The sequence below is a fragment of the Bacillus cereus group sp. TH152-1LC genome (assembly GCF_027710505.1).
Taxonomy (GTDB): domain Bacteria; phylum Bacillota; class Bacilli; order Bacillales; family Bacillaceae_G; genus Bacillus_A; species Bacillus_A mobilis.
In genome coordinates this window covers 115344-279663 of the sequence record NZ_JAQFNK010000006.1, presented here as the reverse complement: position 1 = coordinate 279663, position 164320 = coordinate 115344, and the positions used below count along the sequence as shown (strand labels likewise).

Genomic DNA, 164320 nt, shown 5'->3' with positions numbered 1-164320 from the left:
TGTGTTACCTTGAGGCCCTTGAGAACCAGTGGCACCAGTAGCGCCGGTAGCACCTGTGTTACCTTGAGGCCCTTGAGAACCAGTGGCACCAGTAGCACCTGTGTTACCTTGAGGCCCTTGAGAACCAGTGGCACCAGTAGCGCCGGTAGCACCTGTGTTACCTTGAGGCCCTTGAGGCCCAGTGGCACCTTGAGCACCTTGAGGACCAGTGGCACCCGTGTTACCTTGAGGCCCTTGAGGACCAGTAGCGCCAGTAGCACCAGCTGGCCCCGTAGGTCCAGTAGGTCCTTGAATGAATGAAGCGGAATTAACTAAAGCAGTTTGTAATGCTGCTATTAATTTAAGAAGCTCTTGAAGTGTGCAAGGGTCGATTCGGAATAATTTTGTAATGTATAGTAAATAATTAATTAGATTCTGAAGCTCGATAAATACAGCGCTTGCTACGAAGGTTGGATTTTTTAATATAGTTATTAAATTTTTAATAATAGCTAACCCTTGTGCTTTCAGGGAGGAAGTAGCGTCTAGTGAACAAATAAATTTACTTAGTAGGTTCAATGTATCGATTAGATCTTCAATATTTTGAGGAGATGGATTTGCGAAAAGTTTTGGAATTATTTTTGTTAAATCGATAATAATCGCGCGGAATGTTCTAAGTTGTGCCTTAGTAACTGGGATTGATGGAGTATTTGGGATTCGTCCGGCGCTACTTGGAAAGCATGGTTTGGAGAATTTGTTCTGACTGTCGTTATAATGAGACATTAAATCTCTCCTTTCTCATGAGGATATGAACGAAACTCATCATAGTAGATGCAAAAATTAGTTAAATGGTCATAGTAAAATCGTTTGTTTAAAGAAAAAATAGAAAAAACGCCTTAGGATAAGGCGTTTTTTCTATTTTCTGCGTACTGATAATATCGTTTGAGTGAAACTTTTGATTTAAATCCAACTAATTTTATAATTTCTGATTCTGGAGTTTCTTTTTTTATTAAGTTTAAAATATAGGTGTTACGAAAGTGTTGTCCTGAGATTCCTTTACGTAAATTAGCTCTAGATACTTCAAGGCGAATCATTTTTTGGATAGCGATTTCTGTTAATCCCTTTGGTGCATCATTTTCGTATACCCATCTGTATGTTCCGCGATTAAAATCAAATGCAATAAATAATGGGTCATTACTATGGTATTTTGGACGAACGGGCTCTGGGATGCTTTTGTAATAAGTATATAGTTGTTTTTTGTCTTCGCTAGTTAATGTAATTGTTCTTTCTATCCCTGCGGTTGCTGAGATAGATAATCTGTTCGTTTCAAAGTGGACGTGCTGCATGGTTAATGCTGTAAGTTCCTGTAAGGATAATCCGTAGTCGATTAATAAGTTTAAAATAGCGATATTGCGATCCATTAGTAAAGGGCGCACAGGACGTTGTTTTTCTGAAAGTCCTTCTAATGAAGTGACTATATGCTTTAATCTTTTTTCTTCATCAGATGAAATGAAATCCTCATTACGAAGTGTGCGGTCTGGTTGAATAGAAATTTCCATGTTCTTTAATGGATTAGGGATGTTTAGAAAGTGATGCATTCTATTTAATACAATAAATACACGATGCATCGTTTTCTCTGAGTAATGTCGATTCTTTTTTAAATCGGAAAAGTAATCTTCATAGTCTTTTGTACAAAGTGTAGCCCATATATTACTGGAAGGGAGCTTTTTGTTTTTTTCTAACCAATGTCCGAAATCTTCAATGTCATAAACATAACGTTTAATGGTTGAAGGTTTGCGGCCTTTATTCAATAAAAAAATAGAAAAGGCTTGTATTGTATCATGGAATTCCGTTGTCTCCATAGTCCCACCACCTTCATTATTTCTTATATTATAGCAAACTTTTCTGAAAATAGTCATTTGCAAGGGAGACGGGAATAATAATATTTGGTGAGTGGATAAAGTGAAACTTTAATCAGGGGGTATTTGTCTATCCCCTTTGATTATTAGTTGAACCAATCGGGCGTTTACAGGCAGTTATCTTTCGTCTAACTTCCTCGCGTTTGCTGAATTTTGAGGTGGGAGTCTTATTGCCTGTTCATGCAGGATAAAATGAGGTGATTGTATGGAACAATCGATGCGAAAGAAAAATAATAATCAAATTAACATTGTGTTAAATCATCGAAAGAAAATTTCTTTATCGGCTGCGGAAAATAAAACGGTAATTTCAAGTGAAACTACTACGAAACATGAGATGCTGCAAAGAATTGAAGAAGAGATGGGAAAGCTCGTTGGAATGGATGATATAAAAAAGATAATAAAAGAAATATATGCTTGGATTTATGTGAATAAAAAAAGACAAGAAATAGGGTTGAAGTCTGAGAAACAAGTACTCCATATGCTATTTAAGGGAAATCCGGGTACAGGGAAGACAACTGTTGCTAGAATGATAGGGAAATTGTTGTTTGAGATGAATATTCTATCAAAAGGGCATTTAGTTGAAGCTGAACGTGCGGATCTTGTAGGGGAATACATCGGTCATACAGCTCAAAAAACAAGAGATTTAATAAAAAAAGCAATGGGAGGTATTTTGTTTATTGATGAGGCGTATTCATTAGCACGAGGGGGAGAGAAAGATTTTGGGAAAGAAGCAATTGATACGCTCGTAAAACACATGGAAGATAAACAACATGGTTTTGTATTAATTTTAGCCGGATATTCAAGAGAGATGAATCACTTTCTTTCGTTAAATCCAGGGCTGCAATCCCGTTTTCCATTTATAATTGAATTCGCGGATTACTCAGTAAATCAGCTGTTAGAAATTGGGAAGAGGATGTATGAAGAGCGTGAATACCAGTTATCGAAAGAGGCTGAATGGAAATTTAGGGATCATTTACATGCTGTAAAGTACTCGTCGCAAATTACATCGTTTAGTAATGGACGATATGTACGGAATATTGTTGAAAAATCGATTCGTACACAGGCTATGCGCTTGTTGCAAGGGGATACGTATGATAAATATGATTTAATTGGGATATCAAGTAGCGATTTGATGCTTGAAGAGGAGACGCACAGTACGTAAACTGTGCGTCTGTTTTTTCTTTATAAGTGCTTGTACTATTTTTTTGCTTTTTCTTGATAAGATTTATGGAAGCGCTCCATTTTAGCGCTTTTTTCGTGTGCAGAATTAGGATCATGTCCAATTTGATCTACTGAGCTTTTTTGAGCACCTTTATTAACATGGTTTGTCATTTATATTCACCTCGCTTTGAGGATTAGTATAAACATTATGTAAAGAAAAACTCGTTAGAAAAGAAAAACCTCTTTACGATCTGTAAAGAGGTTGGATTGCTATTTATGCACTGAACGTTCGTTTGTGTCGATACGTCTATGTGGTAAATGCCATTTGTAATGAATAGAAACCATGCGGAAGCAAACAATTAAAATGAATAAGGTGTATAAAGCCCAATCACTAACAATAATTTGAGCGCCGATTAAGAAACCTGCTAGAATCGTCCAAAAAGCATATACTTCAGCTCGAAGGACGAGAGGTTTTCTACGGGCTAAAAGATCGCGGATAATACCGCCGCCAATGCCAGTTAAAACAGCTGCTACGATTGTAGCACTAATTGGTAAATTTAATTTCTGGGCATATAATGCTCCTTGTACGGCAAATGCTGATAAGCCGATAGCATCAGTGATGTTTTCCCACTTTTTCCAGTGTCTAATTAATTTATTTGGAAAAAGAAAAATAATTGTCATTGATAAAAGTGCGATTTGGAATAACATGTCTTGTTGCCAAAACGCGACAATCGGATAACCGATTAATAAATTACGAAGGGCACCTCCCCCAAATGCGGTCGCCATTCCTAAAATATACACCCCGAAAATATCATAATCCTCTTCCATTGCAACAATGGCCCCGCTTAGTGCGAAAGCAATTGTGCCTATGATGCTAAAAATCTCCCATGCCATGAATTTTCTCCCCCGCTAACTAGATGAAATGTGCTTCCTCTGCTATTATATTAGAAGGTTTAAATTTCGAAAAGGATGAGTGAACATATTTGATGGAAGAAAAAGAAAAAGTCATATTAGTGGGCTGTCAATTGCCGCAAGAAGATGATGAAAAATTTATGCATTCCATGAAAGAGCTTGCATCGCTAGCGAAGACTGCGCGAGCAGAATTGTTAGTGTCTACAACGCAAAAACGACCGAAGTTTCATCCGGCGACGTATATAGGTAAAGGTAAATTAGAAGAGCTTACAATGTTAACTGAAGAATTAGAACCGGATGTTATTGTATTTAATAACGAATTAACGCCGAGTCAAATTCGGAATTTATCCTCAGTATTAGATGCGAGGGTAATTGATCGAACGCAACTCATATTAGATATTTTTGCGCAACGTGCGAAGTCGAGGGAAGGTAAGCTTCAAGTAGAGTTAGCTCAGTTGCAATATACAATGCCGCGTCTTATGGGGCAAGGGTTGTCTTTGTCACGTCTTGGTGGTGGTATTGGGACAAGGGGACCAGGTGAGACGAAACTTGAGACGGATCGACGTCATATTCGATCACGTATTGATGAAATAAAGAAACAACTTGCAGTTGTTGTGGAGCATCGAAAAAGATATCGTGAGAGAAGAAAAGATAATAAAGTATTTCAAGTTTCGTTAATAGGATATACGAATGCGGGGAAATCTACGCTGTTTAATAGATTAACGGAAGCTGATACATTTGAAGAAAACTTGTTGTTTGCAACGCTAGATCCGACAACAAGGAAGATGCCATTACCTTCTGGTTATGCAGTATTACTAACTGATACGGTTGGTTTTATACAGGATTTGCCCACGTCATTAATTGCGGCTTTTCGTTCGACATTAGAAGAAGCTGGTGAAGCGGATGTTATTTTACATGTAGTTGATTCTGCAGATCCTAACTATATAGGGCATGAGAAAACTGTAAAGCAATTATTGTCAGAACTTGAAATTAATCATATTCCTATTATTACGTTATATAATAAAAAAGATGAATTACATCAAAATTTTATTCCGTTTCCGAAAAATGACTTCTTAATGACTAGTGCTTTTGAAGAAAATGATTTATTACATATAAAAGAAGCGATAGAAACGAAAATGAAGGAAGAAATGAATTGTTATCAAGTGGAAATTCCTCCGAGTGAAGGTAAGTTGTTAACGTTATTGAAGACGGAAACACTTTTAACAAAGATGGAGTTTTTAGAAGATAAATTTGTATATGATTGCGTAGGGTATATTTTTGCTCATTCATCGCTTAATGTGCAATTAAAGAGATTTTTAGTGGAAGAAGGAGAAAATTAAAATGTTTGATCGTTTGAAAAATGGAGAAAAAATTGCTCCAATCGTAAAAGAAGTAGAAAGCCAAATTACAGAAGTACATAAACGTGCGGATGAAGTAATTGAAAGTAATCAGTTTCGTGTATTAGAAAGTTTTCGCAAACATAAAATTAGCGATTCGCATTTTATTCCGACGACAGGTTACGGTTATGATGATATTGGCCGTGATACGTTAGAAAAAGTGTATGCGGATGTATTTGGAGCGGAAGCTGGTCTTGTTCGTCCACAAATTATTTCAGGTACTCACGCTATTTCTACAGCGTTATTCGGTATTTTGCGTCCAGGAGATGAGTTATTGTACATCACTGGCAAGCCGTATGATACGTTAGAAGAAATCGTTGGTGTACGCGGAAAAGGTGTAGGTTCATTTAAAGAATATAATATTGGTTATAATGCAGTTCCGCTTACTGAAGAGGGGCTTGTTGATTTGGGAGCTGTTGCGGCTGCAATTCATAGTAATACGAAGATGATTGGTATTCAGCGCTCAAAAGGCTACGCTACTCGTCCGTCATTTACTATTTCTCAAATTGAAGAGATGATAGCGTTTGTTAAAGAAATTAAACCAGATGTTGTTGTATTTGTAGATAATTGTTATGGCGAGTTTATTGAAGAGCAAGAGCCATGTCATGTTGGTGCAGATTTAATGGCAGGTTCGCTTATTAAGAACCCTGGTGGTGGAATTGTTAAAACTGGTGGTTATATCGTTGGTAAAGAACAGTATGTTGAAGCGTGTGCATATCGTTTAACATCTCCAGGAATTGGAGCGGAAGCGGGGGCATCTTTATACAGTCTGCAAGAAATGTATCAAGGTTTCTTCTTAGCGCCGCATGTAGCGGGACAAGCACTAAAAGGTGCGATTTTTACAGCTGCATTTTTAGAGAAGTTAGGAATGAATACATCACCAGCATGGAATGCGCCACGAACAGATTTAATTCAGTCTGTTCAATTTGATGATAAAGATCGTATGATTGCATTCTGCCAAGCGATTCAATATGCATCTCCGATTAATTCTCACTTCACTCCATATGCCAACTATATGCCGGGTTATGAAGATGATGTAATTATGGCTGCGGGAACGTTTATTCAAGGTGCAAGTATTGAATTGTCAGCTGATGGTCCAATTCGTCCGCCTTATGTTGCTTACGTGCAAGGTGGGTTAACTTATTCACATGTAAAAATTGCGATTTGTTCTGCAATTGATGCATTAATTGAAAAAGAATTATTAACAATTTCTTAAGGGGAAGCTGTCGATTTCGACAGCTTTTTTCTTGTGAAAGTAATGATTTATTTCATTAGAAAAAAGAATGAAAAAATTTATAAAAAAATCATGTAAGAAAAGCTAACATCTATTGACACTAAACATAACATGGTATAAAATGAGAAGCAGTTAAGGCGAAGGAGGAACTGAAACAATGAAAGAAGATAGACGTTCTGCCCCGCTGTTTCCTATTGGTATTGTTATGGATTTAACACAATTATCTGCACGTCAAATTCGCTACTATGAAGAGCATAATCTTGTTTCTCCAACCCGTACAAAGGGGAATCGTAGATTATTTTCATTTAACGATGTAGATAAGTTGTTAGAGATTAAAGATTTATTAGATCAAGGCTTGAATATGGCTGGTATTAAACAAGTGTTACTAATGAAAGAAAATCAAACAGAAACAGTGAAAGTAAAAGAAGAAACGAAAGAAATTTCAAAAACTGAGCTTCGCAAAATACTTCGAGATGAACTACAACATACAGGTAGATTTAATCGTACTTCATTGCGACAAGGGGATATTTCAAGGTTTTTTCACTAAATAGAACTGATTCTGAAGGTGTTTAGAGGGACTAAGGAGGAATTTATAATGGCTAGGTACACAAAAGAAGATATTTTCCGTTTGGCGGAGGAAGAGAATGTAAAGTATATCCGTTTACAATTTACAGACCTTTTAGGAGTAATTAAAAACGTAGAGATTCCAGTGAGACAATTAACGAAAGCTCTTGATAACAAAATGATGTTTGATGGATCTTCGATTGAAGGTTTCGTACGTATTGAAGAATCTGATATGTATTTATATCCTGACTTAGATACTTGGGTGATTTTCCCATGGACTGCTGAAAAAGGTAAAGTTGCACGTCTAATTTGTGACATTTACAATGCAGATGGCACTCCATTTGATGGAGACCCACGTAACAACTTAAAACGTGTGTTAAAAGAAATGGAAGCTTTAGGATTCTCAGATTTCAATCTTGGACCAGAGCCAGAATTCTTCCTATTTAAAGTAGATGAAAAAGGAAATCCAACATTAGAATTAAACGATAACGGTGGATACTTCGACCTTGCGCCGATGGATCTAGGGGAAAACTGTCGTCGTGACATCGTTCTTGAACTAGAAGAGATGGGCTTTGAAATTGAAGCATCTCACCATGAGGTTGCTCCAGGGCAACACGAAATTGACTTTAAATATGCAAATGCAATTCGCTCATGTGATGACATTCAAACATTCAAACTTGTTGTAAAAACAATTGCTCGTAAACACGGTTTACACGCAACATTTATGCCGAAACCATTATACGGTGTGAACGGTTCAGGTATGCACTGTAACTTATCACTATTCAAAAATGGTGAGAACGTATTCTTCGATCAAAACGGTGACTTACAATTAAGTGATGATGCTCGTCACTTCATCGCAGGTATTTTAAAACACGCACCAGCATTTACAGCGATAGCAAATCCAACTGTAAACTCTTACAAACGTTTAGTACCTGGATACGAAGCTCCTTGTTACGTAGCATGGTCTGCACAAAACCGTAGCCCATTAGTACGTATCCCTGCATCTCGTGGTATTAGTACACGCGTAGAAGTACGTAGTGTTGACCCAGCTGCAAACCCATATTTAGTAATGGCTACATTATTAGCAGCAGGTCTTGATGGAATTAAAAACAAATTAACTCCACCAGCTGCAGTAGACCGTAACATCTATGTAATGACAAAAGAAGAGCGCGAAGAAGCAGGTATCGTTGACTTACCAGCAACATTAGCGCAAGCATTAGTTACATTACAATCTAATGAAGTAGTATGTGGTGCACTAGGAGAGCATTTACTTGAGCACTTCATCGAAGCGAAAGAGATTGAGTGGGACATCTTCCGCACGCAAGTTCACCAATGGGAACGCGATCAATATATGTCTCTATACTAAGAGAAAGAAAAGCCTTGATACTACGGTATCAGGGCTTTTTTTATTTATGGGCAAATAGAGGTTTGTGAAATGAACTGGATGGGTGCCCGCAAAAAAGTCATGTGGATTATTTAAAATGCGTGCTAGCTATGAATGAAAATGTAAAAGTTGAAATATGAAGTGGGTGTATTTAATTCGAAAATTAAGTATCGAAAAATATAGTACCTTGCAATGAATAATACTAAGTGGTATATTATGGATATAACGGGTACCGTGTATTGAACAGTACTGAAATGAGAAAGGGGGATTGACTTTGAACGTTCAGTTTAAAAAAGGTGTGTTAGAACTGTGTGTTTTGGCACTTGTGAAACGTAAAGATTGTTACGGTTATGAACTTGTTCAGCAAATCTCAAATAAATTTTTAATATCGGAAGGGTCAGTGTATCCATTATTACGTCGTTTAACGAAAGAAGGGTATTTTCAAACGTATTTGAAAGAATCTACGGAGGGGCCGCCTCGTAAATATTATCAACTAACTGAGCAAGGGGAAACACAACTGAATTTGTTAGTAACAGAGTGGCGTGATTTTGCAAAAGGCGTACAAGAAATTATTGAAGGGGTGGAGTGGGATGAGTAAAGAACAGTTCCTTAAAGAATTATCGAGTCATCTTAGAAAGTTACCGGAAGAAGAGAGGAAAGATATTTTATTTGATTATGAAGAGCATTTTCAGTTTGGGATAGAAGAAGGAAAAACTGAATCGGAAATAATAAAAGGCCTTGGCTCTCCGAAAGTAATTGCGAAAGACTTACTTGCTTTATATCGCTTTGATGAAATGAAAAAGGACCCATCTACTTCGAATATAACAAGGGCTGTCATGGCAGCGATTGGACTTAGTTTGTTTAATTTCATTATTGTATTAGGACCGTTAGTTGCCATTATCGCTTTTATATTTTCTTTTTGGGTTGGTGGGATTGCTAGTGTAGTGACACCATTTTTTGTTATTGCAAAAGTATTTATGGGTACTTTTATATGGTTGGATGTATTCGTTAGTATAACGTTTGTTGGAGTAGGTTTGTTGTTATGTATTATCGCTTATTATAGTACGAAGTGGTTTAAAAAGTTATGCGTACGTTATGTGTTATGGAACTTCAAAATGATAAAAGGGGAGTAGATGATGAAAAAAATATTGTTAGTAGCAATTGCTTGTATCATTATTGGAGTAATAGGGATTTCGCAAACATATGAAAAAGCAGTACAAACTGCAGAAAAAGGAAACAAAGAAGATGTTATTAAAAACGAAACATTAAAAAATATAGAAGTTAAGTTAGACGCTGGGGATATTGTTGTCCAAAAATCTCCCGACTCTTCTTTTTATGTAAAGTACACAGGAGATGCACGTAAACAAGAGGTTCGTATTGCCGAAGATGGTGACACATTAAAAATTATTGGGGAAAGAGAAAAAGGTGCTTCATTTGATTTTTCTTTTTACGATTTTAGGTTTCAAACTTCTACAATAACTCTCCTCGTGCCTGAACGTTCTTACCAAGAGATAAAAGTCAATTCATCCGCTGGACAAATAGAGATAAGTGATGTGAAAAGTGAGCGTGTAAGTGTTGGGACACTGGCTGGAGAAGTAGATTTGAAACATGTCACAGCTAAGAGTGTGGAGGGATCTACAAAAGCTGGTGAGGTGAACTTTAAAAAAGTAATAGGGAAAGTAACGGCGAAGTCGGCTAGTGGGGAAGTGCATATTATGGATCATGATCCTAAATATGATGTAGAGGCAAGCTCAACTGCTGGTGATGTAGATATAACTTTATTGGAAAAACCACAAGATGCAGTTATAACGGGGCAAAGTGCTGCTGGCGACGTGACGATTGAAACTCGTTCATAAGAAATAGAATGTATGAAAATCTATCAAAATACAAAAAAGAAGATAATTACCGTATATAAATAAGGTAATTATCTTCTTTTATTATTCTTAATGTAAATCACGATATACGCCAATTACTTTTCCGATAACTGACACTTGTTTTAAAATGATAGGTTCTAATGAAGAGTTTTCCGGTTGTAGACGGAAATGGTCTTTTTCTTTATAGAAACGTTTAACAGTCGCTTCGTTATCTTCTGTTAAAGCGACTACAATTTCACCGTTGTATGCAGATTGTTGTTGGCGAACAACAACTAAATCCCCATCAAAAATACCAGCTTCAATCATACTATCTCCAGAAATACGTAGCATAAACACTTGGTCTGCTCCAGCAACAATGCTAGCTGGAAGTGGGAAGTGATCTTCTACACTTTCAACTGCTGTAATCGGTAATCCAGCAGTAACTTTTCCGATGATTGGAACTTGAATAACAGATTGTGTTTCTGTATCCATTCGATCGTCACCTAAAATTTCAATTGCTCGTGGTTTTGTTGGATCGCGTCGAATATATCCTTTTTCTTCTAGTCGTGATAAATGTCCGTGCACTGTAGAACTAGAAGCGAGGCCGACTGCTTGACCAATTTCACGTACGGAAGGTGGATATCCTTTTTCTTGTACTTTTAGCTTAATAAAGTCGAGAATGTCTTGCTGGCGTTTCGTTAACTTTTCCATGTTTTCTAACACCTCGTTTTCTTTCATTTTTCTTATTAATAAGTATAACATGCGAAAAAACATTCTACAAACATAAGTTCGAACAAAAGGCAAATTTATGTTACACTGGAGGGAAATAATAGTGAGAAAGAGGGGGTCATAATGAATGCAATTATTTATGTGCGTGTGAGTACAACGAAAGAAGCGCAAGAAACGTCATTATTACGTCAAAAAGATGAATTGTTGCATTTAGCTGAGCGCTATCAAATGAATGTTGCTAAGGTAATTGAAGAACAGGCTAGTGGGTATACGATTGAACGTGACGGTATATTAGAAGTGCTAGATACAATTCGAGATGAACAAATTGATGTGCTACTCATACAAGATGAAACGCGCCTTGGTAGGGGGAATGCAAAGATTGCATTAATGCACTGTTTACATAAAGAGGGAATAAAGGTATACACGCATACGCATAATGGAGAATTACAATTATCGGATTCTGATTCGATGGTATTAGATATTATTGGTATTGTTGAAGAGTATCAAAGAAAGATTCATAACTTGAAAATTAAACGTGGTATGCAGCGTGCAGTAGAAAAAGGTTATCGTCCAGAAAATAATTTGAAGAATCGTCATTTAAGTGTAGGACGAGAGAAGAAAGAAGTGCCAATTGAGGAAATTGTACGTTTACGCCGGAATGAATTAACTTTTGAAGAAATTGCAGCAACACTTCGTGGTTTTGGTCATGATGTTTCAAAAGCAACTGTACATCGAAGATATGTAGAATATACAAAGCAATTGCTTGATAAAGAGGACTAACTATTGTATGATAATAATCAGTTTTGAGTAAAAGGGGGATTCGAGATGCAAAGTCACGAACTCATTGAACGCATTAACTTCTTAGCGAAAAAAGCAAAAGCTGAAGGTTTAACTGAAGAAGAACAACGTGAGCGCCAATCGCTACGTGAACAATATTTAAAAGGATTTCGTCAAAATATGTTAAACGAACTTAAAGGAATTAAAGTTGTTAACGAAGAAGGTACTGATGTTACGCCGGCGAAATTAAAAGCTTTAAAAAAGCAAGATAATGCAAAATTAAACTAAAAGATGGGCGAAGCCCATCTTTTTTATTTATTATATCGGTTATTTAATAACTTTCCAGTTATTATTGACTGTTGCCTCTATCTTTTGGTGCTTCAATATATAGTTAGCAATAAGTTCAGACATATCTGTTGATATGTCTTTTATTACGGGCTTATTTTGAAACATAAAGAAGTTTCCTCCGCCGCTAGCGCGATAATTATTCATAACGACGTCATATTCTTCATCCATATTAAGAGGAGCACCTTTATACTGTAAAGATTCTACTCTCTCCCCAATAGGTTTGGAAATGTTTAATACGTACGAAATCCCTTCCCACATATCGTAATTATAGTGTTGTGGCTTCGGTTCTATAAAGGTAGGGTTTACGATAATAGCTCCATCTGCATGTAATGTGAAATAAGAAGCAGAGAGTTCAAGGGCATTTTTTATATCTGCTCCAGTTATTCTAATTACTTGTAATGTATTTGGATAAATATAATTAGAAACGATGTCACGCATTGTTACATGATCAGGGAAACCTGGAGATGTATTATGGAATAAGCTTGTACAAGAAATAGAAACATTAGCTATATCCATCTGTACTTTATTTATGAATTCAATAAAAGGATGGTCTTGCAAACGAGTTTGCATAGCGTCTGAAATTTGCATATCTCCATAGATTAGTCCAATAGGTTGATCGAGCCAATTTTGTGTTTTCTCTTCATAATTGGTAACCAAGGAAAGCATATGTTGATCCGCCGCAATTCCTCGCACGGGCAATAATTGTGAATAAATCTCTTTTTTTACCCATTTTTGTTCTATTTTCTCGAATGTTACTGTTATTTTCCCGAGGGAGTGTCCATTGCATCCGGTCTGTAAAACTGTTACACCATTTATTACGGTGTGAGCGATTTCCCGGTGTTGGTGGCCTGTTAGTAAAATATCTATGCCTTCAATTTCATGGCACATTGCATAACCTTGGTTTTCACCTGTTAAAACTTCAGTCGGTACCCCGGTTTGTAAATCGCATTCAAATCCTCCATGATACGCTACGACTAGTAAATCTGGTTGCTCTTGTTCGCGAATGTAAGAAACCCATTTTTTTGTTGTTTCTAATGCATCATCAAATTGTAGATCTTGAATGTGATGAGGTTGTTCCCAATTAGGAATGTAATGCGTTGTCATCCCTAAAATAACAATTTTTATATTTGATTCAATATGTTTTATTATATATGGTTTCCCGAAATAAGGTTCTTTTCTGTTTGTATCTAAAATATTTGCTGATAGATACGGGAAGTTCGCAGTAGAAATAGCATGATTTAATACGTCCATTCCATAATTAAATTCATGATTCCCAATAACTGCAGCATCATAACGTAAATAGTTCGCTAATAAGGACATTGGATTTTTTTTATCTTTTGCATATGTAGCGTAATGATAAGTGAAGGGTGTTCCTTGTATGAAGTCGCCGTTATCAATTAAAAGAACGTTTCTATTTTGGGAACGTTCTTTTTTTATAAGAGTAGAAATTTTAGCTAAACCAATTTCAGCTTTGGAGTTATCTTGGTAGTGAATTGGATAAACAGTACCGTGTATATCACTTGTTAATAAGATGTTTAAAGTTACAGTTTGATTTTGATTCAATATCATTCACCTTTTCTATTGTTATCTACTAGTTAAGCATATCAAATATATGAAGAGAATTTTAATGAGAATGTATAGAATGTGTAAAGATTCTGTAAATAAGCAATTATTAATAAAAATGTGTGATATATTTCTTCATGTTTACGGAAGGTAATTTATAATAATAAAAATGGAGGCTTTAATATGTTGAAAAAAGTTTTTGCAATGAGCACGACAGTTGTACTGGCGGCGGGATTATTAAGTGGCTGTGGAACGAAGGAATCTAGTGCAAGTAAAACTGAAGATACGAAAAAAGGTTATGTACCGAAGACGTTAAATGTACAATTTGTTCCTTCTCAAAATGCAGATACGTTAGAGGCAAAGGCGAAACCATTGGAAAAGCTATTAAGTGATAAATTAAATATCCCGGTAAAAGTTAGTATTTCAACGAATTACAATACAATTGTAGAAGCGATGGCATCTAAGCAAGTAGATGTAGGATTTTTACCACCAACAGCATATGTGCTAGCACATGAGAAAAAGGCTGCAAACGTAATTTTACAAGCACAACGTTTTGGGGTAGATGATGAAACCGGAGCTCCTACAAAGGATTTAGTAGACTTTTATAAATCTGAGTTTGTAGTTAAGAAGGATTCAAATATTAATAGTGTAAAAGATTTAAAAGGTAAAAAAATTGGTTATCAAGATGTAACGTCATCAGCTGGATACGTATGGCCTGCGGCTGTATTGTTAAAAGAAGGTGTTGATCCATTAAAGGATGTGAAACCTGTTACATTAAAAGGTCACGATCAGTCGCTTATTGCTCTTTTAAATGGTGATGTAGATGCTGCTGTTGTATTCCAAGATGCTCGTAATATTGTAAAAAAAGATTATCCAAATATATTCGACCAAACGAAAATAGTGAAATTTACAGAGAAGATTCCAAACGATACGATTTCAGTACGCTCTGATTTAGATGAAGAGTGGAGCAAGAAATTACAAGATGCTTTCATTGAAATAGGAAAGAATGAGGAAGGTCACAAAATCATTAAAGAAGTATATTCACATGAAGGATATGTTAAATCTGATGATAGTAAATTTGATATCGTTCGTGAATATGGAAAGAAAGTAAACACGCAATAATACATATGAAAATGACAGCTAACTGGAAGGATATGTTTTCAGTTAGTTTGCCGTTTTGATTACATAGAAGGTAGGTAAGATGTGTGATAGAGTTTCGAAATGTCTCCAAATTGTATCCGAATGGTACAAAAGGATTAAATAATATAAACTTGAACATTCAAAAAGGTGAGTTTGTTGTAATGGTAGGGCTATCCGGGGCTGGAAAGTCTACACTTCTCAGATCGGTAAATCGACTTCATGAGATTACAGAAGGCGAAATTATGATTGAAGGTGAGTCTATTACTGCTGCGAAAGGAAAAGGCTTACGACGCATGCGCCGAGATATTGGTATGATTTTTCAAAGTTTTAACCTTGTAAAGCGATCAACGGTATTGAAAAATGTATTAGCTGGCCGTGTTGGATATCATTCGACTTTGCGCACAACGTTAGGTCTATTTCCAAAAGAAGATTTGGAGCTTGCCTTTCAATCGTTAAAAAGGGTGAATATTTTAGAAAAAGCATATGCGCGAGCTGATGAATTATCAGGGGGACAACAGCAACGTGTATCGATTGCTAGAGCGTTGGCGCAAGAAGCAAAAATCATATTGGCGGATGAACCTGTTGCGTCGTTAGATCCGCTAACAACGAAGCAAGTATTAGATGATTTGAAAAAAATTAATGAAGATTTTGGGATTACAACAATTGTAAACTTACACTCTATTGATTTAGCTAGGCAATATGCGACACGCATTATTGGATTGCATGCAGGAGAAATTGTTTTTGATGGTTCAGTAGAAGAGGCAACGGATGAAAAATTTGCTGAAATTTATGGAGACGTAGCGCAGAAAAGTGAATTATTAGAGGTGGCAGTTAAATGAATGACGTGACGATATACTCGAAATCGATACCGAAGCCGCCGAGTAAGTTGAAACATATGTTAACAGCTATTCTAGTCATTTTGCTGTTGTGGGGAAGTAGTGTACAGGTCGACGCATCATTTTCAAAACTAGTAGTTGGTTTTCCTAATATGATTGATTTGTTAAAAGAGATGGTGCCGCCTGATTGGAGTTATTTTCAAGTTATTACAACTGCGATGTTAGATACGATACGTATGGCGATTATTGGGACGACTTTAGGAGCGATTTTAGCTATTCCACTGGCACTATTAGCGGCAAGTAATGTGTTTACTAGTACATTCTTGTACGGTCCAGCTCGATTGGTTTTAAATTTTATCCGAACGATACCAGATTTATTATTAGCGGCAATTTTCGTAGCTATTTTTGGAATAGGGCCGCTTCCAGGTATTTTGGCTCTTACTTTTTTCTCAATTGGGCTCGTGGCGAAATTGTTGTATGAGTCAATTGAATCGATTGATCCAGGTCCATTAGAGGCGATGACAGCAGTAGGAGCAAATAAAGTGCAATGGATTGTGTATGGGGTAATTCCGCAAGTGAAAGCACATTTTGTCTCCTATGTTCTTTATACATTTGAGGTAAACGTACGTGCGGCAGCTGTTTTAGGTTTAGTAGGGGCAGGCGGTATAGGATTATATTATGACCGTACACTTGGGTTTTTACAATATCAACAAACTGCATCTATTATTATCTATACCCTTGTTGTTGTATTGTTAATTGATTATGTAAGTACATTGTTGCGGGAGAAATTATAATGAGTAAAACGACGTTAATCGTACCAAAACCGAAGAAACCGAGTGTGTATCGCTGGTTTATTTTTATAGCACTTGCATTTGTTTATGTATGGGCTTTTTCAGGAGTCCCGTTAGAGGGAATAAAGGATACGGCAGGGGAAATTACAAAAGCAATTATGACAGGTGTATTGAACCCAGATTGGTCGTATGTATCTTTGCCAGATGGTGAAGATTTATTACATGGTTTAATTGATACGTTGGCAATTGCGATATTAGGTACATTTATTTCTGCCTTTTTATCTGTTCCATTCGCTTTTTGGGCGGCAACGAATATGAGCAGTGGAAAATTAACTTCAGGAACTGGGAAATTTGTACTTAGTTTTGTTCGTACATTTCCGGAATTAGTTATGGCACTTTTATTTATAAAAGCTGTTGGACCAGGCTCTTTTGCCGGAGTTCTAGCTTTAGGATTACACTCTATAGGAATGTTAGGGAAATTATATTCAGAAGGAATTGAAAATATAGATAAGGGACCGACGGAAGCGTTAATAGCAACAGGCGCGAATCGCTTCCAAATACTTTGGTATGCAGTATTACCACAAGTATTACCGGACTTTCTATCGTATACGTTATACAGGTTCGAAATTAATGTGCGATCCGCTGCTATTTTAGGTGTTATTGGAGCAGGTGGGATTGGTACGCCTCTAATTTTTGCGCTGAGTTCACGCAATTGGTCTCGTGTGGGTATTATTTTATTGGGTATTATTTTAATGGTAATTATCATTGATTTTATTTCAAGTTCGGTACGGAAGAAAATTGTATAATTTATAAAAAAGCACCTATAAAAGGTGCTTTTTTATATAATAAGAATAATAAATGTGAGCAATAGGGGGGATAATTTGGCTTTACAGCATGAATTTGTATTTGTTTCGAATGAAAAAAGGGTTGGATTTTATAGGCATAGATTGGATTGAACTTTGTTTTCTATATAAAGAAGAGGCAACGATAGATGAGTGTGTTGTATTAAGTGATGAGCTAATCGTATATCTATTAGATTTTACCCATTGGATTCCGACCTATTATCCAGCGAAAAGGGCAGAAGGATTTAGAATTCACTATTATGGTATTACAAAAATTGAGCAACAAGGAGCAGTGATAGCAGAACAGTTATTTTGTTCGCTAGTTAGCATGTTTTCTTTAGCGCCAGAAACAATCGAATTGACAGGACAGTTTCAATGGGAAAATGATAAGAATACGGATGGAGAATATGAGAGATACGTATTTGATCGAGATAAATTATGCCAAAATTTACAGTCGTTTATTTATTTGCTTCGTAGAGTGAAAAATGGGGAAGGATATATTTTGCATTATGGAATTTGAAAATGATGAATAAATATACAGATAATTCCCTTTCTTTTTAAAATAAAAATAATGAAAAAGTATGTCATATTGAATACCCATACATTCCCGAAAACATTGATTTTTTTATGAAAAACCAAAAAAATATCAACATATTTGTCGATACATGTTGTATAATCTTGCGTGGGAAGCTATCATATAAATATATAAAACGTTTACTAATATAAGCGAAGGGAAGAATAGCATGTCACATTCAATCGAACAACTTTCTATCAACACGATTCGCACATTATCCATCGATGCGATTGAAAAAGCAAACTCTGGTCACCCAGGAATGCCAATGGGTGCAGCACCAATGGCTTATACATTATGGACTCAATTTATGAAACACAATCCAAATAACCCAACGTGGTTTAACCGTGATCGTTTCGTATTATCTGCAGGTCATGGTTCAATGTTATTATACAGCCTACTTCACCTATCTGGTTATGATGTAACAATGGATGACTTAAAGAACTTCCGTCAATGGGAAAGCAAAACTCCAGGACATCCTGAGTACGGTCATACAGCAGGTGTAGACGCAACTACTGGTCCACTTGGACAAGGTATTGCAACTGCTGTAGGTATGGCAATGGCTGAAAGACATTTAGCTGCTAAATACAACCGTGATGCGTATAATGTAGTAGATCATTATACATACGCTATTTGTGGTGATGGAGATTTAATGGAAGGCGTTTCTGCTGAAGCATCTTCATTAGCTGCTCATTTACAATTAGGTCGTCTTGTTGTGCTTTACGATTCAAATGATATTTCATTAGATGGCGATTTAAATCGTTCATTCTCTGAAAGTGTAGAAGATCGTTACAAAGCATACGGATGGCAAGTAATCCGTGTTGAGGATGGAAACGATATTGAAGCTATCGCGAAAGCAATTGAAGAAGCGAAAGCTGACGAAAAACGCCCAACGCTAATTGAAGTAAGAACGACAATTGGTTTCGGTTCTCCAAACAAATCAGGGAAATCAGCTTCACATGGTTCTCCACTTGGTGTAGACGAAACAAAATTAACGAAAGAAGCATATGCTTGGACTGCTGAGCAAGACTTCCATGTAGCAGAAGAAGTATATGACAACTTCCGTAAAACGGTACAAGATGTTGGTGAAACTGCGCAAGCAGCGTGGAACACTATGCTAGGTGAGTATGCACAAGCATACCCAGAATTAGCAAACGAATTACAAGCGGCAATGAATGGTCTTCTTCCAGAAGGTTGGGAGCAAAACTTACCAACTTATGAATTAGGATCAAAAGCAGCAACTCGTAATTCTTCAGGTGCTGTAATTAATGCAATTGCAGAGTCTGTACCATCATTCTTCGGTGGATCTGCTGACCTTGCTGGTTCTAACAAAACATACATGAATAACGAAAAAGACTTTACAAGAGATGATTACAGCGGAAAAAACATTTGGTACGGTGTACGTGAGTTCGCAATGGGTGCAGCAATGAACGGTATTGCACTACATGGCGGTTTAAAAACTTACGGTGGTACGTTCTTCGTATTCTCTGACTACTTACGCCCAGCAATTCGTCTTGCAGCATTAATGCAATTGCCAGTAACGTATGTATTCACACACGACAGTATCGCTGTTGGTGAAGATGGTCCAACACATGAACCAGTCGAGCAATTAGCAGCGCTACGTGCAATGCCAAATGTATCTGTTATCCGTCCAGCGGATGGTAACGAATCTGTTGCAGCTTGGAGACTTGCTCTAGAATCTACAAATAAACCAACTGCTTTAGTATTAACTCGTCAAGACCTTCCAACATTAGAAGGTGCAAAAGACGATACGTATGAAAAAGTAGCAAAAGGTGCATACGTAGTTTCTGCAAGCAAGAAAGAAACAGCTGATGTAATCTTACTTGCAACTGGATCTGAAGTAAGTCTAGCTGTTGAAGCACAAAAAGCTCTAGCGGTAGACGGCGTTGACGCAGCTGTTGTCAGCATGCCATCTATGGATCGCTTTGAAGCTCAAACTGCTGAGTACAAAGAATCTGTATTACCAAAAGCAGTAACAAAACGTTTCGCAATCGAAATGGGTGCTACATTCGGATGGCACCGTTACGTAGGTCTTGACGGAGATGTGTTAGGTATCGATACATTCGGTGCTTCTGCTCCTGGTGAGAAGATTATGGAAGAGTATGGATTTACTGTAGAGAACGTTGTTCGTAAAGTAAAAGAAATGCTTTAATGATTTTAGAAAAATCTCTCCGGCATGGAGAGGTTTTTCTATGTAAATGAGTTTTTTCGACAGAAAAAGTTTTTTATCTCTCCGCAGTCAGACAATCATTGCAAAGTTTCTTCTATATAATGAAGAGAAAAGGTTGTCCAGATTGGGAGGCGAAGGATGAAAACGTATGAATTGTATTTAATTCAAGAGGATATTGCGAGAGCTTACTTTGGTCGTGAATATTTGTTTTTTGATTTATTTGCTCGATTTTCAGAATCTGGGTCCCTTTCGGAGAAAAAAGTGTTATACAAACAAATGATGTATATAACGATGCCATTACAAGTAATGAAAATCCATCATAAATTAGAACAAGCTTTGCGCGTTCTTGGTAAATATGATCGAACACATCATACACATACACTTTATACAGGAGCGGAATACGGCGAAATAATGGTGAAACCACACTATATTCGCATGAATACCTCTGAAAACGTTTCTATGGAAACGACTTTCTTTGAGGTGTTGAGAAAGTGTGAATTAACATTTTTAGCTATGGATTATGAAAATACAAAGTACGGATGGCTGAATCCTCTAAAACAAGTACGAACATATGTGTAAAAAATGTCGAATTGTATCTTGTCTTATTGAAAAGGTTTTAGTACACTGTAAGGTAGACAACATGAAGGAGGAAAATATATGCCAATTTGGTTAGGTATTCTAGTGGGCGTAGTAGCACTAGTAGCAGGCGTGGCGTTAGGATTTTTCATTGCCCGCAAATACATGATGAACTACTTAGAAAAAAATCCACCAATTAATGAACAAATGTTAAAAATGATGATGATGCAAATGGGACAAAAACCTTCCCAAAAGAAAATCAATCAAATGATGAGCGCGATGAGCAAGCAACAAACAAAATAAGCGCTAAAGGGCACTCGATAAGAGTGCCCTTTCTTATTGGACTTTTAAAGTGTTTAAAACTTTTAAAAATTCTGCATCTTTGATAAACTGAAAACATCGCTCATTTTAAGGGAGGAGGATAAAAATGAAGGTATTTATTAATTTAGCTTGGTTTTTTAAACAAGAAAAACGAGCGTACATAATCGGAATTATTATGTTATTTGGTGTCGCGCTTCTTGAACTTGTAGCCCCGAAAGTACTAGGTATTGTAGTAGATGAAATTAATAATGGAACATTAACATCTGAGAAGTTGTTGAAGTGGGTTGTTTTGTTAGTAGTTGTAGGGATTACTATGTACATATTACGTTATTTATGGCGTATTATGATTTTTGGATCTGCGTTAAAACTAGCTCGTCAATTACGAAAGAATTTATATGAACATTTTACAAAGATGAGCCCATCTTTTTATCAATCACGTCGTACGGGTGATTTGATGGCGCATGCGACCAATGATATTCAGGCGATTCAACAAACTGCTGGATCGGGCGTTTTAACACTGGTTGACTCATTAGCGGTTGGGGGCTGTGTACTCGTAGCGATGGGCTTTACAATTAGTTGGAAGTTAACATTGTTAAGCTTAATTCCAATGCCGATTGTAGCGATTTCGACAAACTATTATGGAACGTTATTACATAAAAGGTTTCATAAAGCGCAGCAATCGTTTTCGGAAATCAATGATAAAGTGCAAGAGAGTATGAGTGGGATGAAGGTAATTCGATCACTTGGACAAGAGAAAGAAGATTTACAAGCATTCCGAAAAAAGTCAGAAGATGTTGTACATAAAAATATGTTAGTCGCACGTATTGATTCGTTGTTTGATCCGACAATCTCACTTATCGTTGGATTTTCTTTTTTAATTGCAGTATGTTACGGGTCAGTATTAGTTGTGAGAGGGGAATTAACTGTAGGTGATCTCGTTACATTTACAACGTATTTAGGTACCCTTGTTTGGCCAATGTTAGCCTTTGGATGGTTGTTCAACATTATGGAGCGTGGGCGTGCTTCGTATGACCGTGTAGAAAAAATTCTCTCTCAAAAATCAGATGTAGTAAATAGAGAAGATGCTGTGCATACAATAGCGAGCGGTAATGTTACATTTGCGGTTGATTCATTTTCATATAAGAAAAATGAATTGTTACAGCTAATAGATGTTCACTTTGATTTAAAGAAGGGTGAAACATTAGGAGTTGTCGGACGTACAGGCGCCGGGAAAACGACTTTATTAAAATGTCTAATTCGTGAGTATGATCATTTTAATGGTGGATTAAAAGTTGGGGAGCGGGATATTCGCGATGTAACACTTTACGGTGTCCGTTCTGCCATTTCATACGTGCCGCAAGATCATTTTTTATTTTCAGCAAGTATTGGGGAAAATATTGCCTTCGGAAAGGCGGATGCTACATATAATGAAATTACCCGTGCTGCAGAGATTGCTTGTATTCATGATGATATTCTCCAATTTTCAGAAGGGTATGAAACAGTAGTAGGAGAAAGAGGGGTTTCGTTATCTGGAGGCCAAAAACAGAGGATTTCTATCGCGCGTGCTTTATTAACGAATGCGGAAATTTTAATTTTAGATGATTGTTTATCAGCGGTAGATGCAAAAACAGAAGAAACGATTTTAAATGCATTAAAGAGGGAAAGAGCAGGAAAAACGACGATTATTACTGCTCATCGTTTAAGTGCAATTCAACATGCTAATCTTATACTTGTTGTGGATGAAGGCAGAATTGTGCAACGAGGTACACATGAGCAATTAATGGAAGAAAACGGTTGGTATAAAGAGATGTATGAGAGCCAGCAGTTAGAAGCATTAGTTGAGAAAGGGGGCGTATGATGACTGAGAAGAAGCAGAGTGATTTAAGTAGGTTACTTTCTTATATGAAGCCATATAAAGGGTTGCTATCTTTAGCATTTATCTTTTTAGTTGGTGCAACAGTAACTGAAATGATGGGTCCTTTTTTAATTAAACAATTTCTTGATGAACATTTAGTACCACGAAATTTTGATCAATCAGCACTTGTTACTCTATTTGTAGTGTATCTAATTGCTCACTTATTAAAAGTATTATTTACTTATTTAGACTTATTGTATTTTCAAAATATCGCTTTTAAAATTGTTCAAGATATGCGTGTGGAAGTATATGATCATGTTCAAAAGTTGTCATTAAGTTTCTTTGATCGTACGCCGATTGGTACGCTCGTATCGCGCATAACGAATGATACGGAAGCAATTAAAGACTTTTATGTCAGTGTATTATCCACATTTGTCAAAAATGTAGTCTTTTTAATAGGTATTGTAGTAGCAATGTTTTTATTAAATGTAAAACTAGCTCTATTTTCTCTCGTATTAATTCCAATCATGTTTGCAATTATGGTGCTATATCGTCGGAAAAGTGCAGCTTTTTATTTAGAAGTACGTAATCAATTGAGCGTGTTAAATGCAAAGTTAAATGAGTCTATTCAAGGAATGAATATTGTTCAAGTGTTCAGACAAGAAAAGCGTATGAGAAAAGAATTTGAAGAAGTGAATAATAAACATTATAGTGCAGGGCGACGGACGTTAAAGTTAGACGCATTACTTTTACGCCCAGCAACGGATTTAGTTCATATTATAGCAATTGCGTTAGTACTTGGTTTATTTGGAATTGATGCGCTGAAGAGTCCTGTTGAAGTAGGAGTTCTATACGCGTTTGTTAACTATATACATCGTTTCTTCCAGCCTGTAAATGAGATGATGATGAAATTATCATTTTTCCAACAGGCACTTGTTTCATCATCACGTGTATTTCATTTAATGGATGAAAAAGATTTAGCGCCAGTTCAAAAAGGGGATGGAAATCCTCAAGTCGTTAATGGAGAAATTGAATTTAAAAATGTTACTTTTTCGTATGATGGAAAACGTGATGTTTTAAAAAATGTATCTTTTCACGTGAAACAAGGGCAAACGGTTGCTTTCGTTGGACACACTGGTAGCGGAAAAAGTACCATTATGAATTTATTAATGCGATTTTATAATATTAATTCCGGAAATATTGTAATAGATGGTGTGGATTTAGTGGGATTTGAAGAACGAGAAATTAGAAAGAAAATAGGACTTGTATTGCAAGATGCATTTTTATTTGCGGGAAATGTAAAACAAAATATTCGTATGTATAATGAAGAGATTACGGATGAAGAAGTAAAAGAAGCAGCCCAATTTGTGCAAGCGAATACGTTTATTGAGAAATTACCAGAGCAGTATGAAACGGAAGTAGTAGAAAGAGGAGCGGCTTTTTCTAGTGGTCAACGACAATTAATTGCTTTTGCTAGAACGATAGCAACAAATCCGAAAGTATTAGTATTGGATGAAGCAACAGCTAATATTGATACAGAAACAGAAGATGCGATCCAAACAGCATTACAGCAAATGCGAAAAGGGAGAACGACGATAGCCATTGCGCACAGGTTATCTACAATTCAAGATGCGGATCAAATCTTTGTTATGCATGATGGAGAAATAGTAGAAAGAGGTACACATCAAGAATTACTGAGTGAACAAGGGTTGTATTATAATATGTATTTACTACAAAATAAAGGAAGTTTACAAAAGGCCTTGTAATTACAAGGCTTTTTTATTTTGTTTATAAAATATGTTTGCTCTTTATGTCTATAGTATAAACGTCGTGACCCTTTAATAAAGTTGTACATATTGTATGTATACGAAATGAAAAAAATTGATAGGAGCTTTTATATGCAAGATAGATCTAGTTCAAATATTACGTTTATCGATGTGTCTCATTGGGAAGGGAATATTGATTGGAATGCAGTGAAGGGATCGGGTATTTCAGCGGCATATGCAAAAGCGACAGAAGGTGTGAATAATCTTGATCCTACTTTGGTTCAAAATGTACAAGCAGCGCGAAATGCGAATGTATTAATCGGTGCATACCATTTCGCACATCCAGAACTAAATGATGCAATTTCAGAAGCGAAACATTTTGTGAACATATTACAAAGCAATCAGACAGATTTAATGCCAGTTCTAGATTTAGAATCACCGATAGATCCGAGTAATAGTAATTTAACTGGTACTGCTATATCTAATTGGGCAAGAAGCTTTATAAATTATGTGAAACAGGCTACTGGAAAAGATGTCATGTTATATACAGGAATTTGGTATATTAATGAGTTTGGAATTAACGGGTTAAGTGATATTCCACTTTGGATTTCTAAATACTCTAGTACGCCGCCTGCTGATGCTGGTGGATGGACAGAGTGGACAGCATGGCAATACACGGATTCTGGTGAAATCTCAGGTGTAGTAGGGAATTGTGACGTATCAGCAGCGGTTTCATTAGAAGCTTTACAAGGAAATGGAACAAATGGTGGCGGAAATGTTTCCCCGCCTAGTACTGCTACTGCAGTCTACGGCGTTGCTGTAATTAAAGGCGATAATGTAAATTTACGAAGTGGACCATCTTTACAATCTAGTGTAATCCGCCAGCTAAATAGAGGAGAATCGTATGAAGTTTTGAATGAACAAGGTAGCTGGCTTGCTTTAGGTGGAAACGAATGGATATACTATGATCCAAGTTACATTCAGTATAAACATTATGTGGCGACTATTACTGGTGATAATGTGAATCTGCGGGATGCTCCATCATTAAATGGAAATGTTATAAGACAGTTACATCATGGTGAGGCTTATAGAGTATGGTGTAAACAAGATGGATGGCTTGGTTTAGGTGGAAATGGCTGGATATACTATGATCCAAGTTATATTCAGTATGGTGTACAATAAAATGCACGTAAAAGGTATCTCGCCTGAGATGCCTTTTATTTCTACTATTTGTGGGCTACCTGAAACAATCAAGTAGGGGATGGAAAAAATCGCTTATTAAAGTCTCGCTTCATTAAAAATATGTAATTTTTACAAAGTGTATATTGAAAGCATAGTATAATATAATGGATGTTTATAAAAATAAATGAAAATGAAATGAAGGAGTAAAAATATGGATTATGTGCTAATAGGTGTGATTTTATTATTATTAGCTGTAGCATTCGTGCTGTTCTATAAAAATAAACAGCTAGAATCAGAGAGTCAGCAAGTAGAGTTTGAAAAAAAACAAGCAATTGAAACGTATGAAAATGAAATTGCAGCTACGGTTACAGAGCATAAAGAACAACAAAATACATTGAAAAGTATGGAACAGAAGAAATACAATGATTTGCAAATAAGTGCAGCTAGAGAACTTGAAAATATGCGTATGATGAAAAATCAATTAGCTGTGCAACATAGTAAAGAACGCAGTGAAGTGCAAGAAAAGCATAGTAACGAAATACATATGTTTCAACAATTAATTGCAAATTTGCGAGAGTATACGAAAAGTGGAGCTGAAGTGAATACACACGAAACATTACATTATATGAAACGAGGCTTCGTAGAACAAGGCATAATACTAGATAATGAATTTCATATTATGCCGAATGTTTTTATTAGAAATCAGCACGGCGGAAATGATTTTCGAATTCATCATCTTGTCTTAAGTAAAACGGGGATGTATCTACTTGAGACGAAAGAATGGAAAGGGAAATTAATTCATGGCTTAACGAAAGAAAATGCTAGTATATATTCATTTATGATTGATGAAATTGGCAAGTATCAACAAGAAGTAGAAAAAGAAGAGACGTTTGAATGCGTAACAGGTGAAGATTCATTAACGATACAAGTGAAAAATGAAGGGAATCCAGTATATAGAGCGAAGAAACTATCTCATATTCTATACAATTGTTTGAAAGAAATCCAAGTTGATATTGTAAAGGAAAACGTAAAACCGATTGTATATTTTTATAATGAGAGTGGGGAAGAAGTGCTAGATTTGTCTGAAGAAAAAACGCCGAGATTAAAAGATAGAGAGCAAATTGTAACATTCTTCAGAAATGAGATCTTAACAGGGAAAGTAATATATACAGATCAAGAGTTAGAAAAGCTTCGAGAAATCATTAACCGGATGAATTATAAAATGAATTAAAAAGAGGTGGGCTTTTTGAGTACTATATTAAGGGGTATTTTGTATGTTTATGTTTGTTTGTATATACTCATGTATCTTGCGTTTATATTTGTTATTGATTCGGTTCATATGTCAGTAAGTGTAAAAAGTATGTTTGTAGTAGTCATGCCATTTGCTATATTAGTCGTGATTCAAAAGTTCGTCTTACGTACTTCTGTAAATCGTAATCCAGGAAAGAAGAAAATGCTAGGTGTAATGATAGTAGGATGTATTCTATTGTTAGTGTGTACTGCACAATTAAGTGTGAATACATACACCTCAAAGTTTAATCAAAATCGGTGGTTACATGCTGAAGAGAAACGGGTACATATGGTAGATGATTTAATGCAAAAATATACATTAACAGGGAAATCAAATGAAGAAATTACAAAATTATTAGGAATGCCTACTGAAATAAGAAATGGAGAAGAAGGGATTATCACTTCGTACTATCTTGGAAATGAACGTGGTTTTATTTCAATCGATAGTGAACAGCTTGTTTTACAATTTAATAGAGATGGTAGGGTTATGGAATATAAGGTGCATAGAGGTTAAAAAATGTAGAGGGAAGCTATATATTATAGCTTCTTTTTATATTCCAATATAGTAAATGTAGGCAAATAGTAGTCATTCCTATCTATACGAATCGGAATGAGTCTGTTATATTGTAAATGGTTATGTAGTTTAATAGTTTACTAGATGATCTATATTTTAGTTGAGGAGGGAGAATTTAACACGAATTTAATTATGACGTGTTAAGTATTATGATGAAAAAAAGATTTTATAATGTTTTAGCTGCATCGATTGTATTTAGTATGGTAACTATTCTAAATTATTCCTATGCTGGCGAGCTTGACAAAACTGTGACAGTTTCACCTGATGAACAAGCTTTAAAAAGTATCGAAAACCATATGAAAGATGAAGATGGTCGAGGAGAAGATAAAGGAGTACAAAATGAAGTGCCAGGTGAATTTCTTGTACATATAGTGAAAGAAGTACCTTTATATGATTCTAGTAATCTGCAAAAAGAGACAGGGATTCATATTTCGAATCAAGTCGTAAAAGCTGAGAAGAGAAAAGGAAACGCTTACTATGTTCGTACTTCATCTGGAATTGGATGGATACAAAATAGTGAGGGGAATGTAGAGGTTAAAGAAGTTCATACGTTATCAAGTGAAAAGCTAGTTATTAATGAAGAAACCTCTACATACTCTGAACCATTTACTTCATACAAAGAAGAAAATGTATTGGAGCCACAAACCATTCAAGTAATGGGACAGGCGGGAGAATGGTTCCAAGTAAAAATAAATAATGAGATGAAATGGATTTATTCACCTTCAGCAAAATTTGAAGGAACAAAGGCTTCGCTTATTCAAGAAGCAACACCAGCACGTACAAAACGCGCAGCAGTTATGTATGCTGCACCATTAGAAGAGAAAACAACGGATATTTATGGTGTAACTTTAAAAGAAATGATTGTACCAAAAGGAAATGAAAATATCCGTCCTGGTTATGCAATGAAGCCGAAGTATATTACGATTCATGAGACAGATAATTACCGTGTTGGGGCAAATGCTAGAAACCATGCAGTATATTTATATAACCAGGCAACAGGAACGGAAGATCGCTCAGCGTCTTGGCACTTTACGGTAGATGATAAAGAGATTTATCAACATCTTCCATTAAATGAAAATGGTTGGCATGCCGGAGATGGGGCGGAAGGAACTGGAAATCGAGAATCCATTGCGATTGAAATTGCTGTAAATGAAGATGGTGATTATAATAAAGCTGTTGAAAACGCTCGTAAATTAACAGCTTATTTAATGGGAGAATTACATATTCCTTTAGAAAATGTGAAGAAGCATCAATTTTGGAGCGGGAAGAATTGTCCGGCTATTATGATTAAAAATAATGCGTGGGAACCATTCTTACAAGGAACAAAAGTTTATTATGATGCGAACCATAAAGATGATATAACAGGTGGTTGGTACGAAGCAGACATTCGTGAATTAGATAAACGCGGCATTATGGTTGGGGATGGAAAAGGTTCTTATTGGCCAGAGCGTCTTGTAACACGTGGTGAATTTGCGAATTTAATTTCAAGATCATTGCAGTTACCTGAAGGGGCATCGAATTTTAATGATTTAAATACAGCACATCCATCGCTAATAGATGGTATTAATCGTGCAGCAACTGCCGGGATAATAAATGGTAGAGGAAATGGGACATTTGCTCCAAATGATACGATTAAACGAGATGAAGCTGCTATCATGATTGACCGTGCACTGCAATATAAAAAAATTAAAGGTAACTTAGTTCCATTACCATTCTCGGATCAAGATTTAGCATATGATAAACAAGCTGTACAACGTGTTTATGGATTAGGTATTGTAAAAGGAAATGAAAATAATGAATTTATGCCGAAAGGTTCTGCAACACGTGGAGAATCGGCAGCATTTATTAATAGAATGTTAAAAGTAATTGAAAGTAAATAATGAAAAAGCATTCGCTTTTGCGAGTGCTTTTTTTATTTTTCAATACGTTACGGAAGGGAGAGCAACCTTTTGAGGGGAATAAGGAATGAAAACGGAGGTGATACATATATATAGATGCATTGGGTTGTTTTTTATCCCGTTTTAATGGGCAGTAAGACCCCCACCTAAAAATTCAACGAAAGCAAAGAAGTTAGGTGGGGATCAACTGCCCATAAAAGTCCGATTGGTTCAACTAATAATCAGTGCGGAGTGTACCAAACTTCTACTGATTAAACTTTCACTTTATCATATTGTATAAATGAAGAGGAGGTAAGACGGTGAAAGCTATACCGACTGATGTCCTGAGTAAAGAATTGATGGAAAGAGAAGGTGTTATATCTATTACAGTAAAAGAATTCGAAAAGATAGAAGTAGCTGGAGTAGTAGTCGCTGGCCCCGCAGTTATTTTGATTAATCAAGATTAAGTACATAGTATCAATTTAGACAAGTATGAAAGCATCCGTCCAGGGTGCTTTTGAAGTTTTCAATGATAATGACACCAGTTTTAGCCGGATGTATGTGATGGATGGAATAAAAATAATATAGCGAACTAATATGTTTTACGAATGAATTATGTAAGTAATTCATATTTCCCATATAAAAGGATTTGCTTTAATATAATGAGTATAAGGTTCGAGTATTCGAAGTACTACTTGAATTATATCCCTATCCCTTTTCTAAAAATGCGAACAAGTTTTGCCCTATTCTATTCAATAATTAATTGCATAGAAATATATTGTTCGATGACCATTATGGAACGTACATAATGGGAAAATCCCGATCCTTAAAGAGGATGCCCCTAATCTTCATGTGAAAATATGATCGGATAAGAAAGCTGACCAGTTTATGGTCGGCTTTCTTTTTGTTCAAAAGTTATTTCTTCTTTAATTTCTGTTTGCAATAGTAAAGCTTTTCCGAAACGACGTTTACATTCCGCACGTACTTTTTCAATGGCTAGTAGCTGAGTAGTGGCGGGAACTGTTACGATAGCTTGGCGAGGTTTTCGATTTTCTTCACAAAAGACACATTCCACAACATATTTAGAAATCATGTTTTCATCCTTCCGTTTTTCATTTCTAAGAAGGGATTGTCTATGAAGTTGATGTAAGTTTTCGTCATCGTTTTCCTTTTTTCCTCTTTTTTCAAGGGGAATATAAAAAGGAAGACGAATAGTAGTAGGGGAGGGATGTATATGGAAAGATGGGTAGGGTGTGCAGCAGTATGTGTAAATGAAAGAAATGAAGTTCTAATGGTGTTGCAAGGGCAAAAGGGTGAAGAAAAAAGGTGGTCTGTTCCAAGTGGTGGGCTTGAAAAAGGAGAAACACTAGAAGAATGTTGTATTCGAGAAGTTTGGGAAGAAACAGGTTACAATGTGGAGGTTGTAAATAAAATATACGAAAAAGAAGGTATTACATACGGAATTCCAGTGTATGTTCATTATTACTTTGTAAAAAAAATAGGCGGTAGTATGAAAATCCAAGATCCTGATGAATTAATACATGAAATTGCTTGGAAGAGGATAGATGAAATGAAGGAATTAACGCTATCTTTCCCAGAGGATTATGAGATTTTAAATAAATATATAAATAAAAAAGCGAGTGTTTAAACACTTGCTTTTTTAATGTATCCACGATAAGAAAAGCGGAACGATAACTAAACTAGCCCCCGCTGTTAAAAGCATAGATAAACTTGCAATCGTTCCTTCTACAGGTCCGATTTCGAATGCTTTTGATGTACCGGTTCCATTTGCGCTCGTGCCTAACATAATGCCTTTTGCGAGTGCTGTTTTAATACGACATATGCGTATGAGAGAAGGACCGAGCAGTGCCCCTGTTAACGCAGTTAAAACAACAAATACGGCTGTTAATTGTGACATACCACCAATCATTTCTGAAATAGCCATTGCAATTGGTGTCGTTACAATATGAGGTGCTAAACTATGTTCTAACGATGAATCAATTTGAAAATAATTTGCTAGTAGTGCTGAAGTAATAACTGATAAAAACGAACCGACAATGACATTAAGTAAAATAGCTAGTCCATGTTTTTTCAATAAATCAAAGTATTTATAGATTGGCCATGCAAAAGCAACAGTTGCAGGCTTTAATAATTCTGTTAACCATTGACCACCTGTTTCATATGTTTCATAAGGTGTGTCTAGTCCGAGTAATAAAGCAATTAAAATAATAGGGCAGACGAGAAGAGGAGAAAGTAAGCTCCAATTCCAGCGTTGATACATTTTTTTCGATATCCAATATGTGAATAGTGTTAATAATAAACAAAGAAAGCCGATCATTGTGTTGACCCTTTCCGCTTTAGTAGCAATTCTGTTAAGAGTCCTGTAACTAAGGTAACGCAAAGTGTACTAATCATAATAATTAAAATGAGATCGATTCCATATTGTGATAGTGTATCTTTGTAGCGTATGACAGCGACTGCAGAAGGAATGAAAAATAAAATAAGTTCTTTTAATAAAAAGTCTGCTCCGTCTTGTATCCGCTCTTTTTTCACTAGGTTAAATTTTAATGAAATTAATAATAAAAAAATACCGATTATACTTCCTGGAACTGGGAGGTGTGCCTGTTTTGCAATCCATTCACCTGTCCAAGCGAAACAAAATAATAATAAAATTTGTCCGCTTAATTTCCACCATTTCATACAGTAACCACCTCTTTCTTTTTTTACATAAAAATTGTAAAAAAGAATTAACAATTTCTACTATACGTTCATTCAAAAAGTTTGTCTAATATATAAATTATATGTTATTAATATATTAGATGTATTAATCGAAAGTGAAAAGGGTGTCCAAAATGGAATTACGGCATTTGCAATATTTTGTTGTAGTGGCAGAGGAGTTACACTTTGGACGAGCAGCTGCTCGTTTACAAATGACACAACCACCGCTTAGTCAACAAATTCAGCAATTAGAAAAAGAAATGGGAGTTATGTTATTTTCAAGAACGAAGAGAAAGGTTGAATTAACAGAAGCTGGAGAAATGTTTTTAAAAGAAGTAAAAAAAGCGTTCGAACAAATTGAAAAAGCAGTAGAGATTGCACAAAGTGCCCAAAGGGGAGAAGTGGGCTCACTTTCAATTGGTTTTGTAGGTGCGGCGATATATGATATTTTACCATCTATCGTAAGGGAGTATAGAAAGAAATTTCCGAGAGTGTCTGTTGCACTACATGAACTGTCAACACCAGATCAGGTGCATGCACTTCACGATAACCGTATTGATATTGGTTTTTTACGTCCGCCAATTCCAACACAATTGCTAGAGTTAGAACCAATTCAAAGGCTTTCTTGTACGTTATGTTTACCGAAGGCACATCCACTTGCTGAAAAGGATGAAATACATATTGAAGATTTAAGAGACGAACCGTTTGTATTTATTACAAGGCCCGTATGGCCAGCGTTATACGATACAATTTTATCACTTTGCCGTGATGTAGGCTTTAGTCCACATATTGTACAAGAAGCGACGGAATATCAAACAGTTATGGGGCTTGTAGCGGCAGGAATTGGAATTACGGTAATACCTGTATCGGCAAATAAATTGTATAAAACAGAAGTCGTATATAAAGAGTTATATGATTCTAATTTTGTTGCAGAAATGTCAGTAGCGTACAAAAAAATGAATACTAATCCAGAACTTTTAGAGTTTTTGAAAATTGCAAGAGAGAAGAAAAGAATCGAAGTTGAGGATGATATTGATTAAGTTATTTAAAAGTACACCTCATTAAACACTAAAGCGGAAATGCAATAGTATTGCATTTCCGCTTTAGTGTTCTTTTTTTAGCTCTATACTAAAGAGATAAACATGTTCATTTTCTTGTAATAGTTGGTCAATAGCGTTTTTTTCCTCAAGCATTGGAATTCTTACCGTTTCTTTATTCGTTTTTATTATAGCCGCTAAAGTCGTTTTTTGATTATATTTTAAGTTTATAGCAGATTGAAGAGTAGTAGATGCAGAGCTATTTATACTTGGAGATGCTTCTTCAGGAACGAGCATGGAACTACCTTCAATATTAACATACCAATGTTTTTGCGCTTGTATATCTTTATCGAGTTGGGATTGAGGTGGTAAAAAAGAAAGCTTTACTTTCTTTTTTGGAAAATGTGAGGTAGCTGTATTCACAATTTCGTTTGTTTTTTTACCATTTTGATAATAATCAATTGTAGCATGTATTTCATCTTTTTCATTTTTAAGTGTAACGCTATAAAACATGCTGTTTCCTTCTTGAAAAGGGGTCATTTGTAAAATAGAAGATTGCTCTTCTGTTAATTTGTACGGCTCAACAATCGCTATTTCATTGTTTTTAAGTGGGCTACAACTTGTGAGAAATAATAAAAACAAGATTGATAGTAATTTTATACGCATGCAACCTCCTCCTTTTTACAATTATATTTTTAATATGATTTTTTTACCATTTTATTTTCTAGGACTAAAGACTTAGAACAAATTCAGATTGTAGTGCGATGTTTAAAATGTCATATTTTTATACACTTGTAGTATAGAATGAGTTTGTTATGAAGTAAGGTAGGGGAAGAACATATGTCTTTATGTCAGTTAGTGAGAAAAAATATAAGAACATTCGCTGCCAAAAGGATGAAGCAATTCATGTGGGTTGCTATGAGTACTATGATTTTATTTTTTATGATTTCGCTCCAATTTAATGAAGTAGTTGTTGAGGAATTAGGGACTACACTTTTATTTCAAATGTGTTTTTATACACTGTTTCTTATATTCACTTTTATATGTGTTTTTACTACATATAAAATAACGTTTTCTCTTCTACAAGTGAGGAAAGAGGAAATTAAATCTTATGTAGTAGAGAATAGGAAGAGAAATGACGTACTATGTTTATTATGTCAGGAGCAATTATTTATGGAGCAGCGTTTGTTTTTGGATTAGTTAATGGGATGTTATTTTTGAAATTATTTACGATTATCTTTATGAAAATAGCAGGAATACAAGGGATAAATAGTGCACCGATTACAATATATGCAATAGCAGTTGTTAGTATAATTATGATCGTTATCGTCCTATTATCGATGATGCAATGTTTTCGATTTGTTCAAATTTTACAAGATAAAAATTCATTTCATTTCAAGGAAAAGGCATGAGAAATCATGCCTTTTTCTATTTTACACATAAAAATAATCATGTTACAGTGTAAAGACCTGACAAAGAATGGGAAGGAAAGGTTGTATAGAATGACAAATGAACAGTCGATTGTAAAGGTTGAGCGATTAACGAAGCGAATCGGTTCAAAGACACTTGTAGAAAATATTAGTTTCGAAGTTAAAAAAGGTGAAGTAGTTGGTTTACTCGGACCAAATGGTGCTGGAAAAACGACTTTAATGAGAATGATGGTCGGCATGATTCGTATGACAGAGGGAGAAGTTTGGATTGACGGCCAATCTGTAAAACAGCAATTTGAAAGTACTGCTTCGAAAATTGGAGCAGTAATTGAGACACCGGAATTTTATCCTTTTTTGAGCGGCTATGAAAATTTAACATATTTCGGACGAATGAATGGTAACGTGACAGAAGAACGTATCGATGAAGTAGTGAAATTGTTAGGGATGGGACAAGTAATTGACCGCAAAGTAAAAGCATATTCACTTGGCATGAGACAACGTTTAGGAATTGCTCAAGCGCTTATTCACAATCCAGATGTATTGATATTAGATGAACCAACGAATGGATTAGATCCTAGTGGAATACATGAAATGAGAATGTACATAAAGAAAATTGCACATGAACAAGGAAAAGCGGTACTTGTATCTAGTCACTTACTTTCAGAAGTTGAATTAATGTGTGACAGAGTTATCATTATTCAGCACGGAGAATATGTGGCGACGCAAAATATTCAGCATAATCAAAGCGAAGAGATGGAGACAATCCGTATACGTGTAGATGATGCAAAGAGAGCAGCGGAATTGTTAAACCAAGATGTTTTAATAAAAGGTAATGATCTACTTATTACTGTAAAAGATGAAGAAATCCCAAATGTTATTCGTACATTGCTTGAGAAAAATATTCAAGTGTATCGTGTATATGAAGAAAGAAAAACGTTAGAAGAGCAATTTTTAGAATTAACAGGGGGAAAAGATATTGTTTAATTTAGTATATAACGAATTGTATAAAATATTTAAGCGAAAGCGAACGATTATTCCCTTTGCAGTTATTGCAGTATTAATAATTGGATTAGGATGGGTTACGGTAAAGTATCTAGAACCAGAAACAAAAGGATGGAAAGCTGATTATACAGAACGAACTATAGAAATTGAGAAAAAGCTAGGCATGAAAAAAGAAGCTATTTTAGCAGAGCGATCTGGAGACGAGCTTGTAAAGGAATATCAGCTGAAGATGAAGTACATAGACACAGATACAGCGCCGGCAAGCAGTTCGCCGCTTTCTTTCATGAGAGATACAGGTTTTATCGTATTTCCAATATTGCTCCCGTTTATCCTTGTGTATGCAAGTACAATTTTTGCGAATGAATATAGCTGGGGAACATATAAATTTTTAACGATACGACCGGCGAGTCGCTTTAAAATTTTGACAGCGAAATTTTTAGCAATCGTAATATTTGCAGCATTATTGTTTATATTTAATATGATTTTCTCCACATTATGTGGACTTGTTATTTATAAATTCCAGCAGCCTGCATGGAGCGAGTTTATTTTCCAAGACGGAAATATTATAAAACAAAATATTTTTGTAGAAGCTAGTAAGTATTATATTTTATCGTGGTTGCCGACTATTGTGTATGCAGCATTTGCATTTATGATTTCTGTGTTAACAAGATCTAGCGGAGGCGCGATTGGTATTTCACTATTTCTTGCTTTATCCGGAAACATTGCATTACTAGCAGCAACTAGATATGATTGGGCGAAATATTTACTGCCAGCAAACACAGATTTATACAGTATTGCAAAGAATGGCAGTTTTATTGATGGAGTAACGTTCCCATTTGCTTCATGTATGTTATTCCTGTATTTATTTGTATTTTTAAGCATTTCCTATACGGTATTTTTAAAACGTGATTTAACTTAATAAAAGAGCCGTTAAGTATTTCTTAACGGCTCTTCTTTATGCGAATTGTTTAAGTGCTTTTTCAGCTAACAAAGCGAAGTATTCTGCACTTATAGGTAACGCTCGCTCGTCTACTGTAAAAGCGGGATGATGCCATTCATGTGTGCCACTCGTTCCCATAAAGACGAATGAACCAGGTATTTCTTGTTGATAAAAAGAAAAATCTTCTCCGGCCATTGACGGGGTAGGAGAGATGATATTTAAATTCATTTTTTCGGCAACTTGGGTGGATAAGTTTGTTAGAGATGTATCGTTATGAACAGCAGGAGGACCTGCATAAAAACGAAATTCTGTTTTTACACCCAATGCATCAGAAACCCCTTGAATAATACGTTTCATTAGTGCGGGAATCTTTTCGCGTGTTTCAGCTTGGAATGTACGTACAGTTCCTTCCAGTGTAGCTTTTTCAGGAATAACGTTCCATGTATTTCCTGAATGGATGTTTGTGACACTAATGACTGCATTATGTGAAGAACTTATATTTCGGCTTACAATTGTTTGGAGTGCCATAACAATTTGAGAGGAAGCGACAATAGGGTCTACCCCAGCATCTGGTACAGCTGCATGTGTACCAACTCCGTGAATTTCAATTTCAAAGCGATCAACTCCGGCCATGAGTGGACCATCTTTAATACCGATTGTACCTACTGGTAAATCAGGTTTATTATGCATACCGAAAATAGCTTGCACATTACGTAAATGTCCAGCTTCAATTACTTTGCAAGCACCATCGCTACTTTCTTCAGCTGGCTGGAATATAAAGCGTACCGTTCCGCTAAGAGAAGATTCTTTTTCTTTTAATAAATAAGCGGCACCTATAATGGCAGCTGTATGAAAATCATGACCGCAAGCATGCATCTTACCGTGAATTTTGGAAGCGTACGGCAAATTTGTTTCTTCTTGAATAGGAAGTGCATCGATATCAGCACGGATTGCTATAATTGGTCCGCTATTATTCCCAGAAATTTCAGCAATAACGCCTGTTTCTAAACTAGAATTTATAATCTTAATGTGTTTCTCTTCTAACCAATTTTTTATAGCTTTCGTCGTTTCAAATTCTTCGTATGATAATTCTGGGCGCTCATGTAAATTTCGACGAATAGAAATTAGCGATTCAGTTAATTGCTCTAGATTTGCTGCCACGTATAATGCCCTCTTTCTTAAATAAAGTATTTATATTAAGTATACAATAAGAAAAGAGAGGATTCTCAAATGAAAATCCTCTCTCGTTTTATGCTGCCAGTTTTTTGTGTGTATGATGTTTACGATAACGTCCACGCATTGCATAGGCAATTTGCGGGATTGCAATACCGATTAAAATAAGTGATACACCGATCCATTGTGAAGATAGCACCGCTTCTTTTAAAACGAACACAGACATAATTGTTGTAACTGGTAGTTCTGCGGCACCAAGAATAGTCGCTAAGCCAGAACCGATCTTTGGAATACCGATTGTAAAGGCGATAGAAGGAATAACGATACTAAATGTTCCTAATCCTAAACCGTATTTCCAAAGTCCTTCAGAAATTGCACCACTAAAAATAAATGTTGGCGGGAATACGATCATTACTAAAGTTAAAGCGCCAGTCATTAAGAGAACACCACGCGGTAATGAAGGTACTTCAACGGCAACTTTTCCGCTCACGAAAATGTATGTTGCGAATGTAACAGCAGATAATAAACCTAGTATGATTCCAGTCATATCGAAATCACCTGCTGATTTCTCTAGTAAACCACTTGATAAAAATGTACCTGCAAGTAAGAAAATAACGGAAATAACCTTTTCTCTTGAAGGGAATGTTCTTGTTGCGACTGCTTCAATAATAATTCCGACCCAAACGAATTGGAATAAAAGTATAATTGCAATAGATGCTGGTACAGTTTTTAATGAACCATAATAAAAAATTCCAGTAAAACTTGCAGATGTACCTGCAACGAATAAAATTAACGCTTGTTTTAATGGAACACGATGTCTAGAAAATAGAAGTGTAATAGCAAGCAAAATAATCCAACCGAACAAATATTGGCTACCAATTACTTCTCCAAGTGAAAATCCTTCTGCATATGCAAGCTTAACAAAAATAGCTAAAATCCCATAACTACACGCTCCTAATAAAACTAAAAGAGAATAACGAAGCATGACAAATTCCTCCCATCTATATGAAATTGTTCCTAACGGACATATATAACTAGAGGGAAGTATACAAAATTAAAAATGAAGGGTCAAATAAAAGAAAAGTGTGACATTTTATAGAATAATAATAAAAGTATGATATTTATGCATAATCTTGAAATTAGTAATAATAGAAGTATTATAAAATCAGCTTCGTATTGTATAAAGACAGCATTTGAAAAAAATATTTTTTAAGCAATATATATGTAGGCGTACTTGTATCGTGCTAATCATTTGAGAAACTACATCACCTTTGTTATGTTAATAACATTAGAGAGGTTTTGTAGTCTAATTGAGATTTTTCTATATAATAGAAGGAAATGAAAACGTTTTTTTAGAAACAGTGTGAAATGGTAGTTTTTATTATTATCACGTTGTTAAAGTGATTTCACGAATTGTTCATAGTATTTTTATATGTTTTTGCTACAATATGTAAAGAGAGGAGTGGAACAATGCAAGATATTAGTATTTTTTTAGCGTTTGGCGCTGGGTTTCTATCATTTATTTCCCCATGTTGCTTACCGCTTTATCCGGCATTTTTATCGTACATAACAGGTATGTCGGTTTCTGAGTTGAAAGAAGAAAATGCAATGCTTCGCAAGAGAAGTATGATACATACAGCGTTTTTCTTACTTGGATTTTCAATTATATTCATTGCAATTGGATTTGGTACAAGCTTTATCGGAGGTATCTTTACAGATTATAAAGATTTAATTAGACAGTTAGGTGGTATATTTATCATCGTGTTCGGTCTTATTATTGTCGGTGTGTTTAAGCCGAAATTCTTAATGCAAGACCGTAAATTTACGTTTAAAAATCGTCCGAGTGGCTATTTTGGATCCGTTTTAATTGGATTGGCATTTGCTGCAGGGTGGACACCTTGTACAGGACCTATTTTAGTATCTGTCATTGGATTAGCAGCAACGAACCCAGAATCAGCAATGATTTATATGATTGCATATATACTTGGATTTGCTATCCCATTTTTCGTGCTATCATTCTTTATTACGAAAATGACTTGGATTAAAAGAAATAGTATGAAATTCATGAAAATCGGGGGATACGTTATGATTGTCATGGGTATCTTCCTATACTTTAACTGGATGACGAAAATTATCGTGTATTTCTCAAGTTTATTTGGTGGTTTTACTGGTTTTTAGTATTATTCTGTGAAAATGTTGGAAATACTAACGGAAAAGCATATAATGAAAGTATATTTTGCATATAGCCACAAAAAAGGATGAGAAAATATGAACATAGTTGTTTTATCCAGTATCGTTGCTGTTTGTATGGCTGTCGGTGCGATGTTTATTCGTTTAAAAGCAGCTAAGAAACCTGCAACATTGAAAAAAATTATACTTCCACCATTTTTTATGAGTACGGGAGCATTGATGTTTGTTTTTCCAGAATTTCGACTAACTCCAGCAGAAATATTAGAAGCAATTTGCGTCGGTTTGTTTTTCTCTATTTTTCTTATTAAAACATCTAAATTTGAAATTAGAGGACAAGAGATTTATTTGAAGCGTTCAAAAGCATTTGTTTTTATATTAATTGGATTACTTGTCGTACGGATTGTATTTAAAACATACTTAAGTCAATCCCTTGATTTAGGACAACTTAGTGGCATGTTCTTCTTACTGGCGTTCGCTATGATTGTGTCATGGAGAATTGCTATGTACCGTTCCTTTACGAAATTACAAAAGGAAATGGAAAAAGAAGATGGTTTTTATAATGAAAAAGATATGAAATTAACTTAAAAACTGTATATGTATAACATAAAAAGACAGCGTTTTTTGACGTTGTCTTTTTATTTATATTGTTAACATCTTCTGTCCCAGCCGCGTCGTATAAAACGTTCCCCATTAAAGAAACAATTTAAATTTGGTGATACGAAAGGACCGATAAACGGAATAATATTTGGTTCTGTAGTCTCATCGACAGGGATAGGTGGTTTAGTAGGGCCAGGTCTTAGTGTATAGCGAATGCGAGCGGTATTTCGAATGAGACCATTTCTTGGCTCTGCTGTTACTTGAACGATAAAACGGACAACAACGGATTCACCTGGTTTAACAGTTTCAATAAGAATACCAATAGTCGGATTACTTCCAGGACGTGAAACGCCGTTTACTGTTACTGAATTTGGATAGAAAGTAACTTCGGGAGGCAGTGGATCGGTAATGAGTACATTATTAGCAGGAATAGCGCCATTGTTAGTAAAGGTAAGTGTATATGTGATGAAGTCACCAAGCTCCACGCTATTTACATTCGCTGTCTTAATAAATGTGTTTGGCTCATTAGGATTTGCTTCTATCGTAATTGGTGGTGTTGTTGTCGTTGTTGTGACAGGAGGTCTAGTAGGATCAGGTTGAGAAGTATACGTAATGGATGCGATATTTGTAATCATTCTATTAGCTGGAAGTGTAATAACCTGTACTTGGAATGAAATAGTTACTGATTCTGTTGGATTAAGAGTTCCGACTGGAATTCCTGTGGATGGATTTGCGTTTGGAACGGGAATGTTATTAATTGTGACACTATTTGGAATGAATGATGTGCCGACAGGAAGTGAGTCTGTAACAGAAATATTAGTGACAGGAATCGTACCTTCATTTTGGAATGTGATAGTAAATGTAATCGTATCACCTACTGACACGATGGATGTATCAGCGGTTTTTATCGGATTAATAGTGCCAACGTTTACAGGGGTAATTGTAGTAGGTGTAGGCGTAGTAACGGATACAGGTGGCTTAGTAGGATCAGGTTGGTATTGGAAGGAAACGTTACCTTGGTTTTGAATTTCTCCGCTTGGTGGAATTGAAGTAACAAGGACACGGAAAGAAATCGTTGCGGATTCAGAAGGAGCAAGTGTTGAAATCGGGATGCCTGTGGATGGATTTGCGGTTGGTTGTGGCACATTGTTTATGGTAACACTATCTTGAATGAAAGAAGTACCTACAGGAATTGTATCAGTTACAACAATATTGTTAGCGGGAATGGTACCTGTATTTTGGAGTGAAATCGTATACGTAATGATATCACCTAGTGTAACTGTTTCCGGCGTAGCTGTTTTTTGCGGATTTAATATAGCTGTATTTACATTCGTTGTGTTAATTGGAGTAGGGTCTGTAATGGTAATAGGAGGTTCACCGGGAACTGGTTCATATGTGAAAGTAACAGTTGCTTGATTTCGAATGATACCACCAGGTGGTACGCTTGTTACTCTCGCTTGGAATTGAACAGTAATTGTGTCGTTCGGATCGACTGTACCTACAGGTATACCCGCTACAGGATTTGCTCCAAGGTCTGGAAGGCCATTTATTACAACGCTACCAGGAACAAATGTTAACCCATTCGCTAACGGATCGGTAATGATGACGGAAGTTGCAGGGACTGATCCGCGATTTTGGAAGGTTACGGTATACATTATGATTTCATTTATATCTACAATTTGTTTGTCTGCTAGTTTATTTGGGTTAGGTGTAGGTGTAATAACGGATACTTCAACAGTTGGAGTAGGATCTGTAATGGTAATAGGTGGTTCGCTAGGGTTTGGCTGGAATGTGTAAGTGACAGTTGCTGTATTTGTAATAATGCCGTCTGGTGGCAATGTTGTTACAGTAACTTGATAAATTAATGTAATAATTTGTCCTGGAGTTACTGTTCCGACATTTACACCACTACTTGGATTTACACCAGGTAAAGAAACACCATTTACAGTAACACTATTCGGTACGAAATTGGTTCCAGCTGGAGTAGGGTCTGTCATAATGACATCTGTCGCATTAATATTTCCTACATTTTGGAATGTGATTGTATATGTGATAGTATCACCGAGATTGATTATTTGAGGGTTTGCTTGCTTGTTAGGGTTAATGGTAACTTCACTTACTCGAGTTTTTGTAGCAGGTGTAGGTGTAGTAATAGATACAGGTGGTAAGTTTGGATCTGGCTGATATTGGAATGAAACGGTGCCCTCATTTTCAATAAAACCTGTCGGCGGTATCGATGTTACTTGTACTTGGAAAGTTACGACGGCCGAGGTGTTAGGTTCTAATGTACCAATAAGAATTCCAGAACTAGGGACGGTACCTGGTTGTGGCACGTCATTAATCATTACACTATTTGGAATGAAAGTAGTACCAGCTGGAATAGGATCGGTTACAAGTACATTCGTGGCAGGGACAGTTCCTGTATTTTGTAAGGAGATTGTATAAGTGATTGTGTCACCTAATAACGCAAATGCTTTATCAGCGGATTTTGTAGGATTCGTTGTCGCTGTGTTGACATTTGTAGTAGTAGGGGGCGTTGGAGTAGTTACTGTTACTGGTGGTTCTCCAGGATTAGGTTGGAATGTGTAGGTGATAGTAGCTTCATTTACAATAATTCCGTTAGGTGGTATGGAAACAACGCGAACTTGGAATGTTAAAACAACTGATTGACTAGGGTTTAATGTGCCCAGAGGGATGCCCAGAGCTGGGTCAACATTACTAGTTGGTACACCATTAATTGTAACGCTATTTGGAATGAAAGTAGTTCCTGTTGGGATGGGGTCTGTAAAAACGATGTCTGTCAGTTGTACAGTTTGTAAGTTTTGGAAGGTAACGGTGTACGTAATAATATCACCTATATCAACGTTGTTTCGATCAGCTGTTTTCGATGGATTAATAATACTATTAATGATTTCAGTATTAACTGGTGGTGTTGTCTCTGTTTCTGTAATAGGAGGTTCATTTGGATTAGGCTGAGATGTAAAGTTGACTGAACCAACATTTGTAACAACCCCGTTAGGCGGTATATTTGTAATCGTTACTTGGAATGTGATGTTTACTATTTGATTCGGTTGTATAGTACCGATAGGTATTCCGACACTTGGATCAATACCTGGTTGTGAAATACCATTTACTGTAACGGAATCTATAATAAATTGTGTACCTACTGGTGGTGGATCAATGACAGATACATTTGTCATAGGAATATTTCCGATGTTTTCAAGAGTGATTGTATACGTGAGTACATCTCCAATGTTAGCAACTGATAAATCTACTGTTTTAGTTGACTCTAACTCTGCATTTTGTACAATTGTTTCTGCGATTGGAGTAGGTGTGGTTGTTGTAATAGGCGGAAGGGTAGGGTCTGGTTGAGATGTGTAAGTGACATTTGCTTCATTTGAGATAATACCATTTGGTGGTAGAGCAGTTACTTGTACTTCTAAAGTAACAGTCACTATTTGTCTAGGATTTAATGTGCCAACTGGGATTCCTGTTTCAGGTGTCAAGACAGGTTGTGAAATACCGTTAATCGTAATGCTTCCAGGAATAAATGTAGTTCCAGTAGGGATAGAATCTGTAATAATGACATCAGTTGCAGGTATATTACCAGAATTTTGAAGGGTGATTGTATAAGTGAGTGTATCGCCAATACTTGCAAACTCACGGTCTACTGTTTTTTGCGGATTCGGGTTAGCGGTACGAACCGGTAAAGTAACAGTAGGAGTCGTTTCTGTCGTTGTAATAGGTGGTTCACTAGGGTTAGGTTGAGAAATATAGGTTACAACGGCCGTATTTTCTATTTTTCCGTTAGGTGGAATAGCATTTATTTGTACTTGGAACGTAACCGTGACAGTTTCGCCAGGGTTAACAGTACCGACGGAAATACCTGTGATTGGGCTTACGCCAGGTTGAGGAATATTATTTACTGTAACGCTATTCGTAACAAAAGTTGTACCAGGTGGCAAAGAATCTGTAATTGTTACACCTGTAGCAGGGATGGTTCCTTGGTTTGTAAATGTGACAGTATAAGTTACGATATCACCAATTTCTGCAAACGTAAGGTTTGCAGTTTTTGTTGGACTTATGACTACAGTTTGAATAGGAGTCGTAGTTTCAGGAGTCGTTTCTGTTTTTGTGACGGGAGGTAAATTTGGATCCGGTTGATAATTAAATGTGACACTTCCTTGATTGCGTATTTCGCCGCTAGCAGGGATGTTTACTACTCGTACTTGGAAAGTAATCGTCGCTCGTTCGGACGGCGCTAAAGTTCCAAGTGAAATTCCTGATGCTGGATTGGTTCCTGGTTGAGGAATACCATTAATTGTAACACTATCTGAAACAAATACAGTACCAGTAGGGATAGAATCAATCACGGTTATATTCGTAGCAGGGACAGTACCGGTGTTTTGAAATGAGAGTGTATAGGTAATGATATCATTTAATGCAACGAAGGAGCGATCAGCTGTTTTTTGTGGATGTAGTGTTGCTGTATTAACTGCCGTTTCTGTTTCAGGAGTTGTAATAGTTGTTGTAACAGGAGGTTCATTCGGATTTGGCTCATATGTGAATGTTATATTTGCTTGGTTTCTAATGACTCCCCCGGGCGGGATGCTATTTACTACACCTTGGAATGTAACTGTAATACTTTGACCAGGATTTACAGTGCCGACTAGAATACCAATTTCGGGATTTTCTCCAAGCTGGGATGTTCCATTCACGACAACGCTACCAGGAACGAATGAAACACCGGATGGAAGTATATCTTTCACAATAACATTTGTAGCGGGCACGGTCCCCCTATTTTGAAATGTTACGGTAAAAGTAATCGTATCTCCTAAATCAGCAATTTGTCGATCAACAGATTTTGTAGTCGTCGGATTTGGATTGTTAATTGGGATGTTCACACTTGGAGTTGTAGTAGTTGTTGTAACAGGAGGCTCACTCGGATTTGGTTGATATTGATAAGTGAAGGATGCTTGGTTTCTAATTATTCCATCAGGTGGTAAATTTGTAACGACAACTTGGTAGGTGATTGTTTTTGTTTCTCCAACAGAAATAGTGCCAAGTGGTATCCCGAGTTCTGGATCGGAACCAGGATTCGAAACGCCATTAATCGTAACACTATTTGGAACGAAAATAGTCCCGTTAGGAGTAGGGTCTGTAATGACTACATTTGTAGCTGGAACTGTCCCGTTATTTGTAAACGTGACCGTATAGGTAATTGTATCTCCTAAATCAGCAACTTGTTTGTCTGCAGATTTTGTAGGTGCTGTAACAACAGTCCCAACTTGAGTTTCTGTTTTAGGAGTAGGGGTCGTTTTTGTAACAGGGGGTTCATTTGGGTTTACAATATGATTAAATGATACAATACCCTGGTTTTCTATAAGGCCATTTGGTGGCACACTTGTAACTTGAACTTGGAATGTAATTGTTTTTGCTTGATTTGGATTTAAAGTGCCGATTGATATACCGTTTTCAGGGTTACTGTTAGGCTGTGAGACACCATCAATCGTGACGCTATTTGGAATAAAAGTTGTGCCGTTTGGAATTGGATCTGTTAGTACAATATTCGTAGAGGGAACAGTGCCGTTATTTTGTAAACTAATTGTATACGTAATAACATCACCAATGTCAACGAAATTCCGATTAGCAGATTTTGTAGGGCTAACCGTAGCGGTATTAACAGCGACTGTAGTAGGTGCTGTCGGTTCGGTTGTTGTAACAGGAGGCCTTGTTGGATCTGGCTGATACGTATATGTCGTTGAAGCTTCGTTTGTAATAACACCGCCAGCAGGTACTTGTGTAACAAGAACTTGAAATGAGAGTGTTTTCGTTTCACCAGGATTAATGGTTCCAACTGGAATTCCTAGTGCTGGATTTGAATTTGGGACGGGATCATTATTTAAGACTACGCTATTCGGAATGAATGTTGTCCCAGCGGGAATTGTATCATTAAAAACTACATTCGTAGCAGGAATCGTACCATCATTAGTAAATGTAAATGTAATCGTATACGTAATAATATCACCAATATCAACAGCAGTTTTATCTGCCGTTTTAACAGGATTTGTAATAGCGGTGTTAACAGGAGTAGTGGTAGGTGGTGTAGGATTTGTTGTTGTGATAGGTGGTTTTGTTGGATCTGGTTCATACGTAAATGTTGTAGTTCCGATATTTCGGATTAGGCCATTCTCTGGGAGAGAAGTAACTTGAACTTGGAATGTAACTGTAGCGGTTGTACCAGCAGCGATCGTACCGATTTGTATACCACCAGCAGGATTTACACCAGGTTGTGAAGCGCCGTTAATTGTAACGCTATTCGGAATAAATGTAGTGCCATTTGGAATAGGATCAGTTACAATAACGTTCGTCGCAGCGATATTTCCTGTATTTGGTACAGTAATTGTATACGTAATAATATCACCAATATCAGCAATTTGTGGACTAGCAGTTTTTGTTGGATTTACAATTGCAGTTCGTACAGAAGTAGTTGTTGGAGGTGGTGTTGTCGTAGTTGTCGTTGGAGGTTCAGTAGGGTTCGGTTGCGACGTAAATGTTATATTTGCTTCGTTAGTAATCGTTCCATTATCTGGAAGAAAAGTGACTTGAACTTGAAATGTGACAGTTGTAGTTTGACCAGCAGGAATCGTACCTAAAGGAATATTTGTTGGTGTTACGCCGGATTGTGTCGTTCCATTCACTGTAACACTGTTTGGAATGAAAGTAGTGCCAGTAGGGATAGGATCAGTGATAGAAACATTCGTTGCTGAAATATTACCGTTATTTGGAACAGTAATCGTATACGTAATGATGTCACCAATATTCACAATTTGTTGGTTTGCATTTTTAGTCGGATTAATGATAGTAGCATTGATTTGTGTTTCAACTATATTACTTGTAGAGTTTCTGTTAATTGGTGGTTGGTTTGGTGGATTATATTGAAAACTTGAAGTGGCACTATTTGGAATAGGGTTTGGTGTAGGTAGGGTATTAACTCGAACTTGAAACGTAATTGTAGCATTCCCGTTTGCAGCAATCGTTCCTACATTTATACCGGTAGCAGGATTATCTGTAGTGGAAGTACCATTAACTGTAACGCTACCTGGTACGAAAGATGTGCCGGCAGGAGGTGTATCTGTAATGATAACATTATTAGCAGCTAATGGAGCTTGATTTGTAGCGGTAATTGTATACGTAATCGTATCACCGACGGTAGCAATTGTTTTATCTACTGCTTTTGTTAATGCGACATTAGCTGTGAAAATATCTGTATCAACTATATTGCTGGTTGTTGTACGTGTGATAGTGGGTGCGTTAGGTGCAGGTTGAAATTCATATCCAAATGATGCTATGTTACTAGCGACAGGTGGTGTAGGAATACTAGTTACATCTACTTGAAAAGTAATTGTAACAGAACCACCAGCAGGAATATTATTGATAGGAATACCAGTCGAGGGATCGCCGGCTGTTGGAGTACCATTAACAGTTACACTGTTTGGCACGAAAGTGGTGCCAGCTGGTATGGGGTCTGTAAATGTAACGTTTTGGGCAGGCAGTGTTCCAGTATTTTGGACAACGATTGTATAGGTTAAACGACTTCCTATTGTTGCTATTGCCATTAGATTCGTCCTTTCTCAATAAATTTAAATCCGATCGATAGTTAGATATTTACAAATAGCATCAATTCAAAATTAAAAACTCGTTCTATTTGTAAAAAAATATGAAAAATGTGCTCGTCATTGCATCCTATTCAAATATAAATGAATAGGAATAGGCAAAGGCTTTTTTTTGCCTAAATTAGCTCGTATGTATATAAATGGAACTTTTTCGTTTTGCTCGCATTAAATGAAATAGCGAGAAAATATTACTTTTAATAGAAAGGAAGTGAGGCTGTTGGCCTTTGTACAAACATATACAAAAACGGATTCGCTTTTTATGGTGCATACAGGAAATACGTTAGGGATGCGTGGTATTACGACAGCTACTGCATATCAATATAACGCATTAATTTCTACAAATACAAATTTGAGTTTTGCTGGGGTGCCATCCTCAACAGATACTGATACCTTCGCAGGAACGACAAATGATTGGACTTTAGATGGATCATGGACGAGGCTCAATCCATCTGTAACAGATGTACCAATAACGGCTACGGTCGACTTTGCAATGTTAGTTTGGCAAGGAACATTAGGGGGGACTGTAACAGAAGCAGTAGTCAATGCGAATACTCCAACATTTAGAACCCCGGATGATGTGACTCACACTATTACAAGTACACCTGCGTGGGGAGAAACAAGATCGAGTGGGACATTTCAAGGTACGATTTATACACGTGCAGCTAATGTGACAAGTATTCTTCAAGGGCTTCCTAATCGTGCTCTAGGTGATTATTTTGTAGAACGTGTTCCAACGGCAAATCCACCTTTGCAAGGAACAGGAGTAGGGTGGGCGTTAGTTGTTGTATATCGTGATAATTCATATCCTGTTAGGAATGTTAGTTTATATACTGGTTTACTCATTTCTACATTGGGTGAGACAGCAACGATTTCTAATTTTATCACGCCCGCTACAGCACCGGTTAACGCTCGTGTATTTACAATGGCGTTAAATGGTGATACAGATGCAACAGCAGATACATTTGTGTTAAATGGTACAGCGCTTGTGGGTCCTAATAATGCCAATCCTAATTTTTTCACTTCGCAAGTCAATAATTATGTGGGGAATTTAAATACAATTGGTAGTTTTGCAGATAGAAATATGCCGATTGGAACTGCTGCAACGAATCGGCGTGCTGAATTTGATGTGACGAATGTCCCAGCGAACGGTGTATTAACAGCTGGGTCAACTTCTACGACAGTTAATATCCCAAATACATTTGATTATCTTTATGCTGGTGCTGTAGGTTTGCAAATAGAGTTAGGAGAGGCGCGTCTATCTGCTACAAAATCGGTAACTGTAAGTTAAAGTAATTGAAAATGTTAGTGAAAAATCCCTTTTATAAAATAATAGGAGTGATCTTTATTGGCCTTCGTTCGAGCTTACGGTAAAAATGATAATTTATTCATGATGCATACGGGCAATACGATGGGAATGCGTGGTACTGCTAATACAAACTTTGCTTACAATGCACTTATTACATTAAATACTGACTTAACCTTTGGAGGGGTTCCTTCATCGACAGATCCAAATACATTTGGAGGTACGACGAATGATTGGACGTTAGATGGTTCATGGGCTGAATTAAATCCATCAACTACTATTGTTCCAGCTACAGCGGTTGTAGATTTTGCCTTACTTGTTTGGTCAGGTGGTTTGGATACGGCTGTTACAACCACTGTTGTTGATGCGAATCCACCAAATTTAGTTACGCCAGACGGAACGAGTACACAAGTGACAATTAATTCAGCATGGTCATCAGAAGGGACGAATTTACCTTTTATAGCCAATGTTTATAATCGAGCAGCAGACGTTACATCTTTATTACAAGGATTACCCAATCGAGCAGCAGGAAGATATAGCGTAACGAGATTACCTACGCGTCAGCCGGTTGGATATGGTGCTGGATGGTCGTTGATTGTTGTATATCGTGATTCCTCATATCCGGTGAGAAATGTGAGTTTATTTCCAGGTTTTTTATTATCGGGTACACCACAAACTCTTTCTGGATTTTTCACACCAGCTACAGGGACAGTGACAGCAAGAGCAAGAGCTTTTGTAATGGCGATGAATGGTGATCCGAACTTTACAGGTGATAATTTTCAATTGAACTCTGTGACATTAACAGGACCAAATAATCCAATAGGAAACTTTTTTAGAGGGCAAGTAAATGATATTAATGGGAATTTAAATACAATTGGTAGTTTTGCAGATCGTAATTTTTCTGGAACAACTACAAACGCAAATGCGAGAGCTGAGTTTGATATTACAAATGTAAATGCAACAGGTTCTATTGCATCAAATACGACATCCACGCAAGTGAATATTACAGGCACAGGCGATACGATTTATATAAGTGCAGTCGGATTACAAATAGACTTGGCAGAAGCTAGATTAACAGCCGTAAAATCAGTAACTGTAAGTTAAAAAAGATTGCTATAAGCTAGCAATCTTTTTTATGAGGAGGATTTTGTTAGTAAAGATTCATAATGAGAATAATCAATCTCTTTTTCTTGTAATTTTTTCACTAAAAATTTATGGTCGCGCTTTGGTGTAGCAATAATATATCCTTTAATAATTAAATCTTGTGTAATTTGAGAGGCTTTTTCTTGTAATGCCAGTTCTCCGATTTTACCAGCAATTTTTGATTTAGCAACATCGCGAAATAGTTCTGGAACAGGACTTACGAGTTCTTCTAACAATTGTTTTTGTTCGTCATCCCATAAATGTCTAGTTTTATTAATATAGTGCTCTTCCCAATCTAATATAGACATACCATCTTCTTTTGGTAGTCGTTTTAAAAATTTTCTGAACATAAAGTATCCACCGATAGACATAAGTCCTAATAAAATAACAGTCCATAGCACAATAAACCAACTGAACCATCCTTCGAGCAAGCGTATCCCCCCTTAATGATTGCGGTTTTCTATTATTCATATTATAAACAGTGAGATTCATAGAAAGCAAGAACGCTTGGTCATTTTGACCAAGCGTTATCATTTAAACGAAGTATAGTTGTTCAACACATAAATTGTTACTATCATCTTCTACATATTCAATGATTAATGTGCCAACTTTACGATCTTTATCTTCAGTTGTGAAAATAGAGTAAGAAGTAAAACGTGCTGTTGATAGGCCGCTTATATGTGTAGGTAAAGAAATGTAGTCGTTATCGCGGAAGAATTCCATCAGTTCAATATCCTCAAATTCTTTTCGGTCAACTTGTTTGTTTGTATAGCGGCGTTGAAGTTGTTTTAAAGACTCATTCCAAGAAATTGCTTTTGTGTCGTATACCATTGTTCTATCTCCTTACTGTATGTAATAATTAAGAACATACGTTCTAAACTAGTATACTCTTTTTATTAGAAAAGGGAAAGCAAAAAATAATGTAAGCTTGGATTTCCAAGCTTACATTATCGATGCGTCCGTCATAATCTCTATTTTTTATTATAAGTTAGATAAGAATAAGAAACAAGATGATATATATATTGTTGATGGTTTTCAAAATTCTGTATATTATAGATGTACGAAAGCGTAAGGGGATGAGAGGAATGGCATATGTAATTTCACTCCAAGGACCGATGGCAAGCGGAAAAACAACATTGGCTAAAAGGTTAGAGCGATGTGGACTTTCAGTTATATATGAAAATCCTTATCCAATTGTAGAAAAACGAAAACAATTAAATTTGGATATGAATTCAAAAGAAGGATTTATTATAAATCAAAAAATGTTTATGGAAGCAAAAATAAAGGAGTTTCAAAATGTGAAAGATTCAGTCGTTATTTTTGATCGTGGACCAGAAGACACCCTGTTCTATACACTTTTTTATCCAACGATTATAGAGAAAGAGTGGGATATAGAAGCTGAATTGAAAGCTGAATTATATCGATTAAGAGAATGTCGTTCAGATGCGATTTTTTATTTAGATGTGACGAAAAAGAATGTATATAATAGAAAAAATAACGATAGAACAAGAAACAGAAGTACATTTGATGAGCAATTTAGATTAGTAGAAACTGAAAAAGACTGGTATAAACAATTTTCTGTAACTTATGTGGACACGAATAGATTAACAGTGGACGAATTAGAGGAATATTTTATGAAATGGTTGAAGGAGAGAGGGTTATGAAAAAAATACTTTTATTTGTGTACCCAACATTTGCGGAGTTTGAAATAACGGTAGCTACGGCGCTGCTGAAAAATAAATTTGAAATCATTACAGCGAGTGTAACAAAAGAATTGATTATAAGTGAAACAGGTTTGCAAGTGCAACCACATATAGAATTAAGTGAAGTGCGTGTAGAAGAATTTGAGGGGATTATTATTCCGGGTGGAGATGCAATACATATGAAAGATGCAGAAGTACTTTTTTCAGTCATTCGTCAATTTCATAAACAAGAAAAATTAGTAGCTGCTATTTGTGCTGGGCCATATGCGCTGGCAAAAGCAGGCTTATTCAAAGCAATCTCGTATACGGTGACTATGGATTATCAAAATTAGATTGTTTTCCAGTAGAAAATTTTGTATATGAAGAAATTGTGCAACACTCAAATATTATTACAGCACAGGGGCATGCATTTGTACCATTTGGAATAGCGATTGCCTCTTATTGTGGAGTAGCGAACAAACATAATATAAATTTTTATGGTGGTAAGGGCAATATGATGATGGAGGAGCTTTTGCCTGAGAATGTATAAAAGCTAGCATTTACTAGCTTTTTTCTTTTTTACATCGATAAATGGCTAACGTTTTCGGATCGCGCCATATACCGTTATGAAGTGACAATTCATTTTCTACTTCTTCTTTTAGCCATTCCTTCATTTCGGCGTGAAGATATGTATTATCAGGTATATTTAGGGATGGAAACATGCTAGAAATATAGTTTACAATCGGAGTAGCATGATGAAAAACGAGAGCATTATGAATAACTATTTCTTCGACAGTTGGAAAAACAGACTGTAATATCTCTTTACCATTTTCTAAACAAAATGGAGTGACTGATGATGTTGTTTTCGGTAAATCAAATGCGTCTAACATGCGGTTACACATTTCAACTATACGAGGTAATGTAACGTCAGAATTTGTTGTAGCTAAAAGTGAGCCACCAGGACGAATTACTTTATGGAATCCTTGAACTGTTTTTTCAACACTTTTCATGTGATATAACATATGTCTTGCGACGATCCAGTCGTAGCAATTAGCTTCAAAAGGAAGATTACCAGCATCACCTAATCTCCATTCAATTATGTTATTTTTTATTGCAGCTTCAGAAAGCATCGTTTTCGATTGATCAAAACCGGTTAGTTGTCCTTTATGACCGTTAGTTTGTAAAAGAGAAAGAAAATTCCCGTTAGCGCATCCAACCTCTAATATTTTTTCGTCTCCTTGAAGTTGTAAGTGTTCCATGACGAATTCATCTAAATTCACTTGTTTTTCTTCGTAATGTTTATGCGTATCGATACGAGTTTGTAAATGGTTGCTTACGTTGTATTGGCGTTTTACATCATTCATTTTTTCACATTCCACCTTCGTGCAAAATTGCTGAATCGCATGTGTTAATACGTCGGTTTTCTTTAAATCTTCATATTGGAGTGCAGATTCAAACCTTTCAAGTAATTTTTCTTCAATTCGAAAATGAATATCTTTTCGCTTCGTCATTGAAATATCGCTCCTTTGCATCTGTTAGTGAGACTATAGCACGCCTGGAAAATTTGTGTAAATTATTTGTGTACACAAATGGAGGAGATGAAAAAATTATTTGAATGTGAGTTTAAACTATTGACGATTTAACCGTTTTCATATATTCTTAAATTAAGAAATATTCAAATAATTAAAAGAAATGAGAGAGTCACATGCTTCTTCAAGGAACACATCGAATTGGTCGTATGGCCATGCTGTTGGCACTTGCGGATGAGAATGAAAGCCCTGTATTATCTATTCCAAAAGGTTGGAAGTATTGTACGGGGAAAGTGGGTTCGATGAATTCGCAAAAAGTTGTAGCAGCAATGGAAACAGCGGCTAAGAGCAACCAAGTTATTGAAACAGACGTTTACAGAGAAACACATGCACTTTATCATGCAATTATGGAAGCTTTGTACGGAGTGACGAGAGGTCAAATTCAGTTAGCAGACGTTCTTCGTACAGTAGGACTTCGATTTGCGATTGTGCGCGGTACACCATACGACGGAAAAAAAGAAGGCGAATGGGTTGCTGTTGCATTATATGGAACGATTGGTGCACCTGTAAAAGGATCTGAGCATGAGGCGATTGGTTTAGGAATTAATCACATATGATTTGCCCATAGTCTATTAGTTAGAAGGGGGCCTTACTTTTTTAGGACAGAAGTCTGTCTTAAAAAGATAAGGTCCCCTTTTGCCTTTTTAAGGAGGAAAAAAGAATGATTACGTTAACAGGACACACATTGACAATTGAAGAAATGAAGAGGTTGTTACTTGAAGGGGAAGGTGTAACAGCTTGTCCAAATAGTATGCAAAAGGTGGCAGAGTGCCGCGAAGTAGTTGAGAAAATTGTAGAGGATGGAAAAGTCGTTTACGGTATTACAACTGGATTTGGAAAGTTCAGTGACATGCTTATTCAAAAAGATGATGTCAAGGCACTTCAACACAATTTAATTCAGTCACATGCATGCGGGATAGGCGATCCATTCCCTGAAGAAGTATCACGCGGTATGTTAATTTTACGCGCGAACACGATGCTTAAAGGCGTATCCGGTGTTAGACCGCTTGTTGTAAATATGCTTCTTGAGTTTGTAAATCGTAGAATTCACCCAGTCGTTCCGCAACAAGGTTCACTTGGTGCGAGTGGCGATTTAGCGCCTTTATCTCATCTTGCGCTCGTATTATTAGGCGAAGGTGAAGTGTTCTATAAAGGGAAACGCGTTCATGCGATGGTGGCTCTTACAGAAGAAGGTCTTGAGCCGATTGAGCTTGAAGCGAAAGAAGGGCTTGCATTAATCAATGGTACGCAGGCGATGACAGCTCAAGGAGTTCTTTCTTATATAGAAGCAGAAGCAACGGCTTATCAAGCTGAATTCATTGCTTCGATGACAATTGAGGGGTTACAAGGCATTATTGATGCATTTGATGAAAATGTTCATAAAGCACGTGGTTATAAAGAGCAAGTGGAAGTAGCGAGCAGAATTCGTGACATCCTTCACGATAGTAAGTTAACAACAAAGCAAGGAGAACTACGAGTACAGGATGCATATTCACTTCGCTGTATCCCACAAGTACACGGTGCTTCTTGGCAAGTTTTAAATTATGTGAAAGAAAAATTAGAAATTGAAATGAATGCTGCAACAGATAATCCGCTAATCTTTGATGGCGGAGAAAAAGTAATTTCGGGTGGTAATTTCCACGGTCAACCGATTGCATTTGCGATGGACTTCTTAAAAGTAGGAATGGCGGAACTTGCAAATATTTCAGAGCGTCGTATTGAGCGTTTAGTAAATCCGCAATTAAATGATTTACCCCCATTTTTAAGTCCAGAACCAGGACTTCAGTCTGGTGCAATGATTATGCAATACGCAGCAGCGTCACTTGTTTCTGAAAATAAAACGTTAGCACATCCGGCGAGTGTTGATTCAATCCCGTCATCAGCTAACCAAGAAGATCACGTAAGTATGGGAACAATCGCTTCACGCCATGCGCATCAAATTATTCAAAACGTAAGACGTGTTCTTTCAATTGAAATGATTTGTGCGATGCAAGCGGCAGAATATCGCGGTATTGAAAACATGAGTACAGTGACGAAGAGCTTCTACCATCAAGGTCGTCAGCAAGTACCTTCTATTACTAATGACCGTATATTCTCAACGGATATTGAAAATATTGCGTATTGGTTAAAAACGAATTATTCGATAAAAGAAAGATTAGATGTAAACGCAGCACTATAAAATGAGAAAAAGGGAGAGATTGAAATGGAAAAAGTAAAACAAACAATTCGCGCGCCAAGAGGTACTGAGTTACAAACGAAAGGGTGGGTTCAAGAAGCTGCACTTCGTATGTTAATGAACAATTTAGATCCTGAAGTTGCTGAAAAACCAGAAGAATTGGTTGTATATGGCGGAATTGGCCGTGCAGCTCGTAACTGGGAAAGCTATCAGGCGATTGTAGATTCATTAAAAACGTTAGAAAGCGATGAAACATTACTTGTTCAATCAGGAAAACCAGTTGCAATCTTTAAATCACATGAAGATGCACCTCGCGTACTTTTAGTGAACTCAAACTTAGTACCGAAGTGGGCGAACTGGGATCACTTCCGTGAACTAGAGAAAAAAGGTCTTATGATGTACGGACAAATGACAGCAGGTAGTTGGATTTATATTGGAACACAAGGTATTTTACAAGGAACATATGAAACGTTTGGAGAAGCGGCACGTCAACATTTCGATGGTTCATTAAAAGGTACAGTAACACTTACTGCTGGTTTAGGTGGTATGGGTGGTGCACAACCTCTTGCTGTAACGATGAATGGCGGTGTTGTTATTGCTATTGACGTTGATAAGCGCAGCATCGATCGTCGTATTGAAAAGAGATACTGTGATATGTATACAGAATCGTTAGAAGAAGCGTTAACTGTTGCGAATGAGTATAAAGAGAAGAAAGAACCGATTTCTATAGGCTTATTAGGAAATGTGGCAGAGATTTTACCAGAACTAGTGAAACGTAATATTACGCCAGATTTAGTTACGGACCAAACATCTGCTCATGATCCATTAAACGGCTATATTCCAGTAGGTTACACGTTAGAAGAAGCAGCAAAACTTCGTGAAGAAAATCCAGAACGTTACGTACAATTATCAAAAGAAAGTATGACAAAACATGTGGAAGCAATGCTTGCAATGCAAGCAAAAGGTGCAATTACATTTGATTACGGAAATAACATTCGCCAAGTTGCTTTCGATGAAGGCTTGAAAAATGCATTCGATTTCCCAGGATTCGTTCCAGCATTTATCCGTCCATTATTCTGCGAAGGAAAAGGACCATTCCGCTGGGTGGCACTTTCTGGTGATCCAGAAGATATTTATAAAACAGACGAAGTTATTTTACGTGAATTCGCTGATAATGAGCATTTATGTAACTGGATTCGTATGGCACGTCAGCAAGTTGAATTCCAAGGTCTTCCATCACGTATTTGTTGGCTTGGTTACGGTGAGCGCGCGAAATTTGGTCGCATCATTAATGAAATGGTTGCAAGTGGTGAATTATCAGCACCAATCGTTATCGGCCGTGACCATTTAGATTGCGGATCAGTAGCATCTCCAAACCGTGAAACAGAAGCGATGAAAGACGGTAGTGATGCAGTAGCAGACTGGCCAATTTTAAATGCATTAATTAACAGTGTAAACGGTGCGAGTTGGGTATCTGTTCACCACGGCGGTGGCGTTGGTATGGGTTATTCACTTCACGCTGGAATGGTTATTGTTGCAGATGGAACAGAAGCGGCAGCAAAACGTATTGAGCGCGTATTAACTTCTGACCCTGGTATGGGTGTTGTTCGTCACGTTGATGCAGGATATGACTTAGCTGTGGAAACTGCGAAAGAAAAAGGCGTTAACATTCCAATGATGAAATAAGGAGGAGAAAACATGCTGGACACTTTACTAATAAATATCGGTCAATTACTAACAATGGATCAAGAAGATGGCTTGTTAAGACGGGAAGCGATGAACACGCTTCCTGTTATCGAAAACGGTGTGATTGGAATTGAAAACGGCGTAATTACTTTCGTTGGAACAGTGGAAGAAGCGAAAGGATTACAAGCGAAAGAAGTTATTGATTGCGGCGGGAAAATGGTTTCTCCTGGTCTTGTTGATCCGCATACTCACCTTGTATTTGGTGGATCTCGTGAAAATGAAATCGCACTAAAATTGCAAGGAGTGCCGTACTTAGAAATTTTAGAACAAGGCGGAGGTATTCTTTCAACTGTAAATGCAACGAAACAGGCGTCGAAAGAAGAACTTGTTCAAAAAGCGAAATTCCATTTAGACCGTATGCTATCTTTTGGAGTTACAACTGTAGAAGCGAAGAGTGGTTACGGATTGGATGATGAGACAGAATGGAAACAATTAGAGGCAACTGCGCAATTGCAAAAAGAGCACCCGATTGATTTAGTTTCCACATTTTTAGGTGCTCATGCAGTTCCGAAAGAGTATAAAGGGAAATCAAAAGAATTTTTACAATGGATGTTAGACTTACTGCCAGAAATGAAAGAGAAGCAATTAGCTGAATTCGTTGATATTTTCTGCGAAACAGGCGTGTTCTCTGTCGAAGAGTCGAAAGAGTTTTTATTAAAAGCGAAAGAGCTTGGCTTTGATGTGAAAATTCACGCAGATGAAATCGACCCTCTTGGTGGTGCGGAAGCAGCGGCTGAAATTGGTGCAGCATCAGCGGACCATTTAGTTGGCGCTTCTGATAAAGGAATTGAAATGCTTGCAAACTCTAATACAGTAGCCACTTTATTACCAGGAACAACTTTCTATTTAAATAAAGAAAGCTTTGCTCGTGGACGTAAAATGATTGATGAAGGTGTTGCTGTTGCGTTAGCTACAGACTTTAACCCAGGTAGCTGTCCAACTGAAAATATTCAACTTATTATGAGCATCGCAATGCTCAAGCTGAAAATGACACCAGAAGAGGTTTGGAACGCGGTAACAGTTAACTCTTCGTATGCTATTAATCGTGGTGACGTAGCTGGGAAAATTAGAGTTGGTCGCAAGGCAGATTTAGTTTTATGGGATGCTTACAATTATGCTTACGTACCGTATCATTACGGCGTAAGTCATGTAAATACCGTATGGAAAAATGGTAATATCGCATATACAAGAGGTGAACAATCGTGGAGCACGGCCACTATTTAAAGAAGAATGCAAAGTTTATCGATCGTGAAGTGACGAAATGGAGTGAAATGATTAAAGATTGGGAGGAAGGCGTGGAAATATTCGGTGCTGCCTTAATTGGAGCACCCCTTTCTAAACCATCTATTAGTCATTCAGGAGCGAGCTTTGCTCCAAAAACAATTCGTGCGATGTTAGATGCATATAGCACGTACGCAATTACAGAAGAACATGATATGAAGGAAAGTGTTTTATATGATTGTGGTGATATTACGATGCATGTGACGGATATAAAAGAAAGTCATAACCGAATTGCGAAAACAGTTGGTCATGTAACGAAAGTAAATCCGAACATGATACCAATCGTTCTTGGCGGGGATCACTCGATTAGTTTTCCGAGTATAACAGGATTTGCAAACAGTAAAGGAAAGGTCGGGATTATTCAATTTGATGCCCATCATGATTTACGTAATTTAGATGATGGTGGCCCATCAAATGGTACACCGTTCCGTAGTTTACTAGAAAACGGTGTCATTACAGGAAAACAACTCGTTCAAATCGGAATTCGCAATTTTTCAAATGCGCGAGCGTACCATGAATATGCAAAAGAACATGGCGTGACAGTGTATACAATGAAAGATGTACGAGAGCGAGAAATCAAAGATATTATCACGGAAAGTATTGAAGTATTAAGAAAGCAAGGCGTGACTTCTATTTATATTTCTCTTGATATGGACGTACTCGATCAAGCATTTGCACCAGGTTGTCCAGCAATTGGTCCTGGCGGAATGGATAGTACGACTTTACTTGATGCGATTGAATTTCTTGGTAAAGAACCGCTCGTTCAAGGGATGGATATTGTAGAGATTGATCCAACACTTGATTTTAGGGATATGACGAGTCGAGTAGCCGCGCAAGTGATTATGAGTTTTCTTTTAGCGAGGGAAACAGTCCGTAAGCAGGTTAGTATATAGGCGTGAAATTAATAGGGAATGTTTAACGATTCCGTATAAAAAACACATTACTACTTATTATGTAGTAATGTGTTTTTTATGTAAAAAGAGCAGGTGAAATTAGAATGTATATATGTGTGGAAAAGTTAATAAGATTGCGGGTTTTTAGTGAAATTTTACGAATTTATTTTCTTAGTTCGAAAGGATTGACATGAAAAATAATTTTATGATAAAATAAAAATTTGCTAAAAAAGCTATTGTGTGTTAAGATTGAGAAGGTTACCATATATGGAGGTGGATTATTTGTTTCAAATTGGCGATAACATTGTTTATCCAATGCACGGAGCAGGTATAATTAAAGCCGTAGAAGAGAAGGAAATCGCAGGAGAAAAACAACAGTATTATGTTATAAAAATGTCGGGTAGTAATATGGAAGTAATGATTCCGGCAGGGCGGATATTGAGCTCAAATATACGACCAGTCACGGATATAACGGCAATAGCACACATATTGGATATTTTTCAACATGGAGAATCTGATAGATTACTTACGTGGAAACAAAGGTATAAATTGAACACTGATAAAATAAAGACGGGTAAAATACAAGAAGGTGCTGAAGTTGTACGTGATTTATTACGTATGCAGAAAGAAAAAGCACTTAATGCAAGCGAAAAGAAAATGTTAGATAACGCACACGAATTTTTGATTAGTGAACTGGGATTAATTGAAGGTATCACAGAAAGTCAAATAAAAAGCTTTTGTTAAGATTCATTAAAAATAATGTATTACATCCCAAAAAAGATTTTGAATTTTTTGGGAACATAATTATAGAAAATTAATCATTTCAAAGACATTCAACTCTTTCAAACCACTTTTAGAGCATTAACCTCTTTTGTTATTACTACAATCAAATCCATTTTTATTTTTTACTTCTTTATGAATGTTCGAAGTTTAATTAAATACTTCGATAGAATAGTTACTTGATTTTTGCAATCCTGATTCACACTGGCACGGACGAGGAGCCGTAAGGATGAAAGAGAGGTAGGGCTTTCATTGTTTTAGGTTTATAAGTTATTATTTTTAGAAGAATACTGAACCACCCTCATTTCTACTGCTAAGGAATTTTTATATGTGAAGAGATAATAATTGTTTATATAAAAGAGATAAACAAATTGACAACCATATATGGTCAACTAAAAAAGGTTTCCTACTTAGGAAACCTTTTTTAGTTTATTTATAGCATTCTATTTGTTTAATATTCGAATGTTTTGAGTTTAAAGCGTATAAATTGACGTTACTATCTAAAAGTAAGTATGATGCGATTGTAGTAAGAACTTTTTAGGGGGAAGAAAAATGGCAAGTTCAAATAATAAAGCAGCAAGTATTTATGAAGGAACAAATATAAACGTTTGGGGATCTTTTGAAAATATTGAAGAAACAAAGTTGTTTAATCCGATTCAAATTGGATCTTGGTCTCTTCGTAATCGCATAGCGATGGCACCGATGACGAGATGTTTCGCAAATCATGAAACGGGAGTAGTTGGTACTGATGTAGTTGAGTACTATAGAAAGCGTGCAGCTGATGAAGTTGGATTCATTATTACAGAGGGAATCGTCATTAGCCCAAGAGCAAAAGGTAATCCAGGAGTACCAGGAATCTATACACAAGAACAAATCGATTCGTGGAAGCCTGTTACAGAGGCAGTACATAAAGAAGGCGGAACGATTATTGCTCAAATATGGCATGTTGGACGTATGAGTCATCACGAAATAATTGGTGGGCAAATGCCGCAAGCACCGTCTGCTATCGCTGCAGAGGGAAATGTTCCGCGTTTTCGAAAACCATTTGATACGCCAGAAGCAATGACGTTAGAAGAAATACAAGAAGTGATTGGTCAATACGCACAAGCTGCGAAAAATGCAATTGAAGCTGGATTTGATGGAGTAGAAATACACGGTGCACACGGATATTTAATCGATCAATTTACTTATGAGTTTGCAAATAAGCGTACTGATAAATACGGCGGAGACTTAAAGGGGAGGTTAACGTTTATGAAAGAAGTAACGGCGGCTGTAATAGAAGCTGTTGGAGCTAATAAAACACTTCTTCGTTTCTCTGCTTTCAAAGGTGATAATCCTACTTATATGTGGGAAAACCCTGAGCTTGCAATTGAAACGTTTATAAATATGTTCAAAGAAGTTGGATTAACGATGATTCACCCTTCAACGATGAATTATACGGCAGTTATTGCTGACGGAAAGAATTTTCATCAATTAGTAAGAAAATATTGGGATGGTACGATCGTAGGAGTAGGGAATTTAAATCCGAAAGAGGCTGAAGAAGCGTTGCAAGAAGGAACGATTGATGTAGCCGCATTCGGAAGACCTTTAATTGCTAATCCAGATTTTGTTCATCGAATTAAAAATGCTGAAAGTTTAGTTGAATATGATGCGAAAGAGCATCTTGTTACATTAATTTGAATAAAGATAAAAGGAGAACACATCAGGTGTTCTCCTTTTATTATGGATTTTCATAGGAGGAAGCGGGATGAGTGAAACGCTACTCGTTATTATTAGTATATTGCTCTTATTCATGCTACTATTAATCATTTTTTTTATTATTACATTTTTTATTAAAAAACGGACGCATCATTCTATATTAAAGCTACATCCATACTTAGGAAGGATGCGTTATTTACTTGAAAAGATAGGGCCGGAATTTAGGCAATATTGGTTTGATCATGATACGGATGGAAAGCCTTTTTCACGGTATGATTTTCAAAGTGTAATGTTTTTAGCAAAGTACCGTTCTGAAATACTTGGCTTTGGATCAAAACGAGATTTTGATACATCTGGTTATTATATTGCTAATACATTATTTCCGATATTAACAGAAGAATTAAGTGTGAATGTAGCGCAAGAACGTGAAGGGAAAAAGTATGTGATTCATAAAGAAGGGTTATTTTCACGAAGAGAAAAATTGACAGCGGATACAACGAATCTTTGGTTATATGAAGAAGATGATGCGGTTATCGTCGGTGAAAATCGTAAATATCCATGGAAACTGTATGGCATGTTTGGAGCATCAGCAACTTCTTACGGTGCGATTGGCGAAAATTATATATTAGCGAGTGGATTTGGTGCGAAGATGGCTGGCGGTTCGTGGATTAATACCGGAGAAGGTGGTGTAATACCAGAACATTTACATACAGGTGCAAATATCGTTGCGCAAATTGGTCCAGGATTATTTGGTTACCGTGATGAGGATGGTAATTTTTCAATGGAGCAATTCATGGGGAAAGCGAAAGAAAGAAATATTAAAGCATTCGAATTGAAATTTGGGCAAGGGGCTAAAATACGTGGCGGTCATCTAGAGGGACAAAAAGTAAATGAGAAAATTGCTTCTGTTCGAAATGTACGAGAAGGAGAAACGATTAATTCACCGAATCGATTTTCATTTTTAAATAATGCAGCAGATACACTTTATTTTATTCAGCAGTTGCAAGAAACCGGCGGTAAACCTGTCGGTATGAAAATTGTAATTGGGCAGCAGGAGCCGTTGGAAGATTTATTCAAATCGATGAACGAGTTAAACATCTATCCAGATTTTATTACAATAGATGGTTCAGAAGGTGGATCAGGTGCAACGTATAAATCGATGGCAGATAGTATGGGAATGCCGCTTATTCCAGCGCTACTGACATGTATTGATACAGCGAATCATTATGGTGTTCGGGACAAATTCAAAGTGTTTGCATCGGGGAAATTAATTACACCAGATAAAGTAGCAATTGCTTTAGCTATTGGTGCAGATGCTATAAATTCAGCACGTGGGTTTATGATGGCAAGTGGCTGTATTATGGCGCTCCAATGTAATTCGGGGCAATGTCCGTCTGGTGTGGCGACGACGAATCCTCATTATCAAAAAGCGTTAGATCCGTATGAGAAGAAATGGCGCGTAATGAATTATGTTGTTAGTATGAGATATAGTTTGTTCTCACTTGCGGCAGCAGCGGGAGTAAAGAGTCCACGCCATTTAACGAGAGAGCATATTGTGTTTAAAGATGAGGTGGGGCGGGTGGTGCCTCTTTCGGAACTGTTTCCTACTAGTAAATAGAAAATAAGCTATGTTTAATAGATTAAAAGTCATACATTTGTATGGCTTTTTAATTTGGAAATGAGGAGTGAAAAAGTGCATGATATATTTTCTGAATATTTTTACTTTAATTTATTTTGAAAGCCGGGTAATCCACTGGGATAAAGGCGTTTATAAAGGTTTTTACATGTAGTGAAATTGGCTTGTTCACTTGAAAGAACAAAAAATGTTTGTTAAGGTAGGGAACCATAAGCGAAAACAAGAAAATAGAAAAAGTCATCTTTCGAAATTTTGAATGGCTTATGTAACTAAGGGAGAGATTTGGTGAAGATTGAGATTATGGTTTCGCTTGCTATTTATATGGCAGGTATGTTGTATATCGGTTATTGGTCTTATAAGAAGACATCCGATTTATCAGATTATATGTTAGGCGGAAGGGGACTCGGTCCAGCAGTTACAGCTTTATCAGCTGGTGCTTCGGACATGAGTGGTTGGATGCTAATGGGATTACCTGGTGCGATGTATGCAACAGGATTATCAAGTGTATGGATTGCCATAGGTTTATTAATAGGTGCTTATGCAAACTATTTAATTATTGCCCCGCGTTTGCGAACGTATACAGAAGTGGCAAATGATTCAATTACGATTCCAGACTTTCTAGAGAATCGATTTAAAGATCGTACGAAAATACTTCGTTTTGTCTCCGCTATCGTCATTTTAGTATTTTTCACATTTTATGCGTCGGCTGGTTTAGTATCAGGTGGACGTTTGTTTGAAAATTCTTTCAACCTAGATTATAAGATTGGTTTATTTGTAACTGTCGGTGTCGTAGTTGCTTATACACTATTCGGTGGTTTTTTAGCAGTAAGTTGGACCGACTTTGTGCAAGGATGTATTATGTTTATTGCTCTTGTATTAGTGCCAATTGTTGCTTTTACAGATGTGGGTGGTGTAACAGAAACATTCAATACAATTAAACAAGTTGATGCATCGCATTTAGATATTTTTAAAGAGACTACAATTCTTGGGATTATTTCATTTTTAGCATGGGGTCTTGGGTATTTTGGTCAACCACATATTATTGTCCGCTTTATGGCGATTACTTCTATTAAAGATTTAAAAACTTCTCGTAGAATCGGTATCGGTTGGATGACGATTTCAATTATAGGTGCAATGCTTACTGGTCTAATTGGTATTGCTTATTACGCTAAAAATAATGCAACGTTACAAGACCCAGAAATGGTCTTTGTAACATTCTCAAACATTTTATTCCACCCGTACATTACTGGGTTTTTATTATCAGCTATTTTGGCTTCGATTATGAGTAGTATTTCCTCGCAATTACTTGTTATTTCAAGTGCAGTAACGGAAGATTTCTATAAAACATTTTTCCGTCGTGACGCAAGTGACAAAGAACTTGTATTTATCGGTAGGCTGTCAGTATTAGTAGTAGCTATGATTGCAGTTGCTTTAGCGTATCATCCAAGTGATACAATTCTAACACTTGTCGGTTATGCTTGGGCGGGATTTGGTTCAGCGTTCGGACCTGCTATTTTATTAAGCTTATATTGGAAGAGAACGAACAAATGGGGCGTTCTTGCTGGTATGATTGTAGGTGCAGTAGTTGTTATTACTTGGGTACAAATTCCAAGTTTAAAAGCGACTATGTATGAAATGGTACCTGGATTCTTCTGTAGCTTATTAGCTGTTATTGTTGTAAGTTTATTAACGAAAGAACCAGTGAAAGCAATTCATCGTGAATTTAATGAGATGGAAGCAGTGCTGGAAGAGGAAACGAAATAAATTGCAAAGAGAGTAAACTAAATTGGTGTTTACTCTCTTTTAATTAAAAAATGAAAATAAGGACTTATTGACAATGAAAAATAAGTAACTTATAATAAATCTTGAGTTCGAGATAAAAAATAGTTCAAATCAAGATTTATTGTGATTATAGAATGAGAAAATATTTTTCGTATATTATCTTGAATTCGAGATAATTCCGATAAATTAGATGTTGATGTGTAATTTTATAATTAATATCTTGAATTCGAGATAAAATCGTAACGATGGATTTTACTTTGCAGTATGGACAAAATGAATAATGAATTTGAATGTATAAAAGTTTTTAAAATGGAATAAAAAGGGGCGGAGAAAATGGAAAAGAAAACGATGGGAATTCATCACATTACAGCAATCGTAGGACACCCACAAGAAAATGTAGATTTTTATGCTAGTGTGTTAGGTTTACGTTTAGTGAAACAAACAGTGAATTTTGATGATCCAGGCACGTACCATCTTTATTTTGGTAATGAAGGAGGGAAGCCCGGAACAATTATTACGTTTTTCCCATGGGCAGGTGCTCGTCAAGGAATTATTGGTGACGGTCAAGTAGGAATAACTTCTTATGTCGTACCAAAGGGCGCAATGGAGTTTTGGGAAAATAGATTAGAAAAATTCGATGTTTCGTATACAAAAATGACTCGATTTGGAGAACAGTATTTAGAATTTGATGATCCACATGGTTTGCATATAGAATTAGTTGAAAGAGAAGAAGGCGAATTAAATAATTGGAGTTTTGGAGAAGTTACACCAGAAGTAGCAATTAAAGGATTTGGTGGTGCTGTTCTTTTATCTGCACAACCTCAAAAAACTGCTGAATTGTTAGAGCATGTTATGGGTCTTGAGAAAATTGGAGAAGAAGGTGAATTTGTTCGATTCCGTTCTTCTGCTGATATTGGAAATATTATCGACTTGAGATTATCAACAATCGGTCGTGGTCAAATGGGTGTTGGTACAGTTCATCATATTGCTTGGAGAGCGAGTGATGATGCTGATCAATTAGATTGGAAAGAGCGTGTGACTCGTTTTGGATATCACGTAACGCCTGTACAAGATCGAAATTATTTTAACGCAATTTATTTTAGAGAACACGGGGAAATCTTATTTGAAATTGCAACAGACCCTCCTGGTTTCGCTCATGACGAATCGTTAGAGACGATGGGTGAGGAATTAAAGTTACCGGAGCAATATGAAACACATAGAAAACAAATTGAACAAACACTTTTACCATTTGAAATGAGAAATTTAGACGAAAAGTGATTGAAAGGGGAAAAAGATTATGATGAAACATGTTTTTCAAAAAGGAAAAGATACGTCAAAACCAGTGTTGTTATTACTTCATGGTACAGGTGGTAATGAATTAGATTTATTACCACTTGCAGAAATAGTTGATCCGGAAGCATCTGTATTAAATGTTAGGGGAAATGTATTAGAAAATGGCATGCCACGTTTCTTCCGTAGATTGGCAGAAGGCATTTTTGATGAAGAAGATTTGATTTTCCGTACGAAGGAATTAAATGAGTTTTTAGATGAAGCTGCAAAAACATACGAATTTGATAGAAATAACATTGTAGCTATCGGTTATTCAAATGGAGCAAACATTGCTGCAAGCTTATTATTCCATTACGAAAATGCATTAAAAGGCGCTGTGCTCCATCACCCAATGGTGCCTAGAAGAGGAACACAATTACCTAATTTAGCAGGGAAATCCGTGTTTATTGCTGCTGGGACAAATGATCCGATTTGTTCATCAGCAGAGTCAGAGGAATTGAAGGTACTATTAGAAAATACAAGCGCTAATGTAACAATGCATTGGGAAAATAGAGGTCATCAATTAACGATGGGTGAAGTAGAAAAAGCGAAAGAATGGTATGGCAATACAATATTATAAAAACAAATAATAAAAGAAGCATCTGTTCATCATTAGCAGATGCTTCTTTTATATTCACGACTGAATTGCAAGATGAGATGAAGAAAGCGGTAATTGAATATCAACGATCGTACCTTTATTTAATTCGCTTGAAATGTGTAATTTACCATGATGTTCTTCAATTATTTTGTAACACATCATTAATCCTAGTCCTGTTCCTTTTTCTTTCAAACTATAAAATGGTTCGCCTAAACGAGAGATACGATCTTCTGGGATACCACAGCCTTCATCGATAATTCGTATTAAGATGAAGGTATCATCTAATGGTTTTGTTTGGATGAAAATATTTCCGCCATTTGGCATCGCTTCGATTGCATTTTTTAATATATTTATAAAAACTTGTTTTAATTGGTTACCATCACACTGAATATCATGTTTGTAATCAAAATGATCCATAATGATATGGACACTATGCATAATAGCAGTTGGTAAAATAAATGTAACTACTTCTTCAATTAAAGTTTGTATGTTACAAGTTTGGATAGATAATACTTGTGGTTTAGACATCGCCATAAATTGACTTGTAATAGATTCCATCTGTGAAATCTCACTTAACATAACATCGATATACCATTTCTGCTCCTCATTGATTTCAGGGAGTAGCAATGTTAGAAAACCTTTTAGAGAAGTGAGTGGATTTCGAATTTCATGGGCAATTCCAGCTGTCAGTTGTCCGACTACTGCGAGCTTTTCTGATTTTCGTAATAACTTTTCTGTTTCTTTAAGTTCGGTAACGTCTCTACCCATTACGATAAGACCTTTACGCGAGCCGTCAGGATGATAGAGAGGAACTTTCGATATACTTAAGATTAAGGCGGAATCATCTCTATGAATAATAAATTCCTCACCATGAAGAATTTGTCTTTGTTGCCACGCTAGTTCATCAACTTCTTCACAATGTAAAAAAGCTTCTCGGTACGCTTCATTATATTGAATGAGTTCACTATCTTTTTTCCCGTGGTAAGGTACATGGTGGAAATTGAAGCAAGAAAGTGCATAGTCATTTGCTTCAAGCCAGCGCCCTTCATGATCCTTAAATATAACAAACGCAGGCATGGAGTTCACTAATGTACGTAATCTCTTCTCGCTTTCTTTTAGCATGTTCTCAATTCTTTCTGATTTTTCAAGAGGCTTCATAATGGCATATACGCCAGTTAGACGATTTTGGACCAATATAGGAACTAGTTTAGTCACGACGTCTAATAAGAATCCATTTTTATGATAAATAGATAACATATACTCTTGTTGATTATCCGCTTTAGTATTCTTTATATTTTGTAATACTTGCTCAGAAATATGAGCTTCTAAAATAGAGGTAATATTTTTCTGTTCTAATTCTAAAGAAGTGTAACCTAATATTCTTTCGACAGAAGGGTTCGTATGTAGAATAACTCCCTCTAAGTTCAATGAAATAATACTATCAGGATTGTGCTCGAACAGAGATGCGTACATTTCTGCTGAAGAACGATCTTGTATATGGTTTCGCAAACGTCCAGAAATGTTCAGATGACGTTTTCTTTGAATTGATGAATATTTTTTACGACTCATAATAGTTCCTCCGTACAAATAGCATCTAAAAAGATTTGTCTATTCATAACTATAATATAGATGTAATGTGTATTTCTATAAAAAATGGAAGTTATATAATAAATTTTGTTTTCTTTATTTTGGAAAAGTGCGTATAGGGTGGTAATAAGGGGAGCTTATATTGTTTTATAAATCTTATGTAAGTTACAAAAGTATGGTTTCTTTATAACATTAGGATAGAAGAGGGGGAGAGAAAATGAAAAATTATATTCAAGGGATTGATCATGTGCAAGTAGCTGCGCCTGCAGGCTGTGAAGAAGAAGCACGAGAGTTTTATAGTAATAAAATTGGTATGGAGGAAATCCCAAAACCAGAGGAATTAAAGAAGCGTGGTGGGTGCTGGTTTAAGTGTGGAAATCAAGAGATTCATATCGGAGTTGAGCAAAACTTCAATCCAGCTAAAAAGGCGCATCCAGCTTTTTATGTTTTAAAAATAGATGAATTTAAAAAAGAGTTAATAAAGCAAGGTATTGAAGTAATAGATGATCATGCACGACCAGATGTAATTAGATTTTATGTGTCAGATCCGTTCGGAAATCGAATTGAATTTATGGAAAATAAAAACTAGGTGGAAATTCACCTAGTTTTTTAACCTTTTCTAAACAATCCTAATACTTCAACCGTTTCTGTAATGTTAACGAATGCATGAGGGTCAATTTCAGAAATTGTTAATTTCATACTTGCTAATTCTTCGCGAGAAACGACCGTCATAAGTACACGTTTTTTTTCGCTTGAATAAGCACCTTCGCCATCAAGCAATGTAATTCCACGTACAACAGTTGAAAGGAGTTGTTTTTTCATTTTTTCTGCTTCATTTGTTACAATCATAAGTGTAACCTTTCGATGTTTCGTATGAATAGCATCGATAACTTTACCAGTTACATAAATGGAAAGTAAGCTTGTAAGAGCAACATCCCAAGTGAAGAAGAACCCTGCAATGATTACAACGACTGCATTTAAAATAATAAGGAATCCGCCAAGTTTAATGTCTCGTTTGCGAGATAACAGCATACCGATAATATCAAATCCACCAGTTGATCCATTGCAGTTAAAAACAAGACCGATACCAGCTCCGGCAATGACACCACCAAAGATAGATGATAAAAGTGGATCTGTTGCTACGACTTTCACTGGAACATAGTATAATGCAACAGATAATACAATAACAGAGATAACAGTGTTAAAAATGACTTTTTTCCCAAGACCTATGTATCCTAAAATAAGGATAGGTAAGTTTAATACAAAGTTAATAATACCTGTGTTTACAGGCGTTACAATCCCTAAAATAATAGCAATTCCGCCAATTCCACTACTTAAAATTTTGTGGGGGATAAGGAAAAGATTAAAGGCAATCGCAATAATAATAGAACCAATAATAACACCAAGAAATCTGACCATCTCTTTCCCGTCCTTCACTAAAAAATTCATATTATTTCAAGATTATATATGATATTGAAAGTTTTGGGTAAAAACAGTTTATTTCGGAAAATTAGATTAATCAAAAGAATTTGAGTATTATATCATTTGAAAGGGGATACAGTTGTGAAGATAAAAACATATCAACAGAAAAGCCCGTTGAAGCAAGAATGTGAGGATTCTTATTTTTGTAATGAAGAAAATAAGGTTTATGGTGTATGTGATGGGGCAACACCACTCGTCCCGTTTCGAGATGAAAAGGGACATAATGGAGCATACATCGCTTCACACTTATTTGCAAGTTATTTTAATTCATTCCGCGAAAATCATAGTTTACAAGTTGCCATTGCAAAGGCAAATGAAGCATTGCAAAGCAAAATGTTAGAATATGAAGTAGACACGAGAAAGAAAGAGCATTTGTGGTGTACATGTATCGCGGCAGTCCAAATAGTTGGTGAGAAAATTGAATATGCGCAATTAGGGGACTGTATGATTGTTGCAATACTTCAAAATGGAACGATGCAAGTATTAACGAAAGACACGGTTGAAGGAATTAGTAAACGAGCAAAAAAGAAAAGAGAAGAAGATCGTAAAAAGGGACTATCTGTACCGGAAGAACATGTTTTTCAAGATGTGCGGGAACAGTTAAAATATAATCGTTATCTTGCAAATATGCAGGGTGGGTATTCCGTTGCAAATGGAATGAAAGAAGCGATACATTATTTACAGCATGGGGAATTATATATAGATGAAGTAAGTGGGATTTTTATTTGTTCAGACGGATTATTCCACCCAGATTGGCCACTGGAACAAACTGTTTCATATATAAGAAAGAATAGTATAAAGGAATATGTAGCAATTGTTGAAGAGCTAGAAGGGGAAAAGAGAATCCGACCAGATGATAAAACAATGATGATGATTGATTTGTAAGGGGGATGTTCAAATGGAAATTAAATGTGTTAATTTAACATTTCAAGATGAATTAGTTCCTTTAGAAAAAGTGAATAAACTGATTATCCACCATACATCCGAAGATGGATGGGATGTGTATAGAACACATGAATTTCATCAAAAAGTAAGAGGATGGAGCGGAATCGGTTATAACTATTTTATTGAAGAAAATGGTACTGTAGTTGAAGGACGAGGTTTACATATTGGAGCACATGCGAAAGATAATAATACAGATACAATTGGAATATGCATGACGGGTAATTTTGATAAATATGATCCAACTACCGCACAAATGAATGCATTATATTCTTTATGTAAAGTGTTTATGAAGCAGTTTGCTATAAAGAAAGAAAATATACTCGGTCATAGGGAGCTAGAAGGCGTTACAAAAAGTTGTCCTGGAAAGCGTTTTTCTATGGTAGAGTTAAGAAACGTACTATCTTACATATAGAGGAGTAATAAATGATGATGAATATAAAAATACCAAATGATAAAAAAGAAGAGCTTGTAGCACAAATTCAGCAATTTTTCGTTGAAGAAGATTTAGATGAAATTGGACGTTTTCAAGCAGAACGATTAATAGAAGAAATGATAAAATTAGTAGGACCATTTGCATACAATCAAGCAATTGGAGATGCTAGAAAGCTTGTAACAGAGAAACTATCTAATATTGAAGAAGATTTGTATGTGTTAGAGAAGAGTGAAGGGAAGTAAATTTCCGCCAATTATAATATAAGTATTTGCCACGGCTTCTTTCCGATGTTTTATTTGGAAAGGGCCGTGAAATTATTTTTGATCATATAAAATAAACCTTTTCTTTTTTATCAAAAGGGACCCTAGAATTTAAAAAACGTTATTCTTTCTTAACAAGCTAGATGAGAAAGAATAACGTTTTTTTTGATTGAGATTAAAAATATATTATCTTAATTTTATCTTTTTTTAATAATTTATTTATGGGCAATTTATAGTTGCTATTTATAATTCCTATATATAGCAGCTATGGATACTATAAAGAAGAAATTTGGGTGTGTAACACTTTGTATCCAATTAGCTGTAATCAAAATTTATAACATGAATTGATCACATAGAATTTTCTTTTGAAAGAAAAGTGGTGTAATTCTTTGTTAAATGAAGGAAGGGATTGGAAGCCATGAATAAAACAATTTTAAAAACATGTATCATATCAGCAGTTTTAGGTGGAAGTTTATTAAGTGAAACGATTGGAGAGGTGAAAGCGGAAGCAGTTACACCAAACACGAATCATACTGGTGTATTCAAAGATGTTCCAAAGGGGCACTGGGCATATGAGGCGATTCAGCAATTAACAGGTGAGAAAATCATTTTTGGATATGATGATGGAAGATTTGGTTTTGGAGATAACGTAACACGAGAACAAGTTGCAGCTTTAATGTATCGTTATTTTAATATGGAAGAAAACAAAAATTATCAAAACCCATACAGTGACGTAAGTGAAGATTCAACAAGCTATATAAAGGAAATTTTATCCTTAACAGAAATGGGTGTTTTTAAGGGGGATGAGCATGGAAACTTTAGACCGAAGGCATCCTTAACACGTGCAGAAATGGCGCAGGTTCTTACAAATGCTTTTCATTTAAAAGCAAAGAGTGAGCACACTTTTACTGACGTTTCAACGAACTCATGGGCAAGAAATGCAATTAGTGCTGTTCAAACAAATAATATTGCAAAAGGGATAGGAGGAGGGAAATTTGCTCCAAGTATGGATGTGACGCGTGAACAGTACGCACAATTTTTATATAATGCAATACAAGAAACGAAACAAACTGAACAAACGAAAGGGCAACTACTAGCTAATATACTTGGTGAAACAAATTGGCAAGGGACAAAAGTCTATGACAAAGATCATAATGATGTAACGAAAGAAAATCAAAATTTCATCGGGCTTGCAAAATATGATGCTAAAACTGCAAGATATGAATTCTTTACTGCAAAGACAGGAGAGAGTCGTAATGATAGCGGTACCTTTTTTATAACGAATGATGGAAAGAAAAGAGTGTTAATTTCTGAAACGCAAAATTATCAGGCAGTTGTTGAATTAATGCAATTAGATAAGGAGAAATTTACATATAAAAGAATGGGGAAAGATGCAAAAGGGAATGATGTAGAAGTGTTTGTTGAACATGTTCCTTACGATGGAAAAGAACTTTCTTTCACGCGACCTGATAAAAGTTTAGAAAGCTCGACGGGGAAAATAGTTACAGACGTTGATGGAGATGAAATTTTATCTAGTACACTATGGAACGGAACGGTGGTATTAGACGAACAAGGTAATAACGTAACAAAATACAACTCAAACTTAATCAGTCTAGCAAAATATGATAAAAATACAAATAAATACGAGTTTTTCAATGTGAATACAGGAGACAGTCGTGGAGACTATGGTTTCTTTGATGTTGTACATGGTAATAAAATAAGGGCTCACGTTTCGTTAGGAAATAATAAATATGGTGCTGTCCTTGAACTTACAGAGTTAAATAAAGAGAAATTTACGTATACAAGACTAGGGAAAGATGCGAATGGAAAAGATATAAAAATCTTCGTTGAGCACGAACCGTATACAGGTGACCTAAAACCAAATTTCACAAAGTAAGATGTAAAATAGTTGTTTATAGACAAAAAGATGCCTTCAGGCATCTTTTTGTCATTTTAAAATAATTTTATGGGCAAATATAAAATACAAACTATAGTAACTTACTACTTGCACCATCATACATCTTCGTTCTTTTTTATTTATTCTCTTTATGCTCTTTATATTCATTAACTTTCTCTTTTACATTACCGACAGTATCTTTAGCAGTGCCTTTCACTTTATCCCATTTTCCTTCAGCTTGTAATTTTTTATTGTCGGTTACTTTCCCAACAACTTCTTTTACTTCGCCTTTTACTTTATCAATAGCACCTTCTACTTTTTCTTTTAAACCATGATCATGTTTAGTCATACATTTCTCCTCCTTGTAGTTTGATTAGAATTCACTTTTCATATTGCAAGTTGAATGATGTATCTAGTAATAGCGTAACAAATTTAGTTTGAATATTCAAATGATTAATAGGATAGAAAAGGAATTGTCATAGAATGTATAAGATTGTAATGAAAGGAGAAAGAATGTTAATTATATTTCTTTTGCAGTCCATATTGATTTTGTATAAGCAATTTTCATATGGGCAAGTTCCATATTATTTTGACTGCCGCTACCGAACCTTGCTTGTCCAACTATTAAATTACAATTGGATTCAATAGCTGTTTCAATTCGTTTTTGAATTAATGCAGTATGACAGCCTTTACGTTGAAATTCTGGCAAAGTAGCAGATGCAGCTAATGAAGCAGCACCGTTATTTATATAGAGAACTCCTATACTAGCAGGAGTGTTTTGAACTTCGGCTATGAAAAAATGCCAACCGGGTTTATTGTAGAGAATTTCGTTATTTTGACGGACGCCATCTTTTGTAAAAGATGGCATGTTAAATCCACGTACATATATGTCTGCAAAAATATGAAATTCATTTTCTTTCAGTTGGCGTACTGAAATGTTAGAAGGAAGCAAGGATGGATCTTCTCTCGGTATACTATATAAAGCGGTATGGAAGCTGGATTGGGAAAATCCTTTTTGAGATAAGTATTGAAATAATTCAGTTGTACCTTGAGCGGGCGTAATTTCAAAACGACAAGGGATTTGTAGCGATTGATAATAAGCGATGATTTCATCTATCTCATCTGTATTTGTAAATGTAATACCTTTTACGGTGTTAAAAGTCGGACCAGCAATTACTTTTGATGAAAAGGCAGTGGCGCTCCCGAATTTTTTCATTTGTATTTGCATTGGGTTTCCACTTGTTGCTTGTAGTAGCGCTAATCTAGAAGAAAGCATATGTATTTCTGCGTTTTCTATTTCTTGTGCTGTATTGAGCGTCATAATTGTACTCATAAAATTCCTCCGTTAATTAATATATTTCATAGTACATATACGATGTTTGTTCTGAGATTCCTGTTGAAATGTAAGAGAATAAGAGGTTTTTTGGAAGGGAAATGGAAGCGAACTGTCGAAGGGAGTGGAAACAGATTAAAGGTGGTGCTCTCATGAAACAGAAAGACGTGCAGACATGCTCTAATTGTGGTTCTCAAAACATAGGGGAAGGTGAGTTTGTCGGATATGCACAAATACGGAAAAAGGAGACGATGTTCACATCTTCACCAGTAGATGCTTATATTTGTACAGATTGCGGGAATATCCTTTTATTAAAAGTACGACATTATGAAAAGTTTAAGCAGAAGCCGTTATGATTATTGAAAAGTGTTTTTATTAAGGAAGTTAATAGGAGTAATATTTTACATATATATGAATATGCCTTATATAAAGAGATGACAACATATACTGTGTGGGATGCTTATGAATCGTTGCACAACATACAAAAATGTATAGAAGTAATTGTGAATTAATATGAGAAAGAAAATTAGCTCTTCTTGGAATATTTCATATCGAAAACTCCTTTAAATGAATAAGGGAGTTTTTATTTTTTATAACAATAATTACCTTTAATTGTTATAATTGGTTATCGGGATAGGGTGTTTTTATTCACACCATAATCATAAAAGAAAACTAGCTAAATCGTATACAAAACCGCTATTTAACACAATCGCAACCGTAAGTTGACAAAGTGCAACCGCAGGAAGATAGAGATAAGGGTAATGTTTACATACAATTTAGGTAAGAAAACAAAGGGGGACACACATATGGGATTTGGTGAAAAGCTTTTTAAATTAAGAAAGGAAAAGGGCCTTTCTCAAGAAGCATTAGCTGAAAAATTAAACACAACAAGGCAAGCGGTTAGTAAATGGGAAAACGGTCAAGGTTTTCCTGAAACTGAAAAGTTAATAATGATTGGAAATGTATTTGAAGTATCACTCGACTATTTATTAAAAGAAACTGCTGAGCAAGGTAATGAAAATGTGGATGGCTATTATGTAAGTCAGGAAATGGCAGAAGGGTATATAGTGTACGGGCAAAAGATTTCAAAATATATAGCGTTAGGGTTTAGTTTGCTAATTTTATCTACAATACCGTATTTATTATTTAAAGAAAATGCAACAATGTCGACATTCCTTGTCATTATCATTGCTGTCCTTGGAATTGGAGCAATGATGGTACCTGCAACGATAGAAGAGAGTCAATACAATGTATTGAAAAAAGAAGAGCTACTATTTGATCAAAACTTTCTAAAAGAATTGACAAACAGATATGCGAGTATTAAGAAGAGATATGCTGCAGTGATGATTGTTGGATTTTGTTTTATAGCTGCAGGCGCAATACCGTTTTTGTTTGAGGAAAAAAATATCACTTCAGGAGAATTAGTGCAGTATTATCCGTACTGTGTTGTACTTATTGCAATTGGAGTCTATCTTTTTGTTCGTGTTGTTGGAGTGTGGGAGATGTATCGAATTTTAGTAGAGAATAAAGAATATAGCAATCGTATTATTTTTAAACTAAAAAAGAAAGTGAGAGATAAAGTGGATAATTTTTAATAGGAGAAAATCTATTTTATTAAAAGTTAAGATGGGAGTGAAATGATGTCAAACATTCTAGAAATTAAAAATTTAAGTAAATCATTTGGAAGCAAAGTTGTTTTAAAAGATGTTACATTCAATGTGCCATCAGGGGCAATTGTTGGATTCATTGGTGACAATGGGGCAGGTAAATCAACAACATTTAAAACAGTACTAGAATTAATTTCTAAAGATAGCGGTACAGTAAAAATATTTGGTGAAGAAAATATAAATAAAGATGCCAAGAATAAGGGGAAGATTGGAGTCGTATTTGATGCTATGAATCTCCCAGCTCATCTTACAATAAAACAACTAAATAAGGTTTTTGAAAACATGTTTGAATCTTGGGATAGAGAAAATTTTTACCGATTAGTTCATTCTTTCTCTTTACCTACTAATGAAAAAGTAGGTAGGTTTTCCCGTGGAATGTCGATGAAACTATCTATAGCTGTTGCATTGTCGCATAATGCCAAATTATTAATTCTAGATGAAGCGACGGGAGGTCTTGATCCTTCATCTAGGGAGGAGGTATTAGAGGAATTAAAAAGTTTTGTGAATACAAGTAATGGTGGTATATTACTTTCTTCACATATTATGAGTGATGTAGAAAAAATAGCTAGTCACCTTATCGTAATAAAAGATGGAGAAATTTTATTGAATGAAGAAAAGGATAAGGTTTTGGACAATTATGCCATTGTAGATGTTGATGAGGAACAACTAACTTTAATCAACAAAGATATAGTTGTGGTGAAAAGGAATAATGGTTCTTATTTCAATGTACTTGTATCAGATGTGCATAAATTACCAAGTGGGATTGCTCATAGAACCATTTCGATAGAAGAAATAAGTGTTTTATTGACGAGGAGTGAAAAATAAATGAAAGGTTTATTATTGACAAACTATTATCTAGTGTATCGAACTTTCTTTATGTTTATGGGAATAGCGATATTGGAAGCGGGATTTGTTTTTTATTTTGGTAATGCTTCAATGTACCGTTTAATCGCTACGTTCATTATCTTATTTGCTGCGATTCCTGCACTTGAAGTTATTAAATATGAGAGTAAGTCAGGGTATGAAAAATATGTACTTACTTTACCGGTTACTAGAAATAATATTGTACAAAGTCACTATCTTTTCTATTTTTTAGTTGTAATTATTGGTACTTTACTATCGTACGGCATATTTTATGTACATGGTTTAGTTTCAGATACACCAATTGATGATGGTATATTTAAGAGTGTTTCTTTAGGGACGTTCATCATTCTTAATGCCGGAGCAATAGCTTATCCGCTTCTCTATGTTTTTGGAGCAGAAAAATCTGATGCTATTACAATTGGAGGTGCATGTGGGGGACTTGTTACTTATTTTGGATTACAAAGTGTAATTGGATATCTAATAGAACAATTTCCAATATCAAATTTAAATTCATCTGTATACGTTTCAATTCTATATACGATATTTGGCGTTATCATATATATCTTTTCTTATTTCATTTCGGTATTTATATATCGTAAGAAGGAAGTTTAGTATATTTTCTCATAGTATTTTCTGAATTATTTCCAAAGAAATAATTCAGAAAATACAGAAAAATGTCGTAATCATTTGTGGAAGTCTGTTATAATAAATGAAAAATGAAAACGCTTTAAAGGGGGATATAACCAATATGATGATGAATGTACCGCTAACAATTATTTCCATGATGGAAAGAGCAGAAAAACTGTTTTCAAAGAAAGAAATTGTTTCACGGACACATGATACAGTTACGACGTTAACGTATAAGCAGTTAGGTGAAAGGACGAGAAGGCTTTCCAGTTCGTTAAAAAAATTAGGAATTAAAGAAGGCGAGCGTATAGGAACGTTAGCGTGGAATCATCATCGACATGTGGAAGCGTATTTTGCTATTCCTGGTATTGCTTCCGTTTTACACACAATTAATATTCGTTTATCTCCTCAACATATTTCATACATTATTCAGCACGCAGAAGATCGAATTCTACTTATTGATGAAGATCTCGTACCACTCGTTGAAAAAATTCAATCTGAATTATCAACTGTACAAGCCTATATTATTATGACTGATAAAGATGAACTCCCAGACACTACACTGGAGCCTGTATATCATTATGAAAAGCTATTAGAAGAAGGCGATCCAACTTTCCAATTTGTTAAAGATATTGATGAAAATACACCTGCTGGTATGTGTTATACGTCAGCGACTACAGGAAACCCAAAAGGTGTTGTATATACGCATCGTAGTACTGTTTTGCATTGTATGGCACTCGGTTTAGCGGATACAGCTGCTTTATCAGAAAGTGATACGGCAATGGCGATTGTACCGATGTTCCATGTGAACGCTTGGGGGCTTCCTTTCGCTGCTACTTGGTTTGGAACAAAGCAAGTTCTTCCAGGACCGATGTTTACGCCAAAAATTTTATTAGAAATGATTCAATCAGAAAAAGTGACGTTAGCGGCCGGTGTACCGACAATTTGGCTCGGTGTATTACAAGAGTTAGAAAATAATAGTTACGATTTATCTAGTATGACGAGAATACTATGCGGTGGTGCAGCTGCACCGAAGAGTGTTATTAAAGCATTTGAACAGAAACACAATGTTCCGTTCATCCATGCATATGGTATGACTGAAACAAGCCCACTCGTAACACTTGCACGTTTAAAAAGTTATGAAACAGAATTATCGTATGAAGAGCAATTAGAAATTCGATCAAAACAAGGGTATCTTGTTCCTGGTGTAGAGATGAAAGTAGTCGGTACAAATGGTGAAGTGAAGTGGGATGGTACGGAGATGGGAGAACTATGTTTACGAGCACCATGGATCGCTGAAAGCTATTATAACGATGATCGTACTGTCGAAGGTTTTCGTGATGGTTGGTTATATACAGGAGATGTCGTTACGGTTGATGAGGAAGGCTGCGTGAAAATCGTTGACCGTACGAAAGATGTTATTAAAAGTGGGGGTGAGTGGATTTCTTCAGTTGACCTTGAAAATGCATTAATGGCACATGATGCTATATTTGAAGCAGCTGTCGTTGCCGTTCCTCATCCGCAGTGGCAAGAGCGACCAATTGCCTGCGTCGTTCAAAAGAAAAATAGTACAGTAACAAAAGAAGAAATATATGAGTTTTTAAAACCACAGTTTGCGAAGTGGTGGTTACCAGACGATATTGTATTTATGGAAGAAATACCGAAAACATCTGTTGGGAAGTTTTTAAAACAGGCGCTTCGGAAAGAACTTGAGCATTTGCATAAAGAGAAATAATTGAAAAAATATTTGTAAACCTATATTTAAAATAAGTTGACAAAGACTAAATAGAAAGATAATATAACTCCTATAATATGTTATCTGAAAATCATTTTAAGTTTACAAATAGGAGAAGCAAATATGAATACAAAAAACTTAGTTTTCGTCGCTTTATTTAGTTCTATTATGGGAGTGTTAGGGTTAATACCTCCAATTGCTCTTGCTATTACACCAGTTCCGATTACATTACAATCACTCGGTGTTATGCTTGCTGGTGGATTGTTAGGATCACGTCTTGGTGCGTTAAGTCAACTTATTTTCTTACTTATAGTTGGAGTTGGAGCACCATTACTTGCTGGTGGACGCGGTGGTCCAGGCGTATTTGTTGGGCCAAGTGCAGGATATTTACTCGGTTATATCGTTGGAGCGTTTGTCATTGGTTATTTAATTGAGCGTTTACGTGAAGTTTCTATAATAAAGGTATTATGTATTAATATAATTGGTGGTATTTTCGTAGTTTATGTATTTGGTATTATTGTACAAGCTTTCTTTATGGATGTTTCTATATGGCAGACGATGAAAGTAAGTGCCGTATTTTTACCAGGTGATTGCATAAAAGCGATTATAGCAGCGATTCTTGTAACGAAATTACATCGTTCATTGAAACATATTATTACGCCTGCTCTAAAGAGTGGGAAATATACAAATGTAGGATAAGAAAGAGAAGAAACACGTTCATTGCGTGTTTCTTTTTATTATTTTGTAGAGAAAGGACAACTTATATGGGAATTACAAAAGAATATAAAAAACATCTCTCTATACAATCAAATAAAATAGCGATAAAGGAAAATGATCGAATTTTAACATATAAAGAATGGTTTGAGTCAGTGTGTAAAGTAGCAAACTGGTTGAATGAAAAAGAATCGAAGAATAAAACGATAGCAATTGTATTAGAGAATAGTATAGAATTTTTACAACTATTTGCTGGTGCTGCTATGGCCGGATGGGCTTGTGTGCCATTAGATATAAAGTGGAAACAGGATGAGCTCAAAGAAAGAATTGCAATCAGTAATCCGGATATGATTGTGACAGAGCGATATAAGGTAAATGATTTACCGGATGAAGAAAGAGTAATAGAAATTGATGAGTGGAAAAGTAGGATAGAGAACTACCTGCCTACATATTATCCTATAGAAAATGTGCAACATGCTCCGTTCTATATGGGGTTTACATCAGGATCAACTGGAAAAGCAAAAGCATTTTTACGTGCACAACAATCGTGGGTTCATAGCTTTGATTGCAATATAAAGGACTTTCATATGAAAAAAGAAGATTCTATTTTAATAGCTGGGACGCTCGTTCATTCTCTTTTCTTATATGGCGCAATAAGTGCATTATATGTAGGGCAAACGGTGCACGTTATGAGAAAGTTTATTCCAGATCAAGTGTTGGATAAGTTAGAAACGGAACATATCTCGGTCATGTATACAGTTCCGACAATGCTAGAATCTTTATATAAAGAAAATAGAGTAATAGCAAATGAAATAAAAATTATTTCGTCAGGAGCGAAATGGGAAGCTGAAGCGAAAGAAAAAATAAAGAATATATTTCCTTATGCACGAAAATATGAATTTTACGGTGCATCGGAACTAAGTTTTGTAACAGCACTTGTTGATGAGGAGAGTGATAGAAGGCCAAATTCAGTAGGGAAACCTTGTCACAATGTGCAAGTTCGAATATGTAATAAAGCAGGAGAAGAAGTACAGAAAGGCGAGATTGGAACTGTTTATGTGAATAGTGATCAGTTTTTTATGGGATACATATTGGATCAGGTTTTAGTTCCAGAGTTGACTGAAGATGGCTGGATGACAGTACGAGATGTAGGTTATGAAGATGAAGAAGGCTTTATTTATATTGTCGGTAGAGAGAAGAATATGATTTTATTTGGAGGAATTAATATTTTTCCAGAAGAAATAGAAAGTGTATTACATGAACACCCAGCTGTTGATGAAATAGTTGTAATTGGTGTGAAAGATAGTTACTGGGGTGAAAAACCTGTCGCCATCGTAAAAGGAAGTGCTACGAGGCAACAATTAAAAAGTTTTTGCTTACAACGATTATCCTCTTTTAAAATACCGAAAGAATGGCATTTTGTAGATGAACTACCGTATACAAATAGCGGGAAAATCGCTCGTATTGCAGCAAAAAATATGATTGAAAACCGGGAGAAGATATATGAATAGAGCGGTTATTGTAGAAGCAAAAAGGACACCTATTGGTAAGAAGAATGGGATGTTGAAAGATTATGAAGTTCAGCAATTAGTAACGCCGCTTCTTACATTTTTAAGTAAAGGAATTGAGAGAGAAATAGACGATGTCATATTAGGGAATATTGTGGGGCTGGGAGGGAATGTTGCAAGATTATCTGCTTTAGCGGCAGGACTTGGCTATCATATTCCTGGTGTAACGATTGATCGGCAATGTGGTGCGGGTTTGGAAGCGATTCGCACCGCATGTCATTTCATTCAAGGCGGGGCAGGTAATTGTTATATTGCAGGGGGAGTAGAGAGTACAAGTACATCACCTTTTCAAAATAGAGCGCGATTTTCACCGGCAACAATTGGCGATCCTGATATGGGAATAGCGGCTGAATATGTTGCAGAGCGTTATAATATAACGCGAGAAATGCAAGACGAATACGCTTGTCTTAGTTATAAACGGACACTGCAAGCATTAGAAAATGGATATTTACAAGATGAAATACTTTCTTTTAATGGATCTTTTGACGAAGCTATAAAACGAGAAATGAAGTATGAAAGAATGATTAAAAGAACTAAGCCCGCATTTTTACAAAATGGTACAGTAACGGCAGGTAATTCGTGCGGTGTAAATGATGGAGCATGTGCCGTTCTTGTAATGGAAGAGGGGCAAGCCCGAAAATTAGGATACAAGCCTGTACTTCGTTTCGTTCGTAGTGCTGTAGTTGGAGTGGATCCAAATCTTCCGGGGACTGGTCCGATATTTGCGGTGAACAAATTATTAAACGAAATGAATATGAAAGTAGAGGACATCGATTATTTTGAAATAAATGAAGCATTCGCTTCAAAAGTTGTTGCTTGTGCAAAGGAGTTACAAATTCCATATGAAAAATTGAATGTCAATGGTGGAGCAATTGCGCTCGGTCATCCGTATGGTGCATCTGGTGCTATGCTTGTAACACGTTTGTTTTATCAAGCGCAAAGAGAGTATATGAAATATGGAATTGCGACGTTAGGAATTGGTGGTGGAATAGGGTTAGCGCTATTATTTGAAAAAGTAGAAGACTAGAAAAGAACTAGTTTTCTACTTTTTGAGGAACATAAGCATTGCTACCAGGTTTTGCTTTTATTTCATTCCAAGCGGCGATAGCATCAGCTTTTGATTTTCCTTTGTTATTTGGATCTTCGAAAAAGTCGCGAGTGAAACGATTGTATTCAAACTGCGCGCTGATAGTTGTTTTATAAGTAGGATCTTTTTTTCGTTCGTTTTCTTCATACCAAAACGTTATCGCGTCCTCATATGTTTTTCCAACATTCTCTTTAAAAAACTTTTGAAGAGCTACTGTAAAGCGGAAGTTTGCTCCAATTTTGTCTTTGAAAAAAGCACGAACATCTTCGCTATAGCGGTGATTTTTAGTAATAATTGTTTGAAGGGAAAGGTCCTTATAAGAGAGGGAAGCTTTACTCACTTTTTGATCAGAGCTGTTTTTTAATATTTTACCAGTATGTAAATAATGTGAGATACGCTCTGTTATTTCAATCTTAGAGCCACTAGCCGGCAAACCATGTTCACGACAAAATGTTTGCAGTTCTGCTTTTAACCAATAATAGTTTTGGAAATCTTCAAGTGATATAGATTTTGTTAAAGTTGGACGCATGAATGTAACAACTTCTTTCTTCCATAATTTTCTTTAATTATAAAACATACGTTCTTTTTGTGGAAGGATTAATTTGTAAATATAACAGGAAGAGGAGATTACATATGGAAAATGTAATGCAAGTTCGTGTTACGGGAATTTTAATTGAAGATGAAAAAGTATTGCTAGTAAAGCAAAAAGTTGCTAATCGCGATTGGTCTTTACCTGGGTGAAGGATAGCTATTAGCTATCCTTCACAAAAATATTTCACACTGCTGACTGTAAAGAAGAAACAAGTTGATTTAAAAATTCGTCCCCGGTCATAACCGCTTTTCCACCGCCGCGCGCACTCTTTTTATTTCCGCCACCTTTTCCTTCAATAGCAGGAAGAGCGTCTTTTAAAAGTGAGTTCATATCAAGTGTGACTGTCTTTCCGCAAGCAAGAATACATTGTAATTTGTCCTCATTTTCAATAACAAAATATGTAATGGCATGTTCTTGTTGTTCTGTAATAATAGCGGAAAGTTTTGCGATTTCTTGCATAGAACGATTTGTAAACACTTTAGAAATAAGTATGCCAGCATGTATTTCTGAAGGCTGTTGCAGTAGTTCGTTTGCTTCTGTATATAATAATTTTTCATTCATTGTTTGTATTGTTTTTTCGTTTTCTTTTTGAGAAGTGAGAAGTTGTGCTACTTTTGCTGGAATATCATTTTCGCTACTGTTTAATTGTTTAGAAACATCTTTTATAATTTGTTGCTGTTGCCCCATTAATTTATGTGTGCGCCAGCCAGCGATAAACGTTAATCGTATGCCACCTTTATTACGCTCCCATCCTAATACTTGAATAGGACCTACTTCACCTGTATATTTTGGATGCGTTCCGCCACAGCCGTTGTAGTCGAAGTTTTCAATTATAACAACACGTATATTTTCTGTTAAAGTCGGTTCTTTACGAAGGGGCAATGTTTTCGCTTCTTCTAAGTTCATCCACTGGATACGGATTGGATGGTTTTCAAAAACAATTTTGTTTGCAATTTGTACTGCTTTTTCAACTGTTTCTGCATGCAGATTGTCTGTTTCTAAATCAATTGTTACCGTTTCTTTTCCAAGATGGAATCCAATCGTAGGTATGTTAAAATGGTCCCAAAAAGCAGCAGATAAAATGTGCTGAGCTGCATGTTGCTGCATATGATCAAAACGGCGCTCCCAATTGATTTTACCTTCAACTTCTTCTGTATGTAATTGTTCTGTAATAAAGTGGCGGATTTCTTCATCGACTTCTTCAACATCGATTACTGCAATGCCATTTAAAGTTCCAGTATCATGGGGCTGCCCGCCACCTGTTGGATAAAATGCTGTTTCGTTTAAAACAACGTATAAGTTACCGTCTTTATCATAATCTTGCTTTATAATTTTAGTAGTAAAGTCTTTCTTATAAGCATCAGTGTAATATAATTTTTGCTTCAATTTTCTTTCCCCTTTCGTGTTCAATAGTTTCATTGTAAAGCAATTGAAATTAGTTTCCTAATATTTCAGAAGAAAGAAACCGTTTTTAGAATTTTCTTGCTATAATAAGAAAAAGAAAATGCGGGGGTGGAATGAATATGTTATATGAGAACGGTGTAGATAAACTACTTAGTTTAAGTAAAAATATTTCTGAATTGTATCGAGAATTAAATGAAATGACCCGGATTTTAACGGACTGTAATCGAGAAAGTGTGAAGTTCGATCGGTTATATGTAAAAGAGGTACTGTGGAAGAAAGAAGATGTACTAGAGAAATATGACGAGCTGCTTGTGCAACTTTGTATAAATGAATGTTTTGATCTGAAAAGTGTCATTACGGGGGAATATAAGTATACATATGAAGAAGTAGAAAATATCGTTTTACAATTTAATGAGAAATATAATGTCGCAATTTTAATTAAAGATGTTTGTAAAGAATTACAGTTTACATATGGCATAGATATGGATATAACGAGAACAACTCGAGTATCAACAGCTCAAGTATAAAAAGGGAAAAGAAAGCAGAACCTTTGCTTTCTTTTTTTATGTAAGAACAGGGAGAGTAGGTTTTTAAGATGAAGGGGAAGTTGCAAAATATTCATCCGTTAGGAATGACAATTATAATAGGGACCTTATTTGCGAGGTTTGCCACGTCAATGAGTATTCCTTTTTTAGCAATTTATTTAACGACTGTGAAAGGCGTATCAGCTGGAATGACGGGTGCTATTATCGGAATGAGTGCACTTGTTGGAGTATTTGCGAGTTTTATCGGAGGGAATTTATCGGATCGGTTCGGCCGAAATATGATTATAATATGGTCCATGATCGTTTGGGTGTTTGTATTCATAGGTTTTTCACTTGCAGATCATGTGTTAAGTTTCTTTTTATTAAATGCTTTGAATGGATTATGTAGGTCCTTTTTTGAACCGACGTCAAGAGCATTATTATCAGATTTAACGAAACCAGAGTATCGTTTACTCGTATATAATTTGCGTTACGGTGCAATCAATGTTGGAGTAGCAATTGGCCCACTTGTCGGATTACAAATTGGAAGCGCAAAATCAACAATTCCGTTTTTAGTAGCAGCTGGAGTATACATTCTATATACAGTTATATTAGCGTTCCAATTTAAGAAGTATCCAATTGAAAAAAAGAAAGTAAATACAGAAAAACCTGTCACAATGTTAAATGCAATTCGCATTTTGCGAAAGGATGTCGTCTTTTTAGTTGCATTAGTTGGTATTATTTTGAGTAATTGTGGCTTTTCTCACTTAACGACAACAGTATCTCAATATTTTGCAAATGCACATATATTTCAGGATGGAGTGAAATTATTTTCATATATGTTAGCTTTAAATGCGATTGTTGTAGTCGTAATTCAATACCCTGTTATTCAAATGTGTAAAAAGTATACACCGTTAGTATCCATTATGGTTGGAACTTTATTTGTGAGCGAGGGACTGTTTGGGTTTGGAATAGTAGAATCTATGCTAGGTGCTGCCATTTGTACAATTATTTTTACAATTGGAGAAGTTCTCATGTTTTCAATGACGGATGTCTTTATAGATGGTATAGCTGTTTCGCATTTAAAAGGAACGTATTTTGGAGCAATGGGGTTTTCAGGAATTGGAGCAGTAATTGGTCCATGGCTTGGGGGCGTACTTCTCGATTACTACGGTTATCAAAATGGATTTATTGTCTTTTCAGCGCTAGCTATATTTTCAACTGTAGCATTTCCTGTACTTTTAGTTACAAAAGGTTTATTGAAAAAAAGAGATGATAGAAATTGTAATTTAGAATTACATGCGAAATGAAATAAGCCCCAGCAGACGACTGGGGCTTATTTTTGTATTCATCCCGCTATTTGCGGGCAGTAAAACTCTCATTAATTAAAGTTTCACTTTATTTTAATTCTCAATTTGAAAAAGAACTTTTTTTTCATGTTTATTAGCAACTTCATTTTTCGAAATATGAATGGCTAAATATCCATTCTCTAAGCAGGCTAGCATCTTCTTATAAATAATAGTAGCGGGTAAAGGAATGATTCGCTGCAAAGAACTATTATTATGAAGTATGCAAATATTTAGGCCTGTCTCCATCTTTTGAATAACTACATTTTGTTCGGATACATTTGGTACATCTGTTTCCAAAATGTACTCTTGTTCAGTTTCACAAAGGTCAATATGAATTTGATTTGGGAAACTAAAGTTACTACAAGAATCAGAACAAAATTGATCCATCCACTCTTCGAAACCATCAACATGAAAAAGACAATCCTTCTTTTTCTTGCCCATGTAAGACACCCTCCGTAAAATCTCAATTCATACTATGTTATGCATGAATGAAGTAGGGGTGAAGAATAAATGGAAAAATATAAACATTGTATGTGGCAAAGGTAACTAGTGTGAGCCTTTTGTTTTACATATCATGATGTGCATGATTTTTTTGGCGTGAATGGTTACGGTTTTTTACTTTATGAGATCCGCTTAATGGTTCAGGTTGTCCTTTTTTTTCTTTTGCTTCACGATTGTTTTTTCCCATTGTATGTGACACCTCCTCTTTCTCTTTAGAATGAGAGAAGTTTGCAAATTTATACGAGAATGTTTTTAGAAAAAAAGGTAAAGATAAAGGGGACTAACTATTATGGAAAGGGGATTATATAATGCCATATCATAAAGATAAACAACAAGCTTTTCAAGCAGCGCAGCAAGGAGTTACACAAGCAGAAAATGCATTTAATAACATTGTAAAAAATGATCCAAACTACGGTCACGATTTAAAAGAGTTACGCCAAGAGGTTCAGGAAGCGTATGAACAAATTCAAAATGCGTTAGAAGTAGCTTCGGAAACACAACGCCCACAACTTGAGCAATACGAAAATAATCTCCAAAACATTATGCGAAATGTAGATCAATTAGAAAAGTAAATGAGATTGTTGTGTATTCGACAACCTTATTACTTTGACGAATGTTATGCTAAAACAGAAGATTTTTCTATTCGTTTTTTGTTTACTATGCGCAGTACATATATTTCAAGTTGAAAAAGTGGAAGCGAAAATGTTGCTCAGAAAAGAGTTAGAACCAACTGGCTATGTAACGTGGGAAGTACCTAATAATGAAAAGATTATTGCCATTACATTTGATGATGGACCAGATCCAACTTATACACCACAAGTTTTACATTTATTACATCAATATAAAGCAGAAGCGACATTTTTTATGATTGGATTTCGAGTGCAGCGTAATCCATATTTAGTGAAAGAAGTGTTAAAAGAGGGGCATGAAATTGGAAATCATACGATGAATCATTTGTATGCGAGTAATTCATCAGATGAAAAATTGGAAAATGATATTTTAGATGGGAAGAAATATTTTAAAAAATGGGTGAAAGAACCTTTGCTATTCCGTCCACCTGGCGGATATATTAACGATGCTGTATTTAAAACCGCGAAAGAAGCGGGTTATCAAACGGTTCTATGGTCGTGGCATCAAGACCCGCGTGATTGGGCAAATCCAGGGGTTGAATCCATTGTAAATCATGTAGTGAAACATGCTAAAAGTGGAGATATCGTATTGTTACATGATGGAGGAAATGATCGTAGTCAAACAGTAGCGGCATTAGCAAAAATTCTACCTGAGCTGAAAAAACAAGGCTATCGATTTGTAACGGTTTCAGAATTACTACGTTATAAACATTAGAAAAAATCCCAAAAGGAAATGGGCCTTTTGGGGTTTTTTGTTACTGGTTCTTTTTACGCTTTTTATTATTTTGTCGCTCTTCTGGAGTTAAAGGCTCGTTTGCAAATTCTTCATTGTAACCAGCACCTTGTCCTTGTGCAGATGCCGCATTCATTCCTGAAATAGTATGATTTGCTTTTCTTTTACCCATTTTATTTCACCTCTATAACTTTTTTTGTAAGTTGAATGATGAGCAGTTCATAGTATGTATGAACTGTAAGCAAAGCGCTAATAGAGCACTTTACTTTATGGTAATAGTATTCATAAGGAGCATGAACATTATTCAAATTTAGAAACATAAAGAAAACTTATGATAATCTATAAGTTTCTTATTATTTACTTATTTAGAAAGTTGTAATAAGATATTATCGTAAGGTATTGAAAAGTTTGTCTACATTTTATATTCAGACAACTTAGTCACGTTTAACAGGGGGGAAACATAATGGTCAAACATAATCCATTTCAATCACGTGCAACTTTTGAATTAGATGGAAAAACGTATCATTATTATGATTTGAAAGCGCTTGAAAACGCAGGGGTTGGCAACGTATCTCAATTACCATATTCCGTGAAAGTTTTACTTGAATCAGTACTTCGTCAAGTAGACGGACGTGTAATTACAGAAGAGCATGTTACAAATTTAGCGAAATGGGGAACGAAAGATGTGCAAGATATCGATGTTCCATTTAAACCATCTCGTGTAATTTTACAAGATTTCACTGGTGTACCAGCTGTTGTAGATTTGGCTTCGCTTCGTAAAGCAATGGCAGATATGGGCGGGGATCCTGATAAAATTAATCCAGAAATTACTGTAGACCTTGTAATTGACCACTCTGTACAGGTTGATAGAGCGGGTACGGCAGACGCGCTTGCATTCAACATGGACTTAGAGTTTAAACGTAATGAAGAACGTTATAAATTTTTAAGCTGGGCACAAAAATCATTTGATAACTACCGTGCAGTTCCACCAGCTACAGGTATTGTACACCAAGTAAACCTTGAATATTTAGCACCAGTTGTTCATGCTGTGAAAAATGCTGAAGGTGACTTAGTTGCATACCCAGATTCATTAGTTGGAACAGACTCACATACAACAATGATTAACGGTATTGGTGTTCTTGGATGGGGCGTTGGTGGTATTGAAGCTGAAGCAGGAATGCTTGGACAGCCTTCATACTTCCCAGTACCTGAAGTAATCGGTGTGAAATTAACTGGTACACTTCCAAGTGGTACTACAGCAACAGACGTTGCATTAAAAGTAACACAAGTATTACGTCAAAAAGGTGTAGTTGGTAAATTCGTTGAGTTCTTCGGTAATGGACTAAAGAGCATGCCTTTAGCTGACCGTGCAACAATTTCAAACATGGCACCAGAATACGGCGCAACTTGTGGATTCTTCCCAATCGACGATATTTCATTAGAATACTTACGTTTAACAGGTAGAGATGAAGAGCAAATTCGCGTTGTTGAAGAATACTGTAAAGCAAACGGTTTATTCTATACAGCAGACAGCAAAGATCCAATTTACACTGATCTTGTTGAAATTGATTTAAATACAATCGAATCTAACCTTTCTGGACCGAAACGCCCACAAGATTTAATTCCACTTTCAGATATGAAAGATGCGTTCCACAAAGCTGTTTTAGCGCCAGTTGGAACACAAGGACTTGGATTTAATGAGCAAGAGTTCGATAAAGAAGTGAAGGTTACATTAGAAGATAAAGAAGTAACGATGAAAACAGGTGCAATTGCAATCGCTGCAATTACAAGCTGTACAAATACATCAAACCCATACGTATTAATTGGTGCAGGTCTAGTTGCGAAGAAAGCAATTGAAAAAGGACTTGTAGTACCTGAGTACGTAAAAACATCATTAGCACCAGGATCTAAAGTTGTTACTGAGTACTTAGATAAATCAGGTTTAACAACATATTTAGATCAATTAGGTTTCCAAACAGTTGGTTACGGCTGTACGACTTGTATCGGTAACTCTGGTCCATTAGCAGAGGAATTAGAAGAAGCAATCGCAGCAAACGATTTATTAGTAACATCTGTTTTATCTGGTAACCGTAACTTTGAAGGTCGTATTCACCCGCTTGTAAAAGCAAACTACTTAGCATCACCACCACTTGTTGTGGCATATGCACTTGCAGGTACTGTTGATATTGACCTGAAAAATGATGAAATTGGTAAAGATGCAAATGGCAATGCTGTATACTTCAACGATATTTGGCCATCAGCTAAAGAAATTGAAGATGTAGTTCAAAGTGTTGTTACATCTGAACTGTTCAAGAAAGAATATGCACAAGTATTTAACAGCAATGAGCGTTGGAACGAAATCCAAACTTCAAATGAAGCTTTATATACTTGGGATAATGATTCAACTTATATTCAAAACCCACCATTCTTTGAAGGTTTATCTAAAGAGCCAGGTGAAGTTGAAACGTTATCAGGATTACGCATAGTTGGTAAATTTGGTGATTCTGTAACGACAGACCACATTTCACCAGCAGGTTCAATCGGTAAGCACACACCAGCTGGACGCTACTTATTAGAAAACGGCGTACAACCAGTTGACTTCAACTCTTACGGTTCTCGTCGAGGTAACCATGAAGTTATGATGCGTGGTACATTCGCGAACATCCGTATTAAAAACCAAATCGCACCAGGAACAGAAGGCGGATATACAACATATTGGCCAACTGGTGAAGTAACATCTATCTATGATGCTGCTATGAAATATAAAGAAGATGGCACAGGTCTTCTAGTTGTTGCTGGTAAAGATTACGGTATGGGAAGTTCTCGTGACTGGGCTGCGAAAGGTACAAACTTATTAGGTATTAAAGCAGTAATCGCAGAAAGCTTCGAACGTATTCACCGCAGTAACTTAGTGTTAATGGGTGTGTTACCACTTCAATTTAAAGATGGCGAAAGCGCTGAAACATTAGGTCTTGTTGGTAACGAGTCATTTGAAATTCAAATTGACAAAACAGTTAGACCACGCGATCTTGTAAAAGTAGTTGCAACTGATGCAGATGGCAACGAAAAACAATTTGAAGTAGTAGCTCGTTTCGATAGTGAAGTTGAAATTGACTACTACCGTCACGGTGGTATCTTACAAATGGTTCTTCGTGAGAAAATTGAAGAGTCTAAAGTGTCGAACTAAATAATTGAAATAAACGATAAGGAAGCTAACAACTGTTAGCTTCCTTATTTTATGGAAAGGGGTGAAACCATTTGGTTTCATCCCTTTCTTTTTACTTTAAAAAAATGGAGGAAAGGTCATGAAAGAATATAAAAGAATATTGTTACCGTTACAGAAAGAAAAAATGTTAGTAATAGCAGCTGTATGCAGTGGACTCTTTGCAGCTATTTTAAACTTATCCCGTCCAATTTTCATGGGATTAATTGTAGATAACCTTATTCAACGGGAGTTAAAGGAGGTGTATCTTTACATTACTTTGTTTGCAGTTAGTCGTTTGCTGATGTGGGTGAACAATCTTTCATTTGATTATGTAAGCTCTAAAGCAAGTCAACGAATATTGCGAAAGAAGCGTATAGATGTATTGCGCCATTTTTTCTTATTACCGTTTGAAGAGAGTGAGAAGATTAAGCAAGGAGAGTTAGAGACGTTAGTTGTGTCTGATATTCCGAATTGGGTCAGATTATATGGTTCTATATTAATAGAATATATACACGCCATTGCGCAATTTATAGGTGCGTTCATAGCACTACAACATATAGATATGAAGTTTATATTGTGGGTAACTCCGTTTTTATTTTTAAGTGCAACGGTTCCGATGGTGATGGGGAAAAAGGTAAGAAATATTGCAAGCGTTGCTCAAAGCAATCAATCAAGTGTTGTAGAGATGGTGTCACAGTTTGTAAAAGGAGCACAAGATTTACGTAGTTTGCAAAAAGAAAAGTGGGCCATTCGCTTATTTAAAGGAGTAACAGCACAATCTTATAAAACAGAAGTAAAGAAGACGATGATGCAAAACTTTATTGGGGTAGTTGGGACAGTGATTGAAACAGGAGCATATATCGTTGTTCTCATTATAGGTGCGCAGAAAATAATGAAGGGAGAAATGGAAATTGGTTCACTTGTTGCCGTGTTAGCCACAATTGAAATGCTCTTTTTTCCAGTTCGTTACGTTGGTGATTTATTAATGATGACACAAGTTGCAGTCGCTTCGGCAAATAGAGTTTTTTCCTTTTTAGATAAACGAGTGGCAGATAGTAAGGTAGAAAGAGCGATGGGGATGACGGTAACAAATGTTTCATTTCAGGAGAGTGATGAAGAGAAATGCAGAATTCATAATATTGATTTGCAAATTTACCCTGGTGAACTCGTTATTATTGTGGGGGAAAGTGGTGCAGGAAAAACAACGCTTTTAAAATTAATGACAGGTTTGTATAAACCATCTAACGGTAGCATTGTTTATTATGGTAATGAGACTCGTATGACTACAGTGTGGCAAGAACCTCGTTTCTTTCGGACGACAGTAAAAGAGAATATGTATTTCGGGGAAGAGTATCTAGAAAAACAGTTAGAAAAAAATATTGAACTCGTTAATGTGAAGCCGATAATTAGGGGAATATCTGAAGGGGTTCAAACTGTGTTACATAAAAGTGGAGAAGAGTTTTCGGGAGGAGAAAGGAAACGTCTTGCATTATTACGTGCCATTGTTTCAAAGCCGAATCTTATTATTTTAGATGAACCGACTGTGGGATTAGATCCGAGCAATCAAGAAACTGTTTGGGATATGATAGAAGGACTAGGAAAAGAGGTCACGAGAATTGTGGCAACACATGATGTGGAGAAAGCGATACTAGCAGATCGGGTTGTCATAATGAAAGAAGGCAGTATTGTTGCATGTGGAAGTCCTGAAAAATTAATATATAGTCATTCATTTTTTAAGAAATGTGAATAAGGATAAGAGCACTGCTCTTATCCTTATTCAGCATCATTAATTTGATACTCGATAGATTCTGAATGATTCAGATCAACGTTAAAGGTAGCAGTCATAAGGAAAGTGGCAATTCCAAGAATTAAGAAAAGGACGAATGAGACTAGAGAGACGTAGAGACAAATACGCCCTACTTTCTTTTTTTCAAGATCTTTACTAAAGAGTGAAATGATCCAGGCAATAATACCGACTGGGTATAAAAGAAAACTAAGAATATATAATGTTGTTTTTTCGAATGAATTCATAAACAGTCCCCCTTTTGTTGTAGATTTATAACTACGAGAGTAAAAAGGTGAATGGGTCCATAAGAAGATAAGCAACACTTCATCTGTTTTTCTAATTATATGATAAAAAGGAAAAAATTTCACTTTAAATGAGAATATTCTAATTATTTCGACTGTGAATATTTCCAAGCTCGTCCGTATAAGCTAAAATAAGGTATATAGTATTTTGTTGATTAAGTTATAAGAAGACAAACACGTTAGGGTGATATAAAATGTGGCGGAAGTTTACGATTATTGTAGTGTTACTTTGTTTAGCCGGATATGCAGCTTATGAACAGTTTGGTAAAAACGATCAGGTGGTACAAGGGAAGCAAGAAAAAAGTGAAGCTGCTATGAAAGAGATGATTGCAAGTAATGGTATTGAAATAGGGAAGAGTGCACCAGATTTTGAATTAACAAAGTTAGATGGAACGAATGTAAAGTTATCAGATTTAAAAGGAAAGAAAGTGATTGTAAACTTTTGGGCAACGTGGTGTGGACCGTGTCAGCAAGAAATGCCTGATATGGAGGCTTTCTATAAAGAACATAAAGAAAACGTAGAAATTTTAGCAATAAATTATACGCCTTCAGAAAAAGGTGGGGGAGTAGAAAAGGTAAGTAATTTTGCTAAGGAAAAAGGAATTACTTTTCCTATTTTATTGGACAAGAACATTGATGTGACAACAGCGTATAAAGTAATTACGATCCCAACTTCGTATTTTATAGATACGAAAGGTGTCATTCAAGATAAGTTTATTGGACCGATGACGCAAAAAGAGATGGAGAAACGGATTGCTAAATTAAAATAACGGCGAAAAGGTAGAGGTGGAAAGTTACCATTTCTACCTTTTCTTTTTCATGTAGTGATAGCAGCATGTTATGATAAAGGAAATATAAACGTTTAGAGGTAAAGGAGTGTTTGGAGTGGGGAATATATCCTTACCGTTAGATTATGTTGTAATTGATTTTGAAACAACAGGATTTAACCCTTATAATGATAAAATTATTCAAGTCGCAGCGGTGAAATATCGTAATCATGAACTAGTAGATCAATTTGTTTCCTATGTGAATCCAGATCGTTCAATTCCGGACCGAATAACGAGTTTAACAGGTATTACAAATTATCGTGTTTCAGATGCACCGACGATTGAAGAAGTATTACCTTTATTTTTAGCATTTTTACATACAAATGTAATTGTCGCTCATAATGCATCGTTTGATATGCGTTTTTTGAAAAGTAATGTAAATATGCTTGGTTTACCGGAACCTCAAAATAAAGTGATTGATACTGTGTTTTTAGCAAAGAAATATATGAAGCACGCGCCTAATCATAAACTTGAAACGTTAAAGCGAATGCTTGGCATTCGTTTAAGTTCTCATAATGCATTTGATGATTGTATTACTTGTGCAGCTGTTTATCAAAAATGTGCATCTATTGAAAAAGAAACAAACAGGAAATCGGATACGGAAGTACTTGATGAAACAGCAGTATATGAGGCAGTAAAAAAGATACTTGTACGAAATAAACGTGATATCGAATGGGTTCGTTGTGTGAATGTAGGAAGCTATTTAGATATAAAAGCTTTTTATTCAGTTATGAGAGTAAAAGTAAAAGGGCGAAAGAAATACGTATTAACAGAGATATTAGAAGATGATGTGAAAGAAATATGTACGAGTTTAAATTGTGAACCGGCGTTAAAAAGTGAAGTTGGTAATACGAGAATTATGCTTAATAGCTTAGAGGATGTCCTGAAATTAGAAAGTTATATTTTAGAACAATATGATTTCGTACTGCAAGCGCTAAGTGAGTATAAACAAAGTGAAATGAATGCAGATGAAAAGTTAAAAGAGTATTTAAATATGATGGTATAAAAAACTCCGTGTACGGTTTATTGTACACGGAGTTTTTTTAGGAGTACTAAAACATAAAATTTTCTTGCAAATCTGATTAAAGAGTTTTTCCTTTGCTCATACTATGTATAGTAAGAATGCGAAGGAGAGAGGGTGAAAAGCGTGAGAAGAAGTCGCCGTAAATCATTTGACGAACTTGTGAAAGAAAATAAACAACAATTATTAAGCGATCGTGATGCAATCGATCGTATTGAAGAGCGTATTGAAAAACGATATGAAATGAAACTTTTTAAGCAAGCTGAATAATTCTTAACACTAGTACGATACTAGTGTTAAGGAGGCGATAGTAATGGGTAATCCGAAAAAGAATTCAAAAGACTTTGCACCGAATCATATTGGGACACAATCAAAAAAAGCTGGTGGCAATAAAGGAAAGCAAATGCAAGATCAAACAGGTAAACAACCGATTGTTGATAACGGTTAAAAAGGGAGAATGTTGTCATTCTTCTTTTTTGTGAAGGATTTTTAATAGTAAAAAAGGGCTGACTTTTGTCAGCCCTTTTTCGTAATTGTAAAATTTTCAACGAGTAAACGCCAATTTTGCGGGAATGGTAAACCGGTCTTCCAGTAACTAATACCACCAATGCCTTGTTCTTTCATTAAGTTGAATTTACTTTGAATAGATCTCGAATCTTCAAACCAGACTTCGTGTTGTACGCCGTTTTCGTCAAAGTAATTGAAATGTGGAGCTTGAGCTGTGAAATCATAGCGGATAGGAACATTGTATTTACGAGCTAGTGCAACAGCTGCGACAGAGCTAACTGCTTTTGCTGGTGGATTCCCTTGTTTGAACGGAAGTTTCCAATCGAATCCGTATAAATTTTGCCCCATCATAATTTTTTGGGGAGGCATTTGAGATTTTGCGTATTGGAGTACTTCTTTTACAGGACCGATAGGAGAAATAGCCATCGGTGGTCCGCCTTGCCAACCCCAGTCGTATGTCATAATAACGACGAAGTCAACAATTTGTCCTTGTGCTTTATAATCGTGAGCTTCGAAAAATTTCCCTTTTTGATTTGAACTTGTTTTCGGTACAAGCGTTGTACTCAATGTGTATCCGTTAGGTAATCGTGTTTTCACATTTCGTAAAAAACGATTATACGCTTCGCGATCTTCAGGTGCCACGCTCTCGAAATCAAAATGAATGTCTCGCATACCGTACTTCTCAGCTGTTCGCAAAATGTTTGTAATAAATTTGTTTTGAATTGTTGCGTCCCGTAAAATAACTGATGTCAGATCGGCACTGAAATTTCCATTTTCAATATTTGTAATAACGAGCATAGGGATGGTTTTGCCTTGCGTTGCAATATTAGCGATTTTAGCTGTTTCAGTCGGTTCTTTTAACGTACCATCTCTTTTTGCCTCGAAACTGAAATAAGCTAAGTATGTTAAAAATGGATTAATAGCACGCGTAGCAGTAACTAAACTTTCTTTTATTGGTATAGTTGAAGGTTGTAAATAAGCGATGGATTCTACTGCTCGTTTTGTCCCTTTCGGTATATATAATTGCTGTCCGACATGGAGAATGGATTTTAAAGATAAATTATTCACTTTAGCTAAGCTAGCGAGAGGAACGTTATATGTTTGAGAAATTCGATAGAGGCTATCGCCAGGCTGTACATAATAATTATTTCCTTTCGTATTTACGATTAGTGCCTGACCAACGACGAGTGTTTCAGATGGATTTAATCCATTGTCTTTTACTATTTCATCAGGTGTTGATCCATATTTTGATGCCAAGCTATATACGCTATCACCGCTACGAACAGTTACAATTTGAATCATATGCTTGCTCCTTTCGGTAAAAGATTCACTGTTTTTATTTTATTTTTGATTCCGCTGTATTATGATTAAATGTATGCAAGGTAGCAGAAGTGAAAGAAGGCGAATAGAAATGTTTGTAGCAGAACATGAAGTTGAAATCCGTTATGCGGAAACAGATCAAATGGGTGTTGTTTACCATTCAAACTATTTAGTGTGGCTGGAATTAGGTCGCACGAAACTTATACAAGATTTAGGATTTTCATATGTTGAAATGGAGAAAGAGGGGATCATTTCTCCTGTGTTAGACTTGCAAATTTCATATCGTAAAGCGATGCGCTACGGTGAAAAAGCAATTGTGAAAACGTGGGTGGACACTGTGAGTCCGCTTCGTGTTGTATATGGTTATGAAATATATAACGGTGATGGAGACCTTTGTATTACTGCAACTACGACGAATATTTGTGCGAAAAAAGAAGGGTTCAGGCCCGTATCATTTAAAAAGTTATATCCTGAGTGGTATGCGAAATATGAGGAAATTAAGAAAAAATAAAAAAAGTGTGGCTTCTGCCACGCTTTTTTTATTTTTCATAATTAAATTGCGGGAAATCATCACCGTCGTTAAATGTAACAGATAAATTATGTCCATCGAAGAACCACTCATCATCGCCTTCAATAAAGAAGTTAATACCTTCTTCTTGAGTTTGAACAGCAGGATGTGCAGGATCATCTTTACGAATACCTAAAGAAAGTCCTTTTTGCACAGTACTGCAACCGCCGTATTGTACGAAAAGGCGTAGTGTTTCACCCGATTGTAAGTTTAATTCGCTTTTATACCATTGTGCTGCTTCTTTTGTTACGGAAAGATTCATGTATAGTTCCTCCAAATTATGTTGCTTTTTCTTTAGTATAAAAAATAACGCAAAAAGACGCTATTAATATGCTTCACGTTTTCTTTTTGCGTTATGTGGGTTACGATCTTATTTTTGCTTTTTTGAAAAGTTTGCTTTCGGTTCAGTTTTATTTATAATTCGTCCGATATTTGCACGGTGTTTATAAATAACCATACCTGCTAATAAACACATCGCAATAATGAAGATTTTATCCCCGCTAACAATGGATGCAATAACAGCAACGACGGCTGTTACCATAGAAGAAAGTGATACGTATCTTGTTGTAAATAAAAGGCTGAAAAAGACAACAGCTAATATTGCAAAAACAACTGGTGAGTAGCATAATAGTACGCCAGCAGAAGTTGCAACAGCTTTACCACCACGGAATTTTGCGAAAATCGGATACACATGTCCAAGAACAGCTGCTAATCCGAACCATAGTGGGTGAACATATAATCCGAAAATAATCGGTAGGCTTGTTGCTAATGTACCTTTTAAAATGTCAGCAATTGTAACGATAAAACCTGCTTTTTTCCCTAGTGTGCGGAATGTATTTGTTCCGCCTAGATTACCGCTTCCGTGCTCACGAATATCGATTCCGTAGCCGATTTTTCCAACGACTAGTGCGAATGGAATCGAGCCAAGTAAGTAGGCAACGATAAATAAAAGATATGTAGTAACCATAAGTTCAGTCTCCTTTATTCAAATGTGTTGATAAAGGGTAAAAAGAGTTTTTCCCGTATATTGTACCATACATTTGTAAAGAGCACATTTCTTTTTTGTAAATGAAAAATTCATTATTTCGTGAAAAAAATTTCACAGGAATGTTACATTTCTCACAGAAAAACCAAGACTATATGTAGTAACATTTTAATCAAAAGACAACAACATATTGGTGGAGGGTTATAAATGTTACAACGAAATGTACGTGGAGAAGAATTAATGAGAGTGTTTGAGACGATTGTCCACGGTAGTGAGCAAGATTTAATGCAAGAAAATGCAAATGTAGATGGCCGTTCTCCGATGGGAGTAATGGGAACGTTCGCATCAGAGAGTGCGAAATATTATGCAGTTGAAAATTTATTGTCAGATCAAGTGAAAAAAGCAATAAATCAAAATATATTATATCCACATGACTTAGATTTTTATGCGACAGGAACGACGACTTGTTCGCAAATTCCGTTAGCGCAAATGCTTGTGAATGGTTTTCATACCGGACATGGACATATGAGACAACCGCAAGACATTAAAAGTGCATTGGCTCTTTCGTCTATTATTTTTCAGGCGAATCAAAATATGCAGCATGGTGGTCAATCGTTTGCACTCTTTGATATTGATTTAGCTCCTTATGTGAGAAAAACAGTAGCGAGACATAAGAAACGATTACAGGCGTACCCGCTTACGAAAGAACAAATAGAAGAATTTGCATGGAAAGAAACAGAAAATGATACGTATCAGGCGTGTGAAGCTTTCATTCATAATTCAAATAGTATGCACAGTAGAGGCGGGGGACAAGTACCGTTTATTTCTATCAATTATGGAACAGACACATCAAAAGAGGGGCGGTTATTAGTTAGACAGCTTTTAAAAGCGACACAAGCCGGTCTTGGTAAAGGAGAAACACCAATTTTTCCTATTCAAATTTTTAAAATGAAAAAAGGTGTGAACTTTGAAGAGTGTGATCCGAACTATGATTTATTTGAATTAGCGTTAGAGACAACGGCTGAACGATTATTCCCTAACTTTTCATTTTTAGATGCGCCATTTAATGCAGTACATTATGACGGAAGACCAGAAAGTGAAGTATGTTACATGGGATGTCGTACCCGTGTTATGTCTAACATACATGGAGAAGAAACAGCGATTGGAAGAGGCAATTTATCATTTACGTCTATCAATTTAGTGAAATTAGCGTTAATTAGTGGTTCAAAAGAAGCGTTTTTTGAAGCGTTAAATTATTACTTAGATTTAGGAATTAAGCAATTATTAGAGAGATTTGAGTATCAATGTACGAAGCGAGCAAGAGATTTTAGATTTTTATATTCACAAGGTGTATGGCGCGGTGGAGAAAAGTTACAGCCTGAAGATTCTGTAGCATCTATTTTAAAGCAAGGGACGTTAAGTCTTGGTTTTATCGGTCTTGCGGAGTGCTTAGTAGCTTTAACAGGAAAGCATCATGGAGAAGATGAAGAATCATGGAAACTCGGGTATGAAATCATTTCCTTTATGAGAGATAGAATGGATAAAGCGACGGAAGAACATGAACTGAATTTCTCAGTAATTGCAACTCCTGCAGAAGGGTTATCAGGGAAGTTTGTGAAAAAAGATAGAGAAGAATTTGGTGTGGTTAGCGGCATAACGAATCATAATTACTATACGAATTCATTCCATATCCCAGTTTATTATAACATTCAAGCGATAAATAAAATTCGTTTAGAAGGACCTTTCCATGCCTTATGTAACGGGGGACATATTACGTATATTGAGCTAGACGGAGCAGCTATGCATAACAAACAGGCGTTAAAACAAATTGTGCGAGCGATGGCAGATCATGGCGTTGGATACGGTTCAATTAATCACCCTGTTGACCGTTGTAAGTGCTGTAGTTACCACGGGGTTATTGGCAATGAATGCCCAAGCTGTGGAAATGGAGACGAGGCTAATATAGAAAGGATTCGCCGTATTACAGGCTATCTTGTAGGAGATATGTCGAAGTGGAATAGTGCCAAACGCAGTGAAGAGATGGATCGGGTGAAGCATAAATGAAAGTGATGAACATCATTCATGATAGTGTAGTAGATGGAGAAGGGTTGCGGACAGTCGTGTTTTTTGCGGGCTGTCCGCATCGTTGTTTCGGTTGCCATAATCCGAAATCGTGGAATATTTGTAATGGAACTGAAATGACAGTAGAAGAAATTGTGAAAGAGATTGCAAGTAATCCATTAACTGATGTAACATTTTCAGGTGGAGATCCATTTTTCCAAGCTACTGAGGTGAAGAAAGTAGCACAAGCAGTGAAAGATTTGAAAAAAAATCTATGGATGTATACAGGTTATACGTTAGAAGAGATACAGAGTTCTCAAAATAATGATATGATAGAGTTGTTACATTATGGGGATGTTTTAGTCGATGGAAGATTTGAAATCGAGAAAAAAGATTTAACACTTCCATTTCGCGGAAGCTCCAATCAACGTATTATTCGATTGAAAGAGTAAAAAGGCGGGATAGATGATATGAATAAAACAGTATTACTTGTTGAAGATGAAAGAAGATTACGTGAAATCGTTAGTGATTATTTTCGTAATGAAGGCTTTGAAGTAATCGAAGCAGAAGACGGAAAAATAGCGTTAGAATTATTTGCAGAGCATGAAATTGATTTAATTATGTTAGATATTATGTTACCAGAAATAGATGGCTGGTCTGTTTGTAGACGAATTAGAAAAGAATCAGCAGTACCTATCATTATGTTAACAGCACGTTCAGATGAGGATGATACATTACTAGGGTTCGAATTAGGTGCAGATGAGTACGTAACGAAACCTTTCAGCCCGAAAGTGTTAGTAGCTCGCGCGAAGACGTTATTGAAACGTGCGGATGGCGTGGTAGGAGTAGCAGAAGAAAATACTATGTCTTTAGCTGGAATAGAAGTAAATCGCCTATCTAGAACGGTGTTAGTAGATGGAGAAGAAATTATATTGACACATAAGGAATTTGAACTTCTTGTTTATTTAATGGAGAACAAAGGAATTGTGTTGTCACGTCAACATTTATTAGATCAGTTATGGGGATATGACTACTACGGTGATGACCGAACGGTAGATACTCATATTAAAAAACTACGAAATAAACTAGGAGATAAGGCGAAGCATATCGGTACTGTTATTCGAGTGGGTTACAAATTTGAAGAATAACCTTGAAATTACTATGTACTTTGGCTTTGGGATATAGCAAATTTATACTCTCTTTTGTAGGTGGAATGTACAAAAAATACTTTTCTTGTCTACAATGATAGATAAGAGTATTTTTTTAATTGGATTTCACGATGAGTTCACAAGAAGGACACAAACTGTGACTATACTGAAAGTACGAATTCACCAGAGAGGGGAAATAAAACATGGGATATTACGACGGACCGAATTTAAATGAAGAGCATAGTGAAACGAGAGAAGTGAGAAAATCAGGCGGTAAAAAAGGTTATTTTTTCACAGGTTTAGTCGGAGCGGTAGTTGGAGCTGTCACAATTAGTTTTGCAGCACCATATATGCCATGGGCTCAAAATAATGGAGCGGCCGTATCATCATTCAGTTCGGATTCAAAAGTTGAAGGTACTGTAGTTCCTGTTGTCAATAAAGCAAAAAATGAAACTGATTTACCTGGTATGATTGAAGGCGCGAAAGATGTTGTTGTAGGTGTTATTAATATGCAACAAAGCATTGATCCATTTGCAATGCAACCAACAGGCCAAGAACAACAAGCTGGTTCAGGATCAGGTGTTATTTATAAAAAAGCAGGAAATAAAGCATATATTGTAACAAATAACCACGTAGTAGATGGTGCAAATAAACTTGCTGTAAAACTAAGTGATGGTAAACAGGTAGATGCAAAGCTTGTAGGGAAAGACCCTTGGTTAGATTTAGCTGTTGTAGAAATTGACGGATCTAACGTAAATAAAGTTGCCACTTTAGGTGATTCAAGTAAAATCCGTGCTGGTGAAAAAGCAATTGCAATCGGTAATCCACTAGGATTTGATGGAAGTGTAACGGAAGGTATTATTAGTAGTAAAGAACGTGAAATTCCAGTAGATATTGATGGGGATAAACGACCAGATTGGCAAGCGCAAGTTATTCAAACAGATGCAGCGATTAACCCAGGTAATAGTGGTGGTGCGTTATTTAACCAAAACGGTGAAATAATTGGGATTAATTCAAGTAAAATTGCACAACAAGAAGTTGAAGGAATTGGATTTGCTATTCCAATTAATATCGCAAAACCAGTTATTGAATCACTTGAAAAAGAAGGAGTAGTGAAACGTCCAGCTCTTGGTGTAGGTGTTGTTTCATTAGAAGATGTGCAAGCTTATGCAGTAAACCAATTGAAAGTACCAAAAGAAGTAACAAACGGCGTTGTATTAGGTAAAATTTACCCAATATCACCTGCAGAAAAAGCTGGTTTAGAGCAATATGATATTGTAGTAGCATTAGATAATCAAAAAGTAGAAAATTCACTTCAATTCCGTAAATATTTATATGAAAAGAAAAAAGTAGGCGAAAAAGTAGAAGTTACATTCTATCGTAATGGTCAAAAAATGACGAAAACAGCTACTTTAGCAGATAATTCAGCTACAAAGAATCAATAATTGAAATAAAAGAAAGTCTCTTTCATATTGAAAGAGACTTTCTTTATCGGCTATACTAAAGGAATAGGAGGGATAAATTATGACAATTGAAAACCCAACTCGTACGGAAATTGGTGAAGTATTAAAGAAAAGCAAAACGATTGCAGTTGTTGGATTATCGGATAAGCCAGAACGTACATCGTATATGGTTTCAAAAGCAATGCAAGATGCTGGGTATCGCATTATTCCAGTGAACCCAACAGTAGATGAGGTGCTTGGAGAAAAAGCCGTTTCTTCGCTAAAGGATATTAAGGAACATATTGCCATTGTAAATGTATTCCGCCGTTCAGAATTTTTAATGGATGTTGCGAAAGAGTTTGTAGAGATTGATGCAGACGTTTTTTGGGCACAATTAGGAGTACAAGATGAAGATACATATAAACTGTTAAAAGAAAAAGGCTATACTGTAATAATGGATCGTTGTATTAAAGTAGAACATGCGATGACAAAATAGTATAAATTTAAAGTAGAAAGATTGATTCAGCCCTCATTATAGGAAAGTAGGGCCGATGAACGAGGTGTTCATCATGAGATTTTTTAAAGGCTGTTTTTGGGGATTATTACTCGTTATCCCATTTTGGATATTGATCATTTGGATCATGATAAAGGTTTGGAATGTGTAATCTTGGCATACATATCCATTTCTCGTTGACAAACGATTATTTTTCTGAAATAGTAGCCTAGAGGAATCCTTGTGAAAAAAACAAGGATTTTTCTATTGAAAATGGTATATAAAAGAGATAAGATAACTTGCCAAAACTATAGTCGAGGCGTTATTCTATAATAGAAACGTATGTTCTGATTTGATTAGGAAAGGGGCAAGGAGTTTGGCGAAGCATCAGTTCCAATATAATGAAGATGCAATTCAAGTGCTAGAAGGACTTGAAGCCGTTCGAAAACGCCCGGGTATGTATATCGGGAGTACGGATAGCCGTGGATTGCATCATTTAGTATATGAAATAGTAGATAACTCCGTTGACGAAGCGTTAGCGGGATTTGGCGACGAAATTTCTGTCGTAATACATAAAGATAATAGTATTAGCGTTATAGATAAAGGGCGAGGAATGCCTACGGGAATGCATAAACTTGGGAAACCTACACCTGAAGTTATTTTAACTGTACTTCATGCTGGTGGTAAGTTTGGTCAAGGTGGTTACAAAACGAGTGGTGGTTTACACGGTGTTGGGGCATCAGTTGTAAATGCCTTGTCAGAATGGTTAGTAGTAACGATTAAACGTGACGGAAATATTTATGAACAACGCTTTGAAAATGGCGGTGTTCCTGCAACGACGCTTGAGAAAATCGGGAAGACGAAAGAGTCTGGTACGACAATGCATTTTAAACCAGATACAACGATTTTCAGTACAACAAATTACAATTATGAAACACTTTGTGAGAGATTACGTGAATCTGCATTTTTATTAAAAGGGATGAAAATCTCAATAAAAGATGAGCGAAATGATTTAGAAGATGTCTTTCATTATGAAACGGGAATCGAAGCTTTCGTTTCATACTTAAACGAAGAGAAAGATTCAATTCATCCGGTAGTATATTTTACTGGTGAACAAAACGGAATTGAAGCAGAGTTAGCATTCCAGTTTAACGATGGCTACTCAGAAAATATTCTTTCTTTTGTAAATAATGTACGTACAAAAGATGGTGGAACACACGAAGCTGGGTTTAAGACAGCAATGACTCGTGTGTTCAATGAGTATGCTCGTAAAGTTTCACTATTAAAAGAAAAAGATAAAAACTTAGAAGGTACAGATATTCGTGAAGGTGTAGCGGCTATCGTTTCTGTACGTGTACCAGAAGAAGTACTTCAGTTTGAAGGACAAACGAAGGGAAAACTAGGTACAAGTGAAGCTCGTTCTTCAATTGATGCCATTGTATCAGAGCATTTAGCTTACTTTTTAGAAGAAAACCCGGATGTTGCTACACTTCTTGTGAGAAAGGCAGTTAAAGCAGCGCAAGCACGTGAGGCTGCTCGCAAAGCGAGAGAAGAAGCACGTACTGGTAAAAAGAAAAAGAAATCAGAAGGTACATTAAGTGGTAAGTTAACACCTGCACAATCACGTAACCCGCAAAAAAATGAACTGTACCTAGTGGAGGGTGACTCTGCCGGTGGTTCAGCGAAACAAGGCCGAGACCGACGTTTCCAAGCGGTATTACCATTACGTGGTAAAGTAATCAATACAGAAAAAGCAAAACTTGCTGATATCTTTAAAAATGAAGAGATTAATACAATCATTTACGCTATTGGCGGTGGTGTAGGGAATGAATTCGCTGTTGAAGATATTAACTACGATAAAGTCGTAATTATGACCGATGCCGATACAGATGGTGCGCACATTCAAGTATTGTTACTAACGTTCTTCTACAGGTATATGAAACCACTTATCGAAGCTGGCAAAGTATTTATTGCACTTCCTCCTTTATACAAAGTAAGTAAAGGAAAAGGGAAAAGTGAAGTAATTGAGTATGCATGGTCTGATGAAGAATTAGATGGTGTAACAAAAAAGGTCGGTAAAGGCTACATGTTGCAGCGTTATAAAGGACTTGGCGAAATGAATGCCGATCAATTATGGGAGACAACTATGAATCCTGAAACACGTACGTTGATTCGTGTGAAAATTGATGATGCATCAAGAGCGGAGCGCCGAGTTACGACATTGATGGGTGATAAAGTAGAACCTCGTCGTAAATGGATCGAACGAAATGTACAATTTGGTATGCAAGAAGAAGGAAATATTTTAGAAAATGAAATGATTATGGAGACGGAGGTGGAATAACATGCAGGCAGAGAAGTTTCATGACCTCCCGCTTGAAGACGTGTTAGGTGACCGCTTTGCACGTTATAGTAAATATATTATTCAAGACCGCGCGCTTCCAGATGCGCGTGACGGTCTAAAACCTGTACAAAGACGTATTTTATATTCTATGTATGTAGAAGGAAATGTACATGATAAAGCATTTCGTAAATCAGCTAAAACAGTCGGTAACGTTATTGGTAACTACCATCCACACGGTGATTCCTCTGTATATGAGGCGATGGTACGTTTAAGTCAAACTTGGAAAGTACGTAATGTTTTAGTTGAAATGCATGGTAATAATGGTAGTGTGGATGGCGATCCAGCAGCGGCAATGCGTTATACAGAGGCCCGTTTATCACCAATCGCATCTGAGTTATTACGTGATCTTGATAAAGAAACAGTAGAATTTGTGTCAAACTTTGATGATACGAGTGAAGAACCAGTTGTATTACCGGCAATGTTCCCAAACCTATTAGTGAACGGATCGACAGGAATTTCAGCTGGTTATGCAACAGAAATTCCTCCGCATCACCTTGGAGAAGTAATTGATGCGACGATGATGCGTATTGATAAGCCGAATAGTACGGTTGATGATTTATTAACAGTTATGAAAGGCCCAGATTTCCCGACAGGTGGTATTATTCAAGGGATTGATGGTATTAAAAAAGCGTATGAAACAGGAAAAGGTAAAATTATTATTCGCGGAAAAGCGGAAGTTGAAACAATTCGCGGTGGTAAGCAACAAATCGTTATTACAGAAATTCCGTATGAAGTAAATAAAGCGAACCTTGTTAAAAAAATGGATGAATTACGTCTAGATAAAAAGCTAGATGGAATTGCTGAAGTGCGTGATGAGACTGACCGTACTGGTCTTCGTATTGTTGTAGAGTTGAAAAAAGAAGTAAATGCTGAAGGTATTTTAAATTATTTATATAAAAATACAGATTTACAAATTCCATATAACTTCAATATGGTTGCGATAAATAATCGTCGTCCTACACTTATGACATTACCAAAAATTTTGGATGCATATATTGGACACCAAAAAGAAGTTGTAACAAAGCGCTCTCAGTATGAATTACGAAAAGCAGAAAATCGTCAGCATATTGTTGAAGGTTTAATGAAAGCATTATCAATTTTAGATCAAGTAATTGAAACGATTAGAGCTTCTAAAGATAAGCGTAATGCGAAAGATAACTTAAGTGCTAAATTCGGCTTTACAGAAGCACAATCAGAAGCAATCGTTTCGTTGCAATTATATCGTTTAACAAATACAGATATTACAGCACTAGAAAAAGAAGCGGATGAATTAAGTGCAAAAATTGCAGAATTACAGTCGATTTTACAAAGTGAAAAAAGACTTCTTCAAGTTATTAAAACAGATTTGAAGAGAGTAAAGAAAACATATAGTGATGATCGCCGTGCTATTATTGAAGACCAAATTGAGGAAATTAAAATCGATGTGGAAGTGATGATTCCGCAGGAAGATGTCATCGTTACTGTAACGAAAGAAGGATATGTGAAACGAACAGGTTGGCGTTCACATAATGCATCGAACGGGAAAGACTTCGGTATGAAAGAGGGTGACATCTTACTGGAGCGATTCGATACGAATACGACAGAGACAGTCCTCTTATTTACGAATAAAGGAAACTATATATATCTGCCAGTATATGAAATGCCAGAAATCCGTTGGAAAGATTTAGGTCAACACGTTGCGAATCTCGTTTCACTCGAGCGAGATGAAATGATTATCTGGGCGACCGTCGTACCGAATTTTGAAGAAGAAAAACGATTTATCGTATTTGTAACAAAGAATGGCATGATTAAGAAAACAGAATTAAACCAATATAAAGTACAGCGTTATTCAAGGGCGTTTGTTGCTGTAAACTTGAAAAAAGATGATGAAGTAGTAGATATATTTGCAACAGATGGAACGAGTGATATCGTTCTTGCAACCTATGGTGCATATGCACTTATTTTCCATGAAGATGAAGTAAGTCCAGTTGGTGTAAGGGCTGCTGGTGTGAAAGCCATTAATTTAAAAGAAGATGATTATGTCGCTTCTGGTAAACCGTTAAATGGTGAAAAAGATCAACTTATTCTCGTAACGCAGCGCGGTGCTGTAAAACGTCTAAAAGCATCAGAAATTGAAAAATCAACGAGGGCGAAGCGAGGTCTTGTTATTTTCAAAGAGTTAAAACGTAATCCATACCGTATTGTCGGTATTGAAATTGTTCGAGACGATGAACTAGTTTACATGAAGACAGAGAAGCACATCGTAGAAGAAATTGATCCGAAAGCGTATCGAAATAAAGACCGGTATAGTAACGGTAGTTTAGTACTAGATGTTAATGATACTGGTGAAGTTATTGAAACGTGGACGAAAAAACGACCGAATTAAAAAAAGCATCTTGCTATGAATAATGGCAAGATGCTTTTTTCTAGGCAAATTATTATGTCCATAACAATAATCTTGTTATAATAATTGAATGAAATCGTTCTCATAAAGTGAAACTTTAATCAGTGAGTGTTTTCTTTATCCCGACTGATTATTAGTTGAAGCCGGACAGATGGAGGGGCAATATGAAAAAAATAGGTGTAGGGATTGTAGGATTTGGTTTTTCTAGTACAACATTTCACATCCCATTATTACAAACGATAGAAGAATACGATATTCGTGCCGTATTATCTTCAAAAGAAGAAGTAGTAAAAGAAACATTACCGAATGCTAAAGTTGTTAGTACAATTGATGAATTGGTGAAGCGAGCTGATATTGACTTAGTGGTCATTACTTCACCGAATACAACTCATTTTCCATATGTAAAAGAAGCAATTTTACATGGTAAGCATGTAGTTGTGGAGAAACCATTTGTTGTTTCAATTGAAGAAGGGAAAGAGCTTATTTCGTTAGCAGAGCAATATAATGTGGTATTAAGTGTATATCATAATCGTCGTTTTGATAATGATTTCTTAACGATAAAGAAATTGTTAGAAGAAAATAGAATAGGGAATTTATACGCATATGAAGCGCATTTCGATCGTTTTCGTCCGAATGTGCGTGATCGCTGGAGAGAAAAAAACTTACCAGGATCAGGAATATTATATGATTTAGGCTCGCATTTAATTGACCAAGCATTATCATTATTTGGGAAACCAGATGCGATAAGTGCAGATGTAATCAAACAACGACCAGGTGCAGAAATTGATGATTACTTCCATGTTATACTTCATTACGGTGTGAAACGTGTCACTTTACATAGTAGCAGTTATGTTAAGCAAGCAGGTCCACACTTTACACTGCATGGAGACAAAGGTTCTATCGTGAAATACGGTATGGATTCACAGGAGGAACAATTAAAAAATGGAATGAAGCCAGGCGATGATGGTTATGGAGTAGATGCTGAAGAGAATTTCTCTACTCTAGAAACAGAAGAAGAGTTAGTACGTATTCCAACAGAAGTCGGCTGTTATGACATGTACTATAAAGGTGTAAGAGATAGTATTGTAAATGGCGAGAAACCACCTGTAACAGCACAAGAAGGCTTAGAAGTTATCAGGCTTATTCAATTAGCGATTGAAAGTAGTGAAACAGGTAGAGTTATCACTGTAAAATAAAAAAAGACACGAATTTCGTGTCTTTTTTTATTGAGAATATGTGAATAGGGAAAATTATTTAGCCTAATCGTTTGTCATACATTAACTGGATTTGTATGCCGTATGGATCTTCAATAATACCATACGCTTCACTAAAGATATTTTTTTCTAGTGGAGAGATTACCTTCACGTTCTTATCGGAAATTAAATTATTATAAAATCTTTGTATTTCTTCTAAATTAGCGCTTTGAATGCAAAGTGACATATTATTTCTAACGTTATAACGTTCAGTAGGATTCATTGTATCTTCTGCTATCATTAGCTTTGTATTCCCAATTTGTAAAACAGAGTGAGCAATATGATCCTTATTTTCACTTGTTATTTTAAAAGAACGATCTCTTTTCGCCAGTTCTTCATACGTAACAATCATTAACTGCTTAGCTTCTAAATTGCGTGTATAAAAATTAATTGCCTCTTTTGCATGCCCATTCATTGAAAGAAAAATAGCTATTTCTAATGTCATACATATACAACTCCTTTATTAGTTAATAATTATAATATAGACTAAAAAGGTTTCAATACATGACACCTTTCGGGAGGGAAATATGAAAAAAACGGAACGAATTAATGATATGCTTATTTTCTTAAATAATAAAAGGCATTTTAATTTAAAGGATTTAATGGTTAGATATGCTATTTCTAAAAGTACAGCTTTACGAGATATTCAATCATTGGAAGAAATAGGTGTACCATTATATTCTGAATTAGGTAGAAATGGAAGTTATAAAATTATAGAAAATAGTGTGTTATCGCCAATTTATTTTAGTGTGGATGAAATGTATGCGTTATATTTTTCGATTCTTACACTAAATGGATACAAGACGAAACCATTTAATATAGAAAGTATTGCACTTGAAAATAAATTTAAACATGTATTACCTGAAAATGTGAGTAAAAATATTTCAATTATGGAACGAACACTTTCTTATGAAGTAACAAATCATAGTAATTTTAGTCCGTTCTTAAAAGAAATTTTACAGGGGATTTTTGCTGAGCGAGTTTATCATTTAACATATTTAAAAAAAGATGTGGAGAAAGTAATGGTAGCTCAATTTATTCGAATCGAATCTAAATTTGGCCAGTGGTATGCTAAAATCTTTAATTTTGAGACAAATCATGTTCAAATCATTAGATGTGATAAAATTCTTTCTATTGAGGAAACAAATAATACGAATTCAAAAACTCTTGAAGAATTGTTAAGTTATCTTACTACTTTTCACAGAAAGCCTGATGCAACTGATTTTAGTGTCATTGTTAATCAAAAAGGAAAAGACATTTTTGATAAAGAGAATTATCCTTCCATGAAGATACAAAAAGAAAATGAAAATTACATGATAACAGGCTATTTTAATAAACAAGAAGTTGATTTTATATCGAACTATTTTCTGAATTTCGGAGAAACGATTATCTCCATTCAGCCTGTCATGCTAAAGGAGCTAATCTATAATAAGGTATTATCTATAAAGCAGCATTTAACTTCTTTAAGATAAAGTTAGTTTGAATCATTTTTTGACATGAAAAAGCCCTTGAGATTTAAATAGCTAAAGGGCTTTTTTGTGATGTTATTTGTTCTTTAGAAACATTATTTTTCTGGGATGGACAGTCCATAAAAGAACATCGTAACGATATCTTGTATATGTTTTTCGCGATCCCCTTCAAGAAGCTGTGCTCCAAAATCATCACCTAATTTAGTGAACATTTGAATGTATAGCAACATCATTTCTTTAGTAAGGTGAGGATTAATTTCATTTTTTTGCTGTGCTTGTTCTAATATTTCTAAATACCAAGGTAGGATTTTTTCGTTTTGATAACTATAAATAAACTCTCGGAGCTTTTCATCTCTTTGCATCATTTGTAGTAACATATCTGGCTGAAATAACCCACCAGTATTCATTTTTCTTACAATCATTTTTTGCATCATATCATGAAAAGGTAGTTTTTCCGCTGCAAGATCTTTATAATATTGAAATTCAGATATAATAAACTCTTGTATAAGCTCTCGAAATAGCGCATCTTTACTTCCGAAATGATTATAAATGGTAACTTGAGAAACGTTTGCTTTTTTTGCAATATGTTCTATTTTCACTTCATTAAATCCACGTTCTGAAAATAATAAGAAGGCGGCCTCTTTAATGGCACGTTTTTTCTTTTCTTTCACTTTTTCAAAGCCGTTCAATGCAATCACCTCAATTAAAATATACAAGAAAAAATAATGGAAAACAATAATTTTGAAATACGGACATATAAATATTTCAAAAAGTTGTTGCGAATATGAAAGATGAGGAGTACAATAATTTTGAAATATCACATATTTAATATTTCAAAAAATGAGGTGGAATTATGATTTCAGTTCAAAATGTCACAAAACAGTTTTCAAATGGAAAAGGTTTGTTTCATATTACATTTGATGTAAAAGAAGGAGAAGTATTCGGTTACTTAGGACCAAATGGTGCCGGGAAATCCACAACAATTCGTAATTTAATGGGATTTATAAAACCGACAGATGGTAAAGCGACAATTTTTGGATTAGATTGTTGGAATGAAGCAGCGAAAATTCAAAGAGAAGTTGGCTATTTGCCAGGAGAAATCTCTTTTATTGAAGGAATGAATGGATTAGAGTTTTTAAAGTTAATGCAAGGCATGCGTGGGCTTAAGGATACGAAAAGACGAGATGAATTAATAGATCGTCTGCAATTTGATGTGAAAACACCGATTCGAAAAATGTCTAAAGGAATGAAGCAAAAAGTAGGAATTGTTGCTGCGTTTATGCATGATCCAGAAGTGTTAATTTTAGATGAACCGACATCAGGGCTTGATCCACTTATGCAGCAAGTATTTATAGATTTAATAGTAGAGGAAAAACAAAGAGGAAAAACAATTCTTATGTCGTCACATATTTTCACTGAAATTGAGCGTACGTGTGATCGAGTAGCGATTATTAAAGATGGTTGCCTTGTAACGGTTGAAAATATTCATGATTTACAAAGTATGAGACGTCAGGTAATAGATGTAACAGTATCATCGCAAGAAGAGATTGAATCTCTGGCGCAATGTAATTTGCAATTTGAAGCGGTGAAAGGAAGAGAAGCATCGATTATTGTACAAGGAAACTATCAAGCTGTTTTACAAACACTTTCAAACTATAATGTAACAGCGCTTCAAACGAGAGCAATGGATTTAGAACATTTATTTATGCATTATTACGATCAGAAAGAAGGGGTAAAGCATGAATAAGCAATTGTTTTTAGCTAGTTTGAAAGAAACACAGAAAAGTATTTTGAGTTATGCAACTGGTGCAGCTCTATATTTATGGTTATTAATTTGGATCTTCCCTTCAATGGTATCAGCGAAAGGGTTAAATGAATTAATAAGTGCTATGCCTGATAGTGTGAAAAAATTGTTGGCATGGAAAGTCCAATTCAAAATGTAATGGATTTTTTAGCTGGCGAATATTATAGTCTATTGTTTATTATCATATTAACAATTTTTTGTGTAACAGTTGCAACGCATTTAATTGCTCGTCATGTAGATAAAGGAGCGATGGCATACTTGCTAGCAACCCCTGTATCTAGAGTGCAAATTGCAATCACGCAAGCGGCTATTCTCATATTGGGACTACTGATTATTGTAACTGTTACGTATGTAGCGGGTATAGTAGGAGCAGAATGGTTTTTAGAAGATAATAACTTAAATAAAGAATTATTCCTGAAGATAAACGTAGTCGGAGGGCTCATATTTTTAGTCGTTAGTGCTTATTCATTTTTCTTTTCTTGTATATGTAATGATGAAAGAAAGGCACTTAGCTATTCAGCAAGTTTAACAATTTTATTTTTCATAACGGATATGGTAGGTAAATTAAGTGATAAGTTAGAGTGGATGAGAAATATATCATTATTTACGTTATTTCGTCCGAAAGAGATTGCTGAGGGAACGTATAATATATGGCCAGTGAGTATAGGTTTAATTGCTGGAGCCCTTTGTATTTTCATAGTAGCAATTGTAGTGTTTAGAAAGAGGGATTTACCGTTGTAAAGTAGAAAGTCCACTGAAAAAGTGGGCTTTTTTTGATGAGGAGGAAATGAATGAATCAGTTGTTCCGGGTGCAGCTATATGTAAATGATATAGAAAAGTCATTATTGTTCTATGAAGAAGTAATTGGTTTACAGTTGTATAAAAAATGTATGCATGCAGCACGTTTTAATCACGACCAGTTTTCTTTATTACTAGTTAGTGATTCAAGATTGAATGAAAATCACTATTTTTACAATCGAAAAGAAATGAAGGGGAATGGCTTTGAACTAATTATTGTTGTCAATCGGATTGAAGAAGTATATGAACGTTGTAAAGGGAAGCGGTGCACAATACAAGAAGAAATTCAAACGTATCCGTGGGAGATGAAGGGATTTAAAGTTACGGATCCAGATGGATATTTCCTTAGAATTACATCTGAGTAAAGGTAAACATGAAGAATGTTTATCTTTTTTTTATGAAAATATTCAAAAAAATGAACCTTTTTCTAGGCTCATCCGTCTAATATATGTAAAGTTAAATTTGAAGTGAGGATGAAACAGGAGGAGCAATTGTGAAAGTAATCCCTTTATATAAAATGATTGTAAAAGAAGAAACCGATGTTTCTTTAGCGAAAAAAGGTAATCATGAAGCGTTTATGGCGCTTATACATACAGAAAAAGTGAAGATGTATCGCATTGCAAAGGCTATGTTGCGTGATGAGACAAATATAGAAGATGCGATACAGGCAACAATTTTAAAAGCCTATGAAAGTATTAAAAAATTAAAAAAAGAAGAGTTTTTTCAAACGTGGTTAATTCGAATTTTAATGAATGAGTGTAACAATATTATTAGAGCGTATAAAAAGGTAATTGTGACAGAAGAGAATGATTACAATATGAGTGCGTGTGATCAGTATGAAGATATAGATTTGTGTAATGCGATTCAATCGTTACATGAAGAATTAAGAGCTGTTACGGTGCTTTATTATTATGAAGATATGAATCAAGAGAGTATAGCGAAGCTTTTAGAAATACCAAAAGGAACAGTAAAATCGAGATTGTCACGTGCGAGGGAACAACTGCAAAAACAATTAAAGATGGAATAGGGGGTGTATAGGATGGATAACGAAAAATTATTTGATGAGAAATTAAAAAAGAGAATAAAAGAAGAGAATGTGATAGTACCGACAGAGTTAAATGAAAAGATTAATCGTACACTACATAATCTTCCGGTCAAAAAGAAAGGTTACAGAGTTTATATGATGGTTATAAGTGCAGCTGTTCTAGCACTTTCAATCGTATCTATGTCGGAGTTCTCTGATCAAATTTTCGCTCAAAATGGTGGAGTATTTCAATATGTAAAGAAAAAGGCGTTTTCTGATTATGAAAATGAAGAGGAAATAAAATCGAACGTAAATTATCCAGATAAAGAAAAAATTCATGAAAAGATGCTGGATTCTATTGATTATTTTAAAAATATTTCAGGACAATTTGAGGAATATTCTAGCTCGTCAAGAATTGCTACAACATACAAATATGCGATTGATACGGAGCAACAAAGTGGGATCTCTTCGAAAGAAGATAAACTAGTGAAAAAACGAACAATTATATATAACGAGGGCAAGAAAAAAGAATTTGATGATGAGAAGTATACATATAAAGAAACAAAATGGAGCCCGAAAGAAAGGAACTATGAACTATTAAAATTAAATCCTACGGAAAGATTATTGAGAAAATCAGGAGAGAAAAAAAGATATGATGATGAATATGTGGGATTTGCTAAGTATAGTATTCAATCAGAGTTTGCGGATCTATTAATTCGATATAAAGATTGGAATTATAAAGAAACGAAGTATCTTGGACTGGATTGCTACAAAATAGAAGGGACAATAAACATAGAAATGCCTGTAAGTACATCTGAAGATTTAAAAGGGAAATTTGAAATGGTTGTAGAGAAAAATACGGGGATTATGCTAAAGTTCCTTAGTTTCCACGAAGGTATGATTCAATATTCGATTACGACTGAATGGATACAAATAAACAAAGGGTTGAAAGAGAATGTGTTTCAAAAGGATAGCGCTAAGTATGAAAAATTGAAAAATATATTAGATGAATAGAAAATGGAGGGAACTATATGGAGAATACCTCTTCTTCAAGAGAAAAGAAAAATAAAAGACAATATAAAAAGACAATGATAATAAGTGTATTGTTAGTAGTATTACTATTTGGCGGAGTGGGATATGGTGCTTATGTGTATATGAAAACTTCTAATCTCGTACAAAAGTCTAGTGTACATTTAGCACGCGGTGAAAAATCAAATTTACGTGAGAACGCTGTAAAGCCGATTACAAATAATGTTTCACTTTTAATTATGGGAATTGATGAAAATCAAGAACGACAAAAGGAGTATAATGGTGCTTTTCATACAGATGCACTACTGCTAGCTACTTTTAATAAAGATGATAAAACAGTGAAGTTAACGGGCATACCACGTGATACATATACATATGTTCCAGTTGAAAAGAAAAAAGATAAAATAACGCATGCATATGGAAGTGGTTTCGTTAAAAATGGTAAAGATGGAGGACCGCAAGCTTCAGTGGAAGCGGTAGAAAAATTGTTACAAGTACCTGTTGATTATTTTGTGAAGTTCAATTTTAATGCATTTACTAAAATTGTTGATGGATTAGATGGGATTGAAGTAGATGTCCCAGTTGAATTTACGGAGCAAAATAGTAAAGATGAGCCTGATGCGATCCATTTGAAAAAAGGACTACAAAAATTAACAGGGGAAGAAGCGCTTGCACTGGCAAGAACGCGTCATATTGATAGTGATGCAATGAGAGGTCAGCGTCAACAGCTTGTTATTGAAGCGATGTTAAGTAAATTAAAAAGTGTAGGTTCGATTACGAAACTAGAAAAAATGGTTGAGGCGGTTGACGGTGATTTTAAAACAAACTTAGTAATGGATGATATTTTATCATTTTATAAGTACGGTTTAAACGGTTCAGTTGAAAAAATACAATTAGCTGGTGACGATTTATATTTACCTAACGGTCCAAATGGGCAACGTGTATATTATTATAATCCTAATAAAAAAGATCTACAGAGTTTGAGTAATACGCTTAGAACACATTTAGGATTAAGTGAAAAGCAGATTGAGGAGAATTGAAGCAGGCATAATGTCTGCTTTTTTATTTTTGTAGAAAAGATGTTTGTTACGATATACATTATTTATTAACAATAATTTACAAGTGTTTTATAGTGGAGGGATATAAAAGGCTATTAAATCAATACATAGAATTCAATGAGATATAGTGTTTCGAAAGATTATGGAATTTTTATGAATATTACTGTAAAAAAATAATTTTTTAAAAATTTTCAATAATAACACTTTACAAAACTCAAAAAATTAGTAGAATAATAGTTAATAAGAATCTTCTGATAAATATATAAAGAAAAACAGAATTATCAGAAAATTATTAAATGAGAGCGTTAAGAATTAGGGAGGGTACAGAAAGTGAAAAAGAAAAAAATCAAAAAACTAACAGCAGTTGTAGCACCAGTTTTAGCAATGAGTATGGCATTAACAGCATGTTCTACATCAGGCGGAGATAAGAAGACAAGCACAAATTCTAGCTCTGGCGGAGATAGCAAATCAGAAGAAAAATTAGCAGCGAAACAAGTGCTAAATCGTACGGAAACAAATGAGATTCCAACAATGGATACTTCTAAAAATACTGATACATTAGGTTCTCAAATTTTAGGGAACACAATGGAAGGTTTATATCGATTAGATAAAGATAACAAACCAATCCCAGCTGCGGCAGAGTCAAGCACGAAGAGTGAGGATGGTAAAAAATATACATTCAAATTACGTAAAGATGCAAAATGGTCAAATGGTGATCCTGTAACAGCGAAAGATTTCGTATTTGCATGGCAACGTCTATTAGATCCAAAATCAGCTGCTGAGTATGCATTCATTGCATTCCCAATTAAAAATGCAGAAGCAGTTAATAAAGGTGAAAAACCTGTAACGGAGCTAGGAGTAAAGGCAGTAGATGACCTTACTTTAGAAGTTGAATTAGAACAAGCAGTACCATACTTCTTAAACTTAGTAGCATTCCCATCGTACTATCCATTAAATGAGAAGTTCGTGAAGGAAAAAGGAGATAAATACGGTTTAGAGTCTGATACAACAGTCTATAACGGACCGTTCGTTCTTACTGATTGGAAGCATGAGCAAGGATGGAAACTAAAGAAAAATGATCAATATTGGGATAAAAAGACTGTAAAACTAGATGAAATCAACTATAGTGTAGTAAAAGAAGTAGCTACAAGAGTAAACTTATATGATACAAATGCAATTGATTTCGCGCTATTATCAGGTGAATTCGTTGATAAGTATAGAAACAATAAAGAAGAGTTTGGGACTTATTCACAAGTAAGTACTTACTTTATTCGTATGAACCAAAAACGTGGTGGACAAGATACACCATTAAAGAGTCAAAAATTACGTGAAGCAATTGCCTACTCTATTGATAAGAAAAATTTAGCAAATGTTATTTTAAATGATGGGTCTAAACCTGCGGACTTCTTAGTGCCGAAAGGATTAGCAACTGGACCAGACGGTAAAGACTTCCAAGAAACATTTAAAAACGGTATTAAACCAGATGCGAAAAAAGCAGCTGCTGCATGGGAAGCAGCGAAAAAAGAACTTGGAAAAGATCAAGTTACAATTGAGCTATTAAACTATGATACTGGTAATGCGAAAAAAGTTGGAGAATATGTTAAAGATCAAATCGAGAAGAATTTAAAAGGTGTAACAGTTAATATTAAACTTCAGCCGTTCAAGCAAAAACTGAAATTAGAAACAGAGCAAGATTATGATATTTCATATGGCGGTTGGAATCCAGATTATGCGGATCCAATGACATTCTTAGATATGTTCCAGTCTAATCATTCTCATAACCAAATGAGCTTCGCTGATTCAAAATATGATGATATGATCAAAAAAGCTGGTGGAGAATTAATGGGTGACGCGAAGAAACGTTGGGAAGAGCTAGGCAAAGCTGAGAAATTACTTCTTGAGCAAGATGTAGCACTTGTACCTTTATACCAACGTGGTGATGCATACGTTCAAAAACCAAATGCAAAAGGCATCGTTCATCATAACATTAGCCCAGAGTATAGCTTCAAGTGGGCATACATGACTGAAAAAGATGGAAAATAATTTTAAACAGTAATACTATCTTTAAGTGGATATATACACGTTTCTTAGCTTATTTTGTAGTGAGAATCTCATCGTCCACAATAGTAAGATAAAATGATAGAGCATTTCAAAAGTAGACTATTTACTTTTGGAATGCTCTTTTATTTTGAGATTAAATGTAAATCAATCGATAAATATAAGGAAGTATTTGTATTGTGATAATTGTAAAACATGCTTGTTATTATCACAAAAAAATAATTTTTAGAATATTTTAAAAATAACTTTACAAAATCTGAAAAGTTAGTAGAATATTAATTAATAAGAATTTTCTGATAACTGGTTATTAGAAAATCTATCAAAATTAGTTTCGTACATATAATTGGGGAGGGTACAAAAATGAAGAAAAAGATGAAAAAGTTCACGGCGGTTGTAGCGCCAGTTTTAGCGATGAGTATGGCGTTGACAGCGTGTTCTGGATCTGGTGGAGAGAAGAAATCAACTACGACGTCTAGTGGTGGTGGGGAAGAGAAAAAATCTGAAATTAAATACGCAGCGAAACAAGTGTTAAATCGTACAGAGAATCAAGAAATTCCGACGATGGATGTTTCAAAATCTACAGATACATTAGGTTCTCAAATTTTAGGGAACACAATGGAAGGTTTATATCGATTAGATAAAGATAATAAGCCAATCCCAGCTGCTGCAGAATCTAGTACGAAAAGTGAGGATGGCAAAAAATATACATTTAAATTACGTAAAGATGCAAAATGGTCGAATGGCGACCCTGTAACGGCGAAAGATTTCGTATACGGTTGGCAGCGCTTACTCGATAAAAATACAGCTGCAGAATATGCGTTTATTGCTTTCTATATTAAAAATGCAGAAGCAATTAATAAAGGTGAAAAACCTTTAACAGATTTAGGAGCAAAAGCGGTAGATGATTATACGCTAGAAGTAGAATTAGAAAAGCCAGTACCATATTTCTTGAATTTAATGGCGTTCCCATCTTACTATCCTTTAAATGAAAAGTTCGTAAAAGAAAAAGGAGATAAATTCGGTTTAGAAGCAGATACAACGTTGTATAATGGACCATTCGTGATGGCTTCTTGGAAACATGAACAAGGATGGCAGCTAAAGAAAAATGATAAGTATTGGGATAATAAGACTGTAAAATTAGAAGAAATTAACTACAGTGTAGTAAAAGAAGTTGCGACGAAAGTAAACTTATATGATACAGGGTCAATTGATTTCACACTATTATCAGGAGAATTTGTTGATAAATATAAATCAAACAAAGAGGAGTACGGTGAGTATTCAGAAGCAAGTACATTCTTCTTACGTTTAAATCAAAAGCGTAACGGACAAGATACACCGTTAAAGAGCAAAAAACTACGTGAAGCAATCGCATTATCAATTGATAAAAAAGGCTTAGCAAATGTTATTTTAAATAACGGTTCAAAAGCAACAGATCAATTAGTACCAAAAGGACTTGCTACAGGACCAGACGGTAAAGATTATCAAGATACATTTAAAAATGGTCTGAAATATGATCCGAAAAAAGGTGCGGCAGCTTGGGAAGCAGCGAAAAAAGAGCTTGGAAAAGATCAAGTGACAATTGAATTACTAAGCTATGATGATGGAACTGCGAAGAAAATCGCTGACTACTTTAAAGATCAAATTGAGAAAAACTTAAAAGGTGTAACGGTTAACACGAAAATTCAGCCGTTCAAACAAAAACTAAAATTGGAGTCAGCACAAGATTATGAAGTTTCGTTTGCAGGTTGGAGCCCAGACTATTCAGATCCAATGACATTTATTGATATGTTTGAATCGAAGAGCCCATATAACCAAATGAGTTATTCGAATCCAAAATATGATGAAATGGTGAAAAAAGCAGGTAATGAATTATTGTCTGATCCTAAGAAACGTTGGGAAACGTTAGGAAAAGCAGAGAAATTGTTCCTTGAAGAAGATGCAGGATTAGTACCTTTATACCAAACAGGTAGAGCGTATGTAATGAAGCCGAATGTAAAAGGAATTGTGAAACATAACATCAGTCCGGAATATAGCTTTAAGTGGGCTTATGTAACGGAAGGGAAATAATAAAAAAGAGCGTGTTCAAAGTAGAAACATTACTTTGAACACGCTCTTTTTCTATTCAATTAAATAGAGAAGAATAAGAAAAGTAGTACTGACATATAGTAGATGGGGGAGAATTCGTATAGTAGTAATAGTAAAATACATAGTTACTATGAAAATAAAATAATGGGAACTTCAAAAATGAGGATAATTACCAAGATTTTAATTGGTGAAGAAGTATTAATAACTAAGTTCTTAGAAAATCTCTCAAAGTTCGTTTCATACATATAATTGGGGAGGGTACAAGAATGAAGAAAAAAATGAAAAAACTAACGGCAGTTGTAGTGCCAGTTTTAGCAATGAGTATGGCATTAACAGCATGTTCTTCTGGATCTGGTGGGGAGAAGAAACCGACTACAACGTCTAATAATGGCGGGGAAGAGAAAAAATCTGATATAAAATATGCAGCGAAGCAAGTGCTAAATCGTACAGAAACGAATGAAATTCCGACGATGGATACTTCAAAAAGTACAGATACACTTGGCGCACAAATTTTAGGGAATACGATGGAAGGTTTATATCGTCTTGATAAAGATAATAAGCCAATACCAGCTGTAGCAGAATCTAGCACGAAAAGCGAGGATGGTAAAAAATATACATTTAAATTACGGAAAGATGCAAAATGGTCAAACGGTGATCCAGTAACAGCGAAAGATTTCGTATTTGCATGGCAACGTCTCGTAGATCCAAAAACAGCTGCTGAGTATGCATTTATTGCCTACTATATTAAAAATGCAGAAACAATTAATCAAGGAAAAGCAGAAGTTGCTACATTAGGTGTAAAAGCGGTAGATGATTATACGCTTGAAGTGGAACTAGAAAGGCCGGTACCATATTTCTTGAACTTAATGGCATTTGCGTCATACTATCCATTAAATGAAAAGTTTGTAAAAGAAAAAGGGAATAAATTTGGTTTAGAGTCTGATACAACAGTATATAACGGACCGTTCGTTCTTACTGATTGGAAACATGAGCAAGGCTGGAAATTAAAGAAAAATGAGCAGTATTGGGACAAAAAGACTGTAAAACTAGAGGAAATCAACTATAGTGTAGTAAAAGAACCAGCTACTCGAGTGAATTTATACGATACAGGAGCGATTGATTTCGCCCTTTTATCAGGAGAGTTTGTTGATAAGTATAGAAATAACAAAGAGGAGTTTGGCGCATATTCGGAAACGAGTACGTTTTACTTACGTCTAAACCAAAAGCGTGGTGGGCAAGATACGCCGTTAAAGAGCAAAAAATTACGTGAAGCAATCGCATTATCAATTGATAAGAAAGCTTTAACGAATGTTATTTTAAATGATGGTTCAAAACCAGTGGATTACTTAGTACCAAAAGGTTTAGCAAGTGGGCCAGACGGTAAAGATTTCGCAGAAACGTTCAAGAATGGTTTAAAACAAGACTCCAAAAAGGCAGCAGCAGCTTGGGAAGAAGCGAAAAAAGAACTTGGAAAAGATCAAGTCACAATTGAACTTTTAAATTATGATACTGGTAATGCGAAAAAAGTTGGGGAGTATGTAAAAGATCAAGTTGAAAAGAATCTAAAAGGCGTAACAGTAAATATTAAACTGCAACCATTTAAGCAAAAGCTTAAATTAGAATCAGACCAAGATTATGATTTTTCATATGGTGGCTGGAATCCAGATTATGCAGATCCAATGACATACCTTGATATGTTTGAAACGACAAATTCTCAGAACCAGATGAGCTACTCAGATTCAAAATATGATGACATTATTACGAAAAGTAAGACAGAATGGATGGCTGATGCAAAAAAACGTTGGACAGAGTTAGGAAAGGCTGAGAAAATATTACTTGAAGATGATGTAGCGCTTGTACCTTTATATCAAAATGCTCGATCCTATGTAATGAAACCAAATATAAAGGGAATTGTGAAACATAATATTAGTCCGGAATATAGCTTTAAATGGGCGTATGTAGAAGAGAAATAATAAAGTAAAATTTTAATCAAGCTGCCCAGCAAATAGCAGGATAAAAGAAAAAGCATTTTCAAGTTGCGGTATTAGAGCACTTGAAAATGCTTTTTCTATGCACTTTTATTCCTTCCTCGAATATATAAAATTAAAAAGGGAGAATCCCATGGAACGAAATGCTTACATCGATTTCCTAGCTTATTACGGAATAGGGAGTGCTCACCCTGGTGGTTTTACGTTAACAAAACAATTGTTAGCACAACTACCTTTTAAATATGGAGCGAATGTCCTTGAAATAGGCTGCGGTACGGGGAAAACAGCCGCGTATATGACAAAAGAATGTGGTTATAAAGTAACGGCGGTTGAAAAGAATGAGATTATGATTCAAAAGGCGAAAGATAGATGGTCAATTGAAGGACTAGACATTCAATTAATTGAAGGGAATGTAGAGCAATTACCTTGTTTGCATGACTCATTTGAGTTCGTACTCGGAGAATCGATACTCGCTTTTACGGAGAAAGAAAGGGTGATCTCAGAGTGTTATCGTGTATTACAGAAGGATGGCAAGCTAGTTGTCATTGAAATGATTATTGATAGGCACATTGAGAAGAGTGAGGAAGAAAAAATTGCCCGATTATACGGGATGAAAGAACTATTAACTGAGAATGAATGGGTACAATTATTTCAGAAAGCAAATTTTAAAAGAATTACAATTGCTGGCGGTGGTACAATTGCAGAAACGATCTCGGGCTATATAGAAGAGCCAGAATGGAATGTATCCGCGTATATTCCAAATGAATTATATGAGGCATGGGTACAGCATGAAAATGTACGACTTATGTACCAACATATTTTAGGCCATCGTATTTTTATATGTGAAAAATAAATAAAAAGAGTTGGCTAAAGTTAGTCAACTCTTTACTATGTTAAATGAAAAATAATGCAGCTAATGTAATTCCGAAGATGAAACCAAATCCGAGTTCAACGCCCCATCCACAACCGCCGCCTCCCCAGCCGCCGCAATTACCGCAACCACGACCGCCACATCCACAGCCGCTGAATCCACCACCACCACAACCAAATCCGCAGCTGTCACATCTGCTAATGCCTCCGCAAAGATCACATCCACCGTTTGCATAAGCGTCATAGTATCCAAATCCTGTATCAAAAGATGAGCGCTGTTGCACTGGTTCAATCCATACAGAGCTTTTTGTCACATCAATTATTTTTCCTAAATGAATGCGACCATCACGATCTTCAATTCGAACGACTTTACCGAAATAACGTTGGCACGTATCGTAACATTTTTGTCTATGCATGTTCTTCCTCCTTCCCCATTACAGTAATACGATATGTAAAGGGGACAAGTGCGGCTTGTACGAATGCCCTATCTATCATAATTGTTATAGGAAAGGGGAAATATAGGAAGAGGATATATAAGGAGGAAAAAGGCATGAAATCTACAGATCAGTTTCAGACATACGAAGTACCGTGGGAAGAATTTATTGAAGCATTGCGAGAGGAAATGAAGAAGCAAGTAGGGGCAGATATAATTGATACAGTAGTTTGCAATTTAGAAGATGGCTTTGAAGTGTATACATATGTGCAGGGGGATTTGGAGTTTGAATACAAGGAAGCACTTGAAAGAAAATATGGAAGCGATGCAAAAACGCCTAATGTGCTAACGATTATGTTATTAGCTAGTATTTATAGTACAAGTGAAGAGAATTTACGCTTGCATGCGGATAATAAAGAAAATCCGGTTGTTGAAGTGTATGTGAGGCAATAAAACACGCTGTGAAGGCGTGTTTTTTATTTGTCCCGCATTAACGGGCAGTAAGACCACCACCTCAAAATTTAGCGGGAGAAAAGGGTTGGGCTGCCCGTAAAAGCCCCACTGTTAAAGCTTCACTTTATATGGTAAAATATTAGAAAATTAAGAAAGAAGATGGCGGTTTGAAAATTAAACATCTTAATTTAACAGTTTCAGATGTAGTAGCTGCTAGAGAGTTTTTAGAGAAATATTTTGGTTTAACTTGTAGCGGAACAAGGGGAAATGGCTTTGCAGTTTTGCGTGATAATGATGGGTTTATATTAACATTAATGAAAGGGAAAGAAGTACATTATCCACAAACATTTCATGTAGGGTTTCCTCAAGAAAGTGAAGAACAAGTAAATAAGATGAATCAAAGATTGAAGGAGGATGGCTTTTTGGTCGAACCTCCTAAGCATGCACATGCGTATACGTTTTATGTTGAAGCACCTGGTGGATTTACAATTGAAGTGATGTGTTAATTCAAAATCAAACTTTTTGATATATGTTTTGAATACGAAAAGTAGGAAAAGTCTGTTTTAAGTGTAGAGCTTAAACAGGCTTTTTTACTTATAGTATCGGATAGAAAACGCTAGAAGGAATACTATTCAGTTTATATAACTGTTTACATAATAAAGTTATGCCATGTTAGTTGTCCTAAAATACAAGTCATATATCTTGTTTCCTCTCATAAATTTAAACATAGGAATTTGTCTACAAAGGTGGCGAAGCCTCATCATGAAAATTCGAATTTGTGCCACATTCATGTTGTTTCTATTTATATGGTTACATCCGTTTTGGACTTTTGCAAAAGGAGAGGAGGCAAAGGAAAGGGTCGTTTCACTTGTATATGATGATTCGGGCAGCATGAGAAATAACGATCGCTGGAAATATGCCAATTACGCTTTGCAAAGTTTAGTTGCGCTATTAGATGAAAAAGATAAATTTTCGTATGTTCCAATGAGCAAGCCGAATGATCCATTAAACATTTCGTTAACGAAGGATAAGAGACAAACAGAAATTGAGGGAATTGGGGCATGGAAAACCTATTTAAATACTCCGTTTAGCGCAGTAGAAACGGCGATGCAATCTATAAAAAAGGAAGCAGATATAGATGGAAAACGTGAATTTTGGCTTATTGTCTTAACTGACGGGGCATTTAATGATTTAGAGAAAGATAAGGTTGGCGGAAAAGAACAAATCTTGCAGAAGTTAGCACAGTTTAAGAAGGATATGGATGCAAAAAAGATATCGTTACATCCAATTTTAATTACGATGGAAGAGGATTTAGGACAGCAAGAAAAGGCACAACTAAATACATTTAAAGAAATATGGAAGAAAGAGATAAACGGAGTTACGATGCCATCTAGTGGAGAGGATGGTATTGTAAAAAGCGTCAATCAAGTGGCAGCATTAGTTGCAAATCGTGATCCGTTCTCCTCTGTTGAATCGATTGTAAAAACGAAAGTAGTAGGGAAGAAAGTAGAGATTACAACACCATTTCCATTAAAGCGTATGACACTTGTACGACAATCGCCTTCTTTGTCTAATTATCAGGTCACACAAATTTCTAAACCGTTACAATTACAATCTTCCTATTCTATACATGCACCAGGAGAAGCGAAATTATTCGGAAATATAGTTCATATCAGTACGGAAAATCAGGAAGTTATTAAACCAGGAACTTATACGATAGAGGTGGATCGAGATATTGAGAAAGAAGGACTACAAGTACTAGTTGAACCGGCGCTTAACTATACTGTTTCTACTTATGACAAAGATGATCGTATTCAAAAAAATGTGGAAAAAATGTACGAAGGTGCTACTGCTGTTATTGAAGCAAAGCCTACGGAATTACCAATTCAGTCTTCATATTTTCAGGCAGAAGTAGAAATAGACGGAAAACAGTACCCGATGAATTGGGACGATAAAAAACATGTATTTCACTACGAAACGAAGATTGATAAAGGGTTAGTGCGCGGGAAAGTTCATATGAACATAAAGGGATTTTACAGACAAACGAAAGAATTTAAAATCGAAGTAACGGAAAAACCAAAATTATCACTGCAGGCAATAACGAAAGATTATGAAGAAAAAGTAACAAATTTAGAGAATAGTAAACCCTTTATTATACAACCACAGTTAGATGGTAAGCCGATGACAGAAGAGGCTGTAAAGAAACTAATAAAATCTACTGGTGTCACATCTAAACAATCAATCAACTATGAAATAAAACAACATGGTAATCAAATTTATATTTATCCTCGACCTCATTACTCCGACACATTCAATTTTACAGATACTGGCACCGTAGAAGCTACCATCGTAGTGCAAGATTCAAAATTACAAGAAGTAAAGAAAAGTATTTCACTTCATATTCAAAATGCACCGTTTTATGAAAAATATGCGCTTATCTTTAAGTTTGTTATTCCTATCACTTTATTACTGTTAATAGTAGGAATAATCATTTTAGGTTGGATTGTTCGCCCAAGATTTCACCGGAAAGCACTGTTGTATTACGAATGGGATCAAGAAGTAGCGAAAGATTGGTTATATCAATCTGAGCCAGAATTACTTAAAAATAAATGGTGGAAGCACTATTTTGGTATTCCGTATAGAGCGGAAAGGAAGACAGTACAATCCGTTACGTTTATAGCAAAGAAAGGATCGAAATCGATATTTGTAGCGAAAGAGTCCCAAGTAGTAGGAATGATTATTGATGGGATGTTTATAACAGAGGATGAGGTTGGAATGGAGCATAAGACGCTATATCCAAATGAACTTTTAGTAATTGATAGAGGGTATGGTAAAGAAATCTACAAATATGAGTGTGAATAGTAGGTAGGGAAAAGGAGGGAGTCTTATCTTTTCCCCCTCATTTCAAACAAGCAAGAATAGGAAGGTGGTTCACATGACGTTACAAGTTCCAACGATATTAATTGGTTTAGGTGGAATCGGTAGTACTGTAACACATCAAATATATGAAAGGCTACCTGAGGAGCGCCGGAAAAAAGTAGCAATGCACGTATTTGATACAGATGTGAATACATTGAGTAAATTTGATCATATTCGAAAGTTTAAAACACAAACGAGTTCGAGTAAAACGCCAAGAGAATATATTGCGGGAGATCCAACGATTCCAGAGTGGTTTCCGATGGACCCGACAATACTTGATAAACCGCTGACAGAAGGGGCAGGACAGTTACGCGTCATTTCCCGTTTAGCGTTACGTGCTGCAATGAAAGAAGATAAATTGACGTCCTTTTGGCAAGAAATCGAGAAGATTTTTCCGGTTACAAGCGATCAAACCGAATATGGAGTGCGTGTCATTATCGTAACATCACTAGCGGGCGGAACGGGTTCAGGGATGTTTCTACAAATTGCTTTATATTTACGTGAAATGCTTCGGAAAAAACTGCAGCATCACAACATTTTAATACGTGGTGCGTTTCTAATGCCTGATGTTTTAGTTAAGACGAGAACGGTTAGTGCGAAAGAGTTTGAAACGGTGCAAGCAAACGGCTATGCCTCGTTAAAAGAATTACATGCGATTACACTCGGTTCTACAGGAGAGCTATCCAAACGCGGTGGCGTCACGATTGAATTAGAGTATCGTCCTGATCAAGTAGATGAGGATGGGAGAACGAATCATACGATTAAACAGCATCATTTACCATACAATTATTGTTTCTTATATGATTACGAAAACTTACATGGACACCATCTGCACAATTTATCAGATTATATGGAGCAAATGGCAAATACGATTTATTTACAGTTATTTAGTCCGATGTCTGCCAATCATTTTGCGCAGGAAGATAATCAAATTCAACAATTAGCAGAATCGAGCGGGAAAGGACGATATTGCGGGGCAGGAACGGCAAAGATTATTTATCCATATGAGCACGTGTTAAAATATTGTGCTTTAAAATGGGCTGTGCAAGGTTTAGATGAATCGTGGCTTCATTTAGATCAACTGTTTCAAGAGAAAAAACAAAGATACGATCAAGATGTAAAACGTGGTATGCAACGTGAAAAGCCAGAGCGTGGGAAAAGTTATTTAGAAGACTTAGAACATCTTGCTACTCGTCCGGAACAGGCTCATATTTTCTATAGACAAATGTACAATGAAACGCGTGAAGGAGCAGAAGGCGGTAAGGTTGGTGTTGCGAAATCTAAACTGTTTTTAGAGGCTGTAGAAAGCTATGTACAGCGTACGGTGCAAAAAGATGAGGAATTAAACCGTCTGCAGCATGAGTGTAAAATTTCAGCTGCGAAACTGAAAATGATGGAACAAATGAAAGGTGAAGTAGCAAGAGTGGATCATGCGGTTCGTTTATATGCGTATGCGATTCCAAGCCGCGTACATGAACATGTAACGACACTTTTATATGACATGATTGAATCAGACCGTTTTTCACCAAGTGGTTCTGAAGGCCAGTCGTATCAGCTAAATACATGGTTTTTAAAGAAAACAGATCCTGTTCACCCAGTATCAGCTCGTTTTATGTTGTATGAAATTCGAAAGCAGCTAGTCGAGAAAATGAATCGTTTACATGAAAATAATGAACAAAAGCGTAATTTAATTCAAAACTACGATAAGAAATTTAATGTAAGTAATATTGATGGGACGGTAACAGCTGTTCGCCGAGTAGAAATTGCGCAGCAACAAGGCTGGTTTGGAAAAATGATGAATAATCAGCAGCGTTTGTTTAAAAAAGAATTTGAAGATATTGTAACGCAGTACGTACACAAATTAAACGAGTATCGTAAAGAAATGCTATTAGAACTCGTTTATCAATCGCTATATCAAGCGGTTAATAAAATGATTCAATATTGGGAAAGGTTTTTTGATAATTTACATGAAACGCGTGAAAATTTATTGTTTGAAATTCAAAAACGAAGCAAGGAATTTGAAGGGAAAACAAACCCAACGAATGTATACGTATTAGCTGAAGAGAAGTTGCAAGAAAAAATATGGCAAGATATGCAGCAACATTTAAATTTAGGTGTATTACCGAAAGATATATCTGCGGAAATTTATATGAGTTTATACGGGGAATATTGCCGGGATGCGAAAACAGAAGAGATTCAATCGAAAAAGGTAGAAGACTTTTATCGTGAGCACATACTAAGTTATTGCTACGATGAATTACAAATACGTTATCGCGATAAATTAGAACTGAATATCGTTGAGGCGTTACGAAAAGAAGCGGATTATAAGAAGCGTGATCGTGATGAATACGTCCGTGAAAAAATTGAAGACTTGTTCCATTTAGCTAGTCCATTTGTGCCGAAAGTTTCCCATCATAGGGAATTACAATATTGGGGTATACATCCATCTTTAAAGAAAGAACTACAAGAGGAATTAATTCAAGAAATGTTTAAAGAAAAAGATACAGTACATGAAGCTTTTTCGCCATTTGAAGTCATTTGTTATCGTGCGCATTACGGTTTATCGTTGCAAGACTTCCCTAAGCTTTCGTCTGGGCACATTGCAAATGGATTTATGAATGATAAAGGTGATTATTTTCAGTCATACTATCGCCGTGTGAACAAGTTGAATAGTAAAAAATCTAGTTTAACGCCGCATTTAGATAAGTATTGGCACTTACCAGCATTCATGCCAGACTTAAATGCAACGCAAACGAAGTTGGATTACGATAAATGTAATCGAGCTCTTCTATACGCGTATATGTATCGCTGGATTAGTTTAGTTGCTGTTGATGGTCAGTTCGTGTATCAATATAACGGCGTTGGACGTAGCTTTTTAATTCAGTCGATGGGAAAAAATATTTCAAGTGAAAGTTACAAATTACACAGAGCATTGCTTCATAATCCGTTTATTTATGAAAACATCTTGTCCAGATTTGAAGAAGAACAAGAAAAAGCGATGATACAGGGCGGACATTTATATACACATCCGTTCGTATTAGGTGCTCAAGATATTAGATGGCTTCGTAAAGAGCATGTCCATAATATTTTAGATATGATTTTAATGTATGACCGTGAAGCAAAATATGACCCAACGCTAGAAGAAACTTCTGATGAATTATTAAGGCTATTTCTTGATGAAATTGAGTTGTATTTCCAAAACTATTACGGTACAGGTGCCGATATGGTTGCAAAGAAAGAGAAAGAAATGTTTATTAAACAATTGTGGGATCGTTCGTATGCGAAAGGTTATGTAGATCCAAATAGTGCTCCTTATAAAAAGTGGCAAAATTTATTAAGCGTTCATGATGAAGAAGAAACGCCAAAAACGAATGTTTAATGAATGAAAAGGGAATCCTTAAAAGTGGCAATACAACTTTAGAAAAGAGGGATTCCGATGCCGTTTTTAGGAAGTGTATATCAAATATTTGGATTGTATCCAGAAATTTATTATGGAATGATTTCAGCTGAACTTGCGGAGCAGCAAAGATTGGAACAAGCGGAAAACGAAGAACCAGAAACAGAAGCGTAACTGTATAAGAAGTTTCAAAATAAAAATGATAACACGCTACTTACTCTTTACACGTATAAGAGTAAGTAGCGTGTTTTTACTATTTAATGATCCCGTTTTCTAAAATTTTAATAGTAGGAGTTACTTTCACATTAGCTTTTGAAAAGGCACGTGGCCAATCATCTTCGACAGTTTTCCATTCTTTATATTGAAACGCTCTTGCATAATCACCAAATCCGAATGGATCAAGTTGCTGTTTTTGAATGTTGTGGATTAAATCGTTAAAATCTTTTTTTAGTTGTTTTGTAATAAGAGAAGTTAATTTCTTTCTATCTTTGTCTATATCCATGTTGAATGTAAGTTCAGATACGGAAACTTTAAAATTCATTGCAATATTAAATTTGAAGTGGTTATCGTTATAGCCTGTGTGAATGTCACGATTCATGCTAAGAACATTTATTGTTACGAAATCGTCGCCGTCTGTATCTTTTAAATCACTATTACTTTCAACTTGAGTAGAAGGAATCTTCATTGTAAGAGAAACTGGTGTATTGGCCTTCTTTTGTAATAGAAGAAGGAGGGCACTTTCGTATCGATTTAAAGACATTTTATAAATTCCGCGAGAAGTTAATAGTGCGGAACCAGTAACGATAATATCTTTTTTTCCTTTTTTTATTTCTGAGATAGCAGGTGTTATACCTTTATTAAAAGTTTGCCTATGAAATTCATGGAATGTCGTAAACGCGGTTCGATTGTATAGTTTGTTCGTATTAATTAAATCTGTTAAATATTCAGGAAGTGCAGGCTTATCTTTAAAATTATTATATATAACAGAAGAAATTGGACCGTCAACTGCAACCATGCGCATATTTCCAGTATTTTTAGGGTCGCGATACCAAACATCAAGGTAAGGCATAGCGCCTTCTTGTTTTAAAAACTTCGTGCTAAATAAAATGAGCTGTAATTTTTCTGTAGATACTAAACCGCTACTTGAACTATTAAATGTTGCTTTTGCTTCTCGGGGGGTATGTACTTTTGCTTCATGAGTTTCGTATTTTTTCTCCACATCCTCATTAAAAATAGGGTTTACGTGGTACACAATTAATTTTCCTTTTGCTTTTGCGTCAAAACCGTAAATTAATGAAATCGATTGTTTTTCTAAGTCGAGCCGATCTCCACCACATCCTGTTAGAAATGTTATGAGAAAGCAAAGTATAGTGAAAATAAAGCGTCTCATTTAAAGTTTTCTCCTTTTCCAATGCTGATAAAGTGTCATGTATAAGAGAAATACGACTGGGAATAGAAAAACGATAAAATAACTTGCGGTTCCCCAAAATTCCCGCAATGCACTTATTTGATACGAGGATGGAATATAAAAGAATAAAATGAAAACACACCCTAATAATAAAAACCAAACAGGTAATGAACTCCCTTTCTTGTTAAGTAATTGATTAATTCCATCTGAAGCAGTGAAAATATAAGGAATGCAAGAATCAAAAATAATGAAGAGATAAAATGACAAAAAGATAATTTCAAATCGTTCCAGAAATGAAAAGTGAAATGGAGTAACAAGAGAAAGAGTGGGCCATAAAAACTTGGTTATACCATCCGGGCTAAAATAAACGAAAGAGACGAACGTGACTTGAAGATAAACAAATAGCGTAATTAAATTCGCAAGAACAATTCCTTTTTTTGCAGATGATTTATTACTGAGATAAGGATAAAGGACAAATGCAAACTCAAATCCGAGAAACGCAATAATAGTGGATTTTACTGTGTTGAAAACGGGTATCCACCCCTCTTTCAGGAGAGGCAGAAGATAAACCCAATGTCCGTCTTTAAGTGGGATAAATAATAGTAATGGCATCCAGAGTGTAAAGAAGACAGTAAACACAGCATAGCGGCTAATAATAAGAACACCTTTACATGCGAGCATAAGCATTGGAATAGATAATAACATCATAATTAAAAACATGGGAGATCTAGGTAAAATCCAAATGTGCATGATGTATAAGAGGGAAAATATTAAAGAAACAGCGGCAAGTACAGCGTATAAAATCCAAAGGAGCATCATCCCTTTTCCTAACCAGTTTCCGAGGTAACGTGTTAATACATCAAGCAAAGTATAACCAGGGTGTTTGGACATAATTTGGACAATACAAAGGCTGACTAAAGTAGTTATAGCCCATCCAATAATAATTGACATCCAGCCATCGGTATTCGCTCCTTGTGCAACTTCACGTGGAAGTGTGAGTACACCAAATCCAACTTGAACACCACTAATTGTTAGAATGTATTGAAATAAAGTGATCTCCCTCTTTGCGCGATTTGTCACTTCTTTTCCTTCCTTTCCTTCATATCTCGTTGTCGGTTTTCTTGTTTCAAGTTAAGAGAGAGTGGTCGTTTTCTCATTATTTTCCATGGTAAACGTATGAGAATGTCTTTTAAATCCGAAGCAAATGATGGAGAAAAAGGACTACCATATGGTACACCAAGTGATTCCATAGAAAGAATATGGATGATGATAACTGCCATCCCGACCATAATGCCAATGACACCAAATAACGAAGCGATTACCATCATTGGGAATCGAAGAAGCCGAATTCCTGCCGACATTTCCATGTTAGGAATGATGAAAGAAGCGACTGCAGTAATAGATACGACGATAACCATAACGTTACTTACGATTCCTGCTTGAACCGCGGCTTGTCCAATGACAATCCCTCCTACGACGCCGATCGTTTGTCCAACGGGACCAGGAAGCCGAACCGCAGCTTCGCGGAGCATTTCAAGTACTAATTCCATCAAAAGTGCTTCTAATATAGGAGGAAAAGGAATTTTAGCTCGAGATTCTCCAATTGTTAACAATAATTTAAGTGGAATCACTTCATAATGAAAGGAAATCATAGCAATATAAAGAGCTGGTGCAAATATTGCAATAAATAATCCGGTGAAACGAAGTAATCGTATGAAAGATGGAATCATTGGCCTAAAGCTGTAATCATCTATCGTCTGAAAAAAAGCTGAAAAGGTCATAGGTCCAATTAATACGCCTGGTGAGCGATCTACAACAACAGCAATTCGTCCATCCAGAATATGATGGGCCGTTGTGTCAGGGCGTTCAGTGATAGATAATTGGGGAAAGAGAGTATAGGAATTATCTTCAACAAATCCTTCTAATTCTCCGGTAGTAAGAATGGCATCCACTTTAATGGATTCGATACGGCATGCCATCTCTTGTACGACATCTTCATTTGCGGTGTCTGCTAGGTATAGCAAAAAAACCTTTGAAGTAGCTCGTTCACCAACAGTGAATTCCTTCACTTTCAATTCGCGATTTGGAATATAGCGACGAATAAGTGCAAGACTGTCGCTCGCTACCTCATTAAATCCTTCGTGTGAGCTTTTTATGGAAGTTTCTGTAGTCGGTTCTTCAATACTCCTTTTTGGTGCCGATTGCGTATCTAGTTCTAAAGCTGTAAGTTGTCCATTAATGAATAAAATGCTTTTCCCATGTAAAAGGGACTGTTCAATGTCTGCCCACTGCTGAACTTTCTTTATATTCCCGATTGTAACGGAGGATTCCCAAAAATCGTCCTCATTCCACTCTTTAAATAGGAGTGGGCGAAGAATATCGATGTTAATAACAGTTTTATCGACAAGTCCTTCCATATATATAAGTGCAGCTTCTTTTCCGTTTTTTAACGGAAAAGTGCGTGTAATTAATTCTGGAATACCGCTAAACAGTTTGGATAAGTGCTTTAGATTAAGGGAAAGAGAAGAAGAAATAGATTTTTTTAATTGGTGATCAGCTTGCTCTTGTGCAGAAAAAGATTTTTCACCACGTATCCAGTTATTAAAAGACCCCATTTGTTCGCTTACTCCTTGTCATATATTATCCCACTTTAATGGGCAGTAAGACCCCCATCTCAAAATACAGCGAAAGCAAAGAATTTAGATGGGGGATCAACTGCCCATAAAAGTCCGATTGGTTCAACTAATAATCAGTGGGGGATGAAGAAAACCCCCACTGATTAAAGCTTCACTTTATATGGGTTATTATGGATAGTTCTATGCGGACATATGCGTAGTTTAAATTTTATATTGTATATTTTTATCTTTAACGCTATAATTATAGTGTTAAAGATGGAATCGTGATATGACCTGTTATGAATCTATCGTTTTATTTATGAATAAATGGATTGGTATTTTAGCAAGATGTGCTAATAAACTACTCCACCATGATAATAACGTGCCGAAATGTGGTGCGTATATTTTCGTGGTGGAGTTTTTTTATTCTCAAAAAGGGGGAAAGACCATGAATAACAACATGGTTCATATTACAATTGACGGAAAAAAGTATACAGCGGAGCCTGGTTCAACGATATTGGGTGTTATTAATGAGAACGGGATTGAACATCCGCAAATTTGTTACGTGCCAGAAGTAGATCCTATTCAAACATGTGACACTTGTATTGTAGAAGTTGACGGAAAGTTAATGCGCTCTTGTTCGACAGTGGCGACGGAAGGTATGAACATTGAACGTAATTCTACTCGTGCAAAAGAAGCACAAACAGAGGGGATGGATCGGTTACTAGAAAATCATTTATTATACTGTACTGTATGTGATAACAACAATGGGAACTGTAAACTGCATAATACAGCAGAATTAATGGAGATTGAACATCAAAAATATCCTTATGAACCGAAAGTAGATGTAAGTGAAGTTGATATGTCGCATCCGTTTTATCGCTACGATCCTAATCAATGTATTGCATGCGGTCAATGTGTTGAGGTATGTCAAAACTTACAAGTAAATGAAACGTTATCAATAGATTGGGAAGCGGAACGCCCACGAGTTATTTGGGATGAAGGAGTAAATATTAATGATTCTTCATGCGTGAGCTGTGGTCAATGTGTAACCATTTGTCCTTGTAATGCTTTAATGGAGAAAACGATGCTTGGTGAAGCTGGATTTATGACGGGATTAAAACCAGATATTCTCGAACCGATGGTAGATTTAATTAAAGAAGTTGAACCAGGATATAGCGGCATTTTTGCGGTATCAGAAGTGGAAGCGGCCATGCGTGATACTCGTACGAAGAAAACGAAAACAGTTTGTACATTTTGTGGCGTAGGTTGTTCATTTGAAGTGTGGACGAAAGGGCGTAAAATCCTTAAAGTACAGCCTTCTTCTGATGCGCCAGTTAACGCAATTTCTACTTGTGTAAAAGGAAAATTCGGTTGGGATTTCGTGAATTCTAAAGAAAGAATTACAAAACCTTTAATTCGTAAAAATGGAATGTTTGTTGAATCTACATGGGAAGAAGCACTACATGTAGTTGCAAGTAAATTAGGATCTATTAAAGAAGAATACGGTAAAGATGCTATCGGTTTTATTTCTTCATCAAAAATTACGAATGAAGACAATTATGTGATTCAAAAACTAGCTCGACAAGTATTTGAAACGAATAATATTGATAACTGCTCACGTTATTGCCAATCGCCAGCGACAGACGGATTATTCCGTACAATTGGTATGGGCGGAGATGCTGGAACGATTAAAGATATCGCAAAATCCGGTCTTGTTATTATTGTAGGTTGTAATCCGACAGAAGGTCATCCTGTTTTAGCTACACGTATTAAACGAGCGCATAAATTACACGGACAAAAATTAATTGTAGCTGATCTTCGTAAAACAGAAATGGCAGAGCGTTCAGACGTATTTATTAGTCCAAAACAAGGAACAGATCAAGTATGGTTAATGGCTGTTACGAAATATATGATTGATCAAGGCTGGCACGATCAGCAATTTATTGATGAGAATGTAAATTTCTTTGAAGATTTCAAAGAGAGCCTTACAGAATATACACTTCAATATGCAGAAGAAATGACTGGTATTTCAAAAGAAACACTTATGCAAATGGCTGAAATGATTCGTGATGCAGATGGTACATGTATCCTTTGGGGCATGGGAGTAACGCAAAATACAGGTGGATCTGATACTTCCGCTGCGATTTCAAACTTACTTCTTGCAACAGGTAATTATCGTCGTCCAGGTGCTGGTGCATATCCACTTCGAGGTCATAATAACGTACAAGGTGCTTGTGATATGGGTACTTTACCAGGATGGCTTCCTGGATATCAGCACGTGACTAACGATATGGAACGTGCGAAATTTGAAATGGCTTACGGAGTAAAAATTAATAGTGAACCAGGTCTTAATAATATTGAAATGTTACATGCAATTGATGAAGGGAAAATGAAAGCTATGTATCTTGTTGGAGAGGATATGGCTCTTGTAGACTCTAATGCGAACCATGTACATGAAGTGTTATCAAGCCTTGATTTCTTCGTTGTGCAAGATGTTTTCTTATCTAAAACTGCTCAATATGCAGATGTTGTATTACCAGCAGCACCGTCTCTTGAGAAAGAAGGTACTTTCACAAATACAGAGCGCCGTGTACAAAGATTGTATCAAGTTCTTCCTACGCTTGGAGATGCGAAGCCAGACTGGTGGATTGTGCAGGAGATTGCGAATAAATTAGGTGCAAACTGGAATTATAGCCATCCAAGTGAAATTTTTGCTGAAATGGCAAGTTTATCACCACTATTCTCACAAGCAAATTATGAAGTGCTTAAAGGGTGGAATAGTTTCCATTGGGGAAGTTTTGATGGAACGAATACACCACTTCTGTTCCAAGATGGATTTAACTTCCCAGATAAAAGAGCTCGTTTTGCGATTGCTGATTGGGTACGTCCAGCTGAATTCCCAGCGGAGTTCGATCTTCACATTAATAACGGTCGTATGCTTGAGCATTTCCATGAAGGGAATATGACAAATAAATCAACAGGTATTCAAACGAAAGTACCTGGCGTGTTCGTTGAAATTTCTCCAGCGCTTGCAAAAGAACGTGGAGTGAAAACAGGTTCATTAGTTCGTCTTGTTTCTCCTTTTGGAGCATTAAAATTACGCGCACTTGTAACAGATCGTGTAAAAGCGAATGAATTATATTTACCGATGAACTCTACAGATAATGAAACAGCAATTAATTTCTTAACAGGTCCTGCAGTTGATACGCGTACAAATACACCTGCTTATAAACAGACGAAAGTGCGTATGGAAGTGCTAGAAGTTGATGGCGAAAATCCGATGCCAAAAGCAAATCCACGCAATAAAAAACGTCACCCTCAAGCTGGTATTGAGGTAGATCGTAAGTGGGCACGTCCAGGGTATGTGCATTTAACGGATAAGTAGGAGGAGAAAAATATGGCTGCACCTATAAAAATGATTCAAAAACAAGAATTAACTGAGGAAGAAATAAAACAGCAAAAATTAGATGATTTAAAAGAACTTCTAGCTAATAATGAAGAAGCTTTAAATCAAATGTTTAATATTGTCGGTGAATTAAATGACATCGGAATGCTAGAAGCCGCAAATTCTATGCTAAAAGCGAAAGAACTAATCGCAAAAATCGTTCTTGGCCAAGTGACTCGTGAGCCTGTTACAAATTTAATTAATAATATGATGGGTGCTGCAGGTGCTTTAACAGAACTTGATCCGGAACTTACGAAAAAGCTTATAGGTAGTTTATTAGTAGGGTTAGAAGAAGGTAATGAACATCTAGAGAGTAATAAAAAGGTAGGAGTATTTGATCTTATGAAAGTATTGAAAGACCCAGACATTAACCGTGCTATCGGGTTTGGGCTTCATTTCTTAAAAGGTATGGGTAAAGGGTTAAAAGACGAATAATCTTCATGAAGTGAATCTTTTCGCCCAAATGTTTGTACGAAATGGTTTGGGCGGAAGGATCATTTTGGTAAAATATATAATAAAGTAAAATGAGGATTTTTTGGAGGTATAATTGTATGTCAAAAAAAGTACATGAATTTAATGATATGATACGAAAACTTCGAAAGGAACTTTTCGGAAAAGGACCGGAACGAATTCATACTGTTTTTGCTGAAAATATGGCGATTGCGACACTTTACGGAAACTTAACACCTACTGAAAAATTCATTTCAAGTACGATGGACGGTGCGGAAATGGTTCATTTGGCTAGAACGAAAATGATTCAAGAAGTGTATGCTGCGAATTCCCGTGAACATTTGGAGGAACTTGTTGGAGCAAAATTAGTGAATTTATTTTCAGATATGAAAGTAGAAGAAGATATTGCAGTTTCGGTATTCGTTTTTGATAAAAATATAACGTGAGAGAAGGATACTGATCGTGAAACCGATACAGGTAGAAAGAGAAATCTTTCGTTATGAACAAGGGGCGTTTAAACATATAGAGGACAGCATTGTAACAGAGTTTCCAGTCACGATTAAAATGAATGGACAGGAGTTTGTTACAATGGTTAGTACTCCAGAATATATAGAAGATATGGTAATAGGCTTCTTAGCATCTGAAGGAATCATTCGGAAGTATGAAGATATTGATGACATATGGGTACAAGAGAAAGAAGGATTTGTACATGTCACAACAAAAAAAGTGAATCCGTATTACGAACAAATGCAAAATAAACGTTATATTACTTCATGCTGTGTGATGTGAATGCTATTATTTTAAGCCGAATGGATATTGGTAGACATAATGCATTAGATAAAATTTACGGTTATTGCTTAAAAAATAATATTTCTATAAGTGATAAAATCATTGTTTTTAGTGGTCGTATTTCTTCGGAAATATTATTGAAAGTTGCAAAAATTGGTTGTGAAATTATACTCTCAAAATCAGCTCCAACTGAGTTGGCTTTGCAGCTAGCAGAAGAATTAGGTATTACTACGATAGGATTTATTCGGAATCAATCCTTAAATGTATATACACATCCAGAGCGTGTTTTAAATATAAAATAAGTAAAAGCGAGGCAATAAATATGAAATCTGTCACATTAGACAAACTACAACGTCCTTTAAAGGATTTACGTATTTCTGTTACTGATCGCTGTAATTTTCGCTGTCGTTATTGTATGCCAGAAGAAATATTTGGTCCTGATTATTCGTTTTTGTCTAATGATAAAATTTTATCTTTTGATGAGATTGAAAGGATAACACGTATTTTTGTTTCTTTAGGTGTAAGAAAGTTACGAATTACGGGCGGAGAACCGTTACTTCGAAGAGGTCTTCCGCAGCTTATTGAGCGCCTTAATAAAATAGATGGTGTGGAGGATATCGGTTTAACAACCAATGGATCGTTACTTAAAAAGTTTGCTCCTGATTTATATAAGGCGGGTTTATCACGTGTGACAGTTAGTTTAGATTCCTTAGAAGAAGATCGTTTTTTCTATTTGAATGGTAATAGAAGCAAAGTGCAAAGGGTTCTAGAAGGAATACAGGCTGCAGCTGAAGTTGGTATGAAAATAAAAATAAACATGGTCGTTCAAAAGGGAAAAAACGAACAGGACATTTTGCAGATGGCACAATACTTTAAGGAAAATAAGCATATTCTTCGTTTTATTGAGTATATGGACGTTGGGAATTATAACGGTTGGGAATTAAAAGAGGTCGTCTCGAAACAAGAAATAGTAAATGCGATTCATCAAGTTATGCCGTTAGAACGGATAGAAGCGAATTATGCAGGTGAAGTTGCGACTCGTTATCGTTATATTGGAAGTGATGAAGAGATAGGTATTATTTCATCCGTAACAGATTCCTTCTGTTCCTCATGTACGAGAGCACGTATTTCTGCAGAAGGAAAATTATATACTTGTTTGTTCGCTTCTAAAGGAAATGATTTGAGAGAATTACTTCGATCTGAATACACTGACGATGAAATAACATATATCGTGCGTGATATATGGAACAACCGAGAAGATCGTTATTCAGATGAACGATTAAGTCATACAAGTAACAAAAGAGCGCCTAAAATTGAAATGTCACATATTGGTGGTTGATATAAGAGTGACGCTTTGAGGAAGTATATACAAAATGGAAAATGTGCAACGGTTGTAGGTTTTCTATTTTATAGTAAAAGTGATGATTGATATCTCTGTAAAAGATGTGCAGAGAAATTAAGCAGCATTCAAAAACCTTTATTTTGAGGAGGTTTTTTGAAGCTGCTTTTTTATTTGGAGAAAATGGAGGAATTAGTAATGGCATTTCATAAACCGGAACAAATTGCTGAGCTTGTAATTGAGGCTGGTGTTCAAAAAGTAAGTCAGACGTTGCCAGCAATGCTTATTCTCGGTTTTTTAGGAGGAGCGTTTATTTCGTTAGGTTTTTTGCTTAACATTCGCGTTTTAGGTAATTTACCAGAGCGTTGGGGTAGTTTAGTCAATGTTTTAGGAGGAGCGGTTTTCCCTGTTGGATTAATGCTCGTCGTATTAGCAGGAGGAGAATTAATTACCGGAAATATGATGTCACTTTCTATGGCACTTTATGCAAAGAAAATTACATTGGTAAGTGTACTAAATAATTGGGTTTGGATTACTTTCATGAATTTCGTGGGAGCTATTTTTGTTGCGTATTGTTTCGGTCATCTTGGCGGATTAACAGAAGGAGATTATTTAAATAAAACGGTAGCAATTGCAGAAGGAAAGTTACATGAAACGTTTGGGAGAACTTTAATTTTAGCAATTGGTTGTAATTGGCTCGTTTGTCTTGCGCTTTGGCTCGCTTATGGGACGAGTGATTTTGTCGGAAAAATAATCGGAATTTGGATTCCAATTATGGCATTTGTCGTGATTGGATTTCAGCAAGTGGTAGCAAATATGTTTGTCATCTCGGCAGTTATTTTTGCAGGTCATCTGACGTGGATGGATCTTGCTAGAAATTTTGTTCCTGTTTTTATCGGAAATGTAATTGGGGGAGCTGGATTTGTTGGATTTGCTTACTTTGCTTGTTATCAAAAACAACATTCTAATATGAAATAGAGTTTGTGAGAGGAAGGGTATGTAATGGCTGAGCGGTATTCACGACAACAGTTGTTCAAACCGATCGGGAGTAAAGGACAAGAAAAAATTCGAAATAAACATGTGTTAATTGTAGGAGCAGGCGCATTAGGAAGTGCAAGTGCTGAAAGTTTCGTACGTGCAGGCATTGGCAAGTTGACGATTATTGATCGTGACTACGTTGAATGGAGTAATTTACAAAGGCAACAATTGTACTCTGAAGAAGATGCGAGAGAGAAAATACCGAAAGCAATTGCTGCTAAAAATCGGTTAGAGCAAATTAATTCGGAAGTACACATAGATGCTTTCGTAATGGATGCAAGTGCAGAAAACATGGAAGACCTATTAAAAAATGTAGATGTAATCATTGATGCAACAGATAATTTTGATATTCGATTTGTAATAAGTGATTTATCACAAAAACATAAGATTCCGTGGGTATATGGTTCTTGCGTTGGCTCGTACGGTATGAGTTATACGGTTATTCCGCAAGAGACACCATGTTTACATTGTGTGCTGAAGAACGTTCCTGTTACAGGTGTCACATGTGATACCGCTGGAATTATTAGCCCGACTGTTCAAATTGTCGCAGCATATCAAGTGGCGGAAGCATTCAAAATTTTAGTAGGAGATTTTGCAGCAATTAGAAAAACGTTTTTCATGTTTGATATATGGAGTAATCAAAACCATTTTATAAAACTAGGGAAAATCAAAACAGACGATTGCCCTTCGTGCGGCTTAAATCGAACTTATCCTTATTTATCATACGAAAACCAAACGAAGGTAGCTGCTTTATGCGGAAGAAATACAGTGCAAATTAGGCCAGTAGAAAATAGAAAGTACGATTTTGATGATATAGAAAAAGTATTAAATAAACTAGGGAAAGTAGAGCGGAATCCGTATTTACTATCTTGCCACCTAGATGATTACCGCGTCGTTATTTTTCGGGATGGTCGTGTTTTCATTCATGGTACAAATGATATTTCGAAAGCGAAACAATTATATTATCGCGTATTCGGTTAATAGAAAGGGTTGTCAATAATGGAAAGAAGAGTGCCAATTACGGTTGAAGAAGCTGTTCGTAAAGTAATGGGGTTTGCTAATGAGGGATTAAAGGAGCTACTACCTATTGAATTAGCCTACGGGCGTATATTAGCAGAGGATTTAGTAGCTGACCATGACGTACCTTCATTCAATCGTTCACCGTATGACGGATTTGCTATTAGAGCAGAAGATACGAATGTAGCAAGTTATGAAACGCCAATTGTGTTTGAAGTAATTGGTGAAATTGGTGCGGGATCAATATTCCACGAGAAAGTAGGGCCGTTTCAAGCAGTTCGAATTATGACGGGAGCACAAATTCCGAATGGGTGTGATGCAGTTGTTATGTTAGAGCTGACTCGTCAATATGAGGAAGCTGGCAACAATTATATGGAAGTGAAGCGATCATTCAAAACGGGTGACAATATTTCTTTTCAAGGTGAAGATGCTCGTAAAGGAACGGTTCTTACAAAAAAAGGATCATACATTCATCCAGGTATTTCGGCTCTTCTTGCTACGTTCGGATATAGTGAGGTACCAGTGGCAAGAAAGCCTGTAATTGGATTGTTAGCGACTGGTAGTGAATTACTAGATGTAAATGATTCACTACAGCCAGGGAAAATCCGAAATAGTAATACGTATATGATATTGTCTCAAATTCGAAGAGCGGGCGGAAGAGTAAAATATTTTGGGAAGTTTAGCGATGATTTTCATACATGTTTCACAGCTGTAAAAGAAGCGTTAACCCAAGTGGATATGCTCATTACAACAGGCGGTGTATCAGTAGGGGATTACGATTATTTACCAGCTATTTACGAAAAGTTAGGTGCATCGGTTCTTTTCAATAAAGTTGCAATGCGGCCAGGAAGTGTTACGACTGTAGCGCAATTAAATGGCAAGTTATTATTTGGTTTATCAGGAAATCCATCTGCTTGTTACGTAGGATTTGAATTGTTTGTAAGACCTTGTATTCGGACGTATATGTTTAGTGAAAAAGCACATATGAAGAGAGAAAAAGCGTTATTAGGAGAAGATTTTCTAAAACCAAATCCATTTACAAGATTTGTGCGAGCAAAACTGACATATAACGAAGGGCAACTAATTACTTATCCGTCAGGGTTTGATAAATCTAGCTCAGTTTCTTCCCTAGCAGAGACAAATATATTTATTGTACTTCCAGGTGGTACGAGAGGGTATAAAAAAGATATGTTCGTAGATATTCTCTTACTGGAAGATAATGAAGGTAGTGAATGGCCTGGGACATTTTATAAAGTGAAACTTTAATCAGTGGGGGTCTTACTGCCCATTAAAGCGGGATAAAGTGAGAGGTGTTTCTAATGGGACAAGCACTATTTGAAATTGTAGATATACCGATTTCAGTTGAAGAAGTAATGAATAAAGTCGCAAGAAGAGAAGCAGGTGCAATTACAACATTTATTGGTACGGTGAGAGAACTAACAAAAGGAAAACGAACGCTACATTTAGAGTACGAAGCATATAAACCGATGGCAGTGAAACAACTTATGAGAATTGGTGAAGAAATAAATGAAAAGTGGCCAGACGCAAAAGTAGCAATTACGCACCGTGTAGGGCGGCTAGAAATCATGGATATTGCGGTAGTCATTGCAGTTTCATCACCGCATCGTAAAGTAGCGTATGAAGCGAATGAATACGCGATTGAACGTATAAAACGAATCGTCCCAATTTGGAAAAAAGAATTTTGGGAAGATGGAACGATGTGGATTGGAGATCAACTTGAAAATACGGCATATCCAGAAGGAAAACCGAAGAAGGAAGAATGAGAAGATGATTACAATTTTATTGTTCGCAAATTTGCGTGAGGAAGTCGGATCGGATCGATTCGTAATTTTAGAAAAACAAGAAATGACAGTTCAGCAATTAAAAGAATGGCTGAAAGCAAGTTATTGTTTACAATCGCTTAATAAAGTGATGGTGGCTGTTAATGAAGAGTTTGTAACGAATGAAGAGATGATAAAAGCTGGAGATATAGTCGCATTAATCCCGCCTGTTAGCGGGGGATAAAAAGCTTTTTCACCAAGAAAATGTTGTATATAAATTCGAGTACGAGAAGGGATGAGTGCTATGATTACGCAAGAACAAATAATGAACGCATTAAAACATGTAGAGGATCCGGAGTTACACAAAAGTATTGTAGAATTAAATATGGTTAGAAATATACAAATGAATGGAACAGAGGTTAAACTTGAAGTAGTGTTAACGATTCAAGGTTGTCCATTAAAAGCAAAAATTCAACAAGATGTGGAAGAGTCTCTTCAGGCAATTGGTGCATCTAAGGTAGATTTGACATTTGGTTCTATGACACAAGAAGAACGAGCCGCGCTAACAGAGAAGTTAAAGGAAAATACTAGAACAGAAACTGGTATGCCGAGTATGCTTCGTCTTGATTCAGGGGTACGGTTTATTACTGTAACGAGTGGTAAAGGTGGAGTTGGAAAATCAACAGTGACAATTAACCTTGCAACTGCTTTAGCTCGTATGGGCAAAAAAGTGGGGATATTAGACGCGGATATATATGGTTTTAGTATTCCAGCTATGATGGAAACGAATCAAAAACCGACGATGATTGATCAAACAGCAATTCCAGTCGTTAGTCACGGTGTTAAAATTATGTCGATGGGATTTTTTACGGAAGGAAATAACCCGGTTATGTGGCGCGGGCCGATGTTAAATAAATGGATTCAAAATTTCCTTGCGAATACGCACTGGGGAGAATTAGATTATTTACTTCTTGATTTACCACCTGGTACAGGAGATGTCGCTATTGATGTTGCAGCAATGATCCCGCAGGCGCAAGAGATTATCGTTACAACACCACACAATGTAGCTTCATTCGTAGCATCTAGAGTAGGTGTTATGGCAAAACATACGAAACACGAAATTTTAGGGATTGTAGAAAATATGGCTTATTATGAAGAACAAGATGGATCAAAAAACTATCTCTTCGGAAAAGGTGGCGGCGAAATGCTTGCAGAACAATTGCAAACAGAAGTGATCGCGCAAATACCTTTTGCAAAACGAGAAGAAAACAACGGTTCATCTGTATATGATGAAGACTCTCTTGTAGGAGAAGTGTTTACATTGTTAGCGGAGGATATTATTTATAAAGGATAGAGGGGGAAGTTTAGTATGGCTTGTAATATTGATCATTCTATGGAAGATGTAATGAATAAGCTTGAAAGTCAAAAAGGTTTTTTACCGGAAGTGATTTTTAAAGAGGTAAAGGGATTTTTGCAAGGGAATCATTCACAGGAAATATTAAATGATGTCTTTCATCTTCTAAAGAAGTATGACTTAGTTAGTGAAGAAGAACGAGAGATGAGAAATACTCAATTATTGCTGATTATAAAATAAATACGCTTTGGCTTTTGTTTTTTTTGCAGAAGGGGTGAATGTAATGAATATGAAAAAGATGATTGAAATGGTAGAAGCAACTAAAGTGACCGACGAAGGATTATCGATTTCTACTTTACATCAAAAGCTTGTGAAGCTGTATAGTCAAAAAGATAGTATAGAGTATACGGAGTTATTAAAATATATTTTATCATTATCCGTGCATCTGAAGCTGAATCTCGTATTGAAATACTTTGGTGTGCGTCCGGTTGCTGCTGCAGATGAGCGTATGCAATTTCAAGAGATATTTAAATGTTTAGCTAACAAAGATGAAAATGGCGAATGGTTTCTAAATTTCGTTTCTTTATATATAGGACTAATTGTAGTTCTTCATTTTGATGAAAAAGAGATTGAGAGAAGTTTTTTCGATGATATGGTAGTGGGTGAAGGGAATGAAATATAAGGTTCTGCTCATAACATCGCTCTATTTAATCGCTGTAACTGCGGTTTTAGTTGGTTATGTAAATATAAAGGTAACTAATTAGCTTGGTAAAAAGCGTTCTTCAGTTGTTTCTATCGTTTTTTCATGTTACCATTAAGCGAATTTTTCATAGGGAGAGAAAGCGATGAAATGGATTTATTTTATTATTATTAACGTTATAGCTTTTAGCCTTATGGGGCTTGATAAACGAAAAGCGAAGAAGAAACAGTGGAGAACGCCAGAAAGTACGTTGTTTTTATCAGCGGCAGCTGGAGGCGCAGTTGGTGCTTGGATCGGTATGTATATGTTTCATCATAAAACACATAAAAAGAAATTTGTTTTCGGTATACCGTTACTTGTCGTTATAACAATGTGTTTACTTTTTGCTGTATGAGAAATGTCGAAAGAATTGCAGATTGATTATTGGTAAAGTGAGCATGCGGGACCGTATAATGGAGAAAAATGAGAAGAGGAGAAAAGGGAAGATGGGGAGTCAATCAGCACAGCAAAAAAAAGGGATTATATATGCGGCTGGTGCTTATACGATGTGGGGAATCCTACCAATCTATTGGAAATGGGTTGAGGAAGTTCCAGCAGATGAAATATTAGCACACCGCATCGTTTGGGCGTTCGTTTTTATGTTACTTGTATTAGGTGTTACGAAGAGATTTCGTCAGTTTATTGGGGAGTTCGTGAATCTTTTTAAACGACCTAAATTATTAATGTCATTAACGATAGCTTCGGTCTTGATTAGCGGAAACTGGTTTGTCTACATATGGGCCGTTAATCATAATCATGTCATTGAAGCAAGTCTCGGATATTATATTAATCCACTTATTAGTATTTTACTTGGTACGGTTGTATTAAAGGAAAAGCTAAACTTTTGGCAATATGTTGCAGTTGGTTTAGCTGGCGTAGGGGTTATCATTTTGACAGTACGTTTTGGATCTATTCCGTGGGTTTCTTTATCACTTGCCTTTTCATTTGGATTATATGGATTAACGAAAAAATTGTTAAACTATGATGCGACAATTGGTCTTACGATGGAAACGATGTTAGTGACGCCGTTTGCGATTATTTATCTCGTTATGACAGGAGTACATGGTTTCGGCTCATTTGGATCTATTTCCATGTTATCGACGTTACTATTAATAGGAGCAGGAATTGTTACAGCTTTACCACTTTTTTATTTTGCAAAAGGAGCACAACTTATTCCGCTTTATATGGTAGGCTTTTTACAATATATTGCACCAACAATTAGTTTAATTTTAGGTGTATTCGTATTTGGTGAGCATTTCACATCTACTCATATGATGGCATTTTTCTGTATATGGATTGCATTATTTGTGTTTTCAATAGCAAAAACAAAGTTTTTAGTGCAGAAACAACCGAAATTTATAAAAAATAAATCAGCAAAAGTATCATAATGCGTAGTATTTTCTACGCATTTTTCTTTATACTGATACTATATAGAATTTCCATTATAGTCAGTAGGGAGCTGAGAACGTGGAAACAATTTTACATAATGATCCGCTTATGGCCGCTGTAATTTCATGGTTTTTAGCACAATTAACGAAAGTAGTCTTTAAATTATTCAAAACGGGTGAATTTGATTTTGCAAAGTTTTTTGCTTCAGGTGGGATGCCAAGTTCTCATGCTTCAACTGTTACAGCACTTGCAACAGGTGTTGGCGTTGTGGAAGGTGTGGAAAGTTCCATGTTTGCAATCGCTGCTATTTTTGCCATTATTGTTATGTATGATGCTTCAGGAGTAAGGCTCGCGGTAAGTAAACAAGCGAAAATATTAAATGAGTTTTTTCACGGTAGACAAACAGAATATAAGAAATTAAATGAACTTGTCGGGCATACACCGTATGAAGTAGTAGTCGGTGCTTTAGTAGGGATAATTGTCGGAGTAGGATATTGTTTATGAGCAGAACATTTTATATGTTCTGCTTTTCTTTGTTTTCATACATATTCAGTTATCTTTTTGAATATCGTTATACGGATTTCGAAAGGGTGGGTGAGTAACTTGTTATTATATGAAAAAGTGCATGAAGAGATAGCAAGAAGAACAACTGCACTTCAAACGATGCAACGGCGAGATGGAACGTGGCGCTTTTGTTTTGAAGGAGCACCATTAACAGATTGCCATATGATCTTTTTATTAAAATTATTAGGTAGAGATAAAGAGATAGAACCATTTGTAAAAAGATTAGCATCACTTCAAACAAATGAAGGAACATGGAAATTGTATGAAGATGAAGTAGGTGGTAATTTATCTGCTACAATTCAATCTTATGCTGCCTTACTTGCTTCAAAAAAATATACAAAAGAAGATGCGAATATGAAGCGAGCCGAAATGTTTATAAATGAGCGTGGCGGGGTAGCGCGTGCTCATTTTATGACGAAGTTTTTATTAGCGGCTCATGGAGAATATGAATATCCTTCGCTCTTTCATTTGCCAACACCAATTATGTTTCTCCAAAGTGATTCACCTCTCAGTATATTTGAGTTAAGTAGCTCAGCGCGTATTCATTTAATTCCGATGATGGTTTGTTTAAATAAAAGATTTCGAGTAGGGAAAAAGTTACTGCCAAATTTAAATCATATTTCGGGAGGGGGCGGAGAATGGTTTCGAGAGGATCGGTCTCCGTTGTTTCAAACGTTAGTAAGTGATGTAAAACAAATTATATCGTATCCACTATCTTTACATCATAAAGGGAATGAGGAAGTCGAACGTTTTATGAAAGAACGTATTGATGAGAATGGAACGTTATATAGTTACGCAACTGCCTCGTTTTATATGATTTACGCTTTACTCGCGTTAGGACATTCTCTTCAATCATCAATCATTCAAAAGGCTATAACTGGGATAACATCTTATATATGGAAGATGGAAAGCGGGAATCATTTGCAAAACTCGCCTTCAGCTGTATGGGATACGGCTTTACTCAGCTATGCGTTACAAGAGGCCCAAGTACCGAAAGATAATAAGATGATTCAACATGCAGTAACATATTTATTAAAAAAACAGCATACAAAAAAAGCTGATTGGAGCGTACATGCACCAGCGCTTGCACCAGGTGGTTGGGGTTTTTCAGACGTGAATACGACAATTCCTGATGTTGATGATACAACAGCCGTGCTAAGAGGATTGGCAAAAAGTAGAGGGAACGAAAATGTAGATTATGCTTGGAAGAAAGGGGTCACTTGGGTTAAAGGATTACAAAATAATGATGGTGGATGGGGAGCATTTGAAAAAGGTGTGACGAGCAATTTATTAGCAAATTTACCAATCGAAAATGCAAGCGACATGATTACAGATCCTTCTACACCAGATATTACAGGAAGAGTGTTAGAGCTTTTCGGGACATATGCGCAAAATGAATTGCCTGAGAAACAAAAACAAAGTGCGATAAATTGGTTAATGAATGTACAAGCGAAAAATGGATCATGGTATGGAAAATGGGGGATTTGTTATATATATGGTACGTGGGCGGTGATGACAGGTTTACGATCAATCGGAATTCCATCTAGCAATCCATCATTGAAACGAGCAGCTTTATGGCTTGAACATATACAACATGAAGATGGTGGTTGGGGAGAATCATGCCACAGTAGTGTGGAAAAAAGGTTCGTTACTTTATCATTCAGTACCCCATCTCAAACAGCATGGGCGTTAGATGCTCTCATTTCTTACTATGATAAGGAAACACCAGCAATTCGAAAGGGTATCTCATATTTGCTTGCGAATCGTTATGTGAATGAAAAATATCCTACTGGAACAGGTTTACCAGGTGGTTTTTATATTCGTTATCATAGCTATGCCCATATATATCCGCTACTTACTTTGGCGCATTATATAAAAAAATATCGAAAATAAACCGAGAGGATATCTCTCGGTTTATTTTGTTGGGTAGTAGGTCCCTGTTGAAAAGAATAAGGTTGTGCTTTCCTTATTTTTCTGTTGATTGGCGTTTTTGACGTGCATCAGCGGCATTTGCACGTGCGTTTGCTTCTAAGTCATTGTGGTCAGCGAGTTCACGAGAGAACTCAACATCAATGCCATCAGCAGCTTTGTTTTGCTTGAAATTTTTTTTGTTCATTCGACACAATCTCCTTGTGTTTTATGCGACGTTGCAAAGTTAGTTTGACACAAATAGACTTTTTTATACAAAGAGGGATTGGAAGGCAAAAAGCCGAAATATACAGTATAAGTAATAGAAATGGGGGATAGGGATGGAGTTTTTAAATGGGAAAACAGCTGTTGTAACAGGAGCTGCACAGGGAATTGGAAAAGAGATTGCAAGGGTTTATGCAAAACTAGGGGCAAAAGTATTAATTAGCGATGTAAATGAAGAAAAGCTACAAAAAACGACACGTGAATTATCGGATGAAGGATATGAAGTGAGTTTATATCGATGTGATGTGAGTAATCAAAATGAAGCGAAGTCATTAATTGAATATGCGGTTCAAAAATTCGGTACATTACATATTTTGGTGAATAATGCTGGGATTACAAGAGATGCAATGTTACATAAAATGGAGAAGTCTTCTTGGGAACAAGTATTACAAGTGAACTTAACTGGCGTTTTTTATTGTATGCAGCCAGCGCTTCTTTACATGAGACAACAAGGGTATGGACGCATTATTAATATATCTTCAATTAGTAGAGAAGGAAATATAGGCCAAGCGAATTATGCTGCTACAAAGGCAGGAGTTGTAGGTTTAACGAAAACAGCAGCGAAAGAAGTTGGAAGTTTCGGTATTACATGTAATGCGATTTGCCCAGGGTTTATGGATACAGATATGACAAAAACGATACCAGATAAAGTGAAAGAAAAGATGGTTGGCGCGATTCCAGTTGGTAGAATTGGTACGCCAGAAGATATTGCGAACGCAGCGGCCTTTTTAGCATCAGAATACGCATCCTATATTACAGGAGAAGTATTAAATGTGAGCGGGGGACTGCAAGTTTAAAGGAATACATAATGAAAAGAACCTGACCGGATAGGTCAGGTTCTTTTTCGTTAGTTTAAGTTGAGCCAAACACTCTTCACTTCTGTATAATTATTTAATGCGTAAGATCCCATTTCACGGCCAAGACCAGATTGTTTAAATCCTCCAAATGGAGATGCTGCATCAAAGACGTTATAACAGTTTACCCATACAGTACCAGCGCGCACTTTACTTGCAACATAGTGTGCTGTTTTAACATTTTCTGTCCACACACCAGCCGCTAAGCCGAATTGTGATTTATTTGCACGTTCAATTACTTCATCAATATCGTTGAAAGGTATTGCAGAAATAACTGGACCGAAAATTTCTTCTTTTGCGATCGTCATTTCGTCATTTACGTCAGCGAATACTGTAGGAGAAACGAAGTAACCTTGATCGAATGGATTACTTCCTCCGCAAAGTACTTCAGCGCCTTCTTCAATCCCTTTTTCAATGAAGCCCATTACACGTTTTTGTTGTTCTTCGGAAACGAGAGGACCGATGGTAGTTTCTGGACTTAGACCAGCACCTTGATTTAATTTTTTAGAATAAAGGACGAGATCAGCCATGACATTATCGTACATTTTCTTTGGAACAAATAAGCGTGATCCAGCAGAGCATACTTGTCCTTGGTTAAACATAACACCAGAAAGTGCACCAGGAATCGCGCGAGATAAGTCGGCGTCTGGTAAAATAATGTTCGGCGATTTACCTCCAAGCTCTAAAGTAACACGTTTCAATGATTCAGATGCTTGTCTCATAATTTGTTTACCGACTGGAGTAGAGCCAGTAAATGCAATTTTATCAACGAGTGGATGATTAACAAGAGCTTGTCCAGCTGATTCACCGAATCCAGGAACGATATTAATAACACCTTTCGGGAATCCAGCTTCTTCAATTAATTCAGCTAAGTATAGAGCGGATAGTGGAGTTTGTTCTGCAGGTTTTAAAACGATTGTACATCCTGTAGCAAGCGCTGCTCCCATTTTCCACATTGCCATAAGAAGTGGGAAGTTCCAAGGAATAATTTGACCGACGACACCAACAGCCTCATGGCGTGTATAGTTAAAGTAATCACCGGAAACAGGAATTGTTTGACCAACGATTTTCGTAGCCCAGCCAGCATAATAGCGCATATGTTCAATTGCAAGTGGTATGTCTGCTGCCATTGTTTCACGGATTGGCTTTCCGTTATCTAATGTTTCGAGCTGTGCAAGCTCTTCTTTATGTTCTTCCATTAAATCAGCTAACTTGTACATAAGACGGCTTCGCTCAGCAGTGCTCATGCGAGACCAAGGACCTTCGTCAAAAGCCATGCGAGCTGCAACAACAGCTTTATGAATATCTTCGCGACCAGCCTCAGAAACGACGGCAAGTGTTTCGCCGGTTGCTGGGTTAGGTGTTTTAAATGTTTTACCGGAAGCGCTTTCAATGAAAGATCCATTCACATATAACTTTTTTGTACCTTGAAGAAACTTTTCTACCTTTTCATGAAGATTTACAGCTAGTTGACTCATTGTATAACCCCCTTGAAAATATAATGTAAACGCAGTACGAGACGGCGTTTATTCCAAAACCAAGGATGTGGGAACTAGATGGAAAGCCTCTAATTTAAATCATAATTAACAAATACTGAAAATTCAAATTTCATTTGTGTTACAATTGTAAAAAATATGTAATGTAAGAGAATCTTCTATATGAATATAAAAACTCCTGCTTGTTTTTGCTTTCTAGTAGGAAAAACTAGAAGAACAATGGTACAATAATACCTCGTGAGAGGAGGGAGAAAAATGAAGGATTATCATGATGATCCACGCTTTCGAATCGCCCATAGAGAAGCGTTAATTGGTCTTGGACTTGCTATTATCAATTTTATAATATGGTACGGATTTGCTTATGGGCTTGGTAGTAAAAATCCAAGTGAATATACATATGTATTCGGTTTTCCAGCATGGTTTTTTTATAGCTGTATCGTTGGGTTTGTCGTTATGGTTATTTTACTTAGTTTAGTTGTTCGTTTTGTATTTCAAGATATTTCACTCGATGAGGAAGAAAAAAGTGAGGAATAATAGATGAATTGGTATGTAATCATTCCAATGATAATTTCATTTATCGTTGTGTTTTTAATTGGTGTATATGCTTCAAGACGCGTACAAGCGACTGCTAATAATAAATTTTTACAAGAATATTTTCTTGGTGGGCGTGAACTTGGCGGTTTATTATTAGCGATGACAATGATTGCTACGTACGGTAGTGCGAGTAGCTTTATTGGTGGTCCAGGTATTGCGTACAATATGGGTCTCGGATGGGTATTATTATCTGCGATTCAAGTTGTAACAGGGTATATCGTTTTAACGGTTATCGGTAAAAAGTTTGCAATTATCGCTAGAAAGATGGAAGCCATTACTCTTATCGATTATTTAAAGGGAAGATACAATAATAAAGCAGTTGTTATACTTTCTGCGTTATGTATTATTATCTTTTTATTTTCAGCAACAGTAGCTCAATGGGTCGGCGGTGGCCGATTAATTGAGTCGCTAACGGGTCTATCTTATACAACAGCACTATTTCTATTTACTTTTTCTGTACTTGTATACGTATTAATTGGTGGGTTTCGTGCAGTCGCTTTATCAGATACACTATTAGGTATCATTATGTTAGTTGGAACGACAATCATTTTAATTGCTACTGTCATTGCTGGTGGTGGAATTGAAAAGATTATGCAGGAACTTATTCAAATCAATCCGAATTTAATTACACCGTTCGGAGCGGATGGTAGTTTAACGAAATCATACGTGACATCATTTTGGATTTTAATTGGAATTGGCGTTGTTGGTTTACCGCAAATTAGTGTGCGTGCCATGTCTTATAAAAATTCAAAAGCTATGCATCAAGCGTTAATAATTGGTACGGTTGTTGTAGGTACAATTATGATTGGTATGCATTTAACGGGTGTATTTGCACGAGTTGTACTTCCGGGTATAACGGTACCGGATAAAGTCATGCCGCTACTCGCGATGGAAGTGTTGCCACCTTGGTTAGCCGGTGTTTTCTTAGCTGCGCCAATGGCAGCAATTATGTCTACAGTAAACTCGTTATTGTTACTTGTAAGTTCATCAATTATTAAAGATATATACGTAAATTACATAAATAAAGATGCAGCAGACAGTACGATTAGAAAAGGAAGTTTGTGGATTACTGGTATCGTAGGGCTGCTCGTTTATGCAGCAGCAATTAAACCACCAGATTTTTTAATATGGTTAAATTTATTTTCTTTCGGTGGATTAGAAGCAGCATTCATTTGGCCAATCGTATTAGGGTTATATTGGAGAAAGGGAAATGCAACAGGAGCGCTTGCCTCTATTTTAGTTGGGGTAGGTTCATATATGTGTATTCACCTTTTCTATCCAAACCCGTTCGGTATACATACAGTTGTTTTCCCAATTTGTTTTGCGTTTATCGCTTATATCATTGGAAGTATGAGTGCTGTGAAGAAAAACAGTATAGGTTAGAGGAAGAACGTAGTCCTTATAGAGGACTGCGTTTTTTTGTGTGAATTTATTCTTTTTTATTCTGTATATGTAAGGTTATTCATAAATTAATAACAATTGAGGGGATGGAGTTGAGGTCGATGAAAAAAGTATTATTTTTGGGAGACCCAGGAATTGATGACTCTTTAGCCATCATGTACGGAATTATGCATCCTGATATTGATGTTGTTGGTGTTGTAACCGGATATGGAAATGTAACGCAAGAAAAGGCGACGAGTAATGCAGCATATTTGCTGCAAATGGCGGGGCGGGAAGATATACCTGTTATCAATGGTGCAAAGATCCCTTTATCCGGGGATGTTACAACGTATTATCCAGAAATTCATGGGGCAGATGGATTAGGACCGATTAAACCACCAAAAGCTTTTGCGCCAAATATAAAACCTTTTTGTGCTTTTTTTGATATTCTGGAAAAGTATAAAGGAGAATTAATCATTGTGGATGCTGGTAGGTCAACGACACTAGCGACAGCATTTATTTTAGAAAAGCCGATGATGAAGTATGTGAAAGAATATTATATAATGGGCGGTGCTTTTTTAATGCCTGGCAATGTAACACCAGTCGCAGAGGCGAATTTTCATGGTGATCCCATTGCGTCACAATTAGTTATGCAAAATGCCAAGAATGTGACATTAGTTCCACTAAACGTTACATCTGAAGCAATTATCACGCCAGAAATGGTAAAATATATTACGAAACATTCTAAAACGAGTTTTAATAAATTAATCGAGCCGATATTTACGTATTATTATAAGGCGTATAAAAAGTTAAACCCAAAAATAACAGGCAGTCCAGTTCATGACGTCGTTACAATGATGGTTGCGGCAAATCCGTCTCTTTTAGATTATGTATATCGCCGTGTCGATGTAGATACAGTTGGAATTGCAAAAGGAGAGAGTATTGCTGATTTCCGGCCTCAGCCGGACTCAAAAGCTTTAAAGAATTGGGTGCGAATCGGTTGGTCGTTACATTATAAAAAATTTCTCGAAGACTTCGTGAAAATTATGACGTAGACATAATAGGAGAATACAAGTTAAAATAATGGAGACGGTTATTTAAATAACCGTCTCCATTATTTTTTAAAAAGATAAATAGAGAAGAGTTACACAATAGGAGAGGAATTTTACTTGAAAAAAACTATAGTATGCGCAGTAATTGTGGGTATTTTCGTTTTGCTAATATCGGGTAATTTTTTAGTGGAAAAAGTGTGGAGTTCAAATAATGATGATGCGCAGTATATCGCATCCTTTATTGAAGAACATAAAGATGAAAAAAATAGTGCACTTCTAGTAAAGAGAAATGATAAAATTGTTTATTCTGTAAATCCCAATGTTGTATTGCCGGTTGCTAGTACGATGAAATTAATCGTGGCGCTTGAATATACGAAACAAGTTACAGAAGGGAAAATTGATCCGTCTAGTTTTGTTTCCATTAATGATGTGAATCGTTATTACGTACCGAATACAGATGGCGGTGCACAAGATAGATGGCAAAAGTATTTACAAAAGACAGACAAGATAACAGAAGGAGCAGTTTCTTTAGAAGAAGTGGCAAAAGGAATGGTCAAATTTAGTTCGAATGCGAATGCTGAATATTTAATGGAAGTGTTAGGATTAGATAATATTAATCGGAATTTACAAAGTTTATCACTTCCAGCACATCAGCCGCTATTTCCGATTGTTTCATCTTTATACATCCCTGGATATTTGCATAAAGAACTACATGTTCCGAAATATAAAATAGAGAAAAAGTTAAAAGAAATGTCTCAAGAGCAATATCGTGAATATGCGATGATTATTCATGAACGCTTAAAAAAGAAGGGACCATTATTACAGAAGGAAATTCCTCTTTACTTAGAGGAACGTTACGATAAAATTTGGTCAGATCGATTACCAGCAGCTTCTGCAAATGATTATATGGTACTACTTCAAAAGGCAAATCATAAAGGTGGCCTAACAGACGCAGAAGAAAAAGTGTGGGCGAATATCGTTGAAACAGATATGAGTGCTAAGAAATACCGTAAAACATTTAGACATGCAGGGCAAAAAAATGGCTATACGCCATGGACAGTTACAAAAGCAGTTTATGCGATGGATAAACGCGGGAACTGTACAGAAATTGTGTTCTTAGCAAATAATTTAAATGAGGACGACAGTGCAGAAATACGAAAACATTTAGCGAACTTACATTTCCAAGTGTTGCAAAGTGATAAGTATGATGCGACTTTTATTAAGTAAACTCGGTGCAGAGGGCGCCGAGTTTATTTTTATCCCGCTTTAATGGGCAGTAAGACCCTCACCTCAAAATTCAGCGAAAGCAAAGAAGTTAGCCGGGGATCGGGCTGCCCATAAAAGTCCGATTGGTGAGGGCTGATTAAAGTTTCACTTTATGTACAAGCACTTTTTTTCTATCTCTGGGTATGATGGGTAGTAATACTTAGGCGAGAGGGGAAAAGGTGATGAAACAAAGTAAAGAAGAGTTTATAAAGAGTGAAGGCGCTGATTTCCCTGGGAAAACATATGTCGATTGTGTATTACAACATGTATTTCATTTTCAGCGAGATCACTTATTAAAAGATATGTTTCAGGTGCATAAAGCGCATGTTGTGATGCTGACAGAAGAGAATTTAATGAAAAAGGAAGAAGCTAAAGTTATATTACACGCACTAAAAAAGATAGAGGGAATTCCAAAAGATCAATTGCTATATACAGAGCAGCATGAAGATCTCTTTTTTTTAGTCGAACATTTAATTTTTCAAGAAGCGAAATGCGATTTTGTAAGTAATATGCATATTGGCAGGAGTAGAAATGATATGGGTGTAACGATGTATCGCATGAGTTTAAGGCGATATGTACTACGATTAATGGAGCATCACTTGTTATTGCAAGAAAGTATATTGCAACTTGCCGATGATCACAAGGAAACGATTATGCCAGCTTATACACATACACAACCAGCTCAACCAACGACATTTGGTCATTATATGTTAGCGATTTATGATACGATGCAGAGAGATTTAGAACGAATGAAACGAACGTACAAACTTTTAAATCAATCTCCAATGGGAGCTGCGGCTCTTTCTACAACAAGTTTCCCGATTAAACGAGAGCGAGTTGCCAATTTACTTGGGTTTACTAATGTAATTGAGAACTCATATGATGCTGTTGCTGGAGCGGATTATTTATTAGAAGTTAGTTCGTTACTTATGGTAATTATGACGAATACGAGCAGATGGATTCATGACTTCTTACTATTAGCGACGAAGGAATATGATGGTATTACTGTTGCGAAGCCATATGTACAAATTAGTAGTATTATGCCGCAAAAGCGAAATCCAGTTTCAATTGAGCATGCACGTGCAATTACGAGTAGCGCTTTAGGAGAAGCATTTACAGTATTTCAAATGATCCATAATACGCCATTTGGTGATATTGTTGATACGGAAGATGACTTGCAGCCGTATTTATATAAAGGAATTGAAAAGACCATTCGTGTTTTTTGTATTATGAATGCAGTGATTTGAACGATGAAAGTAGAAGAAGAAACGTTGAAAAGTCGTTCCTATAAACATGCAATTACGATAACTGATTTCGCAGATGTTTTAACAAAAAACTATGACATTCCATTTCGGCAGGCGCATCATGCAGCAAGTGTTATTGCGAAAATGTCATTGGATCAACAAAAGGAGCTACATGAATTACATGTAAAAGATGTAAATATATACTTGCAAGAAAATTTTAAAATATATTTATTAGAAAAAGAGTGGGAAGAGATTGTATCGCCAGAAGCTTTTATTCAAAAAAGAAATGTATACGGTGGCCCGAGTAAAAAAGAAATGGAGCGCATGATTAAAAATCGAAAAGAGTCATTTCAAAAAGAGGAAGAGGTATTTGAAAGGGAAAAACAAAGAATTTTACAAGCTGAAAATGATTTGAATGCATTAGCTTTGAATATTATCGAATCGTAAAAGAGGGATTTAGTGAATTAATCGCCAATACTTAATGAAACTATAAATAGAGAGAAGAGATTGTCGATGATTCAATTACATGTATATGAAGAGATTCTTACTTTTAAAGAAGAAGTTACGTCATTTTTAGAAAAGAATGAGCAGGAAAATAATCTTATATTAGGTGTATTACAAATGGGCCAACAACCGATATTTATGGGGGTAGTAAAACAAGAGGAAGAAATTGCAATTGTATTTCTTCAAACAGAAGAGAAGAAACAAATCATTGTTGCTACGTCTGAAATTAAAGAAGAGGACATCGTGGAACTTGCAAAAAAATTAGCGGAAGTGTATCCAAATGTTCCTGGGTTGATTGGAAATAAGAAAATTGTACAGAGATTAGCGGAAGAGATTGCGGCGATAGAAAATAAGAAAACGAATGTTGCAATGGAGCAAGGTGTATATGAATTAAAACAAGTAAAGAAAAAGTGGAACGGAGATGGAATCTTTCGAGAAGTAAGTAGTGAGGAGCTACCGTTAATAGAACAGTGGATATATCAATTTTGCGAAGATGTGAAGCTTCCTACTACGAAAGAAGAAGCGAAACAAACCGCCCATACATTCATTACTAATCGTCGTCTTTTTGGTCTAGAAGTAGACGGGAAACTTGTTTCTGTAGCTGCAAAAACGAGACCGACTACAAACAATATAACAGTTAATTTCGTATATACACCGAAAGAAGCGCGGAAAAAAGGGTACGCATCTAGTTGTGTTGCCGCACTTAGTCAACGTATGTTAGATGAAGGTTACAAAACAACGACTTTATATACGGATCTGGCAAATCCGACATCAAATAAAATTTACCAACAGATTGGTTATGAACAAATTGCGGAGTCTGTACTTATATTTTTAGAGAAATAGAATGAAAAGGCACGCTAGTAGAGCGTGCCTTTTTGTTATTCATCAATTCGAATTACTTCACCTTGCGGGAAATTCTCAGTTTCTAGTAAGCTACGAATTGCTTTCGCAACGTATTCAGGTGATAGTAGTTTCCCTTCTTCTTTTAGTGCGATAAAGCGATCTAAATTTATGAAGTCTTCTTTATTTGTTTCACGAATTTGTGCTTGCATACTTGTATCAACAACACCAGGTGCAAATGCGACGATTTTTACCGGATATTCTTTTTCAGCTTCTTCGGTTGCTACGCACTGTGTAAACATATTTACACCAGCTTTCGTTGTACAATAAGCGCCCCATCCAAAATAAGGATTTTTACCTGCACCAGATGAAATGTTTATAACACGTTTATCTACTTTCCAATCTTTCGTATGTTTCATGAAAGTGGAGGTAAGAATCATCGGTGCAAGTAAATTAATTTGAACGTTCGTAATGAGCAGTTCGCTTTCAGCTTTTTCAATTGGTTTCATTGGTGCGAGTGTACCAGCGTTATTAATTAAATGAATAGATGATACAGTATTTTCTGGAATAGATGAAATGATTTCGTTAAAGTTCGTTTCTAAATTATGTACATCTTGAAGATCTAAGGAGTGGAAAATACAATTGCTGTTATATTGCTCTGCGAGTCTTGTAAGTTCTTTATTTTCTCTTCTAGAAATAGAGATGATACTCGTGTTTTCTTCTAACAATTGCGCGGCGATTGCCTCACCTAAACCTTGTGAAGTTCCTGTTACGATAACATAACGCATAGTGTAGTAAGCTCCTCTCGTATGTGCGGAATTTTGTTGGACAAAGTACATTGCATAGTTTGTCTACATTTTATAGTATAGAGCACTTTTTACTATAATTGAAATGAGATGATTGTGTGCCTTTTATAAATCGTTTTACAACAACAGTACCTGGTGCCGTCACGTTCACTGGGAATACGTTGGGACTTAGTCCTACATCACCTGCACCAGGTAATATTTTTGGTACACTTGCTGTGTTTACGACAGTAAATACAGCGCTGCAAGTACCAGGATTCCCAGCAGGAACAACGAATGAATGGCAATTGAATTCTTCAAGTGCCATTTTAAACCTTCCAGCGGGAAGCAGTGTGTTATATGCAGAATTAGTTTGGGCTGGTACTTTCCGGACTGATACGGAAGATGTTTTACCATTTTTAAATGATAACATTATATTTACAACGCCAGCAGGGACCTTTTCTGTTACGCCAGATCCTGCTACCGCACAGCAAGGCTCAGTAGGAAATCAATTTTATTATGCTCGCTCTGCTAATGTAACGAATCTTGTTAGTGCAGGTGGGGCAGGAACTTATACAACGGGTGCAGTGCCAGCTGCAAGAACTTCATCTGACCCAACTATCAGTCGTTCGGCTGGTTGGACACTTGAGGTTGTTTATCAAAATGCAAGTTTGCCACTTCGAAATTTGTCAGTTTATGCAGGTCAAGAAATTATCGATGCTTCATCACCACCAGTTGATGCTACTATTTCAGGATTTGCTACTCCAGCGACAGGAGCTGTAACAGGACGAGTGCTCGTAACTGCTCAAGAAGGTGATTCTAACATTGTTGGAGATCAACTTCGCTTTGGACCGAATGCAAATGCTACAGTTGCATTATCCGGCCCGAGAAACCCTGCTAATAATTTCTTTCAGTCACAAATTTGTAACGACATTGGAGAGTTAGATACAACTGGAACGTTTGGAGATTTGAATCAGCCATTAGGGATAGCTTTAGCGGTCCGAAGACAAGGGTGGGATATTACAAATGTAAATGCCTCTGCATCATTAGTAAATAATCAAACGTCAGCAACGGTTCGATTCGTTACAAATGGAGATGGATATGCGGCAGCTGGTTTTGGAGTTCAAATTGATGCAAC

General features: G+C 36.0%; 151 protein-coding genes and 10 pseudogenes (1 of these 161 running past the window's edge). 123 read left to right on the top strand and 38 right to left on the bottom strand.

Going from position 1 to position 164320, the window contains the following annotated elements; all coding sequences use genetic code 11:
- Both PDL00_RS17145 and PDL00_RS17140 read right to left on the bottom strand, forming a co-directional pair.
- The coding region (locus PDL00_RS17145) for a collagen-like repeat preface domain-containing protein (RefSeq protein ID WP_270730350.1) at positions 1 to 759 on the bottom strand (759 nt) is incomplete at its 3' end.
- Positions 760 to 872: 113 nt separating this feature from the next.
- Positions 873 to 1838: a tyrosine-type recombinase/integrase gene (locus PDL00_RS17140; protein WP_270730348.1), complete on the bottom strand. Its 966-nt coding sequence runs from the start codon at positions 1836 to 1838 to the stop codon at positions 873 to 875.
- A gap of 262 nt (positions 1839 to 2100) precedes the next feature.
- Between PDL00_RS17140 and spoVK the strand changes: the two genes are divergently transcribed.
- On the top strand, positions 2101 to 3057 hold the full coding sequence (gene spoVK, locus PDL00_RS17135) for a stage V sporulation protein K (protein WP_270730346.1): 957 nt from the start codon (positions 2101 to 2103) through the stop codon (positions 3055 to 3057).
- 35 nt (positions 3058 to 3092) lie between these two features.
- On the opposite strand, the gene PDL00_RS17130 is transcribed toward spoVK, so the two are convergent.
- Both PDL00_RS17130 and PDL00_RS17125 read right to left on the bottom strand, forming a co-directional pair.
- Entirely contained in the window at positions 3093 to 3227 is a 135-nt protein-coding gene (locus tag PDL00_RS17130; RefSeq protein WP_256943109.1) for a hypothetical protein, read from the bottom strand.
- Positions 3228 to 3326: 99 nt separating this feature from the next.
- Positions 3327 to 3950, bottom strand: a complete 624-nt coding sequence (locus PDL00_RS17125; RefSeq protein WP_048544241.1) for a trimeric intracellular cation channel family protein — start codon at positions 3948 to 3950, stop codon at positions 3327 to 3329.
- A gap of 92 nt (positions 3951 to 4042) precedes the next feature.
- Between PDL00_RS17125 and hflX the strand changes: the two genes are divergently transcribed.
- From hflX to PDL00_RS17090, 7 genes and pseudogenes are all read left to right on the top strand, one after another.
- Positions 4043 to 5308, top strand: coding sequence for a GTPase HflX (gene hflX, locus PDL00_RS17120; RefSeq protein WP_270730344.1), 1266 nt, complete (start codon positions 4043 to 4045; stop codon positions 5306 to 5308).
- A 1-nt stretch (position 5309) separates the two neighbouring features.
- Positions 5310 to 6581 carry a methionine gamma-lyase family protein gene (locus PDL00_RS17115; RefSeq protein ID WP_270730342.1) on the top strand — a complete coding sequence of 424 codons (1272 nt, stop codon included), beginning with the start codon at positions 5310 to 5312 and terminating at the stop codon, positions 6579 to 6581.
- 175 nt (positions 6582 to 6756) lie between these two features.
- Entirely contained in the window at positions 6757 to 7146 is a 390-nt protein-coding gene (gene glnR / locus PDL00_RS17110; RefSeq protein ID WP_000656784.1) for a transcriptional repressor GlnR, read from the top strand.
- 48 nt (positions 7147 to 7194) lie between these two features.
- Entirely contained in the window at positions 7195 to 8529 is a 1335-nt protein-coding gene (gene glnA / locus PDL00_RS17105; RefSeq protein ID WP_242256234.1) for a type I glutamate--ammonia ligase, read from the top strand.
- Between the two features lie 292 nt (positions 8530 to 8821).
- Positions 8822 to 9145, top strand: a complete 324-nt coding sequence (locus PDL00_RS17100) for a PadR family transcriptional regulator (protein ID WP_001102620.1) — start codon at positions 8822 to 8824, stop codon at positions 9143 to 9145.
- On the top strand, positions 9138 to 9680 hold the full coding sequence (locus PDL00_RS17095) for a DUF1700 domain-containing protein (protein ID WP_242256232.1): 543 nt from the start codon (positions 9138 to 9140) through the stop codon (positions 9678 to 9680). The genes PDL00_RS17100 and PDL00_RS17095 overlap by 8 nt, the downstream gene beginning before the upstream one ends.
- Positions 9681 to 10388, top strand: a pseudogene (locus PDL00_RS17090) (DUF4097 family beta strand repeat-containing protein); the annotation flags it as partial.
- A gap of 102 nt (positions 10389 to 10490) precedes the next feature.
- Here the strand turns inward: PDL00_RS17090 and lexA are convergent.
- Entirely contained in the window at positions 10491 to 11111 is a 621-nt protein-coding gene (gene lexA, locus PDL00_RS17085; protein ID WP_060631883.1) for a transcriptional repressor LexA, read from the bottom strand.
- 141 nt (positions 11112 to 11252) lie between these two features.
- Here lexA and PDL00_RS17080 point away from each other — a divergent pair, with 141 nt between their 5' ends.
- Both PDL00_RS17080 and PDL00_RS17075 read left to right on the top strand, forming a co-directional pair.
- Positions 11253 to 11909, top strand: a complete 657-nt coding sequence (locus tag PDL00_RS17080) for a YneB family resolvase-like protein (protein WP_242256229.1) — start codon at positions 11253 to 11255, stop codon at positions 11907 to 11909.
- Between the two features lie 45 nt (positions 11910 to 11954).
- Positions 11955 to 12194: a DUF896 domain-containing protein gene (locus PDL00_RS17075; RefSeq protein ID WP_001190582.1), complete on the top strand. Its 240-nt coding sequence runs from the start codon at positions 11955 to 11957 to the stop codon at positions 12192 to 12194.
- Between the two features lie 39 nt (positions 12195 to 12233).
- On the opposite strand, the gene PDL00_RS17070 is transcribed toward PDL00_RS17075, so the two are convergent.
- A complete protein-coding gene (locus PDL00_RS17070; protein ID WP_242256227.1) occupies positions 12234 to 13817 on the bottom strand; it encodes a bifunctional metallophosphatase/5'-nucleotidase in 1584 nt (527 codons plus the stop codon).
- Between the two features lie 183 nt (positions 13818 to 14000).
- On the opposite strand from PDL00_RS17070, the gene PDL00_RS17065 reads away from it, so the two are divergent.
- From PDL00_RS17065 to PDL00_RS16995, 15 genes and pseudogenes are all read left to right on the top strand, one after another.
- A complete protein-coding gene (locus tag PDL00_RS17065) occupies positions 14001 to 14939 on the top strand; it encodes a phosphate/phosphite/phosphonate ABC transporter substrate-binding protein (RefSeq protein ID WP_270730336.1) in 939 nt (312 codons plus the stop codon).
- Between the two features lie 83 nt (positions 14940 to 15022).
- The gene (gene phnC / locus PDL00_RS17060) at positions 15023 to 15796 is read left to right on the top strand and encodes a phosphonate ABC transporter ATP-binding protein (protein ID WP_242256225.1); all 774 of its coding nucleotides are present in this window, start codon (positions 15023 to 15025) and stop codon (positions 15794 to 15796) included.
- Entirely contained in the window at positions 15793 to 16587 is a 795-nt protein-coding gene (gene phnE / locus PDL00_RS17055; protein WP_242256223.1) for a phosphonate ABC transporter, permease protein PhnE, read from the top strand. Before phnC ends, phnE (PDL00_RS17055) begins: the two co-directional genes overlap by 4 nt.
- The gene (gene phnE, locus PDL00_RS17050; protein WP_242256222.1) at positions 16587 to 17390 is read left to right on the top strand and encodes a phosphonate ABC transporter, permease protein PhnE; all 804 of its coding nucleotides are present in this window, start codon (positions 16587 to 16589) and stop codon (positions 17388 to 17390) included. Before phnE (PDL00_RS17055) ends, phnE (PDL00_RS17050) begins: the two co-directional genes overlap by 1 nt.
- Positions 17391 to 17465: 75 nt before the next feature.
- Positions 17466 to 17946: pseudogene (locus PDL00_RS17045) on the top strand (coproporphyrinogen III oxidase).
- 223 nt (positions 17947 to 18169) lie between these two features.
- A complete protein-coding gene (tkt, locus tag PDL00_RS17040) occupies positions 18170 to 20170 on the top strand; it encodes a transketolase (protein ID WP_270730331.1) in 2001 nt (666 codons plus the stop codon).
- 156 nt (positions 20171 to 20326) lie between these two features.
- The gene (gene sirA / locus PDL00_RS17035) at positions 20327 to 20767 is read left to right on the top strand and encodes a sporulation inhibitor of replication protein SirA (RefSeq protein ID WP_270730328.1); all 441 of its coding nucleotides are present in this window, start codon (positions 20327 to 20329) and stop codon (positions 20765 to 20767) included.
- Between the two features lie 78 nt (positions 20768 to 20845).
- Complete coding sequence (locus PDL00_RS17030; protein WP_001123316.1) at positions 20846 to 21067, top strand: YneF family protein; 222 nt, start codon at positions 20846 to 20848, stop codon at positions 21065 to 21067.
- A 124-nt stretch (positions 21068 to 21191) separates the two neighbouring features.
- Positions 21192 to 22943 carry an ABC transporter ATP-binding protein gene (locus PDL00_RS17025; RefSeq protein WP_270730325.1) on the top strand — a complete coding sequence of 584 codons (1752 nt, stop codon included), beginning with the start codon at positions 21192 to 21194 and terminating at the stop codon, positions 22941 to 22943.
- On the top strand, positions 22943 to 24706 hold the full coding sequence (locus PDL00_RS17020; RefSeq protein ID WP_242256217.1) for an ABC transporter ATP-binding protein: 1764 nt from the start codon (positions 22943 to 22945) through the stop codon (positions 24704 to 24706). Before PDL00_RS17025 ends, PDL00_RS17020 begins: the two co-directional genes overlap by 1 nt.
- Before the next feature lie 132 nt (positions 24707 to 24838).
- The gene (locus PDL00_RS17015) at positions 24839 to 25888 is read left to right on the top strand and encodes a GH25 family lysozyme (protein ID WP_270730323.1); all 1050 of its coding nucleotides are present in this window, start codon (positions 24839 to 24841) and stop codon (positions 25886 to 25888) included.
- Positions 25889 to 26099: 211 nt separating this feature from the next.
- Positions 26100 to 27119, top strand: coding sequence for a nuclease-related domain-containing protein (locus tag PDL00_RS17010; RefSeq protein WP_242256213.1), 1020 nt, complete (start codon positions 26100 to 26102; stop codon positions 27117 to 27119).
- A gap of 6 nt (positions 27120 to 27125) precedes the next feature.
- Positions 27126 to 27692, top strand: a complete 567-nt coding sequence (locus tag PDL00_RS17005; protein WP_270730320.1) for a hypothetical protein — start codon at positions 27126 to 27128, stop codon at positions 27690 to 27692.
- 212 nt (positions 27693 to 27904) lie between these two features.
- A complete protein-coding gene (locus PDL00_RS17000; RefSeq protein WP_270730360.1) occupies positions 27905 to 29632 on the top strand; it encodes an S-layer homology domain-containing protein in 1728 nt (575 codons plus the stop codon).
- Between the two features lie 317 nt (positions 29633 to 29949).
- Positions 29950 to 30096, top strand: coding sequence for a BC1881 family protein (locus PDL00_RS16995; RefSeq protein ID WP_000644411.1), 147 nt, complete (start codon positions 29950 to 29952; stop codon positions 30094 to 30096).
- 419 nt (positions 30097 to 30515) lie between these two features.
- On the opposite strand, the gene PDL00_RS16990 is transcribed toward PDL00_RS16995, so the two are convergent.
- Positions 30516 to 30722 carry a DUF3903 domain-containing protein gene (locus PDL00_RS16990; protein WP_000624203.1) on the bottom strand — a complete coding sequence of 69 codons (207 nt, stop codon included), beginning with the start codon at positions 30720 to 30722 and terminating at the stop codon, positions 30516 to 30518.
- 141 nt (positions 30723 to 30863) lie between these two features.
- Here PDL00_RS16990 and PDL00_RS16985 point away from each other — a divergent pair, with 141 nt between their 5' ends.
- A complete protein-coding gene (locus PDL00_RS16985) occupies positions 30864 to 31277 on the top strand; it encodes an NUDIX hydrolase (protein WP_242256207.1) in 414 nt (137 codons plus the stop codon).
- 12 nt (positions 31278 to 31289) lie between these two features.
- On the opposite strand, the gene PDL00_RS16980 is transcribed toward PDL00_RS16985, so the two are convergent.
- Both PDL00_RS16980 and PDL00_RS16975 read right to left on the bottom strand, forming a co-directional pair.
- Positions 31290 to 31967, bottom strand: coding sequence for an LrgB family protein (locus PDL00_RS16980; RefSeq protein ID WP_016086768.1), 678 nt, complete (start codon positions 31965 to 31967; stop codon positions 31290 to 31292).
- Positions 31964 to 32329 carry a CidA/LrgA family holin-like protein gene (locus PDL00_RS16975; RefSeq protein ID WP_270730315.1) on the bottom strand — a complete coding sequence of 122 codons (366 nt, stop codon included), beginning with the start codon at positions 32327 to 32329 and terminating at the stop codon, positions 31964 to 31966. Before PDL00_RS16975 ends, PDL00_RS16980 begins: the two co-directional genes overlap by 4 nt.
- A 152-nt stretch (positions 32330 to 32481) precedes the next feature.
- Here PDL00_RS16975 and alsR point away from each other — a divergent pair, with 152 nt between their 5' ends.
- Positions 32482 to 33387 carry an acetoin biosynthesis transcriptional regulator AlsR gene (gene alsR / locus PDL00_RS16970; protein WP_151634087.1) on the top strand — a complete coding sequence of 302 codons (906 nt, stop codon included), beginning with the start codon at positions 32482 to 32484 and terminating at the stop codon, positions 33385 to 33387.
- Between the two features lie 63 nt (positions 33388 to 33450).
- On the opposite strand, the gene PDL00_RS16965 is transcribed toward alsR, so the two are convergent.
- The gene (locus PDL00_RS16965) at positions 33451 to 34050 is read right to left on the bottom strand and encodes a histidine kinase (RefSeq protein ID WP_242256205.1); all 600 of its coding nucleotides are present in this window, start codon (positions 34048 to 34050) and stop codon (positions 33451 to 33453) included.
- A 174-nt stretch (positions 34051 to 34224) separates the two neighbouring features.
- On the opposite strand from PDL00_RS16965, the pseudogene PDL00_RS16960 reads away from it, so the two are divergent.
- The 3 genes and pseudogenes from PDL00_RS16960 (at position 34225) to PDL00_RS16950 (ending at position 36735) form a co-directional block, all read left to right on the top strand.
- A pseudogene (locus tag PDL00_RS16960) lies at positions 34225 to 34796 on the top strand (ABC transporter permease).
- 90 nt (positions 34797 to 34886) lie between these two features.
- Positions 34887 to 35798, top strand: coding sequence for an ABC transporter ATP-binding protein (locus tag PDL00_RS16955; protein WP_242257282.1), 912 nt, complete (start codon positions 34887 to 34889; stop codon positions 35796 to 35798).
- Positions 35791 to 36735: an ABC transporter permease gene (locus PDL00_RS16950; RefSeq protein ID WP_242257281.1), complete on the top strand. Its 945-nt coding sequence runs from the start codon at positions 35791 to 35793 to the stop codon at positions 36733 to 36735. The genes PDL00_RS16955 and PDL00_RS16950 overlap by 8 nt, the downstream gene beginning before the upstream one ends.
- A gap of 36 nt (positions 36736 to 36771) precedes the next feature.
- On the opposite strand, the gene PDL00_RS16945 is transcribed toward PDL00_RS16950, so the two are convergent.
- Positions 36772 to 37917, bottom strand: a complete 1146-nt coding sequence (locus PDL00_RS16945) for a M20 peptidase aminoacylase family protein (protein WP_242257280.1) — start codon at positions 37915 to 37917, stop codon at positions 36772 to 36774.
- An 88-nt stretch (positions 37918 to 38005) separates the two neighbouring features.
- Positions 38006 to 38914 (bottom strand): EamA family transporter, encoded by a 909-nt coding sequence (locus tag PDL00_RS16940; protein ID WP_242257279.1) that lies wholly within the window; start codon positions 38912 to 38914, stop codon positions 38006 to 38008.
- Between the two features lie 325 nt (positions 38915 to 39239).
- Here PDL00_RS16940 and PDL00_RS34865 point away from each other — a divergent pair.
- The 3 genes and pseudogenes from PDL00_RS34865 to PDL00_RS16930 all read left to right on the top strand — a co-directional run bounded on the left by PDL00_RS34865 (position 39240) and on the right by PDL00_RS16930 (position 40704).
- Positions 39240 to 39383, top strand: a pseudogene (locus PDL00_RS34865) (peptidase T).
- A gap of 16 nt (positions 39384 to 39399) precedes the next feature.
- Positions 39400 to 40107: a cytochrome c biogenesis CcdA family protein gene (ccdA, locus tag PDL00_RS16935; RefSeq protein ID WP_242257278.1), complete on the top strand. Its 708-nt coding sequence runs from the start codon at positions 39400 to 39402 to the stop codon at positions 40105 to 40107.
- 90 nt (positions 40108 to 40197) lie between these two features.
- Complete coding sequence (locus PDL00_RS16930; RefSeq protein ID WP_270730308.1) at positions 40198 to 40704, top strand: CcdC family protein; 507 nt, start codon at positions 40198 to 40200, stop codon at positions 40702 to 40704.
- Positions 40705 to 40766: 62 nt separating this feature from the next.
- Here the strand turns inward: PDL00_RS16930 and PDL00_RS16925 are convergent, their stop codons facing one another.
- Positions 40767 to 48335: a hypothetical protein gene (locus PDL00_RS16925; RefSeq protein ID WP_270730306.1), complete on the bottom strand. Its 7569-nt coding sequence runs from the start codon at positions 48333 to 48335 to the stop codon at positions 40767 to 40769.
- 274 nt (positions 48336 to 48609) lie between these two features.
- On the opposite strand from PDL00_RS16925, the gene PDL00_RS16920 reads away from it, so the two are divergent.
- Positions 48610 to 49680 (top strand): hypothetical protein, encoded by a 1071-nt coding sequence (locus PDL00_RS16920; RefSeq protein ID WP_270730304.1) that lies wholly within the window; start codon positions 48610 to 48612, stop codon positions 49678 to 49680.
- A gap of 57 nt (positions 49681 to 49737) precedes the next feature.
- Positions 49738 to 50799, top strand: coding sequence for a hypothetical protein (locus tag PDL00_RS16915; RefSeq protein ID WP_270730302.1), 1062 nt, complete (start codon positions 49738 to 49740; stop codon positions 50797 to 50799).
- Positions 50800 to 50828: 29 nt separating this feature from the next.
- Here the strand turns inward: PDL00_RS16915 and PDL00_RS16910 are convergent, their stop codons facing one another.
- Together PDL00_RS16910 and PDL00_RS16905 are read right to left on the bottom strand one after the other, a co-directional pair.
- A complete protein-coding gene (locus PDL00_RS16910) occupies positions 50829 to 51269 on the bottom strand; it encodes a DUF2621 domain-containing protein (protein ID WP_000889381.1) in 441 nt (146 codons plus the stop codon).
- Positions 51270 to 51372: 103 nt separating this feature from the next.
- Complete coding sequence (locus PDL00_RS16905; RefSeq protein WP_063262435.1) at positions 51373 to 51669, bottom strand: hypothetical protein; 297 nt, start codon at positions 51667 to 51669, stop codon at positions 51373 to 51375.
- 245 nt (positions 51670 to 51914) lie between these two features.
- Between PDL00_RS16905 and PDL00_RS16900 the strand changes: the two genes are divergently transcribed.
- Complete coding sequence (locus PDL00_RS16900; RefSeq protein ID WP_270730300.1) at positions 51915 to 52502, top strand: AAA family ATPase; 588 nt, start codon at positions 51915 to 51917, stop codon at positions 52500 to 52502.
- Positions 52499 to 53070 (top strand): annotated as a pseudogene (locus PDL00_RS16895) (DJ-1/PfpI family protein). The gene PDL00_RS16900 and the pseudogene PDL00_RS16895 overlap by 4 nt, the downstream one beginning before the upstream one ends.
- 13 nt (positions 53071 to 53083) lie before the next feature.
- On the opposite strand, the gene PDL00_RS16890 reads toward PDL00_RS16895, so the two are convergent.
- Complete coding sequence (locus PDL00_RS16890; protein WP_242256980.1) at positions 53084 to 54031, bottom strand: class I SAM-dependent methyltransferase; 948 nt, start codon at positions 54029 to 54031, stop codon at positions 53084 to 53086.
- Between the two features lie 194 nt (positions 54032 to 54225).
- On the opposite strand from PDL00_RS16890, the gene hutP reads away from it, so the two are divergent.
- The 11 genes from hutP (at position 54226) to PDL00_RS16835 (ending at position 68010) form a co-directional block, all read left to right on the top strand.
- Positions 54226 to 54666: a hut operon transcriptional regulator HutP gene (hutP, locus tag PDL00_RS16885; RefSeq protein ID WP_000926516.1), complete on the top strand. Its 441-nt coding sequence runs from the start codon at positions 54226 to 54228 to the stop codon at positions 54664 to 54666.
- Between the two features lie 104 nt (positions 54667 to 54770).
- On the top strand, positions 54771 to 56288 hold the full coding sequence (hutH, locus tag PDL00_RS16880; RefSeq protein ID WP_270730297.1) for a histidine ammonia-lyase: 1518 nt from the start codon (positions 54771 to 54773) through the stop codon (positions 56286 to 56288).
- Positions 56289 to 56312: 24 nt separating this feature from the next.
- A complete protein-coding gene (hutU, locus tag PDL00_RS16875; protein ID WP_270730294.1) occupies positions 56313 to 57971 on the top strand; it encodes a urocanate hydratase in 1659 nt (552 codons plus the stop codon).
- Between the two features lie 12 nt (positions 57972 to 57983).
- Positions 57984 to 59255, top strand: coding sequence for an imidazolonepropionase (hutI, locus tag PDL00_RS16870; RefSeq protein ID WP_270730291.1), 1272 nt, complete (start codon positions 57984 to 57986; stop codon positions 59253 to 59255).
- Positions 59234 to 60205, top strand: coding sequence for a formimidoylglutamase (hutG, locus tag PDL00_RS16865; protein ID WP_242256976.1), 972 nt, complete (start codon positions 59234 to 59236; stop codon positions 60203 to 60205). Before hutI ends, hutG begins: the two co-directional genes overlap by 22 nt.
- 282 nt (positions 60206 to 60487) lie before the next feature.
- Complete coding sequence (locus tag PDL00_RS16860; RefSeq protein WP_176225740.1) at positions 60488 to 60949, top strand: CarD family transcriptional regulator; 462 nt, start codon at positions 60488 to 60490, stop codon at positions 60947 to 60949.
- A 588-nt stretch (positions 60950 to 61537) separates the two neighbouring features.
- The gene (locus PDL00_RS16855; protein WP_242256975.1) at positions 61538 to 62665 is read left to right on the top strand and encodes an alkene reductase; all 1128 of its coding nucleotides are present in this window, start codon (positions 61538 to 61540) and stop codon (positions 62663 to 62665) included.
- Positions 62666 to 62732: 67 nt separating this feature from the next.
- Positions 62733 to 64301, top strand: coding sequence for an FMN-binding glutamate synthase family protein (locus tag PDL00_RS16850; protein ID WP_242256974.1), 1569 nt, complete (start codon positions 62733 to 62735; stop codon positions 64299 to 64301).
- A 303-nt stretch (positions 64302 to 64604) separates the two neighbouring features.
- Positions 64605 to 66083, top strand: a complete 1479-nt coding sequence (gene putP / locus PDL00_RS16845; RefSeq protein ID WP_242256973.1) for a sodium/proline symporter PutP — start codon at positions 64605 to 64607, stop codon at positions 66081 to 66083.
- A gap of 351 nt (positions 66084 to 66434) precedes the next feature.
- The gene (locus PDL00_RS16840; RefSeq protein WP_270730286.1) at positions 66435 to 67379 is read left to right on the top strand and encodes a ring-cleaving dioxygenase; all 945 of its coding nucleotides are present in this window, start codon (positions 66435 to 66437) and stop codon (positions 67377 to 67379) included.
- 19 nt (positions 67380 to 67398) lie between these two features.
- Complete coding sequence (locus PDL00_RS16835) at positions 67399 to 68010, top strand: alpha/beta hydrolase (RefSeq protein WP_270730284.1); 612 nt, start codon at positions 67399 to 67401, stop codon at positions 68008 to 68010.
- A 54-nt stretch (positions 68011 to 68064) separates the two neighbouring features.
- On the opposite strand, the gene PDL00_RS16830 is transcribed toward PDL00_RS16835, so the two are convergent.
- A complete protein-coding gene (locus PDL00_RS16830) occupies positions 68065 to 69597 on the bottom strand; it encodes a BA3702 family sensor histidine kinase (protein ID WP_242255637.1) in 1533 nt (510 codons plus the stop codon).
- A 235-nt stretch (positions 69598 to 69832) separates the two neighbouring features.
- Here PDL00_RS16830 and PDL00_RS16825 point away from each other — a divergent pair, with 235 nt between their 5' ends.
- Positions 69833 to 70204 carry a VOC family protein gene (locus PDL00_RS16825; protein WP_242255635.1) on the top strand — a complete coding sequence of 124 codons (372 nt, stop codon included), beginning with the start codon at positions 69833 to 69835 and terminating at the stop codon, positions 70202 to 70204.
- Between the two features lie 20 nt (positions 70205 to 70224).
- On the opposite strand, the gene PDL00_RS16820 is transcribed toward PDL00_RS16825, so the two are convergent.
- Complete coding sequence (locus PDL00_RS16820) at positions 70225 to 71034, bottom strand: YitT family protein (RefSeq protein WP_000251342.1); 810 nt, start codon at positions 71032 to 71034, stop codon at positions 70225 to 70227.
- Positions 71035 to 71160: 126 nt separating this feature from the next.
- Here PDL00_RS16820 and PDL00_RS16815 point away from each other — a divergent pair, with 126 nt between their 5' ends.
- The 4 genes from PDL00_RS16815 to PDL00_RS16800 all read left to right on the top strand — a co-directional run bounded on the left by PDL00_RS16815 (position 71161) and on the right by PDL00_RS16800 (position 74632).
- Positions 71161 to 71982, top strand: coding sequence for a protein phosphatase 2C domain-containing protein (locus tag PDL00_RS16815; protein ID WP_270730280.1), 822 nt, complete (start codon positions 71161 to 71163; stop codon positions 71980 to 71982).
- Between the two features lie 13 nt (positions 71983 to 71995).
- Positions 71996 to 72454, top strand: coding sequence for a peptidoglycan recognition protein family protein (locus PDL00_RS16810; protein WP_270730278.1), 459 nt, complete (start codon positions 71996 to 71998; stop codon positions 72452 to 72454).
- Positions 72455 to 72465: 11 nt separating this feature from the next.
- The gene (locus PDL00_RS16805) at positions 72466 to 72717 is read left to right on the top strand and encodes a DUF2164 domain-containing protein (RefSeq protein WP_001983516.1); all 252 of its coding nucleotides are present in this window, start codon (positions 72466 to 72468) and stop codon (positions 72715 to 72717) included.
- Positions 72718 to 73153: 436 nt separating this feature from the next.
- Positions 73154 to 74632 (top strand): DUF4822 domain-containing protein, encoded by a 1479-nt coding sequence (locus tag PDL00_RS16800; protein ID WP_270730276.1) that lies wholly within the window; start codon positions 73154 to 73156, stop codon positions 74630 to 74632.
- Positions 74633 to 74768: 136 nt separating this feature from the next.
- Here the strand turns inward: PDL00_RS16800 and PDL00_RS16795 are convergent, their stop codons facing one another.
- A complete protein-coding gene (locus PDL00_RS16795; RefSeq protein WP_098313967.1) occupies positions 74769 to 74981 on the bottom strand; it encodes a CsbD family protein in 213 nt (70 codons plus the stop codon).
- Positions 74982 to 75152: 171 nt separating this feature from the next.
- Positions 75153 to 75965, bottom strand: coding sequence for a GNAT family N-acetyltransferase (locus tag PDL00_RS16790; RefSeq protein ID WP_270730272.1), 813 nt, complete (start codon positions 75963 to 75965; stop codon positions 75153 to 75155).
- Positions 75966 to 76117: 152 nt separating this feature from the next.
- Here PDL00_RS16790 and PDL00_RS16785 point away from each other — a divergent pair, with 152 nt between their 5' ends.
- The 9 genes and pseudogenes from PDL00_RS16785 to PDL00_RS16750 all read left to right on the top strand — a co-directional run bounded on the left by PDL00_RS16785 (position 76118) and on the right by PDL00_RS16750 (position 84167).
- The gene (locus tag PDL00_RS16785) at positions 76118 to 76321 is read left to right on the top strand and encodes a hypothetical protein (protein ID WP_000810209.1); all 204 of its coding nucleotides are present in this window, start codon (positions 76118 to 76120) and stop codon (positions 76319 to 76321) included.
- Between the two features lie 3 nt (positions 76322 to 76324).
- Positions 76325 to 76474: pseudogene (locus tag PDL00_RS34735) on the top strand (GNAT family N-acetyltransferase); the annotation flags it as partial.
- Positions 76475 to 76771: 297 nt separating this feature from the next.
- A complete protein-coding gene (locus PDL00_RS16780) occupies positions 76772 to 77560 on the top strand; it encodes a helix-turn-helix domain-containing protein (protein ID WP_270730271.1) in 789 nt (262 codons plus the stop codon).
- Between the two features lie 45 nt (positions 77561 to 77605).
- Positions 77606 to 78457, top strand: coding sequence for an ABC transporter ATP-binding protein (locus PDL00_RS16775; RefSeq protein ID WP_097819605.1), 852 nt, complete (start codon positions 77606 to 77608; stop codon positions 78455 to 78457).
- Positions 78458 to 79108 carry an ABC-2 transporter permease gene (locus PDL00_RS16770; protein WP_270730269.1) on the top strand — a complete coding sequence of 217 codons (651 nt, stop codon included), beginning with the start codon at positions 78458 to 78460 and terminating at the stop codon, positions 79106 to 79108.
- A gap of 136 nt (positions 79109 to 79244) precedes the next feature.
- Positions 79245 to 80858: a long-chain fatty acid--CoA ligase gene (locus PDL00_RS16765; protein WP_270730267.1), complete on the top strand. Its 1614-nt coding sequence runs from the start codon at positions 79245 to 79247 to the stop codon at positions 80856 to 80858.
- 123 nt (positions 80859 to 80981) lie between these two features.
- Positions 80982 to 81557, top strand: coding sequence for a biotin transporter BioY (locus tag PDL00_RS16760; protein WP_242255616.1), 576 nt, complete (start codon positions 80982 to 80984; stop codon positions 81555 to 81557).
- A gap of 65 nt (positions 81558 to 81622) precedes the next feature.
- Positions 81623 to 83083, top strand: a complete 1461-nt coding sequence (locus tag PDL00_RS16755; protein WP_270730264.1) for an acyl-CoA synthetase — start codon at positions 81623 to 81625, stop codon at positions 83081 to 83083.
- A complete protein-coding gene (locus tag PDL00_RS16750; RefSeq protein WP_242255614.1) occupies positions 83076 to 84167 on the top strand; it encodes an acetyl-CoA C-acyltransferase in 1092 nt (363 codons plus the stop codon). The genes PDL00_RS16755 and PDL00_RS16750 overlap by 8 nt, the downstream gene beginning before the upstream one ends.
- A 7-nt stretch (positions 84168 to 84174) precedes the next feature.
- Here the strand turns inward: PDL00_RS16750 and PDL00_RS16745 are convergent, their stop codons facing one another.
- Entirely contained in the window at positions 84175 to 84756 is a 582-nt protein-coding gene (locus PDL00_RS16745) for a DUF6434 domain-containing protein (RefSeq protein ID WP_270730262.1), read from the bottom strand.
- 104 nt (positions 84757 to 84860) lie between these two features.
- Here PDL00_RS16745 and PDL00_RS16740 point away from each other — a divergent pair.
- Positions 84861 to 84965, top strand: a pseudogene (locus PDL00_RS16740) (NUDIX hydrolase); the annotation flags it as partial.
- Positions 84966 to 85002: 37 nt separating this feature from the next.
- Here PDL00_RS16740 and PDL00_RS16735 read toward each other — a convergent pair.
- Entirely contained in the window at positions 85003 to 86205 is a 1203-nt protein-coding gene (locus PDL00_RS16735; RefSeq protein ID WP_270730259.1) for an alanyl-tRNA editing protein, read from the bottom strand.
- A 137-nt stretch (positions 86206 to 86342) separates the two neighbouring features.
- On the opposite strand from PDL00_RS16735, the gene PDL00_RS16730 reads away from it, so the two are divergent.
- Both PDL00_RS16730 and PDL00_RS16725 read left to right on the top strand, forming a co-directional pair.
- Positions 86343 to 86750: a hypothetical protein gene (locus PDL00_RS16730; protein ID WP_242255611.1), complete on the top strand. Its 408-nt coding sequence runs from the start codon at positions 86343 to 86345 to the stop codon at positions 86748 to 86750.
- A 68-nt stretch (positions 86751 to 86818) separates the two neighbouring features.
- On the top strand, positions 86819 to 88057 hold the full coding sequence (locus PDL00_RS16725; protein WP_270730257.1) for an MDR family MFS transporter: 1239 nt from the start codon (positions 86819 to 86821) through the stop codon (positions 88055 to 88057).
- A gap of 93 nt (positions 88058 to 88150) precedes the next feature.
- Here PDL00_RS16725 and PDL00_RS16720 read toward each other — a convergent pair whose 3' ends face one another.
- Complete coding sequence (locus PDL00_RS16720) at positions 88151 to 88537, bottom strand: Hsp20/alpha crystallin family protein (protein WP_242255609.1); 387 nt, start codon at positions 88535 to 88537, stop codon at positions 88151 to 88153.
- Between the two features lie 124 nt (positions 88538 to 88661).
- Positions 88662 to 88784 (bottom strand): small acid-soluble spore protein P, encoded by a 123-nt coding sequence (locus tag PDL00_RS16715; RefSeq protein ID WP_000517650.1) that lies wholly within the window; start codon positions 88782 to 88784, stop codon positions 88662 to 88664.
- 121 nt (positions 88785 to 88905) lie between these two features.
- Between PDL00_RS16715 and PDL00_RS16710 the strand changes: the two genes are divergently transcribed.
- Positions 88906 to 89169: a hypothetical protein gene (locus PDL00_RS16710; protein ID WP_001146295.1), complete on the top strand. Its 264-nt coding sequence runs from the start codon at positions 88906 to 88908 to the stop codon at positions 89167 to 89169.
- A 46-nt stretch (positions 89170 to 89215) separates the two neighbouring features.
- Positions 89216 to 89941 (top strand): polysaccharide deacetylase family sporulation protein PdaB, encoded by a 726-nt coding sequence (pdaB, locus tag PDL00_RS16705; RefSeq protein ID WP_242255608.1) that lies wholly within the window; start codon positions 89216 to 89218, stop codon positions 89939 to 89941.
- 40 nt (positions 89942 to 89981) lie between these two features.
- On the opposite strand, the gene sspO is transcribed toward pdaB, so the two are convergent.
- A complete protein-coding gene (gene sspO / locus PDL00_RS16700; protein ID WP_242255606.1) occupies positions 89982 to 90131 on the bottom strand; it encodes an acid-soluble spore protein SspO in 150 nt (49 codons plus the stop codon).
- A gap of 291 nt (positions 90132 to 90422) precedes the next feature.
- On the opposite strand from sspO, the gene acnA reads away from it, so the two are divergent.
- Together acnA and PDL00_RS16690 are read left to right on the top strand one after the other, a co-directional pair.
- Positions 90423 to 93146: an aconitate hydratase AcnA gene (gene acnA, locus PDL00_RS16695; protein ID WP_242255604.1), complete on the top strand. Its 2724-nt coding sequence runs from the start codon at positions 90423 to 90425 to the stop codon at positions 93144 to 93146.
- A gap of 118 nt (positions 93147 to 93264) precedes the next feature.
- A complete protein-coding gene (locus PDL00_RS16690; RefSeq protein ID WP_270730251.1) occupies positions 93265 to 94914 on the top strand; it encodes an ABC transporter ATP-binding protein in 1650 nt (549 codons plus the stop codon).
- 23 nt (positions 94915 to 94937) lie between these two features.
- On the opposite strand, the gene PDL00_RS16685 is transcribed toward PDL00_RS16690, so the two are convergent.
- Positions 94938 to 95195 (bottom strand): hypothetical protein, encoded by a 258-nt coding sequence (locus PDL00_RS16685; RefSeq protein WP_242255600.1) that lies wholly within the window; start codon positions 95193 to 95195, stop codon positions 94938 to 94940.
- Positions 95196 to 95446: 251 nt separating this feature from the next.
- Here PDL00_RS16685 and PDL00_RS16680 point away from each other — a divergent pair, with 251 nt between their 5' ends.
- The 4 genes from PDL00_RS16680 to sspN all read left to right on the top strand — a co-directional run bounded on the left by PDL00_RS16680 (position 95447) and on the right by sspN (position 97548).
- Positions 95447 to 96022 (top strand): TlpA family protein disulfide reductase, encoded by a 576-nt coding sequence (locus PDL00_RS16680; RefSeq protein ID WP_242255598.1) that lies wholly within the window; start codon positions 95447 to 95449, stop codon positions 96020 to 96022.
- 115 nt (positions 96023 to 96137) lie between these two features.
- Positions 96138 to 97085, top strand: a complete 948-nt coding sequence (locus PDL00_RS16675) for a 3'-5' exonuclease (RefSeq protein WP_270730247.1) — start codon at positions 96138 to 96140, stop codon at positions 97083 to 97085.
- A gap of 141 nt (positions 97086 to 97226) precedes the next feature.
- A complete protein-coding gene (locus PDL00_RS16670) occupies positions 97227 to 97370 on the top strand; it encodes an FbpB family small basic protein (protein WP_001254697.1) in 144 nt (47 codons plus the stop codon).
- A gap of 43 nt (positions 97371 to 97413) precedes the next feature.
- Positions 97414 to 97548, top strand: coding sequence for an acid-soluble spore protein SspN (gene sspN, locus PDL00_RS16665; RefSeq protein ID WP_000527987.1), 135 nt, complete (start codon positions 97414 to 97416; stop codon positions 97546 to 97548).
- 68 nt (positions 97549 to 97616) lie between these two features.
- On the opposite strand, the gene PDL00_RS16660 is transcribed toward sspN, so the two are convergent.
- The gene (locus PDL00_RS16660; RefSeq protein ID WP_270730244.1) at positions 97617 to 98909 is read right to left on the bottom strand and encodes a glycosyl hydrolase family 18 protein; all 1293 of its coding nucleotides are present in this window, start codon (positions 98907 to 98909) and stop codon (positions 97617 to 97619) included.
- A 109-nt stretch (positions 98910 to 99018) separates the two neighbouring features.
- On the opposite strand from PDL00_RS16660, the gene PDL00_RS16655 reads away from it, so the two are divergent.
- Positions 99019 to 99438 carry an acyl-CoA thioesterase gene (locus tag PDL00_RS16655; RefSeq protein WP_000495809.1) on the top strand — a complete coding sequence of 140 codons (420 nt, stop codon included), beginning with the start codon at positions 99019 to 99021 and terminating at the stop codon, positions 99436 to 99438.
- 28 nt (positions 99439 to 99466) lie between these two features.
- Here the strand turns inward: PDL00_RS16655 and PDL00_RS16650 are convergent, their stop codons facing one another.
- On the bottom strand, positions 99467 to 99757 hold the full coding sequence (locus PDL00_RS16650) for a HesB/YadR/YfhF family protein (protein WP_097819587.1): 291 nt from the start codon (positions 99755 to 99757) through the stop codon (positions 99467 to 99469).
- Positions 99758 to 99865: 108 nt separating this feature from the next.
- A complete protein-coding gene (gene plsY, locus PDL00_RS16645) occupies positions 99866 to 100462 on the bottom strand; it encodes a glycerol-3-phosphate 1-O-acyltransferase PlsY (protein WP_270730241.1) in 597 nt (198 codons plus the stop codon).
- A gap of 225 nt (positions 100463 to 100687) precedes the next feature.
- On the opposite strand from plsY, the gene PDL00_RS16640 reads away from it, so the two are divergent.
- From PDL00_RS16640 to PDL00_RS16605, 8 genes are all read left to right on the top strand, one after another.
- Positions 100688 to 102544 carry an anaerobic ribonucleoside triphosphate reductase gene (locus PDL00_RS16640; RefSeq protein WP_242255593.1) on the top strand — a complete coding sequence of 619 codons (1857 nt, stop codon included), beginning with the start codon at positions 100688 to 100690 and terminating at the stop codon, positions 102542 to 102544.
- Positions 102541 to 102993 (top strand): anaerobic ribonucleoside-triphosphate reductase activating protein, encoded by a 453-nt coding sequence (gene nrdG / locus PDL00_RS16635; protein WP_061679916.1) that lies wholly within the window; start codon positions 102541 to 102543, stop codon positions 102991 to 102993. Before PDL00_RS16640 ends, nrdG begins: the two co-directional genes overlap by 4 nt.
- Before the next feature lie 18 nt (positions 102994 to 103011).
- Positions 103012 to 103689, top strand: coding sequence for a response regulator transcription factor (locus PDL00_RS16630; RefSeq protein ID WP_001044678.1), 678 nt, complete (start codon positions 103012 to 103014; stop codon positions 103687 to 103689).
- Between the two features lie 203 nt (positions 103690 to 103892).
- Positions 103893 to 105134, top strand: a complete 1242-nt coding sequence (locus PDL00_RS16625; RefSeq protein WP_242255591.1) for a S1C family serine protease — start codon at positions 103893 to 103895, stop codon at positions 105132 to 105134.
- Positions 105135 to 105213: 79 nt separating this feature from the next.
- Positions 105214 to 105627, top strand: a complete 414-nt coding sequence (locus PDL00_RS16620) for a CoA-binding protein (RefSeq protein WP_270730237.1) — start codon at positions 105214 to 105216, stop codon at positions 105625 to 105627.
- 373 nt (positions 105628 to 106000) lie between these two features.
- Complete coding sequence (gene parE / locus PDL00_RS16615; RefSeq protein ID WP_242255587.1) at positions 106001 to 107965, top strand: DNA topoisomerase IV subunit B; 1965 nt, start codon at positions 106001 to 106003, stop codon at positions 107963 to 107965.
- A gap of 1 nt (position 107966) precedes the next feature.
- Positions 107967 to 110390, top strand: coding sequence for a DNA topoisomerase IV subunit A (gene parC, locus PDL00_RS16610; RefSeq protein WP_242255585.1), 2424 nt, complete (start codon positions 107967 to 107969; stop codon positions 110388 to 110390).
- A 182-nt stretch (positions 110391 to 110572) separates the two neighbouring features.
- The gene (locus PDL00_RS16605; protein WP_270730234.1) at positions 110573 to 111604 is read left to right on the top strand and encodes an oxidoreductase; all 1032 of its coding nucleotides are present in this window, start codon (positions 110573 to 110575) and stop codon (positions 111602 to 111604) included.
- Positions 111605 to 111662: 58 nt separating this feature from the next.
- On the opposite strand, the gene PDL00_RS16600 is transcribed toward PDL00_RS16605, so the two are convergent.
- Positions 111663 to 112106, bottom strand: a complete 444-nt coding sequence (locus tag PDL00_RS16600; protein WP_270730230.1) for a VOC family protein — start codon at positions 112104 to 112106, stop codon at positions 111663 to 111665.
- An 82-nt stretch (positions 112107 to 112188) separates the two neighbouring features.
- On the opposite strand from PDL00_RS16600, the gene PDL00_RS16595 reads away from it, so the two are divergent.
- Positions 112189 to 113133 carry a helix-turn-helix transcriptional regulator gene (locus PDL00_RS16595; RefSeq protein WP_270730228.1) on the top strand — a complete coding sequence of 315 codons (945 nt, stop codon included), beginning with the start codon at positions 112189 to 112191 and terminating at the stop codon, positions 113131 to 113133.
- A 92-nt stretch (positions 113134 to 113225) separates the two neighbouring features.
- On the opposite strand, the gene PDL00_RS16590 is transcribed toward PDL00_RS16595, so the two are convergent.
- On the bottom strand, positions 113226 to 113846 hold the full coding sequence (locus PDL00_RS16590; protein WP_270730226.1) for a TetR/AcrR family transcriptional regulator: 621 nt from the start codon (positions 113844 to 113846) through the stop codon (positions 113226 to 113228).
- A gap of 137 nt (positions 113847 to 113983) precedes the next feature.
- On the opposite strand from PDL00_RS16590, the gene PDL00_RS16585 reads away from it, so the two are divergent.
- The 10 genes and pseudogenes from PDL00_RS16585 to PDL00_RS16540 all read left to right on the top strand — a co-directional run bounded on the left by PDL00_RS16585 (position 113984) and on the right by PDL00_RS16540 (position 125827).
- On the top strand, positions 113984 to 114877 hold the full coding sequence (locus tag PDL00_RS16585; protein WP_242255306.1) for an ABC transporter ATP-binding protein: 894 nt from the start codon (positions 113984 to 113986) through the stop codon (positions 114875 to 114877).
- Positions 114870 to 115675: pseudogene (locus tag PDL00_RS16580) on the top strand (ABC transporter permease subunit). The gene PDL00_RS16585 and the pseudogene PDL00_RS16580 overlap by 8 nt, the downstream one beginning before the upstream one ends.
- Positions 115676 to 115725: 50 nt before the next feature.
- A complete protein-coding gene (locus tag PDL00_RS16575; protein ID WP_270730220.1) occupies positions 115726 to 116097 on the top strand; it encodes a VOC family protein in 372 nt (123 codons plus the stop codon).
- Positions 116098 to 116225: 128 nt separating this feature from the next.
- Positions 116226 to 116759, top strand: coding sequence for a sigma-70 family RNA polymerase sigma factor (locus PDL00_RS16570; protein WP_229134621.1), 534 nt, complete (start codon positions 116226 to 116228; stop codon positions 116757 to 116759).
- 12 nt (positions 116760 to 116771) lie between these two features.
- On the top strand, positions 116772 to 117770 hold the full coding sequence (locus PDL00_RS16565) for an anti-sigma factor (protein ID WP_098375159.1): 999 nt from the start codon (positions 116772 to 116774) through the stop codon (positions 117768 to 117770).
- A gap of 17 nt (positions 117771 to 117787) precedes the next feature.
- A complete protein-coding gene (locus PDL00_RS16560) occupies positions 117788 to 118825 on the top strand; it encodes an LCP family protein (protein ID WP_270730216.1) in 1038 nt (345 codons plus the stop codon).
- A 348-nt stretch (positions 118826 to 119173) separates the two neighbouring features.
- Entirely contained in the window at positions 119174 to 120886 is a 1713-nt protein-coding gene (locus tag PDL00_RS16555; protein ID WP_270730212.1) for a peptide ABC transporter substrate-binding protein, read from the top strand.
- A 375-nt stretch (positions 120887 to 121261) separates the two neighbouring features.
- On the top strand, positions 121262 to 122968 hold the full coding sequence (locus PDL00_RS16550) for a peptide ABC transporter substrate-binding protein (protein ID WP_242255291.1): 1707 nt from the start codon (positions 121262 to 121264) through the stop codon (positions 122966 to 122968).
- 284 nt (positions 122969 to 123252) lie between these two features.
- Positions 123253 to 124959: a peptide ABC transporter substrate-binding protein gene (locus PDL00_RS16545; RefSeq protein WP_242255289.1), complete on the top strand. Its 1707-nt coding sequence runs from the start codon at positions 123253 to 123255 to the stop codon at positions 124957 to 124959.
- A 148-nt stretch (positions 124960 to 125107) separates the two neighbouring features.
- A complete protein-coding gene (locus PDL00_RS16540; RefSeq protein ID WP_242255287.1) occupies positions 125108 to 125827 on the top strand; it encodes a class I SAM-dependent methyltransferase in 720 nt (239 codons plus the stop codon).
- Positions 125828 to 125867: 40 nt separating this feature from the next.
- On the opposite strand, the gene PDL00_RS16535 is transcribed toward PDL00_RS16540, so the two are convergent.
- Entirely contained in the window at positions 125868 to 126260 is a 393-nt protein-coding gene (locus tag PDL00_RS16535) for a hypothetical protein (protein ID WP_063262489.1), read from the bottom strand.
- 134 nt (positions 126261 to 126394) lie between these two features.
- Between PDL00_RS16535 and PDL00_RS16530 the strand changes: the two genes are divergently transcribed.
- From PDL00_RS16530 to PDL00_RS16510, 5 genes are all read left to right on the top strand, one after another.
- A complete protein-coding gene (locus PDL00_RS16530) occupies positions 126395 to 126730 on the top strand; it encodes a hypothetical protein (protein WP_242255285.1) in 336 nt (111 codons plus the stop codon).
- Positions 126731 to 126897: 167 nt separating this feature from the next.
- Positions 126898 to 127236, top strand: a complete 339-nt coding sequence (locus PDL00_RS16525) for a VOC family protein (RefSeq protein ID WP_060631802.1) — start codon at positions 126898 to 126900, stop codon at positions 127234 to 127236.
- A 256-nt stretch (positions 127237 to 127492) separates the two neighbouring features.
- On the top strand, positions 127493 to 129592 hold the full coding sequence (locus tag PDL00_RS16520) for a vWA domain-containing protein (RefSeq protein WP_242255283.1): 2100 nt from the start codon (positions 127493 to 127495) through the stop codon (positions 129590 to 129592).
- A 73-nt stretch (positions 129593 to 129665) separates the two neighbouring features.
- Complete coding sequence (locus tag PDL00_RS16515; protein ID WP_064449868.1) at positions 129666 to 133028, top strand: tubulin-like doman-containing protein; 3363 nt, start codon at positions 129666 to 129668, stop codon at positions 133026 to 133028.
- Between the two features lie 57 nt (positions 133029 to 133085).
- Positions 133086 to 133220: a hypothetical protein gene (locus tag PDL00_RS16510; RefSeq protein WP_001116178.1), complete on the top strand. Its 135-nt coding sequence runs from the start codon at positions 133086 to 133088 to the stop codon at positions 133218 to 133220.
- Between the two features lie 79 nt (positions 133221 to 133299).
- Here the strand turns inward: PDL00_RS16510 and PDL00_RS16505 are convergent, their stop codons facing one another.
- From PDL00_RS16505 to PDL00_RS16495, 3 genes are read right to left on the bottom strand one after another with little or no spacing between them, the layout of a single operon-like run.
- Positions 133300 to 134436: a Ger(x)C family spore germination protein gene (locus tag PDL00_RS16505; protein WP_270730205.1), complete on the bottom strand. Its 1137-nt coding sequence runs from the start codon at positions 134434 to 134436 to the stop codon at positions 133300 to 133302.
- Complete coding sequence (locus PDL00_RS16500) at positions 134437 to 135534, bottom strand: endospore germination permease (RefSeq protein ID WP_097819572.1); 1098 nt, start codon at positions 135532 to 135534, stop codon at positions 134437 to 134439.
- Positions 135531 to 137069 (bottom strand): spore germination protein, encoded by a 1539-nt coding sequence (locus PDL00_RS16495; protein WP_242255275.1) that lies wholly within the window; start codon positions 137067 to 137069, stop codon positions 135531 to 135533. Before PDL00_RS16495 ends, PDL00_RS16500 begins: the two co-directional genes overlap by 4 nt.
- Before the next feature lie 448 nt (positions 137070 to 137517).
- Here PDL00_RS16495 and fdhF point away from each other — a divergent pair, with 448 nt between their 5' ends.
- From fdhF to PDL00_RS16410, 17 genes and pseudogenes are all read left to right on the top strand, one after another.
- Entirely contained in the window at positions 137518 to 140457 is a 2940-nt protein-coding gene (gene fdhF / locus PDL00_RS16490; RefSeq protein ID WP_270730201.1) for a formate dehydrogenase subunit alpha, read from the top strand.
- A 12-nt stretch (positions 140458 to 140469) separates the two neighbouring features.
- Positions 140470 to 140952 carry a DUF1641 domain-containing protein gene (locus PDL00_RS16485; protein ID WP_270730199.1) on the top strand — a complete coding sequence of 161 codons (483 nt, stop codon included), beginning with the start codon at positions 140470 to 140472 and terminating at the stop codon, positions 140950 to 140952.
- A gap of 116 nt (positions 140953 to 141068) precedes the next feature.
- Positions 141069 to 141413 (top strand): DUF2294 domain-containing protein, encoded by a 345-nt coding sequence (locus tag PDL00_RS16480; RefSeq protein ID WP_000039580.1) that lies wholly within the window; start codon positions 141069 to 141071, stop codon positions 141411 to 141413.
- 16 nt (positions 141414 to 141429) lie between these two features.
- A pseudogene (locus tag PDL00_RS16475) lies at positions 141430 to 142058 on the top strand (formate dehydrogenase accessory sulfurtransferase FdhD).
- A gap of 20 nt (positions 142059 to 142078) precedes the next feature.
- On the top strand, positions 142079 to 143095 hold the full coding sequence (moaA, locus tag PDL00_RS16470) for a GTP 3',8-cyclase MoaA (protein ID WP_270730198.1): 1017 nt from the start codon (positions 142079 to 142081) through the stop codon (positions 143093 to 143095).
- 198 nt (positions 143096 to 143293) lie between these two features.
- Positions 143294 to 144073 (top strand): formate/nitrite transporter family protein, encoded by a 780-nt coding sequence (locus tag PDL00_RS16465; protein ID WP_002107908.1) that lies wholly within the window; start codon positions 143294 to 143296, stop codon positions 144071 to 144073.
- Between the two features lie 24 nt (positions 144074 to 144097).
- Complete coding sequence (locus PDL00_RS16460; RefSeq protein WP_242255270.1) at positions 144098 to 145114, top strand: molybdopterin-synthase adenylyltransferase MoeB; 1017 nt, start codon at positions 144098 to 144100, stop codon at positions 145112 to 145114.
- Positions 145115 to 145132: 18 nt separating this feature from the next.
- Positions 145133 to 146416 carry a molybdopterin molybdotransferase MoeA gene (moeA, locus tag PDL00_RS16455; RefSeq protein WP_270730195.1) on the top strand — a complete coding sequence of 428 codons (1284 nt, stop codon included), beginning with the start codon at positions 145133 to 145135 and terminating at the stop codon, positions 146414 to 146416.
- Between the two features lie 53 nt (positions 146417 to 146469).
- A complete protein-coding gene (gene moaE / locus PDL00_RS16450) occupies positions 146470 to 146934 on the top strand; it encodes a molybdopterin synthase catalytic subunit MoaE (RefSeq protein ID WP_270730192.1) in 465 nt (154 codons plus the stop codon).
- Between the two features lie 4 nt (positions 146935 to 146938).
- A complete protein-coding gene (moaD, locus tag PDL00_RS16445; RefSeq protein ID WP_242255263.1) occupies positions 146939 to 147175 on the top strand; it encodes a molybdopterin converting factor subunit 1 in 237 nt (78 codons plus the stop codon).
- 60 nt (positions 147176 to 147235) lie between these two features.
- Positions 147236 to 148285 (top strand): P-loop NTPase, encoded by a 1050-nt coding sequence (locus PDL00_RS16440; protein ID WP_242255261.1) that lies wholly within the window; start codon positions 147236 to 147238, stop codon positions 148283 to 148285.
- A gap of 15 nt (positions 148286 to 148300) precedes the next feature.
- Positions 148301 to 148525: a group-specific protein gene (locus PDL00_RS16435; protein WP_242255259.1), complete on the top strand. Its 225-nt coding sequence runs from the start codon at positions 148301 to 148303 to the stop codon at positions 148523 to 148525.
- A gap of 43 nt (positions 148526 to 148568) precedes the next feature.
- Positions 148569 to 148967, top strand: a complete 399-nt coding sequence (locus PDL00_RS16430) for a hypothetical protein (RefSeq protein WP_270730187.1) — start codon at positions 148569 to 148571, stop codon at positions 148965 to 148967.
- 163 nt (positions 148968 to 149130) lie between these two features.
- Complete coding sequence (locus PDL00_RS16425) at positions 149131 to 149379, top strand: DUF1294 domain-containing protein (protein WP_242255255.1); 249 nt, start codon at positions 149131 to 149133, stop codon at positions 149377 to 149379.
- Positions 149380 to 149470: 91 nt separating this feature from the next.
- Positions 149471 to 150412: an EamA family transporter RarD gene (rarD, locus tag PDL00_RS16420; RefSeq protein ID WP_063262506.1), complete on the top strand. Its 942-nt coding sequence runs from the start codon at positions 149471 to 149473 to the stop codon at positions 150410 to 150412.
- A gap of 79 nt (positions 150413 to 150491) precedes the next feature.
- The gene (locus PDL00_RS16415; RefSeq protein ID WP_073515868.1) at positions 150492 to 150917 is read left to right on the top strand and encodes a divergent PAP2 family protein; all 426 of its coding nucleotides are present in this window, start codon (positions 150492 to 150494) and stop codon (positions 150915 to 150917) included.
- Between the two features lie 99 nt (positions 150918 to 151016).
- A complete protein-coding gene (locus tag PDL00_RS16410; RefSeq protein ID WP_270730184.1) occupies positions 151017 to 152870 on the top strand; it encodes a terpene cyclase/mutase family protein in 1854 nt (617 codons plus the stop codon).
- Positions 152871 to 152943: 73 nt separating this feature from the next.
- Here PDL00_RS16410 and PDL00_RS16405 read toward each other — a convergent pair whose 3' ends face one another.
- A complete protein-coding gene (locus tag PDL00_RS16405; protein ID WP_001035806.1) occupies positions 152944 to 153093 on the bottom strand; it encodes a YfhD family protein in 150 nt (49 codons plus the stop codon).
- A 133-nt stretch (positions 153094 to 153226) separates the two neighbouring features.
- On the opposite strand from PDL00_RS16405, the gene fabG reads away from it, so the two are divergent.
- Positions 153227 to 153967 carry a 3-oxoacyl-ACP reductase FabG gene (gene fabG, locus PDL00_RS16400; RefSeq protein ID WP_061678476.1) on the top strand — a complete coding sequence of 247 codons (741 nt, stop codon included), beginning with the start codon at positions 153227 to 153229 and terminating at the stop codon, positions 153965 to 153967.
- A 50-nt stretch (positions 153968 to 154017) separates the two neighbouring features.
- Here the strand turns inward: fabG and dhaS are convergent, their stop codons facing one another.
- Positions 154018 to 155502: an aldehyde dehydrogenase DhaS gene (gene dhaS / locus PDL00_RS16395; RefSeq protein WP_061678475.1), complete on the bottom strand. Its 1485-nt coding sequence runs from the start codon at positions 155500 to 155502 to the stop codon at positions 154018 to 154020.
- 273 nt (positions 155503 to 155775) lie between these two features.
- Here dhaS and PDL00_RS16390 point away from each other — a divergent pair, with 273 nt between their 5' ends.
- The 6 genes and pseudogenes from PDL00_RS16390 (at position 155776) to PDL00_RS16365 (ending at position 162403) form a co-directional block, all read left to right on the top strand.
- The gene (locus PDL00_RS16390) at positions 155776 to 156054 is read left to right on the top strand and encodes a YhdT family protein (RefSeq protein ID WP_000656242.1); all 279 of its coding nucleotides are present in this window, start codon (positions 155776 to 155778) and stop codon (positions 156052 to 156054) included.
- 3 nt (positions 156055 to 156057) lie between these two features.
- Entirely contained in the window at positions 156058 to 157497 is a 1440-nt protein-coding gene (gene panF, locus PDL00_RS16385; protein ID WP_001104842.1) for a sodium/pantothenate symporter, read from the top strand.
- Between the two features lie 119 nt (positions 157498 to 157616).
- Positions 157617 to 158549: a nucleoside hydrolase gene (locus tag PDL00_RS16380; protein ID WP_270730180.1), complete on the top strand. Its 933-nt coding sequence runs from the start codon at positions 157617 to 157619 to the stop codon at positions 158547 to 158549.
- 114 nt (positions 158550 to 158663) lie between these two features.
- Positions 158664 to 159773, top strand: coding sequence for a serine hydrolase (locus PDL00_RS16375; RefSeq protein ID WP_270730178.1), 1110 nt, complete (start codon positions 158664 to 158666; stop codon positions 159771 to 159773).
- Between the two features lie 218 nt (positions 159774 to 159991).
- A pseudogene (gene argH / locus PDL00_RS16370) lies at positions 159992 to 161503 on the top strand (argininosuccinate lyase).
- 66 nt (positions 161504 to 161569) lie between these two features.
- Entirely contained in the window at positions 161570 to 162403 is an 834-nt protein-coding gene (locus PDL00_RS16365) for a GNAT family N-acetyltransferase (RefSeq protein WP_270730176.1), read from the top strand.
- A 35-nt stretch (positions 162404 to 162438) separates the two neighbouring features.
- On the opposite strand, the gene PDL00_RS16360 is transcribed toward PDL00_RS16365, so the two are convergent.
- Positions 162439 to 163188, bottom strand: coding sequence for a (S)-benzoin forming benzil reductase (locus tag PDL00_RS16360; protein ID WP_270730174.1), 750 nt, complete (start codon positions 163186 to 163188; stop codon positions 162439 to 162441).
- Between the two features lie 116 nt (positions 163189 to 163304).
- Between PDL00_RS16360 and PDL00_RS16355 the strand changes: the two genes are divergently transcribed.
- Positions 163305 to 164320: the start of a DUF7507 domain-containing protein gene (locus tag PDL00_RS16355; protein WP_270730172.1), read on the top strand. The gene runs 6457 nt beyond the window's last position; the window shows 1016 of its 7473 coding nt (coding positions 1-1016); its start codon is at positions 163305 to 163307; its stop codon lies beyond the right edge, outside the window.

What these genes read in the sequence shown, in the direction of transcription:
- PDL00_RS17140 (WP_270730348.1), bottom strand. Translation starts at nt 1,838, where the DNA reads ATGGAGACAACGGAATTCCATGATACAATACAAGCCTTTTCTATTTTT.
- spoVK (WP_270730346.1), top strand. Translation starts at nt 2,101, where the DNA reads ATGGAACAATCGATGCGAAAGAAAAATAATAATCAAATTAACATTGTG.
- PDL00_RS17130 (WP_256943109.1), bottom strand. Translation starts at nt 3,227, where the DNA reads ATGACAAACCATGTTAATAAAGGTGCTCAAAAAAGCTCAGTAGATCAA.
- PDL00_RS17125 (WP_048544241.1), bottom strand. Translation starts at nt 3,950, where the DNA reads ATGGCATGGGAGATTTTTAGCATCATAGGCACAATTGCTTTCGCACTA.
- hflX (WP_270730344.1), top strand. Translation starts at nt 4,043, where the DNA reads ATGGAAGAAAAAGAAAAAGTCATATTAGTGGGCTGTCAATTGCCGCAA.
- PDL00_RS17115 (WP_270730342.1), top strand. Translation starts at nt 5,310, where the DNA reads ATGTTTGATCGTTTGAAAAATGGAGAAAAAATTGCTCCAATCGTAAAA.
- glnR (WP_000656784.1), top strand. Translation starts at nt 6,757, where the DNA reads ATGAAAGAAGATAGACGTTCTGCCCCGCTGTTTCCTATTGGTATTGTT.
- glnA (WP_242256234.1), top strand. Translation starts at nt 7,195, where the DNA reads ATGGCTAGGTACACAAAAGAAGATATTTTCCGTTTGGCGGAGGAAGAG.
- PDL00_RS17095 (WP_242256232.1), top strand. Translation starts at nt 9,138, where the DNA reads ATGAGTAAAGAACAGTTCCTTAAAGAATTATCGAGTCATCTTAGAAAG.
- lexA (WP_060631883.1), bottom strand. Translation starts at nt 11,111, where the DNA reads ATGGAAAAGTTAACGAAACGCCAGCAAGACATTCTCGACTTTATTAAG.
- PDL00_RS17080 (WP_242256229.1), top strand. Translation starts at nt 11,253, where the DNA reads ATGAATGCAATTATTTATGTGCGTGTGAGTACAACGAAAGAAGCGCAA.
- PDL00_RS17075 (WP_001190582.1), top strand. Translation starts at nt 11,955, where the DNA reads ATGCAAAGTCACGAACTCATTGAACGCATTAACTTCTTAGCGAAAAAA.
- PDL00_RS17065 (WP_270730336.1), top strand. Translation starts at nt 14,001, where the DNA reads ATGTTGAAAAAAGTTTTTGCAATGAGCACGACAGTTGTACTGGCGGCG.
- phnE (WP_242256223.1), top strand. Translation starts at nt 15,793, where the DNA reads ATGAATGACGTGACGATATACTCGAAATCGATACCGAAGCCGCCGAGT.
- phnE (WP_242256222.1), top strand. Translation starts at nt 16,587, where the DNA reads ATGAGTAAAACGACGTTAATCGTACCAAAACCGAAGAAACCGAGTGTG.
- tkt (WP_270730331.1), top strand. Translation starts at nt 18,170, where the DNA reads ATGTCACATTCAATCGAACAACTTTCTATCAACACGATTCGCACATTA.
- sirA (WP_270730328.1), top strand. Translation starts at nt 20,327, where the DNA reads ATGAAAACGTATGAATTGTATTTAATTCAAGAGGATATTGCGAGAGCT.
- PDL00_RS17030 (WP_001123316.1), top strand. Translation starts at nt 20,846, where the DNA reads ATGCCAATTTGGTTAGGTATTCTAGTGGGCGTAGTAGCACTAGTAGCA.
- PDL00_RS17025 (WP_270730325.1), top strand. Translation starts at nt 21,192, where the DNA reads ATGAAGGTATTTATTAATTTAGCTTGGTTTTTTAAACAAGAAAAACGA.
- PDL00_RS17020 (WP_242256217.1), top strand. Translation starts at nt 22,943, where the DNA reads ATGACTGAGAAGAAGCAGAGTGATTTAAGTAGGTTACTTTCTTATATG.
- PDL00_RS17015 (WP_270730323.1), top strand. Translation starts at nt 24,839, where the DNA reads ATGCAAGATAGATCTAGTTCAAATATTACGTTTATCGATGTGTCTCAT.
- PDL00_RS17010 (WP_242256213.1), top strand. Translation starts at nt 26,100, where the DNA reads ATGGATTATGTGCTAATAGGTGTGATTTTATTATTATTAGCTGTAGCA.
- PDL00_RS17000 (WP_270730360.1), top strand. Translation starts at nt 27,905, where the DNA reads ATGAAAAAAAGATTTTATAATGTTTTAGCTGCATCGATTGTATTTAGT.
- PDL00_RS16990 (WP_000624203.1), bottom strand. Translation starts at nt 30,722, where the DNA reads ATGATTTCTAAATATGTTGTGGAATGTGTCTTTTGTGAAGAAAATCGA.
- PDL00_RS16985 (WP_242256207.1), top strand. Translation starts at nt 30,864, where the DNA reads ATGGAAAGATGGGTAGGGTGTGCAGCAGTATGTGTAAATGAAAGAAAT.
- PDL00_RS16980 (WP_016086768.1), bottom strand. Translation starts at nt 31,967, where the DNA reads ATGATCGGCTTTCTTTGTTTATTATTAACACTATTCACATATTGGATA.
- PDL00_RS16975 (WP_270730315.1), bottom strand. Translation starts at nt 32,329, where the DNA reads ATGAAATGGTGGAAATTAAGCGGACAAATTTTATTATTATTTTGTTTC.
- alsR (WP_151634087.1), top strand. Translation starts at nt 32,482, where the DNA reads ATGGAATTACGGCATTTGCAATATTTTGTTGTAGTGGCAGAGGAGTTA.
- PDL00_RS16965 (WP_242256205.1), bottom strand. Translation starts at nt 34,050, where the DNA reads ATGCGTATAAAATTACTATCAATCTTGTTTTTATTATTTCTCACAAGT.
- PDL00_RS16955 (WP_242257282.1), top strand. Translation starts at nt 34,887, where the DNA reads ATGACAAATGAACAGTCGATTGTAAAGGTTGAGCGATTAACGAAGCGA.
- PDL00_RS16940 (WP_242257279.1), bottom strand. Translation starts at nt 38,914, where the DNA reads ATGCTTCGTTATTCTCTTTTAGTTTTATTAGGAGCGTGTAGTTATGGG.
- ccdA (WP_242257278.1), top strand. Translation starts at nt 39,400, where the DNA reads ATGCAAGATATTAGTATTTTTTTAGCGTTTGGCGCTGGGTTTCTATCA.
- PDL00_RS16930 (WP_270730308.1), top strand. Translation starts at nt 40,198, where the DNA reads ATGAACATAGTTGTTTTATCCAGTATCGTTGCTGTTTGTATGGCTGTC.
- PDL00_RS16925 (WP_270730306.1), bottom strand. Translation starts at nt 48,335, where the DNA reads ATGGCAATAGCAACAATAGGAAGTCGTTTAACCTATACAATCGTTGTC.
- PDL00_RS16905 (WP_063262435.1), bottom strand. Translation starts at nt 51,669, where the DNA reads ATGGTATACGACACAAAAGCAATTTCTTGGAATGAGTCTTTAAAACAA.
- PDL00_RS16900 (WP_270730300.1), top strand. Translation starts at nt 51,915, where the DNA reads ATGAGAGGAATGGCATATGTAATTTCACTCCAAGGACCGATGGCAAGC.
- PDL00_RS16890 (WP_242256980.1), bottom strand. Translation starts at nt 54,031, where the DNA reads ATGACGAAGCGAAAAGATATTCATTTTCGAATTGAAGAAAAATTACTT.
- hutP (WP_000926516.1), top strand. Translation starts at nt 54,226, where the DNA reads ATGCTTCTTCAAGGAACACATCGAATTGGTCGTATGGCCATGCTGTTG.
- hutH (WP_270730297.1), top strand. Translation starts at nt 54,771, where the DNA reads ATGATTACGTTAACAGGACACACATTGACAATTGAAGAAATGAAGAGG.
- hutU (WP_270730294.1), top strand. Translation starts at nt 56,313, where the DNA reads ATGGAAAAAGTAAAACAAACAATTCGCGCGCCAAGAGGTACTGAGTTA.
- hutI (WP_270730291.1), top strand. Translation starts at nt 57,984, where the DNA reads ATGCTGGACACTTTACTAATAAATATCGGTCAATTACTAACAATGGAT.
- PDL00_RS16855 (WP_242256975.1), top strand. Translation starts at nt 61,538, where the DNA reads ATGGCAAGTTCAAATAATAAAGCAGCAAGTATTTATGAAGGAACAAAT.
- PDL00_RS16850 (WP_242256974.1), top strand. Translation starts at nt 62,733, where the DNA reads ATGAGTGAAACGCTACTCGTTATTATTAGTATATTGCTCTTATTCATG.
- PDL00_RS16840 (WP_270730286.1), top strand. Translation starts at nt 66,435, where the DNA reads ATGGAAAAGAAAACGATGGGAATTCATCACATTACAGCAATCGTAGGA.
- PDL00_RS16835 (WP_270730284.1), top strand. Translation starts at nt 67,399, where the DNA reads ATGATGAAACATGTTTTTCAAAAAGGAAAAGATACGTCAAAACCAGTG.
- PDL00_RS16830 (WP_242255637.1), bottom strand. Translation starts at nt 69,597, where the DNA reads ATGAGTCGTAAAAAATATTCATCAATTCAAAGAAAACGTCATCTGAAC.
- PDL00_RS16825 (WP_242255635.1), top strand. Translation starts at nt 69,833, where the DNA reads ATGAAAAATTATATTCAAGGGATTGATCATGTGCAAGTAGCTGCGCCT.
- PDL00_RS16820 (WP_000251342.1), bottom strand. Translation starts at nt 71,034, where the DNA reads ATGGTCAGATTTCTTGGTGTTATTATTGGTTCTATTATTATTGCGATT.
- PDL00_RS16810 (WP_270730278.1), top strand. Translation starts at nt 71,996, where the DNA reads ATGGAAATTAAATGTGTTAATTTAACATTTCAAGATGAATTAGTTCCT.
- PDL00_RS16805 (WP_001983516.1), top strand. Translation starts at nt 72,466, where the DNA reads ATGATGATGAATATAAAAATACCAAATGATAAAAAAGAAGAGCTTGTA.
- PDL00_RS16800 (WP_270730276.1), top strand. Translation starts at nt 73,154, where the DNA reads ATGAATAAAACAATTTTAAAAACATGTATCATATCAGCAGTTTTAGGT.
- PDL00_RS16795 (WP_098313967.1), bottom strand. Translation starts at nt 74,981, where the DNA reads ATGACTAAACATGATCATGGTTTAAAAGAAAAAGTAGAAGGTGCTATT.
- PDL00_RS16790 (WP_270730272.1), bottom strand. Translation starts at nt 75,965, where the DNA reads ATGAGTACAATTATGACGCTCAATACAGCACAAGAAATAGAAAACGCA.
- PDL00_RS16785 (WP_000810209.1), top strand. Translation starts at nt 76,118, where the DNA reads ATGAAACAGAAAGACGTGCAGACATGCTCTAATTGTGGTTCTCAAAAC.
- PDL00_RS16780 (WP_270730271.1), top strand. Translation starts at nt 76,772, where the DNA reads ATGGGATTTGGTGAAAAGCTTTTTAAATTAAGAAAGGAAAAGGGCCTT.
- PDL00_RS16775 (WP_097819605.1), top strand. Translation starts at nt 77,606, where the DNA reads ATGTCAAACATTCTAGAAATTAAAAATTTAAGTAAATCATTTGGAAGC.
- PDL00_RS16770 (WP_270730269.1), top strand. Translation starts at nt 78,458, where the DNA reads ATGAAAGGTTTATTATTGACAAACTATTATCTAGTGTATCGAACTTTC.
- PDL00_RS16765 (WP_270730267.1), top strand. Translation starts at nt 79,245, where the DNA reads ATGATGATGAATGTACCGCTAACAATTATTTCCATGATGGAAAGAGCA.
- PDL00_RS16760 (WP_242255616.1), top strand. Translation starts at nt 80,982, where the DNA reads ATGAATACAAAAAACTTAGTTTTCGTCGCTTTATTTAGTTCTATTATG.
- PDL00_RS16755 (WP_270730264.1), top strand. Translation starts at nt 81,623, where the DNA reads ATGGGAATTACAAAAGAATATAAAAAACATCTCTCTATACAATCAAAT.
- PDL00_RS16750 (WP_242255614.1), top strand. Translation starts at nt 83,076, where the DNA reads ATGAATAGAGCGGTTATTGTAGAAGCAAAAAGGACACCTATTGGTAAG.
- PDL00_RS16745 (WP_270730262.1), bottom strand. Translation starts at nt 84,756, where the DNA reads ATGCGTCCAACTTTAACAAAATCTATATCACTTGAAGATTTCCAAAAC.
- PDL00_RS16730 (WP_242255611.1), top strand. Translation starts at nt 86,343, where the DNA reads ATGTTATATGAGAACGGTGTAGATAAACTACTTAGTTTAAGTAAAAAT.
- PDL00_RS16725 (WP_270730257.1), top strand. Translation starts at nt 86,819, where the DNA reads ATGAAGGGGAAGTTGCAAAATATTCATCCGTTAGGAATGACAATTATA.
- PDL00_RS16720 (WP_242255609.1), bottom strand. Translation starts at nt 88,537, where the DNA reads ATGGGCAAGAAAAAGAAGGATTGTCTTTTTCATGTTGATGGTTTCGAA.
- PDL00_RS16715 (WP_000517650.1), bottom strand. Translation starts at nt 88,784, where the DNA reads ATGGGAAAAAACAATCGTGAAGCAAAAGAAAAAAAAGGACAACCTGAA.
- PDL00_RS16710 (WP_001146295.1), top strand. Translation starts at nt 88,906, where the DNA reads ATGCCATATCATAAAGATAAACAACAAGCTTTTCAAGCAGCGCAGCAA.
- pdaB (WP_242255608.1), top strand. Translation starts at nt 89,216, where the DNA reads ATGCTAAAACAGAAGATTTTTCTATTCGTTTTTTGTTTACTATGCGCA.
- sspO (WP_242255606.1), bottom strand. Translation starts at nt 90,131, where the DNA reads ATGGGTAAAAGAAAAGCAAATCATACTATTTCAGGAATGAATGCGGCA.
- acnA (WP_242255604.1), top strand. Translation starts at nt 90,423, where the DNA reads ATGGTCAAACATAATCCATTTCAATCACGTGCAACTTTTGAATTAGAT.
- PDL00_RS16690 (WP_270730251.1), top strand. Translation starts at nt 93,265, where the DNA reads ATGAAAGAATATAAAAGAATATTGTTACCGTTACAGAAAGAAAAAATG.
- PDL00_RS16685 (WP_242255600.1), bottom strand. Translation starts at nt 95,195, where the DNA reads ATGAATTCATTCGAAAAAACAACATTATATATTCTTAGTTTTCTTTTA.
- PDL00_RS16680 (WP_242255598.1), top strand. Translation starts at nt 95,447, where the DNA reads ATGTGGCGGAAGTTTACGATTATTGTAGTGTTACTTTGTTTAGCCGGA.
- sspN (WP_000527987.1), top strand. Translation starts at nt 97,414, where the DNA reads ATGGGTAATCCGAAAAAGAATTCAAAAGACTTTGCACCGAATCATATT.
- PDL00_RS16660 (WP_270730244.1), bottom strand. Translation starts at nt 98,909, where the DNA reads ATGATTCAAATTGTAACTGTTCGTAGCGGTGATAGCGTATATAGCTTG.
- PDL00_RS16655 (WP_000495809.1), top strand. Translation starts at nt 99,019, where the DNA reads ATGTTTGTAGCAGAACATGAAGTTGAAATCCGTTATGCGGAAACAGAT.
- PDL00_RS16650 (WP_097819587.1), bottom strand. Translation starts at nt 99,757, where the DNA reads ATGAATCTTTCCGTAACAAAAGAAGCAGCACAATGGTATAAAAGCGAA.
- plsY (WP_270730241.1), bottom strand. Translation starts at nt 100,462, where the DNA reads ATGGTTACTACATATCTTTTATTTATCGTTGCCTACTTACTTGGCTCG.
- PDL00_RS16640 (WP_242255593.1), top strand. Translation starts at nt 100,688, where the DNA reads ATGTTACAACGAAATGTACGTGGAGAAGAATTAATGAGAGTGTTTGAG.
- nrdG (WP_061679916.1), top strand. Translation starts at nt 102,541, where the DNA reads ATGAAAGTGATGAACATCATTCATGATAGTGTAGTAGATGGAGAAGGG.
- PDL00_RS16630 (WP_001044678.1), top strand. Translation starts at nt 103,012, where the DNA reads ATGAATAAAACAGTATTACTTGTTGAAGATGAAAGAAGATTACGTGAA.
- PDL00_RS16625 (WP_242255591.1), top strand. Translation starts at nt 103,893, where the DNA reads ATGGGATATTACGACGGACCGAATTTAAATGAAGAGCATAGTGAAACG.
- PDL00_RS16620 (WP_270730237.1), top strand. Translation starts at nt 105,214, where the DNA reads ATGACAATTGAAAACCCAACTCGTACGGAAATTGGTGAAGTATTAAAG.
- parC (WP_242255585.1), top strand. Translation starts at nt 107,967, where the DNA reads ATGCAGGCAGAGAAGTTTCATGACCTCCCGCTTGAAGACGTGTTAGGT.
- PDL00_RS16605 (WP_270730234.1), top strand. Translation starts at nt 110,573, where the DNA reads ATGAAAAAAATAGGTGTAGGGATTGTAGGATTTGGTTTTTCTAGTACA.
- PDL00_RS16600 (WP_270730230.1), bottom strand. Translation starts at nt 112,106, where the DNA reads ATGACATTAGAAATAGCTATTTTTCTTTCAATGAATGGGCATGCAAAA.
- PDL00_RS16595 (WP_270730228.1), top strand. Translation starts at nt 112,189, where the DNA reads ATGAAAAAAACGGAACGAATTAATGATATGCTTATTTTCTTAAATAAT.
- PDL00_RS16585 (WP_242255306.1), top strand. Translation starts at nt 113,984, where the DNA reads ATGATTTCAGTTCAAAATGTCACAAAACAGTTTTCAAATGGAAAAGGT.
- PDL00_RS16575 (WP_270730220.1), top strand. Translation starts at nt 115,726, where the DNA reads ATGAATCAGTTGTTCCGGGTGCAGCTATATGTAAATGATATAGAAAAG.
- PDL00_RS16565 (WP_098375159.1), top strand. Translation starts at nt 116,772, where the DNA reads ATGGATAACGAAAAATTATTTGATGAGAAATTAAAAAAGAGAATAAAA.
- PDL00_RS16560 (WP_270730216.1), top strand. Translation starts at nt 117,788, where the DNA reads ATGGAGAATACCTCTTCTTCAAGAGAAAAGAAAAATAAAAGACAATAT.
- PDL00_RS16550 (WP_242255291.1), top strand. Translation starts at nt 121,262, where the DNA reads ATGAAGAAAAAGATGAAAAAGTTCACGGCGGTTGTAGCGCCAGTTTTA.
- PDL00_RS16545 (WP_242255289.1), top strand. Translation starts at nt 123,253, where the DNA reads ATGAAGAAAAAAATGAAAAAACTAACGGCAGTTGTAGTGCCAGTTTTA.
- PDL00_RS16540 (WP_242255287.1), top strand. Translation starts at nt 125,108, where the DNA reads ATGGAACGAAATGCTTACATCGATTTCCTAGCTTATTACGGAATAGGG.
- PDL00_RS16535 (WP_063262489.1), bottom strand. Translation starts at nt 126,260, where the DNA reads ATGCATAGACAAAAATGTTACGATACGTGCCAACGTTATTTCGGTAAA.
- PDL00_RS16530 (WP_242255285.1), top strand. Translation starts at nt 126,395, where the DNA reads ATGAAATCTACAGATCAGTTTCAGACATACGAAGTACCGTGGGAAGAA.
- PDL00_RS16520 (WP_242255283.1), top strand. Translation starts at nt 127,493, where the DNA reads ATGAAAATTCGAATTTGTGCCACATTCATGTTGTTTCTATTTATATGG.
- PDL00_RS16515 (WP_064449868.1), top strand. Translation starts at nt 129,666, where the DNA reads ATGACGTTACAAGTTCCAACGATATTAATTGGTTTAGGTGGAATCGGT.
- PDL00_RS16510 (WP_001116178.1), top strand. Translation starts at nt 133,086, where the DNA reads ATGCCGTTTTTAGGAAGTGTATATCAAATATTTGGATTGTATCCAGAA.
- PDL00_RS16505 (WP_270730205.1), bottom strand. Translation starts at nt 134,436, where the DNA reads ATGAGACGCTTTATTTTCACTATACTTTGCTTTCTCATAACATTTCTA.
- PDL00_RS16495 (WP_242255275.1), bottom strand. Translation starts at nt 137,069, where the DNA reads ATGGGGTCTTTTAATAACTGGATACGTGGTGAAAAATCTTTTTCTGCA.
- fdhF (WP_270730201.1), top strand. Translation starts at nt 137,518, where the DNA reads ATGAATAACAACATGGTTCATATTACAATTGACGGAAAAAAGTATACA.
- PDL00_RS16485 (WP_270730199.1), top strand. Translation starts at nt 140,470, where the DNA reads ATGGCTGCACCTATAAAAATGATTCAAAAACAAGAATTAACTGAGGAA.
- PDL00_RS16480 (WP_000039580.1), top strand. Translation starts at nt 141,069, where the DNA reads ATGTCAAAAAAAGTACATGAATTTAATGATATGATACGAAAACTTCGA.
- moaA (WP_270730198.1), top strand. Translation starts at nt 142,079, where the DNA reads ATGAAATCTGTCACATTAGACAAACTACAACGTCCTTTAAAGGATTTA.
- PDL00_RS16465 (WP_002107908.1), top strand. Translation starts at nt 143,294, where the DNA reads ATGGCATTTCATAAACCGGAACAAATTGCTGAGCTTGTAATTGAGGCT.
- PDL00_RS16460 (WP_242255270.1), top strand. Translation starts at nt 144,098, where the DNA reads ATGGCTGAGCGGTATTCACGACAACAGTTGTTCAAACCGATCGGGAGT.
- moeA (WP_270730195.1), top strand. Translation starts at nt 145,133, where the DNA reads ATGGAAAGAAGAGTGCCAATTACGGTTGAAGAAGCTGTTCGTAAAGTA.
- moaE (WP_270730192.1), top strand. Translation starts at nt 146,470, where the DNA reads ATGGGACAAGCACTATTTGAAATTGTAGATATACCGATTTCAGTTGAA.
- moaD (WP_242255263.1), top strand. Translation starts at nt 146,939, where the DNA reads ATGATTACAATTTTATTGTTCGCAAATTTGCGTGAGGAAGTCGGATCG.
- PDL00_RS16440 (WP_242255261.1), top strand. Translation starts at nt 147,236, where the DNA reads ATGATTACGCAAGAACAAATAATGAACGCATTAAAACATGTAGAGGAT.
- PDL00_RS16435 (WP_242255259.1), top strand. Translation starts at nt 148,301, where the DNA reads ATGGCTTGTAATATTGATCATTCTATGGAAGATGTAATGAATAAGCTT.
- PDL00_RS16430 (WP_270730187.1), top strand. Translation starts at nt 148,569, where the DNA reads ATGAATATGAAAAAGATGATTGAAATGGTAGAAGCAACTAAAGTGACC.
- PDL00_RS16425 (WP_242255255.1), top strand. Translation starts at nt 149,131, where the DNA reads ATGAAATGGATTTATTTTATTATTATTAACGTTATAGCTTTTAGCCTT.
- rarD (WP_063262506.1), top strand. Translation starts at nt 149,471, where the DNA reads ATGGGGAGTCAATCAGCACAGCAAAAAAAAGGGATTATATATGCGGCT.
- PDL00_RS16405 (WP_001035806.1), bottom strand. Translation starts at nt 153,093, where the DNA reads ATGAACAAAAAAAATTTCAAGCAAAACAAAGCTGCTGATGGCATTGAT.
- fabG (WP_061678476.1), top strand. Translation starts at nt 153,227, where the DNA reads ATGGAGTTTTTAAATGGGAAAACAGCTGTTGTAACAGGAGCTGCACAG.
- dhaS (WP_061678475.1), bottom strand. Translation starts at nt 155,502, where the DNA reads ATGAGTCAACTAGCTGTAAATCTTCATGAAAAGGTAGAAAAGTTTCTT.
- PDL00_RS16390 (WP_000656242.1), top strand. Translation starts at nt 155,776, where the DNA reads ATGAAGGATTATCATGATGATCCACGCTTTCGAATCGCCCATAGAGAA.
- panF (WP_001104842.1), top strand. Translation starts at nt 156,058, where the DNA reads ATGAATTGGTATGTAATCATTCCAATGATAATTTCATTTATCGTTGTG.
- PDL00_RS16380 (WP_270730180.1), top strand. Translation starts at nt 157,617, where the DNA reads ATGAAAAAAGTATTATTTTTGGGAGACCCAGGAATTGATGACTCTTTA.
- PDL00_RS16365 (WP_270730176.1), top strand. Translation starts at nt 161,570, where the DNA reads ATGATTCAATTACATGTATATGAAGAGATTCTTACTTTTAAAGAAGAA.
- PDL00_RS16360 (WP_270730174.1), bottom strand. Translation starts at nt 163,188, where the DNA reads ATGCGTTATGTTATCGTAACAGGAACTTCACAAGGTTTAGGTGAGGCA.